This window comes from Castellaniella defragrans 65Phen (assembly GCF_000612685.1).
Classification (GTDB): domain Bacteria; phylum Pseudomonadota; class Gammaproteobacteria; order Burkholderiales; family Burkholderiaceae_B; genus Castellaniella; species Castellaniella defragrans.
The window spans coordinates 1-228,612 of record NZ_HG916765.1; the positions used below are offsets into that span (position 1 = coordinate 1).

A 228,612-nucleotide genomic window follows, 5' to 3' on the forward strand; every position below is an offset into this window, starting at 1 on the left:
CTGGCCTGCGGGTCACGCATCAAGTCCTGCGACAGCACCCGCATGCAGGTTCTTGAAAGTGAAGGCGTCAAAGCCCACCTCGTCGGCGTCCTCGATCAACATCTCGATGGCTGCCTTGTGATTCAGGATCATCTGCGTTTCGATGACATCCTTGCCCTTGGCAACCTGGCCGAATTCGATCAGGTTCTGGGTATCGAGCCGGCTGTAGGTGTTGCCCTCCAGCCTGGACGAAGCCCACGACAGATCGACCAGCAGCCGGCCCAGGATGTCCCTGGCGTAGGTTCCTGCAGGCCGTTCATTGGCAGAGGTGCGCCCCATTTCGTGCAGCTGGCGTCGCCAGCGACTCGGGCAGGTAGAAGGTCGTGCCGGGCTGGTAGTCTTCCAGAAACTCGCGTTGGTACCCGGCCGGTCGGCGATGCATCAGCGGGAGTCGAACCCGATCGCGAATGGCCGCCCCTTCTGGGGACACCGGAACATACAGCTCAGCCTCGGCCGTTGCCGTGGCGGCGAGTGTCAGCGAAGCGCTGGCTGGTACAACACCGCCGGAAATCAGTTTATAGACCAAGGCGATGCTTTCGCCCTCGGTGGTGATGCGCTGCGACTCGATCAGTTTCTGCAGGCGGCGCTGTAATGTGCGGCGGTTGGGCTTGTCGCCGTGGCGCCGCGCAATCTCGGCCTCGATGGCGGTGATGCCGATGCCGCTCGGATGCGCCGCGACGATGGATTCGATCCGGTTGAGTTCTTCGGCCAGCGCGGCTGGTAGCATCGGATAGCCTCCTTGCGGTGAATCTGTCGTGCAATGTCGTGCAGGAGTGTCAAGCGCGACACTATTATGTCGCGGAATATGTCGCGCTTCAAGGCATGGTCGGCCAGACGCTGGCTGATTCGCAGCATGGGTCTGATCGCACCGAACATTGACCCCGGAACGCCGCGGCCGAAAGGAGCATCGGCGGCGCAACAGCTACTTCACTCCACAGTCAGAAGCTCCAGCGGTGCGTATCCTCGCGGTACGCCACCTCGTTTGAAGCACAGCGCTGCGGTCCCAGGCTGGTCGAGTTGGTGGCGCAGGGCGGCGGCCATGCCCTGGATTCAGAGGCAGCTGCCAGGCTATCGACTGGTGTTCACCCGCGGAACACATCCTCCAGGGCGGCAGCGTCCAGGATGTTCAATGACCAGGTCTCCAGGTCCTCCATGCCGGCCGCGCGGGATGCGCTGCCCCACGCCGGCATCCACCTTTTCTGGCCTTTCGGGAGGAAAGCACGGTCGTTGCCGGGCTGGTGACAGACAGACGATAAGCGGCAAAGCCCGATGAATCATAGGCCGGGAGCAGGCAGACTACACCGCTCACCGCCTTTGCCGGCGATGGGGTCGGGGGATTTTTGCGTTTGGCGAACGTGAAACCTATCCGTTCCGCAATTCACGCGACTTGATTCCGATATTTACGCCCATTGATTCCGTAATTTACGTTGTTGATTTCCGAGATTCACGATACCATTCCTGCATGAATGTGGTATCCCTTTTCCCGCGCTGGATCGAACCGCGCATCGCTGAAGCGCTGCTGGACACGCCAGTTGTGTTGTTGGCAGGTCCTCGTCAGGCTGGCAAGACAACGCTGGTACGGCAAATCGCAGAACAACAGGGATTGCGCTACCTGACCATGGATGACGAGCTGACATTGCTGTCGGCACGGGAAGATCCGGTCGGGATGATTCGTAGCTTGGATCGTGCAGTGATTGATGAAATCCAGCGTGCGCCTCAGCTCCTGCTGGCCATCAAGAAGAGCGTGGACGAAGACCGGCGTCCTGGCCGCTTCCTGCTGACCGGTTCGGCCAACTTGATGGCACTACCCGCCGTGGCCGACTCACTCGCTGGCCGAATGGAAACCCTGTCGCTGTTGCCTTTGTCGCAGAGCGAAATCGAGTCGCACTCGGCGAACTGGATCGATGGCGTCTTCGCAGGTCGGATACTCAAGGTGGATCAGCCTGCACTGGGCAATGACCTGGTCGAACGCGTGTTGCGTGGCGGCTACCCCGAAGCTATTTCACGCGCCTCGGCCAAGCGCCGTGTCGCGTGGGCGCGTCAGTACACCGACGCGATCATTCAGCGTGATGTGCGTGATGTGGCAGGCATCGAGAAGCTGGATCAGCTGCCGCGATTCCTCCGGGCCTTGGCGCAGACGGCAGGCCAGATGTGCAATTACACCCAGCTCGGCGGCCAGGTCGGATTGGATGGCAAGACGGCCTCGCGTTACGTCGGCGTATTCGAGCGGATGTACCTGCTCAAGCGGATCGATGTCTGGGCACGCAACCGCCTGAGCCGGGTGGTGAAGACGTCCAAGCTGCAGTTCATAGATTCCGGTCTGTTGGCGGCGTTGCTGGATCTGACCTTTGATGAGGTGCGTCAAGACCGCACGCGGTTTGGCAACGTGCTGGAGACCTTTGTCTTTGGTGAACTGCTCAAGCACACCACCACGGCTGATGGCGACTATCGCCTGATGTACTACAGGGATGCGGACAAGTTCGAGGTCGACGTCGTGATCGAGAATACGGCCGGACAGCTGGTCGGGGTCGAGGTGAAAGCTGCAGCCACCGTCAAGGAAGGCGATCTTCGTGGGCTGAAGAAGCTGGCCAGCCTGGCGGGCAGCCAATTCAAGATGGGCGTGTTGCTGTATGACGGCACCGAGACGATGCCCTTGGGGGACGGAATCTGGGCGGCGCCGCTATCGAGCTTGTGGGGCACCTGAGGCCGCGCCCATATGATTTGCCAAGGAGCCCAATATTGACGAACGGCCGCATGAGTGGTCGTCAGTTTTTCGAAGACGAGTTAACGCCGTTAACTATGGTGCAGTTCCTGCGATTTGCGTTGCAGCCCCCGATCCTCGTCCTGCAATGTCACCGCCCCCCTTGCAGCTTGGCGCTGGCCGCGCAGGTCACAAAGAGGGCTCTGGCGCTGTTCACCCGCGGAACACATCCTCCAGGGTGGCAGCGTCCAGGATGTTCAACGACCAGGTTTCCAGTTCTTCCATGCCGGCCGCGCGAATGCGCTGCACCACGTCGGCGCCCACCGCACCGAAGCGGCGCTGAAGCAGGCGCAGCAGCAGGTCGGCCTGGCCCTTGACCTGGCCCCGTTCCAGGCCCTTGGCAATGCCGCGCCGCTCGGCAATCATCACATAGCTCATCTTGCGCTCCCGTTCCAGGCGTTCCACCGCCGCCAGATACACCGGCTCCAGGTCCTTGGGCAGCCGCAGCATCCATTCGATCAGCCGCAGCAGCGGCTGGATCTGCTCATGGCCATAGCCGTACCCGTACAGCATCCGCACCAGGGATACCGCCGGCGCCACCCGCCGCGTCCCGGCCCGGTACCGCACGGCCTGCAGCTGCGCCATGACCACCACCGCAAACGGGTTCGTGCGCGCCAGCGATTCCAGTTCGTCCCAGCGATCCAGCCACTGGGACAAGTGTACATGTGGACCAGAATCCAGGCATCGGCACCGGCCCGATGGCGCACCCGCACCAGCCTGTCGGCATGCAGCCGCCCACGGCCGGGCGGGCCATCCGGCACGCCGAGGGCCTGCAGTTCCTTGTCCAGGAACTGCGGGGCGACCGACCAGTCGATGGCCGGGTACAGGTCCGGGGCCAGCAGCTCGATGGCCTGCCGGAAGAAGACCTCCATGGCCTCCTTCCAAGGACTGTCGTGGTCGTCGGCCGGGGAGGGCGCAGCGGCGCCTGCGCCGGCAGCAGGCGCAGCATCGTTCCGAGCGGGCATGGCGGGCTTCCGGATGCGGGAAGCCTCATTCTGGGCATGTCCCCACCACCCCGCCAGACTGGGAAGTACGAACGGATGAAAGCATCATAGTCATGCCTCCGCACCCTCATTTTCTGGCCGTTCGGGAGGAAAGCATGGTCGTTGCCGGGCCGGTGACAGACAGACGATAAGTGGCAAAGCCCGATGAATCCTGGGCCGGGAGCAGGCAGACTACACCGCTCACTACAGGTGTGGACAATATCGTCGGTACTTCTGGTAACGATATCGTCAATGGCTATATCGGCGCTGCCAACTCCACGTTGACCGCTCCTGACGTCATTGACGGCGGCGCTGGCAAGGACGTGCTGAATGTCACTATTGATAACGCCGGTAATGCGTTGGGCAATGCGGATATCAAGAACATCGAAGTCGTCAACGTGCGTTCCCTGGCTGCAGCCACTGTCGACGCAAGTCAAGTTGCCGGCCTGCAGGAAGTCAACCTGGATCGTGGTACTGCTGCGCTGACAGTCTCCAATCTGGCTAAGGATGCCTCTGCTGGCTTGATCGGTAATGGCGTGGCCACCTTGGGCGCTTTGACCGCAAGCTACGTTGCTGCCGCAACATCTGCCAATATCTCTGTTACAGGAGGAACAGGGGCAATGGCCGCTGGGACTCTCACCATTTCTGATGGCGCTGGCCTTACGTCCGCTACCATTACTGGTTCTAACGGTGTCAATACAATTAATGGTGTAGCGTTCGGAACTGGCGCGGGTACGGCCGACAACGTCAAGGCTGTTACCATCGACGCCCAATCCAACCTGACCACCGGCAACATTACCGGCCTGGCCGCCAGCACGGCGATCACCGTCAAGGGTGCTGGCACCGCCAACATCGGTACGTTGCAAGCCACTAATGTCGTCAGCGTGGACGCCTCGGCCAACACGGGCGGCGTGACTGCTGTGCTGAACAATGTCACCGGGATCAAATTTGTCGGCGGCAGCGGCAACGATGTCGTTACCACGGGCGCCGTACTGGCTGGCACCGCTTCGGTGGATGCAGGCGCTGGCACGGCTGATCGCCTGGTCGTGGCTGACTCCACCCACGTTACCGCAACTGTCGGTAAGTTCTACAAGGGTTTCGAGCAACTGCAAGTGCAAGATGGCGTGTCGGTCGATGTCGAGCACTTGGCTGCTGGCAATACGATCGATACCATTCTCATCAATCAAAGCAGTACGACTGCTACCGGTGTGACTAACCTGTCTGCCGCTCAGGCAGCCAATGTCGCGATTCTTGCTGCTGGTGGTACGAATGCTATCACTATCGGGGTGAAGGATGCGACCGTCACTGGTCAGATCGACACCGTCAAGGCAGCTCTGACCACGACCACGGCTGCTGGCGCCGCTAACACCATTGATCTGACCAACTTGACGCTGACGGGAGTGGAAAAGCTGGTGCTGGACGGCAATGGTACCGTGGCTGCCGCGACTGGTGGAGTGACGCTGACAACCACGAATGCGATCTCGCTCGACAGCATCACCCTCAGCAATGCTGGTGTGAACAGCATCACTATTGCAGGGGGTCAGACGGCAACCAACCTGATCGTTGACGCCTCGGGTTCATCGGGTGCTACCACCATCAATGCCTCGGCGTACGCCGTTGGTACCGGTGCTCAACTCCTGGGTGGCTCCGGAAATGATACGCTGACCGGTTCTGCCAATAACGATATCATCAAGGGTGGTGCTGGCAACGATACGATTACCGGTGGTGCTGGCATCGACAGCCTCTCTGGTGGTGCAGGTGCCAATATCTTCGTATTTGCTGCTGGTAGCTCGGCTGCCAACAGCGTTACGGGTTATGACACCATTACCGACTGGGCGGCCGGCACTGGCAACAAGATAGATTTTGGCGGCACCAATCTGGCGGCGGTTACTCACGCGACGGCACCGGTGACTGGGACGGCCAGCATCAATGCTAATGGCTTGGCGACCTTTGCTGGAACGGATACCACTCTGGCTGCGCAGCTGACTGCTGTCGGTGCGGATGCTGCTGGTACCTCCGTGGTCTGGGCTAATGGTGGCAACAGCTATCTGTTCATCACTGATGGCAACGCGGGTATCGGGGCCAATGATGTCCTGATCCAGCTGACTGGCGTGAATGCAGCCGCTGGCCTGACCTTTGCTGGTGGTGATATCACGGCGATTGCGTAATCAATCTCCCGATTTATCAGGCAAAGCCATTCGTAAATAATTTCCTGAATTCTGTCCGTTGGGCTGGATTCAGGAATATGCGACGGATGTTATTCTGCAGCGCTACCGAATGAAGTTCAAAAGAGCTTCTGAGGGCTAGCACGAATGGAATGAAACGCCTGAGCCAGTACGCAAAAGGCCTCGCAATTTCGGTTGCGAGGCCTTTGTTCTGCTGCTTTCCGTCACGCCACCTGGAGCGCCTTCAACAAAGGCACCCCCTTTTCAGCGAACTCATTGGCCTGGCGGGTCAGTTCGGCCAGGTTATCGTCGGGCGACTCCAACGTCTTGCCCTCCTTGATGATGCGCTGACCCTGCGCCTCGATGATCCGCCAGGCGTGCTGCGCCCACTCCTGCGCATTCTTGCGGCCTTGGGCCCGAGCCAGCAGGAACAACTGCTGGAATCGGCGCACCGGCACACCACCGCCCAGCACCGGACTGGCCAGCACCTCGACGTCATTGGAAAACTGCGCACGCTCGATCAGATGGCGGTTCAGCGCATCGCAGCGCTTGTGCACCTGGCGTGCAGCCGCCTCGCTCTGGCAAGGGGCCGCCGCACTCGTGCCTACGAGTACGGTCAGCGCCTCGAGGACCTGAACCTCTTGCAACGCGGGCAGGGCAGCCACCAGTTCACGCAACGTCTTGGGTGCGTACTGGTTGCTGGCCAGGGCATCCAGGACGGGACGGTACACCGCTTCCTGCAGCGTAGCCTCGCCGGCAGCCGCAGCCACTTTCAGCGGAACATCGGCCGCATGCTGCTGCAGGACAAAACGGGTCTGCAGCAATTGCTGGTGGCGCAGGACCGGCGGCAGGCGGATAGGGCCTCGCACATAGAGATCCTTGCGGAACTGCTGGTTCACGAAATAATCACGTGCCTGCTCACGCAAAATGGGATGGCCGATACTTCCGAGGAACGTCTGCGCATCGGGACTGAGGTTCACCGACTCCACCGCATCGAGCGGTGCAGCCGTGCAGGCGAAATCCAGCTTGGCGGGCGACAAGGCATCGACCACGTCAGTGAAGTACATGCAGTTCCACTCGCGGTTGAAGTATTCATGGGCCAGGTAGTGGCGGTTTTGCTCCATGATCTTCTTCAGCCGTTCAGGCAGATGCGGCACGGCCTTGAGGTAATTGGGCTGCGCGGCGAGCAGGCCCTCGGAGAATTTCATCGCGGCCTCGACCCGCTGCACGGCCCCCGTGGCGCCGGGAATAAAGCGGTCGTGCAAGGCAAAGAGCTGGCGCAGCGGATAGGCCGGCGACCAGCCCGGAAAGCAGTTGTAGCTGATGTACAGCAGCCCGCCGGGTTTCAAATGGCGGCGGGCGAACTCGGCAATGATCTTCTGATTGTCGCGGCTCACCCAGGTCCAGATGCCGTGCAGGCTGATGCTGTCGAACTGCGGCAGGTCGGTGCGTGCCAGCAGCTGCTCGAAGCTGTCGTCAAAGAGGCGTGCGCCGCTGCCCGAGATGGCGGCCAATTGATTGGCGTGCGCCGCATGGGCGGGATTGAAGTCGGTGCCCACGAAACTGTCCGGGCTGGCTGCCGCATGGATGTTGATCGAGACTCCCTGACCAAAGCCCAGTTCGCAGTGCTGCTGCTGCGCCGCATCGGGTGCGGCAAAGCCGCGCAGCAGCAGGCAGAAGCGCTGGAACACGGGGTTGATCTCGCGGTAGTAGCCATAGGTGTAGGCCACGTCGGTAAAGTAGCCTTCGTTCCAGACAGTGCTCATGATGTTTTAGTGATTGGCAGGGGACATGCCCAGGATCGGGTGATGTGCAATGATATGTGAAAAACCCCCGTCCTGAACCAGGGCGGGGGTCGGCCTTATCCGTCTTAACGCTTCCCGGCCTATGGCCGGGAATAATGCAGGATGATATCAGAGGGAAATATCGTTGATCGTGAAGTTCACAACGCCTGTGATTTGGATGGCCAGATCAGCCGCGGCATTCCAGTTGCCGTCACCATCGGCATCCACGAACACGTAGGTATTGCCACCATTGGTGCCAATAGCCACGCCACGATCACCTGCCGCATCGGCAAAGAAATCGGCAATCTGCATCTGGAAGTTGCCGCCACCCAGTGCTTCAGCCAGAGCGCCCTTGTTCACTGCATCCGCCGCGGCATAGCCGGTGAAGCCGAACGAGGACAGGTCAATCTTGTCAGCCTGGTTAGCGCCTGCAGAGGCTGCCGTGGTAAACGTGGCGATTGCTTCCACCGCACCAGCATCGATCTTGCCATCGGCATTGGTGTCCGTGAAGCTCACGTCCGAAGCCGACTTGTAGATGATGGTATCCGCCTTGCCAGCGGCTGCCAGCGTAATCTGATCGTTTCCGGCACCACCGTAGATGGAACCACCGTCAGTAGCCTTGTAGGTATCCACACCAGAAGAACCCTGGTAGGCAATCTGCGTGGTGATAGCCGAGGCGTTCAGCGTGATGTCGCCGCTGGAGCCGGTGGCATCGACCTTGGCCAGCGTGTTGCCTGTATTCGTCACTTTCGTGAAGATGATATCGCTGTCACCTGTCAGCGTCAGGGTAGTGGCATTGGCAATGATCAGGTTATCGAACGTGGTGCTATAGGCATTGGCCTTCAGCCCGGTATCGATGGTGGCTACGGCGGAGTGAATATTGATGTTCTCCACGTCGGCAATAGTGGTGCTTGTTTTGAAGATCACGTTACCATCAGCAGTGCCATCGTTGTTGCCATCGTTGATAGCCACATTGATATGCACCGAGTCAGCCTTGCCGGTAGCATCCTTCAGAACGATTTGAGTGGTGTTGGCCAAGTCAAAGTCCGCATTGGTCTTGGCCTTGCTCATCACATTCAGCGTGAAATCCGCACCAGCGTTGATGAGCTTGGTGGCAGCAGAGAGTGCGCCGTTGACGGCCTCGTCGATCTGCACCGTCTCGAAGCCGCCGAGCGACACGTCGTAGTCGCCCTTGCCACCGGATACATCCAGCGTTTCGAAGCCGGAGATCAGCTTGGAATTGGCAGCCGTCCAGGTTGCGGCGTCGGTGATGTTGATGAGATCGGTGCCTTCCCCGCCAGCGATCGACTTGAAGCTGGCCAGTTTGGCGCCCACGTAGATGGCATCGTTGCCGGCACCCAGGTCGACTGTCGTGTTGGCGGTCACTGTAGTGTCCATGTCGAATACGTCATTGCCAGAACCGCCCTTGACGGCGGCGGTGGCGCTGCTCTGAATATCGGCCTTCACGCCGCCGGTGTTAGCCGAAGCGTCGAAACTGGTCAGGGCGGCGGTAAAAGCCGCGCCTGTCAGGTTGACCGAACCTGCGCCAGTGACGGTGACAACCTTGGCGGTAGCAGCGCTGTCGGTGAAAGTCAGCACGTTGGTGCCGGTAGCGGCCACGGAAAGCGTGGTGGCGACGTCAGCCTTCGTGGAGTTCACCGTGACGTAGGCATTGTTGGCAGTCACATTCAGCGTGGTGGCCTTGGCAGCGGTGGCCGTACCCAGATCAACGGTATTGGCGGCATCGGCCTTGCCTACGGTGTCCAGGGTCAGGTTCAGCGTGGCGGCCGTGGAGCCGTCAAAGCTGGCATTCGAGTTTTGGCCACGGACGGTCAGGTTGGCGACACCGCCCAGGTTGCTCACAAGGCCGGCGGTGGTGCTTTCAGCCACAACCACGGACTCGACGCCGGTGGTGTTGGCCAAGCTCAGCGAAGCGCCGGCGTTGGCAAAACGCACTTCCACGTTTTCGATACCCTTGAGCGTTGCGCCCACGGCAGCGGCTTCAAACAGCGTAGCCTTGAGGGTATCAGTCCCCGCGCCGCCGTCGAGCACGTCGACGTTCTGCAAGGTGTTGATCAGGGCGCCCGCGCCGTTCTGTGCAGCAGGCGCATTGAAGGTGTCATTGCCGGCAGTACCGGTCAGATTATCTTGATTGACAGTGAGCGTGAAAGTCTGGCCCGGGTTGCTGTCAGGCGTGAACGGCGCGTCAGCACGGCCTTCCTTGTAGCCGTACTCGTAGAAGTGATTGGCCAGGCCATCACGCTGCGCATCGGTCAGCGACGTGGCGTCGGCGGCAACGCCGAACGCGGTAGCCAGGTCGGCGTTGCCCTTGGCATAGGCCAGCAGGCTGGCGTCGGTCATATTGGCGGCGGTGGCCGAGGGCACGCGGCCTTCGTTGATGCCGTAGGTGACGAAGTGTTCGAACAGCTGGGCGCCGGTCAGGCCGGAGGTGACCAGATCGGGATTCGCGCTGAGGTAGTACTGGACGTCGAACCACGGGGCCGGCGAACGGCTGGACACGCCATTCAAGGCTTCAGCTGCGCCGTAGTTGACATAATGGGCCCAAGCTGCGTCGACCGTGTTGATACCGGCTGCAATCAGATCGGGATTTTGCGTCAGGTAGTACTGCGCATTGAAGTACGGATTAGCCATATTGATAATCATCCTAGTTGTTGCGGGTCACACCCATCGATGGATGTTAGCTGTAGCCGGCCAATCGACCCGGTGTCGTCATACCCAGCATCCAGTAACACGGCGAAGTCTAAACAGAACGAAAAACCATGTCAATCGGTGCCGGCCCCACAGCCGGCGCGGTGCTGCGCACGCCGGCTGCCGTTTCGGATGCCGCCCGCGCCGGAACGGGCGTGAGCGACAGGACATCCTGTCGATTCAGCAGGATAAGGGCCAGTCTACACTGGGCGCCTGGACGCAAGGGCCTTCCCCGCGCCAAATGGGCATCTTGGCGCCGAATCCGGCCCGAGGGTTGCGTTTCCACAACAGACAGGCCGGGCCGGAGCGGCTTTATATGGACATTCCGGATATTAATAAGGTAGCCGCCCCGGCGATGTGGACCGCCCCTACGCCAAGGTCAGGGCCCCCCGGCCAGGGCGTCGGACACCGCGCCCAGGTCCCGGTCGTCCACCGAGGCGATCAGGCGGATGCCGGCGCCGCCGCCATCCAGGCCGCCATCGGCGTCATGGCCCAGCCAGACGGTGCCGGCCGCATCCTGCCAGAACGCCAGCACCGCCCCGCCTGGCGCCCCTGCGCGGCCAGGGCGGCGTCCACGTCGGCGGGGTCGTCATACGCCTGGCCGGCCAGAACCCGGATGCGGTCCGCGCCGGACACGGCCAGGTCGCCCAGCATGATCGTGTCGCGGCCGCCGCCCAGTGACAGCGCCACGCACTGGTCCGGGTACGCCTGCGGCGCCAGGATGAAGACGTCGTCGCCCGCGCCGCCCACGATCCGCAGCATATCGCCGCCCACCAGCGACAGGTCCGCCGAGACCCCGGCGGTGGAATCCGAGGCATCCAGCAGGGTCAGGCCGGGCGTGGACAGCCGCCCCAGGTCCAGTACCGCCTGTGCGTGCACCCGTACCACGGAAACGCCGTCCAGCACCGCGGACGCGGGACCCATATAGGCGGGGTCCGGTGCCCCGCCTATGCCGGCCAGCGACGAGGCGCCCGTCGCCGTGATGTCCAGCGCGTCCAGCGTGCCCGCGCCCAGGGCATCGAAATACAGCCAGGCGCCGCCCGTTTTCAGTTCGGCCCGGTCCAGCACGATGGATTGCGTGGCGGCGCCGTCCAGCGCCTGTCCGCCATAGGTGAGGGTGATGTGGTTCACGCCGAAGGCCGGGTCGCGCACCGCCACCTGGTCCCGCACGGCCAGTCCGACCAGGCTGTCCAGATGCCGGACCGTGACCGCGCCGGCCGACTGCTCGACGGTGACCGTCTGCAGGCCATGGGCGTAGGCGGCTTCCAGCGTGGTGAGGTAGTGGGCGGTGAGCCGCAGGTGCTCGACGCCGTCCATGCGCAGGGGAATGGTCCCGCCCACGGATTCCAGCGCCAGGGTGTCGAAACCGCCACCGCCGTGGATCGCGTCGCCGGGCTGCAGGGTGTTGGTCTGGGCGCCGCCCGCCCACAGCGTGGGGGCCAGGAACAGATCGTCGGCCTCCGTGCCCCGCAGGGTTTCGATCCGCTCGCTCAGGTGGAACAGGTGGGCGTCGGCCGGCGGCGGGCGGTCGAAGGGGATGGCGTCGCGGTCTTCGGCGTAGCCATATTGATAGAGATGGCGGGCCAGGGCTTCGTGCTGGACGGGGCTGAGCCGGGCGGCGTCGTGGATGCCGAAGGCCTGCCGCAGGTCGGCGTTGGCGGCGGCATAGGCGGCCAGTTCGTCATGGGTGGCGTGGAAGCCTGCCGCGGGCGCGCGGCCTTCGGCGATGCCCCAGGTGGCGAAGTGGGCGAAGAGATCCGCCGGGGCCAGGCCGGCGGCGGCCAGGTCGGGATGCTGCGCCAGGTACCACGCGGCGTCGAACCAGGGGGCCGGCGCCCGGCCGGGAGGGCCGGCCAGGGATTCGGCGGCGCCGTACTGCAGGTAATGGCGCCAGGCCGCCGATGCGGTGTTCAAGCCGGCCGCGAAGACGTCGGGGTTCCGGCTCAAGTAATGGGAGGCGTCGAAATACAGGGTTGGGTCGATCATTTTCACGGGTCGTCCTTTTCGATGTGATGACACACAAATGAAACCGCCTGTTACGTCATGCTCCGGAGCACCCGTACAGCGTAAGGAAAGGACGCGCGAGGAAAGTCCGGTTCAAGCGGGTCGAACCCGTGTTTTCCGACCGTAATGTTTTGCTACATCAATGATATTTTTGATTGTTTTCCCTATGAAAATATTATTTCATATTAATAATTACCAGGTTTCAACATTATTGCCCCAGGATTTCCGCACCGGAGCCATCCAGCAGGCGCTCCGCCAGGTAGCGGGCGCCGGCGGCCGACAGATGCAGCCCGTCCACATAGGTCAGGTCGCCGGCCGCGGGTCCCAGCCGGGCCAGGCAGCCTTCCTGGGGATTGCACATCAGGTCGACGGCCGACAGATAGGCCAGCCCCAGGCGCTGCGCCCCGGCCGCCATGGCCCGGTCGTACTCGAATGCATTGGGCAGCAGGCCGAAACGCATGAATCCGGCCGGGGCCTTCCCGTGCCGCACGCTGTAGTTGAGGATATTCTGCTGCAGGCTGAACCGCCAGAAAGGCAGCGGCCCCAGCACGACGACCCGGGCATGGGGCCAGGCGGACCGGATGATGTCGCGGGTACGGCCCAATTGCGCCAGCAGCGCATCCGGGCTGTCCGCCGCTTTCGGCCAGAACGCATGCAGCAGCACGACGTCCGGCGGGGTGTCGCGCAGTTGCTGCAGGACGGTGTCGTTGATCGAGGACAGGGTCCGCTGCATGTTGTTGCGGCGGCTGTCGTCGAACAGCGGCGCCGTGGCGTCCGTGGTGGCCTGCCACAGGACGAAGCCGCGGGGGCCCTGCAGGGGCCGCAGCCCCGCCGACAGGGCAGCCGCGCTGGAATCGCCCCACAGCAGGACGCTGGGATGGCCGGCCGGGAAGCAGCCCTGATCCGGCCCGGCCAGGCTGCCCGCGTACACCTGGTTGTGGCAACTGCCTTCGCCGATGCCGCGCCGCCACGGGCCGTCCAGCAGGTTTGCCGCCACCAGGGGGCGGACGGACGGCGCAATGCGGGCGGGCACGCCCTGCGCATGCCAGAGCCACAGCCCCAGGACGGCGGTACAGGCCATCGCGGCGCCCAGGCCGATGATCGCGCGGCGCCGGATGGGCCGCTGGCGCACCGGGCTTTCGACGTACCGGTAGGTCAGCCACGCCAGCAGCAGGCTCAGCGCCAGGCCGGCCGCATGCATCCAGGACCAGTAGCGGGGCGGCACGTCCGTCAGCGCGGTATTCGCGAAGGCCAGGATCGGCCAGTGCCAGAGATACAGGGGGTAGCTGATCAGCCCGATCCAGACCAGGAGCCGGCGGCGCAGCAGATGCCGGTTGAGCCAGGCGTCGGGCCCGCACCCCAGCAGCAGCAGGGCGCCCAGCACGGCGGGCAGGGCGCCGAAGCCCGGGAACCAGCCCCCCGGCCGCAGCCAGACGAAGCTCAGTCCGATCAGGGCGACCCCGGCGATGCTCGACGGCCCGCGCAGGCGCCGCAGCCCCCATGCCCGGGACAGGCGCCGCGGGCGGGATCCGCCGTCCATCGACGCCAGGGCCAGCAGGCCGCCCGCGCCCAGTTCCCAGAACCGGGAAAAGGGAGAATAGAACGCCCAGTTGCGATCCGCGTCCACCAGATACGCGCTGTAGCCCAGCGACAGCAGCACCAGCGTCCAGAGCACCCCGCCGCGGAAGCGCCGCAGCCGGAATGCCGCCCACAGGATCAGGGGCCAGGCCAGGTAGAACTGCTCTTCGATGCCCAGGGACCACAGGTGCAGCAGCGGATTCGATTCCGCCACCCCGGTGAAATAGCCCGTCTCGCGCCCCAGCGCCAGGTTCGCCACGAACGCGGCGCCCGCCGAGACGTTGCGGCCCAGCCGGGCATAGTCGCCGGGCAGCTGGATCACGGCCCCCAGGGCCATGGCGGCCAGCAGGACCACGATCAAGGCGGGGAAGAGCCGGCGGACGCGGCGGGCATAGAAGTCCGCCAGGCTGAACGTCCCCTCGCGCAGGCTGCGGGCCAGGATCCCGGTGATCAGGTAGCCGGAGATCACGAAAAAGAGATCGACCCCGGCGAAGCCGCCCGGCAGGGCGGCGGGAAAGGCGTGGTAGACCAGCACGCCCAGGACGGCCAGGGCACGCAGGCCATCGATATCCGGGCGATAGGGAAGCGTCGCGGCATGCATGATCGGAAACAAGTGGTCATGTAACTTCGCGAGTGTAGACGACAACTCCACGCCGGCCGGGGCGAGCCCGTATAATCGAAGTTTGCCCAGCCACCCCATTGCCTTCGACTTTGCCCTCACCCGATTCGACGAAGACGCGCCTCCAGGCCCTCTGGCGGCAGCGCGCACTGATCCTTCGCATGACCTGGCGCGATATCCTGGGGCGCTATCGGGGATCGGCCGGCGGCCTGGCATGGTCGCTGCTCACGCCCATCCTGATGCTGGCGGTCTACACCATCGTCTTCAGCGGCATCTTCAAGGCGCGCTGGTCGGACGACGCCGCATCGCCGCTGGACTACGCCCTGCAGCTTTTCGTGGGCCTGATCGTCCATGGCCTGGCGGCCGAATGCATCAACCGCGCCCCGGGGCTGGTCGTGGGCAACGTCAGCTACGTCAAGCGCGTGCTGTTCCCCCTGGACACCCTGCCCGTCATCAACCTGCTGTCCGCCCTCTTCCATTCGGCCATCAGCATCATGGTGCTGCTGGTGTTCTTCGCCTTCGTGGAACACCACCTGCCGGTGACGGCGCTCTGGCTGCCCGTGGTGGTGTTTCCCTACCTGCTGATGCTGGCCGGCGTCAGCTGGCTGCTGGCGGCGCTGGGCGTGTACCTGCGCGACATCGCGCAGCTCATGGGCCTGGTCACCATGATCCTGATGTTCCTGTCGCCGGTCTTCTATCCGGTCGCGAAGCTGCCCGAACGCTTCCATGTGTTCTTCCACCTGAACCCCCTGACCCTGATCATCGAGCAGGCGCGGGTGGTCACCCTGAGCGGCGGGATGCCGAACCTGCCCGCGCTGGGGCTGTACACGCTGGTCGCCCTGGCGGTGGCCTGGGCGGGGCTGTCCGCCTTCCACAAGATGAAGAAGGGGTTCGCGGATGTCCTCTGAGCAGGCGACGCACGCCGGCGAGGTCGTGATCGCCGTCCAGGGCGTCGGCAAGACCTTCCGCCTGTACAACCGGCCGCAGGACCGGCTGCTGCAGCATTTCACGCGCCGCACGCTGTATCGCGAATTCCGCGCCCTCGAAGACATCAGCTTCGAGCTGCGGCGCGGCGAGACCGTGGGCATCATCGGCCGCAACGGCTCGGGCAAATCGACGCTGCTGCAGATGATCTGCGGCACGCTGACGCCCACCCGGGGCGGCATCACCGTCCACGGCCGGGTCGCCGCCCTGCTGGAACTGGGCGCCGGGTTCAACCCGGAGTTCACGGGACGGGAAAACGTCTACCTGAACGCATCGATCCTCGGGCTGACCCAGGCACAGATCGAGGCCCGCCTGGACGATATTTTCGCCTTCGCGGAAATCGGCGATTTCATCGACCAGCCCGTCAAGACCTATTCTTCGGGCATGTACGTGCGCCTGGCCTTCGCGGTGATCGCGCACGTGGATGCCGACATCCTGGTGATCGACGAGGCGCTGGCCGTGGGCGACGCGCTGTTCACGCAGAAATGCATGCGCTTCCTGCGCAAGTTCCGCGAGACCGGCACGATCCTGTTCGTCAGCCACGACAGCCAGGCGGTCACCAACCTGTGCCAGCGCGCGGTGTGGCTGCGCGACGGCCGCATCGAACGGCAGGGCGCCGCCAAGGACGTCTGCGAATCCTACCTGGCCTGGCTGTTCGGCGGCAAGAACCAGGCGCAGCAGCCCCAGCCGGACCGCGCCCCGGCGGCGCAGGCCGAGCCGGAACACTGGGTCGATGCCCGCCAGCCGTTCATCAACGCCAGCAACCTGCGCAACGACCTGCAGGTCTTCCGCTTCGACCCCGACGAGGAGGCCTTCGGCCGGGGCGGCGCCGCCATCACGGACGTGCACCTGGCCACGCCCGAGGGCGCGCGCCTGGCCTGGATCGTGGGCGGCGAAATCGCCGTGCTGACGATCCAGGTCCAGGTCTCCCAGCCGCTGGACCGGCCGATCGTCGGCTTCTACGTCAAGGACCGCCTGGGCCAGACGCTGTTCGGCGACAATACGTACCTCAGCTACGCGGATGCGCCGCAAGCCGCGACCGTGGGCCAGACGCTGACCGCGCGCTTCCGCTTCCCCATGCCGCAGCTGCCGGCGGGCGACTATTCGATCGCGGTGGCGGTGGCGGACGGCACCCAGGAAGACCACGTCCAGCACCACTGGATCCACGACGCCCTGCTGTTCCGCTCCCAGTGCAGCGCCGTGGCCGCCGGCCTGGTCGGCATCCCGATGCTGGGGATCGACCTGTCCGTGGGCTAGGGCCCGCCCCTATTCACCAAGGAGTCGCACAGCCATGTCGCGCTACGACTACCGCTTCAACCCCGAAGACGACGGCACCGCGGCGCAGCTCTGCCGCCTGGTCGGCCCGGGCCGGCGCGTCCTGGAACTCGGCTGCGCCGCGGGGGCGATGTCCGCGGTGCTGACGCGCCACTACCGCTGCAGCGTCAGCGGGATCGAGGCCGACCCCGACGCGGCCGCCGAGGCCCGCGCACACGCCGACCGCGTCTGGGTGGCCGACCTGGACGCCAGCGGCTGGGAAACCCTGCCGGGCGGCGACCGCTTCGACGTGGTCCTGGCGGCCGACGTGCTGGAACACCTGCGCGACCCGCTGGCCTGCGTGCTGCGGGCGCGCGATCTGCTGGCCGACGGCGGGCGGCTGGTCATCTCGGTCCCGAACATCGCGCACGGCGGCGTCCTGGCGGCGCTGCTGTGCGATGCGTTCCCGTACCGGGACACCGGCCTGCTGGACCGGACGCACGTGCATTTCTTCACGCGCCACAGCCTGGCGCAGATGCTGTGCCGGGCCGGCTTCGCCATCGACACGGTCCAGACCGTGGACACCGGCCCCTGGCATCCCGAATTCGCGGCCTACTGGCGGGCCCTGCCGGATGCGCTGCGCGAGGCGCTGGCGCAGAATCCGGCCGGGCGCGCGTACCAGATCATCGTCCAGGCCCGCTCCCTGCCCCAGCCGTCCCCGCAGGCGCTTCCGGCCCTGGCGCACGACGCGGCGCAGGACCAATGGCTGGCGTCCCTGGCCGCGCGGCTGGCCGCCGGCCCGGCGCTGCGCGCCGAGGCCGAGGCCGCCCGCGCCGAGCGGGACCGTGCGCTGGCCGAACTGGCCGCCATGCGGCAATCGCGCATCTGGCGCTGGAGCGCGCCGCTGCGCCGGCTGCGCCGCCCCTGATCCCCGCGCCCCCATTCAGGAGCCCCCCTTGCCGCCCCTCGTTTCCGTCGTCATCCCGTCGTACAACCACGCCCGCTACCTGCCCGAGGCCATCGCCAGCGTGCTGTCGCAGCGGGACGTGGCCCTGGAACTCATCATCATCGACGACGGCTCGCGCGACGAATCCTGGGCGCTGATCGAGCAGGCCGCGCGGCAGGATTCCCGCATCCGCGCCCATCGCCAGGAAAACCAGGGCGCCCATGCCGCGATCTCGCGGGGCCTGTCGCTGGGCGAAGGCCGATTCCTGACGATCCTGAATTCCGACGACCGCTACAGCCCCGGGCGGCTCGCCACCCTGGCGGCGCTGGCCGATGCCGGCGGAGGGCTGGACTTCATCGCGACGGGACTGACGCTGATCGACGAGGCAGGCGCGCGGATCCCCGACCACCCCTGGCTGGACGAATACCGGCGCATGGTGGCGGGCGCGCACCGGACCGGCTTGTGGCCGGCCCTGCTGGAGCGCAACTTCACCGTATCCACGTCGAATTTCTTCCTGCGCCGTTCGCTGTGGCAGGCGCTCGGCCCCTTGCGCCCGCTGCGCTACAACATGGACTGGGATTTCGCGCTGCGGGCCTGGGAGCACGATCCGGCCCGCTTCGCCTGGCGCGACGACCTGGTCCTGTGGGAATACCGGCTGCACGGGCACAACACGATCCTGGGCGGCCTGCCGACTTCGGCCATCGAGGCCAACCACCTGCTGTACGGCGTCATGCGGCGGCACTACGGCGTGCCGGGCACCGCCCTGGCGGGCCTGCGACGGCACCACCGGCTGATCCGCCACCAGCAGGTCGCCCGCATCGCGCACGCCCGCGACACCGAATGGGATGCCCGCCTGCAGGCGGCCCTGGACCAGGTGCGGGAGGCCCACGCCGGCTGGGCGCGGACGCGCGACGCCCACGAGGCGGCCCTGGCACAGCTGGCGGCCCTGCAGGCCTCGCGCAGCTACCGCCTGGGCCGCGCCCTGACCGCGCCCGCGCGCTGGCTGCGGCAGCGCCGGCCCGCGCGGGCCGCCGGCATCCCGACACCGCCGCCAGCCGCCGGCGCACTGCCCGCCTACCGCGAAATCGCCCTGCCCGCGCCGCTGCAGGGCCCGGTCCCGCGGGTGGCGGTGCACCTGCACCTGCATTACCCGGACCTGGCCGACGAACTGATGCGGGAAATCCTGCACCTGCCGCAGCCTTTCGATCTGTTCGTGACCACGACCCGGCCCGCCGGCGAGCTGCGTGCGCGCATCCAGGCGGACTGCCCCGACGCCCGCGTCTGGGAAACCCCGAACCAGGGCAAGGACATCGGCCCCTTCGTCGACGCCCTGGTCCGATACAGGCTGGACCGCTACGACCTGGTGCTCAAGCTGCACGGCAAGAAGAGCCGCAACCAGCCCGGCTACCTGCAGGTCATCCGGCAGCTGTTCGGCCCCGACATCCAGGACGGCGACGACTGGCGCCGCAAGCTGATCCGCCCCCTCGCCGGCAGCCGGGACCGCGTGCTGCGCATCTACCGGGCCTTCGCCGAAGACCCGGGCATCGGCGCGGCGGGCGCCGCACGCTTCATCTGCACCGCGCCCGATGCGGACGCGGCCGCCTATAATGCCCTTTGCCGGCGCCTGGGCATTCCCGACGGCGTGCGCTTCTTCGCGGGCACGATGTTCTGGATCCGCGGCAGCGCGCTGACCCCCATGCTGGATGCTGGCATGACGCAGGCGGATTTCGGCGTGGCCCCCCAGGGCCAGGTGGAAGGCTCGCTGGAACATGCCTGCGAGCGCGTGTTCGGCCCGCTCGCGACGGCCGGCGGCCGTTATCTGGCAGGCCTGGCCGACCTGAACATCTGACAGCAACCCAGCACGCTCCCCGAACGGCCCGCCATGCCCTCCACGGATTATTTCGACACCCCCGTCTTCCTGATCGCCTACAACCGCCTGACGCCGCTGCAGCAGGTGGTGTCATGGCTGGAGACGGCCGGCTATACCCAGCTGCACATCATCGACAATGCGTCCGACTATCCGCCCCTGCTGCAGTGGCTGGCGGACAGTCCGCACACGGTGCACCGCATGGACCGCAACCACGGCCACCTGGTCCTGTGGAAGTCCGGCGCATTCAAGGACATCATCGAGCACCGGCCCTTCGTGCTGAACGACTGCGACGTGCTGCCCGGCGAGGACTGCCCGCGCGACATCGTGGCGCGGCTGGCGGCCATCCTGGACCGCTACCCCGCGTTCACCAAGGCGGGGCTGTCCCTGCGCATCGACGACCTGCCGGACCACTATGCGCTCAAGGCCCAGGTGCAGGACTGGGAACGGCGCTTCTGGGAGCACCCCCTGGAAGACGGCGCGCTCTACGAAGCTGCGCTGGACACGACGTTCGCCTACTACCGCCCGGGCATCGGCCCGGACGATCCGCGCTGGTGGCGCTCGCTGCGCACGGCGCCGCCCCTGACGGCACGCCACCTGCCCTGGTATTCCGACACGGCGCATCCCACCGAGGAAGACCTGTACTACCAGTCCCATCTGCGGGAAATGTCTTCCCAATGGAGCACCACGGACCCGGCGATCCTGAAAGAGCAGAACATCAAGCTGCAGATGCAGGTGCATGCGCTGCAAAAGGAACTGGCCCTGCTGAAGCAGGGCATCTGGCCGCATGCGCGGGCGCGGGCGCGGCAGCGGCTGGTCCGCGCGGCGGACCGGCTGGGGCTGGGCGCGGTCCTGCGCGCCTTCTACCATCGCATCCTCAAACGCTAAGGCCACACGGACATCCATGGAATATTTCTTCACATCGATCAACAACGCCTACATCCCGAAAGCCGTCACGCTGGCGCAATCGCTGCGGCGGGTGTACGGGGAAGAAGCGCACGTGACCTGTATGCTGTCCGATGCGCGGCGCGAGGACATCGACTATTCCGCCTTCGACGAAGTCCTGACCATCCCGGACCTGGACCTGCCCGTCGAATCCCTGGAAGCCTGGATCTTCAAGCACACGGTCGTCGAGCTCTGCACCGCGGTCAAGCCCTGGGCATTCAAGAAGATCTTCCAGCGCCACGACGCGCGGCGCGTGATCTACATGGACCCCGACACGGTGGCCTATTCGCGCCTGGAAGAAGTCGAGGCCGCCCTGGCGACGCACCCCGTGGTGCTCACGCCCCACGTCACCGTCCCCGCGCAGCACACCCAGGATCTCCTGGACGGGGAAATGCTGGGCTGCCTGCGGCATGGCGTCTTCAACCTGGGATTCCTGGCGCTGGCGCCCGTGGGCGAAGGCGCGGCCTTCCTGGACTGGTGGGCGGCGCGCTGCCTGGACTGGTGCTACGACGACAGCCCCAAGGGCCTGTTCACGGACCAGCGCTGGATCGACCTGGCCCCGTGCTTCTTCCAGGACCTGCTGGTGCTGCGGCACCCCGGCTACAACATGGCGACCTGGAACCTGTACTACCGCAAGCTCAGCCGCGACACGCAAGGCCGGCTGTGGGTGAACGGCGACCAGCCGCTGCGGTTCTTCCATTTTTCCGGGCACGACCTGGGCACCCACCTGCTGATGCTGAACAAGCACGCCCCCGACGAACGCCTGCTGCACGAGATGAACGAATGGTACATCGCGCAGGAAAACGAGCACGGGCACGAACGGCTGGGCCGCCGGCCGGGGGCGCACGATTTCTTCCAGGACGGATCGCCGATCGCGCGCCAGGCGCGGGTGACCTACCGCGAGAATGCCGACCTGATCCAGCGCTATCCGCGCCCCTACAGCGAACCCGGCTACCGGGAATGGCTGGACCGCGAGGCCGCGGCCCGGCCCGCGGACGCGCCCCCGGCCGCGGGCGCTTCGGTGCTGGGCGCGGCCGCGCGGTATGTGCGCCGCCATCCGCGCCTGAACCTCTGGCTCAATCGGAACCTGCCCGAGGGCCTGCAGGCGAAGCTGCGGCGCCGCCTGAACAAGTAAGGCCGTCGCGCAGGCCGCGCACCGCCATGCGCAGGCTGGCCCAGCCATGCGCGTCGATCCAGGGATTGACCAGCAGCCGGACCGCCAGCCCGGCCAGCAGCCGCCGCCGCCACGCCCGGGAAACATAGGACCGGCGAATGAAACGGACGGTATTGCGGAAGTAGTAATACCGCCGGATGGGCGAATAGCGCAGCAGGTTGATCCCCAGAATACGCACCGGGGGCGTATCGGACAGGGCGTGGCCCATGCGGACCGCCGGGTGCGCCCAGAGGCTCCAGCCGGCGGCGCGCGCACGGAAGCACCAATCGGTGTCGGTGTAGTCCACGAACAGCCAGGGATCGTAGGCCAGGCCGGCGCGCCAGGCGTCGACCGCCACCAGCATGCCGGACGTGATGAGGGTATCGACCTGCAGCGGCGCGCCGCCCGCGGCATCGGGGTCCAGCACGCGGATGTGGCCCCGATGCTCGCGAAACAGCGGATACACCCTGGGCGGGTCCTCGCGGCGGTCGTGGAAGCACGGGCCGACCGCCGCGCAGCGCACGCCCTGGCGGACCAGATCGTCGTGGGCCCGCGCCAGGCGCGGCAGCATGTCCCGCGGTGGTTCGCTGTCCTGGTCGAAGGTGGCGACATGCCGGCAGCCGCGCGCCATGGCGAGGGCGAAACCGCTGTTCAGGGCCGCGCCCAGGCCCTGGTTGCCCTCCATCGCATGGTAGACGACGCGGGCGCGCAGCGACGGCCGGGCGGACAGGTAATCGGCGCTGGCGCCATTGTCGATCAGGATGACGGGATCGGCCTGGTCGAGCAGGGCGGCCAGCAAGGCGTCCAGGACCGCCAGGTCCGGGTGGTAGCCGACCACCACGGCCGCCGGGCGCGGGCCCCCGTCGGGGACGGGCGCCGCCGGTTCCGGGTTTTCATCGACGGTCGTCTGGATCATGGCCTGGCGAATATACCGCACCCGGTGGCGCAGGAAGGGCGCCTCGATGCAGCGGAAGGTCAGCCACGAAAGCGGGACGAGCGCCAGGAAGCACGGCAGCGCCATGGCCAGCAGCAGGTAGGGGTTGGAGAGATCGAACAGGTGGCGGTCGATCCAGGCCGGCATGTCGAACACGAAGAAAAAGTGCAGCAGATACAGGGAATAGGAATACGCTCCGACCTGCGCCGCGAAACGCGCCCACCAGGCGTCGCTGCCGGTGAACGCCATGTCGTACCAGGCGATCAGGAGCGCATAGGCGATGCCCTCGAACAGCGTCAGCACCAGCCAGACCGGCGAGGGCGACGGGTAGGACGGGTTCGTGTAGAAGCCCCCCGCCTGGTCGAACCGGTACCAGAACACCAGGAAGGCCATGAACGCCGCCGCGACGAGCAGCCCCTTGCCGCGCAGCTTTTCCCGGTGCTGGTAGCACGCCATGCCCAGGATGAATTGATCGGCGCGGCCGAATATCGTCCAGTACGCCAGGCTCTGGACTTCGCCATGCAGCAGGAAGTAGCCGCAACGCACCGCCAGGGGCAGCAGCAGCAGGGCGGGCAGGCCCCACGGCCAGCGGCGGGCGATCAGCAGCAACCCCGGCAGCAGCAGGTAGAAATGCAACTCCACCGCGATCGACCAGCCGCCGTTGGGCCAGACCGGATACACGAAGCCCGCCAGCAGCTCGTCGCGCACGTAGCCCTGCAGATCCAATGTGCCCGCATGCCAGCGCTGCAGGCCCACCAGGAGCATGACGAACGCCAGCAAGGGGGCCAGCCGGAGGAAGCGGTTCCACAGGAAGGGCAGGAACGCGATGTCGCGGCCATCGAGCAATTTGGCGAACAGGTAGCCGCTCAAGGTCATGAACAGGGCGACGCCCGTATGGCCTTCCGTGAAGAATGACAGGGGGAACATCAGCGGCGGCGCCAGCTGCCCCTGATTGAAATGCATGAAATGCCACGCGAACACCGTGAAGGCCGCCAAGGCCCGCATATGGTCGAGCGCCTGGAAATACTGGCCGGACGAGGATTTCATGTTTCGGAAATCGTCACGGCCGCGACGGCCGGCGCAACCGCGCAAAAAAGCGGGCGACCCAGCCAGTGGGGGTGCGGAAGATCGGGGCGGCGCATGGAAGCGTGCTGAACAGGTAGGAAAACGTGCCGAAGGCAGGGGCGGCGCCTATTGTACCGGCAAGGCGAGCCATACCGGCCGGATCCCGCGCAACGCAAGGGCCGCCTGCCCGATGAAGGAGCGAAAAGACGCAGCCCGGGCATGCGCGGCCGACGACGGGAGGTCAACGTCCGAACACGGCGTCCAGGCTCGCGGCATCCAGCAGGCGGTCGGACCAGGCTTCGAGGTCGGCCGCGCCGGCCGCGGCGATCCGGGCCGTGACGGCGGCCGGCAACGGCCCGAACCGCCGCGTCAGCATCCGCTGCAGCAGCAGGGCCTCGCCTTCCTGGCGGCCTTCCTGGCGGCCTTCCTGTTTATGCTGTTCGGCCCACTGGACGAACCGTTCCGCCAGCTTCATCTTCAACTCCTTCAAGTCCCGGACCCTGGGCAAGGCCATCGCATGGCCGCTGCGCCTTTCCAGCACGCCATGCATCCAGGTGGCAAAAGTGCGCCGCAACTCCGGTTTATCTTCCAGCATTTCTCCCACCAAGTCCACCAGATCGAGCACGTCGCGCTCGCTTTCGGGACGCTCCATGCGCATGACCGCAGCCACCAGGTTGCGCAGCCGCGCCAAATGCGCCGCAGAATAGCGGTTCTCGTCCACCAGCACATATTCCAGCCGGGGCAGAAAGCGCGCCAGGCGCCCCGGCAGCCGCGGAATCAAAGCGGCGATGTCGGTCGCCGCCCGCCAGCGGCCATCGCCGTTGTAGAACACGATGGGCAGCACCGGCGGCAGGCGATGGCCGGGCAGCACGTCGCCCCGGCGGATCAGGTCCTGGTACAGCAGCCCCACGTAAGTCAGCATCCGCACCGGCATCCACGGGTCCACCGTACTCTGGAATTCGATCAGCAGGTACAGGTACATCCACTGGCCGTCGGCCCGTACCCGCCAGACGATGTCGTCGGCGCGCTCGCGCAGGTCATCGGTGACGTAGCTGCCCGACACCCGTTCCAGCGTCGTGTAGTCCAGCCCCCGCAGCCATTTGTCCGGCACGAAGCCCACGATCAGGTCGCGCACCATCTCCGGTGAGGAAAACAGCAGCTTGCAGGAGGCATCGTGCCTGCCCATGGCGCTCTCCGATCGCATCGGCATCGGAAGCCATGGTGGCAGAGGCCGGCATCGGCCGCCCGGCCGTTCAGGCCCTTTTGAACTGTTTTGTCACTGCGGGAAAATACCCGGCCGGATCCGGGAGCCGCGGTCGGAATCCGGCGGCGCGGGCCATCGGCGCGGTCATCCGGCGGTGCGGATCCTCAGAGCCCCACGGCGCCGATCCGCTCGAACACCTCCGCGAGGTCCCGTCCCGCCGCCACTTCCAGCGCCACGCGGGCCTGCAGGTAGTCCAGCCGGGCCTGGATCAGCTGCGCGCGCGCCTGGAACAGGTAGTCCTGCTTCCTCAGCAGGTCCAGGATGCTGCCGAGGCCGTGCCGGTAGACCTTGCGCGCCGCCGCGAGGCTGGACCGGCCCGCCCGCACGGCGGATTCCAGGGCGCGGATGCGTTCCTCGCCACCCGTGACGTTGCTGTATTGGCGGGTGACTTCGACCAGGGTGCGCTCGACCGTGGCGTCCAGGGTGTGCGCGGCCTGGCGGGCCTGGTCGCGGGTCTGGGCGTGCAGGGCCGAATCGTAGCCGCCCGAGAAGATCGGCACGTTCAGCTGCAGGCCCAGGACATAGGTATTGGTGCGCTGGCTCAGCGTGGAGAGGTTTTCGCTGTCGGCCTTGGCCCAGGCGGCCACCAGGTTCAGGGTGGGCGCATGGCGGCTGGCGGCGCGCCAGACGTCGGCCTCGGCGACGCGCACCTTGGCCTGGTCGGCATCGATCTGGGTGTTGCGGGCGCGGGCCTGGTCCAGCCAGTCCACCAGGCGGGCGGGCTCCAGGAGCGGTGGGGCGAAGACCGGCATGGCGGCCGGGGCCTGGTCCGGGGCTGCGGCTGCGGCCAGGTCCGGGGCTTCGGCCGGGGTCTGGTCGGGGGCTTCGGTCGAGGCCCGCCCCGCTGGGTCGGCCGGGGTCCGGTCCTGCACGATGGACAGGACGGGAGACCGGTCGGTGACGCCGATGATGGCCTGCAGGGCGCGCTGCGCCACGTCCAGGTCGGCGCGCGCGCCGATGACGTCGGCCCGCGCATTGGCCAGGCGGGCCTGGATCTGCCGGGCGTCGGTGATGCTGCCTTCGCTGTGGGCGAACAAGGCCTGCTGGCCGGCGGCCTGCGCCTCCAGGGAACCGGCCAGCCCTTCGCGCAGGGCCACGGTGGACTGGGCGGCCAGCAGCTGGAACCAGGCTTTCGACAGGCGCAGGGCGAGGTCGCTGCGGGCGGCGGCCCAGTCGGCATCGCCCTGGTCGGCCCGGGCATTCGCCCAGCGATAGCTGGCATAGCGGCCGGCGTCCAGCAGCGGCTGCTGCAGCTGGACGTAGGCGCTGGTGGAATCGTATTCCAGGACGGATTCGATGGTACGGCCGAACAGCCAGGGCTGGCGCCGCAGGCCGTTGATCCGGCTGCGCGAATACCCGGCCTGGACCTGCGGCAGCAGCAGCGCCAGGCCCTGGTCCCGGAAGGTGCCGAAGGCCAGCCGGGCGCTGATGGCGGCCTGGTAGGCGGGATCGCGCGCCAGCGCCAGGGGCCAGGCCTGGGCCAGGGTCAGGCTGCGCGCGCGCACGGCGTCCAGCCGGTCCAGGGCGTCGGCCAGCGTGGCGTCTGCCCGGGGGTCGTGCACGGGCTGGAGCGCCACGGAGCCGGGTTCGGATGGGCCGGATGCGGCGGCGGATTCCGCAGGGACGGAACCGGAGCCGGCCGCCGCGCGGGCCGATGCGGCGGAGGCGGGATCGGACGGGGGCGCCGTGGGCGCGGGCGCGGCCGCCGGGGCGCCGCCGTCACTGCCGCCGCCCAGCCAGGTGCCTTCCAGCCAGGCGCCCGGGCCGGCGCAGGCGGCCAGGCTGGCGGCCAGCGCCAGCGCCCCGGCGCCGCGCCCCAGTCGAATCCAGCCCCAGCCCCAGCCCGCCACGGCGCTCAATCCAGCGCCACGGCCGCCGAGCCGAACCAGGTGCGGGCGGCCGCGGCGATCGCCGCGTCGTCCAGCGCGCCGGCCACGGCATCCAGGCCGATGCGGGCGTTGACGTACTGCAGGCGCGCCTGGATCAGGTCGCGCTGGGCCTTGTAGAGCTGGTCCTGGGCGTCGAGGATGTCAGTGATGCTGCGCGTGCCGCCGATGTAGCTTTTCCGCATGGCTTCCAGCGCCTGGGTGCTGGTGTTCACGGCGGTTTCCAGGGCGGCGATGCGTTCGGCCCCGCTGACGACGCCCTGGTACTGGCGCGTGGTGTCCACGGCGACCTGTTCGCGGGTGGCCTCCAGCTGGTGGCCGGTCTGGTCGCGGTTGTGGCGCGCCTGCCGGACCTGAGCCTGGGTCTGGCCGCCGGAGAAGATCGGCACGCTGATCTGCACGCCCACCGCGGTCAGGTAGCTTTCCTGGTTCAGGGTGGAGATGGAGTCGGACTGGTTGACGCTGCGGTAGGCCACGCCGCCGACCGTGGGCAGGTGGCCGCCGAAGGCCTTGTCGACTTCGCGGTCGGCCACCCGCAGGGACTGCTGGCCGGCCTGCACGTCGGCATTGGCGGCCTGCGCGCGGGCCAGCCAGGCCTCCAGCGCGGGCGGGTCCAGCGGCCGGGGCCGGAAATCGGGCGCGAGATCGTGGATGGCGAGGACGGGGGCGCCGGTCATTTCCTGCAGCTCGCGCCGCGCGACGACCAGGGCGTCGCGCGCCTGGATCAGGTCGGCGCGCGAGAGGTCGCGCCGCGAGGTGGCTTCCTCGACGTCGGTGACGGTGCCCTCGCCTCCCTGGTAGCGGCGCCGCGCGATGTCGATGTTCTGTTCGTCGGCCGCCAGCCGGTTTTCGGCCAGCGTCACGTTCTGTCGCGACAGCAGGGTCTGCAGGTAGCGGCTGACCAGGCGGGTGGCGGTATCGCGCGCCTTGGTGTCGAAGAGCGCCAGGCTGTAGTCGGCGCGAGCGTTGCCCTGGCGCATGCCGGCGATCTTGGACCAGTCGAACAGGGACTGGCTGAGCTGGATCTGGTTGGTGCGCGCGATGTAATCCAGGTCGGTGCTGACCACCCCGCCGCTGCTGCTCGGGGATTCCAGGGTGCCGGTGGTCTTGTTGCGCCCGATGCTGGCGCTGATCTGCGGCAGCAGGGGCGCGCGGCCCAGGGCGCGGTTGGCCTGGCCGGCGTCGCGCTCGCTGAGCGCCGCCTGATAGGTGGGGTCATGGGCCTTGGCGAGCTGCCAGGCGCCGTCCAGCCCCAGGCCGGAAGCCGCGGAGGCCGGAGTTGACGAGGCGGAGGCCGGCGAAGCGGGGCCGGAGGAAGCCGGGCCGGCCGGGACCGGCGCGGCGGGCGCACGCGCCGGCGCGGGCTGCCGCGTCGGCGCCGCCGGCGCCGCCGGCGCCAGGGCCAGCGCCGCCAGTCCGGCCAGCCAGGGCAGGACCGTACGGCGAATCGACAGGTGCAAGGCGGCCCGCATCGGCTATTTTTCCGTCAGGGAGGTGTGCAGGCGTTCGAGGAGCGGCTTGAGCAGGTAGCTGAACATGGTGCGCTCGCCCAGCTTGATCATGACGGTGGCCGGCATGCCGGCGCGGATCTCGCCGCCCACCTGTTCGATCATGCGCATGCCTTCGGGCAGGATTTCGACCTTGGCCTGGTAGAAGGGCATGCCGGTGCGCTGGTCGGTGATGCGGTCGGCCGACACGGTCAGGAGCTTGCCCGGGACGTTGGGGGTCTGGGCGTGGTTGAGCGCCGGGAAGGTGATCTCGACGGGCAGGCCCGCGTACACGCGGTCGATGGCCTGCACGGGGAGTTCGGCGTTGACCACGTAGGAGGCGTCGTCGGGGATGATTTCCATCAGCGGCGCGCCGGGGCTCACCACGCCGCCCACGGTGAAGATCTTCATGTTCTGCACCGTGCCTTCGATGGGGGAGCGGATCTCGGTCTGCTCGACGGAGTAGTCCAGCGCGGCCAGACGGTTGGCCAGGGCCGTGGCTTCCTTCTGGACGTCGCTCAGCTGCGACTGGACTTCCTTCTGGTAGTCCTGCTGGCGCTGCAGGATGCGCAGCTTCAGTTCGGCGATCTGGTTGCGCGTGCGGCCAGCGTCGACCACGGCGTTGGACAGCGCCCCCTGCAGCTGGGCGGCGTCGCGCTCCAGTTCGAGCATGCGGTTGCGCGGCAGGTAGCCGTCCTTGGCGAGCTCGCGCACGCCCTGGAGTTCGCGGTTGATGTAGCCGATCTGCTCCTTGCGGCTGGCCTGCACCTGCAGCAGGCCCTGCAGCTGCGCCTCGGCGCCGGCGAGGTTTTCGCGCAGGATGGCGATCTCGCCGTTCAGGGCCTTGCGGCGGGTCTCGAAGAGCGCCTCCTGGGCGGCGACGGCGCGCTGGTAGCGCGGGTCGTCCTTGAAGCGGCGGGTGAGCTCCGGGTAGAACTGGATGGATTCCAGGCCGTCGCGCTCGGCCAGCAGGCGGTCTTCGTTGGTGCGGGCGATGATGTACTGGGAGCTGGCCACGCCGCGATCCGACTGCGCGCGGGTGGGATTCAGTCGCAGCAGCACCTGCCCGGCCTGGACGCGGTCGCCGTCGCTCACCAGGATGGCGTCCACGGTGCCGCCTTCCAGGTGGGCGATGGTCTTGCGGTTGCCCAGGACTTCGACCACGCCGTTGGCGGGCTCGCCCTGGTCCAGGGGCGCCAGGGCGCCCCACAGGACGAAGCCGCCGAAGCCGAGGATGAGCGCGGTCAGGCCGATGCGCAGGGGCCGCACGAAATTCTCGTCCACCCGGCTGCCGGGGGTTTCCAGGGCTTCCTCGATTTCCAGATCGGGCGAGGTCTTGCGTGAAAATAGCTTCATGGTGCTTCTCTAATCGGCTCTATCGGCCGGCCGCCATCTGCAGCGAGCCACCGCCCGCCTGGGCACGCGCCTGCAGCTGCTGCTGGTGCAGGCCCTTGAGCACGTCTTCGCGCGCGCCGTACATCATGACCATGCCTTCGCGCATGACCAGCAGCTTGTCCACCGCCGCCAGCACACTGGTGCGATGGGTGATGACGATCACGGTGGAGCCCTGGGCCTTGAGCACGCGCAGGGTCTCGACCAGCGAGGCCTCGCCGGCCTCGTCGAGGTTGGAATTGGGCTCGTCCAGCACGATGAGCGACGGGTTGCCGTAGATGGCGCGCGCCAAGGCCACGCGCTGGCGCTGGCCGCCCGACAGGGACGAGCCGTTCATGCCCATCTGCGTGTCGTAGCCCTGGGGCAGGTGCAGGATCATGTCGTGCACGCCGGCCTGCTGCGCGGCGGCGATCACCTGGGCGGAATCGGGGATGGCGAAGCGCGCGATGTTTTCCGCCACGCTGCCCTCGAACAGTTCGATGTCCTGGGGCAGGTAGCCGATGTGCGGGCCGAGCTCGTCCTTGTTCCAGCGGTAGATGTCGGCGCCGTCCAGGCGCACGGTGCCGGCCTGGGCGCCCCAGACGCCCACCAGCAGGCGCGCCAGGGTGGACTTGCCCGCCCCCGAGGGGCCGATGACGCCGACCACGTCGCCGGCGTCGATGGTGAAATTCAGGCCCTTGAGCACGGCCGCGCGCGCGCCCGGGGGCGTGGCGTAGACGTTTTCGAGCACGATCTGGCCGCGCGGCGCCGGCAGGCTCAGGCTGGCCCCGCGCGGCGGCGCGGTCTTGAGCATTTCGTCCAGGCGCGCATAGGCCCCGCGGCAGGCGATGAACTGCTTCCAGGAATTGATGGCCATTTCCACTGGACGCAGGGCCTGGCCCATGAGGATGGAACAGACGATCATCATGCCGGCGGTGATCTTGCCCTGGATGACCAGCAGCGCCCCCACGCCCAGGATCAGCGACTGCAGCGAAATGCGCACGAACTGCGACACGCCGCTGATGCGGGCGTTGCGGTCGGAGGCCACCGTCTGCAGGCCCAGCATGCGCCGGTGCTGGGACAGCCAGCGGGCGCGCAGGCCCGGCAGCATGCCCATGGCCTCGATGACTTCGGCGTTGTGCAGGTGGCTGTTGGCGAAGGCGTTGGCGCGCACGGAGGCCTGGTTGGCCTCGTCCAGCGGCTTGTGCGTGGCGACGTGGGTCAGGTAGGCCATAGCGATCAGCACCACCGAGCCGAAGACGTTCATGGCGCCCAGCAGCGGGTGCACGATGAAGGCCACGGCGATGTAGATGGGCGTCCAGGGCACGTCGAACACGGCAAACAGGGCGTTGCCGGTGAGGAACTGGCGCAGGCGGGTGAGATCCTGGATGGCCTGCGAGGGGTTGCCGCCTTCGCGGCGCAGGTTGCGCTCGAAGGCGGCGGTGAACACCCGCTGGTTGAGCATGGCGTCGAAGCGGTTGCCCACGCGGATCAGCACCGAGGAGCGCACCAGCTGCAGCAGGCCCGACAGCGCGAAGATGGCGACCACCAGCAGCGACAGCACCAGCAGGGTGGTTTCGTTGCGGCTGTTGAGCACGCGGTCGTAGACCTGCAGCATGTACAGGGACGGCGTGAGGGCCAGCATGTTGATGACGAAACTGAAGGCCGCCAGACTGTAGAGAATGCGGCGGAAGCGGAAGAGCGCCTCGCCCAGTTCGGTACGGTGGTGTGGAGTCATGAAGAAAGCAGTGAGCGGAATCGGGAGCGGGCAGGCGTCAGGCGCACGACAGCCGATGCGCGCCGCCGAGCCGGCGCCCGCCAGGCTCCGCCGAACGCCAGGCGGGGATCCGGGAACGGGCAGCCGGGCTTGGGCATCATAACCGCATGCAAAATAACGTAAAAAGCATTTTAATATAGCATGCCAGGCCTGAATGCCCGCTGACTTTCGCGGCGGGCGGCGAGTTGCGGCTAGTGGAACTTGATGGTGCCGCCGCTGTTGAGGAATTCCAGGTCCAGGTCGCCCGTGGGCGTGCGCATGGCCGCGGAGGTCTGCTGGATGGCATGCTCGCGCGCCAGCGCGCCCAGGCGCTGCAGGTGCTGCATGGACAGCAACTGGCAGTACGCCAGGGCCAGCGCGCCGGCATCGCGCACCGCGCCCAGCGCATCGGCGGGCAGTTCGTTCAGGGCTTGTTCGTCGATGCGGAACAGGCCCTGGACATCCTGGGCACCGGCGTCGTTCTGGATGCGCACCGGCCAGGGCGCGATCAGCCCGTGCTGCCGCAGGGCGTCGCAGGCCTGCCGGGTGGCGGCGCGGCCGGCCTGCACCTGGGTCAGGAACTGCAGGATCTGGGTGATGCGCTCGGCGGGCTGGCCGTCGGCATCGAAGAAAGACTGCCCGTCGCCGCCCGGGCCGTCCTGGAGCAGGCCGCTGGCGCGGTCGAAGCACAGCACCTGCTGCCCATCGGGCGCCTGGGCCAGCGCGAAGGGATAGGCCCGGTAGGCCGCCGGGATGTAGTCGGCCCGCCAGCGCCCGCCGGCATCGACCAGCAGGTTCTGGCCCGGGGCGAGGCCCTGCACGGCCACCGGCGCGTACTGGTCGTCGACCTGCGCGAAAGCCAGCGGCAGGTACAGGCAGGCGCGGGGGATTTCCGGCATGACCAGCGCGGCCACGGCGTCATGGGCTGCAAAGGCGTAGCCGGGGCTGGCACGCCAGGTCTTGCCGCCATGGCTGGCGGGGGTGATGGCTTCGAATTCGGGCATGAGTCCAGTATACAATGCCGCCCATGAGCACGACACCGCACCGCAAAGGCATCATTCTGGCCGGGGGTTCCGGCACCCGCCTGCATCCCGCCACCCTGGCCGTGAGCAAGCAGCTGCTGCCCATCTACGACAAGCCGATGGTGTACTACCCGCTGTCCACCCTGATGATGGCCGGCATCCGCGACATCCTGATCATCTCCACCCCCCAGGACACGCCGCGCTTCGAGCAGCTGCTGGGCGACGGCCGCCAGTGGGGGCTGAACCTGCAGTACGCCGTGCAGCCCTCGCCCGACGGCCTGGCGCAGGCCTACCTGATCGGCGCCGATTTCGTGGGCCACCAGCCCTCGGCGCTGGTGCTGGGCGACAACATCTTCCAGGGCCACGACCTGCCCGCGCTGCTGGGCAACGCCATGGCGCGCGAGCACGGCGCCAGCGTCTTCGCCTACCACGTGCACGATCCGGAACGCTACGGCGTGGCCGAATTCAACGCGCAGGGCCGGGTGCTGTCGCTGGAGGAAAAACCGGCGCGGCCCAAGTCCAACTACGCCGTCACGGGCCTGTATTTCTACGACGGCCAGGCCGTGGACCTGGCGCGCGAGCTGCGGCCCTCGGCGCGCGGCGAGCTGGAGATCACCGACCTGAACCGGCGCTACCTGGACCAGGGCGCCCTGCACGTCGAGATCATGGGGCGCGGCTACGCCTGGCTGGACACCGGCACCCACCAGTCGATGCTGGACGCCAGCCAGTTCATCGCCACGCTGGAAAAGCGCCAGGGCCTGAAGGTGGCCTGTCCGGAGGAAATCGCCTGGCGCATGGGCTGGATCGACGACGCCCAGCTGCAGGCCCTGGGCGAAGGCCTGTCCAAGAACGACTACGGCCGCTATCTGCTGGGCCTGCTATGATCGCCACCCGCCTCGCCATCCCCGACGTCCTCCTGCTGGAGCCCCAGGTCTTCGGCGACGCCCGCGGGTTCTTCTTCGAGAGCTTCAACCAGGCCCAGTTCGACCAGGCCGTGGGCCGGCCCGTCGCCTTCGTGCAGGACAACCACTCGCGCTCGGCGCGCCACGTGCTGCGCGGCCTGCACTATCAGATCCGGCAGCCGCAGGGCAAGCTGGTGCGGGTGGTCCAGGGCAGCGTCTTCGACGTGGCGGTCGACCTGCGCCGCGGCTCGGCCACGTTCGGGCAATGGGTGGGCGCCGAGCTCACCGCCGACAACAAGCGCCAGCTGTGGGTGCCCGAGGGCTTCGGCCACGGTTTCGTGGTCACCAGCGAAAGCGCCGAATTCCTCTACAAGACCACGAACTACTACGCGCCGCAGCACGAGCGCTGCATCCGCTGGGACGATCCCGACCTGGCCATCGCCTGGCCGCTGGACGGTGCCCAGCCGCTGCTGTCGGCCAAGGACCAGGCCGGCGCGGCCTTCGCGCAGGCCGAGACGTACTAGGAAACCTCCGGAACACGTCCCCGCTCCGCATGCATCCGCGGCTTCCCTGGAGAGGGTCAAGGGCGGAACACGGCGTCCAGGCTCGCGGCATCCAGCAGGCGGTCGGACCAGGCTTCGAGGTCGGCCGCACCGGCCGCGGCGATCCGGGCCCTGACGGCGGCCGGCAGCGGCCCGAACCGCCGCGTCAGCATGCGCTGCAGCAGCAGGGCCTCGCCTTCCTGTTTATGCTGTTCGGCCCACTGGACGAACCGTTCCGCCAGCTTCATCTTCAGCTCCTTCAAGTCCCGGACCCTGGGCAAGGCCATCGCATAGCCGCTGCGCCTTTCCAGCACGCCATGCATCCAGGTGGCAAAAGTGCGCCGCAACTCCGGTTTATCTTCCAGCATTTCTCCCACCAAGTCCACCAGATCGAGCACATCGCGCTCGCTTTCGGGACGCTCCATGCGCATGACCGCAGCCACCAGGTTGCGCAGCCGCGCCAAATGCGCCGCAGAATAGCGGTTCTCGTCCACCAGCACATATTCCAGCCGGGGCAGAAAGCGCGCCAGGCGCCCCGGCAGCCGCGGAATCAAAGCGGCGATGTCAGTCGCCGCCCGCCAGCGGCCATCGCCGTTGTAGAACACGATGGGCAGCACCGGCGGCAGGCGATGGCCGGGCAGCACGTCGCCCCGGCGGATCAGGTCCTGGTACAGCAGCCCCACGTAAGTCAGCATCCGCACCGGCATCCACGGGTCCACCGTACTCTGGAATTCGATCAGCAGGTACAGGTACATCCACTGGCCGTCGGCCCGTACCCGCCAGACGATGTCGTCGGCGCGCTCGCGCAGGTCATCGGTGACGTAGCTGCCCGACACCCGTTCCAGCGTCGTGTAGTCCAGCCCGCGCAGCCATTTGCCCGGCACGAAGCCCACGATCAGGTCGCGCACCATCTCCGGTGAGGAAAACAGCAGCTTGCAGGAGGCATCGTGCCTGCCCATGGCGCTCTCCGATCGCATCGGCATCGGAAGCCATGGTGGCAGAGGCCGGCATCGGCCGCCCGGCCGTTCAGGCCCTTTTGAGCTGTTTTGTCACTGCGGGAAAATACCCGGCCGGATCCGGGGGCCGCGGTCGGAATCCGGCGGCGCGGACCGCCCAGAGCGGGGCGCTCCGCCCGGCCCTCACTCGTCCAGCAATTGATCGAGCACGTAGTCGACGCCGTCGCGCCAGTCGGGCAGGTGGATGCCCAGCGCCGCGCGGATTTTTTGCGTGTCCAGCCGCGAATTGGCGGGGCGCCGCGCGGGAGTGGGATAGTCGGCCGTGGCGATGGGCAGGATTGCGTCGGGGGCGACGCGGACGGGACGGCCCGCGGCGCGCGCGCGCTCGATGACGTGGCGGGCGTAGGCGTGCCAGCTGGTGCTGCCGCCGGCGGTCAGATGGTAGACGCCGTCGGCCAGGTCCCGGCCGGCGCGGATCGCGTGCGCGGTCACGTCGGCCAGCAGCGCGGCCGAGGTGGGAGCGCCGATCTGGTCGGCGACGATGCTCAGGCTGTCGCGCTCCGCGGCGAGGCGCAGCATGGTCTTGGCGAAATTGCCACCGTGCGCGCCCACCACCCAGCTGGTGCGAAAGATCAGGTGGCGCGCGCCCGAGGCCGCCAGGGCGGCCTCGCCGGCGAGCTTGGTGGCGCCGTAGACGTTCTGCGGCGCGGGCCGGTCGGTCTCGCGGTAGGGGTCGGGACCGGCGCCGTCGAACACATAGTCCGTGGAGAAATGCACCACCTGCGCGCCCAGCCGGGCGGCTTCCTCGCCGAACACGCCGGGGGCGGCGCCGTTGATGGCCTGCGCCAGCGCGGCGTCCTGTTCGGCCCGATCGACGGCGGTATAGGCGGCCGCGTTGACGATGACGTCGGGCCGGTGCCGGCGCACCGCCGCCCGGATCGCGGCCGCGTCGGACAGGTCGCAGTCGGCGCGGTCGATGGCGGCGACCTCGCCCAGCGGCGCCAGGGCGCGGCGCAGTTCAAAGCCGAGCTGGCCGTCGCGGCCGGTGATCAGCAGCCTCATGCCGAAGCCTCGCCGGCCGAGGCCTCGCCGTAGTGGCGCTGGATCCAGTCGCGGTAGCCGCCCTGCTGGATGCGGGCGACCCATTCCGGATGCTGCAGATACCAGGCGACGGTCTTGCGGATGCCGGTCTCGAAGGTCTCGGCCGGCGTCCAGCCCAGTTCGCGCTGGATCTTGCGGGCGTCGATGGCGTAGCGGCGGTCATGCCCCGGACGATCGGCGACGTAGGTGATCTGATCGGCATAGCCGCCGCCCGAGGCGCGCGGCCGCAGCTCGTCGAGCAGGCCGCAGATGGTGGCGACGATCCGGAGATTGCTCATTTCGTTCCAGCCGCCGATGTTGTAGGTCTCGCCCGGGGTGCCGGCCTCCAGCACCCGCTCGATCGCCTGGCAGTGGTCGCCCACGTACAGCCAGTCGCGCACCTGCAGGCCGTCGCCGTAGATCGGCAGGGGCTTGCCCGCCAGGGCGTTGACGATGACCAGGGGGATGAGCTTTTCGGGGAACTGGTAGGGGCCGTAGTTGTTGCTGCAGTTGGTGGTGAGCACCGGCAGGCCGTAGGTGTGGTGCCAGGCGCGCACCAGGTGGTCGCTGGCCGCCTTGCTGGCGGAATACGGGCTGTTGGGCAGGTGGGGATTGGTCTCGGCGAAGGGAGGATCCTGGGGCGTGAGGGTGCCGTAGACTTCGTCGGTGCTGACGTGCAGGAAGCGGAAATCGGCCTTCTGCCGGGCGTCCAGTCCGTCCCAGTGGGCGCGGGCGGCTTCGAGCAGGCGGAAGGTGCCCACGATGTTGGTCTGGATGAAGTCTTCCGGGCCGTGGATGGAACGATCGACGTGGCTTTCGGCGGCGAAATGGATCACGGCGCGCGGCCGGTGCTGGGCGAACAGCCGATCCAGCAAGGGGCGGTCGCACAGGTCGCCATGCACGAAGACGTGCCCGGGATTGCCCTGCAGCGAGGCGAGGTTGTCGAGATTGCCGGCGTAGGTGAGGTTGTCGAGATTGACCACGGTTTCGGAGGAACGCGCCAGCCGGTCGAGGACGAAATTGCTTCCGATGAAACCGGCGCCGCCGGTGACGAGTACAGTCATGATTCCCTTCCGTGTGAAGTCTGCCGGCCGATTTTACCCTGTCCGCCCCGGCGCCCAGCGGGGCAACCGCCTACAATACCAGCGTCGCCAGCGGCCCGGATGCCCATGCCCCAATCCCCTCAGCCTTCCCTCCCGATCCCGACGCCCTCCCGTCCCCAGGTCCTTGCGGAGTCGGGAATATTCCTCTCTTTCGCGGCCATGTTCGCCCTGCCTTCGGGGTATTCCTACGGCGCCGCGCTGCTGCTGCTGGCCAGCCTGATCTGGCTGGCGCGGCGTCCGCCCCTTGCCGCGCTGCAGCGCCCGGACCGCCGGCTGATCGCCGTCCTGCTGGCCTATTTCCTGGTGCCCTCGGCCATGACGCTGGCGCTGGGCAATTCGCCCTCCGAGCTCGACCAGTACGTGCGCGCGCTGCTGGCCATCCCGGTGCTGCTGCTCCTGCTGCATACGCCCGTGCGCCTGGCCGTCCTGTGGACGGCCATCGTCATCGGCGTGGCGCTGTCGGCGCCGCTGGCCTGGTGGCAGATCCACGTCGAGCACCTGGAGCGCGCCGCGGGGTTCCTGAACATCATCCACTTCAGCAACTTCAGCCTGGTGTTCACGATGTACTGCGCCGCGGGGCTGTGCTGGGCGGGCACCCAGGGCTCCCGGGCGAACCCGTGGCGGGCGGCTTTCCTGCTGGGCGCGGCCTGCGGGCTCTACAGCGCGATCGTCGGCGGCAGCCGCGGCAGCTGGGTGGCCATGCCCCCGACGCTGCTGCTCTTTCTCTTCACCTTCACGACCCGGAACAACTGGGCGCGTCTGGCGGCGGCCTGTACCCTGTGCGCGCTGCTGCTGGCGGGGCTGTTCGCCTGGCCCGGCAGCCCGCTGCAGCAGCGCTACGAACGGGCCGTGGAAGACATCACCCTGTACCAGAGCGAACAGACCGACACCTCGATCGGCGCGCGCTTCGAGATGTGGCGCGGCGCCTTGGGCAATCTGCAGCGGCGCCCCGTCGCGGGCTGGAACCTGCAGGCCTACACCGAGGCCCTGCGCGGACAGGTGGCCGAAGGCCGCGTGACCCCCGTGGTCCTGCAGTACAGCAACAACCTGCACAACAACTACCTGCAGGCCTGGGTCTTCACGGGGCTGCCGGGCCTGCTGGCCCTGCTGGCGCTGTACGGCCTGCCGCTGTGGCATTTCGGCCGGCGGCTGCGGGCGCCCGACACGACGGCGCGCACGCTGGCCTTCTGCGGCGCCGGCACGGTGCTGTCCTACGCATGCTTCAGCATGTCTCAAGTGATGCTGCACCGAAACAATGGCATCATGTTCTATCTGTTGGCGGTGGTCGTGCTGTGGGCCCTGATGCGCCAGGCCGAAGACCGCGAGGCGTCGCGGCCCGCACGGCCCGCCTAGTACGCGCCGTCGCGCCGGAACACCACGGCCACGGTCTTGACCAGGATCACCAGGTCGTGCCACAGCGACCAGTTGCGCGCGTACCAGGCATCGAAATAGACCCGGGTGTCGTAGTCCACGTCGCTGCGGCCGCTGACCTGCCACAGGCCGGTGATGCCGGGCTTGGCCATCAGGTAATAGGCGACGTTCTTGCCGTAGAAGGCCAGTTCTTCCTCGACGACGGGCCGGGGGCCCACCAGGCTCATCTCGCCTCGCAGGACGTTCCAGAGCTGCGGCAGTTCGTCCAGGCTGGTGCGCCGGAGAAAGCGCCCCAGCGGCGTGATCCGGGGATCGTTCTTGAGCTTGAAGGACGCCTCCCATTCGGCGCGCGCCTCCGGGTCGCGGGCCAGCAGGTCGGCCAGCACCTGGTCGGCCTGCGGCACCATGGAGCGGAATTTCAGGCACAGGAACGGGCGACCGCCCTGCCCTATCCGCCGGTGGCCGTAGATGGGCTCCCCGCCATCCTGGCGGATCTTCCACCAGAGCACGGCCAGCAGCGGCGAGAGCACCACCAGCAGCGCCGCGGCCCCCGCCACGTCGAAGGCGCGCTTGATGATGCGCGACCAGCGCTTCTGCAGGTTTTCGCGGATCTGCAGGATCATGAGGTCGTGGCTGAAGATGAACGACACGTCGGTGCTGTTGAGCGGCACCCCGCGGATGGACGGGATCACCGAGACCGCCCTGCAGCCGCGCACCGCCATCTCGCGCAGCCAGTCGTCGCGCAGGTCTTCCTCGCCATATTCCATGGCGATCACGTACTGGGTGTCGTCCGGATCGGTCAGCTCCCAGAGCTGCTCGGGCCGGTGCAGCACGGGCACGCCTTCGACCGGCGAGGGCCGCGTCCCCAGGGGGCACTGGAAATACTGCACGTCGAAGCCCATGCCGCGGTCGGACACCAGGGCCCCGTAGGCCTCGGCCGCGTTGCTGCCGGTGCCGATGATGACGCACTGCTTCTGCCAGAGCTTGAGCTTGAGCAGCGCCGCCTTGATGGCCAGGCGTTCGAGCACGAGCGACAGGAAGATGAAGCCCCAGCTCAGCACCCAGAAATAGCGCGAGATGGGCCATTTCAGGAACGCCATGATGACCAGCTGGCCCAATGCGCCGACCAGCAGCGCCATGCAGACGTCGCGCGCCACCGACCAGATGGGCTTGCGGTAGGTGTAGTGCCCGCGCCAGGCCCAGAACCACAGCAGGGTCGCCGCGCCCAGCACCATGTAGGTCAGGACGAAGGCGCCCACGTCGGCGACGAGGACGTAGACGGACACCCCGCCGGTGACAACGTAGAGGCACACCGCGGCCAGGAGCGGTCCCAGGAGGAAGGCCATGCCGTCCGCCGCCACACGAATCAGCCGGATCAGATGGCGTATCGCCACCGCCCGGACTTTTGCCGATAATTGCTTGTTCTGAGTCACGGATCCCGCAGCCGTCGGTGAAAGTCGCGCTGTGCGCTCCAGCGCGATATTACATCAGGCCATCGGCGCGGCGGTTTTTGTAAAATACGGTCATCCCCAACCGGCCGGCCGGCCCGGCGCGCGCATGCAGGCGTCCCGCTCCGCACGGCCCGCGCTTCCCCCATGACCCAGACAGACGACGTGAGCGCCCCACCCGCCACCCGGGTGATCGTGCCGACCTACAACGGCGGCAGCACCTGGAACCGCTGCGCGGAGGCCCTGGCCCGGGCCGTGGCGGGCCGCCCGCACCTGTCGGTCCTGGTGGTCGATTCGTCCTCGCACGACGGTACGGCGGAAACAGCCCGGCGGCACGGCTTCGACGCCATCACCATCGATCCCGCGGACTTCAACCACGGCGGCACGCGCAATCTGGCCGCCGGCGCCGCGCAGGCGGAATTCCTGGTCTTCCTGACCCAGGACGCCATCATCCAGGGGCCGGAATCCATCACGGAGCTGCTGGCGGCCTTCCGCGACCCGAAGGTGGCGGCGGCCTACGGACGCCAGCTGCCGCACCCGGATGCCAACCCCGTCGCGGCGCACGCGCGGTACGCGAACTACGGCACCGCAGGGCACGTGTGCGGGCTGGACGACATTCCCCGCTGCGGCCTGAAGGCGGCCTTCCTGTCCAATTCCTTCGCCGCCTACCGGACGGCGGCGTTCCGCCAGCTGGGCGGCTTTCCGGACCAGACCATCCTGGGCGAGGACATGTATTTCGCCGCGCGCGCGATCCTGGAGGGCTTCCTGATCGCCTACGTCCCGTCCGCCTGCGTGTGGCATTCGCACAATTATTCGGTGGCCGAGGAATTCCGCCGCTATTTCGACATCGGCGTGTTCCAGTCCGAAGAATCCTGGATCGGCGAGCGCTACGGCGGCGCGGGCGGCGAGGGCCTGAAGTTCCTCAAGTCCGAATTCTCCCATCTCGCCCGGCACGCGCCGCTGTGGCTGCCGCGCGCCTGGCTGGGCGACCTGGCGAAGATCCTGGGCTACCGGCTGGGCAAGCAGCACCGCCGCCTGCCGCCCGGCCTGCGGCGGGCGTGCTCGATGCACCGGCGCTACTGGGAGGAAGGCGCGGCCCCCAGGCCGCGCTGATACCGCCAGGTGCTCAGGCACATGTCCTCCAGCGTGCGGGCGGCCGTCCAGCGCAGGTCCCGGCCGGCCTTGGCGGGGTCGGCGTAGCAGGCCGCGACGTCGCCCGGCCGGCGCGCCTGGATCCGGTAAGGCACCGCGCGACCCGAGGCCCGCTCGAAGGCGCGCACGATCTCCAGCACGCTGTGGCCGCGCCCGGTGCCCAGATTGAAGGCATGCCAGCCGGCATGGCCGGCCAGGAAGCCCAGGGCGGCGGCGTGGCCCTCGGCCAGGTCCACGACGTGGATGTAGTCGCGCACGCCGGTGCCGTCGGGCGTGGGGTAGTCACCGCCGAACACGTTCAGCTCGGTGCGCAGGCCGGCGGCGACCTGGGCGACGTAGGGCATGAGGTTGTTCGGCACGCCGCGGGGGTTCTCGCCGATCAGGCCGCTGTCGTGCGCGCCCACGGGGTTGAAGTAGCGCAGGCAGGCCACGCGCCAGGACGGGTCCGAGGCGGCCAGGTCGGCCAGGATTTCCTCGACGTGCAGTTTGCTGCGGCCGTAGGGATTGGTGGCGCCCGTGGGGTGGCTTTCGTCCAGGGGCAGGCGGCGCGGCTCGCCGTAGACGGTGGCGCTGCTGCTGAAGACCAGGGTGCGCACGCCGCCGTCGCGCATCGCCCGCAGCAGGCAGAGCGCGCCCTGGACGTTGCTGGAGAAGTACGCCAGGGGCCGTTCGACGGATTCGCTCACGGACTTGAGGCCGGCGAAATGGATCACGGCTTCGATGGCATGGTCGCGCAGCGTGCGGTCCAGCAGGGGGCCGTCGCGCACGTCGCCCTGGACGAAGACCGGCGGCGCGCCCAGGATGCGGTCCAGCTGGCCGACGACCGCCGCGTCGCTGTTGCTCAGGTTGTCGAACAGCACGACGCGGTGGCCCTGTTGCGCCAGGACGGCCGCGGCGTGACTGCCGATGTAGCCCGTGCCGCCGGTGAGAAGGATGTTCATGCGCGCGGAGAGTCGATGAGGGGGATGTGGAATGGTACATCGGGCGCGGCCGCGCCTTCGGGCGAGGCGACCCGGGGACGGAGGACGGCCCGGGGCGGAAGGCGGCCCGGATGAAGAACATCGGGCGCCCTCCGCGGAAGGCGCCCGATGCGGCGGACCGATGGCCGAGGGCCGAGGGTCCCGATGGCCGGGGCCGCCGGCCGCCAGTCGCCGGCTGCGGCGGTGACCGAGGGTCCCGCTGGCCCGGAGGGTGGCCGGGATCAGGCTTCCGCGTGCTTGGCGGCTTCCACGGCGGCGCCGGTGTCGTGCGGGGCGCCGTTGAAGAACAGGTTCAGCAGCACGGCCGACAGGGAGGTGAGCAGGATGCCCGATTCGATCAGCGGGTGGATGGCGTGCGGCATCCACTGGCGGAAGTTCGGCGCGACCACGGGGATCATGCCCATGCCGATGGAGATGGCGACGATCATGGCGTTGTTGCGGTTCTTGACGAAGTCCACGCCGCCCAGGATGCGGATGCCGGTGGCGGTGACCATGCCGAACATCACGAGGCCGGCGCCGCCCAGCACGACGGTGGGCAGGGACTCGACCAGCGCCGCCAGCTTGGGCAGCAGGCCCAGGACCAGCAGGATCACGCCGCTGGCCACGCAGACGTAGCGGCTGCGCACTCCCGTGACGGCGACCAGGCCGACGTTCTGCGAGAAGCTGGAATACGGGAAGGTGTTGAAGATGCCGCCGATCAGGGTGCCCAGGCCGTCGGTGCGCAGGCCGCGCGCCAGGTCCTTCTGGCCGATCTTCTTGCCGGTCATGTCCGCCAGGGCCAGGAACATGCCGGTGGATTCGATCAGGATCACGATCATGACCAGCACCATGGTCAGGATCATCCAGAAGTCGAACTTGGGCATGCCGAAATGGAAGGGCAGGACGATGTCCACCCATTCGGCCTTGCCGACCTTGTCGAAGGTCATGATGCCCAGGGCGGCCGTGATGACGGCGCCGATCACGATGCCCAGCAGCACGGCGATGTTGGCGAGGAAGCCCTTGCAGAACTTGGCGATCACCAGGATCGACACCAGCACGATGGCGGCGATGCCCACGCCGGTGGGGTCGGCGTACTTGGGGTTGGGCACCGTGGGCATGATGGCCAGGCCCCGCGGCACGGCCGGCAGGGGCGAGCCCGGCGCGCCGGCCGCCGCCTGGATGTCCTTGAGCCAGCTGACGTAGTTGGGATCGACCAGGGACGGCGCGGTGGGACCGACGGGGTTGCCGAAGATCCAGTTGATGCCCACGCGCATCAGGGTGATGCCGATGATGGCGATGATGGTGCCGGTGACCACCGGCGGGAAGAAGCGCAGCAGCCGGCTGATCCAGGGCGCGATGAGGATGGTGACGATCCCGGCCGCTATGATGGTGCCGAACAGCAGCTGCGCGCCCTCGTGCCCCGGCGTGGACTGGGCGATGTGGATCATGGGCCCGACGGGCGCGAAGCTGACGCCCATGATGACGGGCAGCTTGATGCCGAACCACTGGGTGGCGCCCAGGGACTGGATGATGGTGGCGATGCCGCAGGCGAACAGGTCGGCGGCGATCAGCAGGGACACTTCATGCGAATCCAGGCCCAGCGCCCGGCCGATGATCAGCGGGACGGCCACGGCGCCGGCATACATCACCAGCACGTGCTGCAGCCCGAGGGCCGTCAGCTGGCCCAACGGCAGGATCTCGTCCACCGGGGCGACGGTTTTGCTCATGTCTTGTCTCCAAGGAGCGGGGCGCGCCCGGAACCGGGGCGTCCCTCATGTCCGAAGTCGGAAATAGGAAGTCTGGAAAGCGCCTTTCCGGCGTCTTGCGGCCACTCTACCGGAGGCCTGCGCGGGCAGCCATGCGAAAAGCACGATAAGGTCTTTTCGGCCCGGCGCATAATCCCGGGTAAACCCTGTGAGTTTTCAGGGATATGACAGGGGCTGGAGAGGTGGGCCAGGGAAATTCCCTATGCCGCGGCATCCCTCCACCTCCCGGCCTGCAGGCCGGTCGGATTCGGCCGGCACAGGACAATCTTCAGCCGGGGCAGCTCTCCACCTCGCCGCTTGCACGCGGCTCGGATTCGGCAGGCACGGTGCATCTTCAGCCGCGGCATCTCTCCACCTCCCGGCCTGCAGGCCGGTCGGATTCGGCCGGCACAGGACAATCTTCAGCCGGGGCAGCTCTCCACCTCCCGGCCTGCAGGCCGGTCGGATTCGGCCGGCACAGGACAATCTTCAGCCGGGGCAGCTCTCCACCTCGCCGCTTGCACGCGGCTCGGATTCGGCAGGCACAGGACAGTCCGCAGGGACTGTCCTGTGTCCTGCCTCATCCCCGCAGGCGGTGGATCCAGTGGCGGGTGGAGGCGTCGTGGCCCGGGGCGGGCGCGTCCCGGGTGGCGGCCGCGGCGGGATCCAGTTCGGCGATGATGCCGCGCGCCAGGACCTTGCCGTATTCCACGCCCCACTGGTCGAAGGGATCGATCCCCCAGATCACGCCCTGGGTGAAGACGCGGTGCTCGTACAGGGCCAGCAGGGCGCCCAGGGAATACGGCGAGAGGCGCGGCAGGACGATCAGGTGGTTGGGGCGGCCGCCGGGATGGACGCGGTGCGGGGCGAGCCAGTCGGCGCGTTCGGGATCCATGTTCTCGGCCACGCATTCGGCGCGCGCCTGGGCCAGGGTCTTGCCGCGCATCAGGGCCTCGCGCTGGGCCAGGCAGTTGGCCAGCAGCTGGCGGTGGTGCGCCGGCCAGTGGTGGTCGGCCTCGCGGCACAGGATGAAGTCCACCGGCGCGCCGTCGCTGCCCTGGTGCATCCACTGGAAGAAGGTGTGCTGGGCGTCGGTGCCCGGCATGCCCCACACGGCGGGGCCGGTGGGCACGCCCACGGGCTGGCCCGAGACGTCCACCGACTTGCCCAGGGATTCCATGTCCAGCTGCTGGATGTAGGGCACCAGGTTCGCCAGGCGCGAATCGTAGGGCGCGATGTTCAGCGAACCGTGGCCCAGCACGCTGCGGTTGGCGACGCCGGCCAGCGCCATGCGCACCGGGGCGTTGGCCGCCAGGGGCGCCTGGGCGAAATGCGCGTCCATGGCGGCTGCGCCCGCGCGCAGGCCTTCCAGCACGTCCACGCCCACGGCCAGCGCGGTGCTCAGGCTGACCGCGGACCAGAGCGAGAAGCGCCCGCCCACCCAGTCCCACAGCTGGAAGATCTGGCTCTCGGGCACGCCCCAGGCGCGCGCGCGGTCGGGCCGGGCGGTGATCGCGGCCAGGTGCGAGGCTGGGTCCAGCCCGGCGGCGGCCAGCCATTCGCGCGCACGCGCGCCGTTTTCCAGAGGCTCGGCCGTGGTGAAGGACTTGGAAACCAGCACGACCAGGGTCTCGCGCGGGTCCAGCCCCGCCAGCCCGCCCTCGATCGCATGGCCGTCGATGTTGGCGACGAAGCGCACCTCGCGCCAGGTGCCGGCGTAGCCGAAGGCCGACACCGCCAGGCGCACGCCCCAGTCCGAGCCGCCGATGCCCACGTGCACGACGTGGCGCCAGCGCCGCCCGGCATCGGCGCGCCGCACCCAGGCGTCCATGCGCTCGCGTTCGGCCAGCACCCTGGGCGGCGCGTCCGGCGCGCGCAGCATGGTGTGCCAGGCCGCGCGGTCTTCCGTGACGTTGACGACCTCGCCCGCCAGCAGGCGCGCGCGCTGCGCCTCGAAGTCCCGCGCCCGCAGCAGCGCCTCGCCCGCGGCCATGAGCGCCGGCGAATGGCGCTGGCCGCTGGAATCGAGCACCAGGCCGGGCGCCTCGATGAGGTCCAGCGCATCGGACTGCGGTGCACAGGTCCGCGCCTCCCGCGCGAAGCGCTCCCATTCGGGAAGCTCGGTGAGGGGAACGAACGTATCGGCGGATGCGGAGCGATCGGGCATGGCAGCGAAAGGGATGTCGGCGAAATCGCCGCTCATTATGTCATGCCGTGTATGTCATGCCGTGAAGAACGAACGCCCCGGCCCTTCCGCCTCGTGGGCGGGGAGCCGGGGCGTTCACACCGCCGGGTCTGCGATTCGGATGGGGGTGGTGCGGGGTGGCGCATGAAGCGCCCGGGCCGAACGGCCTGGGCGCCGGAACCTCAATCGGGATTTCAGCCTGGATTTCAACCGGAACTTCGATTCGGGCGCATCGGGCTCGTCAGCAGCGCTCGAAGATCCCCGCGGCGCCCATGCCCGTGCCGACGCACATGGTGACCATGCCGTACTGCAGCTGGCGGCGGCGCAGGGCGTGGACGGTGGTGGCGGAGCGGATCGCGCCGGTGGCGCCCAGCGGGTGGCCCAGGGCGATGGCGCCGCCCAGGGGGTTGACGACGTCCTCGTTCAGGCCCAGGTCGCGGATGACGGCCAGGGACTGCGCGGCGAAGGCTTCGTTCAGCTCGATCCAGCCCATCTGGTCCAGCGTCAGGCCGGCCTTCTTGAGGGCGGCCGGGATGGCTTCCTTCGGGCCGATGCCCATGATCTCGGGCGGCACGCCGCGCACGGCGAAGGACACGAAGCGCGCCAGCGGGGTCAGGTTGTGCTCCTTGAGGGCGCGCTCGGACACGACCAGCAGGGCGCCGGCACCGTCGGAGGTCTGCGAGCTGTTGCCGGCGGTGACACTGCCCCTGGCGGCGAACACGGGGCGCAGGCGGGCCAGGGCCTCCAGGCTGGTGTCGGCGCGCGGGCCTTCGTCCAGGGTCACGGTGCGGCGGGTCTCGCGCACTTCGCCGGTCGCCAGGTCGGGGACGCGGCGCACGATTTCCACCGGCAGCATCTCGTCGGCGAACTCGCCGGACTGCTGGGCGGCCAGGGCGCGCTGGTGCGAGCGCAGGGCGAAGGCGTCCTGGTCCTCGCGGGAAATCTTCCAGCGCTGGGCGACCTGCTCGGCGGTGGAGCCCATGCCATAGGCGATGCCGATGTTCTCTTCCTTCAGGTAGACGTCGGGGCTGAAGGAGGTGTTGATCCCCATGGTGGGCACCAGGCTCATGGACTCGGTGCCGCAGGCCAGCATGACGTCGGCCTCGCCCACGCGGATGCGGTCGGCCGCCATGGCCACCGCGGTCAGGCCGGAAGCGCAGAAGCGGTTGACGGTGACGCCGCCGACCGATTGCGGCAGGCCGGCCAGCAGCGCGCCGACGCGCGCGACGTTCAGGCCCTGCGGGCCTTCGGGGATGGCGCAGCCGACGATGGCGTCCTCGATCGCGGCGGGATCCAGATTGGGCGCCTGGGCCATCACGCCCTGGATGGCCTTGGCCAGCAGCTCGTCGGGCCGGGTGTGGGAATACATGCCGCGCGGGGCCTTGCCGATGGGCGTGCGCGTCGCGGCGACGATGTAGGCTTGTTGAAGGGCAGTCATTGAAAGTCTCCTTGTTCGGGGTTCCGGGCCGCCGGGCGGCCCGGGCATCGTCTGCGACGCGTCAGTTGCGGACGGGCTTGCCGGTTTGCAGGAGACCGGCAATGCGCTCTTGTGTCTTGGGATTGGCGAGCAGGCCGAGGAAGGCCTTGCGTTCCAGCCGCAGCATCCAGGCCTCGTCGACCAGGCTGCCCGGATCGACGTCGCCGCCGCAGATGGCCGTGGCGACCTGCTCGGCGATGTGGAAGTCGTAGTCCGAGATGTAGCCGCCCACGCGCATGTTCACCAGTTGCGCCTTCAGGGTGGCGATGGCGTCGCGGCCGGCCACGGGGAAGCGCGCGGCCAGCGGCGGGCGCCAGCCCTGTTCGGCCAGGTTGGCGGCCTCGCGCACGGCCACGTAGAGCAGCTCGTGGCGGTTCATGACGATGGGGTCGGAATCGCGCAGGAAGCCGATCTGGCGGGCTTCCAGCGCGGACTTGGAAACGCGCGCGGTGGCCACGGCGAGGACGAAGTCCTTCACGTAGGCGAGCAGCGGGGCGTCGGGAGCGGACTGGGCCTGGATCTCGGCCGCGCGGCGGGCGCTGAAGGTGATGCCGCCGGCGCCCGGCACCAGGCCGATGCCGACTTCCACCAGGCCGATGTAGCTTTCCAGGTGGGCGACGCGGCGGGCGCAGTGCACGGACAGCTCGCAGCCGCCGCCCAGGGCCAGGCCGGCCACGGCCGCGACCACGGGCACCTGGGCGTAGCGCAGGCGCATGACCATGTCCTGCATTTCCTTCTGGATCGGCTCGACGGCCTTGACGCCGCCGGACATGAAGGCGGGCAGCATGGCCTTCAGGTCGGCGCCGGCGGAGAAGGGATCGTCCAGCTGGGCGACGACCAGGGCCTTGTAGCCCTGCTCGGCCAGGTCCACGGCGTGGACCACGCCGCGCACCACGTCCGGGCTGAGGGTGTGCATCTTGGTCTTGAACGACACCAGCAGCACGTCCTGGGGATGCGGAGCGGGCAGCGTCCAGCACAGCACGGCGTCGTCCTCGTGCACGACGTGCGGCACCAGGGACGGGCCTTCGCCGACCAGGCGCGGGGCGCCGATCTGGCGCTGGTAGACGGGCAGCGCACTGCGCGGCACGTAGGCGTTGGCCGCCGGGCTGTAGGAGCCTTCCGGCGTGTGCACGGCCTGCTTGTCCCAGACGGGGCCGCTGGTGACCCAGGCGGGCAGCGGCGCGTCCGACAGGGCCTTGCCGGCGGCGATGTCCTCGTTGATCCACTCGGCGACCTGGCGCCAGCCGGCGGCCTGCCAGATCTCGAAGGGGCCGAAGCTGTGGCCGAAGCCCCACTTCATGGCCTGGTCCAGTTCGCGCGCGCTGTCGGCGATGTCGCCCAGGTGCACGGCGCTGTAGTGGAAGGTGTCGCGCAGCACGGCCCAGACGAACTGCGCCTGGGGATGCGTGGAATCGTGCAGCGCCTGCAGGCGCTTGGCGGGATCGCGTTCCTTCAGGATGTCCTTGACCTCGTCGTCGGCCTTCTCGCCGGAGGGCACGTACTGGCCGGCCTGCGGGTCCAGGCGCAGGATCTGCTTGCCTTCCTTCTTGAAGAAGCCGGCCTTGGCCTTCTGGCCCAGGGCGCCCTTCTCGATCAGGGCGGCCAGCACGGGCGGCACGCCGAAATGCGCGCGGAAGGGATCGTCGGGCAGCTGGTTCTTCATCGTGTCGATGACGTGCGCCAGCGTGTCCAGGCCGACCACGTCGGCGGTGCGGTAGGTGCCGGACTTGGCGCGGCCCAGGCGCGTACCGGTGAGGTCGTCCACCAGCTCGTAGGGCAGGCCGAAGGCCTGGGTGTGATGGAAGACCGACAGGATGCCGAACACGCCGATGCGGTTGCCGATGAAGTTCGGCGTGTCCTTGGCGCGCACCACGCCCTTGCCCAGCTGCGACACCAGGAAGGTTTCCAGGTGGTCGAGCAGGGCCGGCTCGGTGGCGGCGGTGGGGATCAGCTCGACCAGCGGCATGTAGCGCGGCGGGTTGAAGAAGTGCACGCCGCAGAAGCGGTGGCGCAGGGTTTCGGGCAGCGCCTCGGACAGGGACGTGATGGACAGGCCCGAGGTGTTGCTGGCGACGATGGCGTGCGGGTTCAGGGCCGGCGCGAGCTTGTGGTAGAGGTCGCGCTTCCAGTCCAGGCGCTCGGCGATGGCCTCGATGACGACGTCGCAGTCGGCCAGCAGGGCCAGGTCCTCGTCGTAGTTGGCCGGCGTGATCAGGTCGGCCAGGGCGTCGACGCCCAGGGGCGCGGGGTTGAGCTTCTTCAGCTGGGCGATGGCGCGCTGGACGATGCCGTTCTTGCCTCCCTGGCCGTCATCCTTGGCCAGGTCGAACAGCACCACCGGCACGCCGGCGTTGACGCAGTGGGCGGCGATCTGCGCGCCCATGACCCCGGCGCCGCACACCGCCACGCGGCGGATGAACAGGGGGGCGGACTGGCTGGTTTGCATGATATTGTGTCCTCGCTGGTTTTAATGGGCCGGCCTTGGGGTCTGGATGCGCGCCGGACGGATTCACCCGGTTCCTGCGCGCCGCGGGCGGACTGCTTCAGAGCCTTCCCGGGCCGATTTTTTGATTGTCGCTGATTTGCGATGAAAATTCAAACAATCGTTTGAATTTAAAGATGTCCCCGCACCATGGCTCGATTGCCCCGCCTCTACGCTCCCCGCATCCCTCAGTTGATCCAGGCCCGCTTCGCTCACCCGCTGGCGCCGGCCGACGCGCCCGCCCCGGCGGCGGCGCTGGACCGCATCCGCGACTGGCTGGCGGAGGAGGCCGGACGCGCGGCGGCGGGCGAGGCCGGCGCGGTGGCCCTGCATGCCTGGATCGTCCTGCCGGACCGGATCGCGCTGCTGGCCACGCCGGGGGACAAGGCGGCGCTGTCGCGCCTGATGCAGGCGCTGGGACGGCGCATGGGCTCGGGGCTGCTGCGCACGCGCGTGTACGCCGGACGCTACCGCAACGCCCTGCTGGAGCCGGGACGCTGGGTGCTGCCGGCCATGATCTGGCTGGAGTCGCTGGCGGCCTCGACCGGCCACGTCGGCGCGGCGACGCAGTGGCCCTGGTCGTCGGCGGCGGAACACGCCGGGCTGGGCGGCGCGGGCGTGGGAGGCGCCGCGGGCACCGGCGGCATGGCGGGGGCGCCCGCCTGGCGTCCGCTGCTGACGGACCATCCCGACTACTGGCGCGAAGGCGACACGCCCTTCGCCCGCCAGGCGGCCTGGCGCAACCGGCTGGCCGCCGGCCTGGGGGAATCACAAAGCCGGCAGATCGAGGCGGCGCTGGCGGGCCAGTGGGCGCTGGGGGAAAGGATATTCCTGGCGCACCTGGGGCGCCTGGCGTCCCGCCGGGTCAGCCCGGCGCCGCGCGGACGGCCGCGGAAGACGGTTTAGGGGTCAAAGCGGCAAGGCCAGATGCACCTTGATCGCGTCTTCAAGCGCCAGCAAGTCCGATTTGCTCAGACTGCCGACCTGCTTCTTGAGCCGCGATTTGTCCGCCGCCATGATCTGGTCGACCATGGCCTTGCTGGCCTGTCCATCCACTGTCACCAAGGCTTCGCCTGGATACTGGCGAGCCACATTGCTGGTCAGCGGCACGACGACCACCCGGACCAGGTGCCGGTTGGCTGCATCATTGCTGACAATGACCGCAGGCCGGGTCTTGCGAATTTCGCTACCTACGGCGGGATCGAATTCGACCCACCAGACCTCACCGCGTCGCATGAGGGGCCTTGGTCTCTGAAAGGCGCGGCTGATCGTCCGCCAGATCGCCAGCCAGGCCATTGCACCATGCCTGAGCCTCTTGTTCCCGCGACTCGTCCGCCGCCATCGCCTGATAGCCGCTATCCAGTGAATCACCCAGGACGTGCGGCCTGAGAAGATCTTCGATGAATTGACTCATATGGCGCCTCCCGACAGTCCGGTACAGTCCTTCATAAACCGCTTCGTCCAGCGTGATCGTCATCCGCTTATGCATGATGCACCTCCTAATACGTTATACGTATAACGTATCACAGGACACGCAGATGGATCCACAAAACACGCCTCAAAGACGCACAATACCGGCTTCACCACACACGATCCACTGCCGGATGGACATTTTCGACCCTCCGACTCCGCATCTCCTGTTGCCACCACCGATCAAAGCCATCCGGACATGGTAAAAATCCCGCGCCCCCTGGGAAAGGGAACGCGGGACTGATTGGTCGCAGCGACGGATCGGTCAGAACGAGCTGGTCACTTCCATGAAGAAGACGCGGCCGGGCTGGTTGTAGGTGTAGGCGCCGGCGCCGTAGATGTAGTTGGCGTTGTCCATGTTGACGCCGATCGCGTTGCCGCGGCGGAAGATGCGCTTGTCGAACAGGTTGTCCACGCCCGCCGTGACGCGCAGGTGCTTGTTGACCTTGTACTGCGTGCTCAGGCCGAACAGGGCGTAGGGCGGGATCTTGTCGGTGGCGCTGCCCGTCAGCGGCTGGCCGTAGTAGTCGTACTTCGGGCCTTCCTGCTCGCCGTAGACGGTGGCCTTGGCGCGCAGGGACCAGGCCGGCGTCACGGACCAGTCCAGGGTGCTGTTGATCGTGTATTCGGGAATGGTGGACAGGTGTTCGCCGGTCTCCTTGTTCTTGGACTCGATCATGTAGGTGAAGTTGGTCGACCACAGCCAGTCCCGGGCGAAGGGCCAGGTCAGGTTGCCTTCGATGCCCTGCACGACGGCACGGGGCACGTTCTCCCACTGGAAGATGTTCTGCCTGAGCCTGGTGCTGCCCACGAACGACCCGATGGGGGTGCGCCCCGCCTCGATCTTGTCGCGGTAGTCGTTGTGGAAGTAGGTCAGGCTGGCGCCCAGGCCGTCCGGGCTGCGGAATTCGATCCCCAGTTCCTTGTTGATGCTGGTTTCCGCCTTCAGGTCGGAATTCCCCAGCAGGAAGCAGCCGTCCGTGCCGCCCGGCGAGTTGCCCCAGCAGCCGTTGCCGGCGCTGTACAGCAGGTAGCCGGAATTGCTCTGGTAGAGATTGGGCGCCTTGTAGGCGCGGGCGATGCCGGCCTTCACCGTCCATTGGTCGTTGACCATGTAGGACAGGTTCAGCGACGGGCTCCAGTTGTTGCCCTGGAGGCTGTGATGGTCGAAGCGCAAGCCGGGCGTCACGGTCCAGCGATCGCCGATGTACAGGTTGTCCTCGGCGAACACCGAATAGATGTTGGCGTGCATCTTGGGCTGGTAGGCGAAGGGCACCACGGGCATCTTGGCGCTGGGAGCATTGCGCGAGGACAGATCGGAGGCATAGTCCTCCAGGTCCTGGCGCACCCATTCCAGGCCGAAGGTGCCCATCTGGTCGATGCCGCCCCAGTTCAGGCGCCGGCTCAGCTCGGTGTGGGCGGTCAGCGTGCGCAGATTGATGTCGCCGTAGCCGCCGTCCTTCACCGCCGCGTTGGTCGGGTCGTTGAAGGCGCCCTCGGTGCCGCCGGCCAGGCCTTCCAGCAGGCGGGAGTTGCGCGTGTGTTCGTACTGCAGGTAGCTCAGGGTGTGGGTGTCGGCGTTCCAGTCGCCCGTGTGGGTGATGGAATAGGCCTGGCGGTAGATGCGGTTGGTCTCGCCGCCCAGCTCGCGCTTGACCATCGCATTGGTGTTGGTGTTCTGCGTGTCGCCGACGTAGACGTTGCCCTGGCGCCCGTAACCGGCGCCGAACTCGATCTTGTGGCCGGCGGCCGGCTGCCAGCTCAGCACGCCGTTCAGGTCGCGGTTCTTGAAGCCTTCGCGGCCGGCGGGGAAGGTGCCCTTGTTGCCGCCGCCGCGCGGCGAGGCGTGCTCCTCGTTGATGTCGTACGCGTCGCCCTGGAAGTTCGCCGCGCTGCCCCACAGGCGGAAACCCAGGCTGTCGGAGATCGGGCCCGACAGGCTGAAGGTGGAGCGGGCGGTGGCGCCCTCGTCGCTGTGCGCCGGCGCGTTGCCGTAGACCGACACGGAGCCGCTCAGCGTGTCCGAGACGGGCTTGGTGATGATGTTCACCACGCCGCCGGCGGCGCCGTTGCCGTAGCGCGCGGCGGCGGGGCCGCGCAGGACCTCGATGCGCTCGATCTGCTCGGGCGGGATCCAGTTGGTGTCGCCGCGCGTGTCGCGTTCGCCGCGCCAGCCGAAGCGCACCGAGCCGCGCGAGGACACGGGCTTGCCGTCGATCAGGATCAGGGTGTTTTCCGGCCCCATGCCGCGGATGTCGATCTGGCGGTTGTTGCCGCGCTGGCCGCTGGAGGAATTGCCGGTCAGGTTCACGCCCGGCATGGTGCGGATGATCTCCGACACGTCGGTGGCGGGCGGGGACTTCTGGATGTCCTCGGACGTGATGGTGGACGCGCCCGGCGTCTGTTTCAGTTCCTGTTCGGCTTTGACGACGACGCGGTCGAGCTGGGCGACGCCCTCGGACGACTGCGCGCCGGCCGGGGCGGCGGCCAGGCCCAGCGCGATGAGCAGGCCGAGCGGCGGCAGGGCGCGGCCCTGAACCTTGGAGGCGGACATAGGGATTCCTTGGATTGCTGCAATGTGTCAAAAATCCCTGTGAATATAAACGATAACCGTTCCTATTTACAAATTGGAAGGTCCGGAAATGTCTGAATCCCGTGGCCAGGGCGCAACGGGAGCGGCCGCCCCAGCGCGATGCCGCGCCCTCCCCTTGGCGCGCGGCGCGCGGCGGGCAGCCGGGCGAGGGGCGACGGAGGCGGAAATGCCGGACCGGGGCTGCGCCCTATCCACCCGAGAGCGCGGCCACCGGATCGAGGCGGGCCGCCGCGCGGGCCGGCATCAGGCCGGAGGCCAGGCCGGTGGCGACGGCGCAGCCGAAGGCGCCGAGGAGGGCGGTCAGGGAGAACACCAGTTGGACGCCCGCCGCCAGCAGGGCCAGGCCGATGCCCAGACCCAGCGCCACGCCGGCCGCGCCGCCGCACAGGGACACCAGGGCGGCCTCGGTGAGGAACTGGCGCCGGATGTCGCGCCGGCGCGCGCCGACCGCCATGCGGATGCCGATCTCGCGCGTGCGTTCGCGCACCGTCATCAGCATGACGTTCATGACGCCGATGCCGCCGACCAGCAGGGACACGGCGGCGATCAGGCCCAGCATCAGGGTCATGGCGTTGCGCGATTCGGCGGCGGCCTGCAGCTTGGCCGCCGCGTTGCTGATGCCGAAACTCTCGCGGCCGTGGCGCATGCGCAGCAGGTCGCGCATGGCCGCCTCGGCCGCGACCGCGTGCTGCGGCGAGCGCGCCTCGACGACGGCGTACTCGGGCTCGCCGATGGAGGTGAAGATGCGCGCGCGGCCGGTGTCGAAAGGGATGAAGGCCTGGTCGTCGTAGCTCGCCGAACCCGATTCGGCGCCCTTGGCGCGCATGACGCCGATCACCTCGAAGGGCGTGGTGTCGATCAGCACGAGCTGGCCGATGGGGTCGGCCACGTCGGGCAGCAGCCGTTCCCGCAGGCGGCTGCCCAGCACCACCACGGGCGCCAGTTCGCGGTTCTCGGCGGCGATGTGGAAGCGCCCCCGGGCGACCGGCCAGCGATGGATGGCCGGCAGGTCGGCCGTGCTGGCGACGACGTAGGCGGGCCGCGCGTGCGCGCCGTGGCGCAGCATGACCGGATTGCCGATGACCGGCATGACGCGCGCGATCCCGGGCAGTTCGGCGACCGCCGCCAGGTCGTCCAGGGTGACGACGCCCTCCACGCCGCCCTCGGGCGCGACGCCGCCGCTGACGTACAGGATGGCGGCCCCCAGGGCGCCCATCTGGCGCACCACCTCCTCCTTGGCGCCGCGGCCGATGGCGAGCATGACGATGACCGAGGCGACGCCGGCGACGATGCCCAGCAGGGTCAGGGCGGTGCGCACGCGGTTGAGCGCCATCGACCGCCAGGCGGCGCGCCAGGCCTCGGCCAGGGCGGAGGCGGCGGGGGCGTGGCCGGCGCGGAGCCGCTCGCCCTTCCCGCCCCTGCCCTCTGTGTCCACGGGACGCGTCCCGGCACGGAGAGAAGGGCCGGCGTCCGCCGCCGCCGAGGCCGGCGAGGACACGCGCGCGGGAGCCGATGCGGACGCCGCCTCCGGCGCGGCGCCCGGCGCGGCGGGCAACGTGGCGGGCGGCGCGGCGGCTCCCGCGGCGGGCCGGTCGGCGACCACGCGCCCGTCGCGGATCTCGATGACGCGCCGGGCGCGGGCGGCCACCTGCGGATCGTGGGTGATGAGGATGAGGGTGTGGCCCCGGGCGGACAGCTCGTCGAACAGGGCCATGACCTCGGCGCCGCTGTGCGTATCCAGGGCGCCCGTGGGCTCGTCGGCCAGGATGACGCGGCCGCCGTTGGCCAGGGCGCGCGCGATCGACACGCGCTGCTGCTGGCCGCCGGAGAGCTGGGCCGGCCGGTGCGCCAGCCGCCCGCCCATGCCCAGGCGCTCCAGCAGCGCGGCCGCCCGCCGTTCGCGGTCCGCGCGCGCCTCGCCGGCGTAGAGGGCCGGCAGCGCGGCGTTTTCCAGGGCGCTGTCGGTCGGGATCAGGTGGTAGCCCTGGAACACGAAGCCGAAGGCCTCGCGCCGCAGCCGCGCGCGTTCGTCGGGCGGCAGGGCCGCGACATCGCGGCCCTCGAAGCGGTAGGTGCCGCTGTCGGGCCGGTCCAGACAGCCCAGGATGTGCATCAGCGTGGATTTCCCCGAGCCGGAGGCGCCGACGATGGCGACGTATTCGCCTTCCCGGATGGACAGGGACACGTCGCTCAGCGCCCGGGCGGGCGGCGCGCCGCCGGCGCCGCCGTAGGACCGGCCGATGCCGTCGAGCCGGATCAGGACGTTCACAGCACGAAGCGGGGCATGCCGTCCTGCGCGGCGCGATCGCCCAGGATCAGCAGCTCGCCCTCGGCCAGGCCCTCCAGGACTTCGGCCGCGCGGCGGTCGCGCGCGCCGATCCGGACGGTCCGCTGGACCGCGCGGCCGTCCTCCAGGACGCGGACCCGGTAGGTGCGCGCGGCGTCGGCGTCCCGGTCCATGCCGGCGCCCGCGCCGTCGCCCGCCGGACGCAGCGCCGCCAGGGGCACCCGCACGGCGTCCTCGACCTGGCGCGTGACGAAGGCCACCTGCGCGCTCATCCGGGGCAGCAGGGCGCGGTCGGTATTGGGTACGTCGAACAGCACGGTGTAGAACACGGCCTTGGCGCCGGCGGCCGGCTGCGCGGCGCCGCCGCCCATGGACTCCGCCGGCTCGGGCTGGGGCATGGGCAGCACCTGGCGCACCGTGCCGCGCCACTGGCGCCCGTCCTGGGCCAGCGTGGTGAAGACGGCCTCCATGCCCACGCGCAGGCGCGCGACGTCGGCTTCCGACACCTGCGTCCACACGGTCATGGCCGACAGGTCCGCGATGCGCAGCAGGTTGGGCGTCTGGTAGGTCGCGTTCAGGGTCTGGCCGGGCCGCGCCTCCAGCGAGACGACGGTGCCGGCGATGGGCGCATAGATCCGGCTGTAGCCCAGCAGCGCCTCGTCGCCCTGCAGCGAGGCCCGGGTGCGGCGGATGTCGGCCTCGATGCGCCGCACCGTCGCCTCGGCGGCCAGCAGGCCGGCCCGCGCGGCGTCGGCCTGCTGGGCCGGCGTGGCGCCGGCCCGCAGCAGGCGGCGGTGGCGTCCGGCGTCCGCCCGCGCCAGGCCGGCGGCGGCATGAGCCTCGTCCAGCTGGGCGTGCAGGGCGTCCAGCGAGGCGCGGCCCGCGTCCACGGTCGCCTGCTGCACGGACGCGTCGATCTCCACCAGCAGTTGCCCCGGACTGACCGTGTCGCCCGGCTGGACGTGGATCTTCTGGATCTGCCCGGACACCTGCGCGCCCACGTCCACGTAGTGCCGCGGCCGCAGGGTGCCCAGGGCGTGGACGGTGGCGCGCACCGGACCGCGCTCGACGCGCGCCACCTCGTAGGCGGGCGAGGCCGGCCGCCCGGCCCAGACGGCCGTGGCGGCCGCCGCCAGGGCCAGCAGGATCCAGCCGGCGCGCACGCGCCAGCGGCGGGCTGCGCCGGACGCCCCGCCTGCCGGATCCGCCACGGCCGCCTCGCGCCTCATCCGCGCAGGTCGATGCGCACGACGCTTTCCAGGCCGTCGGCCCGATGGGCGGGGTGCTTGTCGTCGTGCGGCCCCTTGATCGTGGCGAACAGGACCTGGCCGTCGGCCGACAGGGCCAGGCTGTTCGGATGGGCCGGCAGGTCGTGGCGCGCCTTCACGGCGTAGGTCGTGCCATCGATCACCGTGATCGCGCCCGTGCCCATGGGGTGCGCGCGCGAAGCGCCCCGGTTGCTCACGTAGATCTCGTCGCGGACCGGGTTGTAGAGCACGTCCAGGGCGCTCTCGCCCACGGGGACGGCCGCCAGGACGCGGCCGGTCGCGGTGTCGAAGACGACCAGGCGGCCGCTGTTGGCGTCGGCGCCGAACAGGCGCGCGCCGGTGCCGTCCAGCGCGACGTTCACCAGGAAGGGTTCGGCGCCGTCCAAGGCGAAGCGGCGCAGGATCTTGCCGCCGTCCGGGTCGATGACGCTCACGCCGTAGTCCCCGCCCTGGCCGACGTACAGGCGGTTCGCGGCGGGGTCGTAGGCCGCGCCGGCGGGCCATTTGCGCAGGCCGGACAGGGTGTGCAGAAGGGCGCCGCGCTTCAGGTCCACGATCCAGACCTTGCCCGCCGTGTCGGGATTGGTGACGAACATGCGGCCGCGCGCCTCGTCCAGCACGATCTGGCGGACGTGCTCGAAGCCGCCCTTGGCCTTGGCCTGGCCGAGCCGGTAATTCGCCGCCTTCCCGGCCTTCAGGTCGATGGCCTGCACGCTGCCGTTCAGAGTGTTGCCGGCGTACAGCGTGTCCGTGCGCGCGTCGTAGGCCAGCCCGTAGGGCTTGCGCTCGGTCTGGATGACGACCTTGGTTTCCAGGGTGTCGGGATCCAGGCGGTAGATGGCGCCGCCTTCATCGGCCTTGAAGCTCGCGCCCGCGGAGGCCACGAACACGTCGCCGCCGGCCACCACCAGTTCGTAGAGCCCGGGGGCGAGGTCGCGGCGCAGCACGGCCTGCCGCGCCGGGGTCTGGGCGGCCTCCGCACCCGGGCCGGATTTGCCGGACTGGACGCCGGGGGCGGCGCAGGCGGCCAGCGCCGCGCACAGGACGAGCATGCCCAGGCGGGCCGGCCGGCGATGGAAGGGGATGGATCGGGTCTGCATGATGCGGATTCCTTTCAATGAAGCGGGTCGATGGTCCGGCGCGTCAGAAGCGCATGTCCAGGCCGAGCCGGAACGAGCGCGGCGCGCCGTAGTAGGTCGAACCGGGTTCGGGGTGGTAGTACTTGTCGAACACGTTGTAGACGTTCAGGCGGGCCGAGACGAGGCGGCTGAACTGGTAGCGCGCCATCAGGTCCACCACGGCGTAGGCGTCCTGCTCGATCAGCTGCTTGCTGCCCAGCGGATCGGTGAGCCGGGTGAAGGCGCGGCTCTGCCAGCGCACGCCGCCGCCCACCGTCAGACCCTGGCCGATGCCGGGCCAGCGGTAGCTGGTGAACAGCTTCACCGTGTTCTGCGGCACGTTGGTGTTCAGCGTGGCGCCGTCGCGGTCCTGCGACAGGGCGCGGGTGAAGCCGGCGGCTACCTGCCAATTCGGCAGCACCTCGCCGGACGCCTCCAGGTCGATGCCCTGGGTGGTGGTGCCGGAGACGGCCTCGTAGGCCTGGCCGCCGGTGGGGGTCTTCACGCCGGGCAGGGCCACCGCGAGATTGTCCTGCTGCGCGCGGAACAGGGCGGCCGACACGTTCAGGCCGCCGTCCAGCAGCTCGCCCTTGGCGCCGACTTCGTAGCTGCGGCCCAGCAGCGGGGCGAGGTAGTCGCCCTGCGGGTCCTGGTTGTTCTGCGGCTTGAAGATGTCGGTATAGCTGGCATAGACGGACCACTCGTCGTTCAGGTCGTAGACCAGGCCGACGTAGGGCGTGAGCTTGTCGGATTCGTGGCGGTCCAGGTGCGTCCTGCGGCCGCTGTCGTAGGCCGTGTCCTTGATGTTTTCCCAGCTGGTCACGCGCGTGCCGACGATCAGCGACAGGCGGTCGGTGGGCTTGAAGCGCGCGGTGGCGTAGGCGCTGGTCAGGTTCTCGCGGTTGTCGATGTCGCCGACCGCGGGATTGAACGGCTCGGCGGGCGTGCGGCCGTCCCAGGTGTAGAGATTGCCGAGCACCGGCGCGAACCAGCCGGCGCCGTCCGGCGAGTCGTAGGGCGAGGTCTCGTTGCGGGTGCGGGACGCCGTGGCGCCGAACACCAGCTCGTGTTCCCGGCCCAGCAGGGTGAAGGGACCGGTGGCATACACGTCCACCGAGGTCTGCACCGGCTTGCCCGCCCAGCGGCCCGCGTACAGGACGGCGCCCGAGCCCGTGGCGCGATCGACGCTGCCGCCCACGGCGTAGCCCAGCACTTCGTCATAGTGGTAGGCGCTGCGCTCCAGCGTGGCCTTGGCCTTCCAGCCGTTGTCGAAGCGGTGCTCCAGCGAGGCGAACCAGGTCTGGTTGTGGCGCCGGGAATAGGCCCATTGCGCGGCGGAGGACTTGGAGCGGTCCCAGTCGGTGCGCCCGCCGTCCTTGTAGAACATCGGCAGGCCGCCGCGCGCGTGGCCGGTGGCGTCCTGGTTCTGGTACAGAAAGCCCAGGGTGGCCAGGGTGTCCGGCCCCAGGTCGGCCTCGACGATGCCGTACAGGGTCTTGCCGCGTTCCTCCAAGCGCTCCAGCCAGGAGCCGTTCTTCTGCCAGGCCGCGACCAGCCGGCCGCGCACGGTGCCCGCCTCGTTCAGTGGCGTGGACACGTCCGCCTCGGTCCGGTACAGGTCCCAGGAGCCGGTCTCGACGCTGGCGCGCGCCTGGAATTCGCGCGTGGGGCGCTTGCGGATCAGGTTGATCGTCGCGCCGGGCGCGCCCACGCCGCTCATCAGGCCGTTGGCGCCGCGGATCACCTCGACCCGGTCGTAGGCCGCCATGTCGGCGGTCTGGAAGATGCCGTTGTAGCCGCTGTTGATCAGGTTGACCCCGTCGATCTGGTAGTTCTCCACCCGGAAGCCGCGCGCGTAGACGGGACTGGTGTCCGAACCCCGGTTGCCCGAGGCAGGCATCACCAGGCCCGGCGTGTTGTCCACGACGTCCGCGAGCTGGGTCAGGCCCTGGTCGTCCATGCGCTGGCGCGTGATCACGCTGACCGACTGCGGCGTCTCGCGCACGGAGAGGTTCAGGCGCGTGGAGGTGTTGCTGGCGCGCGCGGCATAGGACTGGGTGCCCTCCGTGGTCGGGTCCAGCGCGCCGCGCACGACCACCGGCTGCAGCACCCGCGCGTCGCCGCCCGCGTCCTCGCCGCGGCGCACGACCGTGTAGCGGTTCGGCCCGCTCATCCGGGCTTCCAGGCCGGAGCCCTGCAGCAGGCGCTCCAGCGCCTCGGAGGCGGAATAGTTCCCCCGCAGGGCCGGCGCCTGGCGCTGTTCCGCCAGCGCGGTCGGGAAGATCACCTGCAGCCCGGTGCGCGCGGCCAGCGCGTTGAGGGCCTGGTCCAGCGGCTGGGCCGGCAGGTCCAGGCTCGTCACGGCGGCCTGGGCCTGGACCGCGGCCGGACCGCAGGCCAGGCCGCCCGCGGCCAGGGCGGCGGACAGCACCGCCACGGCCCCGCGCCGGGGTTTCCGGGATTTTTCCATGGTCTTCACTCCCTGTGTAGATAATGAGATTGAGAATTGATCAAATCAGGAGCAATGACGATCCCCGGAGCCCCGACCTGGACGTTCGGTTACCAATATTTACGATTTCAGCGGGTTTTCCGGCGGGATTGACGGGCTCAGCGGGCGGACACCAGAACGAGGCCGTCCGGACGGCGCTCCACCCGCAGGGGCAGGATGGCGGGCAGGCTGTCGATGAGCGCTTCGACGTCGCGGATGCGGTATTCGCCCGACAGGCGCGGCTCGGGCCCGGACACGGGACCGCCGGCCCAGCGGACGGGCGCGGCGCGGTAGTGGCCGAGCAGCGCCAGCACCTCGGACAGGGGCGTGCCGTCGAACCGCAGCCGGCCCTCGCGCCAGGCGGTCTCGCGCTCCAGGGCGGCGACGCTGGCGGGCAGCGGGCGCAGCGTGCCGAGGTCCAGCGCCTGCCCGGCGCCCAGTTCCGCCCGGCCGGACGGACCCGAGACTTCCACCCGGCCTTCCAGCACGGCCACCTGGGCGCCGTCGCCCTCGCGCCGCACGCGGAAGACCGTGCCGATGTCGCGGATGACCGTGTCGCCCACGTACACGCGCAGCGGCCGCCAGTTCGCGGCCACGTCCAGCACGGCCTGGCCGGCGTTCAGGCGCAGGTCGCGCGACCGCAGCCGCAACTGCATCGTCAGGGACGAGCGGCTGTCGAGCGCGACCACCGTGCCGGCGTGCGCCGTCCAGGCGCGGGGCGCGCCCGCCGCCACGACCACGGTGCGCTCCTTCAGCACCGGATTCCAGGCCCACAGGCCCGCGCACAGCGCCACGCAGGCCGCCGCCGCGCCCTGGCGGCGCCGCAGCCGGCGCTGCGCCGACTGCGCCTTGGCCTCGCGCAGGATGTCCTCGCGCGAGGGCAGGCGGGCCCGCAGGGCGTCCTCGAACGGCACGAAGGGGTCGGCGGGCGCGGCGTCCGCCTGGGGCGGGCGTGCGGGCGCCGGGGGCATCCGCCTGTCGGGCATCAGGGCACCCACCGCTCGCGGATGCGCCGGATCGCCTGCGCGTAGTGCTTGGCGACGGCGTTGAGGGACAGCCCCAGCTCGCCGGCGATCGCCGTCTGGGGCATGTCGTAGAGGCGGTGCAGGATGAAGACCTGGCGCGCCCGGTCGGGCAGGGCGAGGATCACGGCGGCGAGTTCCTCCGTGGCCTGCATGCCGCGCAGATAGGTGGCGGCATCCTCGTGCTCGGCCTGGACCATGCGGCCGGCCAGCGTCTCGGCGAGGCGGGCGCGCACGGCGTCGCCGCGGCGCCGGTCGATCGCGCGATTGCGCAGCACGCGGCGCAGGAAGGCCAGCGGCTGGCGCACGCCGGCGGGCTCGGGCCGGTCCAGCAGGTCGACGCAGACCTCGTGCACCACGTCGCGCGCGAAATCGGCGTCGCCGAAGCGGCGGCCGACGTAGCCGACCAGGTCGTCGTAATGATGGGTCAGGCTGGCGACCAGGCCGCCCGTCCCCGGCTCTGTGGATTCCATGAACTGCCGGTCCCTCGGATACCCGGCGCAAGCCTCCCGTATCCCTGTGAACGCAAATGAGAATTAATATTTATACCTTAACTATAGCATCCGCAGCAGCCAGCGCCAGCCCGGCATCAAGGCGTCGAGCGGCGCGGTCCGGTGGGTGCGTCCCGGCAGCACGGCGTCCTCCAGCCGCAGGCCGGGGCACAGGGCCAGTTCCCCGGCCAGCTCGCGCATGCCGTCCACCATGGCGCGCGACCGGCGCATGGCCAGGCGGCGGGCGCGCTCCTCCTCGGCGAGGCCGGGGCCGCATTCCTCGGGCGCCAGGCCCTGCTCGTATTCCCCCACGGTCAGCCGCACGCCCAGCGCCGGCACGCCGCGCGCGCACAGCCAGGGCCGGCGGCGGCGCAGCAGCCGGCCGGCGTAGCGGCCGCCCCACCAGACGGAGGGGCTGGACAGCACGTAGCCGTCGAAGGCATGCGGCCGGTGGGTCAGCACGTACAGGGCGAACAGGGCGCCCAGGGAATGGCCGCACAGGACCTGGCGGCGCGGGTCCAGGCGCCATTCGCCGCCGACCCGGCCGCGCACGCGGTCCAGGACGCGCAGCCAGCGGGCGGCGCCCGCGCGCACGCCGGGCAGGGCGAGAGCGCCGGCGGCCGCCGCCCCGGTCCCGACTCCGGCCCCAGCGCCGGTCCCGGCCGCGCCGGGACCCGGTTCCGCCAGCCGCCCCGCCCCGCGCGCACCCCAGCCGGCCGGCACGTAGTCCCAGCGGCGGTCTTCGGGCACGCCCGGGCCCAGGCCCACCAGCAGGCCGGGCAGGCCCGCCGGATCGGCGCGCATGGCCTCGAACTGCTTGAGATCGAGCACGTAGGCCACGGGCCAGCCGTCCGCGGGCATGAGGCCGGACGGCAGGGCGGTCCGCACGGCGCAGGTGCGGCCGTCCTCCAGGGGCAGATCGAAGGCGGGCGAAGTCATGTTCCACTATACTGGCGGGGCCGTAAACGGTTCTCATTCTATACACTCCCTATACACTCATTCATCCGCCCACTCCGGTCCCGCGCCCGCCGCCCCGCACGGCGGACCGCCGCCCCTCTTTCGCATGGACGCCTCGCTGACGACTTCCGCCCCGGTTCTGACCGACTACCGGCGCATGCTGCGCCGCCGCTGGCTGATGGTCGCGCTGCTGTCGGTCGTCATCCTGGCCTCGATCCTGGCGGACTTCATGCTGGGCCCGTCGGGCCTGGGCTGGGCGGAGCTGAGCCACGCGCTGTTCCACCCCGATCTGGCCGACCCGACCACCCGCGTCATCGTCTGGGACATCCGCCTGCCCTACGCCCTGATGGCGGTGGCGGTGGGCCTGGCCCTGGGCCTGGCGGGCGGCGAGATGCAGACCATCCTGAACAATCCGCTGGCCAGCCCCTTCACGCTGGGACTCTCGTCGGCGGCGGCGTTCGGGGCGTCGCTGGCCATCGTGCTGGGCCTGTCGCTGCCGGGCGTGCCGCAGTCCTGGACCATCGCCGCCAACGCCTTCGTCTTCGCGCTGGTCTCGGCGCTGCTGCTGGACGCGGTGGCGCGCTGGGGCTCGATGAGCACGTCCGGGCTGGTGCTGTTCGGCATCGCGCTGGTGTTCTCCTTCAACGCGGCGGTGTCGCTGGTGCAGTTCGTGGCCAGCGCCGAGGCGCTGCAGGGCCTGGTGTTCTGGACCATGGGCAGCCTGGCGCGTTCCTCCTGGCCGAAGGTCGGCATCCTGCTGCTGGTCTTCGCCGCGCTGCTGCCGCTGTCGCTGCGCGACACCTGGAAGCTGACGGCGCTGCGCCTGGGCGAGGACCGCGCCGCGAGCTTCGGCATCGACGTGCCGCGCCTGCGGCTGACGGCGCTGGTGCGCATCAGCGTGCTGGCCGCGCTGGCCGTGTCCTTCGTCGGCACCATCGGCTTCATCGGGCTGATCGCGCCGCACATCGCGCGCCGCCTGTTCGGCGAGGACCACCGCTTCTACCTGCCGGGCAGCGCCCTGGTGGGCGGGACGATCCTGTCGCTCGCCTCGATCGCCTCCAAGAACATCGTGCCCGGCATCATCGTGCCGGTGGGCATCGTCACCTCGCTGGTCGGGGTGCCGTTCTTCCTGGCGGTGGTGCTGCGCCGCCAAATGAAATAGCCATGCCGAAATAGCCATGCTGCAGATTCAGGACCTGTCGGTCGCCTACGGCCGCCGCTCCATCATCCGCGACCTGACCGCCGGGCCGCTGCTGCCCGGCCGGGTGGTGTCCCTGCTGGGCCCCAACGGCAGCGGCAAGTCCACGCTGCTCAAGGCCCTCGCAGGCCTGCTCAAGGTCGAGCGCGGCCAGGTGCTGCTCGACGGCCAGGACCTGACGAAGCTGTCGTTCGAGCGCCGCGCGCAGCGCGTGGTCTACCTGCCGCAGTCCCTGCCGGCGGCCGTGCACCTGCGGGTCTTCGAGTCCGTGATGGTGGCCGCGCGCGCCTCGGACCTGGACCCGCGCGCGCAGGACGCGAGCCCGCAGCGCATCCTGGACGTGCTCGGACGCCTGGGCATCGAGCACCTGGCCATGCATTACCTGGACCAGCTCTCCGGCGGCCAGAAGCAGCTGGTGGGCCTGGCCCAGGCGCTGATCCGCACGCCGCGCCTGCTGCTGCTGGACGAGCCGCTGTCGGCTCTGGACCTGAACTACCAGTGCCACGTGATGGACCTGCTGGCCCAGGAAACCCGCGAGCACGGCCTGACCACGCTGATCGTGCTGCACGACCTGAACATCGCCCTGCAGCGCAGCGACGAGGCCCTGCTGATCCGCGCGCGGGCGAGCTGGTCGGCCACGGCCGGCCGGACGCGGTCGTCACGGCCCGCTCCCTGGCCGACGTCTACCAGGTCGAGGCCCGGGTGGAAACCTGCTCGCGCGGGCTGTCCCACGTGCTGATCGACGGGCTGTGCGCCCCGGCCTCCTGACTGCGATAATCCCCCCATGTCCGCACTCCTGAAATTCCTGCGCGCCCTGCCGCTGGTCCTGGCCTGCCTGGCCGGCGCGGCGACGGCCGCCCCCATCCAGGTCACCGACGTCCTGGGCCGCCAGGTCGCGCTGCCCGGGCCCGCGCACCGCGTCGTGCTGGCGCAGGCGCGGCATTTCCAGGTGCTGTCCCTGCTGGCGCCGGATCCGGCCGCCCTGCTGGCCGGCTGGTCCGACGAGTTCCGGACCTCGTTCGCGCCGGACTACGAAGTCGCCCTGAAACGCTTCCCCGCCCTGGCGCAGGTGCCGGTCGTGGGGCGCCACACGCCGGACTCGTTCTCGGTGGAGCGCACGCTGGCCCTGCGTCCCGACCTGGTGGTGATGACCGCCACCTTCGCCGGCCTGGCGCCCGGCCAGCCGGCCAGCGAATCGCCGCTGATCGGCCGGCTGGAGGCCGCCGGGGTGCCGGTGATCGTGATCGACTTCTTCATCCGGCCGATGGAAAACACCGTGCCCAGCCTGCGCGCCCTGGGGCGCGCCATCGGCCAGGCGGACCGCACCGAGGCCTTCATCGCCTTCTACCAGCGGCACATGCGCACCGTCGCCGAACGGCTGGCCGACCTGCCCGCGGACCGGCGTCCGCCGGTTTTCGTCCATGCCCACGCGGGCAGCACCGACTGCTGCAATTCGCCGGGCACGGGCACCTTCAACGAAATGATCGCCTACGCGGGCGGCCACAACATTGGCGCCGACGTCCTGAAAAGCGCCACGGGCAAGCTGAACTTTGAATACATCAACGCGCGCGCCCCCCAGGTCTACGTCGCCACCGGCACCGGCTCGCGCAAGGGCACGGGTCTGGCGATCGGCGCCGGGGTGTCCGAGGCCGACGCCCGCGCCAGCCTAGCGCGCCTGATCGAAGCCAACCGCCTGGGCGCCCTGCCGGCGGTGCGCTCGGGCAACAGCCACGGCATCTGGCACGCCTTCAACGATTCGCCGCTGCACGTGGTCTTCATCGAGGCCCTGGCCCACTGGATCCATCCGGACCGCTTCGCCGACGTGGATCCCGCCGGGACGCTGCGCGAGATCAACGAACGGTTCCTGGCCGTCCCCCTGGAAGGCACCTACCTGGTGGACCTGAAACCCGGGGCCGGGCCCGGCGCCCGATGAGCCTGCGGGCCACCGTGCTGGCGGCCGGTGCGCCCGGCGCGCGCCGCCTGCGCCTGCACGTTCCCGCCGGCGCACCGCCCCCGCGCGGCTGGCCGCTGCTGGTCCTGCTGGACGGCGACTGGGTGTGGCCGCTGGATCCGCCCACCGGCCACGAATCGGCCTGCGCGGTGCTGATCCCGGGCCACGGCGGCATGCACGGCCCCGTGCTGCCGCGGCTGTCCAGGCAGGGCGGGCCGGCCCAGGCCGGCCTCCAGACGCAGGCCCTGGCGCGGCGCGCGCTGGACTTCACGCCGCCCGCGCCGGACGGCGGCCGCTGGCCCGATCCGCGCCGGCCCGAATGGCAGTGCGGCGGCGCGGATGCGTTCCTGGATGCGCTGCTGGGGCCGATGCTGGACTGGGCGGGCGCCCAGGCGCCCCTCGATCCCCGCCGCCTGTGCCTGTACGGCCATTCCTACGGCGGCCTGTGCGCGCTCTACGCGCTGGTGCGGCACCCCGGCCGGTTCGCCCACACGATCTGCGCCAGCCCCTCGCTCTGGTGGCGCGACGGACGGATCGAGGCCCTGCTGGACGGGCTGCCCCGCAGCCTGCCGGCCGATCCCGCCCAGGCGCCCGGGGGTCCGGCCAGCCCGGGCGATGCCGTTTCTCCGGCGCCCGGCGGTCCGGACGGGGCCGGCCCATCCACGCCCCGCCCGCATCCGGCGGCGCCCCGGGTGCGGCTGACCCTCATGGCCGGCACGGACGAGCGCTGGTATCCCCGGCCCCTCGATCCCACGCGCCCGCGCCGTCCGGCCGACGGCATCCCGACCCTGCCGCGGCTGGAGGCCCTGCTGGACCGCCTGGCCGGCATCCCCTGGCTGGACTGTGCGCTGGAGCGCCTGGACGGCACCCACCACGGCGACGCGCTGCGCGCCAGCGCGCGGCGGGCGATGGCGCTCGCCGCCGCGACGTGACGCGCGCCGGACGACGCCGCCTGCCGCCCGGCCCACCATGCACGCCCCGGACGCCCGCGCCCCGTACCGGCTGATCCTGTCCCGGGGACTGCCGGACGCCGCGGGGGCCGCGCGCCTGCGCCTGGACCTGCCCGAGGACGAATGGCGCCGGATCGCCCGCCTGCGGCGCGCCGACGACCGCCTGCGCAGCCTGGTCGGCCGCGCGCTGGCGCGCCGCCTGCTGGGCCGGCGCCTGGGCCTGGCGCCCGCGGACGTCCCGCTGGGCGCGGGGCCGCACGGCAAGCCGATGCTGGTGGCGGCCGCCTGGCATTTCAACATCGCGCACAGCGGCGACCTCGTCCTGGTCGGAGTCGGCCCCGGACCGCTGGGCGTGGACGTGGAGCACTGCCCCGATCAAGTGGACGCGGCGCTGTGGCGGCTGGTCACCGGCGGTCCGCTCCCGGCGGCGAGTCATCCGGCGCTGGACCCTCCAGCGCGAGACCATCCGGCGGCGGGCCGATCCGGCGCCGCGCCCGATCCCCGGGCCTTCTGCGCCCAGTGGGTCCGCCGCGAGGCCGTCCTCAAGGCCTGCGGCCTGGGGCTGTCGGTCGAGCCCGGGGCGCTGCGGCTGGCGGACGCCGGCGGATCCGACGAACCGGCCGAACCGGTCAAACCAGGCGAGTCCCGCGAACCCGGCCAATCCGCCGGACCGGGCGGACCCGGCGAAACGGCGGGCTGGACGCCGGTCTCGGGCCTGCCCGAAGCCGAAGGCCTGTGGGTGCGGCTGCTGTGGTCGGGACCCGGCCATTGCGCCGCGCTGTGCCTGCCCGGAGGGGCGCCGGGCCCGGACACCGCCTCGTGCGCCGGCGGGCGGCCGGCCCCCGGCGCGCCGCCTCCGGACGCCTGGACCCTGAGGACGCTGGCGCTGGCCGACTGGATCGGCGCACCGGACGATGGCTGGAACGACGACCGGGACGGATGAACGGCATCGCCGCACAGGACGGAATGCGGGACGGGACGCGCGATGGCGGAACACGTCCGCCGAAGCGGACGAGCCACCCGGACCGGCAGGCAGCTCGGACAGCTGGCCGCAGGCCGACTGCAACCCGACCGCAACCCGACTGAAAACTGGCCGCAAGCTGACTGCAAGCTGAATCCAAGGGCTGGATTCCCTGTTTCCATAGACTATAATCATTCTCATTATCATGCTCAGATCATTGACGCCTGAACCATGACGATGGCCTCCATCTCCCCCGCTTCCGATTCCGCCCCGCGCGCCGCCGACGCATCCGGCGAACCGTCCCGGCCCGTCCAGGTCTGGCCCGACGCGTTCGCCGCCCGCTACCGGGCGGCCGGCTACTGGCGTAACGAGACCTTCGGCGCCTGGCTGCGGGAACGCGCCACGGCCCATCCCGACCGCCTGGCCGTGATCGGCGGCGAGCAGCGCTGGACCTACGCCGAACTGGACCGCCGCGCCAGCGCCCTGGCGGCCGGATTCCTGGGCGCGGGCCTGCGGCAGGGCGACCGCGTGCTGGTGCACCTGCCCAACGTCCCCGACTTCATCGCCGTGGTGATGGGCCTGTTCCGCGCCGGCCTGATCCCGGTCTACGCCCTGCCCGCGCACCGCATCACCGAGATCGAGCACTTTGCCCGGGGCTCGGGCGCGCGCGCCTACGTGGCCGCCGCCGCGCACGCCGGCTTCGACTACACGGAACTGGCGCGCGAACTCCAGGCCCGCCAGCCGCGCGTCGAGCACGTCTGGATCGCCGCCCCCGCCGCAACGGCGCCCGCGGCAGCCACTGCCACGGCAACCCCGGCGGCCGCGGCGAGACCGGCGGCCGCCGCGCAGGGCACAGCCGCCGCGCCGGCCCCCGCCGACGCCTTCCCGCGCCTGGACGCGCTCTACGCCGCCGACGGCGCCGCCGTCCCGGCCAGCGTCTCGCAGGGCCCGGACGTGGCCTTCCTGCAGATCTCCGGCGGCAGCACGGGGCTGTCCAAGCTGATCCCGCGCACGCACGACGACTACATCTACACCCTGCGCGAATCCGCCCGCATCTGCGGGCTGGACGGGGACAGCGTGTTCCTGGGCGCACTGCCGATCGCGCACAACTTCCCCATGAGCTCGCCCGGCTTCCTGGGCACGCTGTACGCGGGCGGCCGCGTGGTGCTCTGCCCCTCGCCCGATCCGGAGTCGGCCTTCGCCCTGGTCGAGCGCGAGCGCGTCACGGTCACCAGCCTGGTGCCGCCGCTGCTGCTGCAATGGCTGGACCGCGCGCCCGCCTCGGGGCGCGATCTGTCCAGCCTGCGCGCCATCCAGGTGGGCGGCGCCAAGCTGTCGGCCGAGATCGCGCGCCGCGTGCGCCCGACGCTGGGCGCCACGCTGCAGCAGGTCTTCGGCATGGCGGAAGGGCTGGTGAACTACACCCGCCTGGACGACCCGGACGAGCTCGTCATCCACACCCAGGGCCGCCCCATCAGCCCGGACGACGAGATCCTGATCCTCGACGACGAGGGCCGGCCGGTCGCGCCGGGCCAGGCGGGCCACCTGCTCACGCGCGGCCCCTACACGATCCGCGCCTACCACGACAATCCCTCGGCCAACGCGCGCTCCTTCACCGAGGACGGCTACTACCGCACCGGCGACGTGGTGCGCATGACGCCCGAGGGCTACCTGGAAGTCCAGGGCCGCGCGGGCGACCACATCAACCGCGCCGGGGAAAAGATCTCCGCCGAGGAGATCGAGGACCACCTGCTGTCGCACCCGCAGGTCTTCGACGCCGCCGTGGTCTCCGTGCCGGACGAATACCTGGGCGAGCGCAGCTGCGCCTTCGTCATCCCCAAGGGCGAACGCCCGCGCCCGGCGGACCTGAAGCGCTGGATCCGCGCACGCGGCATCGCCGACTTCAAGGTCCCCGACCAGATCGTGTTCGTGGACCGGTTCGCCTCCACCGCCGCCCTGAAGATCAGCCGCAAGGCCCTGCGCGCCCAGCTGCGCGCTCAACTGCTGGAACAGGAAAGCCAGGAACGCGCCGCGCAGTGAGCCGCACGGCGCCGCTCCTTCATCGATACGGATCACCCTCACCGACATGACCGCCCTCAGCCTCGAATCCATGCGCGCCGACATCGCCCGCATGCTGCACGAATCGCCTTCCGACATCCTCGACGACGACAACCTGATGGACCTGGGCCTGGATTCCATGCGCCTCATGAAGCTCGCCGCGCAATGGCGCGAGGCGGGCGCGGAGCTGGAATTCGCCGACCTGGCCGCCGACGCCACCCTGGCGCACTGGTGGGCGATCGTGGCCCGCGGCCTGGCGCGCGAGGCATGAGCGATCCGATCCCCGCCCGGCCGGCGTCCTGCGCAGCCACGGCCGCGCCGGACGCCGCCGCGGCCTGGGCGCCGCTGACCGAAGCCCAGGAAGGCCTGTGGTACGCCCAGCGCCTGGACCCGGCCAACCCGATCTTCAATCCGGCGCACTGCACCACGCTGCGCAGCCCGCTGGACGTGCCGCGCTTCGAGCGGGCCGTGAACCAGGCGCTGGCCGAGGCCGAGTCCCTGTCCCTGCGCTTCGAGGACCGCCCCGACGGCCCGGCGCAATGCATCGACCCCGTGCGCGCGCCGCGCCTGGAGATCCGCGACCTGCGCCACCTGCCCGAAACCGAGGCGCACGCCCAGGCGGACGCCTGGATCCGGGGCGACCTGCGCCGCCCCGTCGATCCCCTGCGCGATCCCCTCGCGTGCCAGGTCCTGTTCCTGTGCGGCCCGGCGCTGGCGCTGTGGTACCAGCGCGTGCACCACCTGGCCGCCGACGGCTACGGCATGGCCCTGATCGAAGGCCGCGCCATCCGCCTGTACCGGGCGCTGGGCGAAGGCGCCGCCGAGCGCGAACCGCCGCTGGCGCCGCTGGCGCCGGTCTGGGACGAGGACCGCGCCTGGCGCGCCGACCCGAAGCGCGCGCAGGCCCGGGAATTCTGGCTGGCGCACTGCGCGGGCCACGTGCCCGCCGCCAGCCTGGCCGCGGCATCGGCCCTCAGCGCCCACGACTGCCTGCGCCTGGAGCACGAGGCGCCCGCCGCGCTGGCGGATGCGCTGCGCGCCCTGGAAGCGGCCGCCGAAGTCAGCTGGCCCGACATCCTCACCGCCCTGGGTGCCGCCTACGTGGCGCGCCATCTGGGGCCGTCCGGATGCGTATCGGGCGTGCCGGCCATGGGCCGCCTGGGCAGCAGGAGCGCCCGGGCCGTGGCGACCGTGATGAACGTGCTGCCCTGGGTCTGGACGCCGGACGAGGACGCTCCACTGGCCGAGACGGTACGGGACGCCGCCCGGTCGCTGCGCGGCCTGCGGCGCCACAGCCGCTACCGCGCCGAGCACCTGCGCCGCGACCTGGCGCTGCCGGGCGGCCTGCCGCGCCTGCACGGCCCGATCCTGAACGTCCTGCCCTTCGACGCACCCTACGCGGCCGCAGGCCTGGATGCCGCGCAAGCCGTGCTGTGCACCGGGCCGGTCGAGGACCTGACCCTCGGCTTCCGGGCGGCGCCCGACGGCGGCGGCCTGCGCATCGAGATCGAGGCCAATCCCAAGCTGTACGCCCCGGAGCAGGTCCGGGCCCACCTGAGGCGCCTGACGGCCTTCCTCGAAGCCGCCCTGGCCGCGCCCCGCCTGGCGGACGTGCCCACCCTGACGGCGGACGAGCACGAGCGCTGGGCGCTGGCTCCCAACCGCACCGCCCACCCGGTGCCCGCCGGCACGCTCTGGTCGCGCATCCACGAACGGCTGCGCGCCGAGCCCGGCCGCGTCGGCCTGGAGGACGACGCCGGCAGCTGGACCTACGCCGACATCGACGCCTGGACGGCGCGCGCCGCGCGCCGCCTGCGCGCCCTGGGCGCCGGCCCGGGCGTGCTGGCGGCCGTGGCCCTGCCGCGCTCGGCGCGGCGCGTGCTGTGCCTGCTGGCGATCCTGCGCAGCGGCGCGGCCTATCTGCCGCTGGACCCGCGCCAGCCGGCCGCGCGCCTGCGCGGCATCCTGGACGACGCCCGCGCGCGCGTCCTGATCGGCCCCGCCGCGCTGTGCGCGGGGCTGGACACCCGGCCGCTGGCGGCGGACGCGCTGGGCGCGGCCGACGAGCCGGACGGCCCGGGCGCGGCGGACGCCCCGGCCGATCCCGGGCCCGCCGCCGGCCGCGACACGGGCGAAGGCCCGGCCGCCGGCCCCGAGGACCCGGCCTACGTCATCTACACCTCCGGCTCCACCGGCGCGCCCAAGGGCGTGATCGTGCCCCACGCGGCCATCGTCAACCGGCTGGAATGGATGCGCGCGCACTACGCCATCGGACCGGACGACCGCATCCTGCAGAAGACCCCGGCGACCTTCGACGTGTCCGTCTGGGAGCTGTTCCTGCCCTTCCTGAGCGGCGCCTGCCTGGTGGCCGCCCCGCCCGACGCGCACCGCGACCCGGCCTGGCTGTGCCGCCTGGTGCGCGAACGGCGCATCACCGTGCTGCATTTCGTGCCGTCCATGCTGGCGGCCGTGCTGGACGAGCCCGCCGCCCGGGGCCTGCAGGCCCGCCTGGTGTTCTGCAGCGGCGAGGCCCTGCCCGCCGCCCTGCGCGACCGCTTCCACCGCACCATCCGGGCGGAGCTGCACAATCTGTACGGCCCGACCGAGGCCGCCGTGGACGTGTCCTACTGGCCGGCCGGCGCCCAGGACGACAGCCAGCCCATCCCGATCGGCTGGCCGGTCTGGAACACCCGGCTGCACGTGCTGGACGAGCGCCTGCGGCCCGTGCCGCCCGGCACGCCCGGCCAGCTGTACCTGGGCGGCCGCCAGCTGGCGACCGGCTACCTGGGACGGCCCGACCTGACGGCCGAACGCTTCGTCCCGGCCCCGCCCGGCCTGCCCGACGACCGGCTGTACGCCACCGGCGACCTGGCCACGCGGCGCGAGGACGGCGCCGTAGTCTACCTGGGGCGCCTGGACCATCAGGTCAAGCTGCGCGGCCAGCGCATCGAACTGGGCGAGATCGAGGCCGTGCTGGCCGCCCACCCGGACGTCGCCCAGGCGGCCGTCCTGGCGCGCGAGGACCGGCCCGGCCAGACGCTGCTGGCGGCCTACGTGGTGCCCGAGGCCGGCCGCGCCTTCGACCGCGACGCCCTGGCCGCCCACATGGCCGATCGCCTGCCGGACTACATGGTGCCGGCCGCCTGGGTGCCGCTGGCGGCGCTGCCGGTCACGGCCAACGGCAAGCTCGACCGCAAGGCGCTGCCCGTCCCCGAACGGTCGGGCCAGGGCGCGGCGCGGCCGCCGCGCACCGCCACCGAGCGCCGGGTGGCCGAGGCCTTCCGCGCCGTGCTGGCGCTGCCCGGGCTGCCGGGCGCGGACGACGACTTCTTCGCCCTGGGCGGACATTCGCTGCTGGCGGCGCGCCTGGCCCTGACGCTGCGCGACGGCCACGACCTGTCGCTGGGCACGGTCTTCCAGTACCCCACGGTGGCGCGCCTGGCCACCCACCTGGACGACGCGGCCGGACGCGCGGCGGGCGCCGCGCAGGCCGGCTTCGGCCCCGTCGTGACCCTGCGCGAGGCCGCGGGCCGCCCGGCGCTGTTCTGCATCCATCCGGCCGGCGGCCTGTCCTGGTGCTACGGCGCCCTGGCCCGCGCCCTGCCCGCGCCGCGCACGGTGCACGGCCTGCAGGCGCCCGCCCTGGCGCTGGACGGCCAGCCGCCCGCCGACAGCCTGGCCGCCCTGGCGCGCACCTACGCCGAGCGCGTGCTGTCGCTCCAGGCCGAAGGCCCCTACCACCTCGCCGGCTGGTCCGTGGGCGGCATCCTGGCGCAGGCCGTGGCCGTCGAACTGCAGGCGCGCGGCCAGGCCGTCGGGGTCGTCGCCCTGCTGGACGCCTACCCCTGCGAAGCCTGGCGCGAGCGCCCGGAGCCCGCCCCCGAGGACCTGTACAAGGCGCTGCTGCACATCGCCGGCGCCGATCCGCACGCCCTGCCGCCGGAACGCCTGAGCCGGCGCGGCGTCGTCGATTTCCTGCGCGCCCAGGGCCACCCGCTGGGCGCGCTGTCCGACGCGCGGCTGGACGCGGTCTTCGAGACCGTCGGCCACACCAACCGCCTGGTGCGCCGCCATCGGCACGCGCGCTACGAGGGCGCGGCGCTGCATTTCCAGGCCGCGCTGGACCACGCCGATTCGGGCCTGGACCCGCGCATGTGGCAGCCGCACGTCGGCACGCTGATCCGCCATGCGGTGGACAGCACCCACGCCGGGCTGCCGGGCGCCGCCGCGACGGCCGTCATCGCCCCCGTCCTGGACGCGTGCCTGCGCACGGCCGACCAGGGGGCGCCGGTCGGCGCAACCGCCTGAATCTTCCATTTCCGCCCCTTTCGATCGCACGAGGAACCCGCATGAACCCGTCCCCCTTCTCCCACCCGGCGCTGCGGCGCGGCGCCCGCGTCCTGCTCGCCGGCACCGCGCTGGCCCTGGCCGCCGGCTGCGCGGCCACCGGTCCGGCCGCGCCGCATGCCGCGATGGTTCCCTCGGCGGCCGTGCCGACCTGGTCCGTCACGGCCCGGTCGGCCGACCTGCCCCCGGGCGTCTACCAGAGCGCCTACAGCGCGCGCACCCAGCGGCTGTATGCGACCTCGGCCGTCGGCCGCCCGCCGGTGAAGGAATCGCGCCTGCTCGCCATCGATCCGGTCAGCCTGCGCGTGGTCGCCTCCGTCGTCCCCGCCCTGCAGGCCGGCCGCACGGACGGCCAGGTGCAGGCCGTCTACGGCCTGACGGTGGACGACGCCCGCAGCCAGATCTGGACCACGAACACCCGCAGTGGCTCGGTCGCCGTCTACCGGCAGGCGGACCTGTCCCTGGTCAAGCAGTTCCCCGACGACGCCACGCCGCACGCGCGCGACGTGCTGGTCGACGACGCGCACCACCGCGCCTACGTCTCCTCGCCCGCCTCCAACCTGATCCACGTGTTCGACAGCGCCACGCTGCAGCCGCTGCCGGGCATCACGCTCACCGGCGCCGGCGAAGCGCCCAAGCCCATGAGCCTGGCGCTGGACGCCGGGCACCAGCGCCTGTACGCCGTCAGCCTGAACACGGCCGAGGTCTTCGCCATCGACACGGCCACGGGCCGCCAGGCCGCGCGCTACGCCGTGCCCGGCGTCCAGGGCGCCTCGGGCATCGCGGTCGACAGCCAGACGCAGCGCATCTACGTGGCGGCCCAGAAATCCGGCGACCTGACGGTGCTGGACGCCCGCGACGGCCGGGTCCTGCAGCACCTGGCGACCGGCGCCGGCGCCCTGAACGTCGCCTTCGATCCGGTCCACCGCCTGGCCTACGTCGCCAACCGCGGCGCGGGCACCGTCACCGTCGTGGACGAGCACGGCACCCTCCAGGCCCAGGTGAACACCGGCTCCGCGCCGAACCACATCGCGCTGGACCCGCAGGGCACCGCCTGGGTGACGGTGAAGAAGAGCAAGGACGACCCGCGCGGCGATCGCCTCGTGCGCATCGAAGCCCGCCGCTGAGCCGCGGATCATGGACATGCTCGCCCGCACGCCCGCCGATCCGCGCACCGGCGCCCTGGCCGGCTTCCGGCCGGGCGACAGCCTGTTCACCACGCACGACCGGGGGTTTCTCGCCCGCGGCTGCCTGCTGCAGGCCGCCCCGCGCGAGGACGTGGCCGGCTGCGGCGCCCGCCTGCTCGCGCAGGCGGCCGAACTGCGCGCCGCGGCGGGCGCGCCCGCGCCGGACGCCGCAGAGGACGGCGCGCGTCCCCTGCTGCTGGGCCTGCTGCCCTACGACCCGGCCGGCCCGGCGCCGGCCCTGCTGCGCGTGCCGCGGACGCTGCGGCGCATCGCCGCGCCGGGCGAACCGCCGGCCGCGCGGCGCGGCGCCATCCGCGGGCGCCGGGAACACCCCGACCAGTCCGGCTACGAGCGCGGCGTGCGCGCGGCGCTGGAACGCCTGGGCCGGGGCGACGGCCTGCGCAAGCTGGTGCTGTCCCGCACCCTGGAGCTGGAACTGGACCGGCCCCTGGACCTGGCCGAGGTCCTGGCGCGGCTGTGGCGGGCCAGCCCGCACGGCCACACCTACGCGCTGCCCGTGTCCGGGAACGAGCAGGATTATTTCCTCGGCGCCAGCCCGGAACTGCTGGTGCGCCGGGACGGCCGCCGGGTGCGCGTGCATCCCCTGGCGGGCACGGCCGCGCGCCACCCCGACGCCGCCGAGGACGCCCGCATCGCCCGGGCGCTGCTGGACTCGCCCAAGGACCGGCTGGAGCACGCCGTCGTGGTCGAGGCCATCGAGGCCGCGCTGCGGCCGCTGTGCCGTACGCTGGACGTGCCCGCGCAGCCGGGCCTGACCTCGACCGCGCGGCTCTGGCACCTGGGCACCCCGATCGAAGGCGAGCTGGCCGATCCCGCCATCAGCGCCCTGGACCTGGCCATCGCCCTGCATCCCACCCCGGCCGTCTGCGGCCTGCCCACGGCGGACGCCCGGCGCGCCATCGCCGCGCTGGAACCCTTCGAGCGCGGCTACTTCGCCGGCGCCGTCGGCTGGTGCGACGCCGCCGGCGACGGCGCCTGGGCGGTCGCCATCCGCTGCGCCCACGCCAGCGGCCGCCGGCTCACCCTGTCGGCCGGCGCGGGCATCGTTCCCGGTTCGGTCCCCGAACTCGAATACCAGGAAACAGGCAACAAGCTGCGCACCGTCCTGGACGCACTGGGGCTCCTTTGAACTCTCGGAGCTTCGCTTCATGACCATCCCCTCCCTGCCTTCCTACGCCATGCCCCGCGCCCCCGTGCGCAACCGCGTGGACTGGCGCCCCGAGGCGCGCCGCGCCGCCCTGCTGATCCACGACATGCAGGACTATTTCCTGAGCAAGTACGACGTGACGCAGGCGCCGATCCCCGACCTGATCACCGCCATCGTCCACCTGCGCGACCGCTGCCGCGACCTCGGCATCCCGGTGTTCTACACCGCCCAGCCGCCGGTGCAGCCGGAGGCCGACCGCGCGCTGCTGAACGACTTCTGGGGACCGGGCCTGACCGCGCCGGAACATCAGGCGGGCGCGCGCATCGTCGCGGCCCTGCGCCCGCGCCCGGGGGACACCGTGCTGACCAAGTGGCGCTACAGCGCCTTCCAGCGCTCCGACCTGCGGGAACGCCTGCGCGCGCTGGGCCGCGACCAGCTCATCATCACCGGCGTCTACGCCCACATCGGCTGCCTGGCCACCGCGCTGGAGGCCTTCATGCAGGACATCCAGCCTTTCCTGGCGATCGACGCCTGCGCCGACTTCAGCGCGGAAGACCACCAGATGGCCGTCACCCACGTCGCGCGCCGCTGCGGCGTGAGCCTGACCCTGGACCAGATCCTCGACGCCCTGGCGCAGGGCGCGCCGCGGGACAGGTAAAACCGCAATTCGCCAGGCACAGGCCAGTCCGCCGGGACTGGCCTGTGTCCGGTCTCATCCCCCAAGGGGGCGGGCCTTGGGACGGCCCGGCGGCAGAAAAGGCCCCCACGCTGCGCAGCCTGCGGCCGCTTGCTGCCCCCCAAGGGGGGGCTTTTTGCCTTGGGACGGCCCGGCGGCAAAAAAATCCTCGGCCTTTCCATCGGGATTTTCCCTGAAGCTGAAAAACAGCTGTCGAGGACAATGTCTATATTTCATGTGATTTGATATGTCCCTATATATTAGGCATCCAATGAGCCCAATTCATAAATAGGGACACATCAACAAAAAATCCTATTGTCACCAAGGACTTGGGGCGGTAATTTCCTCCTTCCGCCGTTCGGAACGGCGTCCGTATTCCGCCTCGCGAGTCCTGCCATGACCCACCCCGCCTTCTGTCCCCCCGGCCTGCCGGCCGCCCAGGGTCTATACCGCCCCGAACAAGAACACGACGCCTGCGGCGTCGGCTTCGTCGCCCACATCAAGGGCCACAAGAGCCATTCCGTCATCCAGCAGGCCCTCAAGATCCTGGAAAACCTGGACCACCGGGGCGCCGTCGGCGCCGACGAACTGATGGGCGACGGCGCGGGCATCCTGATCCAGATCCCCGACCAGCTCTACCGCGAGGAAATGGCCGCGCAGGGCGTGACCCTGCCGCCGCCCGACGACTACGGCGTCGCCATGGTCTTCCTGCCCAAGGAAACCGCCTCGCGCCTGGCCTGCGAGCGCGAGCTGGAGCGCGCCGTGCGCGACGAGGGCCAGGTGGTGCTCGGCTGGCGCGACGTGCCCGTCGACCGCGACATGAGGATGTCGCCCGCCGTGCGGGCCTGCGAACCCGTCATCCGCCAGCTCTTCATCGGCCGCGGGCACGACATCATGGTGCCCGACGCGCTGGAGCGCAAACTCTACGTCATCCGCAAGACCGCCAGCCACGCCATCCAGCGCATGCAGCTCGCGCACGGCCAGGAATATTTCGTGCCCTCGATCTCGGTACGCACCGTGGTCTACAAGGGCCTGCTGCTGGCCAACCAGGTCGGCCTGTACTACCGCGACCTGGGCGACACGCGCGCCGTCTCGGCCCTGGCGCTGGTGCACCAGCGCTTCTCCACCAACACCTTCCCCGCCTGGCCGCTCGCGCACCCCTACCGCATGATCGCCCACAACGGCGAGATCAACACCGTCAAGGGCAACTTCAACTGGCTGCGCGCCCGCGAAGGCGCCATGCGCTCGGCCGTGCTGGGCGAGGACCTGAGCAAGCTCTACCCCATCGTCTACGAAGGCCAGTCCGACACCGCCACCTTCGACAACTGCCTGGAACTGCTGGTCATGTCGGGCTATTCCCTGGCCCACGCCATGATGATCATGATCCCGGAGGCCTGGGAGCAGCACGCCGACATGGACGAGTCGCGGCGCGCCTTCTACGAATACCACGCCGCCCTGATGGAGCCCTGGGACGGCCCGGCCGCCGTGGCCTTCACCGACGGGCGCCAGATCGGCGCCACACTGGACCGCAACGGCCTGCGCCCGGCGCGCTACCTGATCACCGACGACAACATGGTGATCCTGGCCTCCGAGGCCGGCACGCTGCCGATCCCGGAACACCGCATCGTCAAGAAATGGCGCCTGCAGCCCGGCCGCATGCTGCTGATCGACCTGCAGCAGGGCCGCATCATCGAGGACGGGGAGATCAAGTCGCAGCTGGCCAACGCGCATCCCTACCCGCAGTGGATCGAGCGCCTGCGCCTGAAGCTCGACGCCCTGCCGCCCCTGAAGGCCGACGACCTGCCCGAGCCGTCCGCCAGCCTGCTGGACCGCCAGCAGGCCTTCGGCTGGACCCAGGAGGACTTCAAGTTCATCCTGGAGCCGATGGCGAAGAACGGCGAGGAGGCCATCGGCTCCATGGGCAACGACGCGCCGCTGACCGTGCTGTCGGACCGCCCCAAGCCCTTCTACAACTATTTCCGCCAGATGTTCGCCCAGGTGACCAACCCGCCGATCGACCCGATCCGCGAGCAGATGGTCATGTCGCTGGTGTCCTTCATCGGCCCCAAGCCCAACCTGCTGGACATCAACAACGTCAATCCGCCGCTGCGCCTGGAAATCAGCCAGCCGGTGCTGGACCGGGCCGCCATGGCCCAGCTGCGCCACATCAGCCGCCAGACGGGCGACAAGTTCCGCTGCTGCGAGCTGGACATCGTCTACCCGGTGGCCTGGGGCCCCGAGGGCATCGAGGCCTGCCTGGCCTCGCTGTGCGCCACCGCCGCCGACGCGGTGCTGAGCGGCGACAACATCCTGCTGCTCAGCGACCGCCGCGTGGACGCCGAGCACGTCGCGATCCCCGCGCTGCTGGCCACCTCGGCCATCCACCAGCACCTGATCCGCGCCGGCCTGCGCACCCGCACCGGCCTGATCGTGGAGACCGGCTCGGCGCGCGAGACGCACCATTTCGCGCTGCTGGGCGGCTACGGCGCCGAGGCCGTGCACCCCTGGCTGGCGCTGGAGACCCTCGCCGCGGGCGTGGGCCCCCATGCCGAGCCCGGTTCCCCGACGGCGCTCACCGATCCCGCCAAGGCCACCGAGAACTACATCAAGGCGATCGGCAAGGGGCTGAAGAAGGTCATGTCCAAGATGGGCATCTCGACCTACATGTCCTATACCGGCGCGCAGATCTTCGAGGCGGTGGGCCTGCACAGCAGCCTGGTGAAGAAATACTTCACCGGCACGCCCAGCAACATCGAGGGCATCGACATCTTCCAGGTGGCCGAGGAAGCCCTGCGCACCCACCAGGCGGCCTTCAGCGCCGATCCGGTGCTGGCCAACGCGCTGGACGAGGGCGGCGACTACGCCTTCCGCATCCGCGGCGAACAGCACCTGTGGACGCCGGACTCGATCGCCAAGCTGCAGCACGCCACGCGCGCCAACAATTATTCGACCTTCAAGGAATACGCCCAGCTCATCAACGACCAGTCGCGCCGCCACATGACGCTGCGCGGCCTGTTCGAGTTCCGCGTCGATCCGGCCAAGGCCATCCCGCTGTCGGAAGTCGAGCCCGCCAAGGAAATCGTCAAGCGCTTCGCCACCGGCGCCATGTCGCTGGGCTCGATTTCCACCGAGGCGCACGCCACCCTGGCCGTGGCCATGAACCGCATCGGCGGCAAGTCCAACACCGGCGAGGGCGGCGAGGACGCGCTGCGCTACCGCGCCGAGATGCGCGCGGGCAAGCCGACGGTGAGGAAGGGCGACACCATCGCCTCCGTCCTGGGGCCGGACCGCATCGTCGCCGACATCCCGCTGGCCGCGGGCGACTCGCTGCGCTCGCGCATCAAGCAGGTGGCCTCGGGGCGCTTCGGCGTCACCGCCGAATACCTGTGCAGCGCCGACCAGATCCAGATCAAGATGGCCCAGGGCGCCAAGCCCGGCGAGGGCGGCCAGCTGCCGGGCCACAAGGTCACGGACTACATCGCGCAGCTGCGCTATTCGGTGCCGGGCGTGGGCCTGATCTCGCCCCCGCCGCACCACGACATCTATTCGATCGAGGATCTGGCCCAGCTGATCCACGACCTGAAGAACGTCAACGAGCGCGCCTCGATCTCGGTGAAGCTGGTGGCGGAAGTGGGCGTGGGCACGGTGGCCACCGGCGTGGCCAAGGCCAAGGCCGACCACGTGGTCATCGCCGGCCACGACGGCGGCACGGGCGCCTCGCCCGTGTCCTCGATCAAGCACGCCGGCATCCCCTGGGAGCTGGGCCTGGCCGAGACGCAGCAGACTCTGGTGCTGAACCGCTTGCGCAGCCGCATCCGCGTGCAGGCCGACGGCCAGATGAAGACCGGCCGCGACGTGGCCATCGCCGCCATGCTGGGGGCCGACGAGGTCGGCTTCGCCACGGCGCCGCTGATCGTCGAAGGCTGCGTCATGATGCGCAAGTGCCACCTGAACACCTGCCCGACGGGAGTCGCCACCCAGGATCCGGAACTGCGCAAGAAGTTCAGCGGCAAGCCCGAATACGTCGTCAATTATTTCTTCTTCGTGGCCGAGGAAGTGCGCGAGATCATGGCGCAGCTGGGCATCCGCACCTTCGACGAGCTGATCGGCCGCGCCGACCTGCTCGACATGCGCAAGGGCATCGAGCACTGGAAGGCGCGCGGGCTGGACTTCGGCCGCATCTTCCACCAGGTGCCCACCGAGGACCCGGTGCACCACACGGACGCCCAGGACCACGGCCTGGCGCACGCGCTGGACCACCAGCTGATCGAGCGCAGCAAGGCGGCGCTGGAACGCGGGGAAAAGGTCTCCTTCATCACCCCGGTGCGCAACCGCAACCGCACCATCGGCGCGATGCTGTCGGGCGAGGTGGCGCGCCGCTACGGCCACGAAGGCCTGCCCGACGACACCATCCACATCCAGTGCAACGGCGCGGCCGGCCAGAGCTTCGGCGCCTTCCTGGCCCACGGCGTGACCCTGGACCTGGTGGGCGAGGCCAACGACTACGTCGGCAAGGGCCTGTCGGGCGGCCGCCTGATCCTGCGTTCGCCCAACGACTTCCGCGGCTTCGGCCCGGACCACATCATCGCCGGCAACACGGTGCTGTACGGCGCCACCGGCGGCGAGGCCTATTTCAACGGCGTGGCCGGCGAGCGCTTCGCAGTGCGCAATTCGGGCGCCGCGGCCGTGGTGGAAGGCACGGGCGACCACGGCTGCGAATACATGACGGGCGGCACCGTGGTGGTGCTGGGCGAGACGGGCCGCAACTTCGCGGCCGGCATGTCCGGCGGCATCGCCTACGTCTGGGATCCGGAGCAGGTCTTCGCGCGCCGCTGCAACACCGGCATGGTGCGCCTGGACCCGATGGAGACCGACGAGGCCCAGCGGCAGGCCGGCGAGCCGCAGTTCTGGCACAGCCTGGAGCGCAGCGGCGCGCGCGAGACCGACGAGGCGATCGTGCGCCGCCTGGTGGAAAACCATTTCCGCCACACCGGCAGCTTCCGCGCCCGGGAAATCCTGGATGACTGGAACCAGGCGCGCCGCGCCTTCGTCAAGGTCACTCCGATCGAATACCGCCGCGCCCTGGGCGAACTGTGGCAGGCGGCCCAGACCCAGACCCAGGCCCAGGCCGCCTGAAGGAACATCGCATCATGGGAAAAATCACTGGTTTCATGGAATTCGCGCGGGTCAAGCCGGCCTACGAGGCGCCGGAATCCCGCCTGCGCCACTGGAAGGAATTCGTCTCGCCGCTGACCGAGGAGCAGGCCCGCATCCAGGGCGCGCGCTGCATGGACTGCGGAGTGCCGTTCTGCACCCACGGCTGCCCGGTCAACAACATCATTCCGGACTGGAACGACCTGGTCTACCGCCAGGACTGGAAGCGCGCGCTCGACGTGCTGCTGTCGACCAACAACTTCCCGGAGTTCACCGGCCGCATCTGCCCCGCGCCCTGCGAGGCGGCCTGTACGCTGAACCTGAACGACACGGCGGTCGGCATCAAGTCGATCGAGCACACCATCATCGAACGCGGCTGGCAGGAAGGCTGGGTGGTGCCGCAGCCGCCCGCGCGCAAGACCGGCAAGCGCGTCGCCATCGTGGGCTCGGGGCCGGCCGGCCTGGCCTGCGCGCAGCAGCTGGCGCGCGCCGGGCACAGCGTGTCGGTCTATGAAAAGAGCAACCGCATCGGCGGGCTGCTGCGCTACGGGATCCCGGACTTCAAGCTGGAAAAGTCGCACATCGACCGGCGCCTGGCGCAGATGGAGGCCGAAGGGGTGGAGTTCCTTCCCTCGACCTACGTGGGCCGCCCGGAACACGCGGAAGACGGCCTGACGGTGGTGACGCCCGAGGAACTGCTGGCGCAGCACGACGCGGTGGTGCTGGCGGGCGGCTCGGAGCAGCCGCGCGACCTGCCGGTGCCGGGCCGCGAACTGCGCGGCGTGCATTTCGCCATGGATTTCCTGCGCCAGCAGAACAAGATCAACCACGGCGACCGCATCGCCAAGCCGATCAATGCCAAGGGCAAGCACGTGGTGGTGATCGGCGGCGGCGACACGGGGTCGGACTGCGTGGGGACGAGCAACCGCCAGGGCGCGGCCTCGGTGACGCAATTCGAGCTGATGTTCCGCCCGCCGGAGGAAGAGGACAAGCTGCTGACCTGGCCCTACTGGCCGATCCGCCTGCGCACCTCGTCCTCGCACGAGGAAGGCTGCCAGCGCGACTGGGCGGTGGGCACCCAGGCCTTCGAGGGCAAGGGCGGCAAGGTGGAAAAGCTGGTCGCGACGCGCCTGGAGTGGCTGAAGGACAAGGCCACGGGCCAGATGAAGATGCGCGAGGTGAAGGATTCGCGCTTCGAGATCCAGGCCGACCTGGTGCTGCTGGCGATGGGCTTCGTGTCGCCGGTGCGCTCGGTGCTGGACGCGTTCGGGGTGGACGCGGACGGGCGCGGCAATGCGCGGGCGAACACGGACGACTACTGCAGCTCCCGGGCGAAGGTGTTCGCCGCCGGGGACATGCGGCGCGGGCAGTCGCTGGTGGTGTGGGCGATCCGCGAAGGGCGGCAGTGCGCGCGCTCGGTGGACGAGTACCTGATGGGGGCGTCGGTCCTGCCGCGTTGAGGCGCCGCCCCCGCCCGGACGGACCCGCGAAGGACGGACCCGCGGGGCGCGGGCGTGCCGTGACGGATTTGCGGAGGGACGGACGAACCTGCCGGGACGCCGGGAGATGTGCGCGGCGGCAAGCCGGGTACAATCCATACGACAGACAGGCGTCCGCCCCTTCCCATGACCGACACCCCCTCCGATCCCCTTGTCACCTTCGATGACGTCTCGCTCGGCTACGGCGAGTTCACCGTGCTGCGCGGCATCGACCTGCGGGCCATGCGGGGCCAGGTGGTGGCCATGATGGGCGGCTCGGGCTCGGGCAAGACCACGCTGCTGCGGGCCATGACCGGCCAGCTGCGGGCGCAGGCCGGGCGGATCCGCGTGTTCGGCCAAGACATGGCCAGCCTGGAAGGCGAGCCGCTGCGCGCCGTGCGCCAGCGCATGGGCGTGCTGTTCCAGAGCGGCGCCCTGTTCACCGACCTGAACGTCTTCGAGAACGTGGCCTTCCCGCTGCGCGAGCACACCCGCATCTCCGAGCAGCAGATCCTGGAACGGGTGCTGGACAAGCTCCAGGCCGTCGGCCTGCGGCACGCCGCGCATCTGCGGATCTCGGAAATCTCCGGCGGCATGGCGCGGCGCGTGGCCCTGGCGCGCGCCATCGTGCTGGAACCCGAACTCATCCTCTACGACGAGCCCTTCGCCGGGCTGGATCCGATTTCCCTGGGGATCACGGCGCAGCTGATCCGCAGCCTGACGGACCAGCTCGACTGCGCCTCGATCCTGATCACGCACGACGTCGCCAAATCCTTCGCGATCGTGGACCGGGTCTACCTCATCGGCCAGGGCCGGCTGATCGCCCAGGGCACGCCGGCGGAACTGTCGGCCTCGCAGGACGAATACCTGCAGCAGTTCCTGGAAGGCCGGCCCGACGGCCCGATCGGCTTCCACTATCCCCTGACGCCGGCCTTTGAACGCTGGTTCGCCGCCCGGAGGGGTTCATGAGCGTTCTCGCAAGCCGCATCGCCGCGCTGGGGCATGGCTTCATGACCATGATCACCGGCCTGGGCGCCTTCGCCCGCCTGTTCGCGGCCATCCTGGCGCGCAGCGGCGTGGTGCTGCGCCGCCCGCGCCTGACCGCCCAGCAGGTCCACTTCATCGGCAACCATTCCCTGCTGATCATCGGCGTCTCGGGCCTGTTCGTGGGCTTCGTGCTCGGCCTGCAGGGCTACTACACGCTGAACCGCTACGGCTCGGAAGAAGCCCTGGGCCTGCTGGTGGCCCTGTCGCTGACGCGCGAACTGGGGCCGGTGGTCACGGCGCTGCTGTTCGCCGGGCGGGCCGGCACGTCGCTGACGGCCGAGATCGGCCTGATGAAGGCCGGCGAGCAGATCGCCGCCATGGAAGTCATGGCCGTGGACCCGATCCGCCGGGTCCTGGCGCCGCGCTTCTGGGGCGGGGTGATCGCCATGCCGGTCCTGGCGGCGGTCTTTTCCATGGTCGGCATCCTGGGCGGCTGGTTCGTGGGCGTGATGCTGATCGGCATCGATCCGGGCGCCTTCTGGTCGCAGATGCAGGACGGGGTGGACGTCATCGACGACGTGCTCAACGGCGTCATCAAGAGCCTGGTCTTCGGCGTCGTCGTGACCCTGATCGCCCTCTACCAGGGCTGGACGGCGCGCGCCACCCCCGAAGGCGTCTCGCGCGCCACCACCCGTACCGTGGTCAGCGGCGCGCTGGCGGTGCTGGGACTGGATTTCCTGCTGACGGCGCTGATGTTCGCCCACTAGAACCCGTTGTTCGCCAACCGAAACCTGCGGAACGAATTCATGACACGCGAAAAAACCGATTTCTGGGTAGGCCTGTTCATCCTGCTGGGCCTGGTCGCCCTGGCGTTCCTGGCGCTGCGCGCCGGCAACATGAGCTCCTTTTCCTTCGCCCCCACCTACCAGGTGCACGCCCATTTCGACAACGTCGGCGGGCTGAAGGTCCGCGCGCCGGTGAAGAGCAGCGGCGTGGTGGTCGGGCGGGTCGCGCAGATCGGCTTCGACAACCAGCGCTTCCAGGCCACGGTCACGCTGTCGCTGGAACAGCCCTACGCCTTCCCCAAGGACTCCTCGGCCTCGATCCTGACCTCGGGCCTGCTGGGCGAGCAGTACATCGGCCTGACCCCGGGGGGCGACGACCAGAACCTGGCCGACGGCGGCACGATCGAATTCACCCAGTCCGCGGTGGTGCTGGAGGACCTGATCAGCAAGTTCCTGTACAGCTCGGCCGAAAAGGAAGGCTCGACGGCGAAAGGCCCGACGGCCGGCCCGGACGCCGCAGGCGCGGCCGCGCCGGCCCCCGCCCGTTGACCGGCTTCCTTTACACTTACAATACGCCTTTACACACCCTACGCGGCATCCGTACGCGGCGCTTTCGCACCGTACCGTTGCGCATCCGTTCCGCATCACGCCGAAAAACCCCGCGGCACGTCCACGCCGCCCCGATCCCGATTCCACGAGACACGACATGAACCCCTCCGCCCCGACGCCGGCCGCGCCCCACTTCCGCCGTCCGACGGCCCGCGCGGGTCTGGCCCTGGCGGCGGCCGCCCTGATGGCCGGCTGCGCCCAGGTGCCCAATCCCTCGCCCAACGACCCCTGGGAATCCTACAACCGCGGCATGTACCGGTTCAACGACACGGTGGACCGCGCCGTGCTCAAGCCCATCGCCACGGGCTACGAGACCGTCACCCCGCGGCCGGTGCGCACCTGCATCCACAACATCTTCGGCAACCTGGCCGACGTGTGGTCGGGCGTCAACAGCCTGCTGCAGGGGCGCGGCCGCGATTTCGTGGACACGTTCGGCCGGGTGCTGTTCAATTCCACCGCGGGCCTGGGCGGCTGCATCGACGTCGCTTCGATGCACGGAGCGCGCAGGATCCCCAACGACCTCGGCATGACGCTGGGCGTCTGGGGCCTGGGCCAGGGGCCGTACTTCGTGATGCCTTTCCTCGGCCCCAGCACGGTGCGCGACAGCGCGGCCTTCGCCGCGTCCCTGGCTTCGCCGGTCTCGCCCACCAGCGCGGTGTTCGCCATCGACAACGTGCCGGTGCGCAATTCGCTGCTGGGCCTGTACATCGTGGACACGCGCGCCAGCCTGCTGGAAGCCGACCGCCTGGTGGACCAGATCGCGCTCGACAAGTACAGCTTCATCCGCGACGCCTACCTGCAGCGCCGCAAGGCCATGCTGGACAGCCGCCAGCAGGGCGGCCGCGCCTCCACCGAGGAGTCCCTGGAACACGTGCCGGCACCCGCCGACCAGGGCCTGCCGGTCTACGAGGATCCGGACGCAACACCCGCGCAATGAAACCGCTCGCCCGGGGCCGCGTCCGGCCCGGGCACCGAACCGTCCGCCCCGCCCGGGCGGACGCCACACGGAGACGACGATGAATTTTCCTTCTTTCCTGCACGTCCTGCGCCGGGCGGGCGGCCTGTGCCTGCTGGGCGCCGCGCTGGCCCTGTCCGCCGCATCCGCCGGCGCGGCCGAGCGCATCCCCGACCCCAAGGCCGCGCCGAACGACTTCCTCGAAGCCGTGGCGAACAACATGCTGGACGCGGTGAAGGCCGACCCGCAGGCGCTGCGCGGCGAGCCGACCCACATCGCGGCCCTGGTGCGCCGCTACGCGCTGCCGTACGTGGACATGAACAAGACCACCCGCCTGGCGGCCGGACGCTACTGGCGCCAGGCCTCGGCGGCCCAGCAGCAGTCGCTGGTGCAGGCGTTCACGGGAACGCTGATCCGCACCTACAGCGGGGCGTTCACGCGGGTGACCGCGGGCACGACGATCTCGGTGCTGCCGTTCCGCGGCGACCCGAAGGCCGACGACGCGGTGGTGCGCACGACGATCTCGCAGCCGAACAGCCCGGCGATCGGGGTGGACTACCGGCTGGAACGCACGGACGCGGGCTGGAAGGTCTACGACCTGAACGTCGAAGGCATCTGGCTGATCCAGAACTACCGCAACCAGTTCGCCGCCGAAATCGGCAGCAACGGGATCGACGGGCTGATCAAGGCGCTGAACGCGAAGCAGTGATTGCTTTCTAAACACGCCCGCACGCGGACATGAAGGGCAGGGCCGCGCCAGTCCAATCCCCCCGACCGCTTATAATGTCCGATGGCGCCCACTTCAGTGGCGCATCGCCCGCTCATGCCCGCTCTCGATCTGCAACACGTCTCCAAAATCTACGCCCCGCGCCAGCGATCCTGGCGCGACCGCCTGAGCGGCCGCCCCGCGCCCGAGGGCTTCCAGGCCCTGCGCGACGTCAGCCTGACGGTCGAGCACGGCGAATTCTTCGGCCTGCTGGGCCCCAACGGCGCGGGCAAGACCTCGCTGATCTCCATCCTGGCCGGGCTGTCCCGCGCCACCGAGGGCAGCGCGCGGGTCTGCGGCTACGACGTGGTGAGCGACTTCCGCCGCGCGCGCCAGTCGCTGGGCGTCGTGCCCCAGGAAATCGTCTACGACCCCTTCTTCACCGTGCGCGAGACGCTGCGGCTGCAGTCGGGGTATTTCGGCCTGCGCGACAACGACGACTGGATCGACGAGATCCTGGACAACCTGGGGCTGCTGGACAAGGCCGAGGCCAACATGCGCGAGCTCTCGGGCGGGATGAAGCGCCGCGTGCTGGTGGCGCAGGCCCTGGTGCACCGCCCGCCCGTGATCATCCTGGACGAGCCCACCGCCGGGGTGGACGTGGACCTGCGGCGCACGCTGTGGGACTTCATCACGCGCCTGAACCAGGCCGGCCACACGATCCTGCTCACCACCCACTACCTGGAAGAAGCCGAATCCCTGTGCGGGCGCGTGGCGATGCTGAAATCCGGCCAGATCGTGGCGCTGGACACCACCCAGGCCCTGATGGCGCGGGTCGGCGGCGCCGACCTGGAAGACGCCTTCGTGCGCATCATGCACGACGATTCCGTGCTGGAGGCCGAGCTGTGATCCGCCCCGTCTCCCAGACCCGCCCCGAGATGGGTTCGGGCTTCCCGACCCTGCTGCACAAGGAGCTGATGCGCTTCTGGAAGGTCGGCCTGCAGACCATCGCCGCCCCGGTGGTGACGGCGCTGCTGTACCTGCTGATCTTCTCCCACGTGCTGGAGGACCGCGTGCAGGTGTACGGCACGATCTCCTACACCGCCTTCCTCATCCCCGGGCTGATGATGATGAGCATGCTGCAGAACAGCTTCGCCAATCCGTCCTCGTCCCTGATCCAGAGCCGCATCACCGGCAACCTGATCTTCGTGCTGCTGCCGCCCTTCTCCCACCGCCAGATCTTCGCCGCCTACATCCTGGCGGCGGTGGCGCGCGGCCTGTCCGTGGGCGCCTGTGTCTGGCTGGTGGCGCTGTTCTTCGTGCGCCTGCCGGTCGCGGCGCCGCTGTGGCTGCTGGCCTTCGCGGTGCTGTCCTGCTGGATCCTGGGCGTGCTGGGGCTGGTCGCGGGCCTCTGGTCGGAAAAATTCGACCAGCTGGCGGCCTTCCAGAACTTCCTGATCGTGCCCGCCACCTTCCTGTCGGGCGTGTTCTACTCGATCCACAGCCTGCCGCCCTTCTGGCAGGCCGTCTCGCGCTGGAATCCGGTGTTCTACATGATCGACGGCTTCCGCTACGGATTCTTCGCGGCGTCCGACGTTTCCCCCTGGCGCGGCCTGGCCATCGTGCTGGCCGTCGCCGTGGCCCTGAGCCTGTTCGCCCTGCGCCTGCTGGCGCGCGGCTACAAACTACGGAGCTGACCCATGTCTCCCACCCCCGACCACGTCCGCCAGTACATCGCCGACAACCTCCCCTGCGAGCACCTCGAAGTCTACGGCGACGGCGCCCACTTCGAGGCCCTGATCGTCAGCCCCGTCTTCGAGGGCAAGCGCACGCTGGCGCGCCACCAGGCGGTCTACCAGGCGCTGGGCGAACGCATGCGCGCGGAAATCCACGCCCTGTCGATGCGCACCCTCACGCCCGCCGAATACGAGGCCGCCAAGAGCAATGGATAAGCTGCTGATCCAGGGCGGCCGCCCGCTGCGGGGCGAAGTCTCCATCTCGGGCGCCAAGAACGCCGCCCTGCCGATCCTCTGCGCATCGCTGCTGACCGCCGAGCCGCTGGAACTGGACAACGTCCCGGTGCTGCGCGACATCGGCACCACCCTGACCCTGCTGCAGCGCATGGGCGTGCGCGCGGAGCGCGGCGACGAGACCCGCGTCACCCTCCAGGCCGACCAGGTGTCCAGCCAGGAGGCTCCCTACGAGCTGGTCAAGACCATGCGGGCGTCCATCCTGGTGCTGGGACCGCTGGTGGCGCGCTTCGGCCGCGCGCGGGTCAGCCTGCCGGGCGGCTGCGCCATCGGCCAGCGGCCGGTGGACCAGCACATCAAGGGCCTGGCCGCCATGGGCGCGCGCATCCGCATCGAGCACGGCTTCGTCGTGGCCGAGGCCGAACGCCTGCGCGGCGCCAGCATCCTGACCGACATGGTCACCGTGACGGGCACGGAAAACCTGCTGATGGCCGCCGCCCTGGCCGAAGGCCGCACCGTGCTGGAAAACGCCGCCTGCGAGCCGGAAGTCGTCGATCTGGCGAAAGTCCTGATCGCCATGGGCGCGCACATCGAGGGCCACGGCACCGACCGCATCGTCATCGAAGGCGTGGAACGCCTGCACGGCGCCGTCCACCGCATCGTGCCCGACCGCATCGAGGCCGGCACCTTCCTGTGCGCCGTGGCGGCCACGGGCGGCGACATCACCCTGCGCCACGCGGCGCCCGAGACGCTGGGCGCGGTGCTGGACAAGCTGCGCGACGCCGGGCTGGAACTCACCACCGGGCCGGACTGGATCCGCGCCCGCATGGCCGGCCGGCCGCGCGCGACGGGCTTCCGCACCAGCGAATACCCGGGCTTCCCGACCGACATGCAGGCCCAGCTGATGGCCCTGAACACCCTGGCCGAAGGCACCGCCGTCATCACCGAGAACATCTTCGAGAACCGCTACATGCACGTGCAGGAGCTGGGCCGCATGGGCGCGGACATCGAGATCGACGGCCACACCGCCGTGGTCCAGGGCGTCGAGCAGCTGCTCGGGGCCACCGTCATGGCCACCGACCTGCGCGCCTCGGCCAGCCTGGTGATCGCCGGCCTGGCCGCGCGGGGCCAGACGACGGTGGAACGCATCTACCACCTGGACCGCGGCTACGAACGCATGGAACGCAAGCTCCAGGCGCTGGGCGCGGACATCCAGCGCATCCAATAAGCACCCAATCAATTAGGCGACAGGCTCCACATGGCCCTTCCCCCCCTCACCCTGGCCCTGTCCAAAGGCCGCATCTTTGAAGAGACCCTGCCGCTGCTGGCCGCCGCCGGCGTGGGCGTGCCGGAAAACCCGGAATCCTCGCGCAAGCTGATCCTGCCCACCGACTCGGACGCGCTGCGCATCATCATCGTGCGCGCCTCGGACGTGCCCACCTACGTCCAGTACGGCGCGGCCGACTTCGGCATCGCCGGCAAGGACGTGCTGCACGAGCACATGGCGCAGCACCCCGGCGGGCTGTACCAGCCCATCGACCTGAACATCGCCCGCTGCCGCCTGTGCGTGGCCGCGCCCGAAGGCTTCGACTACCAGGCCGCCGTGCGCCAGGGCTCGCGCCTGCGCATCGCCACCAAGTACGTGCGCGCCGCGCGCGAGCACTTCGCCGCCAAGGGCGTGCACGTGGACATCATCAAGCTCTACGGCTCGATGGAGCTGGCCCCGCTGGTGGGCCTGGCCGACGCCATCGTGGACCTGGTGTCCTCGGGCGGCACGCTGCGCGCCAACCGCCTGGTCGAGGTCGAGGAAATCCGCCAGATCTCCTCGCGCCTGATCGTCAACCAGGCCGCGCTCAAGATGAAGGGCGAGCGCCTGCAGCCCTTCCTGGACGCCTTCGGCCGGGCCTCGTCCGCGATGGCCTGAAGGCCGCCGGGGCCCGCGCCGCCGCCGCCCGCGGCCGCCGTCCGCTCGGACGGCGGGAATTCCGGCTAAGATAGACCCGTCGCGGCCGCCGCGAACGGCCCGCGCGCGGCGCGGCCGCGCGCCGCCCCGCTTTCCGCCCCCCGATTCCGACCCGATTTCCATCATGTCCCTGATTCACCGCCTGGATGCCCGTTCCCCCGAGTTCGACGCGGCCCTGACCCGGCTGCTGGCCTACGACGCGTCCCAGGACGAGGCCATCGAGACCGCCGTGCGCGACATCCTGCACGACGTGCGCACGCGCGGCGACGCGGCCATCCTGGACTACACGGCGCGCTTCGACCACGTCCGGGCCGACCGCCTGGAGGCGCTGGAAATCCCCCGCGCCGACTGGCAGGCGGCCCTGGACGGCCTGCCCGCCGACCAGCGCGCGGCGCTGGAAGCCGCCGCCGACCGCGTGCGCCGCTACCACGAGCATCAGCGCGCCGAGACCTGGACCTACACCGAACCCGACGGCACGGTGCTGGGCCAGCAGGTCACCCCGCTGGACCGCGTCGGCCTGTACGTGCCGGGCGGCAAGGCCGCCTACCCGTCGTCGGTGCTGATGAACGCCATCCCGGCCAAGGTCGCCGGCGTGTCCGAACTCATCATGGTCACGCCCACGCCCGGCGGCGCGCGCAACCCCATGGTGCTGGCCGCCGCCGCCCTGGGCGGGGCGGACCGCGTGTTCGCCATCGGCGGGGCCCAGGCCGTGGGCGGCCTGGCCTACGGCACGCGCACGCTGCCCGCCGTGGACAAGATCGTCGGGCCGGGCAACGCCTACGTCGCGGCGGCCAAGCGCCGCGTGTTCGGCACGGTGGGCATCGACATGATCGCCGGCCCCTCCGAAATCCTGATCGTGGCCGACGGCTCCACGCCGGCCGAATGGCTCGCCATCGACCTGTTCTCCCAGGCCGAGCACGACGAACTGGCCCAGGCCATCCTGCTGTGCCCGGACGGCGGCTACCTGGACGCCGTCCAGGCCGCCATCGAACGCCTGCTGCCGGCCCAGCCGCGCGCCGACATCCTGCGCGTCAGCCTGGCCAACCGCGGCGCCCTGATCCGCACCGGCAGCCTCGAACAGGCCTGTGACATCGTCAACCGCATCGCGCCGGAACACCTGGAGCTCTCCGTGCGCGATCCGCAGGCCCTGCTGCCCCTGGTGCGCCACGCCGGCGCGATCTTCCTCGGGGCCTACAGCTCCGAATCCCTGGGCGACTACTGCGCCGGGCCGAACCACGTCCTGCCCACCGCGCGCACCGCGCGCTTCTCCTCGCCGCTGGGCGTGTATGATTTCCAGAAGCGCAGCAGCCTGATCCAGGTCTCGCAGGCCGGCGCCCAGACCCTGGGCCGCATCGCCGCCACCCTGGCCACGGGCGAGGGCCTGCACGCCCACGCCGCCAGCGCCTCGCTGCGCCTGGACCCCCAGCCCTGAATCCGCCCGCGCGGCCCCGGCGGGGCCGCGCGCCTCCACTCCGAAAGACCCGCCCTTCGCCCATGCGCACCGCCACCATCGAACGCAACACCCAGGAAACCCGCATCCGCGTCAGCCTCAATCTGGACGGCACCGGTACGCGCACGCTGAACACCGGCGTGCCCTTCCTGGACCACATGCTGGACCAGATCGCCCGCCACGGCCTGTTCGACCTGGACATCCACTGTGATGGCGACACCCACATCGACGACCACCACAGCGTCGAGGACGTCGGCATCACCCTGGGCCAGGCCTTCGCCGCCGCCGCGGGCGACAAGGCCGGCCTGCGCCGCTACGGCCACGCCTACGTGCCGCTGGACGAATCCCTGTCGCGCGTGGTGGTGGACCTGTCCGGCCGCCCCGGCCTGTTCTATCACGTGGACTACGCCCGGGCGCGCATCGGCGCGTTCGACGTCGACCTGGCGCGCGAATTCTTCCAGGGCTTCGTCAACCACGCCCTGGCGACCGTGCACATCGACAACCTGCGCGGGGAAAACGCCCACCACCAGTGCGAGACCATCTTCAAGGCCTTCGGCCGGGCGCTGCGCATGGCCACCGAGGTCGATCCGCGCGCCGGCGGCGCCATCCCCTCGACCAAGGGCTCGCTGTAGAGCGCGCCGCAGCCCCGCTCCCGGCACCACAGACCCGTCGCAGACTCATAGACCGTCCCAGGACTCCCGCATCGTGACCCGCATCGCCATCGTCGACTACGGCATGGGCAACTTCCATTCCGTCGCCCGCGCCCTGCAAGCCGCCGCCCCCGACCACGACATCCGCATCGCGCGCGACGCCGGGGCGATCCACGCCGCCGACCGCGTCGTGTTCCCCGGCCAGGGCGCCATGCCCGACTGCATGCGCACGCTGGACACCTCCGGCCTGCGCGAGGCGGTGCTGCGGGCCGCGCGCGAAAAGCCGCTGCTGGGCGTGTGCGTGGGCGAGCAGATGCTGTTCGAGGCGAGCGACGAGGGCGACACCCCCGGCCTGGGCCTGTTCGCCGGGCGCGTGCGCCGCTTCCAGGGGCCGGCCTTCGATCACGCCGTCGACGGCGGCGCGCGGCTGAAAGTCCCCCACATGGGCTGGAACGCCGTCACCCAGACCCGCGCCCACCCGCTCTGGGAAGGCATCGCCCAGGACACGCCGTTCTACTTCGTCCACAGCTACTACGCCGAACCCGCCGACCCGGCGCTCACGGCCGGCATCAGCCACCACGGCCTACCGTTCTGCTGCGCCATTGCGGACGGCAATATTTTTGCCGTACAGTTCCACCCAGAAAAGAGCGCAGCTCCCGGGCTGCGGATGTACCGCAACTTCACCCGCTGGCAGCCCTGACACCCGGCTCCCGGCACGCCCTCTCCTTTCAGCACCGACCACGACGACCATGCTGCTCATCCCCGCCATCGACCTCAAAGACGGGCAATGCGTGCGCCTGCGCCAGGGCGACCTGGACAAGGCCACCGTGTTTTCCGAAGATCCCGCCGCCATGGCCGAACAATGGACCGCCCAGGGCGCGCGCCGTCTGCACCTGGTGGACCTGAACGGCGCCGTGGCCGGCAAGCCGCGCAACCGCGCCGCCATCCAGGCCATCGTGGACGCCGTCGACGATGCCATCCCGGTGCAGATCGGCGGCGGCATCCGCGATCTGGACACGGTCGAATACTATCTGGACAACGGCATCTCCTACGTCATCATCGGCACCGCGGCGGTCAAGGACCCGGGCTTCCTGAGCGACGCCTGCTCGGCCTTCCCCGGCCACATCATCGTCGGCCTGGACGCGCGCGACGGCAAGATCGCCACCGACGGCTGGTCCAAGCTGACGCGCCACGACGTGCTCGACCTGGCGCGGAAATTCGAGGACTACGGCTGCGAGTCCATCATCTACACCGACATCGGCCGCGACGGCATGCTCTCGGGCGTCAACATCGAAGCCACGGTGCGCCTGGCGCAGCACGTGCGCATCCCGGTCATCGCCTCGGGCGGCGTCGCCTCGCTGGAGGACATCCGCGCGCTGTGCGGCGTGGCCCACGAAGGCGTCGAGGGCGCCATCCTGGGCCGCAGCCTGTACGAGGGCACCCTGGATTTCGCCGCCGCGCAAAGCCTCGCCGACGAACTGCTCGGCTCGCCGGCCGGGGAATCCGGCGGCCAGGACGCCGGCGCATGAACGCCACCGCCTCCCCGGCCGCCCCCGCCGCGGCCGACCGCCCGGGCTACTCGGGCCTGTGCCGCCGCATCATCCCCTGCCTGGACGTCAACGCCGGGCGCGTGGTCAAGGGCGTGAACTTCGTCAACCTGACCGACGCGGGCGACCCGGTGGAAATCGCCCGGCGCTACGACGAGCAGGGCGCCGACGAGCTCACCTTCCTCGACATCACCGCCACCTCCGATGACCGCGGCCTGATCCTGCCCATCATCGAAGCCGTGGCGCGCCAGGTCTTCATCCCCCTGACGGTGGGCGGCGGCGTGCGCCAGGTGGCCGACGTGCAGCGCCTGCTGGACGCGGGCGCCGACAAGGTCTCGATCAACAGCGCGGCGGTCGCCCGTCCCGAACTCGTGGCCGAGGCCGCCCGCCACCACGGCTCGCAATGCATCGTCGTGGCGCTCGACGCCCGCCGCGTCTCCGGCGCGGACGAGCTCCCGCGCTGGGAAATCTTCACCCACGGCGGCCGCCGCGCCACGGGGCTGGACGCCGTGCAATGGGCGCGCCGCATGGCCGACCTGGGCGCCGGCGAACTGCTGCTCACCAGCATGGACCGCGACGGCACCAAGTCCGGCTTCGACCTGGAACTGACCCGCACGGTCTCGGACGCCGTGCCGGTGCCGGTGATCGCCTCGGGCGGCGTGGGCACGCTGCAGCACCTGGCCGACGGCGTCACCCTGGGCCACGCCAGCGCCGTGCTGGCGGCCAGCATCTTCCACTTCGGCCAGCACACCCTGGCCGAGGCCAAGGCCTTCCTCGCCGCCCAGGGCATCCCGGTGCGCGCCGCCGCTGCCGCGCAGGCGCCCGCATGACGGCGCCCGCGCAGCCCGCGTCCGGCGCGGCCGAAGACTGGCTGGCGGCCCTGCGCTTCGACGACCAGGGCCTGATCCCCGCCATCGCCCAGGATGCGAAGACCGGCACCGTGCTGATGATGGCCTGGATGAACGCCGACGCCGTCCGCGAGACCGTGCGCACCGGCCGCGCCGTGTACTACTCGCGCTCGCGCGCGCGCCTCTGGCGCAAGGGCGAGGAATCGGGCCACGTCCAGCAGGTCCACGACATCCGCCTGGACTGCGATGGCGACGTGCTGCTGCTCAAGATCACCCAGATCGGCGGCATCGCCTGCCACACCGGACGCGAGCGCTGCTTCTACCGCAGCCTGGACCTGGACGGCGGCGCGCCGGCCTGGACCGTCCAGGACCCGGTGCTGAAAGACCCCGACACCATCTACGGCCACTCCCACGCCCATCCCCACCCGGGCGGCCACTGAGCGCACGCCGGACACGCCGGGCCGGCTCCCACGGCCCGGCCTTCCTTCGATCACGGATCCCTCCACATGACGACTCCCTCCACCGCCGACACCCTGGCCCGGCTGGCCGACACCCTGGCGACGCGCCGGCCCGACCGCGGCGGCGACCCGCAGACGTCCTACACCGCCAAGCTGCTCGCGCGCGGCCCGGACGCCTTCCTGAAAAAGATCGGCGAGGAAGCCACCGAGCTGGTCATGGCCGCCAAGGACGGCACGCGCGAGCGCATCGTCGCCGAGACCGCCGACCTGTGGTATCACTGCCTGGTCGCCCTGACGCACTTCGACCTGCGCCCCGAGGACGTGCTGGCCGAACTGGCCCGCCGCGAAGGCCTGTCCGGGCTGGAGGAAAAAGCGTCCCGGCCCAGGGACTGAGTCCCGCGCGCGCCGCCCGCCCCGCGTCCCCCGGGAGCCTCCCCTCGGAGCGTCCCCTCCGGACATACCCGCACACTCCGCTCCCGCACGCGCACGGTCAAACCCGCCTGCGCGAAAATATGGCAACATATGGGACTGAACGGGCCGATGTCCGGCCCCGCCCCGTAGATCCCCATGAGCCACGATTGTCTGTTCTGTAAAATCGCACGGCACGAAATCCCCGCCCGCATTGTCCACGAAGACGACGAATTCCTCGCATTCCACGACATCAACCCGGCGGCGCCCGTGCACCTGCTGCTGATCCCCAAGCACCACCTGGCCTCGCTGGCCGACATCGGTCCCGACGATGGCGAATGGCTGGCCCGCATGCTGCGCCTGGCATCCGAGCTCGCCTTCGCCAACGGCTGCAACCCCATGCCCGCCGGCGGCTTCCGCCTGGTGGCCAATACCGGCACCGAGGGCGGCCAGGAAATCGATCACCTGCATTTCCACATCCTGGGCGGCCAACGCCCCTGGTCAAACCGCGCGGCCCCGGCCGCCTAAGGAGTTCTCATGGGTAGCTTCAGCATCTGGCACTGGCTGATCGTCCTGGTCATCGTGGCCCTGATCTTCGGCACGAAAAAACTGCGCAACATCGGCGAAGACCTCGGCGGCGCCGTCAAGGGCTTCAAGAAGGGCATGAAAGACGCCCAGGACGACTCCGCCGCCAAACCGGCCGTCACCCAGCAGACCCGGGACGACGGCACCGTGGACGTCCAGGCCCGCGAAAAGACCGACGCCTGATCGCCGCCGCGCACCGGATCCACCATGTTTGATGTCAGCTTCAGCGAACTGATGCTGATCGGCGTGATCGCGCTGATCGTCATCGGGCCCGAACGCCTGCCCAAGGTCGCCCGCACGGTCGGGCACCTGCTCGGCCGCGCCCAGCGCTACGTGAACGAGGTCAAGTCCGACATCCAGAAGGAAATGGACCTGAAGGAGATCGGCGACATCAAGCACCAGATGGAAGACGCCGCCCGTTCCGTGCAGTCGTCCATGACCTCGTCGGTGGACGAGCTCAGGGCCGCCGTCACCCAGCCCTCGCAGGCCCTCAAGGACACCCTGGACCAGGCCCGCCAGGCGCTCGACACGCGGCCCGCTTCCGCCGACGCGCCCGCGTCGGGCGCCGCCCCGGCCGAGCCCGCCGCCAGCGCGCCCGCGATTCCGGCACCGGCCGCCGAACGCAGCCCCGAGCCCGCGTCCGCGCCCCGGTCCGCGCCGGCCTCCACCGATACCAGCCACTGAAGCACGGCATGACAGACGCTTCCGACGCCTCGTCCCAGGACACCTTCATCTCGCACCTGATCGAACTGCGCACGCGCCTGCTGCGGGCCGTGATGGCCGTGCTGGCCATTTTCGTGGTGCTGTTCATCTATCCGGGCCCGTCGCTGATCTACGACATCCTGGCCCAGCCCATGCTGGCCTCGCTGCCCCAGGGCACGCGCATGATCGCCACCGGCGTCATCACGCCCTTCATGGTGCCGATCAAGGTCACCCTGCTGGCGTCCTTCGTGCTGGCCCTGCCGGTGGTCCTGTACCAGGCCTGGGCCTTCGTCGCCCCGGGCCTGTACCGCCACGAACAGCGCCTGGCGCTGCCCCTGATCATCTCCAGCACCCTGCTGTTCCTGCTGGGCATGGCGTTCTGCTATTTCGTGGTCTTCCACACGGTCTTCAGCTTCATCGCCCACTTCGCGCCGCAGTCCATCACCCCGGCGCCGGACATCGAGGCCTACGTCAATTTCGTGCTGACCATGTTCATCGCCTTCGGCGTCACCTTCGAGGTCCCGATCGCGGTCGTCCTGCTGGTCAAGACCGGCATGGTCACGGTGAAGAAACTGCGCGAGGTCCGCGGCTACGTGGTCGTCGGCGCCTTCGTCGTCGCCGCCGTGGTGACGCCGCCCGACGTCCTCAGCCAGATCCTGCTGGCCGCGCCGCTGTGCCTGCTGTACGAGATCGGCATCCTGGCCGGCGCCGCCATCGAAAAGCGCAAGCCCGCCGCGGACGAGGCCGACGAGGCCCGGGAACTGAGCCGCACGGACGAGCCCACCGGCGAATCGGGCGACTGAGCGGCGCCCGGCGGCGCGGCCTAGCCGCCCGCCAGCACCCGGTCCTGCACCTTGCGGAAAGCCTCGGCCTTCCTGAACCCCACCACCCGGGCCTCGGGAATCGGGCGCCCGCCCGCATCGAAGAACAGGATGCCCGGCGGGCCGAACAGATCGAAGCGCGCCAGCAGGGCGCGATCCTCGTCCGTCATGCGCGTGACGTCCGCCTGCAGCAGCAGCATGCGGTCCATGCGCTCGGCCACGGCCGGATCGCTGAAGGTGAATTTCTCCATCTCCAGGCAGGACACGCACCAGTCGGCGTAGAAGTCCAGCATCACGGGCCGGCCGGCGGCCGCCAGCCGGGCGTCCAGGTCCGCCACGGACGCCACGCGCGTGAAGCGGGCGCGGATCGCGGCGGGATCGGCGGCGGCCAGGGCCGCGCCGCCCGACCCGGCCACGCCGGCGGTGAAGGGCGCCAGGGGGCGCAGCATGTCGCGCCCGCCCGCCAGCAGCCCGGCGCCCTGCGCCAGCCCCCAGAGGGCCAGCATCAGGGCCAGGGCGCGCGTCAGCAGCCGCAGCGGCCCGGCCTCGCCCTTGCCCTGGGCGGCGGCCGACCAGGCCAGCAGAGCGGCCCACAGGGCCAGCAGCACCCAGCCGGCCACGTACAGGCCGTCGGCCAGCAGCGGCCGCGCCATCCACCAGGCGGTGGCCAGCAGCAGCAGGCCGAAGCCCGCCTTCAGCGGCGTCATCCAGGCGCCGGCGCGCGGCATCAGGGCGCCGGCGCCCGCGCCCACGGCGAGCAGCAGCAGGCCCTCGCCCCAGGCCAGGGCGAACAGGGCGGCGCCGCCCACCACCACGTCGCCGGTCTGCGAGATGAACAGCAGCACGCCGGCCAGCGGCGCGGCCACGCAGGGACCGACGATCAGGGCCGACAGCAGGCCCATCACGAACACGCCGCCCGCATGGCCGCCCGGCAGGCGCTGCAGGCGCGCCTGCATGGCCGACTGCAGGCCCACCGGGGCCTGCAGGGTGAAGACGTCCAGCATCGCCAGCGCGAACAGCGCCAGCAGCACGGCGAAGGTGCCCAGCACCCAGGGCGATTGCAGCCAGGCGGCCAGGCCCGCGCCCAGCAGGCCGGCCGCCACGCCCAGCGCGGTGTACACCAGGGACATGCCCAGCACGTAGATCGCCGCCAGCCCCAGGCCGCGCGCCCGGCCGACCGGCCCCCCGCCGCCGGAAATCACGGCCAGCAGGATGGGCACCATGGGCAGCACGCAGGGCGTGAGCGACAGCAGGGCGCCCAGCGCCAGGCTCAGCGCCAGGATCTGCCACAGCGGCGCCTGATGCAGCCAGGCCGCCATGCCCACGTCGCCCAGGTCCAGCCAGGATCCGCCGTCCGGCCCGGCAGCCGCGGAGGGGGCCGCGGAGGGAGCCGCGGACGAAGCCATGGACGAAGTTGCGGGCCCGCCCGGCGTCGCGGAAGGAGCCGGCGACGACGCCGGTCCCTCGGACGGAGCCGCGGGCGCGCCCGCCGGCGCCGCCCCCGCGCCGCCGCGCAAGGCCGCCGACAATCCGGTGTCCGTCCCGGGCGCTCCGCCGGGAGCGGCAGCGGCGGGCGTCTCGTCGCGCGGCGGCGGCACCCGGTCGCGGACCTGCTCGCCGACCGCGCGGTAGCCGCCGCCGTCGGCCTGCAGGACCAGGGTCTTCGTCATGGGCGGATAGCACAGGCCCTCGTCGGCGCAGCCCTGACCGGTGACGGAGACCCGCAGCGGCCCCCCGGCGCCGGGCCGCAGGGCCGTCCGCAGCGTCACGCCGCCGTGGAAGACCTCCATGTCCTTCTCGAAGGTGGGGTCGTACTTGACCCGCCCGTGCGGCAGCCGCAGGGCGTCCCCCCAGGCCGGCGCGCGGGTCTCGGCGTCCTCCGGCGTCAGGTCGGAACGCCGGAACACCAGCAGCCGTCCCTGGGCGTCCTCGATGCGCACCTCGAAGCGGTCCTGGTACATGTAATAGCCGGGCGCGATCTCCCAGTGCATGTCCAGGGTCAGGGGATCGGCCATGGCGGCGGTGTCGGCGAAGGCCTGCTCGGGCGGCAGGAAGTCGTCCGCCGCCCGGGCCGGGCCGGAGCCCATCAGCAGGCCGCACAGCGCCAGCAGCAGGATGCCCAGCAGGGCCGCCATGCGGCGCGGCAGCCCGCGCACGAAGGGAGGCGAAGCGGGACGCGGGACGGCCCTTGCGGACCGTTTCACGCCCGGCGCGGCCGGGCGGCACACGGGCCGCGGAATGGACGAGCCCGGCAGATACGACATGAACGGCTTCCTTGAATACGGCGGCTGCGACGGATGCAGCGGATACGGCGATGCGGCGGATGCAGGCCCCGCGGGCCTCTCAGGCCTCGCGGGTGGCGGCCTGGATGGCGGGCCGGGTGGACTGGGCGACCCAGTCCAGGTAGGCCCGGCTGCCCGCGGGCACGCCCAGCACCATGAATTCGGGGATCTCGTAGGGATGCAGCACGCACAGCCGCTCGTAGAGAGCCGGCAGCGTGTCCGCCGTGGTCTTGAACAGGAGCTGGACCTCGTCCGTGCCTTCGAGTTCCCCCTGCCACAGGTACATGGAGACGATGGCCGGCCCCACCTGGGCACAGGCCACCAGCGATTCCTCGACCAGCACGTGCGCGATGCGCTTGGCCAGCAGTTCGTCGGGCGCCGTGCTGAGCACCACCACGGTGTCGGTCGGTGCGCCGTCCTGGCGCACGACCAGGGCGGGATTGCCGCCAGGTGTCTGATCTTTCATGGCTTTCGGGCGGTGTGGGTATTGGACTCATTGTACCCGCGGCGCGCACCGGACGCGGCATCCGGCGGCGCGGCATGCCCAGGTGTCTTGATCCCCGTCATGCCGGAGGACGGGCCGCACCGCGCGCCTGCGGCCCGCAATGCAAAACGGGCCCCCTGGAGGGCCCGTTCGCCGCATCGCCGCCACGGAGAGCGGCGGGCGAGAGGCCTGGAGGACTGCCTGGACGGCTTATTCGCCGGCCGGCGCCTCGGCTTCGGGACGGTCGACCAGTTCCATGTAGGCCATGGGGGCGTTGTCGCCCTGGCGGAAGCCCATCTTCAGCACACGGGTGTAGCCGCCGTTGCGCGCGGCGAAGCGCGGCCCGATGTCGTTGAACAGCTTGGTGACGGCGTCGCGGTCGCGCAGGCGGGCGAAGGCCAGGCGGCGGTTGGCCAGCGTGGGGTTCTTGCCCAGGGTGATCAGGGGCTCGACCACGCGGCGCAGTTCCTTGGCCTTGGGCAGGGTGGTCTTGATGGCTTCGTGGGTCAGCAGGGACACCGCCATGTTGCGGAACATGGCCAGACGGTGGCTGCTGGTGCGGTTCAGTTTGCGAAGGCCGTGACGATGGCGCATTTCGATTTCCTTTTGAATCTATGGAACCCGGATCTTCTATCGGACGAGCCGCGGCCCGGGTGGGGTTGGATCCCGGCCGCCGAAACGGCCAGGGCGGGATGTTAGCACGCGCGCGGCCTCGGTGGCCGCCCGCGCGCCGGTGCTGCGATCAGGGGCGTTCGAGGCCGACGGGCGGCCAGTTTTCCAGCTTCATGCCCAGGGTCAGGCCACGCGCGGCCAGGACTTCCTTGATCTCGTTGAGCGACTTGCGGCCCAGGTTCGGAGTCTTGAGCAGCTCGTTTTCCGTGCGCTGGATCAGGTCGCCGATGTAGTAGATGTTTTCGGCCTTCAGGCAGTTGGCCGAACGCACCGTCAGCTCCAGGTCGTCGACCGGGCGCAGCAGCACCGGATCGATCGGCGCCGACGTGCCGGTCGAGGAGATGCTGGTGGTCAGCTGGCCGGCGTCCTTGTCGGCCAGCGACACGAACACGGAGATCTGGTCCATCAGGATGCGGGCCGACTGGCGCACGGCTTCCTCGGGACTGATGACGCCGTTGGTCTGCACGTCCAGCACCAGCTTGTCCAGGTCGGTGCGCTGCTCGACGCGGGCGTTTTCCACGGCGTAGCTGACGCGGCGCACGGGGCTGAAGGAGGCATCCAGCACGATCTGGCCGATGGTGGCCGAACGGTCGTCCACCAGGGCGCGCACGTTGCCCGGCACGTAGCCGCGGCCCTGCTCGACCTTGATCTGCATTTCCAGGCGGCCGTTGTCCGTCAGGGTGGCGATCAGGTGGTCCGGATTGATGATCTCGACGTCGTGCGGCAGTTCGATGTCGCGGGCGCGGACTTCACCGGGGCCCTGCTTGTTGAGCTGCAGCGTGACTTCGTCGCGGTTGTGCAGCTTGAACACCACGCCCTTGAGGTTCAGGAGGATGTCGACGACGTCCTCGCGCACCCCGGCGATCGTGGAGTATTCGTGCACCACCCCGCTGATCTGGACTTCCGTGGGGGCGTAGCCCGACATGGAGGACAGCAGGATGCGGCGCAGGGCGTTGCCCAGCGTGTGGCCGTAGCCGCGCTCGAAGGGCTCCATCACGACCTTGGCGTGATGCGCGCCCAGGGTTTCGACGGAGATGGTGCGGGGTTTCAGAAAACCTTGTGCGGACATGGATGTTCCTTTTCAATACCCTCGGCTCGTTACACCGATAAGGCTGACGGACATGAAGAACCGGCGGCAAAGCCGGGGAAGACCACAGCCCACCCCGGGCGCGCGCCTGGGCGTGGGCTGGCGGACGGCCTCCGGACGCGGGCCGGAGACCGCGCGGTGGCGCGAGGCCACCGGGATCGATCAGCGGGAATACAGTTCCACGACCATGGATTCGTTGACGTCGTGGGCGACGTCGGCACGATCCGGGGCCTGCTTGAACACGCCCGACAGCTTGGCGGCATCGACCTCGACCCACTGGGGCAGGCCGTTGCCGGTCGCCAGTTCCAGGGCTTCCTTGATGCGGGACTGGTTCTTCGCCTTTTCGCGCACGGCGACCACGTCGCCGGCCTTGACCAGCATCGAGGCGATGTCGGCGGTACGGCCGTTCAGCTCGATGGCGCGGTGGTTGACCAGCTGGCGCGCCTCGGCGCGGGTGGAGCCGAAGCCCATGCGGTAGACGACGTTGTCCAGGCGCGATTCGAGCAGCTGGATCAGCGTCTCGCCGGTGTTGCCGCGGCGGCGGTCGGCTTCGGCGAAGTACTTGCGGAACTGCTTTTCCAGCACGCCGTACATGCGCTTGAGTTTCTGCTTTTCACGCAGCTGCAGGCCGAAGTCGGAAGTGCGCGAACCCGAGATGCGGCCGTGCTGGCCGGGCTTGGATTCGAGCTTGCACTTGGAATCCAGCGAACGGCGGGCGCTCTTCAGGAACAGGTCGGTGCCTTCGCGGCGCGAAAGCTTGCATTTGGGTCCAGTGTAACGAGCCAAGATGATCCCCTTAGATACGACGACGCTTGGGCGGACGGCAGCCGTTGTGCGGCACCGGCGTGATGTCCGAAATGCTGGAGATCTTGATCCCCAGGGCATTCAGGGCGCGCACGGACGATTCGCGGCCGGGGCCGGGGCCCTTGATGCGGACTTCCAGCGTCTTGATGCCGTATTCCTGGGCCACGCGGCCGGCGGATTCGGCGGCCACCTGGGCGGCGAACGGCGTCGACTTGCGCGAGCCCTTGAAGCCGGCGCCACCGGACGTGGCCCACGACAGGGCGTTGCCCTGGCGGTCGGTGATGGTGATGATGGTGTTGTTGAAGGACGCGTGGACGTGGGCGATCCCGTCGGACACGTTCTTCTTGACTTTCTTGCGGACGCGCGCGGCGCCGCTCTGAGCTTTCGCCATGTTCTTTCCTCGGGTTATTTCTTCAGGGACGCTGCGGCGCGACGCGGACCCTTGCGGGTGCGGGCGTTGGTGCGGGTGCGCTGGCCGCGCACCGGCAGGCCGCGCTTGTGGCGCATGCCACGGTACGTGCCCAGGTCGATCAGGCGCTTGATCGACAGCTGCACTTCGCGGCGCAGGTCGCCTTCGATCGTGTAGCCGTTGATCTGTTCACGGATCTTTTCCAGTTCCTCGTCGGTCAGATCCTTGATCTTCTTCGAGTACTCGATGCCGGTCGCTTCGCAGATCTTGCGGGCGCGGGTGCGGCCGATGCCGAAGATGGCCGTCAGACCGATCTCGGCGTGTTGGTGCGGCGGAATATTGATGCCAGCAATACGGGCCATGACTGTTCCTCGTGAATTCCGTGGTGCCCGGCCTTAGCCTTGGCGTTGCTTGTGACGCGGGTCGGTGCAGATGACGCGCACCACGCCGTGACGTTTGATGATTTTGCAGTTGCGGCAGATCCGCTTTACCGATGCCATTACCTTCATGGTGATCTCCTGGTTCTTGACCGGCCGCTACCTACTTGGAGCGGAAAACAATCCTGGCGCGCGACAGGTCATAGGGCGTGAGCTCCACTGTGACCTTGTCGCCCGGAAGGATCCGGATGTAGTGCATACGCATCTTGCCCGAAATGTGGCCCAGCACCATGTGGCCATTTTCCAGCTTGACGCGGAACGTTGCGTTGGGAAGGTTTTCGATGACCTCCCCTTGCATCTGGATGACGTCGTCCTTGGACATGTTGTTCAGCGCATGGGTAGGCCCGCGGCGCCCTTGAAGTTCGCCTTCCGGAGCAGCGAGTCGTACTGTTGGGACATCATGTAAGCCTGCGCCTGCGCCATGAAATCCATCGCGACGACGACGATGATCAGCAGGGACGTGCCGCCGAAATAGAAGGGCACGTTCCAGCGCATCTGCATCAGCTCGGGCAGCAGGCAGACCAGCGTGACATAGATCGCGCCCGACAGCGTCAGCCGCATGAGGATCTTGTCGATGTAGCGCGCGGTCTGCTCGCCGGGACGGATGCCGGGCACGAAGGCGCCGCTCTTCTTCAGGTTGTCCGCCGTCTCGCGGCTGTTGAACACCAGCGCCGTGTAGAAGAAGCAGAAGAAGATGATCAGGCCGGAATACAGCGTCACGTACAGCGGCTGCTGCGGCGACAGGGCCGCGGCCAGGTCGCCCAGCCAGCGCATGTTCGGGTTGCTGGAGAACCAGCTGGTGACCGTCGCAGGCAGCAGGATGATCGACGAGGCGAAGATCGGCGGGATCACGCCGGACATGTTCAGCTTCAGCGGCAGGTGCGAGGACTGGCCGCCGTAGAGCTTGTTGCCCACCTGGCGCTTGGCGTAGTTCACCGTGATGCGGCGCTGGCCGCGCTCGACGAAGACCACGAAGTAGGTCACGCCCACCACCAGGGCGAGGATGAACAGCGCCGACAGGATGGACATCGAATCCGTGCGCACGAGATCGAGCATGCCGCCCAGCGCGCCGGGCAGGCCGGCGACGATCCCGGCGAAGATCAGCAGCGAGATGCCGTTGCCGAGGCCGCGCTCGGTGATCTGCTCGCCCAGCCACATGATGAACATGCTGCCGGTGACCAGCGTCACGATCGTGGTGAAGCGGAACAGCAGGCCCGGGTCGATGACCAGGCCGGGCTGGGATTCCAGCGCCACCGAGATGCCGATCGCCTGGAAGGTCGCCAGGAACACCGTGCCGTAGCGGGTGTACTGGGTGATCTTGCGCTGCCCGGACTGGCCTTCCTTCTTGATGGCTTCCAGCGCGGGCACCACCACCGCCAGCAGCTGCATGATGATGGCCGCCGAGATGTACGGCATGATCCCCAGCGCCAGCACGGAGAAGCGCTCCAGGGCGCCGCCGGAGAACATGTTGAACAGCCCCAGGATGCCGCCCTGGTTCTGCTGGAACAGGTCGGCCAGCGCGTCCGGATTGATGCCGGGCACGGGGATGTGGGTCCCCAGGCGGTAGACGATCAGGGCGAGCACGAGGAACAGGATGCGGCGCTTGAGGTCGCCGTATCCCGCACTGGGCTTATGTGCCTGAGCTTTGGCCACAGCCGCCCCTTACGCCAGCGATCCGCCGGCCGCTTCGATCGCGGCGCGGGCGCCGGCCGTCGCATTGATGCCGCGCAGGGTGACCTTGCGCGACAGTTCGCCGGTCTTGATGACCTTGACCGTGCGGACCAGCTCGCCCACCAGGCCGGCGGCCTTCAGGACCTGCAGATCGATTTCGTCGACCGGCAGCGCCTGGAGGTCCGACAGACGGACTTCGGCGAACAGGTGGCGGCCCAGCGGCGTGAAGCCGCGCTTGGGCAGGCGGCGCTGCAGCGGCATCTGGCCGCCTTCAAAACCGACCTTGTGGAAACCGCCCGCGCGGGACTTCTGGCCCTTGTGGCCACGGCCGGCGGTCTTGCCCAGGCCGGAGCCGATGCCGCGGCCCACGCGGCGGCGGGGGCGCTTGGCGCCTTCGGCGGGGGCGAGCGTGTTCAGTTGAGTGACGGACATCTGAATTCCTTTAGGCTTCCGAGACGGTGACCAGATAATCCACCTTGCGGATCATCCCACGGACCTCGGGCGTATCGACCAGGACGCGGCTGCTGTTCACCTTGCCCAGGCCCAGGCCGCGCACGGTGGCGCGGTGGGACTTGTGCGTGCCGATGACGGAGCGCACGAGCGTGACTTTGATTTGCTTCTGTGCCATGTCTTATCCCAGGATCTCTTCGACGGTCTTGCCGCGCTTGGCCGCGACTTCCGCGGGCGTGGAGCAGGCGCGCAGGCCGTTGAGGGTCGCACGGACCATGTTGTACGGGTTGCTCGAACCGAGGCTCTTGGCCACGACGTTGCGCACGCCCATGACTTCAAAGATCGCGCGCATCGGGCCGCCGGCGATCACGCCGGTCCCTTCCGCGGCGGGCGAGATCAGCACCGTCGAGGCGCCGTGCTTGCCGACCACGGTGTGGTGCAGCGTGCCGTTCTTCAGGGCCACCTTGAGCAGGCCGCGGCGGGCCTGTTCCATGGCTTTCTGGACGGCGACCGGCACTTCGCGGGCCTTGCCCTTGCCCATGCCGATGCGGCCGTCGCCGTCGCCGACCACGGTCAGCGCGGCGAAGCTCATGGTGCGGCCGCCCTTGACGACCTTGCTGACGCGGTTGACCGCGATCATCTTTTCACGCATGCCATCGTCGCGTTCCTGCTCCGGGGCGTGCTTGCCTTGTGCTTTAGCCATGTGATTCCCTTAGAACTTCAAGCCGGCTTCACGCGCGGCTTCGGCCAGCGCCTTGACGCGGCCATGGTAACGGAAGCCCGAACGGTCGAAGGCGACGAGTTCGATGCCGGCAGCCTTGGCCTTCTCGGCCACGCGCTTGCCGACCAGGCTGGCGGCGGCGGCGTTGCCCCCGTTGGCCTTCTGGCTGGCGAGTTCCTTGCGGACTTCGGGCTCGAGCGTCGAGGCGCTGACGAGCACGCGGTCGCCTTCCGGCGAAATGATGTTGGCGTAGATGTGCAGATTCGTGCGATGCACCGCCAGGCGATGCACGCGCAGCTCGTGAATCTTGCGGCGGGTGGCCGCGGCACGACGCAAACGGGAAGTTTTCTTGTCCATGATTCGTCCTTGCCTGCGTGCTTACTTCTTCTTGGTTTCTTTCAGGATCACGCGTTCGTCCGCATAGCGCACGCCCTTGCCCTTGTAGGGCTCGGGTTCGCGGTAGGCGCGGATTTCAGCGGCGACCTGGCCGACGACCTGCTTGTCGGCGCCCTTGACCACGATTTCGGTCTGGGTGGGGCACTCGATCTTGATCCCGTCGGGGATGTCGTGCAGGATGTCGTGCGAGAAGCCCAGCTGCAGCTTCAGGGCGTTGCCCTGGACCTGAGCGCGGAAGCCCACGCCGACCAGGGTCAGGCGGCGTTCAAAGCCGGTGCTGACGCCCGTGACCATGTTGCTCACCAGCGCGCGCACGGTACCCGACATGGCGTTGGCCTGGCGGGAGTCGTTGGCGACGGCGAAGGTGAGCTGGCCGTCTTCCTGGGAAACCCGGACGTTGCCGTCCAGGGACTGGGTCAGGGTGCCCAGCGGGCCCTTGACGACGATCTGCCCGGCGCTGATGGTGGCTTCGACGCCTTTCGGCAGCGCGACGGGGTATTTGGCGATGCGTGACATGGTTGGAATCTCCTTATGCCACGTAGCAGAGCACTTCGCCGCCGACGCCGTTGGCGCGGGCCTTGCGGTCCGTCATGACGCCGCGGGGGGTCGAGACGATCGCCACGCCCAGGCCGTTCATGACCTGGGGAATGGCGGTGCTGCTCTTGTAGATGCGCAGGCCGGGACGCGAGACGCGGTCGATGCGCTCGATCACCGGACGGCCGGCATAGTATTTCAGGGTGATTTCCAGCTCCGGCTTGGCCTGTTCGCCGCCGATGCGGAAATCCTCGATGTAGCCTTCGTCCTTCAGCACGGCGGCAATGGCCGCCTTCAGCTTGGAGGAGGGCATGGAAACCGACGTCTTGTTGACCATCTGCGCGTTGCGCACGCGGGTCAGCATATCGGCGATGGGATCGCTCATGCTCATGTGTGATTCTCCTACCAGCTGGCCTTGGTCATGCCGGGCACTTCGCCGCGCATGGCCATTTCACGCAGTTTGTGGCGGGTCAGCCCGAATTTGCTGAACACGCCGCGGGGGCGGCCCGTCACCACGCAGCGGTTGCGCTGGCGGGTGGGGTTGGCATTGCGCGGCAGCTGTTGCAGCGCCAGGCGAGCCTGATAGCGTTCTTCGTCGGTCTTGGACTGGTCGGCGATGATCGCCTTCAGCGCGGCGCGCTTGGCGGCGAATTTCTCGGCCAGCTTGGCGCGCTTGATGTCGCGATTGATGAGGGATAGTTTTGCCACGTCAGCCCCTTAGTTGCGGAAGGGGAAGCTGAATGCGCTCAGCAGCGCCTTGGCTTCCTCGTCGGTCTTTGCGGTGGTGGTGATGCTGATGTTCATCCCGCGCACGGCATCGATCTTGTCGTATTCGATTTCCGGGAAGATGATCTGCTCTTTCACACCGATGTTGTAGTTGCCGCGGCCGTCGAAGGCACGGCCCGACACGCCGCGGAAGTCGCGCACGCGGGGCAGGGCGATCGAGATCAGGCGATCCAGGAATTCGTACATGCGCTGGCCGCGCAGGGTGACCATGCAGCCGATCGGGTAGTCCTCGCGGATCTTGAAGCCGGCGATGGCCTTGCGGGTCTTGGTGATCACGGGCTTCTGGCCGGCGATCTTGGTCATGTCGCCGACGGCGTTCTCGATGACCTTCTTGTCGGCCACGGCCTCGGACACGCCCATGTTCAGGGTGATCTTGGTGATGCGGGGAACCTGCATCACCGACTGGTAGCCGAATTTCGCCTGCAGGTCGGCAGCGACCTTGGAGCGGTAGAAATCTTGTAAACGAGCCATTTTATGCGCGCCCCTTATGCCTTCGCGCCAACGACGGCGCCGTTGGAGCGGAAAATGCGAACCTTGGCGCCGTCCACGACCTTGACGCCGACGCGGTCGCCCTTGCCGGTTTCAGGGTTGTAGAGCGCCACGTTCGAGATGTGGATGGGCAGGGTCTTGTCGACGATGCCGCCGGGCGTGCCCGCCATGGGATTGCCCTTGGCGTGCTTCTTCACGACGTTGATGCCTTCGACCAGCACGTGGTCGGCGCCGACGCGGGCCAGCACGGTGCCGCGGCGGCTGCGGTCGCGGCCGGACAGCACGATGACTTCGTCGCCTTTGCGAATGTTTTGCATGATCGGCTCCTTACAGCACTTCGGGCGCCAGGGACACGATCTTCATGAACTTCTCGGTGCGCAGTTCGCGCGTGACCGGTCCGAAGATGCGCGTGCCGATGGGCTCGAGCTTGGCGTTGAGCAACACGGCCGCGTTGCCGCCGAAGCGGATCAGCGAGCCGTCCTTGCGGCGGACGCCCTTGGCGGTACGCACCACCACGGCGTTGTAGATTTCGCCCTTCTTGACGCGCCCGCGGGGGGCCGCTTCCTTGACGGACACCTTGATGACGTCGCCGATGGCGGCATAACGGCGCTTGGAGCCGCCCAGCACCTTGATGCACATCACAGAACGCGCACCCGTGTTGTCGGCCACGTCCAGCGTGGTCTGCATTTGGATCATGATTTTTCCTGTTCCAACTTAACAACGAAGCCCAGGGCATGAATCCCCGGCCACGCAGCCAGTTTTGGTCCCGTCAGGCATACTTGGCAGCCGCTTGGGTTGCCAATCGGATCGGCCAAGCACACCCTGGGTTGAAATTCGAGAACTTCCACTGCCCTGCGCGCGGCCCACGGATCCAGGCGGACTCATGGCAAACCACACCCTATAGGGCAAGACGGCCATTATAGGATGCCGATGCGGGCTTGGCAAGCACGATCTGCAAAAAACCGACACCGCCCGGGGCGGGCGGTCAGGCGGCGCGCGGCAGCGCCCCGTATTCGATCACCATGCGGCGGGTGCCGGGGTCGTCCGCATCGTCCACATAGACGCGCATGCCCATGCCGATGGCGGTTTCGGTGACGGCCACCATCATCTGCACGCCGCCCGGGCTGGCCAGCAGCTCGCGCACGAAGTTGCCGCCCAGCTTCACGTAGGCGAAATCGACCTCGTGGATCTGGCGCAGGGCGTCGGGCTGCTGGTCCAGGCCGCGCAGCCCGACGTGCATGCCGGCCTGGATGATGCCCCGGGCGAAGGTCCGGAAGGCCTCCAGGTGGCGGCTCAGGCCGTAGGCGTCCAGCTCCACCGCCAGGCGCTGCAGCAGGGCGGGATCGGCGTTGCCGCAGATCTGGCGGATTTCCTCCAGGTGCTGGGCGTCCAGGATGGTGGCGATCGACATGCGGATGACCAGCACGCCGTCGTGCTCGCCCAGCCAGTTCAGCGCCAGGCACAGCGCGCGCATGTCGCAGGCCGGGGACAGGCCCAGGCGCGCGGCGGCCGGCATGAAGAGGAAGCCGGACATGAGCGGCTGGTCCGGGTCGTCCTCGCGCAGGGTCAGCGCGGCCTCGTGGCGCTCGGGGATGTCGTCGCCCTCGTACTGGACGCGGCGCACGTCCAGCGACAGGCGGTCGTGATCCAGCGCCTGGGTGATCAGGGTGCGCCAGGACGCCTCGCCCATGAGCAGCTCGCCGTCCTCGTGGTCGGCGTAGGACAGGAATTCGATTTCCTCGTGGCCGGCGCTCTCGGCGCACATCAGGGCCTGGTCCAGGCGCGTCAGGATTTCCTTGGTGGTGCACTGCATGGTGTAGTCCGTCAGGGCATAGGCCCAGCGCGACAGGTTGTGGCTGTCGAGCTTGACCCGCAGCGTCTCGAGCAGCTCGCGCAGCCTCTGCACCGGACGCATGACCTCGGGGCCGCCGCCCACGGGGAACAGCACCACGAAATCGCTGCCGGTCAGCCGGGCGGGCAGCGCGCGCACCTGCGGGGTTTCGTTCAGCAGCTCGATGACGCGCCGCCCCAGCAGCCGCAGCCAGTCGTCCAGCTCCTGGCGTTCGGTCTGGTTCTGCAGGCGCGCCATGTCGCGGCTGCGCACCAGCAGCACGTAGCCGCTGACCGCGCCCTGGCGCGAGTCGTCGCGCAGCATGCGCTTGAGTTCGTTGAGGAAATAGCTGCGGTTGGCCAGACCGGTCACCGGGTCGCGGTTGAGCTCGATTTCCAGCCGCTCGATGCGCGCCATCTGTTCGTCCATCGTGGGCGCGATGCGTTCGCGGACGTCGTCCATGAGCTCGGCGTCCTCGACCGGCTCGGTGCGCTTGATCTTGATCTCGGGCGCGTCGGCCACCGCGGCGGTGGCCAGCTCGCGCCGCACCCGCGCCACCAGCGCGACCACGAACAGGGCCCAGAAGGCCGCCAGCCCCAGGGCCAGCCAGGTCCATTGCTGCACGTGCGTCCAGAGCGCATCGCGCGCGGGCCCCGCATCCAGGGTCAGCCGCAGCGTGCCGACGCCGGCGACCTGGCGGGAAGCCTGGTGGGGCTGGATGTCGGCCAGGGCGGCGAACCAGCCCGGCGCGTCTCCCGCGGACCGGCCCGGGCGGCGCGACTGGAAGCCGGCGGCCGCCGGATCGTCCGGCGCGAGCGCCAGGTCGGCGTAGCGCCCCTGCTGGAAGGCCGCATCCAGCACCCGCCGGCGCGCGGCCTCGTCGGGCTGGGCGGCGACCAGCAGGGCCAGCGTGGCGGCGGCGTTTTCGCTGTCGGTCTGCAGCTGGGCGTCGAGCCGGCGCTCCATCAGGCTGGTGCCCATCGCCAGCATGCCTACAAGGATACAGGCGATGACCAGGGATGAAATCACCAGCAGCTGTCGCACGGAAGCCATCGCGTACCTTCTAGACCAGGGAAACTAACCGTATGGAACGAATCTCTGAAAGTGTATCCTGGACGCGGCATTTCCCCAAGAAACAATCACCGGCGCACGGCTGCTCTCCCAGGGCCCTAAGGGGTAACACGGATACCCAAATCAGGCAGCTTGTGTATAGTTTTAAAACAAACGTTTGAATTAATCCATGGCCACCTCCCGCTCCACCCTCACCCGCGATGCCATCCTCGACGCCGCCGAACGGCTGTTCGCCGAGCACGGGCACGACAACACGTCCATGCGTCAGATCACGCAGGCGGCGGGGGTGAACCTGTCCGCCGTGAACTACCACTTCGGCTCCAAGGACGCACTGGTCGAGGCCGTGTTCCAGCGCCGCCTGGACGCGCTGAACGACGAACGCCTGCGCATCCTGGACGACCTCGAAGCCAAGGCCGGCGGCCAGCCGCTCAAGCCGTCGGCCATCGTCGAGGCCTACTTCGGCCCCCTGGTGCGCCATGCCTGCAGCGCCGGCGCCGAGCGGCGCGCCTTCATGCCGCTGCAGTCCAGCACCATGTCCGATCCCAACGGCGCCATCAGCGCGCTGTTCGCCGCCGAACGCTCGGCGGTCGCGCACCGTTTCACCCGCGCCCTGCTGGCCTCGCTGCCCGGCGTGCCGGAAACCGAGATCGTCTGGCGCTTCCACTTCATGCTGGGCGCCACGGCCTATGCCATCATGGGCGCCGAAAGCTCCAGCCGGGCCATGAACCTGCCCGGCGACACCGGCAACATCGACGCCCAGGCGCTGCTCGGGCGCCTGATGGCCTTCCTGCTGGGCGGCCTGCGCGCCCCGCTGCCGACCGGCGCGCCGCTACCGGGAGTCCCCGCATGACCTTCCTGCTCATCCTCCTCGTCCTGCTGCTGGGTGCCGCCGCCTTCGTGCTGAGCAGCCCGGACCTGCGCATCAAGCACCTCAGCCGGCCCCTGTACCGCACCTTCCGCCGCATCCTGCCGCGCATGTCGGACACCGAACGCGAGGCCCTGGAGGCGGGCACCGTCTGGTGGGAAGGCGCGCTCTTCCGCGGCCGCCCCAGCGCGCGCGCCCTGCACGCCATCCCCGCCCCGCGCCTGTCCGAGGACGAACAGGCCTTCCTCGACAACGAGGTCGAGGCCGTCTGCGCGATGGTGGACGACTGGCGCGTCACGCGCCAGGACCTGGACATCCCCGCCGACGCCTGGGAATACATCAAGAGCCACCGCTTCTTCGGCATGATCATCCCGAAGGAATACGGCGGCCTGGGCTTCTCGGCGCTGGCGCACTCCGCCGTGGTCGCCAAGCTGTCCACGCGCTGCTCCGCGCTGTCGGTCACCGTCATGGTGCCCAATTCCCTGGGGCCGGCCGAACTGCTGCTGCACTACGGCACCGACGCGCAGAAGAACCACTACCTGCCGCGCCTGGCGCGCGGCGAGGACATCCCCGCCTTCGCCCTGACCAGCCCCTGGGCCGGCTCGGACGCCGCCGCCATCCCCGACCACGGCATCGTGTGCACCGGCCAATGGCAGGGCCGCGAGGTCCTGGGCATGCGCGTCACCTGGGACAAGCGCTACATCACCCTGGGCCCCGTCTGCACCCTGCTCGGGCTGGCCTTCCGCCTGTACGACCCCGACGGCCTGCTGGGCGACACGCCCGACCTGGGCATCACCTGCGCGCTGGTGCCGTCCGACCACCCCGGCGTGGAGATCGGCCGCCGCCACTTCCCGCTGGACGCCATGTTCATGAACGGCCCGACGCGCGGACGGGACGTGTTCATGCCGCTGGACTTCATCATCGGCGGGCCGGCCCTGGCCGGCCAGGGCTGGCGCATGCTGATGGAATGCCTGGCGGCGGGGCGCTCGATCTCGCTGCCCTCGTCCTACACCGGCATGGCCAAGCTCACCGCGCGCGCCGTGGGCGCCTACACCGTGGTGCGCGACCAGTTCCGCACCCGCATCCACAAGTTCGAGGGCATCACCGAGGCCCTGGCGCGCATCGGCGGCCACACCTACCTGATGGACGCGGCCCGCGTCATGACGGCCGGCGCCGTGGACCTGGGCGAAAAGCCCGCCGTGGTCTCGGCCATCGTCAAATACCACGTCACCGAGCGGGGCCGCATCGTGGTCAACGACGGCATGGACATCATCGGCGGCAAGGGCATCTGCCTGGGCCCGCAGAACTTCCTGGGCCGCGCCTACCAGCAGATCCCGGTGGGCATCACCGTCGAGGGCGCCAACATCCTCACGCGCAGCCTGATCATCTTCGGCCAGGGCGCGATCCGCTGCCATCCCCACGTGCTCGACGAGATGCGCGCGGCCCAGGCCGCCGACGCCGAACAGGGGCTGCGGGATTTCGACCGCGCCTTCTGGGGCCACGTGCGCCACACCACGGCCAATGCGCTGCGCGCCGTCGGCCATGGCTTCACGAACGCCCTGCTGGCCCGCCCCGACGCCGCCGTCGCCCCGGAAATGGCCCGCTACTACCGGCAGCTCACGCGCTTCTCGGCGGCCTTCGCCACCCTGGCCGACGTCTCCATGCTGACGCTGGGCGGCGCGCTGAAGCGGCGCGAATCGATCTCCGCCCGCCTGGGCGACATCCTGTCGCAGCTCTACCTGATCTCGGCCACGCTCAAGCGCTACCAGGACGAAGGCCGCCAGGCCGCCGACGCGCCGCTGGCGCACTGGGCGGTCCAGGACGCGTTCTGCCGCGCCCAGGACGCCTTCGCCGGCGTGCTGGCCAACTTCCCCAACCGCCCCCTGGCCTGGACCCTGCGCGCGCTGCTGTTCCCCTGGGGCCGGCCGTTCGCCGCGCCGTCCGACCGGCTCGCCATGGCCGTGGCCGACGCGATCAGCCAGCCCGGCGGCGCGCGCGACCGCCTGACGCAGGGCACCTACGTCCCCCGGAATCCGGACGAGCCCATCGGCGCCCTCGAAGCCGCCTTCGCCGCCGTGCTGGACACGCAGGCCATCGAGGCCCGCATGCGCGAATTCGAGAAGGCCGGCCGCGTGCCGGCCGCCGATCCGCGCGCCAACGTGCGCGACATGGCCGAGGCCATCCACGCGGCCGGCGGCATCACCGACGCCGAACTGGACCGCATCCGCGCGCGCAACGCGCTGCGCGACCGCGTCATCGCCGTGGACGACTTCGCCCCCGACTTCCAGGGCCCGTCGGGCACCGATGCCGCAGGAGCCCGATCCTGATGGCCTTCGTACCCGTCTACATCCTCGACGGGGCGCGCAGCCCCTTCCTCAAGGCCCGCAACGCGCCGGGCCCGTTCTCCGCGTCCGACCTGGCCGTGCAGACGGGCCGTGAACTGCTGCTGCGCCAGTCCTTCGCCGCCACGGAACTGGACGAGGTCGTGATCGGCTGCGCCGCGCCCTCGGCCGACGAAACCAACATCGGCCGCGTGATCGCCCTGCGCCTGGGCTGCGGCGACCACGTGCCCGGCTGGACGGTGATGCGCAACTGCGCCTCGGGCATGCAGGCGCTGGATTCCGCCGCCATGGGCCTGCAGACCGGCCGCCACGACCTGGTCCTGGCCGGCGGCGTGGACGCGCTGTCGCGCGCGCCGCTGCTGTTCCCCGACGAGATGGTCCATTGGCTGGCCCGGTGGAACCAGGCCCGCACCCTGGCGCAGCGCCTGCCGCTGCTGCGGCGCTTCCGCCCCTCGTACTTCAAGCCCGTGATCGGCCTGCTGAAAGGCCTGAGCGATCCGGTGATCGGCCTGTCCATGGGCCAGACCGCCGAGAACCTGGTGCACCGCTTCGGCCTGACGCGCGAACGGCTCGACGCCTACGCGGCGCAGAGCCACGCCCGCGCCCTGGCCGCGCGCGCACGCGGGGCCTTCGGCGAGATCGTGCCGCTGATCGACGCCAAGGGCACGCTGTACGCCGAGGACGACGGCGTGCGCGCGGACTCCACCCCGGAAAAGCTCGCCCGGCTCAAGCCCGTCTTCGACAAGCCCTACGGCAACATCACCGCCGGCAACAGCTCCCAGGTCACCGATGGCGCGGCGCTCCTGCTGCTCGCCTCGGAGCGCGCCGTGCGCGAGCGCGGCCTGCGGCCCGTCGCCCGCATCGTCGATGCCCAGTGGGCCGCCCTGGACCCCGCCGTCATGGGCCTGGGGCCCGTGCACGCGGCCTCGGCCATCCTGGCGCGCCACGGCCTGGGGCTGAACGATCCGGACTTGTGGGAAATCAATGAAGCCTTCGCCGCCCAGGTGCTAGGCTGCCTTGCCGCCTGGCGCGACGAATCCTGGTGCCGGGAGCACCTGGGGCGCGGCGCGCTGGGAGACCTGGACATGGACCGGCTGAACGTGGACGGCGGCGCCATCGCCCAGGGCCACCCCGTGGGCGCCTCGGGCGCGCGCATCGTGCTGCACCTGGTGCGCGCCCTGCAGGCGCGCGGCCTGCGCCGCGGGATGGCCGCCATCTGCATCGGCGGCGGCCAGGGCGGCGCCATGCTGGTCGAACTCTGCGGGCAGGAGGGCCGACATGAGCTTTGAATCCCTGGGCCTGCGCCATTTCCGCTGCGCCGTGGATCCGCAGGGCATCGCCTGGCTGACCATCGACTGCGCCGGCAGCTCCGTCAACCGCCTGTCGGGCGAGGTCCTGGCGGAACTGGGCCGCGCCCTGGACCACTTCCAGTCCGCCCCGCCCGCCGCGCTGGTGATCCGCTCGGGCAAGGCCGCCGGCTTCGTCGCGGGCGCCGACATCGACGAATTCTCGCAGCTGAACGACGCCGCCACGGCGCGCGCCTTCATCGAGCGCGGCTGGACGGTCTTCAACCGCCTGGCGGCGGTGCCCTGGCCCACGCTGGCCCTGATCCAGGGCCACTGCATGGGCGGCGGCCTGGAGCTGGCCCTGGCCTGCCGCTACCGGATCGTCGTGGACCAGCCCGACACGCGCCTGTCGCTGCCCGAGGTCATGCTGGGCATCTTCCCCGGCTGGGGCGGCATGCTGCGCCTGCCCCGGCGCGTGGGCGCGCCGCTGGCCCTGGACATGATGCTGACCGGCCGCGCGCTGGACGCGCGCCGTGCCGCGGCGGCCGGGGTGGCCGACCTGTGCGTGCCGCCCCGCCTGGCGGAGCAGTCCGCCGCGCGCCACGTCCTGTCCAGCCAGCCGGTGCGCGGCCCGAAGGGCAAGGACGCCTGGCTCAGCCACCCGATGCTGCGGCCGCTGCTGCTGCGCCAGGCCCGCAAGACCCTGGAAAAACGCGACCCGCAGGGCCACTACCCGGCCCCGCGCGCCATCCTGGAAATCTGGGCGCACCACGCCGGCGACGCGCTGGACGCGCCCGGCCTGATCGACGCCATCATCCATTCCGACACCGCCCGCAACCTGCTGCGCGTGTTCCGCATGCAGGAGCGCCTGAAATCCTTCGGCAAGGCGGGAGACCAGGCGCCCGTGCGGCACGTCCACGTGGTGGGCGCCGGCGTGATGGGCGGCGACATCGCCGCCTGGTGCGCGCTCAAGGGCCTGACCGTCACCCTGCAGGACACGGACCGCGCGCGCATCGCCCAGGCCATCGGCCGCGCCCACGCGCTGTATGCGCGCAAGATCCGGCCCGCCCGCGAAGCGCGGCTGACCGCCGACCGCCTGATCCCGGACCCGGACGGCCAGGGCATCGCCCGCGCCGACCTGGTCATCGAGGCCATCAGCGAAAACCTGGACGCCAAGCGCGGCCTGTACGCCGCCATCGAACCGCGCCTGAAGGACGGCGCGCTGCTGGCCACCAACACCTCCAGCCTGTCGCTGCAGGACCTGGGCCGCGACCTGGCGCATCCGGAACGCCTGGTGGGGATCCATTTCTTCAACCCCGTGGCGAAGATGCCCCTGGTCGAGGTCGTGGCCGCGGACGGCACGGATCCGCGCGCCCAGTCCGCCGCCTGCGCCTTCGTCGGCCGGATCGGCAAGCTGCCCCTGCCGGTGAAGAGCGTGCCCGGATTCCTCGTCAATGCCGTGCTCGCGCCCTACATGCTGGAAGCCATGCGCTGCGTGGACGAAGGCCTGCGCCCCGAGACCATCGACGCCGCGATGAAGGCCTACGGCATGCCCATGGGGCCGATCGAACTCATCGACACGGTGGGCCTGGACATCGCCCGCGACGCCGGCGCGCAGCTGACCGGGGCCGAGCCGCCGGCCTGCCTGGCGCGCCATCTGGCGCGCAACGAACTGGGCCGCAAATCCGGCCAGGGATTCTATCGCTGGCGCGAGGGCAAGCCGGTCCGCGCCGAGGCGGGCACGGCGCCGGCCGGACTGGCGCGCCGCCTGCTGCAACCCTTGATCGATGCGACCCGCCGCCAGCTGGCGGCCGGCGTCGTCGCCGATGCCGAACTCGCCAACGCGGGCGTGATCTTCGGAACGGGCTACGCACCTTACACGGGGGGACCCATGACACCCGACGACCATTGATTCCACCCTGACGCCGGCCTGATTCCGGCGTCCCGCCACTGACCTGAACGACGCTGCGCGGCCGCGCGGCGGGGGAAGGTTTTTGCCCGACGCATCGACGAGGCTGCGCGCCCCCGCGCACGGCCGGGGGGCGTTCGCCCCATGATTTTAACCCCAGGCCCGATGTGGTTGATCGGGCAGCAACCCCAGCGCAGGCATGCCTGCGCACGAAGACGATCTTTCATCCATAAACCGGAGGTGACACGATGAAAACGCACTACACGCTCAAGACCCTGTCGGCCCTGATCCTGGGCCTGGGCACCGTGGGCCTCGCGCACGGCGCCGGCTTCCAGCTGCTGGAACAGAACGCCAGCGGCCTGGGCAGCGCCTATGCCGGCTCCGCCGCCAGCGGCGAAAACGCCAGCGCGGCCTACTTCAATCCCGCCAGCATGACCCTGCTGCCGGGCATGAACGTCAGCGCGGGCGCGGTGGCGATCAAGCCGAGCTTCAAGTTCTCGGACGGCGGCAGCACCAACGCGGTGGGCGCCCGCCCCGGCGGCGGCGACGGCGGCGACGCGGGCTCCCTGGGGGTGGTGCCCAATGCCCACTTCACCTGGGAAGTGAATCCGCGCCTGTGGCTGGGCCTGAGCGTGGGCGCGCCCTTCGGCCTGATGACCGACTACGACGAAGGCTGGGCCGGCCGCTACCACTCGGAAAAATTCTCCATCGAGAGCATCAACATCAATCCGTCCATCGCCTTCAAGGCCACCGACACGCTGTCGATCGGCGCGGGCGTGAGCTACATGCACCTGGACGCGGACTACCGCAAGGCGCAATTCGTCCCCTCCATCCCGACGGGCGCGATGGGCAACCCGATCCCCCTGCCCGGCGGCGACCTGAGCGCCAAGGTCAAGGCCAAGGGCGACGGCTGGGGCTGGAACGTGGGCGTGCTGTGGCAGGCCACGCCGGATACCCGCTTCGGCCTGTCCTACCGCTCCAAGGTCAAGATCGACGCGGACGGCACCACGACCCTCCGCAACCGCAGCGTCCCGACCTCGATCGCCCTGGCGCCGGGCATGTCCATCCCCAACCCGATCGCGGGCCTGCTGCCGCTGGGCGAATACGACGCCGAGACCACGGTCGAGCTGCCCGACACCGCCATCTTCAGCGTGGTGCACCAGCTGAACGACCGCTGGACGCTGCTGGGCGACGTGTCCTGGACGGGCTGGAGCAGCATCCCGGAACTGAAGATCGAGAACAGCGGCGTCTCGAACTCCACGCTCGACCTGCGCTTCAAGGACGCCTGGCGCGTGGCCCTGGGCGCGCACTACAAGTACAGCGAGAGCTGGACCTTCAAGGGCGGCGTAGCCTGGGACCAGTCGCCGGTGCGCGACGACGCCTTCCGCCCGTCGTCCCTGCCGGACAACGACCGCTACTGGCTGTCGCTGGGTGCGCAGTACAACTTCAGCAAGAACACCAGCATCGACGTCGGCTATGCCCACCTGTTCGTGAAGAGCACTTCGGTGAACAACAACTCGTCGAAGGACGCCGGCGTGCTGAAGGGCGACTACGACAGCAGCGCGGACCTGTTCGGCGTGCAGTTCTCGCACCGCTTCTGAGGACGGCAACCGTGAGCCTGGCATGAAGTTGTCGCAGTTGAAACGCCTGCCGCCGCGGTGGCGGGCGCGTGCCATGCGCACGGGCTTCAATCTCCATCCGGCCTTCCGTTCGACGGGAGGCCGGGTGGACTACGTGTCCCACGACCTGCTGCACGTGCGCGTGCGCCTGCCGCTGACGCGACGCACGCGCAACATCGTGGGCTCGATCTTCGGCGGCTCGCTGTTCGCCGTCACCGACGGCGTGCACGTGGGCATGCTGATGGCGCGCCTGGACCGGGACGCCATCATCTGGGACAAGGCCGCCGAGATCCGCTACCGCAAGCCCGCATTCCGCACGCTGTACGCGGACTTCGTCCTGACGGAAGCCGAGCTGCAGGGCATCCGCGAGGAGCTGGACCGCAAGCACGAGGTCGAGCGGGTCTATCAGGTGGACCTGAAGGACGCCGACGGCACGGTGCACACGGAAGTCCGGCGCACCATCTACCTGGCCGACAAGGCCTATTACAAACAACGCAAGCCGCGCCCCGACGCGGCGGGAGAGGCATCATCATGACCCATCCGAACACTGGAATCGATCGCGCGCGGCCCGCGCGCGGCAGCCTGCTGCGCGGCACGTTCGCCGCGCTGGCGCTGGCCGCCGCCGGCCTGTGCGCGGCGCCGCCCGCCCTGGCCCTGACCGTGGCCAACGTGGAAGTGCCGCAGCAGCAGTCGGTGGCGGGCAGCGACCTGGTCCTGAACGGCGCCGGCCTGCGCCAGCGCTTCGTCTTCCACGTCTACGTCGCCGCCCTGTACCGGCAGCAGCCGACGAAGGACGCCGAGGCGGTCCTGAACAGCGCCGAGCCGCAGCTGCTGCGCCTGACCCTGCTGCGCGACATCACCAGCAAGGCGCTGACCGACGCGCTCAACGACGGCCTGAAGGCCAACTGCACCGAAGCCGAGCTGCGCGACATGGCCGGCACCATCGCCCATTTCGAGGACTTCATGAAGACCGGCGGCGAGGGCGCCTCGGGCGATCTGGTGGACATCGTTTTCAATCAGGGGACAGTCTCGGTATCATTCAAGGGCAAGGCTCTGGGGGAGGTCAAGGATCCCCGTTTCGCCACCGCGCTCCTGAAGGTCTGGCTGGGTGCCCACCCGGCCCAGGAATCCCTGAAAGCGGCCCTGCTGGGCCAGGAATCCAAAAGCAACTGACTGACATAAAGGAACCGCATCATGGAACGCATCTGGCTGGAACACTACCCCGAAGGAGTGCCGGCTGACATCACCGATCAGGCCGCCGCCTTCGACTCGCTGGTCGACCTGTTTGAACAAAGCTGCGGGCAGTATGCCGGCAACACGGCCTACGTCAGCATGGGTGCGTCCCTGACTTACGCGCAGACGCTGGACAAGGCCCGCGCCTTCGCGGGCTGGCTGCAGGCCCAGGGGGTGTCCAAGGGCGACCGCGTCGCGCTGATGATGCCCAATCTGCTGCAATACCCGATCTGCCTGTTCGGCACGCTGATGGCGGGCGCGGCGGTGGTCAACACCAACCCGCTCTACACGCCGCACGAACTGCACCACCAGTTGACGGACTCGGGCACGACCACGGTGGTGGTGGCGGAAAACTTCGCCCACACCCTGCAGGAGGCCATGCTCGGCACCCAGGTCAAGCGCGTGGTGGTGACCTCGCTGGGCGAGCTGCTGGGCTTTCCCAAGGGCCTGATCACCGACCTGGTGGTGCGCCACGTGAAGAAAATGGTGCCGGCCTGGAACATCCCGGGCGCGCTGCGCCTGCGCGAGGTGCTGGCCGAGGGCGCGCGCGCGTCCTACCGGCGCCCCGCGCTGACGCACGCCGACCTGGCGGCGCTGCAGTACACCGGCGGCACCACGGGCGTGGCCAAGGGCGCCATGCTGAGCCACGGCAATCTGGTGGCCAACGTGTGCCAGGCCTATGCCTGGGTGCGGCCCTACTGCCAGGGCGACCGCGAATGCATCGTGACGGCGCTGCCCCTCTACCACATCTTCGCCCTGACGGCGAACTGCCTGACCTTCATGCGGCTGGGCGCCAGCAATCTGCTGATCGTCAATCCGCGCGACATCCCCGGCTTCGTCAAGGAACTGGGCAAGGCTCGGTTCACCGCCCTCACCGGGGTGAATACGCTGTTCAACGCGCTGCTGAACCATCCCGATTTCGCCAGGCTGGACTTCAGCTCACTGAACATCACGCTGGGCGGCGGCATGGCCGTCCAGGAGGCCATCGCGGAACGCTGGCTCAAGACCACCGGCAAGCCCATCGCCCAGGCCTACGGGCTGACGGAGACCTCGCCCGCGGTGACCATCAATCCGCTCGACAAGGTCGATTTCAACGGCTCGATCGGCCTGCCGGTGCCGTCCACGGACGTCGCCATCCGCAACGACAACCGCACCATGGCGATCGGCGAATCGGGCGAGATCTGCGTCAAGGGCCCGCAGGTCACGGCCGGCTACTGGAACCGCCCCGAGGAGACCGCCAAGGTCTTCGACGCGGACGGCTGGCTGCTGACCGGCGACATCGGCTACATGAACGACAAGGGCTACGTGTTCCTGCTGGACCGCAAGAAGGACATGATCCTGGTGTCGGGCTTCAACGTGTACCCGAACGAGGTCGAGGCCGCCGCCATCGAGCACCCCGGCATCCTGGAGGCCGCGGCCATCGGCGTGCCCGGCGGCGCCTCCGGCGAGGCGGTCAAGCTCTACGTGATCCGCAAGGACCCGAACCTGACCGAGGCCGACGTGATCGCCCACTGCCGCAAGCTGCTGACGGGCTACAAGGTGCCGAAGTTCGTGGAATTCCGCGAGGACCTGCCGCGCAGCAACGTGGGCAAGATCCTGCGCAAGGAACTGCGCAACGAAAAGGCGCAGCAGACGGCCTAGAAGCGGCGTTGACCGGCATCCCGGTCTTCGCGCTCCCCGGTCGGAACAGGCTCCGGACAGTCCCGGCCGGGGGCGCGCAGCCCTGACGCGGGGCGGCTGATGCAAGGCGGCGGCGGTCTCAGTAGCCCAGGGCGGCGCCGTCGGGATTGCGCGGGTCCGAGGCGCCGTACAGGATGCCGTCCTGGATCAGGATGGTCTGGGTGCGGCCCATGGCGGGTTTGACGGCGACGCGGTGGCCGTAGCTGCGCAGCAGGTCCAGCGTATCGGGGCTGAAGCCCTTTTCCACCCGCAATTCATCGGGCTGCCACTGGTGGTGGAAGCGCGGCTGGGCGGCGGCTTCGGCCGGGTTCATGCCGAAGTCGATGGCGTCGACCACGGTTTCCAGCACGGTGGTGATGATGCGCGCGCCGCCCGGACTGCCGGTGACCAGCCAGGGCCGGCCATCGCGCAGCACCAGGGTCGGCGTCATGGACGACAGCGGCCGCTTGCCGGGCTGGATGGCGTTGGCCTCGCCGCCGGTCAGGCCGTAGACGTTGGCCACCCCCGGCTTGGCGGAGAAATCGTCCATCTCGTTGTTCAGCAGGATGCCGGTGCCGGCGGCGACGATGCCGCTGCCGAAGTTCGTGTTCAGGGTATAGGTGACGGCGACCGCGTTGCCCGCCGCGTCGGCCACGGAAAAGTGCGTGGTCTGGCTGCTTTCGTAGGGCTGGGGGCGGCCCGGCCGGATGTCGGCCGCCGGCCGGGCGCGCGCGGGCAGGATGCCGGCGGCCAGCCGGCGGGCATAGGCCTTGGAGGTCAGGCCGGCCACGGGCACGGCGACGAAGTCCGTGTCGCCCAGGTATTGCGCGCGGTCGGCGTAGGCGAGCTTCATGGCCTCGGCCATGTGGTGGATCGTGCGCGCGCCACCCGCGCCCCAGTCGGCGATGGGCCAGGTTTCCATCATGTTGAGGATCTGCGTCAGGTGGATGCCGCCGGAGCTGGGCGGCGGCATGGTCACGATCCGGTAGCCGCGGTAGTCGCCGACGATGGGCGGGCGCTCGACGGCGCGGTAGCCCGCCAGGTCCCGCGTCGTGATCAGCCCCCCGTGGCGCGCCATCTCGGCGGCGATCCGCTCGCCGATGGGGCCCCGGTAGAACGCGTCGGCCCCCTGACGCGCGATCAGGCGCAGCGACCGCGCCAGGTCGCGCTGGACCAGCGGCTCGCCCGCCCGCAGGGGACGGCCGTCGCGCCAGAAGATGGCGCGCGTCGCGGGCCAGCGGCCCATGGGTCCGGCGTTCCGCGCCAGGGCGTCGGCCAGAGTCGGGCTGACCGGGTAGCCCCGCTGCGCCAGGCGGATGGCGGGCGCCATGACGCGGGACAGGGGCAGCGAGCCCCAGCGCGCCAGGGCGTGCGTCAGGCCGGCGACCGTGCCCGGCACGCCCACCGCCAGGTGGGTGTGGAGCGAACGGCCGTCCACGACCTCGCCGCGCGCATCCAGGTACATGTCGCGCGCGGCCCGCGCCGGCGCCGTCTCGCGGAAGTCCAGGGCGTAATCGCGGCCGCTGCGCGCCTCGTGCACCATCATGAATCCGCCGCCGCCCAGGTTGCCGGCGTTGGGCAGCGCCGCCGCCAGGGCGAAGCCGACCGCCACCGCCGCATCGACGGCGTTGCCGCCGGCCCGCAGCATGTCCAGGCCGGCGCGCGTGGCCTGCTCCTGTTCCGACACCACCATGCCGTGCCGCGCGGCGACCGGATGGAAGACGTCCAGGCCGGCATCGTAGGCCGCGGCGGCGGCGCGGGTGGCGGGTGCGGTGGCGGCCGGCGGCACCGGGCCGGCCGCGGGCGCATCGGACCGCGGGAGGGGCGCGCAGGCGGCCAGCAGGGCGAGCAGGCCCGGGCCGAGCCAGCGCGCGAGGCGCGGTTTCATGAGGGACGATTTCCCGAGGAGCGATTTCCCGCGGGGAGATTGCATGAGGGACGATTTCCCGAAGGGCGGTTTCATGGTCGTTCTCCCGATGCCGGTCCCCGCGGCCGCGCCCCGCGGGGCGGGGGGTGCGCTCGCGCGCGGGGTCAGGCGGCGCCGAACACGATCGGCTCGCCGGTCCGGTCGAAAGCCAGCAGCGCGCCGATCGTGCCGTACTTGATCATCTGCGTCATGCGCTGGAAGGCCTGATCGACGTCCTTGTTGTCCGGCAGGTAAGCCGACTGGTCGGCCATGGCGGCCACGAACACCACCTGCCAGTCATGGCCGGTGCGGCGCGATTCCTCGACCAGCGCGTCGAAGGCGGCCAGTTCGTCCGGCGTCTTGTCCACGCACAGCACGGGCGTGAGTTCGCCGCCCTCGCCGCGCGCGTGGCGCGCCTTCTGCTCGGGCGTGGCGTCGTCGGGGATCGTGCTGGCGGCAAAGACGAACAGCAGGCGCTGGGGTTCGGGCTGCAGGCGCGCGGCCTGCAGCAGATCGTCGAAACAGGTGATGTCCATGGCGGATGGCGGCTCTTGCGTAGGCTCTTGCGAAAGCCTTCATCCTACAGGATTCCGCCGGGACGCTCGTCGATCCGGGGCCGTCCGGAGCGGTCCGGATCGATAAGGGGGCCGCGGGCGGCCGGCGACCCGGCAGCACGAGGGAGCCCGGCAGCCCGAGGGCGGCAAAGGAGCGGCGGAGAAACGCGGCAAAGGCGCGGCCCAAGAAAAACCCCGCGCGAGGCGGGGCTGGGGGTGCGCGGCCGGGGCCACGCGGGGTCGAAGGGGCGGCGCCCGCCTCGCGGCACGCATGCCGCCCGGCTGGGTCGGGCGCGGAACGGCCCGCAAGGACCTTCCCGCATCCCGCCCGGCGCGGCATCAGATGATGCGCACGGCCTCGACCAGGCGCACCACCGTCCAGGACTTGGACTTGGAGATGGGGCGGCCTTCGGCGATTTCCACGGTGTCGCCTTCGTTGTACTGGTTGGCTTCGTCGTGCGCCTTGTACTTCGCGGTGCGGTTGACGAACTTGCCCAGCACGGGATGCTTCACGCGGGTCTGGACGCTGACGACGACCGTCTTGTCCATCTTGTTGCTGACGACCTTGCCGACCAGCGTACGCTGACGCTTGGTGGTGTCTTTCTGGGTTTCGGTGGTCATGTTACTTTCCTGCGTTCTCAGTCATGATGGTGCGGATGCGCGCGATGTCGCGGCGCACCTTGCCCAACTGGCTGGTGTTGGAAAGCTGCTGGGTGGCACGCTGCATGCGCAGGTTGAATTGTGCCTTCAGCAGGCTCTCGAGCTCGGTCTGGAGCCCGGCGGCATCCTTGGCGCGCAGTTCACTGGCTTTCATATCCTGATCTCTCCTAGGCGCCCACGCGGCGCGACACGAAGGTCGTGCTGATGGGCAGCTTGGCGGCGGCCAGGCGGAAGGCCTCGCGCGCGAGTTCCTCGCTCACGCCTTCCATTTCGTACAGCACCTTGCCGGGTTGAATTTCCGCGACCCAGAATTCCGGGTTGCCCTTGCCGTTACCCATCCGGACTTCGGCGGGCTTCTGCGAAATGGGCTTGTCCGGGAAGATCCGGATCCAGATGCGGCCGCCGCGCTTGATGTGGCGGTTGATGGCACGACGGGCGGCTTCGATCTGGCGGGCGGTCAGGCGGCCACGGCCGGTGGCCTTCAGACCGAACTCGCCGAAGGAAACCTGGGCGCCGCGCGTGGCCAGGCCGGTGTTGCGGCCCTTCTGTTCCTTGCGGTACTTCCTGCGAGAGGGTGACAGCATGTTTATTCTCCTTCAGGCGCCGGAGCGGCCGAGGCGGCATCGCGGCGCGGACCGCGGCCACGGCCGCGGTTGTCGCCCGGGCGGCCGGGGCGATCGCCACGCGGCGCACGGCGCGGACGGCGTTCTTCATCGCGCGGGGCGGCGGTTTCCGGGGGCATTTCGCCGTTGGGCAGCATGTCGCCCTTGTAGACCCAGACCTTGACGCCGATGATCCCGTAGGTCGTCTGCGCTTCCGAGAAGCCGTAGTCGATGTTCGCGCGCAGGGTGTGCAGGGGCACACGGCCTTCGCGGTACCATTCGGTGCGGGCGATCTCGATGCCGTTCAGACGGCCCGAGGACATGATCTTGATGCCCTGGGCGCCCAGGCGCATGGCGTTCTGCATGGCGCGCTTCATGGCGCGGCGGAACATGATGCGCTTTTCGAGCTGCTGGGTGATCGAGTCGGCGATCAGCTGCGCGTCGGTTTCCGGCTTGCGGATTTCCTCGATGTTGACGTGCACGGGCACGCCCATCAGGCGCTGCAGGTCGGCCTTCAGCGTCTCGATGTCCTCGCCGCGGCGGCCGATCACCACACCCGGACGGGCCGAGTACACGGTGATGCGGGCGTTCTTGGCGGGGCGCTCGATGACGACGCGGCCCACGGAAGCCGATTTGAGTTTCTTCTTCAGGTATTCGCGCACGCGGATGTCCTCGGCGAGCATGCTGCCGTAGACCTTGTCGTTCGCGTACCAGCGAGAAGTCCAGTTGTGGTTGACCGCGAGGCGGAACCCAATCGGGTGAATTTTCTGTCCCATTGCGACTCCTTACGCCCCGACCTTGACCACGATGTGGCAGGTCTGCTTTTCGATGCGGTTGCCGCGGCCCTTGGCGCGCGCGGAGAATCGCTTCATCGACTGGGCCTTGTCGACGTAGATCGTGGTGACCTTGAGCTCGTCGATGTCGGCGCCATCATTGTGTTCGGCATTGGCGATGGCCGATTCCAGCGCCTTTTTCAGGATGCCGGCGGCCTTCTTGGGGCTGAACGTCAGGATGTTGAGGGCGTGCGCCACGGACTTCCCACGGATCAGGTCCGCCACCAGGCGGGTCTTCTGCGCGGAAATATGGACGCCGCGGATGACTGCGGTAGTTTCCATGGCTTACCTCTTGGCCTTCTTGTCCGCCGCGTGCCCCTTGAAGGTGCGCGTCAGGGCGAATTCGCCGAGCTTGTGGCCGACCATGTTCTCGTTGATGTAGACGGGAACGTGCTGGTGGCCGTTGTGCACGGCAATCGTCAACCCAATGAACTCGGGCAGGATGGTGGAACGGCGCGACCAGGTCTTGATCGGCTTCTTTTCTTTGCCCCCGACGGCGGCATCGACCTTCTTGATCAGATGCGCATCGACGAACGGGCCTTTCTTGATCGAACGTGACATAGTGTTCGCCCCTTATTTGCGCTTGCGGCGAGAGACAATCATATTGTCCGTCCGCTTGTTACGACGGGTCCGGTAGCCCTTGGCGGGAGTACCCCACGGGCTGACGGGTTCGCGGCCTTCGCCGGTGCGGCCTTCGCCGCCGCCGTGCGGGTGATCCACCGGGTTCATGGCGACGCCACGGACCGTCGGGCGCACACCGCGCCAGCGCACCGCGCCGGCCTTGCCGATCTGGCGCAGGCTGTGATCGCCGTTGCCGACTTCGCCGATGGTGGCGCGGCAGTCGATGTGGACGCGGCGGACTTCGCCGGAGCGCAGGCGGACCTGGGCGTAGACGCCTTCACGGGCCATCAGCACGGCGGACGCGCCGGCCGAGCGGGCCAGCTGCGCGCCCTTGCCCGGCTGCATCTCGATGCAGTGGATGGTGGAACCGACCGGGATGGCGCGGATGGGCAGCGTGTTGCCGGCGCGGATCGGCGCTTCCAGGCCGGAGACGACCGTGGCACCGACTTCCAGTCCGCGCGGGGCGATGATGTAGCGGCGCTCGCCATCGGCGTAGCACAGCAGCGCGATGTGCGCCGTGCGGTTCGGATCGTATTCCAGGCGCTCGACCTTGGCGACGATGCCGTCCTTGTCGCGGCGGAAATCGACGACGCGGTAGTGCTGCTTGTGGCCGCCGCCGCGATGGCGCACGGTGATGTGGCCGTTGTTGTTGCGGCCGGAATTGCGCGATTGCGGTTCGAGCAGGGGGGCGTAGCCCGGGCCCTTGTGCAGTTCAGGGTGCACGACCTTGATCATGCCCCGGCGACCGGCGGACGTGGGCTTGACTTTGACCAGCGGCATTTAGTTCACCTCCGTAAAGTCGATTTCCTGCCCGGCCTTGAGCGAGACATAGGCCTTGCGTTCGTTGCGGCGACGACCCATGAAGCGGCCGAAGCGCTTTTCCTTGCCCTTGCGGTTGGCGACCTGCACGGATTCGACCTCGACCTTGAACAGCAGTTCGACGGCGGCCTTGATCTCCGGCTTGGTGGCGTCGGCGACGACGCGGAAAGCGACCTGGTTGTTCTTTTCGGCGATCATCGTGGACTTTTCGGTCACGACGGGCGCCAGAATGACTTGCATCAGACGTTCGGCATTCATCCCAGCAACTCCTCGAGTTGGGCGATCGCCGGCTTGGTGATCAGCACTTTCTTGTAGTGGACCAGGGACAGCGGATCGGCGTAGCGCGTTTCGATGACCGCCACGTGGGGCAGGTTGCGCGTCGCGAGATAGACGTTTTCGTCCAGCGCATCGGTGATGATCAGGACGGGTTCGGCGATGCCCAGACCCTTGAGCTTGGCCGCGGCCAGCTTGGTCTTCGGGGCGTCGAGGGTGAAGTTCTCGACCACGGCCAGGCGGTCTTCGCGGACCAGCTGCGAGAAGATCGCGCGCAGACCGGCGCGGTACATCTTCTTGTTGACCTTGTGGCTGAAGTTTTCGTCCGGCGAATTCGGGAAGGCGCGGCCACCCCCACGCCAGATCGGCGAGGAAGTCATCCCGGAACGGGCGCGGCCGGTGCCTTTCTGGCGCCAGGGCTTCTTGGTGGAGTGCTTGACCGTCTCGCGGTTCTTCTGGGCGCGGTTGCCCATGCGGGCATTGGCCTGGTAGGCCACGACGATCTGGTGCACCAGGGCTTCGTTGAAGTCGCGGCCGAAGATCTCGTCGGCGGCGGCCACGGTGGCCGAGGACTGGCCCTGATCATTCAGGAGCTTGAGTTCCATGATTAGGCTCCTTTCTTGGGCGTCGCCTTGACGGCGGGGCGCACGACGATGTCGGCGTTCTTGTGGCCGGGGACGGCGCCCTTCACCAGCAGCAGGCCGCGCTCGGCGTCCACGCGCACGACGTCCAGGTTCTGGACGGTGCGGGTGACGTCACCCAGGTGGCCGGACATTTTCTTGCCGGGGAAGATGCGGCCCGGGTCCTGGGCCTGGCCGATGGAGCCCGGCACGCGGTGCGAGCGCGAGTTGCCGTGCGAGGCGCGCTGCGAACCGAAGTTGTGGCGCTTGATGGTGCCCGCGAAGCCCTTGCCGATGGTGGTGCCGGTGACGTCGACCTGCTGGCCGACCTCGAACACGGATTCCACGGCGACCACGGCGCCGGCCGTGAATTCGGCGGCGCGGGCGGGATCCAGGCGGAATTCCTTCAGGATGGAGCCGGCTTCGATGCCGGCCTTGGCGTAGTGGCCGGCCTGGGCCTTGGCCACGCGGGAAGCGCGACGCTCGCCGTAGGCGAGCTGGACCGCCGCATAGCCGTCGATTTCAGGCGTCTTGACCTGGGCGACGCGGTTGTTGGACACGTCCAGCACCGTGACCGGGATGGATTCGCCTTCCTCGGTAAAGATGCGGGTCATGCCAACCTTGCGCCCCACGAGCCCGAGCCGCCAGGCGGCGGGCGTAGGTGTCGAATTCGACATTGTTTTCTCCGGGGGGTGTTTCCCCACAGTTTTCGATCCCGACTGCGATTGGCCGGGGCTGTGATCTTTCGCCATCGACCCCGCCTAAAAGGCGAAAATGGATGACGAAGCCCTTGATTCTAGCATGAAAAAAGCGCCCTGCCTAGAGGCAGGGCGCTTCGGTCCGGACGGGGCCGCGGGGCGGCCCGGGCGGAATTACTGCAGCGCGATCTCGACGTCCACGCCGGCCGGCAGATCCAGACGCATCAGGGCGTCCACGGTCTTGTCGGTGGGATCGACGATGTCCATCAGACGCTGGTGCGTGCGCATCTCGAACTGATCGCGCGAGGTCTTGTTGACGTGCGGCGAGCGCAGCACGTCGTAGCGGCGGATGCGCGTGGGCAGCGGCACGGGACCGCGGACCACGGCGCCGGTGCGCTTGGCCGTATCGACGATCTCGGCGGCGGACTGGTCGATCAGCTTGTAGTCGAACGCTTTCAGGCGGATGCGGATTTTCTGGCTTTTCATGGGAATCCCTAAAGAACGAGAGGGGCGGGGGGAATGCCCCCCCGCCGATCCATCAATTACTTGATGATTTTGGCGACGACGCCGGCGCCCACGGTACGGCCGCCTTCGCGGATGGCAAAGCGCAGCCCCTCTTCCATGGCGATCGGCGCAATCAGGCTCACCGTCATCGACACGTTGTCGCCCGGCAGCACCATTTCCTTGTCGGCCGGCAGCTCGATCGTGCCCGTCACGTCCGTCGTGCGGAAGTAAAACTGCGGACGATACCCCTTGAAGAACGGCGTGTGACGCCCGCCCTCTTCCTTGGACAGAATGTAGACTTCGGCCGTGAAGTTCGTGTGCGGGTGGATCGAGCCGGGCTTGGCCAGCACCTGGCCGCGCTCGACTTCCTCGCGCTTGGTCCCGCGCAGCAGAATCCCCACGTTGTCGCCCGCCTGGCCCTGGTCCAGCAGCTTGCGGAACATCTCCACGCCCGTGCACGTCGTCTTGACCGTATCGTGGATGCCCACGATCTCGATTTCCTCGCCGACCTTGATCACCCCGCGCTCGATGCGCCCCGTCACCACCGTGCCGCGACCCGAGATCGAGAACACGTCTTCCACAGGCATCAGGAACGTGCCATCGACCGCGCGCTCCGGCGTCGGGATGTAGCTGTCCAGCGCCGCAGCCAGCTGCATGATCGCCTGCGCGCCCAGCGGACCTTCGTCGCCTTCGAGCGCCAGCTTGGCCGAGCCCTTGACGATCGGCGTGTCATCGCCCGGAAAGTCGTACTTGGACAGAAGTTCGCGCACTTCCATCTCGACCAGCTCCAGCAGCTCCTCGTCGTCGACCATGTCGCACTTGTTCAGGAACACGATGATGTAGGGCACGCCCACCTGGCGCGCCAGCAGAATGTGCTCGCGCGTCTGCGGCATCGGGCCGTCGGCGGCCGACACCACCAGGATCGCCCCGTCCATCTGCGCCGCACCCGTGATCATGTTCTTCACGTAGTCGGCGTGGCCCGGGCAGTCCACGTGCGCGTAGTGACGGTTGGCCGTCTCGTATTCCACGTGCGAGGTGTTGATCGTGATCCCGCGCGCCTTCTCTTCGGGCGCGTTGTCGATCTGGTCGTAGCCCTTGGCCTCGCCACCGCCCGCCTTGGCCAGCACCGTCGTGATCGCCGCCGTCAGCGTCGTCTTGCCGTGGTCAACGTGGCCGATCGTACCCACGTTCACGTGCGGTTTGGTCCGTTCAAACTTGCCTTTTGCCATGATGTATCCCGTATTTCCTAGGAAATGAAAGAGTGGTTGCCCGGCCATGCGGCCGGGCCGTGTATTACTTGCCGCGAGCGGCGATGACTTCGTCGGCGACGTTGCGCGGCGCCTCGGCGTACTGCTTGAATTCCATCGTGTACGTGGCGCGGCCCTGGGTCTGCGAACGCAGGCTGGTGGAATAGCCGAACATCTCAGCCAGCGGAACCTCGGCCTTGATGATCTTGCCGCCGCCCGGGATGTCGTCCATGCCCTGGACCATGCCGCGGCGGGACGACAGGTCGCCCATCACCGTGCCGGCGTAGTCTTCCGGGGTTTCGACTTCGACGTGCATCATGGGTTCGAGCAGGACCGGGCTGGCCTTGCGCATGCCGTCCTTGAACGCCATCGAGGCCGCCATGCGGAACGCGTTTTCGTTCGAGTCCACGTCGTGGTACGAACCGAAGAACAGCGTGACCTTGACGTCCACGACCGGGTAGCCGGCCACCACGCCCGCGGGCAGGGTTTCCTGGATGCCCTTGTCCACCGCCGGGATGAACTCGCGCGGCACCACGCCGCCCTTGATGGCGTCGACGAACTCGTAGCCGCCGCCCGCTTCCAGGGGTTCGAGCTTGAGCACGACGTGGCCGTACTGGCCGCGGCCGCCGGACTGCTTGACGAACTTGCCTTCGACTTCCTCGCAGGTCTTGCGGATGGTCTCGCGGTAGGCCACCTGGGGCTTGCCGACGTTGGCTTCGACGCCGAACTCGCGCTTCATGCGGTCGACCAGCACTTCGAGGTGCAGTTCGCCCATGCCGGAGATGATGGTCTGGCCGGATTCCTCGTCGCTGCGCACGCGGAAGGACGGATCCTCGGCGGCCAGGCGCGACAGGGCGATGCCCATCTTTTCCTGGTCGGCCTTGGACTTGGGCTCCACGGCCTGGGAGATCACGGGCTCGGGGAATTCCATCTTTTCCAGCAGGATGTGGTCGCCCACGTCGCACAGGGTCTCGCCCGTGGTGACTTCCTTCAGGCCCACGACGGCGGCGATGTCGCCGGCCACCACTTCCTTGATCTCGGCGCGGTTGTTGGCGTGCATCTGCAGGATGCGGCCGATGCGTTCCTTCTTGCCCTTGATCGGGTTGTAGACGGTGTCGCCGGAGCTCAGCACGCCCGAATACACGCGGATGAAGGTGAGCTGGCCCACGAACGGGTCGGTCATCAGCTTGAAGGCCAGGGCGGACAGCTTTTCCTTGTCGTCGGCCTTGCGGCTGATTTCGTTGCCTTCGTCGTCGGTGCCCTTGACCGGGGGAATGTCCACCGGGGAGGGCAGGTAGTCGATGACGGCGTCGAGCATGCGCTGCACGCCCTTGTTCTTGAAGGCGGTGCCGCACAGCATGGGCTGGATCTCGCAGGCGATGGTGCGCTGGCGGATGCCGCGGTCGATCTCCTGTTCGGTCAGCGAGCCGGTTTCGAGGTACTTGTTCATCAGTTCCTCGTTGGCCTCGGCGGCCGATTCCATCAGCTTCTCATGCCATTCGTTGGCCTGGTCGACCATGTCGGCGGGAATGTCGATGTAATCGAACTTCGTGCCCTGGGAGGCTTCGTCCCAGATGATGCCGCGCATCTTGGTCAGGTCGATGACGCCCTTGAAGTCGTCTTCGGCGCCGATCGGGATGACGATGGGCACGGGGTTGGCCTTCAGGCGCAGCTTGAGCTGGTCGTAGACCTTGAAGAAGTTGGCGCCGGTGCGGTCCATCTTGTTGACGAAGGCCAGGCGGGGCACGCCGTACTTGTTGGCCTGGCGCCACACGGTTTCGGACTGAGGCTGCACGCCGCCCACGGCGCAATACACCATGCAGGCACCGTCGAGCACGCGCATGGAACGTTCGACTTCGATGGTGAAGTCCACGTGGCCCGGGGTGTCGATGATGTTGATGCGGTGCTCGTCGTACTGGTGCTCCATCCCGCGCCAGAAGGCCGTGGTGGCCGCCGACGTGATGGTGATGCCGCGTTCCTGTTCCTGTTCCATCCAGTCCATGGTGGCCGAGCCTTCATGGGTTTCGCCAATCTTGTGGTTGACGCCGGTGTAGAACAGGATGCGCTCGGTGGTGGTGGTCTTCCCGGCGTCGATGTGCGCGGAAATACCGATATTGCGATAGCGCTCGATGGGGGTTTTGCGGGCCATGATGTGTTTCCTGGTGATTGACCGGCTGGATTACCAGCGGAAGTGGCTGAAGGCCTTGTTGGCCTCGGCCATCTTGTGGGTGTCCTCGCGCTTCTTCATGGCGCCGCCGCGGCCTTCGGCGGCATCCATCAGTTCACCCGCGAGACGCAGGTCCATCGACTTCTCGCCGCGCTTCTTCGCGGCTTCGCGCAGCCAGCGCATGGCCAGGGCCAGGCGGCGCACGGGGCGCACTTCGACCGGCACCTGGTAGTTGGCGCCGCCGACGCGGCGGGACTTGACTTCGACCACCGGCTTGACGTTGTTGACGGCGGTGTTGAAGATTTCGATGGGTTCCTTGCCCGTCTTGGCCTGGATCTGGTCCAAGGCGCCGTACACGATGCGTTCCGCCACGGCTTTCTTGCCGGACAGCATGACGACGTTCATGAACTTGGCCAGCTCGACACTGCCAAATTTGGGATCGGGGAGGATTTCACGTTTCGGTACTTCGCGACGACGAGGCATTTCGATTTCCTTGTGACGATTCAGTTGAGCCGCCGGGCGGCCACGGCTTCCATCGGGAAAGCCACTTACGTGCCACAGCCCCATGGCTGCGGCTGCACGGCCGATCTGGAGCGATCGGGTATTGCGGGTAGGGCGGTTGCGGGAGAGCGCGGATTACTTCTTGGGCCGCTTGGCGCCGTACTTGGAACGGGCCTGCTTGCGGTCCTTGACGCCCTGCAGATCCAGGGAACCGCGGACGATGTGGTAGCGCACGCCGGGAAGGTCCTTCACGCGGCCGCCGCGCACCAGGACCACCGAGTGTTCCTGGAGGTTGTGGCCTTCGCCGCCGATGTAGGAGATGACCTCGTAGCCGTTGGTCAGGCGCACCTTGGCGACCTTGCGCAGGGCGGAGTTCGGCTTCTTCGGGGTGGTGGTGTAGACACGGGTGCAGACGCCGCGGCGCTGGGGGCAGTTATCCAGCGCCGGGCTCTTGCTGCTCTCGCGACTGACTTGGCGCGGCTTGCGCAGCAGTTGAGCAATGGTAGGCATGACCTTTACGCATCCTTTGTACTTGCGTACGTTTACGTCGATATCCAGAGTGCCCGGGCCTGCCTGGCCGCGCTGCGCGCGGCGGGGGCATTTTCAGGCGATGTGCGCAAAATCCGCCTGAAACGAATGACGTAAAGAGCGGGTCTTGCACGATGGCTTGCTCACCGGGCCCGCAAGGGCCATCGGTGTTGCCGGGGCGAAAAGCCGGGCACAAGATCATGCGGCGCATACCGTGACCAGATGCCATTAACCCAGCAAGCCAAGAAGTGTAGCACGATTTGTTTTTGCGGGGCAAAGAGTTATTGCGGGAAAGGGACGCGGCCGGGCGGGCGGCCGATGCCGCCGTTCACTGCGCGCCGGGGCGGTCCAGCCAGCCCTGCGCCCAGCGCCGCAGCAGCGGCCCGGACGACAGCAGCAGGCCGCCCGCGGCGATGATCAGCATCCCCACCCAGGTCGTGGCGTCGGGCGCGGACGAGAAGGCCAGCCAGCCCAGCAGGGTCGCCCAGAAGATCTGCGTGTAGCCGTAGGGCCCCAGCATGGCCGCCGGCGCGTGCAGCAGGGCGTGGGTCATGATGAGGTGGCCCAGGGCGGCCACCGTGCCCAGGGCGACCACCAGCAGCAGGTCGGCCCAGGCCATGGGCATCCAGGCCATGGCGCCCCAGGGCGCCAGGACCAGCGCGCCGATCAGGCCGGTGTACAGATTGCTGGTGGCGGGATGCTCGGAACTGCGCGAGGAGCGCGTGACGAGCTGGTAGCACGCGTTGCAGACGGCCGAGCCCATGGGGAACAGGATGGCCCAGGTCAGCAGGCCGCCGCCGGGCCGGGCGATGATGAGCACCCCCGCGAAGCCGCAGGCCACCGCGATCCAGTCCAGGCGGCGGGCCTTTTCCTTCAGCACCAGGCCGGACAGCAGGGTGATGAGCACCGGCGCCATGAAGACGATGGCGGTGGTCTCGGCCAGGGGCAGCCGCGCCAGGCCGTTGATCACCATCACGCTGCCGCAGCACAGGCACAGGCCGCGGAACAGCTGGATGTCGTACCGCCGGGTGCGGAACAGGCCGCGCCCCATGCGCGGCTGGAAGATCAGGAAGACGGCCAGCGCCTGCGCCATGTAGCGCACCCAGACGATCTGGGTGACGGGATAGCCGGCCGTCAGGTACTTGGTGCCGGTGTCGAGGACGGAAAAGAACAGGCTGGCCACGCACATGAGCAGGGGCCCCAGCCAGACCCGGGCGGGACGGTTCGCATCCATGGTGGTCAGGCCTGCGGCCCCGGGTGAAAACTACCGCGCTCGGCCCCGCGATGGGCGACGGGGCCTGCGCTTCGGCGCGTGGTCATACGATGTTCCGATAAAGCATAAGGATAAATCATTGCGGCCGGCGCCGGGGCCAAAACGGCTGAAAAATAGAACCGTATTCGGTTATCATAGCCTCATGACCGGATTTCCCACCCTGCAAGAGGCCGCCCCCCATGACCCGTGAAGGCGTCGCCGCGGTAGACCGCGCACTGACCATCCTGGACGTATTCATCGACGGAGGAGACAGCCTCACCCTCACGGACATCTCGAAGCGCGCGGGCTTCTACAAGAGCACGACGCTGCGGCTGGCCGAATCGCTGGAGAAGTTCGGCTATCTCCGCCGCCTGGAAGACGGCACCTACCGCCTCGGGCCCAAGCCCCTGTATCTCGGCTCGCTCTACCAGAAGCACTTCCGCAGCGCCGACATCGTCGTGCCCGTGCTGCGCAGCATCGTGGACGAGCTCCAGGAAGGCGCCTCCTTCTTCATCAAGGACCACGACGCCCGCATCTGCCTGCACCGGGTGGACGCGCCGCGCTCGGTGCGCGATTCCGTCCACGAGGGCGACGCCCTGCCCCTCAAGGTGGGTGCCTCGGGCCATGTCATGCGCGCCTTCGAGCAGGAGGCGGGCGAGAAATACGACGACATACGACGCGCGCTTTACGCGGTCTCCCTGGGCGAGCGGGACCCCGAGATCGGGGCCGTGGCCTGTCCCGTGTTCGGGATCGGCCAGCAGCTGGCCGGCGTGGTGTCCATCTCGGGCCCCAAATACCGCTTCAGCGAGGAAAAGATCGCCCAGGTGATCCCCGTGCTCAAGCGCCACGCGGCCGAGCTCACCGACGCCCTGGGCGGGCGCTGGCCCGAAGGCAGCGCGGGTACGTCGCCATGAGCGCCGAGGAAACCGCGTTCGCCAGCCCCCCGCCGGCCATCCGCGGGATCGAGTTCATCGAATTCGCCTCCACCCGCCCCGAGGAACTGGGCGCCGTGCTGACCCGGATCGGCTTCCGGCTGATCGCCCGGCACTGCTCCCGCCAGGTGCTGCTGTACCGCCAGGGCGGCATGAACCTCATCGTCAATTCCGACCCCGCCACGCTGGCCAGCGCGGCGCGCGAGGGCGAGGACCACCAGATCAGCGCCGTGGCGTTCCAGGTGGACCATGCCGGCCGGGCCTACGAGCGCAGCATGGCCTGGGGCGCCTGGCCCATCCCCACCCGGGCGGGCGCCATGGAACTGAACATCCCCGGCATCCACGGCGTGGGCGACACCGTCATCTACCTGGTGGACCACCTGCGCCCCTTTTCCATCTACGACATCGATTTCATCTACCTGGACGAGCAGCGGGACGTGGAGCCGCTGGTGCCGGACCTGCATTTCTTCGGCCTCGTGCAGCACATCGGCCCCGAGCGCAGCGCGCAATGGACCGACTTCTACGCCCAGCTGTTCGGCTTCAGGCCCCTGCCCGCGGAAACCCATTTCGGCATCCTGCCGCGCGGCACCATCCTGGGCAGCCCCTGCGGATGCTTCCACCTGCAGCTCGTCGAGCCGGTGGGCGACGCCCTCTACGACACGGAATGGGACGAGCAGTTCGCGCGGCTGGCCTTCGGCACGCCCGACGTGCTGGGGACGGTGCGCGCCATGGCCGCGCAGGGCGTGCCTTTCCAGGACAACGCCTTCATCCACACGGAGGCCCACGGCGCCATCACCGCGGCCATGTCCTACGACGTGACGTTCGAGCTGGTGCGCCACGCCACGCCGCCCCGGGAATCCCGATGAGCCAGGAGCGCTTCGGCATCGACCTGGCCTGCATGGCGGGCTCCCTGGAGGAACGCCTGCGCGCCGCGGAGGCGGCCGGCTTCTCCCAGGTCATGCTGTGGGCGCGGGACCTGGCCAACCACCCCGAGGGCTACGAAACCGCGGTCCGGCGGGTGCGCGAAAGCGGCCTGGAGATCACCGGCCTGCAGCTGATGCGCGACTACGAGGGCATGAACGGCCCGGCGCACCGCTACAAGCTCGACGTGGCCAAGGCCCTGCTGGAAATCTGCGCCGACGTGGGCGCGCCGCTGCTGATCGTGTCGGCCTCGGCGGCGCTGCCGCGCGCGCTCGCGCCGGAACGCGCCGAGGCCGACCTGCGCAAGCTGGCCAATCTGGCTGTGCCGACGGGCGTGCGCATCGGCTTCAAGGCGATTCCCTGGAGCCACACGGGCGCGGACATCCGCAGCGCCTGGGACCTGGTGTGCGGCGCCGCGCACGCCAACCTCGGCCTCGTGCTGGACGCCTTCCACTTCATCGCCGAGGGCTCGGCCTTCGGCATCCTGGACGAGATCCCGCCGGACAGGATCGTGCTGGTGCAGCTCGCCGACTTCGGCGTCCCGGCGCTGCAGGAACACCAGCCGCACGACGCCGACCGCATGCGGGTGTTTCCGGGCGACGGCGTGCAGAGCGACCAGGTCGCCGCCCTCGTGCGGCGCCTGGACGGCATGGACTACGAGGGCAGCTACAGCCTGCTGGTCTTCAACAAGGACTACCGGCAGTTGCCGGCCCACGCGGTGGCGCGGCTGGGCATCCGCTCGGTCGGGTGGATCCACGACCAGGCCCTGCGCCGGCGCCTGCCGCTGCGGCGCGCGCCGGCCCGCTGAGCGGGCCCGCCGCGGCGCTCAGCGGCGGATGAAGGGGTTGGGCACGTCCAGGTCGGTGGAGATCCAGACGCTCTTGGTGTCCAGGTATTCGTGGATGGCGTCCGAGCCCGATTCGCGGCCGATGCCCGAACGCTTGTAGCCGCCGAAGGGCGTGGTGAAGCTGGTGGCGCGGTAGTTGTTGACCCAGACCGTGCCGGCCTTCAGGCGCTCGGTGACGTACAGCGCGCGATGCAGGCTGCGCGTCCAGACCGCCCCGGCCAGGCCGTAGAGGATGTCGTTGCCGATGCGGATGGCGTCGGCCTCGTCCTTGAAGGGGATGATGCACAGCACCGGCCCGAACACTTCCTCCTGGGCGATGCGCATGCGGTTGTCCACGCCGGTGAAGATGGTGGGCTCGATGAACTGGCCGGCCCCCAGGTCCGGGCGCGCCTTGCCGCCCAGCACGCAGCGGGCGCCTTCCTCGCGCGCGATGCGGATGTAGTCGAGCACCTTCTCGAACTGCGGCCGGGTGGCGATGGGCCCGATCTGGGTGTCGGGCCGGGTCGGGTCGCCCAGTTTGGCCGTGCCCACGAATTCGACCAGGCGCCGGATCAGCTCGTCGTGGATGCTTTCCTGCACCAGCACGCGCGAGCCGGCCTGGCAGCTCTGGCCGGACGCGGCGAAGATCCCCGACACGACGCCCTTGACGGCCTGGTCCAGGTCGGCGTCGTCGAAGATGATGTTGGGCGACTTGCCGCCCAGTTCCAGGGTGACGGTCTTGAGGTTGCGCGCCGCCGCCTCGTAGATGCGCTTGCCGGCCAGCTCGCCGCCGGTGAAGCCGATGTGCGCCACGTCGGGGTGCGCCACCAGCGGCTCGCCGACTTCGGCGCCGAAGCCCGTCACGACGTTGACCACCCCGGGCGGAAAGCCCGCCTGCTCGAACAGCGCGGCGAATTCCAGCATCGAGGCCGAGGTGAATTCCGAGGGCTTGACCACCGCCACGCAGCCCGCCGCCAGGGCCGGCGCCAGTTTCCAGCTGGTGAGGGTGAGCGGGGAATTCCAGGGCGTGATGATCGCCACCACGCCCTTGGCCTCGTAGCGGGTGAAGGTGAAGACCCCGGGCTTGTCGGTGGGGATGACCTTGCTTTCGACCTTGTCGGCCAGGCCGGCGTAGTAATGGAAGTATTCGCCCATGTAGCGCACCTGCGCGACGACCTCGGAGGACAGCTTGCCGTTGTCGCGCTGCTCGATTTCCGCCAGGCGGGGGGCGTGCTCGATCACCAGGTCGGCCAGGCGGCGCAGCAGCTGGCCGCGGCGGGTGGCGGTCAGGCCGCCCCACGGACCCTCGAAGGCGGCCTTGGCGGCGGCCACGGCGGCATCCACGTCGGCCGCGTTGCCGCGCGCGATATGCGCCCAGACTTCGCCCGTGTAGGGGTTTTCGGTGTCGAAATAATCGCCGGACGCGGGCGGCACGCGGGCGCCGTTGATGAAGTGATCGTAGCGGGGCAGGGACATGACGGTTCCACCTAGGAAGTTCTTTCTAACAGAATCATATTCTGCTGAACAGAATTAGACAAACAAGGGTAATCACCTAGCAAATTCTGTTTGACGCGGTTCGGAACTGAATTCTATTCTATAGCGAAAATATGTACGAACCGGTACATACAACCAGGAAGACATCCCATGCGTCCGGAAAACGAAACGCCCGCCCTGCTGCTCGGCCTGATTGGCGAAGGCATCGGCGAGTCCCTCAGTCCCACCCTGTACGAGCACGAGGCGGCGCGGCACGGGCTGCTCTGCATCTATCAGCGGATCGATCTGGACGAGCTCGGCCTGGGGCCGGCGAACCTGCCCGAACTCCTCACCGCCGCGGAGCGCTTCGGCTTCGCCGGCCTGAACATCACCCATCCCTGCAAGCAGGCCGTCATCCCGCACCTCCACGAACTGTCCGACGAGGCGCGCGTCATCGGCGCGGTCAACACCGTGGTCCTGCGCAACGGCCGGCGCATCGGCCACAACACCGATCACTACGGCTTCTCGCAGAACCTGCGCGAGAACCTGGGCGGGCGCGCGCCGGGCCACGTGGTCCAGCTCGGGGCGGGCGGCGCGGGCGCCGCGGTGGCCGACGCCATCCTGCGGCTGGGCGCGCGCAGCCTGACCCTGTTCGACCAGACGGCGGGCCGCGCCGAGTACCTGGCCCAGGCCCTGCGGACGCGCTTTCCCGGCATCCCGGTGGACGTCGGCGGCGATCCGGCCCAGGCCCTGCGCCGCGCCGACGGCCTGATCAACGCCACGCCGGTGGGCATGCGCAAGCATCCCGGCACGCCGATCCCGGGGTCGCTGCTGGAGCCGCGCCACTGGTTCGCCGAGATCATCTATTTCCCGCTGGAGACCGAGCTGCTGCGCATCGCGCGCGCAAAGGGCTGCCACACGATCGACGGCCTGGGCATGGTCGTGCACCAGGCGGCCCGCGCCTTCGAGCTCTATACCAACGGCATCGCCGCCGACGCGCGGCGCATGGCCGCGCACGTGGCGGAACTCCTGGCGCGCCGCGCCGCGGCCGCGGCCGACCGCCCCACCCATCCCGCCTGACGCGAGGATCCCGCCATGAAAAAAATCATCGATTCCTGCACGCACGGCCTGTCCTTCCTGATCGTGGCCATGCTGGCGGCAATGGTCGTGCTGGTGTTCGGCAACGTCGTCCTGCGCTACGGCTTCAATTCGGGCATCCTGATCTCGGAAGAGATGTCCCGCTGGCTGTTCATCTGGATCACGTTCCTGGGCAGCATCATCGCCATGCGCGAGAACACCCACCTGGGCTCCAATTTCGTCGTCCGGCGGCTCCCGCCGGCCGGCCGCCGCATCAGCCTGTTCATCGGCCGCCTCGCCATGCTGTACATCTGCTGGCTGGTGTTCTCGGGCGCCCTGTCCCAGACCCTCATCAACGTGTCGGTCGGCGCGCCCATCACGGGCATCTCCATGGGCCTGTTCTATGCCAGCGGCATGGTCTTCAGCGTCGCGGGCGCGCTGGTCCTGGTGGGCGACCTCTACCGCCTGGCCACGGGCTCCATGGCCACCGTGGACCGCTACATCGACGACGCCGGAGAACAAGCATGATCCTGACGACCTTCCTCGTCGCCCTGCTGGGCGCCATGGCCATCGGCGTGCCGATCGCCTTCGCGCTGCTCATCTCGGGCGCCGCCCTGATGTGGCAGCTGGACATGTTCGATGCGCAGATCCTGGCGCAGAACCTGATCAACGGGGCCAACAGCTTCCCCCTGCTGGCGGTGCCGTTCTTCATGCTGGCCGGCGAAATCATGACGGTGGGCGGCCTGTCCCGCCGTATCGTGGACTTCGCCATGGTGCTGGTGGGCCACGTCAAGGGCGGCCTGGGCTACGTCACCATCATCACGGCCTGCCTGATGGCGGCGCTGTCGGGCTCGGCCGTGGCCGACGCGGCCGCCATGACCGCCCTGCTGCTGCCCATGATGACGGCCGCCGGCCATGACCGCAAGCGCTCGGCCGGCCTGATCGCGTCGGCGGGCATCATCGCGCCCGTCATCCCGCCCAGCATCGGCATGATCATCTTCGGCGTCGCGGCCAACGTGTCGATCTCCAAGCTCTTCCTGGCCGGCATCCTGCCGGGCCTGATGATGGGTGCCGCGCTGTGGGTGACCTGGGCCTGGCTGGTGCGCCGCGAGCCGATCACGCCCCAGCCGCGCAAGAGCGCCCGGGACGTCCTGCACGCGGCGCGCGAAGGCATCTGGGCGCTGGGCATGCCGGTGATCATCATCGTGGGCCTGCGCTTCGGCGTGTTCACGCCCACCGAGGCCGCCGTGGTGGCCGCCGTCTACTCCTGGTTCGTCTCGACGTTCATCTACCGCGAGATGAACCTGCGCAGCCTCTACCAGGTGTTCCTCAGCTCGGCCAAGGTCTCCGCGGTCATCATGCTGCTGGTGGCGGCCGCCATGGTCAGCGCCTGGCTCATCACCGTGGCCGGCCTGCCCGACCGGATGGTGGACCTGCTCGAACCGCTGATCGGCGAGCCGCTGCTGCTGATGCTCGCCGCCATGGCCCTGGTGGTGCTGGTCGGCACCGCCATGGACATGACGCCCACCATCCTGATCCTCACCCCGGTCCTGATGCCCGCCGTCAAGGCGGCGGGCATCGACCCGGTGTATTTCGGCGTGCTGTTCATCATCAACAATGCCATCGGCCTGATCACGCCGCCGGTCGGCACCGTGCTGAACACGGTCGCCGGCGTCGGGCGGCTGAGCATGGACGATGTCACGCGCGGCGCCCTTCCCTTCCTGCTCGCGCAGCTCGCCGTGCTTTTCCTGCTGGTGCTGTTCCCCGATCTGGTGCTCGTTCCCGCGCGCTGGCTCTATTAATAGTTCGACAAGTGCTCGACAATCCAAGGAGACAACCATGAAACCCATGAAACGCCTCGTCCTTTCCTCCCTCATGGCCCTGGGCTTCGGCCTGGCATCCCTGGGGGTCGGCCACGCGGCCGACATCCGCGAACACAGCATCAAGTTCGCCTCGCAGAACAACAAGGGCCATCCCCAGGTCATGGGCATGCAGAAATTCGCCGACCTGGTGGCCCAGAAGTCCGGCAACAAGATCCGCGTCCGCCTGTTCCCCGGCGGCGTGCTGGGCGGCGACCTGGAAACGGTCTCCGCCCTGCAGGGCGGGACCATCGAGATGACCGTGCTGAACTCCGGCATCCTGCAGGCGCAGATCAAGGACTTCGCGGCCTTCGACTTCCCCTTCCTGTTCAACAACGACAAGGAAGTGGACGCGCTGGTGGACGGCCCCTTCGGCCAGACGCTGCACAAGAAGCTGCAGGACAAGGGCCTGATCGGCCTGGCCTATTTCGACCTGGGCTTTCGCAACATCACCAACGGCAAGCATCCGATCAACAAGCCCGAGGACATCAGCGGCCTGAAGCTGCGGGTGATCCAGTCGCCGATCTACGTGGACGTGTTCAAGGCGCTGGGGGCCAACCCCACGCCCCTGGCCTGGCCCGAGGTCTACAACGCGCTGGAACAGGGCGCCGTCGACGGCCAGGAAAATCCGTTCACGGTGATCCTGAACGCCAAGCTCGACGAGGTGCAGAAGTACCTGGCCGTCACGCGCCACATCTACAATCCGCAGTCCGTCATCATCAGCAAGAAGTTCTGGGATTCGCTCAATCCGGACGAGCAGAAGCTGATTCAGGACGCCGCCACCGAAGCGGCCGCCTACCAGCGCCAGGTGTCCCGCGACGCCGCCCACACGGCGCTGGAAACCCTGAAGAAGCACGGCATGCAGGTCACGGAACTCTCGCCCGCGGACCTGGACAAGATGCGCGCGATGGTCAAACCGGTGGTCGAAAAATATACTCGGGAAGTCGGCGAAGACACCGTCAAGTCGATGTACGCGGAAATCGACAAGATCCGCAAGCCCTGATCCCGTCCGGCGCGGGCCGTCCGCGGCCCGCGCCGGCTCTCCGATCCAGGCCGCCCCAGATCCACTCCAGACCACTCGATACAGGAAGCGTCGTATGAAAATTCTCATGCTGCATGGCATCAACCACAATATGTTCGGCAAGCGCGATCCCAAGCAATACGGGACGATCACGCTGGAACAGATCGACGCGCAGCTGGCCGACCTGGCCCGGGAACTGGGCGTCTCGATCGAGAGCTACCAGACCAACTGCGAAGGCGCGATGTGCGAGCGCATCCACCAGGCCTACCAGGACGGCGTGGACGCCGTGCTGATCAACGCCGGCGCCTGGACGCACTACAGCTACGGCCTGCGCGACGCGCTGGCGATCCTGACGGTGCCCATCGTCGAGCTGCACATGTCCAACATCCATGCCCGCGAGGAATTCCGCCACAAGTCCGTCTTCGCGGAAATCGCCCTGGGCCAGATCTGCGGCTTCGGCGTGGACAGCTACCTGCTGGCGCTGCGCGCGGCCGTGTCGGCGGCCAAGGCGAAGCAGGCCTGAACCCGGACCGCGTCCCGGCCGCAAGCCGGGCACGCCAAAAGGGGCGCCTCGCGGCGCCCCTGGTCTTTTCCAGCCCGGCGCAGGGCGCGGCGCTTCAGGTCTCCAGCCCGGCGACGGCGGCTTCCTGGTACAACACCCCGTCGCGCACCATGGCTTCGATGTCGGCGGCGCAGAAACCCAGTTCGGCGGCGATCCGCCGGTTGTGCTGGCCCATGAGCGGCGCCGGCTCGCGCAGGGTCGTGTCGCAGCCCGAGAAGCGGAACGGCGTATTGAGCAGGTCCACGTCGCCCAGCACCGGATGGTGCTGGCGCACCACCATGCCGCGCGCCCGGATCTGGGGGTCTTCCAGCACCTCGCCGATGTCCTGCACCTTGGCGCAGGGCACGTCCACGGCATCCAGCGCCGCCAGGCATTGCGCCACCGTACGCGCGCCGGTCCAGGCGCGCACGACGGGCAGGATCTCCTGCCGGTGGGCGTTGCGCCCCTGCGGCGAGTGGAACCGGACATCGGCCGCGAAGGCTTCGCCGCCCACCAGCGGCGCCAGACGCTTCCAGGATGCATCGACCTGCGCGGCGATGACCAGGCAGCCGTCCCGCGCCGCGAACACGCCGTAGAGGGTCGAGTCGGGCAGGTCGTGGCCGCTCTGCTCGGGCTTCACCCGGCCCTGGGACAGGGTGTAGCACTGGCCCGCGTACTCGTGCATGGAGACCAGGCAGTCGTACAGCGACAGGTCGATGTGCTGGCCGCGGCCCGACTTGATGCGCCCCAGCAGCGCGGCGTTGACGGCGGCCACGCCGTGGATGCCGGTGACCATGTCGCCCAGCGCGATGCGCAGCAGCGGCGGCGCTTCCCCCGGCGAGCCGATCATGGCCATGATGCCGCTCCTGGCCTCGGCGATCAGACCGAAGCCGGCGCGGTGGGACTCGGGTCCGGTGTGGCCGTAGGCCGAGACCGAGCAGTAGACCAGGCCCGGATTCAGCGCCGAGAGCGCCTCGTAGCCCAGGCCGAGCCGGGCCAGGGCGCCGGGGCGGTAGTTCTCGACGAAGACGTCGGCCGTGGCCACGAGCTTTTCCATCAGCTCGCGCCCGCGCGCGTCCTTCAGGTTCACGCACAGCCCCTTCTTGCCCATGTTCTGCTGCAGGAAGTAGCCGCTCTGGCCCTGGATGAAGAAGGGGTGCTGGCGTCCGGCGTCGCCCTCGGTGGGACGCTCGACCTTGATCACCTCGGCACCCAGGGCAGCCAGGCAGCGGGACAGATAGGGGCCGGCGAGGAAATGGCTGTAGTCGATGACCCGGATGCCCTCCAGCGGGCGTGCCTGCGCCGCCGTCATGGCGCGTCTCCCGCCGCGGCAGGCGCGAAGCCCGGCCTGCAGGGAATCATGAGCCGGTGCTCGCCGCGCTGCACGACCTCGCCATGCTGGTTGCGCATTTCCGCGGGCAGCACCAGGATGCCCCAGCCGGCGCGGCTGCGCGACAGGCGGGCGCTGGCGACGTGAAAGCGCACCTGCACCGTGTCGTTGATCTTGATCGGACCGGTGAAGTCCCAGGTCCAGCCCAGCGACATCCCGGGCACGAAGCGCAGGTCGGACCGGCTCTTGAGGCCGTCGGCCAGGGACAGGCCGAGCAGCCCGTGGGCCACGCGCGTGCCGAAGGGCGTGGTGCGCGCATAGGCCTCGTCGGTGTGGACCGGCGTGTGGTCGCCCGTCAGGTCGGCGAACGTGTCGATGTCCGCCTCGGTCACGGTGCGCGGGGGCGAAACGCCCCGGGCGCCGACCTCGACTTCGTCGAAATACAGTTCCTTCACCACGGGATTCACCACGGGATTCATCGCGGGATTCATTGCGGGATTCATTGCAGGGGTCCTTGTCAGCAATCGAATAGTTCGAGCGCGACGCCGTCGGGCGTGCGCAGCCAGTTCGGCCCCTGCGGCAGGACGGTCACGGGCCAGCCCGCGGCGCGCGCGAGCGCCGCCTCCAAGCCCCGCACGCGCAGGGCGACGTGGGCGATGCGGGATTGCGCCCGCCCGGCGTCGCCGGCCGCAGCGGGCGCGGCGATGAGCTGGACGCCGCCTTCGAGCCAGACCTGGCGGGGCGCCTCGGGCGGACCGTCGATCTCGCGCACCGGCATGCCCAGGACCTCCTCGAAGAAGCGGACGTGCCAGCCGATGTCTTCCACCCGCACGGCGGCGTGGTCGATGCCGGGCGGGCGCGCCAGCGCGGTCCGCCCCGCCATGGCCTCGATTCCCTTGACGCAGGCGGCCAGGGTGGCGTTGACCGGCGCGGCGATGCCCAGCCGCAGGCCGCGTTCGACCACGGCGCCGTTGATGTAGTCGATCTCGGTGGCGCTGCCCTTGTCCAGGCTCTGCAGCATCGAGGTGCGGAAGTCGGCCGGCAGGCCCGCGCCCGCCCTGCGCCAGGCTTCGAGCGGATCGGTGATGGACAGGCGCACGCCGGCGGCATGGGCGATCTCCATCGCCTCGCGCACCGCCGCCACGCCGACGGCTTCGAGCGGCGCGCACTGGAACAGCGGGCCGTAGGGCATGCGCGTGATGGCCGTGAGGGCGCCCGTCGCCACGTTGATCAGCAGCTTGTCCCAGATCGTGCCCAGGATGTTGTCGCTGAGCCGGACCGGCAGGCCGGCGCGCTCGAATTCCCGCGCGATGGCGAGCGCCCGGCCGGTGCGCGCGCCGTCGAGCTCGCCGAGGAGGGTTTCCTTGCCGCGCACGCCCGCAAGCACGTGGCCGGGCCCGAGCAGCGTCCCGCCCACGTAGGTCTTGCCCGCCAGCACGCGTTCGCGGCCGATGGATTCCGCCAGGATGTCCTCGTGGCCCAGGCCGTTCTGCAGGGACAGCGCCAGCGTGCCGGGACCGAACAGGGGACCGGCCTGCGCCAGGGCCTCGCGGGTCTGGAACGACTTCACCAGCACGACGACCAGGTCCACCGGCCCGACCGCGGCCGCCTCGGTCTCCGCCCGCAGGCGCACGCGGCGCTCGTCGTCCTGGTCGCGCAGGCGCAGCCCGCCGGCGCGGATGGCCTCGACGTGCGCGGCATTGCGGCTGAGCAGGACGACCTCCGAGCCTCCCTCGGCCAGGCTCGCGCCCAGGGCGCTTCCCAGCGCGCCGGCCCCCAATATGCAGATCTTCACAGTCCTTCGCTCCTTGCGCGCCTGCGCGCCGTCCGGCGCATGTCCGGGTCATGGCCGCATCGTGTCCGATGCGCATCCGCCGGCTCATCTCCGGCGGCCCATGCCGGATTCATGTCCGCCGCGTCTCCGGTCCATTCTAGGGAGGCGGGCATTTAAATTAAATGCAATAATCAAAATTCAATTCATTGTGTTTTTAAATACGGCATGGCGGATCCCCTGCTCGACGCGCTGCCCGAGACCAAGCTGCTGCGCCTGTTCGACGTGCTCTACACGGAGGGCAGCGTCACGGGCGCAGCGCGCACGCTGGGGCTGAGCCAGCCCACCGTCAGCATCTGGCTGGCGCGGCTGCGCGAGCAGCTGGGCGATCCGCTGTTCGTCCGCACGTCCGAGGGGATGAGCCCGACGCCGCGCGCGCGGGACCTGATCGATACCGTGCGCGCCACCCTGGAGGCCCTGCGCGCCATCGGCGGCGCGGCGCCGGCCTTCGACCCGATGCGCTCCGAACGGCGCTTCTGCATCGCCATGACCGACGCCAGCCACGTCAACCTGCTTCCCCGGCTGCTGGGCCACCTGCGGCAGGCCGCCAGCGGCTGCAGCCTGCGCGCCGCGCCGATCGACGATTCCCTGGTCGAGCGCCTGCAGTCGGGCACGGCCGACCTGGCCCTGGGGCTGATCCCGGAACTGGGCGCCGGCGTCTACCAGCAGACGCTGTTCACGCAGGACTGGGTCTGCCTCGCGCGCGCGGACCATCCCCGCATCGGCGGGACGCTGGACCTGCCGGCCTACCGCCGCGAGGGCCACATCGAGATCGCCGCGGGGACCGGCCATCACCTGCTCGAACACGCGCTGCGGCGCGCCGGGATCGAGCGCCGCGTCGTGCTGGAGCTGCCGGGATTCCTCGGCCTGTCAGCCGTGCTCGAAGCCGGCGACCTGCTCGTGACCGTCCCGCGCCAGACGGGCGAGACGCTGGCCGGCCGCGGGACGCTGCGGCTGCACGCCTGCCCTTTTCCCATCGCCCCCTTCAGCGTGAAGCAGCACTGGCACGCCCGATTCCACCACGACCCCGGCAACCGCTGGCTGCGCCAGGCCTGCATGGCCCTGTTCGGCCCGGACCGGTCCTCTCCACGCCCCTCCACGCCCGCTTGAAACCATGACCCCGACCCCACGACCCCGCGGCCGCGGCAACGATCCCGCCGCCACCCGGCAGAACATCCTCGAAGTGGCCATCCGGGAATTCGCCAAGAAAGGCCTGGCCGGCGCGCGCATCGACGAGATCGCCGCCCAGACTTCGACCAGCAAGCGGATGATCTACTACTACTTCAGGAGCAAGCAGGGGCTGTACCTCGCCGTCCTGGAGAAGTCCTACCGCGACATCCGCCACATCGAGGAAACGCTGCACCTGGAAAGCCTGCCGCCGATCGAGGCCGTGCGCACCCTGGTCGGATTCACGTTCGACTATCAGGCCGCCAATCCCAATTTCGTGCGGCTCGTGATGAACGAGAACATGCAGAACGGCCGCTACCTCGCGCAGTCCGCGTCGATCAAGGACCTGAACATCCCGGCGATCGACGGCATCCGCGAGATCTACGCGCGCGGCTGCGCCCAGGGCCTGTTCCGGCCGGGCCTGGACCCCATCGACCTGCATGCCTCGATCAGCGCGCTGTGCTTCTTCAACGTCTCGAACCAGCACACGTTCTCGCTGATCTTCAAGCGCGACATCATGGCCCCCGAAGCCTACGCGCAGCGGCGGCAGAACGTGATCGACATGATCCTGCGCTACATGCTGGCCTGAGTGGGCAGGGCGCCCGCGCCTAGGCACCGCCGCTGCGCCCGGACGCAGCCTTGGACGGCCGCCCGCCCGCCGGCGTGGAGGGGCGGGCGGCGGGCGTCGGATGGTTGCCGTCAATCTATGCTGACGTGGGAAATCTTTGCGTTCGGCGAGTAGATGTCAAGAATATTCCAATGGCCGGACGTGGGCACCGGATTGTTGCGCATCAGCACGTCGATGACGCACGGCTTGCCGCTGGCGATGGCGCGCGCCAGCGCGTCCTTGAATTCCGCGGTGTCCTGGATGCGGATGCCTTCGGCGCCGTAGGCGCGGGCCACGGCGGCGTAGTCCGGCGTGTAGGGCTGGCCGTCCTTGGCGAAGACCGTGCCTGTGGTCGTGCCGTAGTGCGCCTTCTGCAGGCCCGCGATGGTGCCGAAGGCGCAGTTGTTCATCACGACCCACACGACGGGGATGTCCTCCTCGACCGCGGTCGCCAGCAGCGCGGGATTCTGGCCAAAGCCGCCATCGCCCACCAGCGACACCACCACGCGGTCCGGGCAGGCCAGCTTGGCGCCCAGGGCGCCGGGCGCGCCGAAGCCCATCGTGGCATAGCCGCCGGGGGTGAGGATGCTGCCCGGCACGTAGACGGGGAACTGCTGGCCCACGCCGTTCTTGTTCCAGCCCACGTCGGTGGTGATGATGGCGTCGCGCGGCAGGACCTCGCGTACTTCCGACAGAATGCGTTCGGGCTGCATGGGGTAGCGGTCCTCGCGGATGAGCGTCGCGTTGCCGGCGGCGAATTCCTCGCGGTAGCGGGCGATGCGCGCGCGCATGGCCTCGTTGCGGCGGCCCGCGGGCAGCATCTCGCGCGCGACCCGGTTGAGCGCGACCAGCGCCTGGCGCAGGTCGGCGACCGCGCCGATCTCGACCGGATAGTTGCGGCCGATCTCGCTCGGGTCGATGTCGATGTGGATCAGGCGCGCGGGCGGGAAGCTGAAGGTGTAGCGGTCGTCCCAGGAGCTGCAGTCGGCTTCGGCGAAGCGCGTGCCCAGACCGATCACCAGGTCCGCGGTGCGGCACGCGTCGTTGACGAACTGCGTGCCCCAGAAGCCCGTCATGCCCAGGGTCAGGTCGTGGTCGTCGCGCAGCGCGCCCTTGCCCATGAGGGAATGGGCGACCGGGATGCCCAGGTGATCGACCAGCTGTTCGAGTTCCTGCGCGGCATCGGCCAGCAGGATGCCGCCGCCCGCGTAGATCACCGGACGCTCGGCGTCGATCAGGGCCTGGACGATGCGCCGCGCCACGGCCTCGTCCAGCGACGGCTTTTCGAGCTGGCGGGTGTGCGGGCGCAGGCGCTCGAACAGCGCGGTGTCGATTTCCTTGGAGAAGATGTCCATCGGCACGGACACCAGCACCGGGCCCGGGCGGCCGCTTTCGGCCAGCTGGAAGGCCTTCTCGACGATTTCGGGGAACAGGTCGGGACGCTCGACGCGCCAGGCGCGCTTCACGAAGGGACGGTAGACCTCCCATTGCGCGGCGTCGGCGTGCAGGTTGATTTCCTGGTGCGGATGCTTGCCGTAGTAGTGGCTGGGGACGTCGCCCGCGATCACGACCATGGGGATGGAGTCCAGGGCCGCGTTCGCCACGCCGGTGGCGGCGTTCGTCAGGCCCGGCCCGAGGTGGCTGAGGACCACGGCGGCCTTTTTCTTCATCCGCGCGTAGCCGTCGGCGGCGTGCGCGGCGATCTGCTCGTGGCGCGTGTTGACGAAGCGGATGGAGCTCTTGCCCAGCTCCGTCAGGACCGCGATGTTGGTGTGGCCGCACAGGCCGAAGACGTGCTCGACGCCGCGCTCTTCGAGGTAGCGGACCAGTTGCCGGGAAATGAGTTCTTGCATGGTGTCTGTCTCCTGAGACCGTTCATTCGGGAAGTTCGGCGTGCCGCGGCCCGGTGTAGGCGTACGGGATGGAAGGCGGCATGGGGCCCTTGATCCGGCGGCCTTCGCGCATCTGCTCCCAGGCATGGGCGAGGATGCCGACCGAGCGCGAGAGGATGAAGATCCCCCGTCCCAGTTCCGGCGCGAAGCCGAGTTCGGAATAGATCACCGCGGTCGCGCCGTCGATGTTCATGGGGATGTGGCGGCCCTTTTCCTGCTCCAGGACGGCTTCGACCTGGCGCCCGATCCGGGCGAATTCGCCCGAGACGACGCCCTGGGCGACCGCCTCGTCCACCAGGGCCAGCAGCCGCTTGGCGCGCGGATCGCGCGGATGGAAGCGATGGCCGAAGCCGGGCACGATCTTGCCGTGCGCGGCCCGATACGCGTCCAGCGCGGCCTTCACGGGCTGCGGCTCGCCGCGCCCGGCGCGCGCCACGCAGTCCTGGTAGATTTCCATGCATTGCTGGCCGGCGCCGCCGTGGATGTCGCCCAGCACGTTGACCGCCGATCCCATGGCGCCGTTCAGGTCCACGCCGCAGCTGATCGCCATGCGGGAAATGGCGATGGAAGGCGCATGCGGGCCGTGGTCCACGGAGGAGACCAGCGCGGCTTCGAGCAGCGCCGCCTGGGCCTTGCCGGGCAGTTCGCCGCGCAGCATGAGCCAGATCATTTCCGGGAAGCCGATCCGGCCGATCAGGTCCTGGATCGCATAGCCGCGGATGCGGATCTCGCCGGGGTGGATGTCGATGATGTCGGTGGACCACCACCGGCTGGCCTGGTCCACGCGATCGTCGTGCTGTGCCGTCATGTTTCGTCCTCTTTCTATACCACGTGTTCCTCGCGCAGCCGCGCGATCTCGTCCCGGCCGTAGCCCAGTTCCGCCAGGATCGGGTCGGTGTCCTGGCCGAGGGCCGGCGGCGGCGCCTCGACGTCGGGGCTGCCGCCGGCCATCTTGAATCCGGCCCGCACCAGCTCGATCGGCCGGCCCACGCCGGGCGCGTCGTCGAACCGCCGCAGCAGCGCGCGCTCGGCGATCTGGGGATGGGCCAGTGCATCCGGCACGCTCAGGACGCGCCCCGAGGGCACGCCGATGCCCGACAGGATGCCCTCCCATTCGCGGGCGGATTTCGTGCACAGGGCCCGCTCGATCTCGGCCGTGAGCGCGGCGCGGTTCTTCTTGCGGCTCTCGCGTCCGGCGAAGCGCGCATCGGTCTTGAGCTCGGGGCGGCCGATCACGTCCATCAGCGCCTCGAACTGCTCCTGCTTGTTGGCGGCGATGTTCAGCGGGCCGTCGCCCGTCCTGAAGGTGCCGGAAGGCACGGCGGTGAAGTTCTCGTTGCCCATGGGGCGGGGCTCCACGCCGGCGATCAGGTAGTTAGAGACCACCCAGCCCATCGTGACGATGACGGAATCCAGCATGGACACGTCGATGAAATCGCCCTCGCCGGTGCGCTGCTGGCGCACCAGGGCGCTGGCCACGGCGAAGGCGGCGGTGATCCCGCCGATGGTGTCGGCCATGGGATAGCCCACGCGCAGCGGCGCCGATTCTTCCGAGCCGGTGATGCTCATCACGCCCGACAGCCCCTGGACGATCTGATCGTAGGCGGGCGCGTGGCGCATGGGGCCGTCCTGGCCGAAGCCGGAGATCGCGCAATAGACCAGCCGCGGATTGACCGCCTTGAGCGCCTCGTACCCCACGCCCAGGCGGTCCATCACGCCGGGGCGGAAGTTTTCGATCAGGGCGTCCGCGGAGGCCACCAGGCGGCGCAAGACCTCGCGCCCGCCGGCGGATTTCAGGTTCAGGGTGATGGAGCGCTTGCCGCCGTTCTGCGCAAGGAAGGACGCCCCCATGCCGCGGCCGTTCAGCTCCGGGTCGGCGCCCAGCTGCCGGGCGAGATCCCCCGAGCCCGGCACTTCGACCTTGATCACTTCGGCGCCGAGCAGCGCGAACTGATAGGCGCAGAATGGCCCTGCCAGGACATTCGTCAGATCCAGTACGCGGATACCCGCGAGGGCCTTTGCCATTCTGTTCCTCGTCTCATGCTGATAATGGAATCGCCATGCCTAACTTTAGAACAGAATTCTGCTTGTCGCAACTGATTTATAGAATCGGCTTTTGTCTGGGGGAGTGCGCGACGGCATGCCAGCGCGCCGTTCCCTGCAGCCGGCCGGCGGCGCCCGGTGCGGCTGCGCAAGTGCTCGGGTGCCCGGCTGCGCTGGTGCTCGGGCGCGCGATGCCCGGGTGCGTGGCTGCGGGGCGCACGCGGGCAGCCCCCGGGCAGCCCGCGGGAGCGGAGAGGCGGAACGGAGAAGGAGGATGCGCCGCGGGATTGCCGCCGCGGCCGGGGCGCGCCTAGCGCACCAGGGCCATGACCGGCTCCACGTCGGGCCAGCAGCCGAACCAGAGGCGGTAGGATTCGGCCGCCTGCCCCACCAGCATGCCCAGGCCGTCCGAGACCCGGGCCGCGCCCAGCCGCCGGGCATCGCGCAGGAAGGCCGTTTCGCCGCGGCCATACACCAGGTCGTAGGCCAGGGCGCCGGGCGCGAAGGTGCCACGCCCCAGGGGCAGGCGGCCGTCGTCGAAGCTGGCCGAGGTGGCGTTGATCACGACGTCGAAGGCGCCATCCGCCGCCGCGTCCAGCGGACCGGCCGCGGTGACGCCGGCGGCGCCGCAGGCCTCCAGCAGCTCGTGGGCCTTGCGTTCGGTGCGGTTGACCAGCAGCAGGTGGGCCGGGCCGGTCTCGAGCAGCGGCTGCAGGATGCCGCGCGCCGCGCCGCCCGCGCCGATGACGAGGATGCGCCGGTCCCGCAGCGCGATCCCCAGGCGGTCGCGGATGTCGCTGACCAGGCCGACGCCGTCGGTGTTGTCGCCATGGACGCCCTCGGGGCCGAACTTGAGCGTGTTGATGGCGCGCGCGGCGCGCGCCCGCTCGGACAGGGTGTCGGCGAACTCCAGCGCGGCGAGCTTGAACGGCGCCGTGACGTTCATCCCCTTGCCGCCCTCGGCGATGAACCGGCGCACGGTCTCGGCGAAATTCTCGTGCGTGGCGAGCAGCTTCTCGTACTGGAGATCGTGGCCGAACTGGCGCGCGAAAGCCGTGTGCAGGACCGGAGACCTGGATTGGGCTATCGGGTTGCCGATGACGGCATAACGGTCGGGCATCGCGGCCTCCTGGGGGAGCGAAAAGGGACTAAGGATACGGTGCCGGATTCCCGCTGTAAACCTGGGCCGTGTGCCGCACCCGAATCGGCGGAACTCGATTCCGTTTTATTGTTGCGTACATTAGAATATAGTTCTATATTAAATGGACTTCGGCTTTCAGGATCTCGCAATGGCTCTCCAGTTCTCCCTTGCCCACCTCACGGTGCTGACCTGTTCGCCCGTGGACATGATCCGCATCGCCCACCGCACCGGCTACGACTACGTCAGCCTGCGGCTGACCGCCGTCACGCCCACGGAGCACGTCTTCGCGCTGCAGGACGACCCGGCCATGATGGCCGAGGTGAAGGCGCTGCTGAAGGACACCGGCGTGCGCGTGCTGGACATCGAACTCGCCCGCATGCCGCCCGAGGTCGAGCCCGAGGCCTATGCCGCCGTCCTCGACGCGGCGGCGGAACTGGGCGCACAGCACATCCTGGCCCAGCTGCCGGACCCCGACCGCGCCCGGGCGACGGCGCGCTTCGCGCGGCTGTGCGACATGGCCCGGCCGCTGGACCTGTCCATCGGCCTGGAATACCCGAGCTGGACGGAAACCCCGAATCTCCAGGCCGCGGCGGACGTGGTGCGCGCGGCTGGCCGCCCCAACGCGGGCATCGTCGTCGACACGCTGCACTTCGACCGCTCGCGCGACAGCCTGGACGCCCTGCGCGCCCTGCCGCGCGAATGGTTCCGCTTCGCCCAGGTCTGCGACGCGGCGGCCGGGATCCCCGGCAGCGCCGAAGACCTGATCCACACCGCGCGCAGCGAGCGCCTGGTCCCCGGCGAAGGCGGCATCGACATCCCCGGGATCCTGGGCGCCCTGCCCCCCATCCCCTATTCCCTCGAAATCCCCAACGACGCCCAGGTCGAGGCGCTGGGCCACGAGGCGTGGGCCCGCCGCTGCATCGAAGGCGCGCGCCGCTGCCTGGGCGGCTGATCCCCGCATCTGATCCCGGCACCTGACTCCGGCGACCGACTCCGGCACCGGTCCCGCGCCGGGCCGGCCGGCGCCGGAGGATCGCGGCGCGCACGACCGCGTGCCGCTCGTGCGCGCCGATCGAAAAACTGAAAAGAAAGACCGAAAAAAAAACCCCGCTCCTGGAAGGGAGCGGGGCCTGACGCCCTTATTGGACCGAGGACGGCCGGCGCGGGCGGCCGGGCCGCCCGTTGTCGCGATCACTCTTCGGCTGAGCCTTCGCCGTCGGCCGACGCGTCGGCGTCCGGATCGGCGTCCCCGGAGCCCACGTGGGCCATCTCGGACGGCTCGCCGAACGGATTGGCCAGCTCGCGGGCCGCGGCGCGCTCGGCGGCCTCGAAGGCTTCCTTCTCGTGGCGGGCGATGTGGTAGGACATGCCCGTGCCGGCCGGGATCAGGCGGCCCACGATGACGTTTTCCTTCAGGCCGCGCAGCTCGTCGCGCTTGCCCATGATGGCGGCCTCGGTCAGCACGCGGGTGGTTTCCTGGAAGGACGCCGCCGAGATGAACGAATCGGTCGACAGGGACGCCTTGGTGATGCCCAGCAGCACGTTTTCATACGTGGCCGGGATCTTGCCTTCGGCGTCCATGCGGTCGTTCTCGTTCAGCAGCTCGGAGCGCTCGACCTGCTCGCCGGTGATGAAGCTGGTGTCGCCGGAGTTGGTGATGTTCACGCGGCGCAGCATCTGGCGGACGATCACTTCGATGTGCTTGTCGTTGATCTTCACCCCTTGCAGGCGGTAGACGTCCTGGACCTCGTTGACGATGTAGGAGGCCAGCGGCTCGATGCCCTGCAGGCGCAGGATGTCGTGCGGATCGGCCGGACCGTCGACGATCAGCTCGCCCTTGTTGACCACCTGGCCGTCGTGCACCAGCACCTGCTTTTCCTTGGAGATCAGGAACTCGTGGCTGACGCCGTCCATGTCGGTGATGACCAGGCGCTGCTTGCCCTTGGTGTCCTTGCCGAAGGAAACCGTGCCGGTGACTTCGGCCAGCATGCCGGCGTCCTTGGGCGAACGGGCCTCGAACAGCTCGGCCACGCGCGGCAGACCGCCGGTGATGTCGCGGGTCTTCTGGGATTCCTGCGGAATCCGGGCGAGGAAATCGCCCACGCCCACGGACTGGCCGTCGCGCACGGTGATCAGCGCGCCCACGGGCAGCGAGATCGCCACCGCGTGGTCGGTGCCGGCCACCTTGATTTCCTGGCCCTGCTCGTCGAGCAGCAGGATCTGCGGGCGCGCGGCGGCACCCTTGGTGCCGCGCGTCTTGGGCGTGATCACGACCAGCGTGGACAGGCCGGTGATCTCGTCCACCTGGCGCGCCACCGTGACGCCTTCCTCGATGTTGGCGAAGCGGATCGTGCCGGTGTATTCCGACACGATGGGGCGCGTCAGCGGATCCCAGGTGGCCAGCTTGGCGCCGGCCTTGACCACGTCGCCGTCGCCCACGGCGATGGTGGCGCCGTAGGGCACCTTGTGGCGTTCGCGCTCGCGGCGGTTGTCGTCATAGATGACGATCTCGCCGGAGCGGGACACGGCGATGCGGTCGCCCTTGGCGTTGGTCAGGTAGCGCAGGCCGATGGCGAAGCCCACCGTGCCGGCGGACTTGGTCTCGACCGAGCTGGCCATGGCCGAGCGCGAGGCGGCGCCGCCGATGTGGAAGGTCCGCATCGTCAGCTGCGTGCCCGGTTCGCCGATGGACTGCGCGGCGATGACGCCCACGGCCTCGCCCTTGCTGACCAGCGAACCGCGACCCAGGTCGCGGCCGTAGCAGTGCGCGCACAGGCCGTGGCGGGTCTCGCAGGTGAGCGGAGTGCGGATCTTGACCTCGTCCACGCCCACTTCGTCGAGCAGCTCGACCAGGTTTTCGTCCAGCAGGGTGCCGGCCGGGATGACGGTTTCCTGGGTGTCGGGATTGACGATGTCGGTGGCCGTGACGCGGCCCAGCACGCGGTCGCGCAGCGGCTCGATGACTTCGCCGCCTTCCACCAGGGCCTTCATCACGTAGCCGTGCGAGGTGCCGCAATCGTCCTCGGTGATGACCAGGTCCTGGGTCACGTCCACCAGGCGGCGGGTCAGGTAGCCCGAGTTGGCGGTCTTCAGGGCGGTGTCGGCCAGACCCTTGCGCGCGCCGTGGGTCGAGATGAAGTACTGCAGCACGTTCAGGCCTTCACGGAAGTTCGCCGTGATGGGGGTCTCGATGATGGAGCCGTCGGGCTTGGCCATCAGGCCGCGCATCCCCGCCAGCTGGCGGATCTGGGCGGCGGAGCCCCGGGCCCCGGAATCGGCCATCATGTAGATGGAGTTGAACGATTCCTGGCGGGTTTCCTTGCCGTGGCGGTCGATGACCGGCTCGGTGGAGAGCTGCTCCATCATGGCCTTGCCGACGCGGTCGCCGGCCTTGCCCCAGATGTCCACCACGTTGTTGTAGCGTTCCTGCGCCGTGACCAGGCCGGAGGAATACTGCTTGTCGATTTCCTTGACCTCTTTCGAGGCCTGGGCCAGGATTTCGCCCTTGACGTCGGGCACGACCATGTCGCCCATGGCGATCGACACGCCGCCGCGCGTGGCCAGGCGGAAGCCCGCCTGCATCAGCTTGTCGGCGAAGATCACCGTGGCGCGCAGGCCGCAGCGGCGGTAGGACAGGTTGATCAGGCGCGAGATTTCCTTCTTCTTCAGCGCCTTGTTCAGCACCGCGAAGGGCAGGCCATGGGGCAGGATCTCGGACAGCAGGGCGCGGCCCACGGTGGTCTGGAAGCGGCCGACCACGGCCTTCCATTCGCCGTTCTCGTCCTTGACGTACTCGGGCAGGCGGGTGGTGATGCGCGTCTGCAGCTCGACTTCGTGGTTGTCGTAGGCGCGCTGCACCTCGGCCAGGTCGGCCAGGAACATGCCCTCGCCCTTGCCGTTGATGCGCTCGCGCGTGGCGTAGTACAGGCCCAGCACGATGTCCTGGGACGGCACGATGGCCGGTTCGCCGTTGGCCGGGAACAGGACGTTGTTGGAGGCCAGCATCAGGGTGCGGGCTTCCAGCTGGGCTTCCAGCGACAGGGGCACGTGCACGGCCATCTGGTCGCCGTCGAAGTCGGCGTTGAAGGCCGCGCAGACCAGCGGGTGCAGCTGGATGGCCTTGCCTTCGATCAGTTGCGGCTCGAAGGCCTGGATGCCCAGGCGGTGCAGCGTGGGCGCGCGGTTGAGCATCACCGGGTGTTCGCGGATGACCTCTTCGAGGATGTCCCAGACCACCGGCTCCTGGCTCTCGACCAGCTTCTTGGCCGCCTTGATGGTGGTGGCCAGGCCCATCATTTCCAGGCGGTTGAAGATGAAGGGCTTGAACAGCTCCAGCGCCATCAGCTTGGGCAGGCCGCACTGGTGCAGGCGCAGCTGCGGGCCCACCACGATCACGGAACGGCCGGAGTAGTCGACGCGCTTGCCCAGCAGGTTCTGGCGGAAGCGGCCGCTCTTGCCCTTGATCATGTCGGCCAGGGACTTGAGCTGGCGCTTGTTGGCGCCGGTCATGGCCTTGCCGCGGCGGCCGTTGTCCAGCAGCGAATCGACGGCTTCCTGCAGCATGCGCTTTTCGTTGCGCAGGATGATGTCCGGCGCCTTCAGTTCCAGCAGGCGCTTCAGGCGGTTGTTGCGGTTGATGACGCGGCGGTAGAGGTCGTTCAGGTCGGACGTGGCGAAGCGCCCGCCGTCCAGCGGCACCAGCGGACGCAGGTCCGGCGGCAGCACCGGCAGCACTTCCATGATCATCCAGTCGGGCTTGATGCCGGACTTCTGGAAGCCTTCCAGGACCTTCAGGCGCTTGGAGATCTTCTTGATCTTGGCATCCGAGCCCGTGGCCTTGAGTTCCGCGCGCAGTTTCTCGACCTCGGAATCGATGTCGATGTTGCGCAGCAGTTCACGCACGGCCTCGGCGCCCATCAGGGCGTGGAAGTCGTCGCCGTATTCCTCGGTCTTGGCCAGGTAGTCGTCGTCGGACATGATCTGGCCGCGCTTGAGCGGCGTCATGCCCGGCTCGATCACGCACCAGGCCTCGAAGTAGAGCACGCGCTCGATGTCGCGCAGCGTCATGTCGAGCACCATGCCCAGGCGCGAGGGCAGGGACTTCAGGAACCAGATGTGCGCCACCGGGCTGGCCAGCTCGATGTGGCCCATGCGCTCGCGGCGCACCTTGGCCACGGTGACCTCGACGCCGCACTTCTCGCAGATCACGCCGCGGTGCTTCAGGCGCTTGTACTTGCCGCACAGGCACTCGTAGTCCTTGATCGGGCCGAAGATCTTGGCGCAGAACAGGCCGTCGCGCTCGGGCTTGAAGGTGCGGTAGTTGATGGTCTCGGGCTTGCGCACTTCGCCGAAGGACCACGAACGGATCTTTTCCGGCGAGGCGATCCCGATGCGGATGGCGTCGAATTGCTCGTCCTGGGAGACTTGCTTGAAGAGATCGAGTAGCGCTTTCATTATTTACGCTCCAGATCCATGTCCAGGGACAGGGATCGAATTTCCTTGACCAGCACGTTGAACGATTCGGGCATGCCCGCGTCGATCACGTGATCGCCCTTGACGATGTTCTCGTAGACCTTGGTCCGGCCCGTGATGTCGTCGGACTTCACCGTCAGCATTTCCTGCAGGGTGTAGGAGGCGCCGTAGGCTTCCAGGGCCCAGACTTCCATTTCCCCGAAGCGCTGGCCGCCGAACTGCGCCTTGCCGCCCAGCGGCTGCTGGGTCACCAGGGAGTACGGACCGGTGGAACGCGCGTGCATCTTGTCGTCCACCAGGTGGTGCAGCTTGAGGAAGTGCATGTAGCCCACGGTCACGGGACGCTCGAACTGCTCGCCGGTGCGGCCGTCGGTCAGCCAGGCCTGGGTGCGGCCGCTGGTGAGCTTCAGGCGCTCGGCGACCTCGTCCGGGTAGGCGATTTCCAGCATGCGGGTGATGTCTTCCTCGGTCGCGCCGTCGAACACCGGCGTGGCCAGGGGCACCCCCTTGCGCAGGTTGGCGGCCAGCGTCAGCACCTCGTCGTCGGTCAGCTGTTCGAGCTTGACCGAGCCGCCGCAGGCGTTGTAGACGGTTTCCAGCTTCTTGCGCACGGCCTTGACCTGGATGCCGCGCTCGTCGTCGAGCATGTCGGCGATGCGCTGGCCCAGGCCCTTGGCGGCCCAGCCCAGGTGGACTTCCAGCACCTGGCCGATGTTCATCCGCGAGGGCACGCCCAGCGGGTTGAGCACGATGTCCACGGGAGTGCCGTCGGCCATGTGGGGCATGTCCTCGACCGGGGTGATGCGCGAGACCACGCCCTTGTTGCCGTGGCGGCCGGCCATCTTGTCGCCCGGCTGCAGGCGGCGCTTGACGGCCAGGTAGACCTTGATCATCTTCAGCACGCCCGGGGGCAGCTCGTCGCCCTGCGTGAGCTTCTTGCGCTTTTCCTCGAAGGCCAGGTCGAACTGGTGGCGCTTCTGCTCCAGGGCGTCCTTGACCTGCTCCAGGGCGACGGCGGCTTCCTCGTCGGCCAGACGGATGTCGAACCACTGCCAGCGGTCCAGCTCGTCCAGGTACTCGGCCGTCAGCTCGGTGTTCTTGGCCAGCTTGCGCGGGCCGCCGTTGGCGGTCTTGCCGACCAGGTTCTTGCGCAGGCGGTCGAAGGCGTCGTTCTCGACGATGCGCAGCTGGTCGTTCAGGTCCTGGCGGTAGCGGCGCAGTTCGTCGTCGATGATGGACTGGGCGCGCTTGTCGCGCTCGATGCCTTCGCGGGTGAAGACCTGCACGTCGATGACGGTGCCGACCATGCCGGAGGGCACGCGCAGCGAGGTGTCCTTCACGTCGGAGGCCTTCTCGCCGAAGATCGCGCGCAGCAGCTTTTCTTCCGGGGTGAGCTGGGTCTCGCCCTTGGGCGTGACCTTGCCGACCAGCACGTCGTCGGCGCGCACTTCGGCGCCGATGTGCACGATCCCGGAATCGTCCAGGCGGTTGAGCTGGACTTCGGCCAGGTTGGAGATGTCGCGCGTGATTTCCTCGGGTCCGAGCTTGGTGTCGCGGGCGACCACGGTGAGCTCTTCGATGTGGATCGAGGTGTAGCGGTCGTCGGCGACGACGCGCTCGGAGATCAGCACCGAGTCCTCGAAGTTGTAGCCGTTCCAGGGCATGAACGCGATCAGCATGTTCTGCCCCAGGGCCAGTTCGCCCAGGTCGCTGGAGGCGCCGTCGGCGAGCACGTCGCCGCGCGCCACCAGGTCGCCGCGCGAGACGATGGGCCGCTGGTTGATGTTGGTGTTCTGGTTGGAACGGGTGTACTTCTTCAGGTTGTAGATGTCCACGCCGACTTCGCCGGCGACGTTCTCGTCGTCGTTCACGCGGATCACCACGCGGTCGGCGTCGACGAAGTCCACGATCCCGCCGCGCACGGCCTGCACGGTCGTGCCCGAGTCCACCGCCACGGTGCGCTCGATGCCGGTGCCGACCAGCGGCTTTTCGGGCCGCAGGCAGGGCACGGCCTGGCGCTGCATGTTGGCGCCCATCAGGGCCCGGTTGGCGTCGTCGTGCTCCAGGAAGGGGATCAGCGAGGCGGCGACCGACACGATCTGCGACGGCGCGACGTCCATGTAGTGGACGTTGGCCGGGGCGGTCAGCATGGTTTCGCCGGCCTCGCGGCAGGCGACCAGGTCATCGACGAAGCGGCCTTCCTCGTCCAGCACCGCGTTGGCCTGGGCGATGACGTACTTGCTTTCCTCGATGGCCGACAGGTATTCGATCTGGTCGGAGACCTTGCCGTCGACGATCTTGCGGTAGGGCGTTTCCAGGAAGCCGTACTCGTTCAGGCGCGCGTACAGGGCCAGGGAGTTGATCAGGCCGATGTTCGGGCCTTCCGGGGTTTCGATCGGGCAGACGCGGCCGTAGTGGGTCGGGTGCACGTCGCGCACCTCGAAGCCGGCGCGCTCGCGCGTCAGGCCGCCCGGTCCCAGGGCGGAGACGCGCCGCTTGTACGTGATCTCCGACAGCGGGTTGGTCTGGTCCATGAACTGGGACAGCTGGCTGGAGCCGAAGAATTCCTTGATCGCGGCCGAGATCGGCTTGGAATTGATCAGGTCGTGCGGCATCAGGTTTTCGGTCTCGGCCTGGCCGAGACGTTCCTTGACGGCGCGCTCGACGCGCACCAGGCCGGCGCGGAACTGGTTCTCGGCCAGTTCGCCCACGCAGCGCACGCGGCGGTTGCCCAGGTGGTCGATGTCGTCGATCTGGCCGCGGCCGTTGCGCAGTTCCACCAGCAGCTTGATGGTGTCGAGGATGTCCTCGTTGGTCAGGGTCAGCGGGCCGGTGTTGCCGGCGTCGCGGCCCAGGCGGCTGTTGACCTTCATCCGGCCGACGCGCGACAGGTCGTAGGTTTCCTCGGAGTAGAACAGGCGCTGGAACAGGGCTTCGACGGCTTCCTCGGTGGGCGGCTCGCCGGGACGCATCATGCGGTAGATGGCCACGCGCGCGGCCATCTGGTCGGCGGTGTCGTCGGTGCGCAGGGTCTGGGAGATGTAGGCGCCCTCGTTCAGCTCGTTGATGTAGAGCGTCTCGATGTCGCGGATGCCCGCCGCGCGGAATTCGGCCAGCACGGATTCGGTGATCTCGTCGTTGGCCTGCGCCAGGATCTCGCCGGTGTCGGGGTTGACGACGTTCTTGGCCAGGACGCGGCCCAGCAGGAAGTCCTCGGGCACCGAGATGTGGTCCACCTTGGCGGCGGTCAGGTCGCGCAGGTGCTTGGCATTGATGCGCTTGTCCTTCTCGACGATGACGTTGCCCTTCTTGTCGGCGATGTCGAAGCGCGCGATCTCGCCCTTCCAGCGCTCGGGCACGAATTCGAGCATGCCGCCTTCCTGGTGGAGGGCGATGTGGTCGAAGCTGGAGAAATAGGCCAGGATGGCCTCCGGCGTCATGCCGATGGCCTTCAGCAGGATCGTCACCGCCATCTTGCGGCGGCGGTCGATGCGGAAGAACAGGATGTCCTTGGGATCGAACTCGAAGTCCAGCCACGAGCCGCGGTAGGGAATCACGCGCGCGGAGAACAGCAGCTTGCCCGAGCTGTGGGTCTTGCCGCGGTCATGCTCGAAGAACACGCCCGGCGAGCGGTGCAGCTGGGACACGATGACGCGTTCCGTGCCGTTGATGACGAAGGAGCCGGTGTCGGTCATGAGCGGGATCTCGCCCATGTAGACTTCCTGTTCCTTGACTTCCTTGACCGTGGGCTTGCTGACCTCGCGGTCCATCAGCACCAGGCGCACCTTGGCGCGCAGCGGCGAGGCGTAGGTCAGGCCGCGCTGCTGGCATTCCTTGACGTCGAACACGGGAGTGCCCAGCACGTAGCTGACGAATTCCAGCCGCGCCATCTGATTGTGGCTGACGATTGGAAAGATCGAATTGAAGGCCGCCTGCAGTCCTTCTTCCTTGCGCTGGGAGGGGGGAACGTCCGCCTGCAGGAAGGTCTTGAACGATTGCAGTTGCGTCGCCAGCAGGTAGGGAACGTCCTGGACGTCCTCGCGCTTGGCGAAGCTTTTGCGTATGCGCTTCTTTTCGGTGTACGAATAAGGCATGAGCACTCCGACTCGAGGGTTGCTTAGGCCGTCAACCACGGCCATGGTTTACGACTCCGGAAAACCCGGCTCGGCGTGATGCGGCGGGGCATCGAACGCGGGTTTTCTGGAAACGCAAAAGCCCGGGAGGCTTTGGAAAGCGCCCGACGGGTCCGAAAACGGCCATCCGGCGCTTCCCCGGGCTTCCCGGGCGCGGCGATGAGGTCTTACTTGAGTTCGACCTTGGCGCCGGCTTCTTCCAGCTTCTTCTTCGCATCGTCGGCCGTGGCCTTGTCGACGCCTTCCTTGACGGGCTTCGGCGCGCCGTCGACCAGGTCCTTGGCTTCCTTCAGGCCCAGGCCGGTGATTTCGCGCACGGCCTTGATGACGTTGACCTTGTTGGCGCCGACTTCGGCCAGGACGACCGTGAACTCGGTCTGCTCTTCGGCGGCGGCGGCAGCGCCACCGGCGGCCGGGGCGGCAGCCACGGCGACAGCGGCCGCAGCGGCGGACACGCCGAACTTCTCTTCCATTTCCTTGATCAGCTCGGACAGTTCGAGCACGCTCATGGCGGCGATCGCGTCCAGGATTTCAGCTTTAGTTGCCATTTTTTAAGAACTCCAGATGATTGAATATGCCAGGTTTGGTGTCGCTTCCAGCAACGAAGGGATGCCGGCGGACCGCTTACGCGGCCTGCTTCTGGTCGCGCACGGCCGCCAGGCCGCGCACGAACTTCGTGGGCACTTCGTTGAGCGTACGCACAAACTGAGCGATGGGCGCCTGCATGGTGCCCAGCAGCTTCGACAGCAGTTCCTCGCGGGACGGCATGGTGGCCAGGGCCTTCACGCCATCCTGGCTCAGCAGGCTGTTGGGCAGGGCCCCGCCTGTGATGACCAGCTTGTCATTGCTTTTCGCGAAATCGGCCAGGACCTTGGCGGCCGCCACCGGGTCGGCGCTGATCCCATAGATCAGCGGACCGGTGAGCTGGGCGGACAGACCCTCGAAGGGGGTGCCGGCCAGCGCGCGGCGTACCAGCGTGTTCTTCAACACGCGCAGGTACACGCCCGATTCACGCGCAGTCTTGCGCAATACGGTTACGGAGGCGACGTCCAGACCACGGTACTCGGCGACGATGATCGATTGGGCGCGGCCGACTTCGGCCGAGACTTCCTCGATGACGACCGCCTTTTCTTGGCGATTGAGACTCATGGTTGAACACTCCATCTAACGACGCCGGGAAATCCCCGGCATCAACCGAATGCGGCGCGCCTGGTCGAGTTCATGAATGAATTCTTCCTGGGCGCCGTCTACGCTGGATCCGGCGGTACGGCCCGGGATTAAGCGTCACGCCGGGAGGCGATCGGCTCCAGCGGTCTTTGACAGCGGCGCCCTCTCGTTTCCGATCGGGCGCAGCCCAAAGTTCTGTTGGCCGGCCTTACGAGGCCAGCGATGCCAATTCGACGCGCGCGCCGCCACCCATGGTGGAGGACACGGCGACCTTGCGCAGATAGATGCCCTTGGCCGCCGCGGGGCGGGCCTTGTTCAGGGCGTCGATCAGCGCGGCCAGGTTGGTCTGCAGCTTTTCGACGTCGAAGGACGCGCGGCCGATGGTGGCGTGGATGATCCCCGCCTTGTCGGTGCGGTACTGCACCTGGCCGGCCTTGGCGTTCTTGACGGCGGTGGCGACGTCGGGCGTGACGGTGCCGACCTTGGGGTTCGGCATCAGGCCGCGCGGGCCCAGGACCTGGCCCAGGGCGCCGACGACGCGCATCGTGTCGGGCGAGGCGATGACCACGTCGAAGTCGATGTTGCCGGCCTTGATGCTGGCGGCCAGGTCGTCCAGGCCGACGATGTCGGCGCCGGCGGCCTTGGCGGCCTCGGCCTTCTCGCCCTGGGCGAAGACGGCGACGCGCACGGACTTGCCGGTGCCGGCGGGCAGCACCACGGAGCCGCGGACCAGCTGGTCGGACTTCTTGGGGTCGATGCCCAGCTGCACGGCGACGTCGATGGACTCGTCGAACTTGGCGGTGGCGGTTTCCTTGACCAGCGCAATGGCTTCGGCCACCGGATACAGCTTGGTGCGATCGATCTTGGCCGCGATGGCGGCGACGCGTTTGCTCAGCTTGGCCATGATCAGACGACTCCTTCCACATCGATGCCCATGCTGCGGGCGCTGCCGGCGATGGTGCGCACGGCGGCGTCCAGATCGGCCGCCGTCAGGTCGGGCTGCTTGGTCTTGGCGATTTCCTCGGCCTGGGCGCGCGTGAGCGTGCCGACCTTGGCCGAATTGGGCGTCGCGGAGCCCTTCTGGACGCTCGCGGCCTTCTTGATCAGGATCGTGGCCGGCGGAGTCTTCATGATGAACGTGAAGCTCTTGTCGGCGAAGGCGGTGATCACCACGGGGATCGGCAGACCGGGCTCCAGGCCCTGGGTCTTGGCGTTGAACGCCTTGCAGAATTCCATGATGTTCAGACCGCGCTGACCCAGCGCCGGACCGATCGGGGGTGAGGGATTGGCCTTACCAGCTGGCACTTGCAGCTTGATGAAGCCGACGATTTTCTTCGCCATGCGATGCTCCTGTCGGGTGATTGCGCCCGCCGCCTGATGGGACGGGCTCCCCGGGTTAAAATGCCTCCACGCCGCGCCTTCCGGCGCGCATCCCCGGACAGCGTGTCCGCTGCCCCGGCTCGTCAGGCCCGGCGGCGGTCCGGGGGGACCGCTCCGGGTTCTGCTTGCCCTCTGGGGGACGCTTTACCGTGGGCGTGGCCTGGCGGTAAAAAATCAGACCTTTTCGACCTGACTGAAATCGAGCTCGACCGGGGTAGCACGACCGAAGATCGTGACCGACACGCGGACCTTGCTTTTCTCGTAGTTGACTTCCTCGACGCTGCCGTTGAAGTCGGCGAACGGGCCTTCCTTGACGCGGACGGTCTCGCCGATCTCGAAGAGGACCTTGGGACGCGGTTTTTCCACGCCTTCTTCCATCTGGGAAAGGATCTTTTCGACTTCCTTTTCGGAGATGGGCGCGGGACGGTTGCCGGAACCCCCGAGGAAGCCCGTGACGCGGTTGGTGCTCTTCACCAGGTGCCAGGTCTCGTCGGTGAGGTCCATTTCGACCAGGACGTAGCCCGGGAAGATGCGGCGCTCGGAAATCGACTTGCGGCCGTCCTTGATTTCGACGACTTCCTCGGAAGGCACGAGTATGCGGCCGAAGGCGTCCTGCAGCCCGGCGCGCTCGATGCGTTCGACCAGGGCCTTGTGGACGCTTTTTTCCATGCCCGAATAGACATGGACGACGTACCAGCGCTTGCTCATGCGGTTTTCGTTCCTTAGTTCCAGCCCAGCAGCAGGCCGTAGATGACCCAGCCCAGCAGCTTGTCGGCGATCCACAGCAGAGCGCCCATGGCCAGCACGAAGGCGAACACGATCGCGGTCATGCGCGTGGTTTCCTGGCGCGTGGGCCAGACGACGCGGCGCGTTTCGTTGTACGATTCGCGGCTGAAGGCCAGAGTGCGCCGGCCGGTGTCGCTGAACCAGACGATGACCGCGGCCAGGATCAGGCCGGCGACGAAGGCACCTACGCGCACGTAGCCGGGCTGGTCCACGAACACCGAATACGCCACGATACCCGCAACGATCACGAGCACGGCCAGGCCGAGCTTGATGCGTTCGGCGGCGCGGCTGACGGTTTCTACGTTCTGGTGAGACATATACGGGTGTTCGACGCCGCTGCTGCGGCAATGAGATCGGTGGCAGGGGCAGAAGGAATCGAACCCTCAACCTTCGGTTTTGGAGACCGACGCTCTGCCAATTGAGCTATACCCCTAAACCTCGAAAAACGGTGGCGCTGCCGCACCCCCGTTTTTTGAAAAGCGTTGGTGGGCGACCAGCCCACCATTGTACTACAGAATTACTTGATGATTTTGGCGACGACGCCGGCGCCCACGGTACGGCCGCCTTCGCGGATGGCAAAGCGCAGCCCCTCTTCCATGGCGATCGGCGCAATCAGGCTCACCGTCATCGACACGTTGTCGCCCGGCAGCACCATTTCCTTGTCGGCCGGCAGCTCGATCGTGCCCGTCACGTCCGTCGTGCGGAAGTAAAACTGCGGACGATACCCCTTGAAGAACGGCGTGTGACGCCCGCCCTCTTCCTTGGACAGAATGTAGACTTCGGCCGTGAAGTTCGTGTGCGGGTGGATCGAGCCGGGCTTGGCCAGCACCTGGCCGCGCTCGACTTCCTCGCGCTTGGTCCCGCGCAGCAGAATCCCCACGTTGTCGCCCGCCTGGCCCTGGTCCAGCAGCTTGCGGAACATCTCCACGCCCGTGCACGTCGTCTTGACCGTATCGTGGATGCCCACGATCTCGATTTCCTCGCCGACCTTGATCACCCCGCGCTCGATGCGCCCCGTCACCACCGTGCCGCGACCCGAGATCGAGAACACGTCTTCCACAGGCATCAGGAACGTGCCATCGACCGCGCGCTCCGGCGTCGGGATGTAGCTGTCCAGCGCCGCAGCCAGCTGCATGATCGCCTGCGCGCCCAGCGGACCTTCGTCGCCTTCGAGCGCCAGCTTGGCCGAGCCCTTGACGATCGGCGTGTCATCGCCCGGAAAGTCGTACTTGGACAGAAGTTCGCGCACTTCCATCTCGACCAGCTCCAGCAGCTCCTCGTCGTCGACCATGTCGCACTTGTTCAGGAACACGATGATGTAGGGCACGCCCACCTGGCGCGCCAGCAGAATGTGCTCGCGCGTCTGCGGCATCGGGCCGTCGGCGGCCGACACCACCAGGATCGCCCCGTCCATCTGCGCCGCACCCGTGATCATGTTCTTCACGTAGTCGGCGTGGCCCGGGCAGTCCACGTGCGCGTAGTGACGGTTGGCCGTCTCGTATTCCACGTGCGAGGTGTTGATCGTGATCCCGCGCGCCTTCTCTTCGGGCGCGTTGTCGATCTGGTCGTAGCCCTTGGCCTCGCCACCGCTCGCCTTGGCCAGCACCGTCGTGATCGCCGCCGTCAGCGTCGTCTTGCCGTGGTCAACGTGGCCGATCGTACCCACGTTCACGTGCGGTTTGGTCCGTTCAAACTTGCCTTTTGCCATGGCTGACTCCTGACTGTGGAATGATCCAAGATGTTGTGGTGCCCATGATGCGGATCGAACGCATGACCTCTCCCTTACCAAGGGAGTGCTCTACCACTGAGCCACATGGGCGGAATTCATTTCGATGACCGTCGAACCGGACCCGCTGGAGCGGGTGAAGGGAATCGAACCCTCGTCGTAAGCTTGGAAGGCTTCTGCTCTACCATTGAGCTACACCCGCGATTCGGATCCCTGCCGACACCCCACAATTCAGCACGGGACATCGTTCGCATGGTGGTGGGGGTTGGATTCGAACCAACGTAGGCGCAAGGCCAACAGATTTACAGTCTGCCCCCTTTAACCACTCGGGCACCCCACCGAAGCGAATCCCGAATTATGAAGATGTTTGAGGGGGATGTCAAGTGACGGGGCCGGAGGCCGGGACGGATGGTCCGACGCGGGGGCGCACGGCATCCGACGCGTCCGTTCTCCCTTCAGGCCGAGCGCCGCTCGTCCAGCACGTCGCCCAGGCCCTGGCGCTCCAGCAGCGCGTCGAGGTGCGCCCAGTCGGAGAACTCGATCACGAGCTGTCCGCCCTTGCGCGCGCCCGTGCGGATCCTCACCTGGGTGGCGAGATGGTCGGACAGGGCCTTCTCCAGCCGGTCCAGGTCGCCCGAACGGGCGTTGCCGGCGCCCCGGGCGGCGCGGCCGGCCGGCGTGGACAGGGGTTCGTCGGCTTCGCGCAGGGCGCGCGACACGCGTTTTTCAGTCTCGCGCACGGACAGGCGCCGGGCGACGACTTCGTTGGCCAGCAGGATCTGCTGCGCGGCGTCGGTGGCCAGCAGGGCACGGGCGTGGCCCATGTCGATGTCGCCGGCCAGCAGCATGGTCTGCACCGGCTCGGCCAGGTTCAGCAGGCGCAGCAGGTTGGTGGTGGCCGAGCGCGAACGGCCGATGGCGGTGGCGGCCTGCTCATGGGTCAGGCCGAATTCGTCCAGCAGGCGGCGCACGCCGTGGGCTTCTTCGAGGGGATTGAGGTCCTCCCGCTGGATGTTCTCGATCAGGGCCATGGCGGCGGCGTTTTCATCCGCCACCCGGCGCACCAGGACGGGCACGGCCTCCAGGCCGGCGATCCGCGCGGCGCGGAAGCGGCGCTCGCCGGCGATGATCTCGTACTGCCCGGGCTCGTCGTCCAGCGGGCGCACCAGGATGGGCTGCATGATGCCCTGGGCGCGGATGGAGTCGGCCAGGTCGTTGAGCGCGCCTTCGTCCATGCGGGTGCGCGGCTGGTAGCGGCCCGCGCGCAGGACGGCGACCGGCAGCTGGCTGGGGGCGTCGTCCTTCTGCCGCCCCACCGCGTCCAGCGCGCCGTTGTCGGCGCCCAGCAAGGCGTCCAGGCCGCGTCCGAGTCCTTTCTTGCGTGTGGCCATCGTCTTGTGTTTCCTCGTGGATGATGCCGGGCGCGCCTCGTTCAGGCCGCGCGCGGACGGATCTGGCCGCCGACACGGCGGATGAGTTCCTCGCCGAAGGCGAGATAGGCCCGGGCGCCCCGGGACGACTTGTCGTAGATGACGCCGGGCTGACCGTAACTGGGCGCCTCGGCCAGGCGCACGTTGCGCGGCACGACCGTCTTGAAGACCTTGTCCCCGAAGTGCGATTCCAGCTGGGCGGAGACCTGCTGCTGCAGCGTCATGCGCGTGTCGAACATGACGCGCAGCAGCCCGATCAGTTCCAGGTCGGCGTTCAGGTTGCGGTAGATCCGCTTGATGGTGTTGACCAGGTCGGACAGGCCTTCGAGCGCGAAATACTCGCACTGCATGGGGATGATCACGCCATGCGCCCCGGCCAGCCCGTTGAGGGTCAACAGGGACAGCGTGGGCGGGCAGTCGATCAGGATGAAGTCGTAGTCCTGCGCCACCTTGGACAGGGCCTGCTTGAGCTGCATCTCGCGGTCGTCCATCTGCACCAGGTCGATCTCGGCGCCGGACAGTTCGCGGTTGGAAGGCAGCACGTCGTAGCCGCCGGTCTCGGAGCGGATGCGGGCCTCGGCCACGTCGGCCTCGCCGATCAGCACCTGGTACAGGTTGACGGAGGCGGCGTTCTTGTCGATGCCGCTGCCCATGGTGGCGTTGCCCTGCGGATCCAGATCGACCAGCAGCACGCGCTGGCCGTGCAGGGCCAGCGACGCGGCCAGGTTGATGGCCGTGGTGGTCTTGCCCACGCCGCCCTTCTGGTTGGCGATGCAGAACACGCGGGCGGATTTCGGACGATCGGCAGTCATGGGGTTCCTTCGGGACCGGTTGAATCGAGTTCCAGCAGACAGCGGCTCGCGTCCATTTCGGGCACGTCCAGCTCGACGGCGCGTTTCACGTACCAGCCCGTGCCGGCTTCGAGGGCGGCCCGCTCGGCCACGGGATCCTGGCCCTTCATGGCCAGCAGGATGCCGCCGGGCGCGCGATGGTGCGCGGCGACCCGCACGAAATCCGACAGCGAGGCGAATGCGCGCGAGATCACCAGGTCGGCCTGCAGGCTGTCCATGGATTCGATGCGGCCGTGTTCCGCGCGCACGTTCTTCAGCCCCAGGACGCCGGCAGCCTGGCGGATGAACGCGGTCTTCTTGCCCACGGCGTCCACGCAGACGATGGTCCAGTCCGGCTGGCAGATGGCCAGAATGATACCCGGTAAACCGGCGCCCGAACCCATGTCCGCGACGCGCAGGGCGCGCCGCGGCCAGCGGGCGCGCAGTTCGGGCACGATGGCCAGACTGTCGAACACGTGCTGCACCAGCATCTTGCCGGGATCGCGCACGGCCGTCAGGTTGTAGGCCTTGTTCCAGTGCTGCAGCTGCTGCAGGTAGCCCAGCAGCGCGGGAATGCGGGCGTGGTCGGCCTGCATGCCCAGGGCGTCCAGGGCATTTTCCAGGCACGCCCGGAATTCGGGAAAAGGCGGGGTCCCGCTCATGCCGCCCGGCGCCCGCGCGCGTGGCGCTTCAGGTGGACCAGCAGCAGGGAGACCGCCGCCGGCGTGACGCCGGAGATCCGCGCCGCCTGGCCGATGGTGGCGGGGCGCGAGGCCTCCAGGCGCTGGCGCACCTCGGTGGACAGGCCGGCGACGCCGGCGTAGTCGAAGTCCTGCGGGACCGCCTGATCCGCCTGCGCCTTCTGGCGCTCGATCTCGTCGCGCTGGCGGTCCACGTAGCCGGCGTACTTGGCCTGGATGCCGACCTGTTCGGCCTGCGCCGGATCGGCCAGCCCGGGGCCAGCCAGCGGCGCGCCCTGCGCATCCCGCAGGGCCATCAGGGCGTCGTACTCGACGTCGGGGCGGCGCAGCAGGTCGAGCAGGCTGGGATGGCGATCCAGCCGCTGCAGGGCCATGCGTTCGCGCACGTGGGCATCCAGCACCGCGGGATTGACACGGGTTTCCCGCAGGCGCTGGATTTCGGCCTCCACGGCGTCGCGCTTGCGGCAGAAGGCATCCCAGCGCGCGTCGTCCACCAGGCCCAGCGTCCGGCCCATTTCCGTCAAGCGGAGGTCGGCGTTGTCCTCGCGCAGGCTGAGGCGGTATTCCGCCCGCGATGTAAACATTCTGTAAGGTTCTGTAACTCCTTTAGTTACAAGATCGTCCGCCAGCACCCCCAGATAGGCCTGGCTGCGGTCCAACGTCCAAGGCTCGCGCCCCAGCGCCTGCAAGGCGGCATTGGCGCCCGCCAGCAGCCCCTGGGCGGCGGCTTCCTCGTACCCCGTGGTGCCGTTGACCTGCCCGGCAAAGAACAGGCCCCGGATCGCGCGGGTCTCCAGCCAGGCATGCAGGTGCCGGGGATCGAAGTAGTCATATTCGATCGCATAGCCGGGCCGCATGATGCGCGCATTTTCCAATCCGGGCAGGCTGCGCACCAGCGCGAACTGGATGTCGAACGGCAGGCTGGTGGAGATTCCGTTGGGATAGATCTCGCAGGACGATGCGCCTTCCGGCTCCAGGAACACCTGGTGGCTGGCCTTGTCGGCAAAACGGTGGATCTTGTCCTCGATCGACGGGCAGTAACGCGGGCCGATGCCTTCGATCGTGCCCTGCTCGCTGTACATGGGCGAGCGGTCCAGACCCGAACGCACGATCTCGTGCGAACGTTCGTTGGTGTGCGTGATCCAGCACGGCACCTGTTCGGGGTGCATGTCGGCGCGCCCCAGGAAGGAAAACACGGGGACGGGATCCGTGTCGCCGGGCTGGATTTCGGTCTTGGAAAAATCGATGGTTTTCGCATCGATGCGCGGCGGCGTGCCGGTCTTCAGCCGGCCCTGGGGCAGCTTCAATTCCTTGAGCCGCTCTCCCAGGCTGGTCGCCGGCGGATCGCCGGCCCGGCCCGCGGCGTAATGCGACAGTCCGACGTGCATCAGGCCGTTCAGGAACGTGCCCGCCGTCAGGACCACGGCGCGCGCCCGGAACACCAGTCCGATCTGGGTGCGCGCCCCCACCACACGGTCGCCTTCCAGGATCAGGTCGTCCACCGCCTGCTGAAAAATCATCAGATTCTTCTGACCCTGCAGGATCATCCGGATGGCGCGGCGATACAGGGATCGATCCGCCTGGGCGCGCGTGGCGCGCACGGCTGGCCCCTTGGAACGATTCAGGATCCTGAACTGGATACCCGCTTGATCGGTGGCCCAGGCCATGGCGCCGCCCAGCGCATCGACTTCCTTGACCAGGTGTCCCTTGCCGATCCCGCCGATGGAAGGATTACAGGACATCTGGCCCAGGGTGTCCATATTGTGGGTCAACAGGAGCGTGGACACGCCCATGCGGGCTGCGGCCAATGCGGCTTCAGCCCCGGCGTGACCGCCACCGATCACGAGGACATCGAATTCTTCAGAGTAATTCATAGGGGAAAACAGGATAGTTCCCGAAATTATACTTCGCGGACCTGCGATTGAATGTTTCACGTGGAACACGTGCCTGGATTGTTCCACGTGAAACATCGGTGAATATAGTGTGGGGCGTTCCTGCATCCATCCGGGATAGCCGAGATCATCCCCACTACGCGGAGATCATCCTCCTGGAACTGGCGATCAAACGTCTGGCCAAATAAACTTATGCTGACCAAAACGCCAGAGGGATCTGCGAGGGTATCCAGGCAGCTGGCCAATGCCTCGCCCAGCAATCCGGTTCTACGGAACCTGATCCGCAAGCGAGCTCAACCAATTGGAGTGAGACGGGTGGAAGCAGCGTCTACTTCATCTCGGAACCAGGACACCGATGCCTGTCCTTGGTCTATAGCCTCAAAGGAACGAGGAAACTCTCGACGCACGACGCAATACTTTAAGCCGAAAGCAAACGCGCCATGGCAGGATGGGTGCACGAACGACGTCATGCGGGATTCAGCCTGGCGTCCACCGGTTCGACATCTGGAGCATGGCTGCGCGCGGCAAACGCCGGATCCAAACAAGTCCGGAGGCGCCGGCGGTTCCGGACCGGAATTCGACGCGCCCGATCAACAGCCTCCAGAGGAAGAGGCTATCCATCCAATGTTCCACGTGGAACACCCCCACGGTCGCGCATCCATGCCGCCACGTCTTCTACCGCAGCCAGCCATGCCACTGTGAACAAAGCTGTGGACAAGCCCGGGACAAGAGGGTACAAGTTTCCTGGGCCTGGGATTGCTCGAACAACAAAAAAGGCACTCCGAAGAGTGCCTTTTTGGAGAAAAGCGCCGACCGATTACAGGGGGCGGATTTCAGCAGCCTGGGGACCCTTGGGGCCATCCTTGACTTCGTACTGCACGGCCTGACCTTCGTTGAGGCTGCGGTAGCCGCGGCCTTCGATGGCGGAGAAGTGCGCAAACACGTCAGTGCCGCCGGCGTCCGGCGTGATGAAGCCGAAGCCCTTCTCGGCGTTGAACCATTTGACTTTGCCCGTTTGAGCCATGATCTGAAACGTCCTAAATAAATGAAATGAAAAACAATGAATCAAAAACGCTGAAACGAAACAGATCGTGCCGGAGTGCGATGAGCAACAGGGCATGCCGTGTGCGAAACGTGCGTACTACTAGATTGCATTGCAACAGGGAGCATAACTACGCAATCCGAAAAGTCAAATCATAGTTTTCCCTTATGCGCGATTGTATGCGCAAGTGAGCCCGCCGTGCTCGAAATCCCATCCTGAAATCCACACCCGTCAACCAAAAACCACACATGCCGAACACACTGCCATCCAAGCTGCCTGACGTCGGCAGCACCATCTTCACCGAAATGAGCGCGCTGGCCCAGCAATGCCAGGCCATCAACCTGGGGCAGGGCTTTCCGGACTATCCGCCGCCGGAGGCGCTGATTCAGGCCGTCGGCGAAGCCATGCGACAGGGCTGCAACCAGTACGCCCCCATGGCGGGTCTGCCGCAGCTCAGGGAAGCGATCGCGTCCAAGGTCATGGCGCAACACGGCCGGTCCTATTCGACCGAATCGGAAATCACGGTCACTGCCGGCGCAACCGAAGCGCTGATGAGCAGCCTGCTGGCATTGACGCATCCTGGCGACGAAGTCCTGCTGATCGATCCGGCCTACGACCTCTACGCGCCCGCGACCCGCCTGGCGGGCGCCGAAGCGGTCCGGGTTCCCATGCGTGCGCCGCAGGCGGGAGACACGACCTTTCGCATCGACTGGAACCGCGTGGAATCCGCGCTGACGCCCAGGACCCGGATGCTGGTGCTGAATTTTCCCCACAATCCGACCGGGCTCACGCTGAAAATCGAAGACCTGGACGCCCTGGAAGCCCTCATCGCGCGGCATCCAATCCTGCTGCTGTCGGACGAGGCCTACGAGCACATCGTGTTCGACGGCCTCACGCATCTGAGTCCGGTGTCCCGGGCCGCGCTGGCGGAACGCACCGTGCTGGTGTCGTCCTTCGGCAAGACCTTCCATGCCACTGGCTGGAAGATCGGCTACTGCTGCGCGCCGGCGCGTGTGATGGCGGAAATCCGCAAGGTACACCAGTTCACGGTGTTTTCCGTCAGCACGCCCATGCAGGCGGGTATCGCCCGGTACCTGCCGGAAGCGGATCTGGCGGAGCTGTCGGGCTTCTATCAGAAAAAACGGGACCGGCTGCTTGCCGGCCTGAAGGACACCGTGCTTCGGCCGCTGCATTCGGAGGGCACGTTCTTCCTGCTGGTGGACACGCGCGCGCTGGGAACCGAGCCGGAGAAAACGCTGGCCGTCCGCCTGACGCGGGAAATCGGCGTCGCCAGCATTCCGGTTTCCGCCTTCTATGCCGATCCGGCCAGGCCCGAGGCCAACCACGGCCTGCTGCGCCTGTGCTTCGCCAAGCTGGACGCCACCCTGGACCAGGGGCTGGAGCGCCTGCGCGGGCTGGAAGCCCGGATGGCTGGCTGAGGTGTTTATGTTTTTCTCTTTTTTTTTATATAAACCTGGTAGGAATGGTGAGTGCCTGTGGATAACTCGGAAAACCCCCGAATTCCTTTAAAATCAACCGGCTGCGTGGTTTCGTCTTGTGGGTGTCCTTGTGCGCGGCCGGCGCACGCTTTGGGGATGGTTTTCCGGGCCGCGAAAAAAGCCGCGTTTATGAACAACTTGTCGACAGGATAGGCACAAGAAGCGCCCTCTGGACTTATCCACAGGGCGCTTGCACGGAAATCAGCGGGAGGAAGGCCCTTCGGTCGTGGGGACCAGGGCGCCGTCGTCGAACAGCAGGGCGCGTTCGGGCCACAGCATGGCGGCCAGTTTGTAGCGGTTTTCCGCGTCCGTTCCGGGCGACTTCCTGGCCCGCCAGCGGGCGCCGACGGAATAGTCGATGCAGAAGGCCTGGCGGTGCCGCCCGTGCCAGGAAGCGGGCGCCACGCCGTCGAACAGCAGGCCGTAGCGCCAGGCCGTGGTCCGGTCCGGAGACTCGAACAGACGCCAGTAGTGCCCGATCAGCACGGGGGTGGGGTCGTCGTCCTCGTTCCACCAGGCCGTGCGGTCGGAATAGCGCCAGCGGTTGCCGGAAAAGAAGGGCTGCGGGCTGCGCGCCTCGATGCCGGAGGTGAGGCGCTTGATGGGATTGAGGCGCTGTTCGAGCGATTCGTAGTCCGCCACCGCGTCCAGGTAGGGCGGCGGATCGTTGGGGTCTTCGAGCTGGCGGCCCCAGCGCTCGAGTTCCGCACGGTAGCGGGCATGCAGTTCGCCGACGCGGGCGGCCCGGACGAGGTTCAGTTCCTGCTCGTGGATCAGTTCCAGGATGCGGCCGCAGGGAAAATCGGCGATGGCCTGGATCGAGGCCGGATCCCAGGCCGCGTGCACGATGCGCAGGCCGGGCATGCGGATCGCCAGGGGCAGGCTGCACAGGAAATCGCGGATTTCGGGCCGTTCCCGGGCCGAGGCGCGGACGAACGGCGCGTAGAAAGGGGTGTCGGAAGCCTCGCGGCTGTCGAAGAACCAGCCCGAGCCGTCCTTCGCGTCGTGGGCCAGCAGATTGATTTCGTGATTGCCCAGGATGGCCAGCGCCCGCCCCTGGTCCACCAGATCCCGCACCCGGCGGATGACGCCCACGCTGTCGGGGCCGCGGTCGCACAGGTCGCCGATGAACACCAGCAGGCGGTCGCGCGTTTCGGGGCGCTGTCGCAGGTGGTCGAGCAGGGCATCCAGCGCCTGGCTCTCGCCGTGGATGTCGCCGATGACGGCCAGGGGCTGGACTTCCAGAGTGTGGAGCAGGGTCGAGTTCATCGTCCTATTGTCCTTCGGACCGGAGATCAGGACAATGTCGGATGCGATTGATTGCGTCAGTGCAAGGTTTTGTCCGGCCGATCGGCCCGCGAAGCCATGCCGTGCGGTAGATTGAAGGCGCGGGCGCGCGTGTGCCCGCGCATCGGATGACAGGAGGTCACATGGCTAAGGATATCGTGCTGGCGACGGACGGCTCGGCGTACAGCCTGCAGGCGGCGCGCTACATCGCGCAATCCGGACTGCTGCCCGCGGGCGGCGTCGTGCGCATTCTGCACGTGATGGCGGGCCTGCCCGCCCGGGTGAGTCATTTCGTGGATGCCGCGGCCATCCAGGACTGGTACAACGAGGAGTCCGCCAAGGTGCTGGAGCCCACGGCTGAGATCCTGCGCCAGGCGGGCGTGCCGCACGAAACCGAATCCCGGGTCGGCTTCGCGCCCCAGGAGATCACGCGCTACGCCGACGAGGTCGACGCCCACATGATCGTGATGGGCGCGCACGGCCGCGGCGTGCTGCTCGATGCGGTGATCGGCTCGGTCGCCGGCCGGGTGCTGGCCCTGACGCAGCGGCCGGTGCTGCTGATCCAGCACCGCGAGGAAGCCGCGGACAAGTAAGCCTGGGGCAGGCAGGCCTCGATGAAACAAGCCTCGGGCAAATAAGCGCGCGGCCCTCGCGGCGCCGCGCCATCCCGCCATTCCGCGCCTCGTTCCTGTCCAGCCTCGCCGCTCGCGGCGAGGCTCGTGCCTTGGCGCGCCGTCAGATCCGGTAGTCGGCGGGCCGGGCCTGGGGACCGGCGTCCGGCTCCTTGGCAAGGTCGTCGCGGTCCCGTGCGCCGCAATGGTGGAACAGCAGGTTGAGCAGGACGGCGACCAGCGCGCTCATGGCCACGCCGCTGCCGAAGATCGTCTGTACGTTGGCGGGCAGGCTGTGGTACATGCCCGGAATCAGCACGGGCAGCAGGCCCAGCGCCAGGGCCAGCGTGCAGGTGACCAGGTTGCCGGTGCGCGTGAAATCGACCCGCGCCAGCATCTGGATGCCGAGCACGCTGATGATGGCGAACACGACGACGGCCGTGCCGCCGACGACGGCGGGCGGGATGCCGTTCAGCATCCGCGCGAGCGGCGTGAAACCGATCACGACGAGCAGCGCGCCGGCGACCGCGGTGACGTAGCGGCTGCGCACGCCGCTGGCGCGCACGATGCCGATGTTCTCGCCGCTGGTCACCATGACGGGCGTGCCGAACAGGCCGCCGATGATGGAAATGATGCCGTCCGAGCGGATGACGCGCGGCACGTCGCGCGGCGGGTCCACTTCGCGGCCGACGATCTCTCCGTTGATCACGGTCTGCCCGGTGGCTTCCGCCATGGAGGCCAGGCTCCAGACCAGCATCGGAATGGCCGCCACGAGATCCAGGTGCGGCATGCCGAACGGAAACAGCGTGGGGGTGCTGATGAGCGGCCCGGCGGCCAGCGAGATGAAATGGGTTTCGCCCAGCGCCATGGCGAAGAGGGTGCCGCCCACCAGGCCCAGGGCGACGGAGAGCTGGCGCAGGAAGCCGCGCAGGAATCTGAAGCACAGGACCGTCAGCGCGATGGTGACCAGCGCCAGCAGGAGCTGCCGCGGATCGCCGAAGTGCTCGGTGCCCGGCCTGCCCGTGAACAGCAGGCCCGTCACCTTGACCAGGCTGATGCCGATGACCACGACCATGGTCCCGATGACCAGCGGCGGGAAGTACTTCAGGATGCGGACGAAGAGGGTGACCGCGAGAATGTAGAAGATCCCCGTCAGGATGACGGCCCCGGCCGCGGTCTGCAGGTCGGTGCCCTGGGCGATCGAGATGAACAGGATGGTGGCGGCCCCGCCGGGCAGCATGATGAAGGGCAGGCGCACGCCGATCCGGCCGATGCCGACGGACTGCAGGATCGATCCCAGGCCGCAGAACACGAAGACGCTGGACAGCAGGGCCGAGGAAAGCGCGTCGGACAGGTTCAGGGCCTTGGCGATCAGGAAGACGGACGAAACGGGCGCAGCGACCATCACCAGGATGTGCTGGACGGCGAACAGGAACAGCGTGCCGACGGGACGGATCTGGTCCACCGGGTGGACTTCTGCCGCCGGCGCGCCGTCGTGGCGAGGATGGTTTGTCTCCATTGCGGGCCTCTGGATGTGTATGGGTGGCTGTGAGGATTGGGTGGATCACGGAGATACAAAACGATTTGGGTTTCTTTTTCATGTTTCCCAAATCGATTTATGGCAATGCTCGAACTTGCCGGAAATCCTGTCAATACCGGGTTTACCCGAGCCGGGAGCCGGGTGCCTGGGAGGCGGAGGGCAAGCCGTCCATGGTCCGTCGGGATGCGTGTGTGCTCACGGATGCGTATTCGCTCATGGGGGCGCGCGGTCCGGCGGCACGGCCGTGGAGTTTCGTCGGAGACTGTCGCCTGAACGTGGATTGCCCCTCGAAGACCGCGGTCGAACGCGGATTGCCGCCAGAGATTGCGGCCGGGAATCGCCGTCGCGGATTGCCGTCGAAAATCGAGGATTGCCGTCGAGGAAGTTTGCCGTCGCCGGGTTTAGTGAGTAGAATTCCACGACACAAATCGATTTGGGAAGCATGGGCACGGCGTGTGGAACGCGTTCCATGGCGTGCGGCGTCCCGGATCGCCATCGAGGAGATCGGGATGAACATGCTGAAGGACATGCACGAACGGGCGGTCTTGCTGGTGCCGGACAAGGTCCTGCTGCCCGACGGCGTGCATTCCGGCCTGGGGGTGCGCGTCGAGCGGGGAAGGATCACGGACGTCGGGCCGGCCGGCCGGTTTTCCGCCGAGGCCCTGCCCACCATTCCCCTGCCGCGCCGGCTGCTGATGCCGGGATTCGTCGACGCGCATCATCACGTCACGCAGACCTTCGGCAAATCGCTGGTGTTCGGCGAGCCTTCGGAAATCTTCCGGCGCGTCTGGGTGCCGATGGAACGGCACATGGACGCCGAGGCCATCGACGTCGCCGCCCGCCTGGCCGCCTGGGAATCCCTGCGCGGCGGGTTCACCACGGTGGCCGATGCGGGCACGCGCGCCACGGTCGGCATGGAAATCGTGGCCGACGCGGTCGGCGCGGTGGGCCTGCGGTGCGTGCTGGGCGTGATCTGCAACGACCTGCAGGGCGGCCAGGCCGTCGCCACGGAGGCGCAGATCCTGCAGCTGGCGCGGCATCACCTGGGCCGGTGGGACCGGCATCCGCTGATCCATCCCTCGCTGGCGATCTCCATCCCCGAGGCGGCCAGCGACGAGGTCCTGGTCGCGGTGGCGCGCCTCTCCCGCGAAGCCCGCGTGCCTTTCCAGACACACCTGAACGAACACCTGGCGGCCGTCGAGCGTTCCCTGGTCGCCACGGGGCTGCGGCCGCTGCAGCGCCTGGGCCGCCTGGGCGCCATCGGGCCGGAACTGCTGGCCGCGCACGCCACCCTGCTGACGCCGGACGAGATCGCGCTGCTGCGCGACAGTGGCGCCGCCGTCAGCTACAACCCGGTGGCCAGCGCCTGGAAAGGCAATGCGGTCGCTCCGGCCCTGCTGCTGAGCGAGCTGGGCGTGCGCCTGGGGCTGGGCACCGACGGCACGCGTAGCGACGCCTTCCGGCTGCTGGATGCCGCGGAAACCGCACAGCGCCTGACGAGCGCCATGGCGAGCGGGGATTCGTCCGCGGGCGGCGGCTGGCGCTGGCTGGACATGGGGCTGCGCGGCGGGGCGGATGCCGTGGGCCTGGCCGGAAAAGTCGGTGAAATCGCGCCAGGCGCTCATGCCGACCTGCTGGTCGTGAAGCTGGACATTCCCGAACTGGCGCCCTCCTGGGACCTGGAATGGGAACTGGTGCGGCTGGCGAACCGCGACCAGATCGAGTCCGTGATCGTGCAGGGCCGCCTGCGGCTGGACCGCGGCCTGCCCGTGGACTGGGACGGCGAGGCGCTGATGGACCGGGCGCGGGCGATTGCGGAGCGTATCGCGGCGAGCGCGCCGATCCAGCGCATCGATCCTTGCGCCAGCGAACATCGCGCCCAGTGGAAAGCCCGCCAGGAAGCCCGTCGCCCATGAGTACGACCGCCTTCTTCCTGATCGGGCTGGCGGTGTTCGTCTCGGCCTTCGCCCAGGGCTGCAGCGGCATGGGCTTCGCCATGCTGGCGGCGCCCATCGTGACCCTGTTCCAGCCCGGCCTGATCCCGGTCCTGCTGCTGGTCCTGATGATCCCGCTGAATGCCTACGTGGGCTGGCGCGAGCGCGCCGCGATCGACTGGCGCGGGGTGAAGCTGATCAGCATCGGCCGGTTCGCCGGCACCTTCCTGGGGTTGTGGATCCTGCTGGTGGTCAACCTGCATCAACTTTCCCTGCTGATCGGCTGGTCCACCCTGATCGCCGCCGGGGTAGCGCTGCTGTCGCCATCCTTCGAGCTGGGCAGGAAGGGCCTGGGCCTGGTCGGACTGATCACGGGCGTGACCGAGACCTCGACCGGCGTGGGCGGGCCGCCGCTGGCACTGGCCTACCAGCACAAGAGCGGCGCCGTCCTGCGTTCGACCGTCGCCCTGTGCTTCCTGGTGGGCGAGGTGATCTCCCTGGTCGTCCTGGCGATCGGCGGCAAGGTCGGCGCCGATTCCCTGCTGGCATCGGCGCAGATGCTGCCGTTTTTGGTGCTAGGATCGTATGCGAGCAAATTCGTGCATCACCGGCTCGACGGTCCCTTGCTGCGCTATCTCGTGCTGGGCTTTTCCTGTATTTCCGGAATCGTGGTGATCCTGCAGGCCTGAATCCCTTTTCGCCGTGACCAATCCCCACCGCACGCACAAACGAGTCACCATCGCCGACGTCGCCCGCGAAGCGGGCCTGTCGCCCACCACCGTCTCCCATTCCCTGAACGGGATCGGCCAGGTGGATCCGCGCACGCGCCAGCACGTCAAGGACGTGGCAGCCCGCCTGAAATACCGCCCCAGCGTGCGCGCCCAGCGCCTGCGGACCGGCAAGTCCCATGCGATCGCCCTGCTGTCGTCCATGCCGGCCGCGGTCTCGGCCGGGGAATCCCAGTTGGGGTTCTTCACCGAACTGGCGATGGGCCTGGCCAGGAAGGCCCTGCTGAGCGGCTACGTGCTCGTGCTCGCGCCGCCCATGGATCAATGCGATCCCCTGGCCCTGATGGACATCGACGGCGCCATCCTGCTCGAACCCGCGCCGGACGATCCGATCGCCCGCGAGCTGGAGGAGCGGGGGGTGCCCTGCGTCACCGTCGGGGGCGAGCCGGGGCCCGACAACATCGACCTGCAGCACGCGGCGGCGGCGGACCTGCTGCTGCGGCACCTGCTCGACTCGGGCGCCCGGCGGCCGGGGCTGATTCTCGGAGCCAGCGGCCGGGCGTCCCAGCGCAGCTTCCACGAGCGCTACCTGGCGATGGCCGGGGCCCGGGGCTTCGCGCCCGCGGTGGGCCTGGCGGCCGAGGAAGAAGGCGAGGCGGGCGGCCAGCGGGCCGCCGCGCGGCTGCTGGCCGAACATCCCGGGCTGGACGCGCTGTGCGTCCCGATCGACACCTTCGCCAGCGGCGCGCTGCGCGCGATCGGCGAGGCCGGGCTGAGGGTCCCCGGGGACCTGCTGCTGGCCACCCGCCACGACGGCGTGCGCGCCCGCACGTGTCAGCCGCCGCTGACGGCCGTGGACCTGCACCTGGATGCCGTGTCGCACGCCGCGGTGCAGCGGCTCCTGCGGATGCTGGGTCACGAAACCCAGGATGCGCAGCCCGGTCTGCCGGCGCCGGCCCTGGTGGCGCGCCGCTCGACGGGGGCGTGAGGCCGGTTCGGGACGCGCCTGATTCCAGGGCCGTGCTCGATTCCAGATCGTCGGGCGATGTTTCAGATCGTCGGGCGATGTTTCGGAGCGTCCGGCGATGGCCGGCGCCGGCACCCGAAAAACCCGGCCTCAGTCGAGCGGACGTGTCATGTAGCGCGCCGGCTGCTCGTAGCCGGCCAGGCAGGCGCGCTGGCGGTCGTCCAGCTCCGTGCGGGTGCGGTAGCCGTGCGCGGCCCAGAAGCGTTCGGAATCCTGGACCGAGATCAGCGCGGAATGCCGCAGGCCGGCCTTCCGGCCGCGGGTCCAGGCATGCCGGATCAGCCGCTGCGCCAATCCGCGGCCGCGCGCCCGGGGATGGATGGCCAGGTCGTGCAGGTACAGGGTGTCGCCGTCGGGGGCTGGGTGGAAGTTGCCGTTCAGGGGCGACAGGTGGCCCAGGCGCGTCGGATAGGTGAACAGGTAGGCGCACAGGCCTTCGTCGTCCTGGACGCCCCAGATCCAGTCCGGGACGGCCCGCAGCCGGCCGGCGAGGACGTCCGCCAGTTCGAGCATGGACGGGGCGTAGCAATGGGTCTGGATGAGGTCCAGGCCGGGCAGGTCGGCGGGGTGCAGCGTGCGCAGGAGCATGGCGCGCATCATATCAGCGGTGGCGATCTTCCCGCCCCGGCCCGCCTTGTCCGTGGCGGCCGCGGTCTTCGCGGCCGCGGGCCTCGGCGCGAGGCCCCTCCGGTTCATGCCGTCCCTGCGCATTGACCGGATGCGGCTGGCGCGCGTAGGTGCGCCGCTCGGCCGTCGGCCGGGACGGCATGCCGCCCTGGCCGCCGTTGTAGCTGGCGCGGCGCCAGTCCGGAGGAGCGTTGTGGATCACCGTCTTGTCCACGTAGTCGTCCCTGAAAAATTCATTTGTCCTGTTTCAGGCCGAATTTCCGGCGATCCGAGGCCACGGATTTCGATAGGGCAGGCAGCCCACCGGATCAACCCAATCGCCTCTTGAGCCCATCATGGGCATCAGGCGTTGAATCTGACGACCAATCCACGCAATAAATCGGCACAAAAATAAAGGGCCGATGCCCTTGCGGGCAATCATGCGCAGCAGCCACTTGATATTGAAGCCTGCCGCGCACAACACCGCATGGATCGCATCACCCGTTTGGCCTTTCAAATGACAGCGATTCATTCCATGATCGCTTTTCAGATGCCCAATGACCGGCTCCACCGCCTGGCGCCGTTTAAGCATTCGGCGCTCCTGGTCGGTGAGACGTTTGAATTTGCCTCGGTGTTTAAGGCTATATTCCGGGATCTCGGCATCAACGCCTCGATAGCCCAGATCCGTGTAGACGGTCTGCGGAGCCACGTCCACCGCCTCCATCAGGATGCGGGACTGCTCCAACTGCTCGGCCAGTGTGTGGCCATCGTACGGATTGCCAGGGAAGCTGCGTGCTCCCACGATCAGATTCCCCTTCAAGGTGGTGACAATGCCCACCTTCACTCCAAACTCATAGGGCGTACGGGCCTTGCCCTTGCTGATGCACTCCACCTCATCGGCGTGCCAGCTGTAGACCTTGTCTTTTCCCTTCACCTTCGCGCCCCGACGGCTCTGAGCCGCGATCTTATGTGCGCGAGCCAATAACGGGTCCAAGGCGTCCTGGATGCTCTGCGCCAGCACTGTCTTGTTGCGCTCAATGTCACGCGCCAGACGGCCCAGAATCGTGCGCTGGCGCTTGATCGTCTTATGCATGCGCCGATACTGCTTGGCATGCGCATAGCGGCCCGCTTTCCTGGCCAGCTCCCGGCCTTCCTTGGCGTAGCTCTGCTTTAACGCAATGCCGTGCGCCTTGGCCGCGCAGGCGATCTTCTGGCGCGCCACCTCCAGCAAACGGCTGTCGGTGGGATGCGCCACCGCCTTGGCTTGCACGGTGCTGTCCACTATCACCGACTGCATCGCCGTGCGCTCGATCAGCCCCAGCTTGATGGCCACCACCAAAGTCTGCACCAGCAGCTCTTCGACGCCTTCCTCACCCAACAGCCCCCGGAATCGGCTGATGGCGCTGGGATCGCACGGCAGGCGATTCTCGAAATACTCCTGCCCCGAAAAATACTGCCAGGTGGGTGCATCGCTCCAGCGTTCGCAGACGCCTTCATCGCTCTCGTTGAAGGTGTGCTTCAGATACAGCAGCGAAATCATCAGCCGCATCGGCAGCCGGGGACGCCCCGCGTTTGAATGGCCGGCCCCTACCACGGCCATCGTCGGGCCAAACAGATCAATATCCTCAACCTGCCGGCCGGTGCGCACCTGACGCGCAAAACGGTGTGCGACAGCCGCCTCCAGTTCCTGCCAAGGAATATGCGTGGCAAGCACCGCCAGGGGTTTACGCAGATCAATCATCTGGTCCAGGCGGCTGCGGAAAAAATCGTCAATCTGACTCATGCGGTTTCGGGGCAATCTCCCAGAAAATGAGCCCCAGCGGGCTGTTTTTGGGGGATTTGATAGTCTGGAGTGGCTTTATTTTACAATAAAATCAATGAGTTATTTATAATTCAGGGCCGATCACGTAGGCGTTGCGGACGTGGGTGATGTTGACGTTCGTGACGGCCCGGTTGTAGTAGAAGTCCCTACTGCGCCAATGGCCACCGACGTAGCCGACGCCGAAGTAGCCGAATCCGTAGTCGATGCCGCCGTAGAAGCCGACCTGAGGCCCCCAGTAGCCTTCGTGCCAGCGGTAGTAGCCGTCGGACCAGCCCCACCATCCGGGGGGCCACAACAGTCCGACGGCGGGCGGGACGAGCCATGCACCGTCGATCCAGTAGTAGCCGTTCGGACCCCCGGCCCAGTAGCCCGGGGTCCAGATGTAGCCGGGGCTGGGCGCGACGGGCTGGACCACGTCCGGCAGGGGCGGCGGGGCCAGGGTGATTGCCACGCCGACGCTGATGGCTGCCGTTGCGGACTCCGGCAGCGTCAGCAGCGGGGCGGTGCCACTTAATTCCCGTGTATCTTCTGGGTGGACTGATTCAGGTGCGGCTACTGCTGGCCTTTGCTGAAGGCCGACAGTTGGTGGACGGCTCTGGCCAAGCTGGGAGAGTGTTCCGCCGCGATTAGTGGCTGCCAGTAGTCTCTGACGAATGTGCAGAGATGTTGGTTATATCCGCTACCGGGTTTCTCGGGGTCGCGGCTGGATACCATTTCGTATCTGATCTGGCGGTGTCGAGATTTACGAGCAAGGTTTACTACCGTTCGCTTAGGATCAGTGATTTCGTCGGGTGAAGCTGGGATATGGGTTGTACTGATATTCAGAAATGTTGCAAAGGCTCTTGAATCTGCCAAGACCCAGCTTTCGCTTTCTGTGACCGCCAGTCGGAGGATGAAATTTGTTGGTGGAGACTCAGGAAACCATGCCTTGAGTAGTTCCTTAGGACATTTCCTGTCAGTATCTGCGACGCACAGGATGGGATATTGGCGAGCAAGGTTCAAATAGCGTGGAAGTGCCTTCCTTAGCTTGGTTACGCCTCCGCAGTCAATAGGGCATTGAGAAATTTCCCATTGCATTACATCGACCACCAGTCTTTTCCCGATCTCACAACTCAGGGCATCTTCACCAATCACGAAGATGGTGTTCATGAAAAGAGCGCTACATCAAAAATATGTTGGGGCCTGGTCTTTGGCAGCAGAACTTCTGCAGGAGTCAGTCCGCCTTCCATAACTGCAATCTCATCACTGTTAGCTGTGCGTGCGTGGGTGCCGTTGGGGCTGGGTTCTAACAGAATGATGGTGAGAGGATCATTGACGGCACCGATCAGATTGTCACTGTGGGTGGTGATGATGACTTGTCGAGTTTTCCGTTTTAGCAGTCTGACAACCCGGTCGATCATTAGTGGAATGTGTTCGACAATAGCGTCGTTTAGCGACAGCTCTGGCTCTTCCAGCAATAGTAGTCCGTCACCTTCTTGTAGTGCCCACAGCAGCCCGATGAGACGCAAGGTGCCGTCTGAAAATTGGTCTTCACGTTGCCATGCTCCGTTGCCACGCCAGTGCTTGAATGACGCTTCGAGGTGGGGAGCACCAGTAATCGGGTCTTTCTCGAACCTGAGCACAGAGAACTGGGGGACTGCAACCTGAAGAGCTTCGCCGATTCTCTTCAGGCGGGCGGCTTGTGTCTTTTGTGGTGTGCTGGCAATGCGCTGCAGGAGGCCTTGACCAAAGGGATCATCCTCAATGATGCGGCTGCTGATTTCTTCTCCGAACTTGAGGAGTTGTGGAACGAGGTGCAGATAGGTGGTGGCAGAGAAAAATTCAGCTAGAGCCCGGAATTCGACATTGTTGTTGATCTGCTCAAGGTATGTCTGCGTCAGTCGGGCTGTGTCTTTCAGGTCGTCTGGCGTCGGACGGAGGAGCACTTGCTGACCATTTCGGGATACCCGTTCACGAGTGATCAGTACGCGTTGGGCTCCTTTGCCTTCGGCCTTGAAAGACAGTTCGTATTCCCAGCGGGCGGAGTCCGGGTCTGGTGATTCTGCTACTTCGATCCAGAGGAGAACGGCGGGATTCTGGCGCGCATGCAGACTGCGCAGCTTGCTGAGCCCGCCTCTTTCCTTGATGGCTTTTTGCAGGCCACCGCCTTCGGGTTTCGCGATGGTACGCAGAAACCGGAATACATCGAGCAGGTTGGATTTTCCCGAAGCATTGGCACCGATGATGTAGTTACGGGTGCTGAGATCAAGGTCCAGCCCACGGAAATTACGCCAGTTGGTCAGCTTTAGATGGGTAATAATCATTGTAGGTAACCTTGATCTCAAATAGCCGCCACTTATGGTACGAGGCTCGTACCGCCTGTGCCTTCATCACACGTCGATGTTCCCCGCCTGCAGGGCGTGGGTCTCGATGAACGCGCGGCGCGGTTCGACGTTGTCGCCCATCAGGGTGACGAAGATCTCGTCGGCGGCGATGGCGTCCTCGATCTGCACGCGCAGCAGGCGGCGCACGGTCGGGTCCATGGTGGTTTCCCAGAGCTGTTCCGGGTTCATTTCGCCCAGGCCTTTGTAGCGCTGCTTGCTGATGCCGCGTTCGGCCTCGGCGCGCAGCCATTGCATGACTTCGCGGAAGTCGGAGACGGGCTTTTCCTTGAGCTTGTCGCCCGTGCCGCGGCGCACGACGGCGCCTTCGCCCATCAGGCCCAGGAAGGTCCTGGCGGTGCGGGCCAGGACGGCGTAGTCGCCGCCGCGCACGAAATGGCGGTCGAACACGCTGACGCGCAGGTTGCCGAAGTGCGGGCGGATGACCGCCAGGCGCCAGGCTTCCTCGATCTCGTCGTACTGGGCCTCCACCTGGACGCCGTGGGGATCGGCCGGGTTGCGCAGGGCCTGTTCCAGCGCGGCGGCGCTGGCGCGGGCGGCGGCCTCGTCCACCAGGCTGAGCTGCACGCCCTCGGCCATGGCCGACAGGGCCTCGGCGTCCAGCGTGCGCGCCAGGCGGGCGATGACCGAGTCGGCGGTGACGTACTGGCGGGCCAGGTCCATCAGCGCGTCGCCGGCGATCGGCGTGGCGCCGGCGCGCGGGGTGAGCTCGGTGTCCTTGAGCGCCAGCTGCAGCATGAACTGGGCTTCCTCGGCGTCGTCCTTCAGGTAGCGTTCCTCGCGGCCGACCTTGACCTTGTAGAGCGGCGGCTGGGCGATGTAGACGTAACCGCGCTCGATCAGCGCCGGCATCTGGCGGTAGAGCAGGGTGAGCAGCAGGGTGCGGATGTGGGCGCCGTCCACGTCCGCGTCGGTCATGATGATGATGCGGTGGTAGCGCAGCTTGTCGATGTTGAAGTCCGGCCCGATGCTGGTGCCCAGGGCGGTGATCAGGGTGGTGATCTGCTCGCTGGACAGCAGCCGGTCGAAGCGCGCCTTTTCGACGTTCAGGACCTTGCCGCGCAGCGGCAGGATGGCCTGGAACTTGCGGTCGCGGCCCTGCTTGGCGGAGCCGCCGGCCGAGTCGCCCTCGACGATGTAGAGCTCGCACAGGGCGGGGTCCTTTTCCTGGCAGTCGGCCAGCTTGCCGGGCAGGCCGGCGCCTTCCAGGACGCTCTTGCGGCGCGTCATCTCGCGCGCCTTGCGCGCGGCCTCGCGGGCGCGCGCGGCTTCCACGATCTTGCCGCACAGGGCGCGGGCGTCGTTGGGATTTTCGAGCAGCCAGGTCTCCAGGGTGCGGCTGACGGCTTCTTCCACCGCGGGGCGGACTTCGCTGGAGACGAGCTTGTCCTTGGTCTGGCTGCTGAACTTGGGCTCGGGCACCTTGACGGACAGCACGCAGGCCAGGCCTTCGCGCATGTCGTCGCCGGTGGTGTCGACCTTGGCCTTCTTGGCGAGTTCGTTGTCGGTGATGTACTTGTTCAGCACCCGGGTCATGGCGGCGCGCAGGCCGGTCAGGTGGGTGCCGCCGTCGCGCTGCGGGATGTTGTTGGTGAAGCACAGCACGGTCTCGGCGTAGCTGTCGTTCCACTGCATGGCGACTTCTACGCCCACGCGCACGCCGCCGGCCTCGGATTCAGTGGTGACGGCGAAGATGTTGTCGTGCAGGACGGTCTTGGCGCGGTTGATGTACTGGACGAAGCCCTTGACCCCGCCCAGGAAGGCGAGGTTCTCGTCCTGGCCGGTGCGCTCGTCCACCAGGCGGATCTTCACGCCGTTGTTCAGGAAGGACAGCTCGCGCAGGCGCCGCGCCAGGATTTCGTAGGTGTAGTCGATGTTGTTGAAGATCTCGGCGTCGGCCAGGTACTGGACCCGGGTGCCGGTGCGATCCGCCGGGCCGGTGACGGCCAGCGGGGCGACCCGTTCGCCGCGGCGGAATTCCATCTGGTGCTCTTCGCCGTTGCGCCAGATCGTCAGGCGCAGCCATTCGGACAGGGCGTTGACGCAGGACACGCCCACGCCGTGCAGGCCGCCGGAGACCTTGTAGGAGTTCTGGTCGAACTTGCCGCCGGCGTGCAGTTCGGTCATGACGATCTCGGCCGCGCTGCGGTGATGCTCGTCGTCTTTATGGATGGCGGTGGGGATGCCGCGGCCGTTGTCCGTGACCGAGATGCTGTTGTCGGCGTGGATGGTGACGACGATGTCGTCGCAGTAGCCCGCCAGCGCCTCGTCGATGGCGTTGTCCACGACCTCGAAGACCATGTGGTGCAGGCCGGTGCCGTCGGAGGTGTCGCCGATGTACATGCCCGGCCGCTTGCGCACGGCTTCCAGGCCCTTGAGCATCTTGATCGAATCGGCGCCGTAGCCGGCGGCCGCGGTGTTCTGGGAGGTGAGGTCTGACATGAAAATCCTGTGGTTGAGTCCGTCGGCGGAGCGGGCGCCCGAGGGGCGCTCAGATGCGCATCGGCATGACGACGTACTTGAATTCCTCGTCGTTGGGCAGCGTGATCAGCACGGAGGCGTTGGCGTCGGGCTGGACGGACCAGCGCACGGTGTCGGTCTTGATGTTGGCCAGCACGTCGAGCAGGTAGCTGACGTTGAAGGCGACGTCGAGCGGTTCCTGGGCGTAGTCGACTTCCAGTTCTTCGCGGGCTTCTTCCTGCTCGGCGTTGGACGAGGACAGGCGCAGCAGGTTGTCGCCCAGCTGCAGGCGCACGCCCTTGAGCTTGTCGGTGGTGAGGATGGCGGTGCGCTGCAGGGCCGCCTGGAGGACGTCGCGCGCCACGTCGAAGTGCCGGCTGTAGCCGGCGGGGATGACGCGGCGGTAATCGGGGAACTTGCCCTCGACCAGCTTGGAGACGACTTCGATGTCGTCGAAGCGGAAGCGGATCTGGCCGGCCGTGACGTCGATCTGCACGGCGGCCTGCTCGTCGTCGGACAGCAGGCGCTGCATTTCGTGGATGGTCTTGCGCGGGATGATCACGTCCAGCGTGGCGGCCTGGCCTTCGACGGCGACGCCGCCATGGGCCAGCCGGTGGCCGTCGGTGGCCACGGCGCGCACGCGGCCGGGTTCGAGCACCAGCAGCAGGCCGTTCAGGTAGTAGCGGATGTCCTGCTGGGCCATGGCGAAGTGCACCTGGTTGAACAGGTTCTTCAGGGCCTTCTGCGGCATGGAGAAGGACGCCGGCCATTGCTCGGACTGGGTGACCGTGGGGTAGTCGGCCGCGTCCAGCGTCTGCAGGGCGAAGCGGCTGCGGCCGGCCTGGACGGTGAGTTTGGCCTCGTCCAGGGACAGCCGGACGTCGCCCGACTCGGGCAGGGCGCGCAGGATGTCGAGCAGCTTGCGGGCGGCCACGGTGGTGGCCAGGGTCTCGTCGCCCACGCCGAAGCCCGCGCGCGTGGTGATCTGGACTTCCAGGTCGTTGGCCAGGAACTCGAGCTGGCTGCCCTGCTTGCGGATCAGCACGTTGGCCAGGATCGGCAGCGTGTTGCGGCGTTCGACGATCCCCACCACCATCGTCAAGGGTTTGAGCACGGCATCGCGGGTCGCTTGAATGAGTTGCATCTTCTTGTCATCCTTTGAGAGTTTGCTCGAGTACGTGGAGTGCGTGGTTCAGCTCGGTCTGCTTGGCGCGCAGGTCGGTGATCTTGCGCACCGCGTGCAGCACGGTGGTGTGGTCGCGTCCGCCGAACAGGTCGCCGATTTCCGGCAGGCTCTTCTGGGTGAGCTCCTTGGCCAGGTACATGGCGATCTGACGGGGCAGGGCGATGTTTGCGGGCCGACGCTTGGAATACATGTCGGCGACCTTGATTTTATAGAAATCGGCCACCGTCTTCTGGATGTTCTCCACCGTGATCTGGCTGTTGGAGACCGACAGCAGGTCCTTCAGGGCTTCCTTGCAGACTTCGACGGTCAGCACGTCGCGGCCGTGGAAATTGGCGTAGGCGGAGACCTTGCGCAGGGCGCCTTCGAGCTCGCGCACGTTGCTGCGCAGGTGCTTGGCGATGAAGAAGGCGACTTCCTCGGGCATGACGATGCGTTCGGCCTGGGCCTTGCGCAGCAGGATGGCGACGCGCATTTCCAGCTCGGGCGGCTCGATCGCCACGGTCAGGCCCCAGTCGAAGCGCGAGATCAGGCGGTTGTCGATGTTCGACAGTTCCTTGGGGTAGGTGTCCGAGGTGATGATGATCTGCTTGCGCTGGGCCACCATGGCCTCGAAGGCATAGAAGAATTCTTCCTGGGTGCGGTTCTTGCCGGCGAAGAACTGGATGTCGTCGATCAGCAGCAGGTCCAGCGAGTGGTAGTAGCGCTTGAAGTCGTCGAAGGCGCGGCGGTGGTAGGCCTTGACCACGTCGGAGATGTACTGGTCGGCGTGGACGTAGCGCACCCGCGTGCTGGCGCCGCTGGCCAGCAGGGCGTTGCCGATGGCGTGGATCAGGTGGGTCTTGCCCAGGCCGACGCCGCCATACAGGAAGAGCGGGTTGTAGGACACGCCGGGGTTCTCGGCGACCTGCATGGCCGCCGCGCGGGCCAGCTGGTTGGCCTTGCCGATGACGAAGTTATCGAAGGTGAGGTCGCGGTTCAGGCGGGAGTGGTCCTGGATGGATTCCTCGGTGGCGGCCTGGACGGGGGCGGCCTGGGGCGCCGGGCTCACGGCCGGCGCGGCCGCGACGGCGTCCGCGGCCCGCACCGGGGCGGAGGGCGGCGGCGCGGGGCGGGCCGCCGCGGGCGCAGGCCGGCCGGCGGGGACGGACAGCTCGAACTGGACCTGCACCGCCTGGGAATACCAGTCGGACGCCATCGACTCCAGGCGGGTGGAGAAGTTCTTGCGGACCCAGTCGAGCTTGAAGCGGTTGGGCGCGCCGATCCTCAGGATCGCGAGTTCCTCGTCGTAGTCGAGGGGCACCAGGGGGCGGATCCAGGCGTTGATCTGCTGGGGGGGGAGCTCCTGTTCCAGTCTCTGGACGCAGGCCTGCCAGAATTCATTCATAGGGGTCATCTTGCCAAACCTCGATTCTACCCTTTCCCGCCCAAAGTTATCCACAGCCCGACCGTGCCGCGCGGGCCCGGCGGGCGCCTGGATGCGTCCAAGTGATTGACACAAATTCAAAAATTTGATGAAATGATGGGCTTTTCGATGCCGTGGGCAAATTGTGCCTGTCGGCTTTGTCCCGGAGTGATGCCGGGACCTCGTCCCGGGGATTGTCCCGGACCATTTGCCCCGAGCTCTTTTGGATCCACCATGAAACGCACTTTCCAGCCTTCCGTTACCCGTCGCAAGCGCACCCATGGGTTTCGCGTGCGCATGAAGACCCGCGCCGGCCGTGCCGTCCTGAGCGCCCGCCGCGCCAAGGGCCGCAAGCGCCTGGCCGTCTGATTTTCCTTGCGGGCCGCGCCGCGCCCGGCCAGGCCCCGGAACGATCGCCATGCCACCCGCTTTTCCTCCGGCGGCCCGGCTGCATCGCCCCTCGGAATACGCGGCTGCCCTGAAAGGGCGGCGTATCGCCCGAGGGGCTTTGTTCGTGGTGTCCGGCCCGCGCGGTCCGGCCGAAGGCCCGGCCCGGCTGGGCCTGGTGGTGCCCAAGCGCCACGCCCCCCTGGCGGTGACCCGCAACGCCATCAAGCGGGTCCTGCGCGAGGCCTTCCGCCTGCGCCGGGACGCGCTGCCCGACGGGGACCTGGTGTTCCGCCTGGTGAACCGTCCGCCCGCCGCCAGCCTGAGCGCCCTGAAGCGCCAGGTCCGGGCCGAGGCCGACGCCCTGCTGGCGAGGATCGCGCCATGATGCGCGCGCTGTTCATCGCCCCGATCCGCTTCTACCGGTACTTCCTCAGTCCCTGGGTGGGCCAGCAGTGCCGCTTCACCCCGACGTGCTCGGCCTACGCCATCGAGGCGATCGAGACCCACGGGGTGGCGAAGGGGCTGTGGCTGGGCACGCGGCGCATCGCCCGCTGCCATCCCTGGTGCCAGGGCGGCCACGATCCGGTCCCGCCCGCGCGTCCGGTCCGGCCGGTGCGCGGCACGGACCGCCGGTGAGCCGGTCCGGCGGCCCGCTTCCTGCCGGGCGGGAGGCGGCGCATCGGGCCCGGGCCCGCTTAGGGCCGCAGTCAGGATTGCTACGTTAAACTGATGAGCTTTTGCTCCGAACCCATACGATACGAATACACAGGCGCCAATGGACATTCGACGCACCATCCTCTGGATGATCTTTTCCTTCTCGCTGCTGCTGCTGTGGAACAACTGGCAGGTCTACCAGGGCCAGCCGTCGCTGTTTTCCCTGACGCCGCCCGCCGAGCAGTCCAAGACCGCCAAATCCGGGGACGGCAAGGCCGCCGGCCAGCCAGCCGGCGTACCCACGGCCGCCGCGCCGGCCCAGCCCGGGACGCCCGCGACGGTGCCCGGTTCGGCCGCCGAGCCCCAGGGGCGGAAGGTCCATCTCAAGACCGACGTCTACGACCTGACCTTCGACACCACCGGCGCCCAGCTGGTGCAGGCCCAGTTGCTGCACTACAAGTCGCTGGACGGCGACGGCGGCCCGATGTACCTGCTGAACGACCAGCCGGGCGACACGTACGTCGCCCAGACCGGCGTGGTCGGCGCCCCGCAGGGCAGCGGCTACCCGACCCACCTGACGCCCTTCTCGCTGGTGACGCCGGAGCCCGTCGCCAAGGGCGACAGCGTGGAAATCGCCTTCGAGGCCACCGCCGGCCAGGTGAAGGTGGTCAAGACCTTCATCGTGCCGCGCAACGGCTACGACATCCGCGTGCGCCACGACATCACCAACCTGGGCGACCAGCCGATCGATCCTTCGCTGTACCTGCAGCTCACGCGCGACGGCAACGATCCGCCGAACACTTCGGGCTTCTACAGCACCTTCACCGGCGCGGCGGTGTATTCGTCGGAAGACAAGTTCCAGAAGGTGAAGTTCGACGAGATCGCCAAGGGCAAGGCTAGCTACATTCAGCAGGCCGACAACGGCTGGATCGGCATCGTGCAGCATTACTTCGCCAGCGCCTGGGTGCCGCCCCAGGGCACGGTGCGCACCAACCAGGCGCTGCGCCTGGCGGACAACCTCTACGCCATCCGCACCATCGAGCAGGTCGGCGCCATCGCCCCGGGCGCCCAGCGCTCGGTCGAGGCCAACCTGTGGGTCGGCCCGCAGGACCAGCAGGCGATGAGCGCGGTGGCGCCGGGCCTGGAGCTGGTGGTGGACTACGGCTGGGTGACCATCATCGCCAAGCCCATGTTCAAGTTCATGACCTGGCTGCACTCGCTGCTGGGCAACTGGGGCTGGACCATCGTGGTGCTGACGCTGCTGATCAAGGCCGTGTTCTACCCGCTGTCGGCCGCCAGCTACCGCTCGATGGCGAAGATGAAGCTGGTCGCCCCGCGCATGCAGCACCTGAAGGAAAAGTTCGGCGACGACAAGGCCAAGCTGAACGCCGCCATGATGGAGATGTACCGCACGGAGAAGATCAATCCGCTGGGCGGCTGCCTGCCGATGGTGGTGCAGATCCCCGTGTTCATCGCGCTGTACTGGGTGCTGCTGGGCAGCGTGGAGATGCGCGGCGCGCCCTGGATCCTGTGGGTCCACGACCTGTCGGTGCGCGATCCCTGGTTCATCCTGCCGGCGATCATGATGGCGACGATGTTCCTGCAGATCAAGCTGAACCCGACGCCGCCCGATCCGACCCAGGCCAAGATCATGATGATCATGCCGCTGGTGTTCGGCGGGATGATGTTCATGTTCCCGGCCGGCCTGGTGCTGTACTGGTGCGTGAACAATATCGTGTCCATCATCCAGCAGCGCATCATCATGGTGCGGCTGGACCGGGAAAAGGCGGCTTCGGCATCGAGCTGATGCTAGACTGCGTTTTGCCTTCTGAACGGTGCTCTTCGGGGCACCGTTTTTGTTTTGAAGAGACCGATATCCGCTTCCGGTGATCGCATGAGTGCCTTTTCCACCGACCCCATCATCGCCATCGCCACCGCGCCCGGCCGGGGCGGGATCGGCGTGCTGCGCCTTTCAGGCCCCGACCTGGCGGCTTATGCCCGGCGCCTGTTCGGGCGGGTCCTGCGGCCCCGCCATGCCCATTACCTGCCGTTCAAGGATCGGCACGGCGAGACCATGGACGAAGGGCTGGCGCTGTTCTTCCCCGGCCCGCATTCCTATACCGGCGAGGACGTGCTGGAATTGCAGGGCCACGGCGGCCCCGCCGTGCTGCGGCGGGTGCTGGAGGACTGCCTGGCGCGCGGCGCGGACATCGGCCTGCGTCTGGCGCAGCCGGGCGAGTTCACCCAGCGCGCCTTCCTGAACGACCGCCTGGACCTGGCCCAGGCCGAAGCCGTGGCGGACCTGATCGAGGCCAGCTCCGCCGCCGCGGCGCGCAGCGCCATGGCGTCCCTGTCGGGCGCCTTTTCCGCCGAGATCGACGCCCTGAGCGAGCGCATCGTGCAGCTGCGCATGCTGGTCGAGGCGACCCTGGATTTCCCCGAAGAGGAAATCGACTTCCTGGAAAAATACCAGGCCGCCGAGCGCCTGAGCGGCGTCACCGCCGCGCTGGACGGCGTCCTGCGCACCGCCCGCCAGGGCCTGGTGCTGCGCGAAGGCCTGCACGTGGTGCTGGCGGGCCAGCCCAACGTCGGCAAGTCCAGCCTGCTGAACGCCCTGGCGGGCGAGGACGTCGCCATCGTCACTCCCATCGCCGGCACCACGCGCGACCGCGTGGTGCAGCAGATCCACATCGACGGCATCCCCCTGCACATCGTGGACACCGCCGGCCTGCGCGAGACCGAGGACACGGTCGAGCGCATCGGCATCGAGCGCAGCTGGGCCGAGATCGCCCGCGCCCAGGTGATCCTGCACCTGCAGGACGCCCGCCATCCGGACGATCCGCTGGACGCGGAGATCGTGCGGCGGCTGCCGGCGGGGGTGCCGGTGCTGCGGGTGTGGAACAAGGCGGATCTGCTTGCGCGGGAGACGGGATTCGTGGGTGAGGCGGAACATGGCGTCGTCCCCGCGGGCGGCAATGCCGTGCCTGGCGAATCCGGGCGGCATGCGGGCCGCGAGAAGGGCTCCTCCCCATCGAGTGATGTCGTGGCTGTGGAACGGGGCGATGCCCCGCTGCTGATCTCCGCCCACACCGGCGCGGGCCTGGATGCGCTGCGCGCCCGGCTGCTGGCCATCGCCGGCTGGACGCCGGGGATGGAGTCCCCCTGGCTGGCGCGCGAGCGGCACGTGCGCGCGCTGGAGGCGGCGCGCGAACATCTGCAGGCGGCTGCCGTGCATGCCGCGCACAGCGATCAGGTGCTGGACCTGTTCGCCGAGGAACTGCGCCTGGCGCACGAGGCGCTGTGCGGGATCACGGGGGAATTCACCAGCGATGATCTGCTGGGGGAGATTTTTTCGCGGTTTTGTATCGGGAAGTGATTTTGGGTCCAGGGATGTCCACTGAAGTCTGCTGATGTGCCTGTAACCCGCATAAATAAAGGGATTTTTGTCTACTGAGTGATTTGGTGATACAGTCGAAGCCATTCGTTTTTATGTCCAAGTTTGACTCCAAGTAGGTAGGATATTGTCTCTCATCCTTCTACTTGGACATACGGAGGATGAGATGGCACTGACAGACACTGCGCTCAAGGCACTCAAACCCAGCGACAAGACCTACACGGTCACCGACGACCGGGGACTGTATGTGGAGGTCTTCCCGACCGGAGGCGTCGTCTGGCGTTACCGCTACCGCCTGAATGGCAAGTACGAGAAGCTGACGCTGGGCAAATATCCCGCGCTGACGCTGAAGAACGCTCGCCTGAAACGGGATGAGGCGGCCCAGCAAGTAGCAATGGGTGAATCGCCGGCAAAGAAGAAGCAGCAAGCCAAAGTGGCCGGCGCAGAAGACGCCACCTTGGCCGAGTTCTCCGAGCGCTTCTTCAAAGAAATCCAGTCACGCGACCGCAAGAACGTGACCATGCCGCGCCGCTACCTGGAAAAGGACATCCTGCCGCACATTGGCAGCAAGCCGGTTCGGGACATTACCGCTGAGGACGTGCGCGGCGTCATCTGGCGCAAGAAGGAACAAGGCTTCGATGCCGCCGCCGGCCAGGTACGCGGCCTGCTCAAGCGCATGTTCGACTACGCGCTGACCTGCGGTCTGATCCAGGCTAACCCGGTCATGGCCTTGCCGATGCGGCACGTCTACCGCGCCGCCGCCCGCGACCGGGCACTGACGCCGGACGAAATCCGGCAGTTCCTGCGCGCCATGCAGGCTTCCAACATCCGTCGCCAGTTCAAGATCGCCTTCCAACTGATTCTGATGACCCTGGTGCGCAAGTCCGAACTGATGCTGGCGCAATGGAAGGACGTGCATATGGACGAAGGTGAATGGCACATTCCGGTCGAGAACTCCAAGACCGGCAAGCCGCACATCGTCTACCTGTCCACTCAGGCGCAGACGCTGTTCAAGGAGCTCAAGCCGCTGGCCAGCAGCAGCGACTGGGTATTGCCCGGCCGTGGCACCCTGGCCAAGCCTTTCGCCAACAATGCACTGAACCAGGCGCTGAAGGTGTCATTGCAGGGACAGGAGATCCCTGCCTTCACCATTCACGACCTGCGGCGGACTGCTTCAACTCTGCTGCATGAGCAGGGCTGGCCTTCGGATGTAGTGGAAAAGGCGCTGAACCACACCATCGGCGGCGTGCGCGGTGTCTACAACCGGGCGGAATACGCCGAGCAGCGACGGGAAATGCTGCAGGCGTGGGCGGACTACATCGACGGGTTGGCACCGTCGACCAATTTGGTGGTGTGAGTCCGACTGGGGCGCTGGTGGCCTTTTCCCTTTTTGGGTAGGGCCGTTGACCCTTGATTACCCTTCCCTTGCCCTTGCCCTTGCCCTTGCCTTTTCCCTTGTGGCAGGCATTTAAGATCGACGATGATTATCAGACACTGATACAATTTTGAATCAACGTGTCATTGGATTTGCGATCATGAAGCGCTGCATTGTGGGTATCCGACAGCCAGAAGGCTCGCCACCAAAGGGAAGCGAAACGCCCAGCATTTGGTTTCCATCCCTGGCATCACTGGCAGCGGTGCTGTCGGACGACAATCGCCGCCTGCTGCGCCTGATCCACGACAAACAACCCAAGTCTCTGACCGAACTGGCCGAACTCAGCGGCCGCAAGGTGCCGAACCTGTCGCGCACTCTGCGGATGATGGCGGATTACGGCCTGGTTTCGCTACAGCGCAATGTTCGGGATGTTCAGCCGACAGCGCTGGCGACTGAGTTTCTGGTGGTGCTGGATTGATGGCTACGAATAAGAGAGGGAATGCAATGGCACGGATGTGGATGGTGCGAGGCGAAGCCGGCAGCTTGTATGACGCCTTTCGAGAACGAGGCGTAGCTGCCGTGGGCTGGAATCAATTGGCAGCCCATGCCAGACCCGGTGTCGGGCGCAAGCAGCTAATCGCCCTGTACCAATCTGCCGAGCCCCAAACAAAACAAGGCACGGTGGTATCGGGCGCATCCCAGGTCTGGCGCTTCGTCAACGACATTCAGGATGGTGATTGGATCGTCACCTATTCGCCAGCCAATCGCTTGTACTCGATCGGCAAGGTCACGGGGCCAGCCGAACACCACCCTGAGTGGGCCGAACAAGGCATGCCACTGGCGCGCAAGGTACAGTGGCAAACGCAGGAATTGCCACGCGACAGCTTGGGCACCAGCACAAAGAACAGCCTGGGTTCGACCCTGACCCTGTTCGAGGTGCCGTCCAGCGCGGCAGCCGAAGTGCTGGCGGCGCTGAAGGGTAAACCAGCTCCAGCCGTGGAAGATGAAGCCGTGGAAGTCATCGCTGATCCACTGGCCGACATCGAGTCCCAGGCGCTGGAGCGCATCAAGGACCGGGTCAACGAACTCGACTGGGACGACATGCAGCAACTGGTCGCCGGCATCCTGCGAGCCATGGGCTACAAGACCCAGGTTTCGCCCCCGGGAGCAGATCGGGGCAAGGACATCGTCGCCTCGCCAGACGGCTTTGGCTTCGAACATCCACGCATCGTCGTGGAGGTCAAGCACCGCAAGGGGCAGATGGGCAGTCAGGAAATCCGTAGTTTCCTCGGCGGTCGTCACAAGGATGATCGTGGGCTATATGTCAGCACTGGTGGCTTCACCAAGGATGCGCAGTACGAAGCGGACCGGGCATCCATTCCGCTGGCCATGTGGACGTTGGATCATGTGGTGCGCGCCCTGATCGAGCACTACGACGCCACTGATGCCGAAACCAAACGAATCGTGCCGCTGAAGCGGCTGTACTGGCCTGCCTGATGCCATAGGGATAACAAGTGACGTCTACTGAAAAACTGATTGAACGCTTTATCGCCACATTAGTCGTCCCTGAAAAATTCATTTGTCCTGTTTCAGGCCGAATTTCCGGCGATCCGAGGCCACGGATTTCGATAGGGCAGGCAGCCCACCGGATCAACCCAATCGCCTCTTGAGCCCATCATGGGCATCAGGCGTTGAATCTGACGACCAATCCACGCAATAAATCGGCACAAAAATAAAGGGCCGATGCCCTTGCGGGCAATCATGCGCAGCAGCCACTTGATATTGAAGCCTGCCGCGCACAACACCGCATGGATCGCATCACCCGTTTGGCCTTTCAAATGACAGCGATTCATTCCATGATCGCTTTTCAGATGCCCAATGACCGGCTCCACCGCCTGGCGCCGTTTAAGCATTCGGCGCTCCTGGTCGGTGAGACGTTTGAATTTGCCTCGGTGTTTAAGGCTATATTCCGGGATCTCGGCATCAACGCCTCGATAGCCCAGATCCGTGTAGACGGTCTGCGGAGCCACGTCCACCGCCTCCATCAGGATGCGGGACTGCTCCAACTGCTCGGCCAGTGTGTGGCCATCGTACGGATTGCCAGGGAAGCTGCGTGCTCCCACGATCAGATTCCCCTTCAAGGTGGTGACAATGCCCACCTTCACTCCAAACTCATAGGGCGTACGGGCCTTGCCCTTGCTGATGCACTCCACCTCATCGGCGTGCCAGCTGTAGACCTTGTCTTTTCCCTTCACCTTCGCGCCCCGACGGCTCTGAGCCGCGATCTTATGTGCGCGAGCCAATAACGGGTCCAAGGCGTCCTGGATGCTCTGCGCCAGCACTGTCTTGTTGCGCTCAATGTCACGCGCCAGACGGCCCAGAATCGTGCGCTGGCGCTTGATCGTCTTATGCATGCGCCGATACTGCTTGGCATGCGCATAGCGGCCCGCTTTCCTGGCCAGCTCCCGGCCTTCCTTGGCGTAGCTCTGCTTTAACGCAATGCCGTGCGCCTTGGCCGCGCAGGCGATCTTCTGGCGCGCCACCTCCAGCAAACGGCTGTCGGTGGGATGCGCCACCGCCTTGGCTTGCACGGTGCTGTCCACTATCACCGACTGCATCGCCGTGCGCTCGATCAGCCCCAGCTTGATGGCCACCACCAAAGTCTGCACCAGCAGCTCTTCGACGCCTTCCTCACCCAACAGCCCCCGGAATCGGCTGATGGCGCTGGGATCGCACGGCAGGCGATTCTCGAAATACTCCTGCCCCGAAAAATACTGCCAGGTGGGTGCATCGCTCCAGCGTTCGCAGACGCCTTCATCGCTCTCGTTGAAGGTGTGCTTCAGATACAGCAGCGAAATCATCAGCCGCATCGGCAGCCGGGGACGCCCCGCGTTTGAATGGCCGGCCCCTACCACGGCCATCGTCGGGCCAAACAGATCAATATCCTCAACCTGCCGGCCGGTGCGCACCTGACGCGCAAAACGGTGTGCGACAGCCGCCTCCAGTTCCTGCCAAGGAATATGCGTGGCAAGCACCGCCAGGGGTTTACGCAGATCAATCATCTGGTCCAGGCGGCTGCGGAAAAAATCGTCAATCTGGCTCATGCGGTTTCGGGGCAATCTCCCAGAAAATGAGCCCCAGCGGGCTGTTTTTGGGGGATTTGATAGTCTGGAGTGGCTTTATTTTACAATAAAATCAATGAGTTATTTATAATTCAGGGCCGATTACATAACTGATTGATATTCCAGAGTTTTGTGAGGATAATTTGCCCATAGATCGAAGCCCTCCAGCAGCCACTCCAGCTCCTTGGGCGTGAGCGTTACAGTGGGGCCAGAGCCCGGCGCCGGCCACGCAAAACGTGCTTTCTCCAGCCGCTTTTGCCATAGGCAAAAGCCGTTTCGATGCCAGTAAAGAATCTTCATCCGGCTGCGTTGCCGATTGGCGAACACGAACAGCGCATCGCCAAACAGGTTCAGCTCCAGTTCGCTTTCCACCAGCGCCGCCAAGCCGTCGATCTGCTTTCTGAAGTCCACGGGCAGGCAGCACAGGTAGACTTGCCCGATTGAAGCGCCCGGGTGCATCAGCGCGCCTGCCCTTGCAGCGCCTGACTGACCTGGGCCAGCCACTGTGGGCTGGGCAGCCCGGGTAGCTCCAGGCGCAGGTCGCAGCCCAGCGACAGGATATAGCGGTTGACCGGGACGCTGCCGGCGTCCATGCTCACAGGCACGAACAACCGTGCGGCCGTGGCATTCGCGCTCTGGGTCGGCAACTGCGGCCCATGGCACTGAGCCTTCAGACGTCGGCGCCAATAATACAGGCTGCAGACGGCAATACCCTCACGTTGGGCGTAAGCCTTGGTGCCGATCCCTTCGCGGGTGATCGACTCCAGATGAGATTCCCAGTAAGCCTGATCCCTTTCCTTTCCATCTGACATTCTCGATTCTCCGGTATTTGTTGTCAGGCGACATGACAAACTGACCCCCTGGCGACATGGAGAACTGACCCCTTCATGATCACATCAGGAGGGATCATCCATGCAAGAAGCCGAGTACAACCAACCCCTTGTTCAGTCACGGGGGGAACCGATGCAAAGCCCAGAGGATGTCGTCGCCATCGGTCGGCTCAAGGCCTGCGGCTGGGGAACCAAGCGTATCGCCGCCGAATTGGGGATCAGTAGGAACACCGTCAAGCGCTATCTGCGCCAGGGCGGTTGGGCACCGTACGCAAGCCCGCAGCGCATGCGGGCACTCGACGGCGTGGCGCCGTGGCTGCGCGAGCGCTTCATGGCCCATGCAGGCAACGCCGCTGTCGTGCAGCAGGAGCTGCGCAGCGAGCATGGCATCACGGTGAGCTTACGCACGGTGGAGCGGGCCTGTGCCCCGTGGCGCCGGGAGCTGGCCGCCTGCGCTCAGGCCACCGTGCGCTTCGAGACGCCGCCGGGCCAGCAGATGCAGATCGACTTTGGCAGCCGTAAGGCCCAGATCGCTGGTGCGGAAGTCGGCGTGCAGCTATTTGTTGCGACGCTGGGCCACAGCCGTCGCATCTTTGTGCAGGCCTTCCCGCACCAGCACCAGTCGGCCTGGTTTGCTGGGATCGAGGCGGCGCTGCAGCACTTTGGGGGTGTTCCCCGCCAGGTCCTGGTCGATAACGCGCGGGCGCTAGTCGAGCACCACGACGCGGCCAGCCGCGAGGTGGTCTTCAATGACCGGTTCCGCGCGCTGGCGCATCACTGGGGGTTCCGGCCCGTGGCCTGCGCCCCCTATCGGCCGCGCACTAAGGGCAAGGACGAGAGGAGCGTGGGCTACGTCAAGCGCAACGCCATGGCGGGCCACACCTTCGAGTCCTGGGCGCACCTGCAAGCCCACTTGGACTGGTGGATGCGCGAGGTGGCCGATCAGCGGGTGCACGGCACCACGGGCGAGATCCCCGCAGAGCGCTTCCGTCTCGAGCGCCTGCACCTGATGCCGCTGGCGGATCGGCCGCCCTTCGAGCAGACGCGCAGTCTGTCGCGACGCGTCGCGCGCGACGCCACCGTCGAGGTCGACACCAATCGCTACAGCGTGCCGTGGCGCCTGGCGGGGCGCCTGGTACAGGTTCATATCGCGGGCTGCGAGCTGCGCGTGCTCGATGACGGGCGCGAGGTCGCTTGCCACCCCGAGCTTGCCGGGCGGCGCCAGACGCGCTGCCTGCCCGAGCACCTGCAGGGCATCGTTGGCTACCGAGCCCCGGGGCAGCCCTCAAGGTCCACGGCACCCGGCGATCAGGTGCAGGGACCCATTCCCGTCGTGCCACAGGCACTGCTGCAGCGCGACCTCTCGGTCTACGAGGCGATCACCGGCGGAGGCTGGCAATGATCATCCAGGATCCAGACCGGCTCGACGCCATGCTTGGGCGCCTGAAGCTCACGGCGATCCGCGAACGGCTCGATACCCTGCTCGATGAGGCGGCGCGCCAGGAGCTGAGCCTGCGCGAGGCGCTTGCCTACCTGTGCGCGCAGGAGGTGGCCCGCAAGGAGGACCGCCGCATCCAGATGGGGCTGTCGATTGCCCGCTTCCCGTTCGTGCGCACCCTGGACGGGTTCGACTTCAGTGCCCAGCCCGCTGTAGACCCCGCGCAGATCAGGGAGCTTGCCTGCGGGCGGTGGATTGCCAACGGCGATGCGCTGCTGCTGCTTGGGCCGCCCGGGGTGGGCAAGAGCCACCTGGCCGTCGCCCTGGGGCGTGAAGCCGTTCGGGCGGGCTACTCGACGCTGTTCACCACGGCCACGGCGCTGATCACGCAACTGGTGAGTGCACATGCCGCGGGCAGCCTGGAGGAACGCCTGCGTCACTTCGCCAAGCCCAAGCTGCTGATCATCGATGAGCTGGGCTACCTGCCCCTGGAGCCGGGGGCGGCAAACCTGTTCTTCCAGCTTGTCTCGCGGCGCTATGAACGGGGCAGCCTGCTGGTGACCAGCAACCGCGCCGTGAGCGAATGGGGCGAGGTCTTCGGCGACGCCGTGGTGGCTACCGCCATCCTCGATCGGTTGCTGCATCACAGCCATGTCCTCACCATCCGGGGCGACAGCTACCGGCTGCGTACAAAGCGTAAGGCAGGGCTCATCAAACCCAGTTCTGCTGCCATCGGGCAGCCGTTCGTTCAACCGTAGGGGGGGTCAGTTTTAGGTGTCGCCAGGGGGTCAATTCCTGGTGTCGCTTGACATTTGTTCAACACCGATACGATGCCGGAAGGCCCGAGAGCGAACAATTATGGAGGAGATGGAGCGCTTACGGCAAGCAGATGGCAAGCATCGCCTGATAGCAGTGGATAAAGGCCGATGGTATGGCGTCCCGCCAGGTGATCGAAAAGGACTTGATCGGTCAACGGCAACAGTTGCCGCTGCTGGCAGTCACCGCATTTGATGCGAGGTTTTTCGCAGACACCGGGGCGCCACTCGTTGGCACAGGCAGGCGCATAACCGCTCTTGCCCGCTTTGCTTTCCCAACGGACTGGATAAACGTCGGTGCGGCCCCGGAACAACCGGCCAAAGAGCGCGACTTTTTCGTCAGTGCTCAACGATAAGGTTGCCGAAGGCTTAGAGAGCGGCGCAGGCGATTGCCAAGCAATACCGTGCGCTTCGAGCAGGCCGACCAAACGTACGTTCTCGGCACGAAGGCGGGCGAGTTCGTCGTCGCGGCCAGTCATCGCCTATGCATCATCCTGACCACAAGCCCGCTTCGGTCAGGCGACGCAGCAGCGCCGCCCGCTTGGCATGAGGGACAAGGAAGCGCCGCAACTGGCGCTCGAAAGCGTCCGGCCCGGCAACCAAGGCATACCCTTCGGTGAGCACTTTCAGCAGACTGACCGTTTTTTCATAGCCGGATGCACTTCCACGGGATGCCTGTGCGCTCGCTGCTTGCCAGTATTTGTCCGGCGTGTCCATGATGCGGCGTAATTCGGCCTCGCGCTTTTGGCGACGTTCCGCCTCGCGCTTTGCATGCACCTCGGCTTCGCGAGTCCGCCTGCGCTCACCCGCCGATTTCGCCAGCTCACGCAGCTCTGCCACTCTGCGTCGCGGAACACCCGAAGATGTCGGGCGCTGTGCCTTGAGCCAAGCAGCATAGTGAGACTTCACCCGACGTTCCGCCTCCTGGCCCCGGCCCAATGCAATTGTCTTGAGCACATCCTGCATATCCGTTGTCTGCCAGGTGTCCAGCCAAGTGGAAATTGGTAGCGTTTCATCATGCAGCGCCGTGGCTGCGGCACTGGCCATGCTGGCGGCTTCAAGCAGATCCAGATCAATTTCCAGAAATTCGACCAAGGCTTGCTGCGCTGGTGAGAGGGCTGTCAGTCCAGCAGGCACTTCTGGCTCCAGCACGTCATCGTGCAAGGCATCGCCAGCCGCCAACCAGCCCAGGTACAGAGGCCGCAAGTCGCCGCGCATCAACTCATCGCGCAAGGGAACCAAGCGACGCATCCAGCCGCTGCCATCGTCTTCGGAAAAGCGGTCATAGTCTTCGCTTTCCGCCAACGTCCAACTGAATATCCAGTGCGCATCGGTAGTGTCAATCGACAATACAGCAGAGCGGATGAAAGCATTCAGCTCGGCCTTTCGGAAAACGACTTTCGGCAGTCGCAACGACAAATGGCAACTGCACCAATTGGCTGAATAAACAAAGGCATCGAAATAGCGCCGCATCCAATCAGCAGGATCGGCCTTGAGGTCGCCCCATTCATAGTGATTGGTAAAACCGCTGGGGCTAATGATCGCCCGGGTAGAAACAGCGCGCAGCTCGGCCATTTCGGTGCGGGTCAAGGGCTTGTCGATCGCCGCGAACTCGTAGTACTGGTATTCACTCATAGTAAGGATGTCTTGTTGACTCTATTCTCTGTATCGCGTGATCAGTGTGCTTGCGTCCAGCCTCAGCGCAAGTCTCGCACTCAAAGACCAAAGTCCTCGCGCAAGCGCCCTATCTGGTGCATCTTCTCATGCAGAATGGTCACGATACCGATATCGCCGTTCGAGAGACGGCGCCAATAGACAAAGTGCCGCTCATAACGGAAGAAATAGCCATCTATACCGAATTCAGCCGGAATGGCACGGGACGCCGTCTGGTGTGTGGCAATACCCTCGAACGCATCAAATAAACCCGTGATGTAGCGCTCGGCCTGTTGCGCCCCCCAACGCTCATGCGTATAGCGATAAATGTCGTCCAGCCGCCAGGACGCGGCTTCCTGAACGCGTATCTGTGCCTTGCCCATGACGGCAATCAGACTCGGTTACGCGCGATGACGTCTGCTGCCGTCAAGGGCTGGTATGACGACTCTGGCGCCGCCCAAGCGTGGGTGAGTTCGGCCTTGAGCCGCTCGAAGGCAGCCGCTTCCCTGGTTTCTTTGTCACGACGAATGAGGTCGCGGACATACTCACTAACGTTCTCGTAGTCGCCTTGCTCACCCACATTTGCGGCAACGAATTCGCTCAAAGAGCCACTGAGGCGTACTGTCATGGTCGTGGTGTTCGTGCGGGGCATGATCAGCTCCTTGCAGTCTTGATGTCTTCAATATACTCAATAATGAATACACCAACAAGTCTGAGCGGTGCAGGACTGCGCGGATCATGCAACCAATAGCACATCCATTTCATCAAGCCTGGCAGCAGAGATGATCCGCAATACGCCATGGAGAGACATCAAGAGATACATATCGGCTTTGGGTCCAAGAATAGGTCCAAGCAGGTCAACGTCACATTTAAATACCATTTAAAATCAAAAAGATACGACTCAATAAACCCTTCTGTATCGGGAAGTAGATGGAGGCGGTGCGCCGGATGCCCGCCCCGCCGCGGCCGGCGGCGCTTATTCCTCGATCGTCACTTCCGAGTGCACCACTTCCGGCGCCTTTTCAAAGAACCCGCCGACCAGCCCGCGCCAGGCCTGGAAATCTTCCGACTGGCGGAAATGGACCATGTGGTCGTCCAGCGTTTCCCAGTACACCATCAGCACGTATTGTTCGGGCTTTTCGATGATGTGGTGCAGCTCGACGCGCTTGCAGCCCCGGGCGCGGTGAAAGAGCGGCAGCGCCTTGCGGACGCCGGCCTCGAAGTCGGGCTGGGTGCCGGGTTTCACGGTGATGTGGGCCATTTCGCGGATCATGTCGGGTTCCTGTGGGTGAAGGTTGAGGACGATGCCATGATTATGCACCGTGTCATGCGTCGTGCCGGTCGATGCCCGGGCCGATGCCCGCCTGGGGCGTATCCGGGCGGGCGGGGCGGTGGGCGCTGGTTCAGGGGGCTTCCAGCCGGCGCATCACCTCGCCGGCGATGGCCAGGCAGGCGGTCAGGCCCGGGGATTCGATGCCGTACAGGTTGACCAGGCCGGGGACGCCGTGCGCGCGGGCGCCCTGGATGACGAAGTCGGCGTCCTGGCCCGCGGGCACGGCCAGCTTGGGGCGGATGCCGGCGTAGCCCGGCTGCAGGGCTGCGTCCGGCAGTCCGGGCCAGTAGTGGCGGATCGCGGCGTAGAAGCCCTCGGCGCGGGCGGGGTCCACGGTGTAGTCGAGGGCGTCGATCCATTCGACGTCGGGGCCGAAGCGGGCCTGTCCGCCCAGGTCCAGGGTCAGGTGCACGCCCAGGCCGCCGGGCTCCGGGATCGGGTAGATCAGCCGGGAAAAGGGTGCGGCGCCCGACAGGGAATAGTAGTTGCCCTTGGCGTAGCGTCCGGGCGGGATCGAGGCGGCCGGAACGCCCACGATGGCGGCGGCGACGGTCTGCGCCTGCAGGCCGGCACAGTTGACGGTGCGGGTGGCCAGCAGCTCCATGGGCTCGTCGCCCCCGGTGCGCAGCAGGATGCCGGAGCCGTCGCCGAGCACCTGGCCGCCGGTGACGGGGGAGCGGAAGGCCAGCATGCCGCCGGCGGTCTCGAAATCGCCTTGCAGCGCCAGCATCAGGCCGTGGCTGTCGATGATGCCGGTGGACGGCGATTCCAGCGCGGCGATGCAATGCAGCGCGGGTTCCAGCGCCTGCGCCTGGCCGCGCTGCAGCCAGCGCAGGTCGTCCATGCCGTTGGCCGCCGCGGCCGCGCCGATGCGGCGCAGCGCCTCGACCTGCTCGTCCCGGGTGGCGACGATGAGCTTGCCGCAGCGCCGGTGGGGAATGCCGTGCGAGTCGCAGTAGGCGTACAGTGCCCGCCGCCCCTCGACGCACAGGCGGGCCTTGAGCGATCCGCGCGGATAGTAGATGCCCGCGTGGATGACTTCGCTGTTGCGTGAACTGGTGCCGGTGCCGATGGCGTGCTCGGCTTCGATCAGGATGGTTTCCCAGCCCGCGAGGGCGCAGGCGCGCGCCACCGCCAGGCCGACGACACCGGCTCCGATGACGACGCAGTCGACGCGATCCGTCATGGTGGTTTCCTTTCAGATGTATGAAGGAAAGTGTATCGCCGCTTTTCCGTTGCCGGTGCGGCTCTTGCCGTCCAGGCAGCTGTCTGCCGATCATAAATATCGCTTGCTATTAAATAGCGCGCTATATAAAATGTACCCATGGATCGCACCGACCTCCCCGCCAAGCCGCCCATCAGCCTCACGCTGGATGCCCAGCTCTGCTTTGCGCTGTATTCGGCGCAGCTGGCGATGGGCAAGATCTACCGCAAGCACCTGGCGGGCCTGGGCCTGACCTATCCGCAGTACCTGGTGATGCTGGTGCTGTGGGAAGCCGACGGGCCGACGGTCACGGCGCTGGGAGAACGCCTGTACCTGGACTCGGCCACGCTGACACCTTTGCTCAAGCGGCTGCAGGCCCTGGGCCTGCTGCGCCGCGAGCGCGCGGCCGACGACCAGCGCCAGGTACACGTGATGCTGACACCGGCCGGGCGCGAACTGTGGCGCCGCGCCGGCGCCGTCCCGCAAGGCGTGCTGTGCGCCACGGGTTGCTCACCCGACCACGCCCGGGTGCTGAAGGCCGAGCTGGAGGAATTGCGGGCGCACCTGCTGGCCGCGTCCGCCACCCTCGAAAACCGCGCGGCGCCGGACTAGGGCCTGTCCATCCGGATCAGGCCCAGGCCAGCCCGTTCACGGAACGCCGCCGATCGTGGTGCCGGCGGCGTCCCTGGAATCGCACCACAAGGAGTCCAAGCATGACAGTCGAAAACGTTCTCTACACCGCCCACGCCACCGCCACCGGTGGCCGCGAAGGCAGCGCCAAGTCGTCCGACGGCCGCCTGGCGATCAAGCTGTCCACGCCGAAGGAACTGGGCGGAGCCGGCGGCGACGGCACCAACCCCGAGCAACTGTTCGCCGCGGGCTATTCGGCGTGCTTCCTGGGCGCGCTGAAGCTGGTCGCCGGCAAGGACGGCGTGAAGCTGCCCGACGCGACCGAGGTGTCCGGTTCCGTGGGCATCGGTCCCATCCCCACCGGCTTCGGCATCGCCGTGGAACTGAAGATCTCCGCCCCCGGCGTGGATCGCGCCACGCTCGAAGGCCTGGTGCAGAAGGCGCACGTGGTGTGCCCCTACTCCAACGCCACGCGCAACAACGTGGACGTGAAGCTGACGGTGCAGTAAGCCCGCGGGCGCATGGGCGCCGCGGCGCTCATGCGGACTGACCTAGGTCATATGACCGTACGATGCATGTGGGTATGATCTTCCGGAGGGGCCGACGCCCCGCAAAGGGAGATTTCCATGTCATCGAATGCCGCGCCGCAGCCGGCGCCCGCCGCCTCGCGCAAGGCGCTGTCCGTGCTGTTCTCCAGCACGTTCGCCTTCACGATCTGTTTTGCCGTCTGGACGATGTTCTCGGTCCTGGGCGTGCCGCTCAAGACCGAGCTGAGCCTGAACGAAACCCAGTTCGGCCTGCTGATCGCCACGCCGGTGCTGACCGGTTCCCTGGTGCGCGTACCCCTGGGCATGCTGACGGACCGCTTCGGCGGCCGGATCGTGTTCGTGCTGGTGCTGCTGGTCTGCGTGCCGCCGCTGTACCTGATGTCGTATGCGACCACCTATGCCCAGTTCCTGGTGCTGGCCCTGTTCGTGGGTCTTGCGGGCGGGACGTTCTCGGTGGGCACCCCCTATGTGGCGCGCTGGTTCGCGCCGGAGCGCCGGGGCTTCGCCATGGGGGTGTTCGGCGCCGGCAATTCCGGATCCGCCCTGAACATGTTCGTGGCGCCGCTCGTCATCGGCGCGTTCGGCTGGACGATGCTGCCCCGGGCCTACGCGGCCCTGATGCTGGGCACCGCGGTGCTGTTCTGGCTGTTCAGCCATTCGGATCCGGCGCATCGGGCGCCGTCCGCCGTCGGCCTGCGCCAGCAGTTGAGCGTGCTGAAGGATCCCCGCGTCTGGCGCTACTGCCAGTATTACTCGGTGGTGTTCGGCGGCTACGTGGCGCTCGCCCTGTGGGCCACCAAATACTACGTGGCGGAATACGGCTTCGACCTGACGCTGGCGGCCTTCCTGGCGATGGTGTTTTCGCTGCCGGGCGGTGTGCTGCGCGCCCTGGGCGGCTGGTTTTCCGACCGCTTCGGCGCCTACGCGGTGACGTGGTGGGTGATGTGGGTCTGCTGGGTCTGCTTCTTCCTGCTGTCCTATCCGCAGACGCAGATGACGATCCAGACGCTGCAGGGGCCGGTGTCGCTGCATATCGGCCTGAATTCGACCGTGTTCACGATCCTGCTGTTCGTGGTCGGGGTGGCGATGGCCATCGGCAAGGCCTCGGTCTTCAAGTTCATCAGCGACGACTATTCGGACAACATCGGTGCCGTCTCGGGCGTGGTGGGCCTGGCGGGCGGCCTGGGCGGCTTCGTCCTGCCGATCCTGTTCGGCGCGCTGCTGGACATCACCGGCGTCTATTCCAGCGCCTTCATGCTGCTCTACGGCACGGTCTGCGTGTCGCTGGTGTTCATGCACTACTCGTACCAGCGCGCGCCGCGGGCAGGCACGGAGCTGACCGGGACGGTGTGACCGTGGCTGCGGGAGGCCGGCGCGGCCTCCCCTCCGGCTCGCCGGACTGTCGCTTCGGACAGACACTCGCGGGGCCGTGCGGATAAAGACATTACGAAAGTGGTGGGAAAAGTGGTGGCCGGAAATGCAGCTATGCTAGTGTGCTGCTCATCCGGCCCGCGCATCCGAGCGGGGCGGACGACACCCCTGATCGCCCCCTTATCCGAACACAGGTGCCCCATGGATATCGAACGCTTCAAGCAGCAGCATGTCCAGATTCTGCAGATCATTCATCGCATGCGTCAGCTGGCGGCGGCCGGTGTCGCGGAAAACGCCTCGGGGCTGGCGCGCGAGATCCGGCTGATGAAGTCCAAGGTCGCGCTGCATCTCTCGATCGAGAACGACATTCTCTATCCGCGCCTGGAAAAGCAGGCCGACGCGCAGGTGGCGCGCCTGGCGCGGGAATACCAGGAGGAAATGAAGACGCTGGCCAGCGGATTCGGCCATTTCGTCGAGCGCTGGGGCGCGGAGTCCGCGGTCGGGGGCGACCCGGAGGGCTTCCGGCGCGATTGCAACACGGTGCTCAAGGCGCTGCATCGGAGGATCCAGCGCGAGAACACCGAGTTCTATCCTCAGGTCGAGGCTTTGTGAGGCCTCAAGCCGGAACATCCCTCCACCTCGCGGCTTGCAAGCCGCTCGGATTCGACAGGCATGGAATAGCCCGCAGGGGCTCTCAAGCCGCAGCATCCCTCCACCTCGCGGCTTGCAGGCCGCTCGGATTCGACAGGCATGGAATAGCCCGCAGGGGCTCTCAAGCCGGAGCGTCTCTCCACGTCGCCACCTGCAGGTGGCTCCGATAATTCCGGCACGGGGCAGTCCGCAGGGACTGCTCCTGGCCTGTAGCATCCCTCCACCTCGCGGCTTGCAAGCCGCTCGGATTCGACAGGCATGGAATAGCCCGCAGGGGCTATTCCATGTCCTGTCTCATCCCCCACACCCTCCGCAGCAGTTGCCGTCTTCGCCGTGGACGGGCTTGAGGGCTTCGTAGCCGGCGTCCTGGACGGCGACCTGCAGGCGCTGGACGGAGACCTGGGCGGTGTCGAAAGTGACGGTGGCCTTTTCATCGGCCAGCGAGACCGTGACCTCGGAGACGCCGGGCACGGCGGCCAGGGCCCGGTCCACGGTGTCGGCGCAGGATGGGCCGCGCAGGCCGACCACGCGCAGGGTGGCGGTTTTCTGGGAAGAACGCTTCAGGGTTGCTGCTTCCATGGGGTCCTCGCGAACGGGGGAAGCCCTCGATGAGGGCAGGGTTATAGATCCATTTGAAATACATCTTCTAGGCCGGCTAGTATAGCAGGGCCGTCGCCTTTTCGTGCCATGCCCGTCGCCGCCCCCCTCCGCCGTATCGCGCACCTGGATATGGACGCCTTCTATGCGTCCGTGGAACTGCTGCGCCGCCCGGATCTGCGCGGCCAGGCGGTGGTGATCGGCGGGGGCGGCCCGCAGCCCATGGAAGGGAAATACCCGCGGCTAGGGGACTACGTCGGGCGCGGCGTGATCACGACGGCCACCTACGAGGCCCGCGCGCTGGGCGTGCATTCGGCCATGGGCCTGATGAAGGCCGCGCGCCTGGCGCCCGACGCCGTGCTGCTGCCGGTGGATTTTCCGGCCTATCGCCATTATTCCCGCCTGTTCAAGGCCGCCGTGGCGGCGATCGCCCCCCGCATCGAGGACCGCGGCATCGACGAGATCTACATCGACCTCACCGATCTGCCGCAGGAATCCGTCGAACTGGCCCGCGCCCTGAAGCGGGCGGTGCGCGAGGCCACGGGACTGAGCTGTTCGATCGGCATCTCGCCGAACAAGCTGCTGTCGAAGATCGCCTCGGACCTGGACAAGCCCGACGGCATCACGCTGATCGGTCCCGGCGACCTGGAGCGGCGCATCTGGCCGCTGCCGGTGTCACGGATCAACGGTATCGGCCCCAAGGCCACGCGCAGGCTGCGGGACCTGGGGATCGAGACGGTCGGCCAGCTGGCGCTGGCCGCGCCGGCGCTGCTGCAGCGCCATTTCGGGCTGGGCACGGCGCAGTGGCTGCTGGACGTGTCGCACGGCATCGACGACCGTCCGGTGGTGACGCAGTCCGAGCCCAAGTCCCTCAGCCGGGAGACGACGTTCGAGCGGGACCTGCACGTGCGCCGCGACCGGCCGCTGCTGTCGCGGATCTTCCTGGACCTGTGCGAGCGCCTGGCGGAAGACCTGGCGCGCAAGGGCGTGCGCGGGGCGACGGTGGGCATCAAGCTGCGTTTCGACGATTTCCGGGTGGTGACCCGCGACCTGACGCTGGACGCGGCGGTGGCGGATGCCGGGGCGATCCACCGGGCCGCCGGCCAGTGCCTGAAGCGGGTGCCGCTGGAGCGGCGCCTGAGGCTGCTGGGCGTGCGGGTCAGCAAGCTGGAGCCGGCGGGCGCGGGCGAGCGGCCGCAGCCGGTGCAGCTGGACCTGTACTGAGTCGTCCCTGAAAAATTCATTTGTCCTGTTTCAGGCCGAATTTCCGGCGATCCGAGGCCACGGATTTCGATAGGGCAGGCAGCCCACCGGATCAACCCAATCGCCTCTTGAGCCCATCATGGGCATCAGGCGTTGAATCTGACGACCAATCCACGCAATAAATCGGCACAAAAATAAAGGGCCGATGCCCTTGCGGGCAATCATGCGCAGCAGCCACTTGATATTGAAGCCTGCCGCGCACAACACCGCATGGATCGCATCACCCGTTTGGCCTTTCAAATGACAGCGATTCATTCCATGATCGCTTTTCAGATGCCCAATGACCGGCTCCACCGCCTGGCGCCGTTTAAGCATTCGGCGCTCCTGGTCGGTGAGACGTTTGAATTTGCCTCGGTGTTTAAGGCTATATTCCGGGATCTCGGCATCAACGCCTCGATAGCCCAGATCCGTGTAGACGGTCTGCGGAGCCACGTCCACCGCCTCCATCAGGATGCGGGACTGCTCCAACTGCTCGGCCAGTGTGTGGCCATCGTACGGATTGCCAGGGAAGCTGCGTGCTCCCACGATCAGATTCCCCTTCAAGGTGGTGACAATGCCCACCTTCACTCCAAACTCATAGGGCGTACGGGCCTTGCCCTTGCTGATGCACTCCACCTCATCGGCGTGCCAGCTGTAGACCTTGTCTTTTCCCTTCACCTTCGCGCCCCGACGGCTCTGAGCCGCGATCTTATGTGCGCGAGCCAATAACGGGTCCAAGGCGTCCTGGATGCTCTGCGCCAGCACTGTCTTGTTGCGCTCAATGTCACGCGCCAGACGGCCCAGAATCGTGCGCTGGCGCTTGATCGTCTTATGCATGCGCCGATACTGCTTGGCATGCGCATAGCGGCCCGCTTTCCTGGCCAGCTCCCGGCCTTCCTTGGCGTAGCTCTGCTTTAACGCAATGCCGTGCGCCTTGGCCGCGCAGGCGATCTTCTGGCGCGCCACCTCCAGCAAACGGCTGTCGGTGGGATGCGCCACCGCCTTGGCTTGCACGGTGCTGTCCACTATCACCGACTGCATCGCCGTGCGCTCGATCAGCCCCAGCTTGATGGCCACCACCAAAGTCTGCACCAGCAGCTCTTCGACGCCTTCCTCACCCAACAGCCCCCGGAATCGGCTGATGGCGCTGGGATCGCACGGCAGGCGATTCTCGAAATACTCCTGCCCCGAAAAATACTGCCAGGTGGGTGCATCGCTCCAGCGTTCGCAGACGCCTTCATCGCTCTCGTTGAAGGTGTGCTTCAGATACAGCAGCGAAATCATCAGCCGCATCGGCAGCCGGGGACGCCCCGCGTTTGAATGGCCGGCCCCTACCACGGCCATCGTCGGGCCAAACAGATCAATATCCTCAACCTGCCGGCCGGTGCGCACCTGACGCGCAAAACGGTGTGCGACAGCCGCCTCCAGTTCCTGCCAAGGAATATGCGTGGCAAGCACCGCCAGGGGTTTACGCAGATCAATCATCTGGTCCAGGCGGCTGCGGAAAAAATCGTCAATCTGGCTCATGCGGTTTCGGGGCAATCTCCCAGAAAATGAGCCCCAGCGGGCTGTTTTTGGGGGATTTGATAGTCTGGAGTGGCTTTATTTTACAATAAAATCAATGAGTTATTTATAATTCAGGGCCGATTACTGAGCGGCGGGCGTTCCGGGGTCGGGCGTCGTCGCGCGCCGGTGTCGCGCATCGGGCATCGGGCATCGGGAATCGTGCACCGTGCATCGCGCGCTGGCATCGGGAATTGGGCACCGGGAATCGAAATCGGCCGCAGTACGCCCGGCGGCCGGAAATCCGGACGTCGGAAATCACATCAGAAATCGTATTCGGGCTCGATGGCGTCGCCCGCCTGGAGCCAGGTCTCGCCCTCCGGCAAGGTGGCGATGGCGTTCATGCCGAACAGCACCCCCTGCTCGAACTGGCGGTGCCGCGCCAGCGTGCGGCCCGGTTCGGCCGCCGTGGCGCCCGTCAGCGGGTCCACGTTGGGAATGGGACAGCGGGCGCAGGCCTTGACGAAGGCGAAGCCGGTGCCGCCCGTGCGGAATCCGGCCAGGTGATCCTCGTCGTAGGGTTCCAGGCCCTGGAGCACGATGTTGGGGCGAAAGCGGATCATGTCCACCGGCGCGCCGCCCTGCGCGCCCAGCTGGCCGTTCAGTTCCTCCAGCGAATGCAGGTTGGCGACCAGGAAGGGGAAGCCGTCGGCGAAGGCGAAGGCGTGGCGCTCCACCGGCAGGAAGGACTGCGGCCAGTCGGGGTGGGTCTGGATCCAGCGGGTGACGTGCGGCACGCTGGCCAGGCGGTGTGCCCGGGGATGCAGGCGCAGCAGCCGGCAGGGCGCGCCGATGAACGCGCTCAGCCAGGCGGCGGCCTCGTCGCCCTGATCGGCGCCCAGGGTGGGCGTGCCCCAGATGGCGACCGGCACGGCCTCGGCCTGCTCGGGGGGCTGCGGCACGAAACAGTCGGCCTGGCCGGGCGCGCGCAGCCACAGGCCGTCGGCGACGGGTTCGGGGTGGATCAGCACCATGCGGGGATGCTGGCGCTGGGTCATGAAGACGCCCTGGGCGTCCACGACGACCCAGTGCCGGTCGAAGTCCAGGCCGGATTCGGTGACGCGGACGCGTTCGTGGGCGATGCCGGCGCAGGATTTGACGGGATAGCTGTACAGGCTGTGGATGGCCAGGCGCATGGAGGTCTGCCGGTGACGGAGAAAGGAGGACATTCTAAGGCGGGAATGCCGGCGGGAACGGTTTGCGGGAATACCGGTGGGAATACCGGTGGGAATGCCGGTGGGAATGCCGGTGGGCGTGTCGGCGGGAACGGATTGCGCGAATGGCGGCCCGCCGGGCTCCTGCGATGCCCGTGAAGGTATGGCTGCGCCGGCCGGCGCAGCTCGCGCGCGGCCCGCCGCCCGTTCGTACAGGCCTGAAATGCCGTAGCATGCAGGATTCGCCGGATCCCGCGCGCACCCGGGCGCGGCCTTTCGCGGCGCGCGTTGAAAGCAGGAGATCCCATGCCCTTGAAAGACATTCTGGCCGCCCTGGTCGTCATCGTGGTGTGGGGCGCCAATTTCGTCGTCATCAAAGTGGGCGTGGACGAGATCCCGCCGATGCTGCTGGGTGCCCTGCGCTTCCTGTTCGTGGCGTTCCCGGCGGTGTTCTTCGTGCCCCGGCCGGCGGTGCACTGGCGCTACGTCGTCGGCTATGGGCTGACCATCTGCCTGGGCCAGTTCGTCTTCCTGTTCCTGGCGATCTACCTGGGCATGCCGGCCGGCCTGGCGTCCCTGGTGCTGCAGGCGCAGGCCTTCTTCACGGTGGCGATCGCCGCGCTGGTGCTGCGCGAGGCCGTCCGCCCGCACCACGTCCTGGGCATCGGCCTGGCCGCCGCCGGGCTGGCGCTGCTGGACCTGGGCGCGGGGGGCGAGACGGCGGTGCCGCTGGCCGGCTTCCTGCTGACCCTGGCGGCGGCCTTCAGCTGGGCCTCGGGCAATGTGGTGCTGAAGTGTGCGGGACCGGTGCGCATGCTGCCGATGGTGGTGTGGGGCGCCCTGCTGCCGCCGCTCCCGTTCCTGCTGCTGTCGGCCGTCTTCGAGGGGCCGGACCGGATCGTGGACAGCCTGATCCACATCAGCTGGCGCGCGGTGGGGGCGGTGGCCTATCTGTCGGGGATTGCGACACTGATCGGCTATGTGCTGTGGGGGCGGCTGCTGGCCCGCCACCCGGTCGCCCGCATCGCGCCGCTCAGCCTGCTGATCCCGGTGGTCGGGCTGCTGTGCGCCGACTGGTTCCTGGGAGAGCGGCTGGGCCCGCTGCAGTGGGTGGGCGGACTTGTGGTGCTGATCGGACTGGCGGTGAACCTGTTTGGCGCTGGACCGCTCCGAGCCAAACGGCGCCCCCTTGGGGGGTAGCAAGCCGAAGGCGCAGCGTGGGGGCATTTTTTGGCCGCAGGGCCGTCCCAAGGCGAAAAGCGCCCCCTCGGGGGGCAGCAAGCCGAAGGCGCGGCGTGGGGGCTTTTTTGGGGGGACGCTGGGCCGCGAAGGTCCGGGAAGCCTTGCGTCCGTCTTAGAATATCGGTTTGCGCGGCGCCGTGCCGCCGGGACTTCGTTTTTCAGGAATCTGCACTCATGTCGATCGATCGCGCCGGGCTCAACGCCCTGATGGAAATCACCTCGCGTCCGGAGCTGGTCTTCGTCCGAGGCCAGGGATCCTGGCTGGAAGACCACACCGGCAAGCGCTATCTGGATTTCATCCAGGGCTGGGCCGTGAACTGCCTGGGCCACAACCATCCGGCCATGATCGAGGCCCTGACCCGCCAGTCGCAGCAGCTGATCAATCCCTCGCCGGCCTTCTACAACCAGCCGTCCATCGACCTGGCCGTGCGCATCGTCGAATCCTCCTGCTTCGACCGCGTGTTCTTCGCCAACAGCGGGGCCGAGGCCAACGAAGGCGCCATCAAGCTCGCCCGCAAGTGGGGCCAGCTGCATCGCAAGGGCGCCTACAAGATCATCACCTTCGACCACAGCTTCCACGGCCGCACGCTGGCGACCATGTCGGCCTCCGGCAAGGCCGGCTGGGACACGAAATTCGCGCCGCAGGTCGAAGGCTTCCCCAAGGCCGAGCTGAACGACCTGGATTCGGTGCGCGCGCTGATCGACGATCAGACGGTCGCCGTGATGCTGGAGCCGGTGCAGGGCGAGGCGGGCGTGATCCCCGCGACGCGCGAATTCCTGCAGGACCTGCGCGCGCTGACCCGCGAGCGCGGCCTGCTGCTGATCGTGGACGAGGTCCAGAGCGGCATGGGCCGCACGGGGCGGATGTACGCCTACCAGCACGCGGGCATCGAGCCCGACATCATGACGCTGGGCAAGGGCATCGGCGGCGGCGTGCCGCTGTCGGCGCTGTGCGCGCGCGAAGCCGTCTGCTGCTTCGAGCACGGCGACCAGGGCGGCACCTACAACGGCAATCCGCTGATGACGGCGGTGGGCGTGGCGATCTTCGACACGCTGTCGGCGCCCGGCTTCCTGGACGAGGTCAACGCCCGCGGACGCCAGCTGTCGGCCGGCCTGATGGCGCTGTCGGACAAATGGGGCATGAAGGGCGAGCGCGGCCAGGGCCTGCTGCGCGCGCTGGTGATGGACCGCGACGACGGCCCGGCGCTGGTCCTGGCCGCGCGCGAGCGCACCCCCGAAGGCCTGCTGCTGAACGCGCCGCGCGGCAACCTGCTGCGCTTCATGCCGGCCCTGAACGTGACGGCCGACGAGATCGACACCATGCTCGCCTGGCTGGACGACCTGATCACGAAGGCGCGCGCCTGAGCCGGGGCTCTTCGGCGATTCTTCCCCATTCCGCCCGCGAACCCGCCCGCCTCTTGCGCAGGGCGTGTCCGCGGCGGCACACGCTTCAGGCCGACAGCAGGCGGTTCAGCTGGAGCAGGCGTTCGCGGCCCAGCCGCTCGCGCATGGGCAGGCGGGGGCGGCCCGGGGGCGGGTCGGCGGCATCGAGTTCGGCGATCGCCCGGCGGATCTGCGTTTCGTGCGCCGGCCACCAGGCCGCCAGTTTGCGATCCGGCGTCAGCGCGGACAGGCCCAGGCGGCGCAGTTCGGAGCGGTTGAAGTCCTTCAGGTTCAGCGTCAGGATTTCCACCGGACTGCCGGGATGCCGTTCACGCATTTCCCGGGCGACGGCGACGACGTGCCAGTCCTTGGGATCGCTGTAGCGCAGCCCCTGTTCGTATTGATCGGCTCCATGCGCCATGGCGCCGGGAAAGGCGGACTGCATGGCGTCCCAGTCCGCTTGCAGGCTTGCGGCGGGGATGTCCCAGATGCGCCGGGCGTTGCGCCGCCATTCGTCGCCGATGCGTTCGCTCCAGGCGGGCTGGAAAACGCCGTGCGCGCCCAGCGCCAGCATCAGGCGGCGCTGCAGGCCGGACATCATGACGCAGGCGTCGAGGACCAGGATGGCGGGCGGAGTCAATTCAGCCACGCCAGCGCGCCCTTGGCCGCGGCGCGGCCCCCGGCGAAGCAGGCGGTCAGCAGATAGCCGCCGGTGGGCGCGTCCCAGTCCAGCATCTCGCCCGCGCAGAAGACGCCTGGCAGGGCGAGCAGCATCAGCCGTTCATCCATCGCCTGAGGGCGGACACCGCCCGCCGTGCTGATGGCTTCGTCCATGGGGCGCATGCCGGTCAGCCGCACGGGCAGCCGTTTGATCGCCGCCGCCAGCCGGACGGGATCGGCGTAGTCGTCCCCGCCCAGGCATTCCCGCAGCAGGCCGGTCTTGGCCCCGTGCAGGTTCAGGCGCGAGCGCAGATGGCTGGACAAGGACTTGGCGCCGCGCGGATACATGACCTGCCCGGCCACCCAGGCGGCATCGCGGTCGGGCAGCAGATCGATGGCCAGCACGGCCTCGCCGGTGCGGTCCAGCGCCTGGCGCAGGTCCGGGGACAAGGCGTAGACCAGCCCGCCTTCCAGGCCGTCCCGGGTCAACATGATTTCGCCGCGCCGCAAGGGGGCGTTCGCGCCGACGTCCGCCGAGGCCGTTTCGCGTACGCATGCGGCGACCGATTTCAGGGGCTCGCCCGCGTAGCGTTCCTGGAAATGCGCGCTCCAGTCCGCGCGAAATCCGCAGTTGGCGGGCCGCAGCGGCGCGACGTCCACGCCTTTTTCCGCCAGCATGGGCGCCCATGCGCCGTCCGATCCCAGGCGGGACCAGCTGCCGCCGCCCAAGGCCAGGATGACGGCATCCGCCTTGACCCGCGTTTCGCCCGCCGGCGTGGAGAAGCGCAGCCGGCCGGATTCATCCCATCCCGTCCAGCGATGGCGCGCGTGGATGCGCACGCCTTGTCCGCGCAGGCGATGCAGCCAGGCGCGCAGCAGCGGCGCGGCTTTCATCGCGGCGGGAAAGACTCGCCCCGAAGTGCCGACGAACGTGTCCACCCGCAGGCCTTGCGCCCAGTCGCGCAAGGCCTGCGGGCCGAAATCGGCCAGCCAGGATGCCACCCAGGGCGCGTGTTCGCGGTAGCGCGACAGGAATGCGGGCAGGGGTTCGCCATGGGTCAGGTTGAGCCCGCCGCGCCCGGCCAGCAGGAATTTGCGGCCCACCGAGGGCATGGCGTCGTAGAGATCGACGCGCGCACCCGCCGTCGCCAGTGTTTCAGCCGCCATCAGTCCGGCCGGGCCGCCGCCGATCACGGCGATCGGATTCGATTGCACAGGAGTCGTCCTTGAAAACCCGCGTCGCGCATGCCGGCGGGGGATGGGCGGGATTGTAGGAGATGCGGCCGGAGCGTGCGTCGCGCGACCGCTTGCCAGCGGCCCGCGCTTGACGCAGAATTCCAGGGTTGTTCTTCAGTGTACTGAATAAAATATGATGAATAAATTCCCCGAGGAGACCGCGATGTCCACACGCACCGTCCCGCCGTTCCGCGCCGACCACGTCGGCAGCTTTTTGCGGCCCGTCTATCTGCTGGAGGCGCGCGAGCGCCATGCCCGGGGCGAGATCGACGCCGCCGCCCTGCGCGCCGTCGAGGACCGCGCCATTACCGAGATCGTGCGGTTCCAGGAGGACATCGGCCTGAAATCGGTGACGGACGGCGAGTTCCGCCGCACGTACTTCCACCTCGATTTCCTGCGCCAGCTCGATGGCGTGACCACCGACGATCCCAAGGTGGTGACCGGACCCGACGGCAAGGAGCACCTGGCGCCGCCGTCGATCCTCGTGACCGGCAAGGTGCGTCATGCGCGCGACATCCAGCGCGCCGATTTCGAGTACCTGGCGAGCCAGGTCTCGGCGGGCCACACGCCCAAGGTCACCATCCCCTCGCCCACCATGCTGCATTTCCGCGGCGGGCGCGCCGGCATCGACGCCGTGGCCTATCCCGAGCTCGACCCCGATTTCTACGAGGACGTGGCCGAGGCCTACGGCCAGGAACTGCGCAGCCTGTACGACGCCGGCTGCCGCTACGTGCAGATGGACGACACCAACCTGGCCTATCTGTGCGACGGACGCATGCGCGAGGCGGCCAAGGCGCGCGGCGACGACCCGAACGAACTGCCGCACCGCTACGCCCGCTTCATCAACCGGGTGGTGGCGCGCAAGCCCGAGGGCATGGTGCTGGCCATGCACCTGTGCCGCGGCAATTTCAAGAGCACCTACGCGGCCGAGGGCAACTACGAGCCGGTGGCCGAAGCCCTGCTGTCGGAAATGCACCTGGACGCGTATTTCATGGAATACGACGACGATCGCAGCGGCGACTTCCGGCCCCTGCGCTTCCTGCCGGCCGGCAAGATCGTGGTGCTGGGCCTGGTCACGACCAAGTTCGGCGCGCTGGAGTCCAAGGACGACCTCAAGCGCCGCATCGACGAGGCGGCGAAGCACGCCCCCCTGGAGCAGCTCGCCCTCTCGCCGCAATGCGGCTTTTCGAGCACGGTGCACGGCAACAACGTGGCCGTCGAGGACCAGCGCGCCAAGCTGCGGCTGGTGGTCGAGACCGCCCGCGAGGTCTGGGGCGACGCCTGAGCCCCGGGGGATGCGTCCGCCGCGGGGTGGGCCGCGGCCGTGCGCCCGGTCCTGCGGCCCGATCCTCTGAAATCCCCAGAAAGAAAAACGCCCCGGTCCAAAAGAAACCGGGGCGTTTCCCTTCATGCGGCTGGAAGGACGGTCAGGCCTTCGCGGCCAGTTCCGCCTTCTTCACCTGGCGCCAGTGGTGCAGCAGCGGCTCGGTGTAGCCGTTGGGCTGCTCCAGGCCCTTGAAGATCAGGTCGCTGGCGGCCTTGAAGGCGCAGGACGTGTCGAAATGGCCGTCCATCGGCTCGTAGGCGGGGTCGCCGGCGTTCTGCTTGTCCACCACCGCGGCCATGCGGCGCAGGGTTTCCTCGACCTGCGCGCGGGTGGCCACGCCGTGCAGCAGCCAGTTGGCGATGTGCTGGCTGGAGATCCGCAGCGTGGCGCGGTCTTCCATCAGGCCCACGTCGTGGATGTCGGGGACTTTCGAGCAGCCCACGCCCTGGTCGATCCAGCGCACCACGTAGCCCAGGATGCCCTGGCAGTTGTTGTCCAGCTCCTGCTGGATCTGCTTGGGCGTCCAGGTGGGCGCGGCGGTGACCGGCACGGTCAGGATGCGGTCGGTGTAGTCTTCGTGGCGGCTTTCCAGGGACTTCTGCACTTCGACCACGTCGACCTGGTGGTAGTGCAGGGCGTGCAGGGTGGCGGCGGTGGGGGACGGCACCCAGGCGGTGTTGCCGCCGGCCTTGAGCTGGCTGACCTTCTGCTCCAGCATCGCGGCCATCAGGTCGGGCATCGCCCACATGCCCTTGCCGATCTGCGCGTGGCCGCGCAGGCCGCATTCCAGGCCGGTCTGCACGTTGTTCAGTTCGTAGGCCTGGATCCAGGCCTGGGCCTTCATGTCGTGCTTGCGCACCATGACGCCCGCGCGCATGGACGTATGCAGTTCGTCGCCGGTGCGGTCCAGGAAGCCGGTGTTGATGAACACCACGCGCTCGGTGGCGGCGGCGATGCAGGCCTTGAGGTTGACGCTGGTGCGGCGTTCCTCGTCCATGATGCCCATCTTGATCGTGTTGGGCGCCAGGCCCAGCAGCTGCTCGACGCGGCCGAAGATCTCGCTGGCGAAGGCGACTTCGTCGGGGCCGTGCATCTTCGGCTTGACGATGTAGATCGAGCCGGTGCGGGAGTTCTTGCGCGCCTTCAGGTCGTGGATGGCGATCAGCGAGGTGCAGACGGCGTCCAGGATGCCTTCGGGCACTTCGCGCCCGTCGCGGTCCAGGATGGCCGGGTTGGTCATCAGGTGGCCGACGTTGCGCACGAACATCAGCGAACGGCCGTGCAGGCGGGCGGCGGAGCCGTCGCGCGCGGTGTATTCGCGGTCCGGGTTCAGGCGGCGGGTGAGGGTCTTGCCGCCCTTGACCAGGTCCTCGGACAGGTCGCCCTTCATCAGGCCCAGCCAGTTGCGGTAGGCGAGGACCTTGTCGTCCGCGTCCACGGCGGCGACGGAGTCCTCGCAGTCCATGATGGTGGTGAGGGCCGCTTCGACGACCACGTCCTTGATGTGGGCGGCGTCGGTCCTGCCGATGGGATGGTCCGCGTCGAACTGGATCTCGATGTGCAGGCCGTGGTGGCGCAGGACCAGGGCCTGCGGCGCGGCGGCGTCGCCGCGGTGGCCCAGGAAGGCGCCGTCGTCGGCCAGGCTGGTGGCGGTGCCGTCCTTCAGCGTGACGCGCAGGCCGCCCTGGACGACGGCGTAGGCCGTGGCGTCGGCGTGCGAGCCCCGCGCCAGGGGGAAGCTGTCGTCCAGGAAGCGGCGCGCGAAGGCGATGACGCGCGCGCCGCGCACCGGGTTGTAGCCGCCGGCGCGTTCGGCGCCGTCGGTCTCGGGGATCGCGTCGGTGCCGTACAGGGCGTCGTACAGGCTGCCCCAGCGCGCGTTGGCGGCGTTCAGGGCGTAGCGGGCGTTCATCACCGGCACGACCAGCTGCGGGCCGGCCTGGGCGGTGATTTCGGTGTCGACGTGGGCGGTGGTGACGGCGACCTGGGCGGGGGCGTCCTTCAGGTAGCCGATGTCCTTCAGGAAGGCGC

At 68.2% G+C, this 228,612-nt stretch carries 208 protein-coding genes, 4 tRNA genes and 1 pseudogene (1 of these 213 only partly in view); 89 read left to right on the plus strand and 124 right to left on the minus strand.

The features are described 5' to 3' along the window. Positions 1–12: 12 nt before the first annotated feature. Positions 13–318, minus strand: coding sequence for a Fic family protein (locus tag BN940_RS19155; protein WP_158386213.1), 306 nt, complete (start codon positions 316–318; stop codon positions 13–15). Continuing rightward, a complete protein-coding gene (locus tag BN940_RS19160; protein WP_158386215.1) occupies positions 296–766 on the minus strand; it encodes a hypothetical protein in 471 nt (156 codons plus the stop codon). Before BN940_RS19160 ends, BN940_RS19155 begins: the two co-directional genes overlap by 23 nt. A gap of 735 nt (positions 767–1,501) precedes the next feature. On the opposite strand from BN940_RS19160, the gene BN940_RS00010 reads away from it, so the two are divergent. Then, a complete protein-coding gene (locus BN940_RS00010; protein WP_043678778.1) occupies positions 1,502–2,743 on the plus strand; it encodes an ATP-binding protein in 1,242 nt (413 codons plus the stop codon). A 210-nt stretch (positions 2,744–2,953) separates the two neighbouring features. Here BN940_RS00010 and BN940_RS00015 read toward each other — a convergent pair whose 3' ends face one another. Continuing rightward, positions 2,954–3,457: a DUF4351 domain-containing protein gene (locus BN940_RS00015; RefSeq protein ID WP_052355472.1), complete on the minus strand. Its 504-nt coding sequence runs from the start codon at positions 3,455–3,457 to the stop codon at positions 2,954–2,956. Between the two features lie 538 nt (positions 3,458–3,995). On the opposite strand from BN940_RS00015, the gene BN940_RS00020 reads away from it, so the two are divergent. Continuing rightward, a complete protein-coding gene (locus BN940_RS00020; RefSeq protein ID WP_206778294.1) occupies positions 3,996–5,951 on the plus strand; it encodes a beta strand repeat-containing protein in 1,956 nt (651 codons plus the stop codon). 221 nt (positions 5,952–6,172) lie between these two features. Here BN940_RS00020 and BN940_RS00025 read toward each other — a convergent pair whose 3' ends face one another. The 4 genes from BN940_RS00025 to BN940_RS00040 all read right to left on the minus strand — a co-directional run bounded on the left by BN940_RS00025 (position 6,173) and on the right by BN940_RS00040 (position 14,636). After that, positions 6,173–7,714: a methyltransferase regulatory domain-containing protein gene (locus BN940_RS00025; protein WP_043678782.1), complete on the minus strand. Its 1,542-nt coding sequence runs from the start codon at positions 7,712–7,714 to the stop codon at positions 6,173–6,175. 147 nt (positions 7,715–7,861) lie between these two features. Further along, positions 7,862–10,384 carry a beta strand repeat-containing protein gene (locus tag BN940_RS00030; RefSeq protein WP_043678785.1) on the minus strand — a complete coding sequence of 841 codons (2,523 nt, stop codon included), beginning with the start codon at positions 10,382–10,384 and terminating at the stop codon, positions 7,862–7,864. Positions 10,385–10,882: 498 nt separating this feature from the next. Continuing rightward, positions 10,883–12,427, minus strand: coding sequence for a hypothetical protein (locus BN940_RS19165; RefSeq protein WP_043678788.1), 1,545 nt, complete (start codon positions 12,425–12,427; stop codon positions 10,883–10,885). Positions 12,428–12,653: 226 nt separating this feature from the next. Further along, positions 12,654–14,636, minus strand: coding sequence for an acyltransferase family protein (locus tag BN940_RS00040; protein ID WP_052355474.1), 1,983 nt, complete (start codon positions 14,634–14,636; stop codon positions 12,654–12,656). Positions 14,637–14,803: 167 nt separating this feature from the next. On the opposite strand from BN940_RS00040, the gene BN940_RS00045 reads away from it, so the two are divergent. The 6 genes from BN940_RS00045 to BN940_RS00070 are packed head-to-tail and all read left to right on the plus strand — an operon-like array spanning position 14,804 to position 21,773. After that, positions 14,804–15,550, plus strand: a complete 747-nt coding sequence (locus tag BN940_RS00045; protein WP_084330419.1) for an ABC transporter permease — start codon at positions 14,804–14,806, stop codon at positions 15,548–15,550. After that, a complete protein-coding gene (locus tag BN940_RS00050; protein ID WP_043678793.1) occupies positions 15,540–16,883 on the plus strand; it encodes an ABC transporter ATP-binding protein in 1,344 nt (447 codons plus the stop codon). Before BN940_RS00045 ends, BN940_RS00050 begins: the two co-directional genes overlap by 11 nt. Before the next feature lie 34 nt (positions 16,884–16,917). Beyond that, positions 16,918–17,808, plus strand: a complete 891-nt coding sequence (locus BN940_RS00055) for a class I SAM-dependent methyltransferase (RefSeq protein WP_052355476.1) — start codon at positions 16,918–16,920, stop codon at positions 17,806–17,808. Between the two features lie 28 nt (positions 17,809–17,836). Next, positions 17,837–19,675, plus strand: coding sequence for a glycosyltransferase (locus BN940_RS17735; protein WP_052355477.1), 1,839 nt, complete (start codon positions 17,837–17,839; stop codon positions 19,673–19,675). A 33-nt stretch (positions 19,676–19,708) separates the two neighbouring features. Continuing rightward, positions 19,709–20,581, plus strand: coding sequence for a hypothetical protein (locus tag BN940_RS00065; RefSeq protein WP_052355478.1), 873 nt, complete (start codon positions 19,709–19,711; stop codon positions 20,579–20,581). Between the two features lie 16 nt (positions 20,582–20,597). Next, the gene (locus BN940_RS00070; RefSeq protein WP_052355479.1) at positions 20,598–21,773 is read left to right on the plus strand and encodes a hypothetical protein; all 1,176 of its coding nucleotides are present in this window, start codon (positions 20,598–20,600) and stop codon (positions 21,771–21,773) included. Here the strand turns inward: BN940_RS00070 and BN940_RS20055 are convergent. From BN940_RS20055 to BN940_RS00105, 7 genes are all read right to left on the minus strand, one after another. Then, positions 21,715–23,772 carry an acyltransferase family protein gene (locus tag BN940_RS20055; RefSeq protein ID WP_052355480.1) on the minus strand — a complete coding sequence of 686 codons (2,058 nt, stop codon included), beginning with the start codon at positions 23,770–23,772 and terminating at the stop codon, positions 21,715–21,717. The two genes, BN940_RS00070 and BN940_RS20055, sit on opposite strands and share 59 nt — an antisense overlap. A 259-nt stretch (positions 23,773–24,031) precedes the next feature. Further along, positions 24,032–24,976, minus strand: coding sequence for an Rpn family recombination-promoting nuclease/putative transposase (locus BN940_RS00080; RefSeq protein ID WP_043678795.1), 945 nt, complete (start codon positions 24,974–24,976; stop codon positions 24,032–24,034). 182 nt (positions 24,977–25,158) lie between these two features. Continuing rightward, the gene (locus BN940_RS00085) at positions 25,159–26,904 is read right to left on the minus strand and encodes a TolC family protein (protein WP_043678797.1); all 1,746 of its coding nucleotides are present in this window, start codon (positions 26,902–26,904) and stop codon (positions 25,159–25,161) included. A gap of 5 nt (positions 26,905–26,909) precedes the next feature. Then, a complete protein-coding gene (locus BN940_RS00090; RefSeq protein WP_052355481.1) occupies positions 26,910–28,412 on the minus strand; it encodes a TolC family outer membrane protein in 1,503 nt (500 codons plus the stop codon). 3 nt (positions 28,413–28,415) lie between these two features. Beyond that, entirely contained in the window at positions 28,416–29,783 is a 1,368-nt protein-coding gene (locus BN940_RS00095) for an HlyD family type I secretion periplasmic adaptor subunit (protein ID WP_052355482.1), read from the minus strand. A gap of 19 nt (positions 29,784–29,802) precedes the next feature. Then, on the minus strand, positions 29,803–31,536 hold the full coding sequence (locus BN940_RS00100; protein WP_043678800.1) for a type I secretion system permease/ATPase: 1,734 nt from the start codon (positions 31,534–31,536) through the stop codon (positions 29,803–29,805). A 230-nt stretch (positions 31,537–31,766) separates the two neighbouring features. Beyond that, positions 31,767–32,558 (minus strand): SapC family protein, encoded by a 792-nt coding sequence (locus BN940_RS00105; RefSeq protein ID WP_052355483.1) that lies wholly within the window; start codon positions 32,556–32,558, stop codon positions 31,767–31,769. A gap of 23 nt (positions 32,559–32,581) precedes the next feature. On the opposite strand from BN940_RS00105, the gene rfbA reads away from it, so the two are divergent. Together rfbA and rfbC are read left to right on the plus strand one after the other, a co-directional pair. Next, positions 32,582–33,460: a glucose-1-phosphate thymidylyltransferase RfbA gene (rfbA, locus tag BN940_RS00110; protein WP_043678803.1), complete on the plus strand. Its 879-nt coding sequence runs from the start codon at positions 32,582–32,584 to the stop codon at positions 33,458–33,460. After that, on the plus strand, positions 33,457–34,002 hold the full coding sequence (gene rfbC, locus BN940_RS00115) for a dTDP-4-dehydrorhamnose 3,5-epimerase (protein WP_043678805.1): 546 nt from the start codon (positions 33,457–33,459) through the stop codon (positions 34,000–34,002). Before rfbA ends, rfbC begins: the two co-directional genes overlap by 4 nt. Before the next feature lie 56 nt (positions 34,003–34,058). On the opposite strand, the gene BN940_RS00120 is transcribed toward rfbC, so the two are convergent. From BN940_RS00120 to rfbB, 3 genes are all read right to left on the minus strand, one after another. Next, positions 34,059–34,979: an Rpn family recombination-promoting nuclease/putative transposase gene (locus tag BN940_RS00120; protein WP_043678808.1), complete on the minus strand. Its 921-nt coding sequence runs from the start codon at positions 34,977–34,979 to the stop codon at positions 34,059–34,061. A 180-nt stretch (positions 34,980–35,159) separates the two neighbouring features. Further along, entirely contained in the window at positions 35,160–36,038 is an 879-nt protein-coding gene (gene rfbD, locus BN940_RS00125) for a dTDP-4-dehydrorhamnose reductase (RefSeq protein WP_043678810.1), read from the minus strand. Continuing rightward, positions 36,035–37,120 carry a dTDP-glucose 4,6-dehydratase gene (gene rfbB / locus BN940_RS00130; RefSeq protein WP_043678813.1) on the minus strand — a complete coding sequence of 362 codons (1,086 nt, stop codon included), beginning with the start codon at positions 37,118–37,120 and terminating at the stop codon, positions 36,035–36,037. Before rfbB ends, rfbD begins: the two co-directional genes overlap by 4 nt. Positions 37,121–37,318: 198 nt before the next feature. Here rfbB and BN940_RS00135 point away from each other — a divergent pair, with 198 nt between their 5' ends. Further along, the gene (locus BN940_RS00135) at positions 37,319–38,512 is read left to right on the plus strand and encodes an O-antigen ligase family protein (RefSeq protein ID WP_052355484.1); all 1,194 of its coding nucleotides are present in this window, start codon (positions 37,319–37,321) and stop codon (positions 38,510–38,512) included. Here BN940_RS00135 and wbaP read toward each other — a convergent pair. Then, complete coding sequence (gene wbaP, locus BN940_RS00140) at positions 38,509–39,876, minus strand: undecaprenyl-phosphate galactose phosphotransferase WbaP (protein WP_084330782.1); 1,368 nt, start codon at positions 39,874–39,876, stop codon at positions 38,509–38,511. The genes BN940_RS00135 and wbaP overlap by 4 nt on opposite strands. 249 nt (positions 39,877–40,125) lie before the next feature. Here wbaP and BN940_RS00145 point away from each other — a divergent pair, with 249 nt between their 5' ends. Further along, complete coding sequence (locus BN940_RS00145) at positions 40,126–41,091, plus strand: glycosyltransferase family 2 protein (RefSeq protein ID WP_052355486.1); 966 nt, start codon at positions 40,126–40,128, stop codon at positions 41,089–41,091. Here BN940_RS00145 and galE read toward each other — a convergent pair. From galE to BN940_RS00170, 5 genes are all read right to left on the minus strand, one after another. Beyond that, positions 41,055–42,071, minus strand: coding sequence for a UDP-glucose 4-epimerase GalE (gene galE / locus BN940_RS00150; RefSeq protein ID WP_043678814.1), 1,017 nt, complete (start codon positions 42,069–42,071; stop codon positions 41,055–41,057). The two genes, BN940_RS00145 and galE, sit on opposite strands and share 37 nt — an antisense overlap. Before the next feature lie 260 nt (positions 42,072–42,331). Further along, positions 42,332–43,816 (minus strand): nucleobase:cation symporter-2 family protein, encoded by a 1,485-nt coding sequence (locus BN940_RS00155; protein ID WP_043678816.1) that lies wholly within the window; start codon positions 43,814–43,816, stop codon positions 42,332–42,334. Positions 43,817–44,414: 598 nt separating this feature from the next. Next, positions 44,415–46,001: a glucose-6-phosphate isomerase gene (gene pgi, locus BN940_RS00160; RefSeq protein WP_052356003.1), complete on the minus strand. Its 1,587-nt coding sequence runs from the start codon at positions 45,999–46,001 to the stop codon at positions 44,415–44,417. A 259-nt stretch (positions 46,002–46,260) separates the two neighbouring features. After that, positions 46,261–47,457: an acetyl-CoA C-acyltransferase gene (locus BN940_RS00165; RefSeq protein WP_043678823.1), complete on the minus strand. Its 1,197-nt coding sequence runs from the start codon at positions 47,455–47,457 to the stop codon at positions 46,261–46,263. Between the two features lie 61 nt (positions 47,458–47,518). Continuing rightward, complete coding sequence (locus tag BN940_RS00170; RefSeq protein WP_043678826.1) at positions 47,519–49,942, minus strand: 3-hydroxyacyl-CoA dehydrogenase/enoyl-CoA hydratase family protein; 2,424 nt, start codon at positions 49,940–49,942, stop codon at positions 47,519–47,521. Between the two features lie 186 nt (positions 49,943–50,128). Between BN940_RS00170 and BN940_RS00175 the strand changes: the two genes are divergently transcribed. Next, complete coding sequence (locus BN940_RS00175; protein WP_043678829.1) at positions 50,129–50,884, plus strand: hypothetical protein; 756 nt, start codon at positions 50,129–50,131, stop codon at positions 50,882–50,884. Between the two features lie 3 nt (positions 50,885–50,887). Here the strand turns inward: BN940_RS00175 and BN940_RS00180 are convergent, their stop codons facing one another. The 10 genes from BN940_RS00180 to BN940_RS17745 form a co-directional block, all read right to left on the minus strand. Beyond that, complete coding sequence (locus BN940_RS00180; protein ID WP_043678832.1) at positions 50,888–51,214, minus strand: type II toxin-antitoxin system PemK/MazF family toxin; 327 nt, start codon at positions 51,212–51,214, stop codon at positions 50,888–50,890. Further along, positions 51,201–51,455: an addiction module antitoxin gene (locus tag BN940_RS00185; protein WP_242404235.1), complete on the minus strand. Its 255-nt coding sequence runs from the start codon at positions 51,453–51,455 to the stop codon at positions 51,201–51,203. Before BN940_RS00185 ends, BN940_RS00180 begins: the two co-directional genes overlap by 14 nt. 258 nt (positions 51,456–51,713) lie before the next feature. Beyond that, complete coding sequence (locus tag BN940_RS00190; protein ID WP_043678834.1) at positions 51,714–54,002, minus strand: TonB-dependent siderophore receptor; 2,289 nt, start codon at positions 54,000–54,002, stop codon at positions 51,714–51,716. 226 nt (positions 54,003–54,228) lie between these two features. After that, on the minus strand, positions 54,229–56,310 hold the full coding sequence (locus BN940_RS00195) for a MacB family efflux pump subunit (protein ID WP_043678836.1): 2,082 nt from the start codon (positions 56,308–56,310) through the stop codon (positions 54,229–54,231). Next, positions 56,307–57,539, minus strand: coding sequence for an efflux RND transporter periplasmic adaptor subunit (locus tag BN940_RS00200; protein WP_242404236.1), 1,233 nt, complete (start codon positions 57,537–57,539; stop codon positions 56,307–56,309). The genes BN940_RS00195 and BN940_RS00200 overlap by 4 nt, the downstream gene beginning before the upstream one ends. Before the next feature lie 14 nt (positions 57,540–57,553). After that, positions 57,554–58,696, minus strand: a complete 1,143-nt coding sequence (locus BN940_RS00205; RefSeq protein WP_043678838.1) for a YncE family protein — start codon at positions 58,694–58,696, stop codon at positions 57,554–57,556. A 43-nt stretch (positions 58,697–58,739) separates the two neighbouring features. Then, positions 58,740–61,184: a TonB-dependent siderophore receptor gene (locus tag BN940_RS00210; RefSeq protein ID WP_052356004.1), complete on the minus strand. Its 2,445-nt coding sequence runs from the start codon at positions 61,182–61,184 to the stop codon at positions 58,740–58,742. A gap of 137 nt (positions 61,185–61,321) precedes the next feature. Then, positions 61,322–62,173, minus strand: coding sequence for a FecR family protein (locus BN940_RS00215; protein ID WP_052355489.1), 852 nt, complete (start codon positions 62,171–62,173; stop codon positions 61,322–61,324). 14 nt (positions 62,174–62,187) lie between these two features. After that, positions 62,188–62,697 (minus strand): RNA polymerase sigma factor, encoded by a 510-nt coding sequence (locus BN940_RS00220; RefSeq protein WP_043678842.1) that lies wholly within the window; start codon positions 62,695–62,697, stop codon positions 62,188–62,190. 81 nt (positions 62,698–62,778) lie between these two features. After that, the gene (locus BN940_RS17745) at positions 62,779–63,654 is read right to left on the minus strand and encodes an alpha/beta hydrolase-fold protein (RefSeq protein WP_052355490.1); all 876 of its coding nucleotides are present in this window, start codon (positions 63,652–63,654) and stop codon (positions 62,779–62,781) included. Positions 63,655–63,778: 124 nt separating this feature from the next. On the opposite strand from BN940_RS17745, the gene BN940_RS00230 reads away from it, so the two are divergent. From BN940_RS00230 to tatC, 34 genes and pseudogenes are all read left to right on the plus strand, one after another. Beyond that, positions 63,779–64,834 (plus strand): FecCD family ABC transporter permease, encoded by a 1,056-nt coding sequence (locus BN940_RS00230; RefSeq protein ID WP_043678845.1) that lies wholly within the window; start codon positions 63,779–63,781, stop codon positions 64,832–64,834. Between the two features lie 16 nt (positions 64,835–64,850). Next, a pseudogene (locus BN940_RS00235) lies at positions 64,851–65,638 on the plus strand (ABC transporter ATP-binding protein). Positions 65,639–65,654: 16 nt separating this feature from the next. Continuing rightward, positions 65,655–66,803 carry an ABC transporter substrate-binding protein gene (locus BN940_RS00240; protein WP_043678847.1) on the plus strand — a complete coding sequence of 383 codons (1,149 nt, stop codon included), beginning with the start codon at positions 65,655–65,657 and terminating at the stop codon, positions 66,801–66,803. Beyond that, positions 66,800–67,753: an alpha/beta hydrolase gene (locus BN940_RS17750; protein ID WP_052355491.1), complete on the plus strand. Its 954-nt coding sequence runs from the start codon at positions 66,800–66,802 to the stop codon at positions 67,751–67,753. Before BN940_RS00240 ends, BN940_RS17750 begins: the two co-directional genes overlap by 4 nt. Before the next feature lie 37 nt (positions 67,754–67,790). Beyond that, positions 67,791–68,714: a 4'-phosphopantetheinyl transferase family protein gene (locus tag BN940_RS17755; RefSeq protein ID WP_052355492.1), complete on the plus strand. Its 924-nt coding sequence runs from the start codon at positions 67,791–67,793 to the stop codon at positions 68,712–68,714. 255 nt (positions 68,715–68,969) lie between these two features. Continuing rightward, the gene (locus tag BN940_RS00255; RefSeq protein WP_148305011.1) at positions 68,970–70,772 is read left to right on the plus strand and encodes a (2,3-dihydroxybenzoyl)adenylate synthase; all 1,803 of its coding nucleotides are present in this window, start codon (positions 68,970–68,972) and stop codon (positions 70,770–70,772) included. Positions 70,773–70,818: 46 nt separating this feature from the next. After that, positions 70,819–71,061 carry a phosphopantetheine-binding protein gene (locus BN940_RS00260; protein ID WP_043678849.1) on the plus strand — a complete coding sequence of 81 codons (243 nt, stop codon included), beginning with the start codon at positions 70,819–70,821 and terminating at the stop codon, positions 71,059–71,061. Continuing rightward, positions 71,058–75,098: a non-ribosomal peptide synthetase gene (locus BN940_RS00265; RefSeq protein ID WP_084330425.1), complete on the plus strand. Its 4,041-nt coding sequence runs from the start codon at positions 71,058–71,060 to the stop codon at positions 75,096–75,098. Before BN940_RS00260 ends, BN940_RS00265 begins: the two co-directional genes overlap by 4 nt. Before the next feature lie 41 nt (positions 75,099–75,139). Then, on the plus strand, positions 75,140–76,264 hold the full coding sequence (locus tag BN940_RS00270) for a YncE family protein (protein ID WP_052355493.1): 1,125 nt from the start codon (positions 75,140–75,142) through the stop codon (positions 76,262–76,264). Between the two features lie 10 nt (positions 76,265–76,274). Then, entirely contained in the window at positions 76,275–77,474 is a 1,200-nt protein-coding gene (locus tag BN940_RS00275; protein ID WP_052355494.1) for an isochorismate synthase, read from the plus strand. A gap of 19 nt (positions 77,475–77,493) precedes the next feature. Beyond that, positions 77,494–78,150 carry an isochorismatase family protein gene (locus BN940_RS00280; protein ID WP_043678855.1) on the plus strand — a complete coding sequence of 219 codons (657 nt, stop codon included), beginning with the start codon at positions 77,494–77,496 and terminating at the stop codon, positions 78,148–78,150. A gap of 414 nt (positions 78,151–78,564) precedes the next feature. After that, entirely contained in the window at positions 78,565–83,304 is a 4,740-nt protein-coding gene (locus BN940_RS00285) for a glutamate synthase-related protein (protein ID WP_043678858.1), read from the plus strand. A gap of 14 nt (positions 83,305–83,318) precedes the next feature. Next, the gene (locus tag BN940_RS00290) at positions 83,319–84,782 is read left to right on the plus strand and encodes a glutamate synthase subunit beta (RefSeq protein WP_043678861.1); all 1,464 of its coding nucleotides are present in this window, start codon (positions 83,319–83,321) and stop codon (positions 84,780–84,782) included. 165 nt (positions 84,783–84,947) lie between these two features. Next, on the plus strand, positions 84,948–85,769 hold the full coding sequence (locus BN940_RS00295; RefSeq protein ID WP_043678864.1) for an ABC transporter ATP-binding protein: 822 nt from the start codon (positions 84,948–84,950) through the stop codon (positions 85,767–85,769). Continuing rightward, positions 85,766–86,554 carry a lipid asymmetry maintenance ABC transporter permease subunit MlaE gene (gene mlaE, locus BN940_RS00300; RefSeq protein WP_043678867.1) on the plus strand — a complete coding sequence of 263 codons (789 nt, stop codon included), beginning with the start codon at positions 85,766–85,768 and terminating at the stop codon, positions 86,552–86,554. The genes BN940_RS00295 and mlaE overlap by 4 nt, the downstream gene beginning before the upstream one ends. A gap of 39 nt (positions 86,555–86,593) precedes the next feature. Then, a complete protein-coding gene (mlaD, locus tag BN940_RS00305; protein WP_043685348.1) occupies positions 86,594–87,121 on the plus strand; it encodes an outer membrane lipid asymmetry maintenance protein MlaD in 528 nt (175 codons plus the stop codon). A gap of 157 nt (positions 87,122–87,278) precedes the next feature. After that, a complete protein-coding gene (locus BN940_RS00310; protein WP_084330426.1) occupies positions 87,279–88,118 on the plus strand; it encodes an MlaA family lipoprotein in 840 nt (279 codons plus the stop codon). 79 nt (positions 88,119–88,197) lie between these two features. Continuing rightward, complete coding sequence (locus BN940_RS00315) at positions 88,198–88,845, plus strand: MlaC/ttg2D family ABC transporter substrate-binding protein (RefSeq protein WP_043678870.1); 648 nt, start codon at positions 88,198–88,200, stop codon at positions 88,843–88,845. A gap of 114 nt (positions 88,846–88,959) precedes the next feature. Then, positions 88,960–89,751 (plus strand): ABC transporter ATP-binding protein, encoded by a 792-nt coding sequence (locus BN940_RS00320; RefSeq protein ID WP_043678873.1) that lies wholly within the window; start codon positions 88,960–88,962, stop codon positions 89,749–89,751. 29 nt (positions 89,752–89,780) lie between these two features. Further along, entirely contained in the window at positions 89,781–90,539 is a 759-nt protein-coding gene (locus BN940_RS00325; protein ID WP_052356006.1) for an ABC transporter permease, read from the plus strand. A 3-nt stretch (positions 90,540–90,542) separates the two neighbouring features. Beyond that, complete coding sequence (locus tag BN940_RS00330; protein WP_043678875.1) at positions 90,543–90,794, plus strand: BolA family protein; 252 nt, start codon at positions 90,543–90,545, stop codon at positions 90,792–90,794. Then, positions 90,787–92,040, plus strand: a complete 1,254-nt coding sequence (gene murA, locus BN940_RS00335; RefSeq protein WP_043678877.1) for a UDP-N-acetylglucosamine 1-carboxyvinyltransferase — start codon at positions 90,787–90,789, stop codon at positions 92,038–92,040. Before BN940_RS00330 ends, murA begins: the two co-directional genes overlap by 8 nt. Before the next feature lie 30 nt (positions 92,041–92,070). Next, positions 92,071–92,736: an ATP phosphoribosyltransferase gene (hisG, locus tag BN940_RS00340; RefSeq protein ID WP_043678880.1), complete on the plus strand. Its 666-nt coding sequence runs from the start codon at positions 92,071–92,073 to the stop codon at positions 92,734–92,736. 163 nt (positions 92,737–92,899) lie between these two features. Next, positions 92,900–94,207, plus strand: a complete 1,308-nt coding sequence (gene hisD / locus BN940_RS00345; protein ID WP_043678883.1) for a histidinol dehydrogenase — start codon at positions 92,900–92,902, stop codon at positions 94,205–94,207. A gap of 62 nt (positions 94,208–94,269) precedes the next feature. Next, positions 94,270–94,857 (plus strand): imidazoleglycerol-phosphate dehydratase HisB, encoded by a 588-nt coding sequence (gene hisB, locus BN940_RS00350; protein WP_043678886.1) that lies wholly within the window; start codon positions 94,270–94,272, stop codon positions 94,855–94,857. Positions 94,858–94,930: 73 nt separating this feature from the next. Further along, positions 94,931–95,575: an imidazole glycerol phosphate synthase subunit HisH gene (gene hisH / locus BN940_RS00355; protein WP_043678889.1), complete on the plus strand. Its 645-nt coding sequence runs from the start codon at positions 94,931–94,933 to the stop codon at positions 95,573–95,575. 49 nt (positions 95,576–95,624) lie between these two features. After that, positions 95,625–96,404: a 1-(5-phosphoribosyl)-5-[(5-phosphoribosylamino)methylideneamino]imidazole-4-carboxamide isomerase gene (gene hisA / locus BN940_RS00360; protein ID WP_052355495.1), complete on the plus strand. Its 780-nt coding sequence runs from the start codon at positions 95,625–95,627 to the stop codon at positions 96,402–96,404. After that, positions 96,401–97,252 carry an imidazole glycerol phosphate synthase subunit HisF gene (gene hisF, locus BN940_RS00365; RefSeq protein WP_043678892.1) on the plus strand — a complete coding sequence of 284 codons (852 nt, stop codon included), beginning with the start codon at positions 96,401–96,403 and terminating at the stop codon, positions 97,250–97,252. The genes hisA and hisF overlap by 4 nt, the downstream gene beginning before the upstream one ends. Beyond that, positions 97,249–97,710 carry a phosphoribosyl-AMP cyclohydrolase gene (gene hisI / locus BN940_RS00370; protein ID WP_052355496.1) on the plus strand — a complete coding sequence of 154 codons (462 nt, stop codon included), beginning with the start codon at positions 97,249–97,251 and terminating at the stop codon, positions 97,708–97,710. Before hisF ends, hisI begins: the two co-directional genes overlap by 4 nt. Positions 97,711–97,776: 66 nt before the next feature. Beyond that, entirely contained in the window at positions 97,777–98,121 is a 345-nt protein-coding gene (locus BN940_RS00375; RefSeq protein WP_043678895.1) for a phosphoribosyl-ATP diphosphatase, read from the plus strand. Positions 98,122–98,295: 174 nt separating this feature from the next. Next, positions 98,296–98,664, plus strand: coding sequence for a histidine triad nucleotide-binding protein (locus tag BN940_RS00380; RefSeq protein WP_043678898.1), 369 nt, complete (start codon positions 98,296–98,298; stop codon positions 98,662–98,664). A gap of 9 nt (positions 98,665–98,673) precedes the next feature. Beyond that, positions 98,674–98,904: a Sec-independent protein translocase subunit TatA gene (tatA, locus tag BN940_RS00385; protein ID WP_043678901.1), complete on the plus strand. Its 231-nt coding sequence runs from the start codon at positions 98,674–98,676 to the stop codon at positions 98,902–98,904. 24 nt (positions 98,905–98,928) lie between these two features. Next, positions 98,929–99,405 carry a Sec-independent protein translocase protein TatB gene (tatB, locus tag BN940_RS00390; RefSeq protein WP_043678904.1) on the plus strand — a complete coding sequence of 159 codons (477 nt, stop codon included), beginning with the start codon at positions 98,929–98,931 and terminating at the stop codon, positions 99,403–99,405. A gap of 8 nt (positions 99,406–99,413) precedes the next feature. Then, positions 99,414–100,226, plus strand: a complete 813-nt coding sequence (tatC, locus tag BN940_RS00395) for a twin-arginine translocase subunit TatC (protein WP_043678907.1) — start codon at positions 99,414–99,416, stop codon at positions 100,224–100,226. 20 nt (positions 100,227–100,246) lie between these two features. Here the strand turns inward: tatC and dsbD are convergent, their stop codons facing one another. From dsbD to BN940_RS00495, 21 genes are all read right to left on the minus strand, one after another. After that, positions 100,247–102,508, minus strand: a complete 2,262-nt coding sequence (gene dsbD, locus BN940_RS00400) for a protein-disulfide reductase DsbD (RefSeq protein ID WP_052355497.1) — start codon at positions 102,506–102,508, stop codon at positions 100,247–100,249. Positions 102,509–102,587: 79 nt separating this feature from the next. Beyond that, entirely contained in the window at positions 102,588–102,992 is a 405-nt protein-coding gene (gene cutA / locus BN940_RS00405) for a divalent-cation tolerance protein CutA (RefSeq protein WP_084330427.1), read from the minus strand. A gap of 228 nt (positions 102,993–103,220) precedes the next feature. Continuing rightward, positions 103,221–103,604, minus strand: a complete 384-nt coding sequence (rplQ, locus tag BN940_RS00410) for a 50S ribosomal protein L17 (protein ID WP_043678910.1) — start codon at positions 103,602–103,604, stop codon at positions 103,221–103,223. Between the two features lie 148 nt (positions 103,605–103,752). After that, a complete protein-coding gene (locus BN940_RS00415) occupies positions 103,753–104,751 on the minus strand; it encodes a DNA-directed RNA polymerase subunit alpha (protein WP_043678913.1) in 999 nt (332 codons plus the stop codon). Positions 104,752–104,931: 180 nt separating this feature from the next. After that, positions 104,932–105,555 carry a 30S ribosomal protein S4 gene (gene rpsD / locus BN940_RS00420; RefSeq protein ID WP_043678916.1) on the minus strand — a complete coding sequence of 208 codons (624 nt, stop codon included), beginning with the start codon at positions 105,553–105,555 and terminating at the stop codon, positions 104,932–104,934. Between the two features lie 10 nt (positions 105,556–105,565). After that, entirely contained in the window at positions 105,566–105,964 is a 399-nt protein-coding gene (gene rpsK, locus BN940_RS00425) for a 30S ribosomal protein S11 (RefSeq protein ID WP_043678919.1), read from the minus strand. A 14-nt stretch (positions 105,965–105,978) separates the two neighbouring features. Beyond that, positions 105,979–106,344, minus strand: a complete 366-nt coding sequence (gene rpsM / locus BN940_RS00430) for a 30S ribosomal protein S13 (protein ID WP_043678921.1) — start codon at positions 106,342–106,344, stop codon at positions 105,979–105,981. A gap of 33 nt (positions 106,345–106,377) precedes the next feature. Continuing rightward, positions 106,378–106,491 carry a 50S ribosomal protein L36 gene (gene rpmJ / locus BN940_RS18145; RefSeq protein WP_003805360.1) on the minus strand — a complete coding sequence of 38 codons (114 nt, stop codon included), beginning with the start codon at positions 106,489–106,491 and terminating at the stop codon, positions 106,378–106,380. A 31-nt stretch (positions 106,492–106,522) separates the two neighbouring features. Continuing rightward, positions 106,523–106,741, minus strand: coding sequence for a translation initiation factor IF-1 (gene infA / locus BN940_RS00435; protein WP_043678924.1), 219 nt, complete (start codon positions 106,739–106,741; stop codon positions 106,523–106,525). Between the two features lie 5 nt (positions 106,742–106,746). Further along, positions 106,747–108,072 (minus strand): preprotein translocase subunit SecY, encoded by a 1,326-nt coding sequence (secY, locus tag BN940_RS00440; protein ID WP_043678927.1) that lies wholly within the window; start codon positions 108,070–108,072, stop codon positions 106,747–106,749. Between the two features lie 9 nt (positions 108,073–108,081). Beyond that, complete coding sequence (gene rplO / locus BN940_RS00445) at positions 108,082–108,522, minus strand: 50S ribosomal protein L15 (protein WP_043678930.1); 441 nt, start codon at positions 108,520–108,522, stop codon at positions 108,082–108,084. A gap of 10 nt (positions 108,523–108,532) precedes the next feature. Continuing rightward, complete coding sequence (rpmD, locus tag BN940_RS00450; RefSeq protein WP_043678932.1) at positions 108,533–108,718, minus strand: 50S ribosomal protein L30; 186 nt, start codon at positions 108,716–108,718, stop codon at positions 108,533–108,535. Positions 108,719–108,721: 3 nt separating this feature from the next. Beyond that, positions 108,722–109,243, minus strand: coding sequence for a 30S ribosomal protein S5 (rpsE, locus tag BN940_RS00455; RefSeq protein WP_043678934.1), 522 nt, complete (start codon positions 109,241–109,243; stop codon positions 108,722–108,724). Positions 109,244–109,252: 9 nt separating this feature from the next. Further along, positions 109,253–109,618, minus strand: coding sequence for a 50S ribosomal protein L18 (gene rplR, locus BN940_RS00460; protein WP_043678937.1), 366 nt, complete (start codon positions 109,616–109,618; stop codon positions 109,253–109,255). Positions 109,619–109,639: 21 nt separating this feature from the next. Beyond that, positions 109,640–110,173: a 50S ribosomal protein L6 gene (gene rplF / locus BN940_RS00465; RefSeq protein ID WP_043678940.1), complete on the minus strand. Its 534-nt coding sequence runs from the start codon at positions 110,171–110,173 to the stop codon at positions 109,640–109,642. Between the two features lie 13 nt (positions 110,174–110,186). Then, a complete protein-coding gene (gene rpsH / locus BN940_RS00470) occupies positions 110,187–110,582 on the minus strand; it encodes a 30S ribosomal protein S8 (RefSeq protein WP_043678943.1) in 396 nt (131 codons plus the stop codon). A gap of 11 nt (positions 110,583–110,593) precedes the next feature. Next, entirely contained in the window at positions 110,594–110,899 is a 306-nt protein-coding gene (gene rpsN / locus BN940_RS00475; protein ID WP_043678946.1) for a 30S ribosomal protein S14, read from the minus strand. A 9-nt stretch (positions 110,900–110,908) separates the two neighbouring features. Continuing rightward, positions 110,909–111,448, minus strand: a complete 540-nt coding sequence (rplE, locus tag BN940_RS00480) for a 50S ribosomal protein L5 (RefSeq protein WP_043678949.1) — start codon at positions 111,446–111,448, stop codon at positions 110,909–110,911. Positions 111,449–111,462: 14 nt separating this feature from the next. Beyond that, a complete protein-coding gene (gene rplX, locus BN940_RS00485) occupies positions 111,463–111,783 on the minus strand; it encodes a 50S ribosomal protein L24 (RefSeq protein ID WP_043678951.1) in 321 nt (106 codons plus the stop codon). 10 nt (positions 111,784–111,793) lie between these two features. Continuing rightward, positions 111,794–112,162 carry a 50S ribosomal protein L14 gene (rplN, locus tag BN940_RS00490; RefSeq protein WP_043678954.1) on the minus strand — a complete coding sequence of 123 codons (369 nt, stop codon included), beginning with the start codon at positions 112,160–112,162 and terminating at the stop codon, positions 111,794–111,796. A 289-nt stretch (positions 112,163–112,451) separates the two neighbouring features. Then, on the minus strand, positions 112,452–114,350 hold the full coding sequence (locus BN940_RS00495) for an EAL domain-containing protein (protein WP_084330428.1): 1,899 nt from the start codon (positions 114,348–114,350) through the stop codon (positions 112,452–112,454). A 187-nt stretch (positions 114,351–114,537) separates the two neighbouring features. On the opposite strand from BN940_RS00495, the gene BN940_RS00500 reads away from it, so the two are divergent. The 8 genes from BN940_RS00500 to BN940_RS00535 all read left to right on the plus strand — a co-directional run bounded on the left by BN940_RS00500 (position 114,538) and on the right by BN940_RS00535 (position 125,263). Next, positions 114,538–115,218: a TetR/AcrR family transcriptional regulator gene (locus BN940_RS00500; protein WP_043678960.1), complete on the plus strand. Its 681-nt coding sequence runs from the start codon at positions 114,538–114,540 to the stop codon at positions 115,216–115,218. Next, positions 115,215–117,560 carry an acyl-CoA dehydrogenase gene (locus BN940_RS00505; RefSeq protein WP_043678963.1) on the plus strand — a complete coding sequence of 782 codons (2,346 nt, stop codon included), beginning with the start codon at positions 115,215–115,217 and terminating at the stop codon, positions 117,558–117,560. The genes BN940_RS00500 and BN940_RS00505 overlap by 4 nt, the downstream gene beginning before the upstream one ends. After that, complete coding sequence (locus BN940_RS00510) at positions 117,560–118,864, plus strand: acetyl-CoA C-acetyltransferase (protein WP_043678966.1); 1,305 nt, start codon at positions 117,560–117,562, stop codon at positions 118,862–118,864. The genes BN940_RS00505 and BN940_RS00510 overlap by 1 nt, the downstream gene beginning before the upstream one ends. Next, positions 118,854–120,773, plus strand: a complete 1,920-nt coding sequence (locus BN940_RS00515) for a 3-hydroxyacyl-CoA dehydrogenase NAD-binding domain-containing protein (protein WP_043678969.1) — start codon at positions 118,854–118,856, stop codon at positions 120,771–120,773. The genes BN940_RS00510 and BN940_RS00515 overlap by 11 nt, the downstream gene beginning before the upstream one ends. 245 nt (positions 120,774–121,018) lie before the next feature. Then, the gene (locus tag BN940_RS00520) at positions 121,019–122,371 is read left to right on the plus strand and encodes an OmpP1/FadL family transporter (protein WP_043678972.1); all 1,353 of its coding nucleotides are present in this window, start codon (positions 121,019–121,021) and stop codon (positions 122,369–122,371) included. A 22-nt stretch (positions 122,372–122,393) separates the two neighbouring features. Next, positions 122,394–122,924, plus strand: a complete 531-nt coding sequence (locus tag BN940_RS00525) for a DUF4442 domain-containing protein (RefSeq protein ID WP_043678975.1) — start codon at positions 122,394–122,396, stop codon at positions 122,922–122,924. Then, the gene (locus tag BN940_RS00530; RefSeq protein WP_084330429.1) at positions 122,921–123,562 is read left to right on the plus strand and encodes a chalcone isomerase family protein; all 642 of its coding nucleotides are present in this window, start codon (positions 122,921–122,923) and stop codon (positions 123,560–123,562) included. The genes BN940_RS00525 and BN940_RS00530 overlap by 4 nt, the downstream gene beginning before the upstream one ends. 21 nt (positions 123,563–123,583) lie before the next feature. Beyond that, positions 123,584–125,263: an AMP-binding protein gene (locus BN940_RS00535; protein ID WP_043678978.1), complete on the plus strand. Its 1,680-nt coding sequence runs from the start codon at positions 123,584–123,586 to the stop codon at positions 125,261–125,263. Between the two features lie 118 nt (positions 125,264–125,381). On the opposite strand, the gene ggt is transcribed toward BN940_RS00535, so the two are convergent. From ggt to BN940_RS00625, 18 genes are all read right to left on the minus strand, one after another. Continuing rightward, the gene (gene ggt, locus BN940_RS00540) at positions 125,382–127,169 is read right to left on the minus strand and encodes a gamma-glutamyltransferase (RefSeq protein ID WP_052355498.1); all 1,788 of its coding nucleotides are present in this window, start codon (positions 127,167–127,169) and stop codon (positions 125,382–125,384) included. A gap of 143 nt (positions 127,170–127,312) precedes the next feature. Further along, a complete protein-coding gene (locus tag BN940_RS00545; RefSeq protein ID WP_043678981.1) occupies positions 127,313–127,723 on the minus strand; it encodes a hypothetical protein in 411 nt (136 codons plus the stop codon). Positions 127,724–128,080: 357 nt separating this feature from the next. Then, positions 128,081–128,362 (minus strand): 30S ribosomal protein S17, encoded by a 282-nt coding sequence (gene rpsQ / locus BN940_RS00550; protein WP_043678984.1) that lies wholly within the window; start codon positions 128,360–128,362, stop codon positions 128,081–128,083. A gap of 1 nt (position 128,363) precedes the next feature. Then, entirely contained in the window at positions 128,364–128,555 is a 192-nt protein-coding gene (rpmC, locus tag BN940_RS00555; RefSeq protein WP_043678987.1) for a 50S ribosomal protein L29, read from the minus strand. A 13-nt stretch (positions 128,556–128,568) separates the two neighbouring features. After that, a complete protein-coding gene (gene rplP / locus BN940_RS00560) occupies positions 128,569–128,985 on the minus strand; it encodes a 50S ribosomal protein L16 (protein WP_043678990.1) in 417 nt (138 codons plus the stop codon). Between the two features lie 2 nt (positions 128,986–128,987). Beyond that, the gene (gene rpsC, locus BN940_RS00565; RefSeq protein WP_043678991.1) at positions 128,988–129,779 is read right to left on the minus strand and encodes a 30S ribosomal protein S3; all 792 of its coding nucleotides are present in this window, start codon (positions 129,777–129,779) and stop codon (positions 128,988–128,990) included. Positions 129,780–129,788: 9 nt separating this feature from the next. Next, positions 129,789–130,118 carry a 50S ribosomal protein L22 gene (rplV, locus tag BN940_RS00570; protein ID WP_043678994.1) on the minus strand — a complete coding sequence of 110 codons (330 nt, stop codon included), beginning with the start codon at positions 130,116–130,118 and terminating at the stop codon, positions 129,789–129,791. A gap of 3 nt (positions 130,119–130,121) precedes the next feature. Then, entirely contained in the window at positions 130,122–130,397 is a 276-nt protein-coding gene (rpsS, locus tag BN940_RS00575) for a 30S ribosomal protein S19 (RefSeq protein ID WP_043678997.1), read from the minus strand. 12 nt (positions 130,398–130,409) lie between these two features. Further along, positions 130,410–131,237 (minus strand): 50S ribosomal protein L2, encoded by an 828-nt coding sequence (gene rplB, locus BN940_RS00580; RefSeq protein WP_043679000.1) that lies wholly within the window; start codon positions 131,235–131,237, stop codon positions 130,410–130,412. Continuing rightward, positions 131,238–131,534, minus strand: a complete 297-nt coding sequence (gene rplW / locus BN940_RS00585) for a 50S ribosomal protein L23 (protein WP_043679002.1) — start codon at positions 131,532–131,534, stop codon at positions 131,238–131,240. Continuing rightward, the gene (rplD, locus tag BN940_RS00590; protein ID WP_043679004.1) at positions 131,531–132,154 is read right to left on the minus strand and encodes a 50S ribosomal protein L4; all 624 of its coding nucleotides are present in this window, start codon (positions 132,152–132,154) and stop codon (positions 131,531–131,533) included. The genes rplW and rplD overlap by 4 nt, the downstream gene beginning before the upstream one ends. A gap of 2 nt (positions 132,155–132,156) precedes the next feature. After that, positions 132,157–132,846: a 50S ribosomal protein L3 gene (gene rplC / locus BN940_RS00595; RefSeq protein ID WP_043679006.1), complete on the minus strand. Its 690-nt coding sequence runs from the start codon at positions 132,844–132,846 to the stop codon at positions 132,157–132,159. Between the two features lie 195 nt (positions 132,847–133,041). Then, the gene (gene rpsJ, locus BN940_RS00600) at positions 133,042–133,353 is read right to left on the minus strand and encodes a 30S ribosomal protein S10 (RefSeq protein WP_043679008.1); all 312 of its coding nucleotides are present in this window, start codon (positions 133,351–133,353) and stop codon (positions 133,042–133,044) included. Positions 133,354–133,409: 56 nt separating this feature from the next. Next, positions 133,410–134,600 carry an elongation factor Tu gene (gene tuf, locus BN940_RS00605; RefSeq protein WP_043679011.1) on the minus strand — a complete coding sequence of 397 codons (1,191 nt, stop codon included), beginning with the start codon at positions 134,598–134,600 and terminating at the stop codon, positions 133,410–133,412. Between the two features lie 64 nt (positions 134,601–134,664). After that, positions 134,665–136,767 carry an elongation factor G gene (fusA, locus tag BN940_RS00610; protein ID WP_043679014.1) on the minus strand — a complete coding sequence of 701 codons (2,103 nt, stop codon included), beginning with the start codon at positions 136,765–136,767 and terminating at the stop codon, positions 134,665–134,667. Between the two features lie 30 nt (positions 136,768–136,797). Continuing rightward, complete coding sequence (gene rpsG / locus BN940_RS00615; protein WP_043679017.1) at positions 136,798–137,268, minus strand: 30S ribosomal protein S7; 471 nt, start codon at positions 137,266–137,268, stop codon at positions 136,798–136,800. A 153-nt stretch (positions 137,269–137,421) separates the two neighbouring features. Further along, the gene (gene rpsL / locus BN940_RS00620; protein WP_043679020.1) at positions 137,422–137,796 is read right to left on the minus strand and encodes a 30S ribosomal protein S12; all 375 of its coding nucleotides are present in this window, start codon (positions 137,794–137,796) and stop codon (positions 137,422–137,424) included. 346 nt (positions 137,797–138,142) lie between these two features. Beyond that, the gene (locus BN940_RS00625) at positions 138,143–139,048 is read right to left on the minus strand and encodes a DMT family transporter (RefSeq protein WP_052355499.1); all 906 of its coding nucleotides are present in this window, start codon (positions 139,046–139,048) and stop codon (positions 138,143–138,145) included. Positions 139,049–139,266: 218 nt separating this feature from the next. On the opposite strand from BN940_RS00625, the gene BN940_RS00630 reads away from it, so the two are divergent. Genes BN940_RS00630 through BN940_RS00640 form a run of 3 tightly spaced genes read left to right on the plus strand, consistent with a single transcriptional unit; the run spans position 139,267 to position 141,727 of the window. Continuing rightward, positions 139,267–139,980, plus strand: coding sequence for an IclR family transcriptional regulator (locus BN940_RS00630; RefSeq protein ID WP_043679022.1), 714 nt, complete (start codon positions 139,267–139,269; stop codon positions 139,978–139,980). After that, entirely contained in the window at positions 139,977–140,864 is an 888-nt protein-coding gene (locus BN940_RS00635) for a VOC family protein (protein ID WP_043679025.1), read from the plus strand. The genes BN940_RS00630 and BN940_RS00635 overlap by 4 nt, the downstream gene beginning before the upstream one ends. Further along, positions 140,861–141,727 carry a sugar phosphate isomerase/epimerase family protein gene (locus tag BN940_RS00640; RefSeq protein ID WP_043679028.1) on the plus strand — a complete coding sequence of 289 codons (867 nt, stop codon included), beginning with the start codon at positions 140,861–140,863 and terminating at the stop codon, positions 141,725–141,727. Before BN940_RS00635 ends, BN940_RS00640 begins: the two co-directional genes overlap by 4 nt. A gap of 18 nt (positions 141,728–141,745) precedes the next feature. Here the strand turns inward: BN940_RS00640 and BN940_RS00645 are convergent, their stop codons facing one another. Next, a complete protein-coding gene (locus BN940_RS00645) occupies positions 141,746–143,221 on the minus strand; it encodes an aldehyde dehydrogenase (protein ID WP_148304854.1) in 1,476 nt (491 codons plus the stop codon). A gap of 168 nt (positions 143,222–143,389) precedes the next feature. Between BN940_RS00645 and BN940_RS00650 the strand changes: the two genes are divergently transcribed. The 5 genes from BN940_RS00650 to aroQ all read left to right on the plus strand — a co-directional run bounded on the left by BN940_RS00650 (position 143,390) and on the right by aroQ (position 147,698). Next, complete coding sequence (locus BN940_RS00650) at positions 143,390–144,298, plus strand: shikimate dehydrogenase (RefSeq protein WP_043679029.1); 909 nt, start codon at positions 143,390–143,392, stop codon at positions 144,296–144,298. 15 nt (positions 144,299–144,313) lie between these two features. Then, complete coding sequence (locus BN940_RS00655; protein WP_043685378.1) at positions 144,314–144,823, plus strand: TRAP transporter small permease; 510 nt, start codon at positions 144,314–144,316, stop codon at positions 144,821–144,823. Next, a complete protein-coding gene (locus BN940_RS00660) occupies positions 144,820–146,097 on the plus strand; it encodes a TRAP transporter large permease subunit (RefSeq protein WP_043679032.1) in 1,278 nt (425 codons plus the stop codon). The genes BN940_RS00655 and BN940_RS00660 overlap by 4 nt, the downstream gene beginning before the upstream one ends. A gap of 37 nt (positions 146,098–146,134) precedes the next feature. Further along, positions 146,135–147,157, plus strand: coding sequence for a TRAP transporter substrate-binding protein (locus BN940_RS00665; protein WP_043679035.1), 1,023 nt, complete (start codon positions 146,135–146,137; stop codon positions 147,155–147,157). Between the two features lie 94 nt (positions 147,158–147,251). Further along, positions 147,252–147,698: a type II 3-dehydroquinate dehydratase gene (aroQ, locus tag BN940_RS00670; protein WP_043679038.1), complete on the plus strand. Its 447-nt coding sequence runs from the start codon at positions 147,252–147,254 to the stop codon at positions 147,696–147,698. Positions 147,699–147,792: 94 nt separating this feature from the next. On the opposite strand, the gene BN940_RS00675 is transcribed toward aroQ, so the two are convergent. The 3 genes from BN940_RS00675 to BN940_RS00685 are packed head-to-tail and all read right to left on the minus strand — an operon-like array spanning position 147,793 to position 150,841. Next, positions 147,793–149,028 carry a CaiB/BaiF CoA transferase family protein gene (locus BN940_RS00675; protein WP_043679041.1) on the minus strand — a complete coding sequence of 412 codons (1,236 nt, stop codon included), beginning with the start codon at positions 149,026–149,028 and terminating at the stop codon, positions 147,793–147,795. Then, positions 149,025–149,537, minus strand: a complete 513-nt coding sequence (locus tag BN940_RS00680) for a MaoC family dehydratase (RefSeq protein ID WP_242404237.1) — start codon at positions 149,535–149,537, stop codon at positions 149,025–149,027. The genes BN940_RS00675 and BN940_RS00680 overlap by 4 nt, the downstream gene beginning before the upstream one ends. A 26-nt stretch (positions 149,538–149,563) precedes the next feature. Further along, entirely contained in the window at positions 149,564–150,841 is a 1,278-nt protein-coding gene (locus BN940_RS00685) for a 2-dehydropantoate 2-reductase (RefSeq protein WP_084330430.1), read from the minus strand. Positions 150,842–151,045: 204 nt separating this feature from the next. Between BN940_RS00685 and BN940_RS00690 the strand changes: the two genes are divergently transcribed. After that, positions 151,046–151,987 carry a LysR family transcriptional regulator gene (locus tag BN940_RS00690; protein WP_043679044.1) on the plus strand — a complete coding sequence of 314 codons (942 nt, stop codon included), beginning with the start codon at positions 151,046–151,048 and terminating at the stop codon, positions 151,985–151,987. Positions 151,988–151,991: 4 nt separating this feature from the next. Further along, positions 151,992–152,633: a TetR/AcrR family transcriptional regulator gene (locus BN940_RS00695; protein WP_043679047.1), complete on the plus strand. Its 642-nt coding sequence runs from the start codon at positions 151,992–151,994 to the stop codon at positions 152,631–152,633. Positions 152,634–152,743: 110 nt separating this feature from the next. Here BN940_RS00695 and BN940_RS00700 read toward each other — a convergent pair whose 3' ends face one another. From BN940_RS00700 to aroE, 4 genes are all read right to left on the minus strand, one after another. Then, complete coding sequence (locus BN940_RS00700; protein ID WP_043679050.1) at positions 152,744–154,504, minus strand: thiamine pyrophosphate-binding protein; 1,761 nt, start codon at positions 154,502–154,504, stop codon at positions 152,744–152,746. A gap of 22 nt (positions 154,505–154,526) precedes the next feature. After that, the gene (locus BN940_RS00705; RefSeq protein WP_043679053.1) at positions 154,527–155,351 is read right to left on the minus strand and encodes a citryl-CoA lyase; all 825 of its coding nucleotides are present in this window, start codon (positions 155,349–155,351) and stop codon (positions 154,527–154,529) included. Positions 155,352–155,365: 14 nt separating this feature from the next. Further along, positions 155,366–156,568 carry a CaiB/BaiF CoA transferase family protein gene (locus BN940_RS00710; protein WP_043679056.1) on the minus strand — a complete coding sequence of 401 codons (1,203 nt, stop codon included), beginning with the start codon at positions 156,566–156,568 and terminating at the stop codon, positions 155,366–155,368. A gap of 328 nt (positions 156,569–156,896) precedes the next feature. Beyond that, positions 156,897–157,706 carry a shikimate dehydrogenase gene (gene aroE / locus BN940_RS00715; RefSeq protein ID WP_043679059.1) on the minus strand — a complete coding sequence of 270 codons (810 nt, stop codon included), beginning with the start codon at positions 157,704–157,706 and terminating at the stop codon, positions 156,897–156,899. A gap of 169 nt (positions 157,707–157,875) precedes the next feature. Between aroE and BN940_RS00720 the strand changes: the two genes are divergently transcribed. After that, positions 157,876–158,679 carry a sugar phosphate isomerase/epimerase family protein gene (locus BN940_RS00720; RefSeq protein ID WP_043679062.1) on the plus strand — a complete coding sequence of 268 codons (804 nt, stop codon included), beginning with the start codon at positions 157,876–157,878 and terminating at the stop codon, positions 158,677–158,679. A gap of 239 nt (positions 158,680–158,918) precedes the next feature. On the opposite strand, the gene rpoC is transcribed toward BN940_RS00720, so the two are convergent. The 18 genes from rpoC to BN940_RS00810 form a co-directional block, all read right to left on the minus strand. Next, positions 158,919–163,181: a DNA-directed RNA polymerase subunit beta' gene (gene rpoC, locus BN940_RS00725; RefSeq protein WP_043679065.1), complete on the minus strand. Its 4,263-nt coding sequence runs from the start codon at positions 163,179–163,181 to the stop codon at positions 158,919–158,921. Continuing rightward, a complete protein-coding gene (rpoB, locus tag BN940_RS00730; protein ID WP_043679068.1) occupies positions 163,181–167,293 on the minus strand; it encodes a DNA-directed RNA polymerase subunit beta in 4,113 nt (1,370 codons plus the stop codon). The genes rpoC and rpoB overlap by 1 nt, the downstream gene beginning before the upstream one ends. 206 nt (positions 167,294–167,499) lie before the next feature. Further along, a complete protein-coding gene (gene rplL / locus BN940_RS00735; protein ID WP_043679071.1) occupies positions 167,500–167,880 on the minus strand; it encodes a 50S ribosomal protein L7/L12 in 381 nt (126 codons plus the stop codon). A gap of 76 nt (positions 167,881–167,956) precedes the next feature. Further along, entirely contained in the window at positions 167,957–168,481 is a 525-nt protein-coding gene (rplJ, locus tag BN940_RS00740; RefSeq protein ID WP_043679074.1) for a 50S ribosomal protein L10, read from the minus strand. A 226-nt stretch (positions 168,482–168,707) separates the two neighbouring features. Beyond that, a complete protein-coding gene (gene rplA, locus BN940_RS00745; RefSeq protein WP_043679077.1) occupies positions 168,708–169,403 on the minus strand; it encodes a 50S ribosomal protein L1 in 696 nt (231 codons plus the stop codon). A 2-nt stretch (positions 169,404–169,405) separates the two neighbouring features. Continuing rightward, on the minus strand, positions 169,406–169,840 hold the full coding sequence (gene rplK, locus BN940_RS00750; RefSeq protein WP_043679080.1) for a 50S ribosomal protein L11: 435 nt from the start codon (positions 169,838–169,840) through the stop codon (positions 169,406–169,408). 213 nt (positions 169,841–170,053) lie between these two features. Further along, positions 170,054–170,587 (minus strand): transcription termination/antitermination protein NusG, encoded by a 534-nt coding sequence (gene nusG, locus BN940_RS00755; RefSeq protein WP_043679083.1) that lies wholly within the window; start codon positions 170,585–170,587, stop codon positions 170,054–170,056. Between the two features lie 14 nt (positions 170,588–170,601). After that, positions 170,602–170,982 (minus strand): preprotein translocase subunit SecE, encoded by a 381-nt coding sequence (secE, locus tag BN940_RS00760; RefSeq protein WP_043679086.1) that lies wholly within the window; start codon positions 170,980–170,982, stop codon positions 170,602–170,604. 40 nt (positions 170,983–171,022) lie between these two features. Next, positions 171,023–171,098, minus strand: a tRNA-Trp gene (locus tag BN940_RS00765). Between the two features lie 84 nt (positions 171,099–171,182). Further along, positions 171,183–172,373 carry an elongation factor Tu gene (gene tuf / locus BN940_RS00770; protein WP_043679088.1) on the minus strand — a complete coding sequence of 397 codons (1,191 nt, stop codon included), beginning with the start codon at positions 172,371–172,373 and terminating at the stop codon, positions 171,183–171,185. A 36-nt stretch (positions 172,374–172,409) separates the two neighbouring features. Further along, a tRNA-Thr gene (locus BN940_RS00775) sits at positions 172,410–172,484 on the minus strand. 35 nt (positions 172,485–172,519) lie between these two features. Continuing rightward, positions 172,520–172,593: transfer RNA gene (locus BN940_RS00780), tRNA-Gly, on the minus strand. A 51-nt stretch (positions 172,594–172,644) separates the two neighbouring features. Continuing rightward, a tRNA-Tyr gene (locus BN940_RS00785) sits at positions 172,645–172,731 on the minus strand. 115 nt (positions 172,732–172,846) lie between these two features. Further along, the gene (locus tag BN940_RS00790; RefSeq protein WP_043679092.1) at positions 172,847–173,782 is read right to left on the minus strand and encodes a ParB/RepB/Spo0J family partition protein; all 936 of its coding nucleotides are present in this window, start codon (positions 173,780–173,782) and stop codon (positions 172,847–172,849) included. Between the two features lie 41 nt (positions 173,783–173,823). Continuing rightward, complete coding sequence (locus BN940_RS00795) at positions 173,824–174,633, minus strand: ParA family protein (protein ID WP_043679095.1); 810 nt, start codon at positions 174,631–174,633, stop codon at positions 173,824–173,826. Beyond that, entirely contained in the window at positions 174,630–175,313 is a 684-nt protein-coding gene (rsmG, locus tag BN940_RS00800) for a 16S rRNA (guanine(527)-N(7))-methyltransferase RsmG (protein ID WP_043679097.1), read from the minus strand. Before rsmG ends, BN940_RS00795 begins: the two co-directional genes overlap by 4 nt. Next, positions 175,310–177,226, minus strand: a complete 1,917-nt coding sequence (gene mnmG, locus BN940_RS00805) for a tRNA uridine-5-carboxymethylaminomethyl(34) synthesis enzyme MnmG (RefSeq protein WP_043679100.1) — start codon at positions 177,224–177,226, stop codon at positions 175,310–175,312. Before mnmG ends, rsmG begins: the two co-directional genes overlap by 4 nt. An 835-nt stretch (positions 177,227–178,061) precedes the next feature. Further along, complete coding sequence (locus BN940_RS00810; RefSeq protein ID WP_043679103.1) at positions 178,062–178,268, minus strand: cold-shock protein; 207 nt, start codon at positions 178,266–178,268, stop codon at positions 178,062–178,064. A 266-nt stretch (positions 178,269–178,534) separates the two neighbouring features. Between BN940_RS00810 and BN940_RS00815 the strand changes: the two genes are divergently transcribed. Continuing rightward, positions 178,535–179,725, plus strand: coding sequence for a methionine aminotransferase (locus BN940_RS00815; protein WP_043679105.1), 1,191 nt, complete (start codon positions 178,535–178,537; stop codon positions 179,723–179,725). A 261-nt stretch (positions 179,726–179,986) separates the two neighbouring features. On the opposite strand, the gene BN940_RS00820 is transcribed toward BN940_RS00815, so the two are convergent. Next, positions 179,987–181,054 (minus strand): metallophosphoesterase, encoded by a 1,068-nt coding sequence (locus BN940_RS00820; protein WP_043679108.1) that lies wholly within the window; start codon positions 181,052–181,054, stop codon positions 179,987–179,989. A gap of 161 nt (positions 181,055–181,215) precedes the next feature. Here BN940_RS00820 and BN940_RS00825 point away from each other — a divergent pair, with 161 nt between their 5' ends. Next, entirely contained in the window at positions 181,216–181,665 is a 450-nt protein-coding gene (locus BN940_RS00825; protein ID WP_043679110.1) for a universal stress protein, read from the plus strand. Between the two features lie 142 nt (positions 181,666–181,807). On the opposite strand, the gene BN940_RS00830 is transcribed toward BN940_RS00825, so the two are convergent. Beyond that, entirely contained in the window at positions 181,808–183,202 is a 1,395-nt protein-coding gene (locus tag BN940_RS00830; protein WP_043679113.1) for a uracil-xanthine permease family protein, read from the minus strand. A gap of 530 nt (positions 183,203–183,732) precedes the next feature. Here BN940_RS00830 and BN940_RS00835 point away from each other — a divergent pair. From BN940_RS00835 to BN940_RS00845, 3 genes are read left to right on the plus strand one after another with little or no spacing between them, the layout of a single operon-like run. Beyond that, on the plus strand, positions 183,733–185,139 hold the full coding sequence (locus BN940_RS00835) for an amidohydrolase family protein (protein WP_043679115.1): 1,407 nt from the start codon (positions 183,733–183,735) through the stop codon (positions 185,137–185,139). Further along, on the plus strand, positions 185,136–185,846 hold the full coding sequence (locus BN940_RS00840; protein WP_043679118.1) for a sulfite exporter TauE/SafE family protein: 711 nt from the start codon (positions 185,136–185,138) through the stop codon (positions 185,844–185,846). Before BN940_RS00835 ends, BN940_RS00840 begins: the two co-directional genes overlap by 4 nt. 13 nt (positions 185,847–185,859) lie before the next feature. After that, positions 185,860–186,873, plus strand: a complete 1,014-nt coding sequence (locus BN940_RS00845) for a substrate-binding domain-containing protein (RefSeq protein WP_043679121.1) — start codon at positions 185,860–185,862, stop codon at positions 186,871–186,873. Between the two features lie 129 nt (positions 186,874–187,002). Here BN940_RS00845 and BN940_RS00850 read toward each other — a convergent pair whose 3' ends face one another. The 9 genes from BN940_RS00850 to dnaA form a co-directional block, all read right to left on the minus strand. Then, the gene (locus tag BN940_RS00850; RefSeq protein WP_043685386.1) at positions 187,003–187,500 is read right to left on the minus strand and encodes a GNAT family N-acetyltransferase; all 498 of its coding nucleotides are present in this window, start codon (positions 187,498–187,500) and stop codon (positions 187,003–187,005) included. A gap of 13 nt (positions 187,501–187,513) precedes the next feature. Next, positions 187,514–187,753, minus strand: a complete 240-nt coding sequence (locus BN940_RS18750; protein WP_043679123.1) for a hypothetical protein — start codon at positions 187,751–187,753, stop codon at positions 187,514–187,516. Positions 187,754–187,786: 33 nt separating this feature from the next. Continuing rightward, on the minus strand, positions 187,787–189,301 hold the full coding sequence (locus BN940_RS00860; RefSeq protein ID WP_148304855.1) for an IS5 family transposase: 1,515 nt from the start codon (positions 189,299–189,301) through the stop codon (positions 187,787–187,789). 103 nt (positions 189,302–189,404) lie between these two features. After that, positions 189,405–189,791, minus strand: coding sequence for a YXWGXW repeat-containing protein (locus tag BN940_RS00865; protein ID WP_052355501.1), 387 nt, complete (start codon positions 189,789–189,791; stop codon positions 189,405–189,407). 101 nt (positions 189,792–189,892) lie between these two features. Continuing rightward, a complete protein-coding gene (locus BN940_RS18755) occupies positions 189,893–190,489 on the minus strand; it encodes a hypothetical protein (RefSeq protein WP_148304856.1) in 597 nt (198 codons plus the stop codon). After that, positions 190,486–191,643 carry an AAA family ATPase gene (locus BN940_RS18150; protein WP_084330433.1) on the minus strand — a complete coding sequence of 386 codons (1,158 nt, stop codon included), beginning with the start codon at positions 191,641–191,643 and terminating at the stop codon, positions 190,486–190,488. The genes BN940_RS18755 and BN940_RS18150 overlap by 4 nt, the downstream gene beginning before the upstream one ends. Positions 191,644–191,709: 66 nt before the next feature. Continuing rightward, positions 191,710–194,163 carry a DNA topoisomerase (ATP-hydrolyzing) subunit B gene (gene gyrB, locus BN940_RS00875; protein ID WP_043679128.1) on the minus strand — a complete coding sequence of 818 codons (2,454 nt, stop codon included), beginning with the start codon at positions 194,161–194,163 and terminating at the stop codon, positions 191,710–191,712. 49 nt (positions 194,164–194,212) lie between these two features. After that, the gene (gene dnaN / locus BN940_RS00880; RefSeq protein WP_043679131.1) at positions 194,213–195,325 is read right to left on the minus strand and encodes a DNA polymerase III subunit beta; all 1,113 of its coding nucleotides are present in this window, start codon (positions 195,323–195,325) and stop codon (positions 194,213–194,215) included. 7 nt (positions 195,326–195,332) lie between these two features. After that, on the minus strand, positions 195,333–196,751 hold the full coding sequence (gene dnaA / locus BN940_RS00885) for a chromosomal replication initiator protein DnaA (RefSeq protein WP_043679134.1): 1,419 nt from the start codon (positions 196,749–196,751) through the stop codon (positions 195,333–195,335). 252 nt (positions 196,752–197,003) lie between these two features. On the opposite strand from dnaA, the gene rpmH reads away from it, so the two are divergent. The 8 genes from rpmH (at position 197,004) to BN940_RS00925 (ending at position 204,079) form a co-directional block, all read left to right on the plus strand. Next, entirely contained in the window at positions 197,004–197,138 is a 135-nt protein-coding gene (rpmH, locus tag BN940_RS00890; RefSeq protein WP_043679136.1) for a 50S ribosomal protein L34, read from the plus strand. A gap of 49 nt (positions 197,139–197,187) precedes the next feature. Next, positions 197,188–197,544, plus strand: coding sequence for a ribonuclease P protein component (locus tag BN940_RS00895; RefSeq protein ID WP_043679139.1), 357 nt, complete (start codon positions 197,188–197,190; stop codon positions 197,542–197,544). After that, positions 197,541–197,795, plus strand: a complete 255-nt coding sequence (gene yidD / locus BN940_RS00900) for a membrane protein insertion efficiency factor YidD (RefSeq protein ID WP_043679142.1) — start codon at positions 197,541–197,543, stop codon at positions 197,793–197,795. The genes BN940_RS00895 and yidD overlap by 4 nt, the downstream gene beginning before the upstream one ends. Before the next feature lie 139 nt (positions 197,796–197,934). Further along, a complete protein-coding gene (gene yidC / locus BN940_RS00905) occupies positions 197,935–199,620 on the plus strand; it encodes a membrane protein insertase YidC (protein ID WP_043679144.1) in 1,686 nt (561 codons plus the stop codon). Between the two features lie 87 nt (positions 199,621–199,707). Next, complete coding sequence (mnmE, locus tag BN940_RS00910; RefSeq protein ID WP_043679146.1) at positions 199,708–201,189, plus strand: tRNA uridine-5-carboxymethylaminomethyl(34) synthesis GTPase MnmE; 1,482 nt, start codon at positions 199,708–199,710, stop codon at positions 201,187–201,189. A 184-nt stretch (positions 201,190–201,373) separates the two neighbouring features. Further along, the gene (locus BN940_RS00915) at positions 201,374–202,564 is read left to right on the plus strand and encodes a tyrosine-type recombinase/integrase (protein ID WP_043679149.1); all 1,191 of its coding nucleotides are present in this window, start codon (positions 201,374–201,376) and stop codon (positions 202,562–202,564) included. A gap of 178 nt (positions 202,565–202,742) precedes the next feature. Next, the gene (locus BN940_RS00920; protein ID WP_043679151.1) at positions 202,743–203,060 is read left to right on the plus strand and encodes an HVO_A0114 family putative DNA-binding protein; all 318 of its coding nucleotides are present in this window, start codon (positions 202,743–202,745) and stop codon (positions 203,058–203,060) included. A 26-nt stretch (positions 203,061–203,086) separates the two neighbouring features. Further along, positions 203,087–204,079 (plus strand): restriction endonuclease, encoded by a 993-nt coding sequence (locus BN940_RS00925; RefSeq protein ID WP_043679153.1) that lies wholly within the window; start codon positions 203,087–203,089, stop codon positions 204,077–204,079. A gap of 92 nt (positions 204,080–204,171) precedes the next feature. Here BN940_RS00925 and BN940_RS00930 read toward each other — a convergent pair whose 3' ends face one another. The 3 genes from BN940_RS00930 to tnpA form a co-directional block, all read right to left on the minus strand. Beyond that, complete coding sequence (locus tag BN940_RS00930; protein WP_148304855.1) at positions 204,172–205,686, minus strand: IS5 family transposase; 1,515 nt, start codon at positions 205,684–205,686, stop codon at positions 204,172–204,174. Positions 205,687–205,806: 120 nt separating this feature from the next. Continuing rightward, positions 205,807–206,163, minus strand: a complete 357-nt coding sequence (gene tnpB / locus BN940_RS00935) for an IS66 family insertion sequence element accessory protein TnpB (protein ID WP_043679156.1) — start codon at positions 206,161–206,163, stop codon at positions 205,807–205,809. Continuing rightward, complete coding sequence (tnpA, locus tag BN940_RS20275) at positions 206,163–206,516, minus strand: IS66 family insertion sequence element accessory protein TnpA (RefSeq protein WP_043679159.1); 354 nt, start codon at positions 206,514–206,516, stop codon at positions 206,163–206,165. The genes tnpB and tnpA overlap by 1 nt, the downstream gene beginning before the upstream one ends. 100 nt (positions 206,517–206,616) lie before the next feature. Between tnpA and istA the strand changes: the two genes are divergently transcribed. Together istA and istB are read left to right on the plus strand one after the other, a co-directional pair. Then, the gene (gene istA / locus BN940_RS00945) at positions 206,617–207,936 is read left to right on the plus strand and encodes an IS21 family transposase (RefSeq protein WP_084330434.1); all 1,320 of its coding nucleotides are present in this window, start codon (positions 206,617–206,619) and stop codon (positions 207,934–207,936) included. Further along, positions 207,933–208,730: an IS21-like element helper ATPase IstB gene (gene istB / locus BN940_RS00950; RefSeq protein WP_173424572.1), complete on the plus strand. Its 798-nt coding sequence runs from the start codon at positions 207,933–207,935 to the stop codon at positions 208,728–208,730. The genes istA and istB overlap by 4 nt, the downstream gene beginning before the upstream one ends. 98 nt (positions 208,731–208,828) lie before the next feature. Here the strand turns inward: istB and BN940_RS18155 are convergent, their stop codons facing one another. From BN940_RS18155 to BN940_RS00970, 6 genes are all read right to left on the minus strand, one after another. Then, positions 208,829–209,266 (minus strand): TOTE conflict system archaeo-eukaryotic primase domain-containing protein, encoded by a 438-nt coding sequence (locus BN940_RS18155; RefSeq protein ID WP_198408282.1) that lies wholly within the window; start codon positions 209,264–209,266, stop codon positions 208,829–208,831. A gap of 10 nt (positions 209,267–209,276) precedes the next feature. Further along, entirely contained in the window at positions 209,277–210,422 is a 1,146-nt protein-coding gene (locus BN940_RS18160) for a hypothetical protein (RefSeq protein WP_084330435.1), read from the minus strand. Positions 210,423–210,502: 80 nt separating this feature from the next. Beyond that, positions 210,503–210,823: a type II toxin-antitoxin system RelE/ParE family toxin gene (locus tag BN940_RS00955; protein ID WP_043679162.1), complete on the minus strand. Its 321-nt coding sequence runs from the start codon at positions 210,821–210,823 to the stop codon at positions 210,503–210,505. Between the two features lie 8 nt (positions 210,824–210,831). Further along, positions 210,832–211,092: a ribbon-helix-helix domain-containing protein gene (locus tag BN940_RS00960; protein ID WP_043679165.1), complete on the minus strand. Its 261-nt coding sequence runs from the start codon at positions 211,090–211,092 to the stop codon at positions 210,832–210,834. A gap of 324 nt (positions 211,093–211,416) precedes the next feature. Then, on the minus strand, positions 211,417–211,713 hold the full coding sequence (locus BN940_RS00965; protein ID WP_043679167.1) for an antibiotic biosynthesis monooxygenase family protein: 297 nt from the start codon (positions 211,711–211,713) through the stop codon (positions 211,417–211,419). A 130-nt stretch (positions 211,714–211,843) separates the two neighbouring features. After that, positions 211,844–212,959 carry an NAD(P)/FAD-dependent oxidoreductase gene (locus BN940_RS00970; protein ID WP_043679170.1) on the minus strand — a complete coding sequence of 372 codons (1,116 nt, stop codon included), beginning with the start codon at positions 212,957–212,959 and terminating at the stop codon, positions 211,844–211,846. Positions 212,960–213,097: 138 nt separating this feature from the next. Here BN940_RS00970 and BN940_RS00975 point away from each other — a divergent pair, with 138 nt between their 5' ends. From BN940_RS00975 to BN940_RS00990, 4 genes are all read left to right on the plus strand, one after another. Next, positions 213,098–213,589 carry a MarR family winged helix-turn-helix transcriptional regulator gene (locus BN940_RS00975; protein ID WP_043679173.1) on the plus strand — a complete coding sequence of 164 codons (492 nt, stop codon included), beginning with the start codon at positions 213,098–213,100 and terminating at the stop codon, positions 213,587–213,589. Positions 213,590–213,690: 101 nt separating this feature from the next. Beyond that, positions 213,691–214,116 (plus strand): organic hydroperoxide resistance protein, encoded by a 426-nt coding sequence (locus tag BN940_RS00980; protein ID WP_043679176.1) that lies wholly within the window; start codon positions 213,691–213,693, stop codon positions 214,114–214,116. 117 nt (positions 214,117–214,233) lie between these two features. Beyond that, positions 214,234–215,508 carry an MFS transporter gene (locus BN940_RS00985; protein WP_052355502.1) on the plus strand — a complete coding sequence of 425 codons (1,275 nt, stop codon included), beginning with the start codon at positions 214,234–214,236 and terminating at the stop codon, positions 215,506–215,508. A gap of 219 nt (positions 215,509–215,727) precedes the next feature. Beyond that, positions 215,728–216,138, plus strand: coding sequence for a hemerythrin domain-containing protein (locus tag BN940_RS00990; protein WP_043679179.1), 411 nt, complete (start codon positions 215,728–215,730; stop codon positions 216,136–216,138). Between the two features lie 333 nt (positions 216,139–216,471). On the opposite strand, the gene BN940_RS00995 is transcribed toward BN940_RS00990, so the two are convergent. After that, positions 216,472–216,756 (minus strand): heavy-metal-associated domain-containing protein, encoded by a 285-nt coding sequence (locus BN940_RS00995; RefSeq protein WP_052355503.1) that lies wholly within the window; start codon positions 216,754–216,756, stop codon positions 216,472–216,474. A 108-nt stretch (positions 216,757–216,864) separates the two neighbouring features. On the opposite strand from BN940_RS00995, the gene dinB reads away from it, so the two are divergent. After that, positions 216,865–217,998, plus strand: coding sequence for a DNA polymerase IV (gene dinB, locus BN940_RS01000; protein WP_043679183.1), 1,134 nt, complete (start codon positions 216,865–216,867; stop codon positions 217,996–217,998). 30 nt (positions 217,999–218,028) lie between these two features. On the opposite strand, the gene BN940_RS01005 is transcribed toward dinB, so the two are convergent. Both BN940_RS01005 and BN940_RS01010 read right to left on the minus strand, forming a co-directional pair. Next, positions 218,029–219,543, minus strand: coding sequence for an IS5 family transposase (locus BN940_RS01005; RefSeq protein WP_148304855.1), 1,515 nt, complete (start codon positions 219,541–219,543; stop codon positions 218,029–218,031). Between the two features lie 299 nt (positions 219,544–219,842). After that, positions 219,843–220,748 carry an MOSC domain-containing protein gene (locus BN940_RS01010; protein ID WP_084330437.1) on the minus strand — a complete coding sequence of 302 codons (906 nt, stop codon included), beginning with the start codon at positions 220,746–220,748 and terminating at the stop codon, positions 219,843–219,845. A gap of 291 nt (positions 220,749–221,039) precedes the next feature. Here BN940_RS01010 and BN940_RS01015 point away from each other — a divergent pair, with 291 nt between their 5' ends. Further along, positions 221,040–221,933 (plus strand): EamA family transporter, encoded by an 894-nt coding sequence (locus BN940_RS01015; RefSeq protein ID WP_043679188.1) that lies wholly within the window; start codon positions 221,040–221,042, stop codon positions 221,931–221,933. A gap of 216 nt (positions 221,934–222,149) precedes the next feature. Then, on the plus strand, positions 222,150–223,340 hold the full coding sequence (locus BN940_RS01020) for an acetylornithine transaminase (RefSeq protein ID WP_043679190.1): 1,191 nt from the start codon (positions 222,150–222,152) through the stop codon (positions 223,338–223,340). Positions 223,341–223,425: 85 nt separating this feature from the next. Here the strand turns inward: BN940_RS01020 and BN940_RS01025 are convergent, their stop codons facing one another. Beyond that, complete coding sequence (locus tag BN940_RS01025) at positions 223,426–223,956, minus strand: PIN domain-containing protein (RefSeq protein ID WP_410171337.1); 531 nt, start codon at positions 223,954–223,956, stop codon at positions 223,426–223,428. Between the two features lie 38 nt (positions 223,957–223,994). Next, positions 223,995–225,233 carry a TIGR03862 family flavoprotein gene (locus tag BN940_RS01030; RefSeq protein WP_043679193.1) on the minus strand — a complete coding sequence of 413 codons (1,239 nt, stop codon included), beginning with the start codon at positions 225,231–225,233 and terminating at the stop codon, positions 223,995–223,997. Between the two features lie 184 nt (positions 225,234–225,417). Between BN940_RS01030 and BN940_RS01035 the strand changes: the two genes are divergently transcribed. Further along, complete coding sequence (locus BN940_RS01035) at positions 225,418–226,539, plus strand: 5-methyltetrahydropteroyltriglutamate--homocysteine S-methyltransferase (protein ID WP_043679195.1); 1,122 nt, start codon at positions 225,418–225,420, stop codon at positions 226,537–226,539. A gap of 142 nt (positions 226,540–226,681) precedes the next feature. On the opposite strand, the gene BN940_RS01040 is transcribed toward BN940_RS01035, so the two are convergent. Further along, a protein-coding gene (locus BN940_RS01040; protein WP_043679196.1) for a malate synthase G crosses the window boundary here: on the minus strand, positions 226,682–228,612 show its 3' portion. The gene runs 244 nt beyond the window's last position; 1,931 of the gene's 2,175 nt are visible here — the last part of the coding sequence; the start codon falls outside the window, past its right edge; its stop codon occupies positions 226,682–226,684.

Coding starts and splice junctions, on each gene's coding strand:
- secE (WP_043679086.1), bottom strand. CDS start 170,982: ATGTCTCACCAGAACGTAGAAACCGTCAGCCGCGCCGCCGAACGCATC.
- BN940_RS00285 (WP_043678858.1), top strand. CDS start 78,565: ATGACCCACCCCGCCTTCTGTCCCCCCGGCCTGCCGGCCGCCCAGGGT.
- BN940_RS00270 (WP_052355493.1), top strand. CDS start 75,140: ATGAACCCGTCCCCCTTCTCCCACCCGGCGCTGCGGCGCGGCGCCCGC.
- BN940_RS00010 (WP_043678778.1), top strand. CDS start 1,502: ATGAATGTGGTATCCCTTTTCCCGCGCTGGATCGAACCGCGCATCGCT.
- BN940_RS00135 (WP_052355484.1), top strand. CDS start 37,319: ATGTTCGCCCTGCCTTCGGGGTATTCCTACGGCGCCGCGCTGCTGCTG.
- BN940_RS00165 (WP_043678823.1), bottom strand. CDS start 47,457: ATGACTGCCCTTCAACAAGCCTACATCGTCGCCGCGACGCGCACGCCC.
- rpoB (WP_043679068.1), bottom strand. CDS start 167,293: ATGCCTTATTCGTACACCGAAAAGAAGCGCATACGCAAAAGCTTCGCC.
- rplX (WP_043678951.1), bottom strand. CDS start 111,783: ATGCAAAACATTCGCAAAGGCGACGAAGTCATCGTGCTGTCCGGCCGC.
- BN940_RS00230 (WP_043678845.1), top strand. CDS start 63,779: ATGGACGCCTCGCTGACGACTTCCGCCCCGGTTCTGACCGACTACCGG.
- BN940_RS01010 (WP_084330437.1), bottom strand. CDS start 220,748: ATGTCCTCCTTTCTCCGTCACCGGCAGACCTCCATGCGCCTGGCCATC.
- BN940_RS00895 (WP_043679139.1), top strand. CDS start 197,188: ATGCCACCCGCTTTTCCTCCGGCGGCCCGGCTGCATCGCCCCTCGGAA.
- BN940_RS18155 (WP_198408282.1), bottom strand. CDS start 209,266: ATGACTGGCCGCGACGACGAACTCGCCCGCCTTCGTGCCGAGAACGTA.
- BN940_RS00325 (WP_052356006.1), top strand. CDS start 89,781: ATGGGTTCGGGCTTCCCGACCCTGCTGCACAAGGAGCTGATGCGCTTC.
- hisB (WP_043678886.1), top strand. CDS start 94,270: ATGCGCACCGCCACCATCGAACGCAACACCCAGGAAACCCGCATCCGC.
- BN940_RS17745 (WP_052355490.1), bottom strand. CDS start 63,654: ATGACTTCGCCCGCCTTCGATCTGCCCCTGGAGGACGGCCGCACCTGC.
- BN940_RS00655 (WP_043685378.1), top strand. CDS start 144,314: ATGAAAAAAATCATCGATTCCTGCACGCACGGCCTGTCCTTCCTGATC.
- BN940_RS00840 (WP_043679118.1), top strand. CDS start 185,136: ATGAGTACGACCGCCTTCTTCCTGATCGGGCTGGCGGTGTTCGTCTCG.
- BN940_RS00635 (WP_043679025.1), top strand. CDS start 139,977: ATGAGCGCCGAGGAAACCGCGTTCGCCAGCCCCCCGCCGGCCATCCGC.
- BN940_RS00260 (WP_043678849.1), top strand. CDS start 70,819: ATGACCGCCCTCAGCCTCGAATCCATGCGCGCCGACATCGCCCGCATG.
- mnmG (WP_043679100.1), bottom strand. CDS start 177,226: ATGAATTACTCTGAAGAATTCGATGTCCTCGTGATCGGTGGCGGTCAC.
- BN940_RS00925 (WP_043679153.1), top strand. CDS start 203,087: ATGGCACGGATGTGGATGGTGCGAGGCGAAGCCGGCAGCTTGTATGAC.
- BN940_RS00920 (WP_043679151.1), top strand. CDS start 202,743: ATGAAGCGCTGCATTGTGGGTATCCGACAGCCAGAAGGCTCGCCACCA.
- BN940_RS00915 (WP_043679149.1), top strand. CDS start 201,374: ATGGCACTGACAGACACTGCGCTCAAGGCACTCAAACCCAGCGACAAG.
- BN940_RS00690 (WP_043679044.1), top strand. CDS start 151,046: ATGGCGGATCCCCTGCTCGACGCGCTGCCCGAGACCAAGCTGCTGCGC.
- BN940_RS00190 (WP_043678834.1), bottom strand. CDS start 54,002: ATGTCCGCCTCCAAGGTTCAGGGCCGCGCCCTGCCGCCGCTCGGCCTG.
- BN940_RS00975 (WP_043679173.1), top strand. CDS start 213,098: ATGGATCGCACCGACCTCCCCGCCAAGCCGCCCATCAGCCTCACGCTG.
- BN940_RS00120 (WP_043678808.1), bottom strand. CDS start 34,979: ATGGGCAGGCACGATGCCTCCTGCAAGCTGCTGTTTTCCTCACCGGAG.
- BN940_RS00720 (WP_043679062.1), top strand. CDS start 157,876: ATGGCTCTCCAGTTCTCCCTTGCCCACCTCACGGTGCTGACCTGTTCG.
- rplP (WP_043678990.1), bottom strand. CDS start 128,985: ATGCTGTCACCCTCTCGCAGGAAGTACCGCAAGGAACAGAAGGGCCGC.
- BN940_RS00095 (WP_052355482.1), bottom strand. CDS start 29,783: ATGAAGCTATTTTCACGCAAGACCTCGCCCGATCTGGAAATCGAGGAA.
- hisF (WP_043678892.1), top strand. CDS start 96,401: ATGAACGCCACCGCCTCCCCGGCCGCCCCCGCCGCGGCCGACCGCCCG.
- BN940_RS00295 (WP_043678864.1), top strand. CDS start 84,948: ATGACCGACACCCCCTCCGATCCCCTTGTCACCTTCGATGACGTCTCG.
- BN940_RS00650 (WP_043679029.1), top strand. CDS start 143,390: ATGCGTCCGGAAAACGAAACGCCCGCCCTGCTGCTCGGCCTGATTGGC.
- BN940_RS00210 (WP_052356004.1), bottom strand. CDS start 61,184: ATGGAAAAATCCCGGAAACCCCGGCGCGGGGCCGTGGCGGTGCTGTCC.
- rpmC (WP_043678987.1), bottom strand. CDS start 128,555: ATGAAAGCCAGTGAACTGCGCGCCAAGGATGCCGCCGGGCTCCAGACC.
- BN940_RS00380 (WP_043678898.1), top strand. CDS start 98,296: ATGAGCCACGATTGTCTGTTCTGTAAAATCGCACGGCACGAAATCCCC.
- gyrB (WP_043679128.1), bottom strand. CDS start 194,163: ATGTCAGACCTCACCTCCCAGAACACCGCGGCCGCCGGCTACGGCGCC.
- rfbD (WP_043678810.1), bottom strand. CDS start 36,038: ATGAGGCTGCTGATCACCGGCCGCGACGGCCAGCTCGGCTTTGAACTG.
- BN940_RS00995 (WP_052355503.1), bottom strand. CDS start 216,756: ATGGAAGCAGCAACCCTGAAGCGTTCTTCCCAGAAAACCGCCACCCTG.
- BN940_RS00090 (WP_052355481.1), bottom strand. CDS start 28,412: ATGCGGGCCGCCTTGCACCTGTCGATTCGCCGTACGGTCCTGCCCTGG.
- BN940_RS01005 (WP_148304855.1), bottom strand. CDS start 219,543: ATGAGCCAGATTGACGATTTTTTCCGCAGCCGCCTGGACCAGATGATT.
- tatB (WP_043678904.1), top strand. CDS start 98,929: ATGTTTGATGTCAGCTTCAGCGAACTGATGCTGATCGGCGTGATCGCG.
- rpsQ (WP_043678984.1), bottom strand. CDS start 128,362: ATGACCACCGAAACCCAGAAAGACACCACCAAGCGTCAGCGTACGCTG.
- BN940_RS00660 (WP_043679032.1), top strand. CDS start 144,820: ATGATCCTGACGACCTTCCTCGTCGCCCTGCTGGGCGCCATGGCCATC.
- BN940_RS00930 (WP_148304855.1), bottom strand. CDS start 205,686: ATGAGCCAGATTGACGATTTTTTCCGCAGCCGCCTGGACCAGATGATT.
- BN940_RS00280 (WP_043678855.1), top strand. CDS start 77,494: ATGACCATCCCCTCCCTGCCTTCCTACGCCATGCCCCGCGCCCCCGTG.
- mlaD (WP_043685348.1), top strand. CDS start 86,594: ATGACACGCGAAAAAACCGATTTCTGGGTAGGCCTGTTCATCCTGCTG.
- istB (WP_173424572.1), top strand. CDS start 207,933: ATGATCATCCAGGATCCAGACCGGCTCGACGCCATGCTTGGGCGCCTG.
- rpsS (WP_043678997.1), bottom strand. CDS start 130,397: ATGTCACGTTCGATCAAGAAAGGCCCGTTCGTCGATGCGCATCTGATC.
- BN940_RS00220 (WP_043678842.1), bottom strand. CDS start 62,697: ATGGAATCCACAGAGCCGGGGACGGGCGGCCTGGTCGCCAGCCTGACC.
- BN940_RS00050 (WP_043678793.1), top strand. CDS start 15,540: ATGTCCTCTGAGCAGGCGACGCACGCCGGCGAGGTCGTGATCGCCGTC.
- tatA (WP_043678901.1), top strand. CDS start 98,674: ATGGGTAGCTTCAGCATCTGGCACTGGCTGATCGTCCTGGTCATCGTG.
- infA (WP_043678924.1), bottom strand. CDS start 106,741: ATGTCCAAGGACGACGTCATCCAGATGCAAGGGGAGGTCATCGAAAAC.
- BN940_RS19165 (WP_043678788.1), bottom strand. CDS start 12,427: ATGATCGACCCAACCCTGTATTTCGACGCCTCCCATTACTTGAGCCGG.
- BN940_RS00080 (WP_043678795.1), bottom strand. CDS start 24,976: ATGGGCAGGCACGATGCCTCCTGCAAGCTGCTGTTTTCCTCACCGGAG.
- BN940_RS00710 (WP_043679056.1), bottom strand. CDS start 156,568: ATGGCAAAGGCCCTCGCGGGTATCCGCGTACTGGATCTGACGAATGTC.
- BN940_RS00330 (WP_043678875.1), top strand. CDS start 90,543: ATGTCTCCCACCCCCGACCACGTCCGCCAGTACATCGCCGACAACCTC.
- hisA (WP_052355495.1), top strand. CDS start 95,625: ATGCTGCTCATCCCCGCCATCGACCTCAAAGACGGGCAATGCGTGCGC.
- BN940_RS00275 (WP_052355494.1), top strand. CDS start 76,275: ATGGACATGCTCGCCCGCACGCCCGCCGATCCGCGCACCGGCGCCCTG.
- hisI (WP_052355496.1), top strand. CDS start 97,249: ATGACGGCGCCCGCGCAGCCCGCGTCCGGCGCGGCCGAAGACTGGCTG.
- BN940_RS00665 (WP_043679035.1), top strand. CDS start 146,135: ATGAAACCCATGAAACGCCTCGTCCTTTCCTCCCTCATGGCCCTGGGC.
- rplA (WP_043679077.1), bottom strand. CDS start 169,403: ATGGCCAAGCTGAGCAAACGCGTCGCCGCCATCGCGGCCAAGATCGAT.
- BN940_RS00415 (WP_043678913.1), bottom strand. CDS start 104,751: ATGTCCGCACAAGGTTTTCTGAAACCCCGCACCATCTCCGTCGAAACC.
- rsmG (WP_043679097.1), bottom strand. CDS start 175,313: ATGAGCGGGACCCCGCCTTTTCCCGAATTCCGGGCGTGCCTGGAAAAT.
- BN940_RS00290 (WP_043678861.1), top strand. CDS start 83,319: ATGGGAAAAATCACTGGTTTCATGGAATTCGCGCGGGTCAAGCCGGCC.
- rpsE (WP_043678934.1), bottom strand. CDS start 109,243: ATGGCTAAAGCACAAGGCAAGCACGCCCCGGAGCAGGAACGCGACGAT.
- rplW (WP_043679002.1), bottom strand. CDS start 131,534: ATGAATGCCGAACGTCTGATGCAAGTCATTCTGGCGCCCGTCGTGACC.
- BN940_RS00630 (WP_043679022.1), top strand. CDS start 139,267: ATGACCCGTGAAGGCGTCGCCGCGGTAGACCGCGCACTGACCATCCTG.
- wbaP (WP_084330782.1), bottom strand. CDS start 39,876: ATGGCCTTCCTCCTGGGACCGCTCCTGGCCGCGGTGTGCCTCTACGTT.
- tnpB (WP_043679156.1), bottom strand. CDS start 206,163: ATGCACCCGGGCGCTTCAATCGGGCAAGTCTACCTGTGCTGCCTGCCC.
- rplK (WP_043679080.1), bottom strand. CDS start 169,840: ATGGCGAAGAAAATCGTCGGCTTCATCAAGCTGCAAGTGCCAGCTGGT.
- BN940_RS01020 (WP_043679190.1), top strand. CDS start 222,150: ATGTCGATCGATCGCGCCGGGCTCAACGCCCTGATGGAAATCACCTCG.
- rpsM (WP_043678921.1), bottom strand. CDS start 106,344: ATGGCCCGTATTGCTGGCATCAATATTCCGCCGCACCAACACGCCGAG.
- BN940_RS00180 (WP_043678832.1), bottom strand. CDS start 51,214: ATGCGACGCGGTGAGGTCTGGTGGGTCGAATTCGATCCCGCCGTAGGT.
- rplF (WP_043678940.1), bottom strand. CDS start 110,173: ATGTCACGCATCGCCAAATACCCCGTCGCGCTGCCGAAAGGCGTCGAA.
- rplQ (WP_043678910.1), bottom strand. CDS start 103,604: ATGCGCCATCGTCACGGCCTTCGCAAACTGAACCGCACCAGCAGCCAC.
- BN940_RS00795 (WP_043679095.1), bottom strand. CDS start 174,633: ATGACTGCCGATCGTCCGAAATCCGCCCGCGTGTTCTGCATCGCCAAC.
- BN940_RS00640 (WP_043679028.1), top strand. CDS start 140,861: ATGAGCCAGGAGCGCTTCGGCATCGACCTGGCCTGCATGGCGGGCTCC.
- tnpA (WP_043679159.1), bottom strand. CDS start 206,516: ATGTCAGATGGAAAGGAAAGGGATCAGGCTTACTGGGAATCTCATCTG.
- BN940_RS00045 (WP_084330419.1), top strand. CDS start 14,804: ATGACCTGGCGCGATATCCTGGGGCGCTATCGGGGATCGGCCGGCGGC.
- BN940_RS00375 (WP_043678895.1), top strand. CDS start 97,777: ATGACGACTCCCTCCACCGCCGACACCCTGGCCCGGCTGGCCGACACC.
- BN940_RS00985 (WP_052355502.1), top strand. CDS start 214,234: ATGTCATCGAATGCCGCGCCGCAGCCGGCGCCCGCCGCCTCGCGCAAG.
- BN940_RS19155 (WP_158386213.1), bottom strand. CDS start 318: ATGGGGCGCACCTCTGCCAATGAACGGCCTGCAGGAACCTACGCCAGG.
- BN940_RS00965 (WP_043679167.1), bottom strand. CDS start 211,713: ATGATCCGCGAAATGGCCCACATCACCGTGAAACCCGGCACCCAGCCC.
- BN940_RS00500 (WP_043678960.1), top strand. CDS start 114,538: ATGGCCACCTCCCGCTCCACCCTCACCCGCGATGCCATCCTCGACGCC.
- rplO (WP_043678930.1), bottom strand. CDS start 108,522: ATGTCCGTCACTCAACTGAACACGCTCGCCCCCGCCGAAGGCGCCAAG.
- BN940_RS00535 (WP_043678978.1), top strand. CDS start 123,584: ATGGAACGCATCTGGCTGGAACACTACCCCGAAGGAGTGCCGGCTGAC.
- tuf (WP_043679011.1), bottom strand. CDS start 134,600: ATGGCAAAAGGCAAGTTTGAACGGACCAAACCGCACGTGAACGTGGGT.
- dsbD (WP_052355497.1), bottom strand. CDS start 102,508: ATGTCGTATCTGCCGGGCTCGTCCATTCCGCGGCCCGTGTGCCGCCCG.
- rpsG (WP_043679017.1), bottom strand. CDS start 137,268: ATGCCTCGTCGTCGCGAAGTACCGAAACGTGAAATCCTCCCCGATCCC.
- BN940_RS00970 (WP_043679170.1), bottom strand. CDS start 212,959: ATGACGGATCGCGTCGACTGCGTCGTCATCGGAGCCGGTGTCGTCGGC.
- BN940_RS18755 (WP_148304856.1), bottom strand. CDS start 190,489: ATGAACACCATCTTCGTGATTGGTGAAGATGCCCTGAGTTGTGAGATC.
- BN940_RS00545 (WP_043678981.1), bottom strand. CDS start 127,723: ATGGACATCACCTGTTTCGACGATCTGCTGCAGGCCGCGCGCCTGCAG.
- dnaA (WP_043679134.1), bottom strand. CDS start 196,751: ATGAATGAATTCTGGCAGGCCTGCGTCCAGAGACTGGAACAGGAGCTC.
- BN940_RS00700 (WP_043679050.1), bottom strand. CDS start 154,504: ATGCAAGAACTCATTTCCCGGCAACTGGTCCGCTACCTCGAAGAGCGC.
- BN940_RS00265 (WP_084330425.1), top strand. CDS start 71,058: ATGAGCGATCCGATCCCCGCCCGGCCGGCGTCCTGCGCAGCCACGGCC.
- rplB (WP_043679000.1), bottom strand. CDS start 131,237: ATGCCGCTGGTCAAAGTCAAGCCCACGTCCGCCGGTCGCCGGGGCATG.
- rplJ (WP_043679074.1), bottom strand. CDS start 168,481: ATGAGTCTCAATCGCCAAGAAAAGGCGGTCGTCATCGAGGAAGTCTCG.
- rplR (WP_043678937.1), bottom strand. CDS start 109,618: ATGGACAAGAAAACTTCCCGTTTGCGTCGTGCCGCGGCCACCCGCCGC.
- rpsK (WP_043678919.1), bottom strand. CDS start 105,964: ATGGCGAAAGCTCAGAGCGGCGCCGCGCGCGTCCGCAAGAAAGTCAAG.
- BN940_RS01015 (WP_043679188.1), top strand. CDS start 221,040: ATGCCCTTGAAAGACATTCTGGCCGCCCTGGTCGTCATCGTGGTGTGG.
- yidD (WP_043679142.1), top strand. CDS start 197,541: ATGATGCGCGCGCTGTTCATCGCCCCGATCCGCTTCTACCGGTACTTC.
- BN940_RS00240 (WP_043678847.1), top strand. CDS start 65,655: ATGTCCGCACTCCTGAAATTCCTGCGCGCCCTGCCGCTGGTCCTGGCC.
- BN940_RS00675 (WP_043679041.1), bottom strand. CDS start 149,028: ATGACGGCGGCGCAGGCACGCCCGCTGGAGGGCATCCGGGTCATCGAC.
- cutA (WP_084330427.1), bottom strand. CDS start 102,992: ATGAAAGATCAGACACCTGGCGGCAATCCCGCCCTGGTCGTGCGCCAG.
- mlaE (WP_043678867.1), top strand. CDS start 85,766: ATGAGCGTTCTCGCAAGCCGCATCGCCGCGCTGGGGCATGGCTTCATG.
- BN940_RS00055 (WP_052355476.1), top strand. CDS start 16,918: ATGTCGCGCTACGACTACCGCTTCAACCCCGAAGACGACGGCACCGCG.
- rpsC (WP_043678991.1), bottom strand. CDS start 129,779: ATGGGACAGAAAATTCACCCGATTGGGTTCCGCCTCGCGGTCAACCAC.
- pgi (WP_052356003.1), bottom strand. CDS start 46,001: ATGCCCGATCGCTCCGCATCCGCCGATACGTTCGTTCCCCTCACCGAG.
- yidC (WP_043679144.1), top strand. CDS start 197,935: ATGGACATTCGACGCACCATCCTCTGGATGATCTTTTCCTTCTCGCTG.
- BN940_RS18150 (WP_084330433.1), bottom strand. CDS start 191,643: ATGATTATTACCCATCTAAAGCTGACCAACTGGCGTAATTTCCGTGGG.
- BN940_RS17755 (WP_052355492.1), top strand. CDS start 67,791: ATGCACGCCCCGGACGCCCGCGCCCCGTACCGGCTGATCCTGTCCCGG.
- BN940_RS00185 (WP_242404235.1), bottom strand. CDS start 51,455: ATGACGATCACGCTGGACGAAGCGGTTTATGAAGGACTGTACCGGACT.
- ggt (WP_052355498.1), bottom strand. CDS start 127,169: ATGAAACCGCGCCTCGCGCGCTGGCTCGGCCCGGGCCTGCTCGCCCTG.
- BN940_RS00105 (WP_052355483.1), bottom strand. CDS start 32,558: ATGCCCGAATTCGAAGCCATCACCCCCGCCAGCCATGGCGGCAAGACC.
- galE (WP_043678814.1), bottom strand. CDS start 42,071: ATGAACATCCTTCTCACCGGCGGCACGGGCTACATCGGCAGTCACGCC.
- BN940_RS00515 (WP_043678969.1), top strand. CDS start 118,854: ATGAGCTTTGAATCCCTGGGCCTGCGCCATTTCCGCTGCGCCGTGGAT.
- rplV (WP_043678994.1), bottom strand. CDS start 130,118: ATGGAAACTACCGCAGTCATCCGCGGCGTCCATATTTCCGCGCAGAAG.
- BN940_RS00960 (WP_043679165.1), bottom strand. CDS start 211,092: ATGCCCCGCACGAACACCACGACCATGACAGTACGCCTCAGTGGCTCT.
- BN940_RS00820 (WP_043679108.1), bottom strand. CDS start 181,054: ATGAACTCGACCCTGCTCCACACTCTGGAAGTCCAGCCCCTGGCCGTC.
- BN940_RS00695 (WP_043679047.1), top strand. CDS start 151,992: ATGACCCCGACCCCACGACCCCGCGGCCGCGGCAACGATCCCGCCGCC.
- BN940_RS00850 (WP_043685386.1), bottom strand. CDS start 187,500: ATGCTCCTGCGCACGCTGCACCCCGCCGACCTGCCCGGCCTGGACCTC.
- BN940_RS00790 (WP_043679092.1), bottom strand. CDS start 173,782: ATGGCCACACGCAAGAAAGGACTCGGACGCGGCCTGGACGCCTTGCTG.
- BN940_RS01025 (WP_410171337.1), bottom strand. CDS start 223,956: ATGTCCGGCCTGCAGCGCCGCCTGATGCTGGCGCTGGGCGCGCACGGC.
- BN940_RS00505 (WP_043678963.1), top strand. CDS start 115,215: ATGACCTTCCTGCTCATCCTCCTCGTCCTGCTGCTGGGTGCCGCCGCC.
- BN940_RS00205 (WP_043678838.1), bottom strand. CDS start 58,696: ATGCAGACCCGATCCATCCCCTTCCATCGCCGGCCGGCCCGCCTGGGC.
- BN940_RS00030 (WP_043678785.1), bottom strand. CDS start 10,384: ATGGCTAATCCGTACTTCAATGCGCAGTACTACCTGACGCAAAATCCC.
- rplE (WP_043678949.1), bottom strand. CDS start 111,448: ATGGCTCGTTTACAAGATTTCTACCGCTCCAAGGTCGCTGCCGACCTG.
- BN940_RS00810 (WP_043679103.1), bottom strand. CDS start 178,268: ATGGCTCAAACGGGCAAAGTCAAATGGTTCAACGCCGAGAAGGGCTTC.
- BN940_RS00065 (WP_052355478.1), top strand. CDS start 19,709: ATGCCCTCCACGGATTATTTCGACACCCCCGTCTTCCTGATCGCCTAC.
- BN940_RS00175 (WP_043678829.1), top strand. CDS start 50,129: ATGGCTCGATTGCCCCGCCTCTACGCTCCCCGCATCCCTCAGTTGATC.
- rpmJ (WP_003805360.1), bottom strand. CDS start 106,491: ATGAAGGTAATGGCATCGGTAAAGCGGATCTGCCGCAACTGCAAAATC.
- BN940_RS00990 (WP_043679179.1), top strand. CDS start 215,728: ATGGATATCGAACGCTTCAAGCAGCAGCATGTCCAGATTCTGCAGATC.
- BN940_RS00955 (WP_043679162.1), bottom strand. CDS start 210,823: ATGGGCAAGGCACAGATACGCGTTCAGGAAGCCGCGTCCTGGCGGCTG.
- nusG (WP_043679083.1), bottom strand. CDS start 170,587: ATGAGCAAGCGCTGGTACGTCGTCCATGTCTATTCGGGCATGGAAAAA.
- tuf (WP_043679088.1), bottom strand. CDS start 172,373: ATGGCAAAAGGCAAGTTTGAACGGACCAAACCGCACGTGAACGTGGGT.
- BN940_RS00510 (WP_043678966.1), top strand. CDS start 117,560: ATGGCCTTCGTACCCGTCTACATCCTCGACGGGGCGCGCAGCCCCTTC.
- BN940_RS00145 (WP_052355486.1), top strand. CDS start 40,126: ATGACCCAGACAGACGACGTGAGCGCCCCACCCGCCACCCGGGTGATC.
- rpmD (WP_043678932.1), bottom strand. CDS start 108,718: ATGGCACAGAAGCAAATCAAAGTCACGCTCGTGCGCTCCGTCATCGGC.
- BN940_RS00495 (WP_084330428.1), bottom strand. CDS start 114,350: ATGGCTTCCGTGCGACAGCTGCTGGTGATTTCATCCCTGGTCATCGCC.
- BN940_RS00155 (WP_043678816.1), bottom strand. CDS start 43,816: ATGAGCAAAACCGTCGCCCCGGTGGACGAGATCCTGCCGTTGGGCCAG.
- BN940_RS20055 (WP_052355480.1), bottom strand. CDS start 23,772: ATGAAATCCTCGTCCGGCCAGTATTTCCAGGCGCTCGACCATATGCGG.
- BN940_RS17750 (WP_052355491.1), top strand. CDS start 66,800: ATGAGCCTGCGGGCCACCGTGCTGGCGGCCGGTGCGCCCGGCGCGCGC.
- rpoC (WP_043679065.1), bottom strand. CDS start 163,181: ATGAAAGCGCTACTCGATCTCTTCAAGCAAGTCTCCCAGGACGAGCAA.
- fusA (WP_043679014.1), bottom strand. CDS start 136,767: ATGGCCCGCAAAACCCCCATCGAGCGCTATCGCAATATCGGTATTTCC.
- rplN (WP_043678954.1), bottom strand. CDS start 112,162: ATGATCCAAATGCAGACCACGCTGGACGTGGCCGACAACACGGGTGCG.
- aroQ (WP_043679038.1), top strand. CDS start 147,252: ATGAAAATTCTCATGCTGCATGGCATCAACCACAATATGTTCGGCAAG.
- rplC (WP_043679006.1), bottom strand. CDS start 132,846: ATGTCGAATTCGACACCTACGCCCGCCGCCTGGCGGCTCGGGCTCGTG.
- hisD (WP_043678883.1), top strand. CDS start 92,900: ATGTCCCTGATTCACCGCCTGGATGCCCGTTCCCCCGAGTTCGACGCG.
- BN940_RS00830 (WP_043679113.1), bottom strand. CDS start 183,202: ATGGAGACAAACCATCCTCGCCACGACGGCGCGCCGGCGGCAGAAGTC.
- BN940_RS00070 (WP_052355479.1), top strand. CDS start 20,598: ATGGAATATTTCTTCACATCGATCAACAACGCCTACATCCCGAAAGCC.
- aroE (WP_043679059.1), bottom strand. CDS start 157,706: ATGCCCGACCGTTATGCCGTCATCGGCAACCCGATAGCCCAATCCAGG.
- BN940_RS00860 (WP_148304855.1), bottom strand. CDS start 189,301: ATGAGTCAGATTGACGATTTTTTCCGCAGCCGCCTGGACCAGATGATT.
- rfbA (WP_043678803.1), top strand. CDS start 32,582: ATGAGCACGACACCGCACCGCAAAGGCATCATTCTGGCCGGGGGTTCC.
- tatC (WP_043678907.1), top strand. CDS start 99,414: ATGACAGACGCTTCCGACGCCTCGTCCCAGGACACCTTCATCTCGCAC.
- BN940_RS00315 (WP_043678870.1), top strand. CDS start 88,198: ATGAATTTTCCTTCTTTCCTGCACGTCCTGCGCCGGGCGGGCGGCCTG.
- mnmE (WP_043679146.1), top strand. CDS start 199,708: ATGAGTGCCTTTTCCACCGACCCCATCATCGCCATCGCCACCGCGCCC.
- BN940_RS00255 (WP_148305011.1), top strand. CDS start 68,970: ATGGCCTCCATCTCCCCCGCTTCCGATTCCGCCCCGCGCGCCGCCGAC.
- BN940_RS18160 (WP_084330435.1), bottom strand. CDS start 210,422: ATGAGTGAATACCAGTACTACGAGTTCGCGGCGATCGACAAGCCCTTG.
- BN940_RS00215 (WP_052355489.1), bottom strand. CDS start 62,173: ATGCCCCCGGCGCCCGCACGCCCGCCCCAGGCGGACGCCGCGCCCGCC.
- rpsJ (WP_043679008.1), bottom strand. CDS start 133,353: ATGAAAAGCCAGAAAATCCGCATCCGCCTGAAAGCGTTCGACTACAAG.
- BN940_RS00025 (WP_043678782.1), bottom strand. CDS start 7,714: ATGAGCACTGTCTGGAACGAAGGCTACTTTACCGACGTGGCCTACACC.
- BN940_RS01035 (WP_043679195.1), top strand. CDS start 225,418: ATGTCCACACGCACCGTCCCGCCGTTCCGCGCCGACCACGTCGGCAGC.
- istA (WP_084330434.1), top strand. CDS start 206,617: ATGCAAGAAGCCGAGTACAACCAACCCCTTGTTCAGTCACGGGGGGAA.
- BN940_RS00705 (WP_043679053.1), bottom strand. CDS start 155,351: ATGACGGCACAGCACGACGATCGCGTGGACCAGGCCAGCCGGTGGTGG.
- dnaN (WP_043679131.1), bottom strand. CDS start 195,325: ATGCAACTCATTCAAGCGACCCGCGATGCCGTGCTCAAACCCTTGACG.
- BN940_RS00100 (WP_043678800.1), bottom strand. CDS start 31,536: ATGACTCCACACCACCGTACCGAACTGGGCGAGGCGCTCTTCCGCTTC.
- BN940_RS00520 (WP_043678972.1), top strand. CDS start 121,019: ATGAAAACGCACTACACGCTCAAGACCCTGTCGGCCCTGATCCTGGGC.
- BN940_RS00680 (WP_242404237.1), bottom strand. CDS start 149,537: ATGAATCCCGCGATGAATCCCGTGGTGAATCCCGTGGTGAAGGAACTG.
- BN940_RS00525 (WP_043678975.1), top strand. CDS start 122,394: ATGAAGTTGTCGCAGTTGAAACGCCTGCCGCCGCGGTGGCGGGCGCGT.
- murA (WP_043678877.1), top strand. CDS start 90,787: ATGGATAAGCTGCTGATCCAGGGCGGCCGCCCGCTGCGGGGCGAAGTC.
- rfbC (WP_043678805.1), top strand. CDS start 33,457: ATGATCGCCACCCGCCTCGCCATCCCCGACGTCCTCCTGCTGGAGCCC.
- BN940_RS00320 (WP_043678873.1), top strand. CDS start 88,960: ATGCCCGCTCTCGATCTGCAACACGTCTCCAAAATCTACGCCCCGCGC.
- BN940_RS00825 (WP_043679110.1), top strand. CDS start 181,216: ATGGCTAAGGATATCGTGCTGGCGACGGACGGCTCGGCGTACAGCCTG.
- BN940_RS00815 (WP_043679105.1), top strand. CDS start 178,535: ATGCCGAACACACTGCCATCCAAGCTGCCTGACGTCGGCAGCACCATC.
- dinB (WP_043679183.1), top strand. CDS start 216,865: ATGCCCGTCGCCGCCCCCCTCCGCCGTATCGCGCACCTGGATATGGAC.
- rfbB (WP_043678813.1), bottom strand. CDS start 37,120: ATGACTGTACTCGTCACCGGCGGCGCCGGTTTCATCGGAAGCAATTTC.
- BN940_RS00310 (WP_084330426.1), top strand. CDS start 87,279: ATGAACCCCTCCGCCCCGACGCCGGCCGCGCCCCACTTCCGCCGTCCG.
- rpsL (WP_043679020.1), bottom strand. CDS start 137,796: ATGCCTACCATTGCTCAACTGCTGCGCAAGCCGCGCCAAGTCAGTCGC.
- BN940_RS00980 (WP_043679176.1), top strand. CDS start 213,691: ATGACAGTCGAAAACGTTCTCTACACCGCCCACGCCACCGCCACCGGT.
- BN940_RS00645 (WP_148304854.1), bottom strand. CDS start 143,221: ATGTCCCTGCCCCGCTACGATCACTTCATCAACGGCGCCCGCGTGCCG.
- hisG (WP_043678880.1), top strand. CDS start 92,071: ATGGCCCTTCCCCCCCTCACCCTGGCCCTGTCCAAAGGCCGCATCTTT.
- rpsH (WP_043678943.1), bottom strand. CDS start 110,582: ATGAGCATGAGCGATCCCATCGCCGATATGCTGACCCGCGTGCGCAAC.
- BN940_RS19160 (WP_158386215.1), bottom strand. CDS start 766: ATGCTACCAGCCGCGCTGGCCGAAGAACTCAACCGGATCGAATCCATC.
- rplD (WP_043679004.1), bottom strand. CDS start 132,154: ATGGAACTCAAGCTCCTGAATGATCAGGGCCAGTCCTCGGCCACCGTG.
- rpmH (WP_043679136.1), top strand. CDS start 197,004: ATGAAACGCACTTTCCAGCCTTCCGTTACCCGTCGCAAGCGCACCCAT.
- BN940_RS00170 (WP_043678826.1), bottom strand. CDS start 49,942: ATGCAAACCAGCCAGTCCGCCCCCCTGTTCATCCGCCGCGTGGCGGTG.
- BN940_RS00835 (WP_043679115.1), top strand. CDS start 183,733: ATGAACATGCTGAAGGACATGCACGAACGGGCGGTCTTGCTGGTGCCG.
- BN940_RS00625 (WP_052355499.1), bottom strand. CDS start 139,048: ATGGATGCGAACCGTCCCGCCCGGGTCTGGCTGGGGCCCCTGCTCATG.
- BN940_RS00530 (WP_084330429.1), top strand. CDS start 122,921: ATGACCCATCCGAACACTGGAATCGATCGCGCGCGGCCCGCGCGCGGC.
- rplL (WP_043679071.1), bottom strand. CDS start 167,880: ATGGCAACTAAAGCTGAAATCCTGGACGCGATCGCCGCCATGAGCGTG.